The organism is Streptomyces sp. NPDC088817 (genome assembly GCF_044750345.1).
Taxonomy (GTDB): domain Bacteria; phylum Actinomycetota; class Actinomycetes; order Streptomycetales; family Streptomycetaceae; genus Streptomyces.
In genome coordinates this window covers 56,157-264,234 of record NZ_JBIVJN010000014.1, presented here as the reverse complement: position 1 = coordinate 264,234, position 208,078 = coordinate 56,157, and the positions used below count along the sequence as shown (strand labels likewise).

The following is a 208,078-nucleotide window of genomic DNA, read 5'->3' as shown; positions in this document are numbered from 1 at the left end:
GGTGGTGGGTCACTCGCAGGGCGAGATCGCCGCCGCCGTGGTGTCGGGTGCGCTGTCGCTGCGTGACGGTGCGCGGGTGGTGGCGCTGCGCAGCCAGGCCATCGGGCGCAGCCTCGCGGGCCGGGGCGGGATGATGTCGGTGGCGCTGCCCGTCGCCGATGTGGAGGCCCGTCTTGAGGCGTTCGGCGGGCGGGTGTCCGTCGCCGCCGAGAACGGCCCCCGCTCCTGCGTGGTCTCCGGCGAACCCGGCGCCCTGGACGAGCTGTCCGACCTGCTCACCGCCGAGGACGTGCGCGTGCGCCGCGTCCCCGTGGACTACGCCTCGCACTCCCACCACGTCGAGGACCTGCACGACGAGATCCTGGGGCTGCTGGCCGAGGTCGCTCCGGCCGCGTCCGAGGTTCCGCTGTTCTCCACGGTCACCGGCGACTGGCTCGACACCACCGTCATGGACGCAGGCTACTGGTACCGCAGCCTGCGCGGCCGGGTCCTGTTCGCGGACGCCGTGCGCGGTCTGATCGCCGCCGAGCACCGCGCCTTCATCGAGGTCAGCTCCCACCCGGTGCTGTCGATGTCCGTGCAGGACATGATCGACGACGCCGGAGTGGCGGGTGTCGCCTCCGGCACCCTGCGCCGCGACAACGGCGGCCTGGACCGCTTCCTGCTGTCCGCCGCCCAGGTGTTCGTCCGCGGCGTCCACGTCGACTGGGCCCCGCTGTTCGAGGGCACCGGCGCGACCCGCGTCGACCTGCCCACGTACGCCTTCCAGCACGAGCGCTACTGGATCAGCCGCGCCGTCGTGGACCGTTCGGCCACCGCGCCGATGGACGCCGAGTTCTGGGCGGCCGTCGAGCAGGCGGACGTCTCCGCCCTCACCGAGGCGCTCGGCACGGACGAGGAGTCCGTCGCCGCGATCCTGCCCGGCCTGGCCTCCTGGCGCCGCACCCGCGGCGAGCGCTCCACCGTGGACTCCTGGCGCTACCGGGTCACCTGGGAGCCGCTGGCCCGGATCCCCCGCGCCACCCTCGACGGCACCTGGCTGCTGGTGTCCGCCGACGGCGTCGACGACACCGACGTCGCCGAGGCGCTGGAGGCAGGCGGCGCCCAGGTGCGGCGCCTCGTCCTCGACGAGACCTGCATCGACCCCGCCGTCCTGCGCGAGCGCCTCACCGACACCGACGGCCTCACCGGCGTCGTCTCCGTCCTCGCCGACGCCGAACAGGACTCCGTCCGCCATCCCGGACTGACCCTCGGACTCGCGCTGTCGGTCTCGCTGGCGCAGGCCCTCGGCGAGGCCGGCGTCCCGGCACCGCTGTGGTTCCTGACCCGCGGCGCCTTCTCCACCGGCCCGTCCGACACGGTCACCCGGCCGCTGCAGAGCCAGGTCGCCGGCCTCGGCTGGACCGTCGCCGTGGAGCACCCCCGCCGCTGGGGCGGCGTCGTCGACCTGCCCGGGACTCCAGCGCCGCGACAGGCGACGTCTGCCCCGTCGCGACGCCCGGCACGCCCTCTCGCCGCACCGGCCGAAAGCCCAAGTACGTCCAGTACGAGGACTTCCGGCCGGCACGCCGGTGGGGGTACCACCCGCGCGAGCGAAGCCGAGCGTGGGGGAACGCACCGGACGCCGCTCCTTGACGGGCAAACGTCACCTGCCACGGCGCTCGACGCCCGCGCCGCCCAGCGGCTCGTCGCCGCGCTCGCCGGGGCGCTCGGCGACGAGGACCAGCTCGCCGTCCGGCCCGCGGGTGTGCTCGCCCGCCGCGTCGTCCGCGCGAGCGGCGACACCCGCCGCAAGGCCCGCGCCTGGAAGCCGCGCGGCACCACCCTGGTCACCGGCGGCTCCGGCACCCTCGCCCCCGGACTCGCCCGCCATCTGTCCGCCCACGGCGCCGAGCACCTCGTGCTGCTCAGCCGCCGCGGCGCCGACGCCCCCGGCGCGGCCGAACTCGCCGCCGAACTCCGGGCGGCGGGCACCGAGACGCAGTTCGTGGCCTGCGACATCACCGACCGCGCCGCGGTCGCCGCGCTCCTCGACGGACTGAAGGCCGAGGGCCGCACCGTCCGCACGGTCGTGCACACCGCAGCCGTCATCGAGCTGTCCGCCCTCGCCGACACCACCGTCGACGCGTTCGCGGAGGTCGTGCACGCCAAGGTCACCGGCGCCCGCATCCTCGACGAACTCCTCGACGACGAGGAGCTGGACGACTTCGTCCTGTACTCCTCCACCGCAGGCATGTGGGGCAGCGGCGTGCACGCCGCGTACGTCGCGGGCAACGCCTACCTGTCCGCGCTCGCCGAACAGCGCCGCGCCCGCGGCGCCCGCGCCACCTCCATCCACTGGGGCAAGTGGCCCGACGACCTCGAACGCGAGCTGGCCGACCCGCACCAGATCCGCCGCAGCGGCCTGGAGTACCTCGACCCCGAGCTGGCGCTGACCGCCCTCCAGCGCGTCATGGAGGACGACGAGACCGTCATCGGCCTCATGGACATCGACTGGGGCACGTACCACGACGTCTTCACCGCGGGACGCCCCTCGCACCTGTTCGACCGGATCCCCGAGGTCGCCCGCCTGCTGGCCGACCGGGCCGCGCCCGCCGCCACGGCCACCGCCACCAGCGGCCTGGCCGCCCGCCTCCAGGGCGCGTCCGCCGCCGAGCAGGACCGGATCGTGCTCGCCCTGGTCCGCGAGGAGACCGCCGCCGTCCTCGGCCACGCCTCCGCCGACACCGTCCCCGAGCGGCGCGCCTTCCGCGACATCGGCTTCGACTCGGTGACCGCCGTCGACCTGCGCAACCGCCTCGTCGCCGCGACCGGGCTCACCCTGCCGTCCACCATGGTCTTCGACCATCCGAACGCGGTCGCGCTCGCCGCGTTCCTCAAGGCCACCGCGCTCGGCACCACCGGCACGGCCGGCGACCGGCCCGCCGCCGCGGTCACCGCGGGCGCCGACGACGACCCGATCGTCATCGTCGGCATGAGCTGCCGCTTCCCCGGCGGCGCGAACACCCCGGAGGAGCTGCTGCGGCTCGCCCTCGACGGCGCCGACGTCATCTCCGAGTTCCCCGCCGAACGCGGCTGGGACGCCCACGGCCTCTACGACCCGGACCCCGACCGGCAGGGCCGCACCTACTCCGTGCACGGCGGGTTCCTGCACGAGGCGGCCGGCTTCGACCCCGGGTTCTTCGGCATCTCGCCCCGCGAGGCGCTCGCCATGGACCCGCAGCAGCGGCTGCTCCTGGAGACCTCCTGGGAGGCCCTGGAGCGGGCCGGCATCGACCCCGAGTCGTTGCACGCCACCGCCACCGGCGCCTTCTTCGGCGCCAGCTACCAGGACTACTCCAGCAGCGTCCAGAACGGCACCGAGGGCACCGAGGTGCACATGATGACCGGCACCGCGGCCAGCGTGCTGTCCGGCCGTGTCTCCTACCTGCTCGGTCTTGAGGGCCCGGCGGTCACCGTCGACACCGCCTGCTCCTCCTCCCTGGTCGCGATGCACCTGGCCTGCCAGTCCCTGCGCAGCGGCGAGAGCAGCCTCGCCCTGGCCGGCGGCGCCGCCGTCATGGCCACCCCGCACGCGTTCGTCGGCTTCAGCCGGCAGCGGGCGCTGGCCGAGAACGGCCGCTGCAAGCCGTTCGCCGAGGCCGCCGACGGCATGACCCTCGCCGAGGGCGTCGGCGTCGTCCTGCTGGAGAAGCTCTCCGACGCCCGCCGCAACGGACACCGTGTCCTCGCCGTCGTCCGGGGTTCCGCCATCAACCAGGACGGCGCCTCCAACGGTCTGACCGCGCCCAACGGCCTCTCCCAGCAGCGCGTCATCCGCCAGGCCCTCGCCAACGCCGGACTCGGCGCCGCCGACATCGACGTGGTCGAGGCGCACGGCACCGGCACCAAGCTCGGCGACCCCATCGAGGCCGGCGCCCTGCTCGCCACCTACGGCCAGGACCGCGACGGCGGACAGCCGCTGCTGCTCGGCTCGGTGAAGTCCAACATCGGCCACACCCAGGCCGCCGCGGGCGTCGCCGGCGTCATCAAGATGGTGATGGCCATGCACGCCGGCGAACTGCCCGGCACCCTGCACATCGACGAGCCCTCCAGCCACGTCGACTGGACCTCCGGCGCCGTCACCCTGCTGCGCGAGCGCACCGCCTGGCCGGCCGCCGAGGACCGCCCCCGCCGGGCCGGTGTCTCCTCCTTCGGCATCAGCGGCACCAACGCCCACCTCCTCCTGGAGCAGGCCCCTGCCGAAGAGCCCGCCGCGCATCCAGTGGAAGAGCCCGCGGGGGACGCCGAGGACGCCCCGCTCGTTCCCTGGCCGCTGTCCGCCAAGTCCGCGCAGGCGCTGCGCGAGCAGGCGTCCCGGCTGCTGACCGCGACGGCCGGCGCCACCGCCGCGCCCGCCCGCGTCGGACACGCACTGGCCACCACCCGGTCCACCTTCGACCACCGCGCCGTCGTCCTCGGCAGCCGTCCCGAGGACTTCACCCGCGGCCTGGAGGCCGTGGTGTCCTCCACGTCCGCACCCGGCGTCGTCACCGGCACCGCGGGACCGGACTCCACGGGACCCGTCTTCGTCTACCCGGGCCAGGGCTCCCAGTGGTGGGGGATGGGCCGCGAACTCCTCGCCGGCTCCGAGGTGTTCCGCACCGCCGTCGACGACTGCGCCGCGGCGCTCGCCCCGTACACCGACTGGTCCCTGCACGAGGTGCTGGCCGGCGAGGGCGACCCGGAACTCCTGGAGCGCGTGGACGTCGTCCAGCCCGCCCTGTTCTCGATGATGGTCGCGCTCACCGCGCTGTGGCGGTCGTACGGCGTCGAACCCGCCGCCGTCGTCGGCCACTCGCAGGGCGAGATCGCCGCTGCCTGCGTCGCCGGGGCGCTCAGCCTGGAGGACGCCGCCCTCGTCGTCGCGCTGCGCAGCCAGGCCCTGCCCCAGCTGTCCGGGCTCGGCGGCATGATGTCCGTCTCCGCGCCCGCCGAACGCGTCACCGAACTGCTCCAGCCCTGGGGCGAGGCGCTGTCCGTCGCCGCCGTCAACGGCCCCTCCTCGGTGATCGTCTCCGGCGACGCCGACGCCCTCGACGAACTCCTCGAAACCTGCCGCGAGCAGAACGTACGGGCCCGCAGGGTGTCCGTGGACTACGCTTCGCACGGCCGGCACGTCGAGGCCGTGCGCGACGAACTCGCCCGCGTCCTCGCCCCCGTCAGTCCCCGCGTCCCCGAGGTGCCGTTCTACTCGACCGTCACCGGCGCCCGGCTCGACGAGGCCGCCTTCGACGGCTCCTACTGGTACACCAACCTGCGGCAGACCGTGCTGATGGAGGACGCCACCCGCGCCCTCGTCGCCGCCGGACACCGCGTGTTCGTGGAGATCAGCCCGCACCCGGTGCTGGCCGCCCCGATCCAGGAGACGCAGGAAAGCCTTCAGGAGGATGTGGCCGAGACCTCCGCCGTCCTCGGCACGCTGCGCCGCGACGACGGCGACCGCCGTCGCTTCCTCACCTCGCTCGCCGAGGCGCACACCCACGGCATCGCCGTCGACTGGACCGCCGTCTTCGACCGCCCCGCGTACGCGCCGGTCGACCTGCCCACCTACCCCTTCCAGCGGCAGGACTTCTGGCCCGAACCGAAGGCCGCCGCCCCCGCGGGCACCGCCGACGCCTCCGACGCCGCGTTCTGGGAACTGGTCGAGAACCAGGACCTCACCGCGCTCGCCGGTGAACTCGGCATCGCCGCCGACGACGGCGCCTCCCGGCTCGGCGACGTGCTGCCCGCGCTGTCCGCCTGGCGCAGCCGCTCCCTCACCCGCTCCCGCGTGGACGCCCTGCGCTACCACGTCGAGTGGAACCGCGTCGCCGAACCCGGCGCCTCCCGGCCCGCCGGCCGGCTCCTCGCGGTGATCTCGCCGGACCACGCGGGCGCCCCCTGGGTCGCCGCCGTCCTCGACGCGCTCGGCCCGGACACCGTCCGCTTCGAGGCCAAGGGCACCGACCGGGCCGCCTGGGCCGAGCGGCTCGCCCAGCTCCGCGAGGACGAGGGGGAGTTCCACGCCGTGGTCTCCCTGCTCGCCGCAGCCGAGGCACTCCACACCGACTTCGGATCCGTGCCGCTCGGCCTCGCCCAGACCCTCGCCCTCGTCCAGGCCCTCGGCGACGCGGGGCTCACCGCGCCCCTGTGGTGCCTGACCCGGGGCGGTGTCGCCGCCGGCCGCGGCGACGTCCTCAGCAGCCCCGTGCAGGGCGCGCTGTGGGGCCTCGGCCGCGTCATCGGCCTCGAACACCCCGACCGGTGGGGCGGTCTCGTCGACCTGCCGGAGACGGTCGACTCCCGGGCCGCCGCCCGGCTCACCGGACTGCTCGCCGACGCGGGCGGCGAGGACCAGCTCGCCATCCGCGGCTCGGGCGTGCTCGCCCGCCGCCTCGCCCACGCCGCCCCGGCCGTACCCGGCTCCGGGAAGCGCCCGCCCGTCCACGGCTCCGTCCTCGTCACCGGCGGGACCGGCGGCATCGGCGGCCGGGTCGCCCGCCGTCTCGCCGAACAGGGCGCCGACCACCTGGTCCTGACCAGCCGGCGCGGCGCCGACGCCCCCGGAGCGGCCGAACTCCGCGCCGAACTGGAGCAGCTGGGCGTCCGCGTGACCGTCGCCGCGTGCGACGCCGCCGACCGGGACGCGCTCGCCGCGCTCCTGGCGGGACTGCCCGAGGACGCGCCGCTCACCGCCGTCTTCCACTCCGCCGGCGTGGCCCACGGCGACGCCCCGGTCGCGGACCTGACCATCGACCAGCTCGACGCGCTGATGCGCGCCAAGCTGACCGCCGCCCAGCACCTGCACGAGCTGACCGCCGGCCTCGACCTGGACGCGTTCGTCCTGTTCTCGTCCGGCGCCGCCGTCTGGGGCAGCGGCGGCCAGCCCGGCTACGCCGCCGCCAACGCCTACCTCGACGCCCTCGCCGAGCACCGCAGGTCCCTCGGCCTGACCGCCGCCTCGGTGGCCTGGGGCACCTGGGGCGAGGTCGGCATGGCGACCGACCCCGAGGTCCACGACCGGCTCGTCCGCCAGGGCGTCCTGGCCATGGAGCCGGAACACGCGCTTGGCGCCCTCGACCAGATGCTGGAGGACGACGACACCGCGCTCGCCGTCACCCTCATGGACTGGGAGCTGTTCGCACCCGCCTTCACCGCGAACCGCCCCAGCGCCCTGCTGAGCACCGTCCCGGAAGCCGTCTCGGCCCTCACCGACGAGGGCCCGGCCGCCGCAGCCGGCTCCGGCGCCGCCGTACCGCCGCTGCGTGCCCGGCTGGACGGGCTGCCCACCGCGGAACGCGCCCGTGCCCTCGTCGAAGCCGTCCGCGCCGAGGCGTCCGCGACCCTCGGCCACGACAGCCCCGACGCGGTGCCCGCCTCGCGCGCCTTCCGCGACGTCGGCTTCGACTCCGTCACCGCCGTCGAACTGCGCAACCGGCTCCGCTCCGCCCTCGGGCTGCCGCTGCCGGCCGCCCTCGTCTTCGACTACCCGAATCCCACGGCCCTCGCCCAGCACATCGGCTCGCTGCTCTACGGCACCGCACCCGATGACACGGACACCGGCCGCGCGGACGACCCCGACGCCCGCATCCGTGAGGCCCTCGCCACCGTCCCGATCGGACGGCTGCGCAAGGCGGGCCTCCTCGACATGGTGCTGAGACTCGCCGAGTCCGACGACGTTGAGGACAGCGCCCCCGCCGACGACGACACGGCGGACTCCCTCGACGACATGGACGCCGAAGAGCTGCTGCGGCTGGCCGCCCAGAACTCGGCGAACTGAAAGAGAGCTGGAACACGATGAGCACGTCCCCCAACAAGTACGTCGAGGCGCTGCGGTCGTCCCTGAAGGAGATCGAGCGGCTGCGCAAGCAGAACGAGCAGCTGGTCGCCTCGGCGGCGGAGCCGATCGCCGTCGTCGGCATCGGCTGCCGCTTCCCCGGCGGCGTCGCATCCCCCGAGGACCTGTGGGAGCTCGTCGCCCAGGGCCGCGACGTCATCGGCCCGTTCCCGACCGACCGCGGCTGGGACCTGGACCGGCTCGCGGGCGGCGGCGAGGGCAGCAGCCTCGCCCAGGTCGGCGGCTTCCTCCAGGACGCCGCCGGCTTCGACCCCGGCTTCTTCGGCATCTCGCCCCGCGAGGCCGTCGCCATGGACCCGCAGCAGCGCATCCTCCTGGAGATCGCCTGGGAGGCGCTGGAGCGGGCCGGCATCGACCCCTCCACGCTGCGGGGCAGCCGCACGGGCGTGTTCATGGGCACCACCGGCCAGGACTACGCCGAGGTCATCAAGGCGTCCGACGAGGACGCCGAGGTGTACTCCACCACCGGCCACGCCGCCAGCGTGATCTCCGGCCGGCTCTCCTACTTCCTGGGCGCCGAGGGCCCGGCGGTCACCGTCGACACCGGCTGCTCCTCGTCGCTCGTCTCCCTGCACCTGGCCGTGCAGGCACTGCGGGGCGGCGAGTGCTCCCTGGCCCTGGCGGGCGGCGCCTCCGTCATGGCCACGCCCCACCCGTTCATCGCGTTCACCTCGCAGAGCGGACTGGCCGCCGACGGCCGCTGCAAGCCGTTCTCCGACGACGCCGACGGCACCGGCTGGGCCGAGGGCGCGGGACTGTTCATCCTGATGCGGCTGTCCGACGCCCAGCGCGAGGGCCGTACGGTCCTCGCCGTGCTGCGCGGCTCCGCCATCAACCAGGACGGCGCCTCCAACGGCCTCACCGCCCCCAACGGCCCCTCCCAGCAGCGCGTCATCCGCGCCGCCCTGGACAGCGCCCACCTGACCGCCGCGGACGTCGACGCGGTCGAGGCGCACGGCACCGGCACCACCCTCGGCGACCCGATCGAGGCGCAGGCCCTGCTCGCCACCTACGGCCAGGACCGCGAGCGGCCGCTGCTGCTCGGCTCCGTCAAGTCGAACATCGGCCACGCCCAGGCCGCCTCCGGCGCCGCCGGCGTGATCAAGATGATCATGGCGATGCGTAACGGCGTACTGCCCCGGAGCCTCCACGCCGACCGGCCGACCAGCAACGTCGACTGGACCGCGGGCTCCGTCGAACTCCTCGACCGCGCCGTCGACTGGCCCGAGACCGGCCGCGCCCGCCGCGCCGGAGTCTCCTCCTTCGGCATCAGCGGCACCAACGCCCACCTCATCCTCGAACAGGCCCCCGCCGCCACCGAGCGCCCCGCCCCGGACCCCGCCGTCCGCCCCGCGCTCGTCCCCTGGACCCTGTCCGGCCGCACCGCCGCCGCGCTCGACGCCCAGCGCGAACGCCTCGCCGCCCACCTCGCGGGCCACCCGGACGCCGACCCGCTCGACATCGGCTTCGCGCTCGCCGACGGCCGCGCCACCTTCGAGCACCGCGCCGTCCTGCTCTGCGCCGGCACCGACGCCTCGGGCGCCACCGAGATCGCCCACGGCTCGGTCGACGACGGCGCCACCGCCGTCCTGTTCTCGGGCCAGGGCTCCCAGCGCCTCGGCATGGGCCGCGAACTGCACGCCCGCTTCCCGGTGTTCGCAGAGGCCTTCGACGAGATCGCCGCGCTCCTCGACGGCCACACCGACCGCCCGCTGCGCGACGTCGTCTGGGGCTCCGACGCGGGCCTCCTCAACGAGACCGGCTGGACCCAGCCCGCGCTGTTCGCCGTCGAGGTCGCCCTCTACCGCCTCGTTTCCTTCCTGGGCGTCACCCCCGACTACGTCGGCGGCCACTCCGTCGGCGAGATCGCCGCCGCGCACGTCGCCGGGGTGCTGTCGCTCCAGGACGCGTGCACCCTGGTCGCCGCCCGCGCCCGCCTGATGCAGGAGCTGCCGCGGGGCGGTGCGATGCTCGCGGTGCGCGCCACCGAGGAGGAGGTTGCCCCGCGTCTGACGGAGCGGGTGTCGATCGCCGCGGTCAACGGGCCGTCGTCGGTGGTCGTCGCCGGTGACGAGGACGAGGTCGCCGCGATCGCCGCGCACTTCGAGGCGCAGGACCGCAAGACCACCCGCCTGCGGGTCAGCCACGCCTTCCACTCGCCGCTCATGGACCCCATGCTGGAGGAGTTCCGGAGCGTCGCCCGGGGCCTCACCTACCACGAGCCGCGCATCCCGGTCGTCTCCAACCTGACCGGCACCGTCGCCGACCCCGCCGACCTGTGCACCGCCGACTACTGGGTCCGCCACGTCCGCGAGGCCGTCCGCTTCGCCGACGGCGTCACCACCCTCGCCGCCCGCGGCGTCACCACCATCCTCGAAGTCGGCCCCGACGGCGTGCTGTCCGCGATGGCACAGGAGTCGCTGCCCGAGGGCACCACCGCCGTCCCGCTGCTGCGCAAGGACCGCCCCGAGGAGGAGTCCGCCCTCACCGGACTCGCCCGGGTGCACGTCCGCGGCCTCACCGTCCGCTGGGCCCGCCTCTTCGACACCACCGGCGCCCTCCGCGCCGACCTGCCCACCTACCCCTTCCAGAACCAGCGGTTCTGGCCGGCCGCGGGCCGCTCCACCCAGGACGTCACCGCCGCCGGACTCGGCTCCGCCGACCACCCGCTGCTCGGCGCGGCCGTCGAACTCGCCGACGACGAAGGGTTCCTGTTCACCAGCAGGCTCTCCGTCCACTCCCACCCCTGGCTCGCCGACCACGGCGTCCAGGGCCGCGCCCTGCTGCCCGGCACCGCCTTCGTCGAACTCGCCATCCGCGCGGGCGACGAGGCCGGCTGCGACCGTGTCGAGGAACTCACCCTCGCCGCCCCGCTGGTGCTCCCCGAGCGCGGCGCCGTCCAGCTCCAGGTCCGGGTGGGCGCCCCCGATCCCGCGGGCCGCCGCTCGCTCGGCATCTTCTCCCGCGTCGAGGACGGCTTCGACCTGCCCTGGTCGCAGCACGCCACCGGCGTCCTCACCACCGGCGCGGGCGCCCCGGACGCCGCCTTCGACGCCACCGTCTGGCCGCCCGCCGGCGCCGAACAGGTCGACCTCGACGGCTGCTACGAGCGCCTCGCCGGCCTCGGCTTCGACTACGGGCCCGCCTTCCGTGGCCTGCGCGCCGCCTGGCGCCGCGGCACCGACGTGTTCGCCGAGGTCGCCGTCCCCGAGGACGCCGGGACCGACCCCGCCGACTTCGGCCTGCACCCCGCGCTCCTGGACGCCGCCCAGCACGCCGCCGCCTACACCGACCTCGGCGCCATCAGCCAGGGCGGACTGCCGTTCGCCTGGCAGGGCGTGCACCTCGCCGCGTCCGGCGCCACCACCGTCCGCGCCCGCATCACCTCCGCGGGCGAGGACACCGTCTCCATCGCCGTGTACGACACCGCGGGCGGCACCGTCCTGTCCGTGGACTCCCTGGTCTCCCGCGTCGTCCCCAAGGACACCCCCGGCGCCGCGGGGGCGGTCCACCGCGACTCCCTCTTCCAGGTCGAGTGGACCCCGCTGGGGAACCCGTCAGGGCAGTTCCCGGAGAGCGTCGCGCTCGTCGGCGCCGACCCGGCCGGCCTCGCCGACGCGCTGCGCGCCACCGGCGTCCAGGTCACCGCCCACCCCGACCTGGCCGCGCTGGCCGCGGACACCGCCCCGGTGCCCGGGACCGTGCTCACCTCCGTGCCCGGCGAACAGGACACCCGGGCCGCCGCCGACGCCGCCCACACCACCGCCGCCGCCGTACTGGCCCTGGCCCAGCACTGGCTGACCGAGGACAGGTTCGCCGACGCCCGGCTCGTCCTCGTCACCCGCGACGCCACCGCGGGCGGTGACCTCGCGGCCGCCGCGGCCGCCGGTCTGATCCGCACCGCCCGCACCGAGAACCCCGGCCGCTTCGCCCTCCTCGACCTCTCCGACACCCCCGCCGCCCCCGCAGCCCTGGTGGCGGCCCTGGCCGCCGCGTACGACGAACCCGACCTCGCCGTACGCGGCTCCGACGTACTCACCGCCCGGCTCGCCCGGGTGCCCGCCCCCGCCGCCCCCGCCGACTGGAACCCGGACGGCACCGTCCTGATCACCGGCGGCACCGGCGGACTCGGCGGCGTCCTCGCCCGCCACCTCGTCACCGAACGCGGCGTCCGCCGTCTGCTGCTCGCCAGCCGCCGCGGCCCGGACGCCGCCGGCGCCCGTGACCTCGCCGGCGAACTCACCGCACTCGGCGCCTCCGTCGACATCGCCGCCTGCGACGTCACCGACCGGGAGGCCCTCGCCGCCCTCCTCGCCCGGATACCCGCCGCGCACCCGCTGAGCGCCGTCGTGCACACCGCCGGCGTGGTCGACGACGGCGTCATCGGCTCCCTCACCCCCGAACGCCTCGACACCGTGCTGCGGCCCAAGGCCGACGCCGCCTGGCACCTGCACGACCTCACCCGGGACCTGGACCTCGACGCGTTCGTCCTCTTCTCGTCCGTCGCCGCCACCCTCGGCAGCCCCGGACAGGCCAACTACGCGGCCGGCAACGCCTTCCTGGACGCCCTCGCCGCCCACCGCCACGGCGTCGGCCTGCCCGCCACCTCCCTCGCCTGGGGTCCCTGGACCCAGAGCGTCGGCATGACCGGCAACCTGTCCGACATCGACGTCGAGCGCATCGCCCGCTCCGGCATGCCGCCGCTCACCGTCGAACAGGGCCTCGCCCTCTTCGACGCGGCCCTCGCCACCGGCGGCCCCGCGCTCCTGCCGGTCCGCCTCGACCTGGCCGTGCTGCGCACCCAGGGCGAGATCGCGCCGCTGCTGCGCGGACTGATCCGCACCACCGTGCGCCGCGCCGCCGCCCAGGTGTCGGTGACCGCCGACAGCCTCGCCCAGCGACTGGCCGGCCTGGACGCCGCCGCCCGCCGCGAGACCCTCCTCGGCCTGGTCCGCACCCAGATCGCCCAGGTCCTCGGCCACGCCGACGCCGACCAGGTGGAGGCGGCCCGCCAGTTCCAGGATCTCGGCTTCGACTCGCTGACCGCGGTCGAACTGCGCAACGGCCTCAACGCCGCCACCGGACTGCGCCTGCCCGCGACCATGGTGTTCGACTACCCGACGCCGAACGCGCTCGCCGACCACCTGAGCGACGAACTCCTCGGCACCGCCGACGACACACCCCTGCCCACCCCCGCCGGCGCCCTCCCGGCCACCACCGACGACCCGATCGTCATCGTCGGCATGGCCTGCCGCTACCCGGGCGGCGTCACCTCGCCCGAGGACCTGTGGCGCCTGGTCAGCGAAGGCGCCGACGCCACCGGCCCGTTCCCCGTCAACCGCGGCTGGGACGTCGACAACCTCTACGACCCGGACCCCGACCGTCCCGGACACACCTATGTGCGCGCCGGCGGGTTCCTGCACGACGCCGGCTCGTTCGACGCCGACTTCTTCGGCATGAGCCCGCGCGAGGCGCTCTCCACCGACTCCCAGCAGCGCCTGCTGCTCGAACTGTCCTGGGAGGCCGTCGAGCGGGCCGGCATCGACCCGCTCAGCCTGCGCGGCAGCCGCACCGGCGTCTTCGCCGGCGTCATGTACAACGACTACGGCACCATCCTCACCGGCGACGAGTACGAGGCCTTCCGCGGCAACGGCAGCGCTCCCAGCGTCGCCTCAGGACGCGTCTCGTACACCCTGGGCCTTGAGGGCCCCGCCGTCACCGTCGACACCGCCTGCTCCTCCTCCCTCGTCGGCATGCACCTCGCCGCCCAGGCGCTGCGCACGGGGGAGTGCACGCTCGCCCTGGCCGGCGGCGTCACCGTCATGTCGACGCCCAGCACCTTCGTCGACTTCTCCCGCCAGCGGGGCCTCGCCGCCGACGGCCGCTCCAAGGCGTTCGCCGAGGCCGCCGACGGCGTCGCCTGGTCCGAGGGCGTCGGCATGCTCGTCCTGGAGCGGCAGTCCGACGCGATCCGCAACGGGCACGAGATCCTCGCCGTGCTGCGCGGCTCCGCCGTGAACCAGGACGGCGCCTCCAACGGCCTGACCGCCCCCAACGGCCCCTCCCAGCAGCGCGTCATCCGCCAGGCCCTCGCCAGCGGCGGACTGTCCCCCGAGGACGTCGACGTCGTTGAGGCGCACGGCACCGGCACCACCCTGGGCGACCCCATCGAGGCCCAGGCGCTCATCGCCACCTACGGCCGCGACCGCGACCCCGAGCGGCCCCTGTGGCTCGGCTCCGTGAAGTCCAACATCGGCCACACCCAGGCCGCCGCGGGCGTCGCAGGCGTCATCAAGATGATCATGTCGATGCGGCACGGTCTGCTCCCGCGGACCCTGCACGTGGACGCCCCGTCCTCGCACGTCGACTGGGACGCCGGCGCCGTCGAACTGCTCACCGAGCAGACCGAGTGGCCCCGGACGGACCGCGTGCGCCGCGCCGGTGTCTCCTCCTTCGGCATCAGCGGCACCAACGCCCACGTCATCATCGAACAGCCGGCCGCCACCCCGGCCCCGGCCACCCCGCGCGACCCCGCCGAAGAAATCCCGGCCACCCCCTGGCCGCTGTCCGCGAAGACCCCCGAGGCCCTGCGCGACCAGGCCGCCCGCCTGCTCACCCACATCGAGGCCCACCCCGAGGCCCACCCGGCCGACATCGCCTACTCGCTGCTCACCAGCCGTTCAGTCTTCGACCACCGCGCCGTCGTCGCCGGCGCCGACCGCGCCGAGTCCCTGCGCGCCCTCGCGGCCCTCGCCGCCGGGACCGACGACAGCGCACTGCTGACCGGCACCGTCCGCGGCGGCCGCACCGCCTTCCTGTTCTCGGGCCAGGGATCGCAGCGGCTCGGGATGGGCCGTGAACTGTACGGCCGTTTCCCGGTGTTCGCCGAGGCCCTGGATGCCGTACTGGCCGTCCTGGACGGCGAGTTGGAAGGCTCGCTGCGGGAAGTGATGTGGGGCGAGGACACCGGTCCGCTGAACGAGACCGGCTGGACCCAGCCCGCCCTGTTCGCCGTCGAGGTGGCGCTCTACCGGCTCGTGGAGTCCTGGGGTGTGAAGCCGGACCTCGTGGCCGGCCACTCCATCGGTGAGATCGCCGCCGCCCACGTCGCCGGGGTGCTCTCCCTGGAGGACGCCTGCCGTCTCGTCGCCGCCCGCGCGAGCCTCATGCAGGCGCTGCCCGAGGGCGGCGCCATGATCGCCGTCGAGGCCACCGAGGACGAGGTACGCCCGCTCCTCACCGACGACGTCTCCATCGCCGCCGTCAATGGACCGTCGTCCGTGGTCGTCTCCGGCACCGAGGCCGCCGCCCTCGCGGTCGCCGCGCACCTCACCGAGCAGGGACGGCGCACCAGCCGCCTGCGCGTCAGCCACGCCTTCCACTCGCCGCTGATGACCCCGATGCTCGACGAGTTCCGCGCGGTGGCCCAAGGACTGACGCTCACGGCACCGGCGATCCCGGTGGTGTCGAACCTGACCGGCGCCCTCGCCGCGGCCGAGGAACTGTGCTCGGCCGACTACTGGGTCCGCCACGTCCGCGAGGCCGTCCGGTTCGCCGACTGCGTCGGCACCCTCGGCGAGCACGGCGTCACCGCCTTCGTCGAACTCGGCCCCGACGGCGTGCTGTCCGCCCTGGCACAGCAGTCCGCCACCGAGGGCGCCACCACCGTGCCGCTGCTGCGCAAGGACCGGGACGAGGAACAGTCCCTCGTCACCGCCCTGTGCCGGCTGCACGTCCTCGGCGTCGACGCCGACTGGACGTCCGCCTTCACCGGCGCCGGCGCCACCCGCGTCGACCTGCCGACCTACGCCTTCCAGCACCGCTGGTTCTGGCCCACGGCCCGAGCGGCCCACCCGCACGACATGCGCGCCGCCGGACTCGGCTCCGCCGCCCACCCGCTCCTCGGCGCGGCAGTGGAACTCCCCGCCGGGGAAGGCGTGTTGCTCACCGGTCGGCTGTCCCTCCAGTCGCACCCCTGGCTCGCCGACCACGCGGTCATGGGCACCGTCCTCCTGCCGGGCACCGCATTCCTGGACCTCGCGATCCGTGCGGGCGACGAGGTCGGCTGCGGTCAGGTCGAGGAACTCACCCTCGCCGCACCGCTGGTGCTGCCGCAGGACGGCGCCGTGCTGCTCCAGGTCCGCGCGGGCAGCGCCGACGACGACGGCCGACGCGCCCTCACCGTGCACGCCCGTTCCGAGGACGCCACGGACGGCGTCTGGACGCTGCACGCCACAGGCACCCTGTCCGACACCGCCCCCGCAGGCACCGACTTCGACGCTGCCGTATGGCCGCCGGCCGGTGCGGAGGCCCTCGACGCCGAGGGTTGCTACGAGCGTTTCGCCGCTCGTGGCTTCGCCTACGGTCCGCTCTTCCAGGGCCTCACGGCGGCCTGGAGGGCCGGTGACACGCTGTATGCCGAGGTCGCGCTGCCCGAGGAGGGCGGCGAGGACGCGGCCGGTTTCGCGGTGCATCCCGCGCTGCTCGACGCCGCCCTGCACCCCGCGCTGCTGACCGACGACGACGGTGGTCTGCCGTTCTCGTGGGAGGGCGTCAGCCTGCACGCTTCGGGCGCGAGCGCACTGCGCGTACGTCTCGCTCCGGTGGGCGAGAACACGCTGTCCGTGACCGCGGTGGACCCGGCCGGCCGGCCCGTGATCTCCGTCGCGAAGCTGCTCGCGCGTCCGGTCGACTCCGACCAGCTGGCCGGCGATTCCGGACTCCTGCGTGATGCGTTGTTCCGGCTGGAGTGGACTCCGGTTCCGCTGCCGGAGGGCACGGGCTCCGCGGGCCTCGCCCTGCTGGGCCCGGACACCGACGACCTGGCGGAAGCCCTCGGTGACGGCGCGGTTCGGTATGCGAATCTCGCCGATCTGCTCGCGGCTGATGCGCCGGTTCCCGGTGCTGTGCTGGTTCCGTTCATGGCCGGCTCCGACGACGCCGATATGGCGGGTTCCGCGCACGCGCGGACCGCTGCGGCTCTGGCGCTGCTTCAGGAGTGGCTGGCGGAGGACCGGCTGACCGGTTCCCGTCTGGTGCTCGTCACTCGTGGTGCTGTCGCCACCGGCGATGCCCCGGTGACCGACCTTGCCGCCGCTGCTGTGCTGGGTCTGGTCCGTTCCGCGCAGACGGAGAACCCTGGTGCCTTCGGGCTGGTGGACCTTGATGGTGCCTCTGACTTTGTTCTGACGCGTGCCCTGGCTCTGGATGAGCCGCAGCTCGCGCTGCGTGGCGGCCGTGCTCTTGCCGCTCGTCTGACCCGTACGACCGCTGACTCCACTGCCGAGACTGTCTGGTCGTCGGAGGGGACGGTGCTGGTGACCGGTGGTACCGGTGGCCTGGGTGGCCTGGTGGCTCGTCACCTGGTCGTGGAGCGGGGGGTGCGGCGTCTGCTGCTGACCAGCCGCTCCGGTCTGGACGCTGCGGGTGCCACCGAGTTGGTTGCGGAGCTTGAGGGTTTGGGTGCCGAGGTTTCGGTGGCGGCGTGTGATGTCGCCGACCGGGATGCGGTGGCCGCGCTGGTCGCGGAGCATCCGCTCACCGCGGTCGTGCACACGGCCGGTGTCCTTGATGACGGTGTTCTCGGCTCGCTGACCGGTGAGCGGCTTGCCACTGTGCTGCGTCCCAAGGTGGACGGCGCGTGGAACCTGCATGAGGCGACGCGCGACCTGGACCTGGACGCGTTCGTGGTCTTTTCTTCGGTGGCCGGTGTCTTCGGTGGTGCAGGTCAGGCCAACTACGCGGCCGGTAACGCCTTCCTGGACGCTCTCGCCGCCCACCGTAGATCTGTTGGTCTGCATGCTGTCTCCCTCGCGTGGGGCCCGTGGCAGCAGGGTGCGGGCATGACGGCCCAGCTCGACGAGCGTGATGTGCGTCGGGCCGCTGAGTCCGGCATGCCTCTCATCACCATCGAGCAGGGCCTCGCCCTCTTCGACGCCGCACTCACCACCGGTGAGGCCGCTGTCGTCACCAGCCGCCTTGACCTTGCCGCCTTCCGGAGCCGTCCGGAGATTCCGGCGCTGCTGCGTGGGCTGGTTCGTACCCCCGTGCGCCGCACCGCCGCGACCGGGGCCGCCGAGGGCGCGGACGCCGGGCTGGTCCAGCGGCTCGCCCGGCTGGACCGGGAGCAGCGCCACGAGGTTCTGCTCGATCTGGTGCGCGCGAGTGCAGCTCTGGTCCTGGGGCACGCTGCCGGCGCTGACATCGACGCCGACCGTGCCTTCCGCGACCTCGGTTTCGACTCCCTCACCGCGGTCGAACTCCGTAACCGCCTGCGCACCGCGACCGGTCTGCGCCTGTCGGCCACCATGGTCTTCGACCACCCGACTCTGTCCGCGCTCGCCGACCACCTGCTCACCGAGCTGTTCGGTGCGGAGACCGAGGCCCTGACTCCGGTCACGCTGCTGCCGCCGACGGACGACGACCCGATCGTGATCGTCGGTATGGCCTGCCGCTTCCCGGGCAACGTCGCCTCGCCCGAGGACCTGTGGCGACTGGTCAGCGAGGGCAGCGACGCCATCACCGACTTCCCGGCCAACCGCGGCTGGGACGTGGAGAACCTCTACCACCCGGACCCCGAGCACACCGGCACCTCGTACAGCCGTTCCGGCGGATTCCTGCACGACGCGGGCGACTTCGACCCCGGCTTCTTCGGGATGAGCCCCCGCGAGGCGCTCGCGACGGACTCCCAGCAGCGGCTGCTCCTCGAGACCTCCTGGGAGGCGATCGAGCGCGCCGGCATCGACCCGCTGAGTCTCCGTGAGAGCCGTACCGGCGTCTTCGCGGGCGTCATGTACCACGACTACGGCAGCCTGCTGGGCGGCAAGGAGTTCGAGGGCTTCCAGGGCCAGGGCAGCGCGGGCAGCGTCGCCTCCGGACGTGTCTCGTACACCTTCGGTTTCGAGGGTCCGGCGGTCACCGTCGACACCGCCTGTTCGTCCTCGTTGGTCGCCCTGCACTGGGCGGCCCAGGCGCTGCGGTCGGGCGAATGCTCGCTCGCCCTGGCCGGCGGTGTGACCGTCATGTCGACGCCCAGCACGTTCATCGAGTTCTCCCGCCAGCGCGGTCTCGCCCCCGACGGCCGCTCCAAGGCGTTCGCCGAGTCGGCGGACGGTGTCGGCTGGTCCGAGGGTGTCGGCATGCTCCTGCTGGAGCGGCAGTCGGACGCGATCCGCAACGGCCACGAGATCCTCGCGGTCGTCCGTGGCTCCGCCGTCAACCAGGACGGTGCCTCCAACGGCCTCACGGCCCCCAACGGTCCGTCCCAGCAGCGGGTGATCCGCCAGGCGCTCGCCAGCGGCGGTCTCTCGACCGGTGACGTGGACGCCGTCGAGGCACACGGCACGGGCACGACGCTCGGTGACCCGATCGAGGCCCAGGCGCTCATCGCCACCTACGGCCGGAACCGCACCGACGAGCAGCCCCTGTGGCTCGGCTCGCTGAAGTCGAACATCGGTCACACGCAGGCCGCGGCCGGTGTCGCCGGTGTCATCAAGATGGTCATGGCGATGCGCCACGGCGTGCTGCCGCGCACCTTGCACGTGGACGCGCCGTCGTCCCACGTCGACTGGACCGAGGGCACCGTCGAACTGCTCACCGAGCAGACCGAGTGGCCCGAGACGGAACGGGTGCGCCGCGCCGGTGTCTCCTCCTTCGGCATCAGCGGCACCAACGCCCACGTCATCCTGGAGCAGCCGGTCGCCGCACCGGCACCGGAGACGGCCGGAACACAGGGCGCCGAGCCCGACGTCGTCCCGCTGGTCCTCTCCGCCAAATCACCCGAGGCACTGAGCGACCAGGCCGCCCGCCTGCTCGACACCGTCCGCGAGCACACGGCGCTGCGCCCGCTCGACCTCGGCTATTCGCTGGCGACCAGCCGTTCCGCGTTCGACCACCGTGCCGTCGTCCTGGCCACCGGCCGGGAGGACGCCCTCCGCGCCCTGACCGCCCTCGCCGACGGCGACGCGGACTCCGCCGCCGTCACCGGCCGCACCCGTTCGGGCCGTCGTGCGGCGCTGTTCTCGGGGCAGGGGTCGCAGCGGTTGGGGATGGGTCGTGAGCTGTACGGCCGTTTCCCGGTGTTCGCGGAGGCTCTGGATTCCGTACTCGCAGTCTTGGACGGCGAGTTGGAGGGTTCGCTGCGGGAGGTGTTGTGGGGCGAGGATGCCGGTCTGCTGAACGAGACCGGATGGACTCAGCCCGCCCTCTTCGCCGTTGAGGTCGCCCTCTACCGCTTGGTGGAGTCGTGGGGTGTGAGGCCGGACTTCGTCGCCGGTCACTCGATCGGTGAGATCGCCGCAGCGCACGTCGCCGGGGTGTTCTCACTGGAGGACGCCGCCCGCCTGGTGGTTGCCAGGGGTCGTCTGATGCAGGCGCTGCCTGCCGGCGGCGCGATGGTCGCGGTCCAGGCCACCGAGGACGAGGTCATCCCTTACCTCACCGCCGAGGTGTCGATCGCAGCCGTCAACGGCCCCACCTCGGTGGTCGTTTCGGGTGAGGAAGGCGCCGTACTGGAGGTCGCGGCACGCTTCGAGGCGGAGGGTCGCAAGGCCACGATGCTTCGGGTGTCGCACGCGTTCCACTCGCCGCTGATGGACCCGATGCTGGACGAGTTCCGTTCCGTGGTCGAGGAGTTGGAGTTCGCGGCACCGGTGATTCCGGTGGTGTCGAACCTGACCGGATCCGTGGCCGCGGCTGAGGAGTTGTGCTCGGCCGAGTACTGGGTCCGTCATGTCCGTGAGGCGGTGCGCTTCGCCGACGGTGTGGCCACGCTTGAGGAACAGGGTGTGACCACGTTCCTGGAGCTGGGCCCGGACGGAGTCCTCTCCGCGATGGCCCAGGAGTCGCTGACCGGCGACGAGGCCGTCACCGTCGCGGTCCTGCGCAAGGACCGCGACGAAGAGACCGCTGCCCTCACCGCCCTTGCCGCCCTGCACACGGCGGGCCTGCGAATCGACTGGAACACCTTCTTCGCCGGTACCGGCGCCACCCGCGTCGAACTGCCGACCTACGCCTTCCAGCACACCACCTACTGGCCCAGCGCAAGGCACTCCGCCGCAGCGGTCGCCGGGCTCACCGCCACCGGACACCCGCTGCTCAACGGCTCGGTGCAGCTCGCCGAGGGCGAAGGGGCGCTCCTCACCGGTCGCCTTTCCCTTCAGTCGCACCCCTGGCTCGCCGACCACGCGGTCATGGGCACGGTGCTGCTGCCGGGCACCGCTTTCCTGGACCTCGCGATCCGTGCGGGTGACGAGGTCGGCTGCGACCGGGTCGAGGAACTCACCCTCGCGGCGCCGCTGGTGCTGTCGCAGGACGGCGCCGTGCTGCTCCAGGTCCGTGCGGGGAGTGCCGACGACGGTGGTCGGCGCACGGTCACCGTGCACTCGCGCCCCGAGGGCGCGGCCGACGGCGTCTGGACGCTGCACGCCACCGGCACCCTGGTGACAGCCGGCACCGCCGAAGCCGCCGACTTCGATGCTGCCGCGTGGCCGCCGGCCGGTGCGGAGACCCTTGAAGTCGAGGGTTGCTACGAGCGTTTCGCCGCTCGTGGCTTCGCCTACGGTCCGCTCTTCCAGGGCCTCACGGCGGCCTGGAGGGCCGGTGACACGCTGTATGCCGAGGTCGCGCTGCCCGAGGAGGGCGGCGAGGACGCGGCCGGTTTCGCGGTGCATCCCGCGCTGCTCGACGCCGCCCTGCACCCCGCGCTGCTGACCGACGACGACGGTGGTCTGCCGTTCTCGTGGGAGGGCGTCAGCCTGCACGCCTCCGGCGCCACGGTGCTCCGCGTCCGCCTCGCCCCGGTGGGCGAGAACGCGGCGTCCCTGACGGCTGTCGACCCGGCCGGCCGGCCCGTGGTCTCCATCGCGCGGCTGCTCGCCCGCCCGGTCGACTCCGACCAGCTGAACGGCGACGCCGGACACCTGCGCGACGCGCTCTTCCGCCTCGACTGGACCCCGGTCCCGCTGCCGGAGGGCACCGGTTCCGCGGGTGTCGCCCTGCTGGGCCCGGACACCGAGGCGCTCGCCGATGCCGTGGGCGCTGGTGCGGTCCGGTACGCGACGCTCGCCGATCTGCTCGCGGCTGATGCGCCGGTTCCCGGTGCTGTGCTGGTCCCGTTCATGGCCGGCTCCGACGACGCCGATATGGCGGGTTCCGCGCACACGCGGACCGCTGCGGCTCTGGCGCTGCTTCAGGAGTGGCTGGCGGAGGACCGGCTGACCGGTTCCCGTCTGGTGCTCGTCACTCGTGGTGCTGTCGCCACCGGCGATGCCCCGGTGACCGACCTTGCCGCCGCTGCTGTGCTGGGTCTGGTCCGTTCCGCGCAGACCGAGAATCCTGGTGCCTTCGGGCTGGTGGACCTTGACGGTTCTTCTGACTCCGTTCTCGCTCGTGCCCTGGCTCTGGATGAGCCGCAGCTCGCGCTGCGTGGCGGCCGTGCTCTCGCCGCCCGCCTGACCCGTACGACCGCTGACCCCACTGCCGAGACTGTCTGGTCGTCGGAGGGGACGGTGCTGGTGACCGGTGGTACCGGTGGCCTGGGTGGCCTGGTGGCTCGTCACCTGGTCGTGGAGCGGGGGGTGCGGCGTCTGCTGCTGACCAGCCGCTCCGGTCTGGACGCTGCGGGTGCCGGTGAACTGGTGGCGGAGCTTGAGGGTTTGGGTGCCGAGGTTTCGGTGGCGGCGTGTGATGTCGCCGACCGGGATGCGGTGGCCGCGCTGGTCGCGGAGCATCCGCTCACCGCGGTGGTGCACACGGCGGGTGTTCTTGATGACGGTGTTCTCGGCTCGCTGACCGGTGAGCGGCTTGCCACTGTGCTGCGTCCCAAGGTGGACGGCGTGTGGAACCTGCATGAGGCGACGCGCGACCTGGACTTGGACGCCTTCGTGGTGTTCTCGTCCGTCGCCGGTGTGTTCGGTGGCGCGGGCCAGGCCAACTACGCCGCTGGCAACGCCTTCCTGGACGCTCTCGCCGCCCATCGTCAGGCCCTCGGTCTGCCTGCCGTGTCCCTCGCCTGGGGTCCCTGGCAGCAGGGTGCGGGGATGACGGCCGGCCTCGACGAGCGTGATGTGCGCAGGGCTGCTGAGTCCGGGATGCCGCTGATCACGATCGAGCAGGGTCTCGCTCTCTTCGACGCTGCTCTCACCACCGGTGAGGCTGCCGTGGTGACCAGTCGCCTTGACTTTGCGGCTTTCCGGAGCCGTCCGGAGATTCCGGCTCTGCTGCGTGGGCTGGTTCGTACCCCCGTGCGCCGCACCGCCGCGACCGGGGCCGCCGAGGGCGCGGACGCCGGGCTGGTCCAGCGGCTCGCCCGGCTGGACCGGGAGCAGCGCCACGAGGTTCTGCTCGATCTGGTGCGCGCGAGTGCAGCTCTGGTCCTGGGGCACGCTGCCGGCGCTGACATCGACGCCGACCGTGCCTTCCGCGACCTCGGCTTCGACTCCCTCACCGCGGTCGAACTCCGTAACCGCCTGCGCACCGCGACCGGCCTGCGCCTGTCCGCGACGGCGGTCTTCGACCACCCGACTCTGTCCGCGCTCGCCGATCACCTGCTCACGGAGCTGTTCGGCGCCGAGGCCGAGACGCTCACCCCGGTCACGCTGCTGCCGCCGACCGACGACGACCCGATCGTGATCGTCGGTATGGCCTGCCGCTTCCCGGGCAACGTCGCCTCGCCCGAGGACCTGTGGCGACTGGTCAGCGAGGGCACCGACGCCATCACCGACTTCCCGGCCAACCGCGGCTGGGACGTCGACTCCCTGTACGACCCGGACCCGGCCCACTCGGGCACGTCGTACACCCGCTCCGGTGGATTCCTGCACGACGCCGCGGAATTCGACGCCGACTTCTTCGGTATGAGCCCGCGTGAGGCGCTGGCCACCGACTCGCAGCAGCGGCTGCTCCTCGAGGCCTCCTGGGAGGCGATCGAGCGGGCCGGCATCGACCCGCAGAGCCTGCGCGGCAGCGCGACGGGTGTGTTCGCCGGTGTCATGTATCACGACTACGGCAACCTGCTGGGTGGCAAGGAGTTCGAGGGCTTCCAGGGCAGCAGCGCGGGCAGCGTGGCCTCCGGCCGAGTGTCGTACACCTTCGGTTTCGAGGGTCCGGCGGTCACCGTCGACACCGCCTGTTCGTCCTCGTTGGTCGCCCTGCACTGGGCGGCCCAGGCGCTGCGGTCGGGCGAGTGCTCGCTCGCCCTGGCCGGTGGCGTGACCGTGATGTCGACGCCCACCGCTTTCGTCGAGTTCTCCCGTCAGCGGGGTCTGTCGCCCGACGGCCGGTGCAAGGCGTTCTCGGACTCGGCGGACGGTGTCGGCTGGTCCGAGGGTGTCGGCATGCTCCTGCTGGAGCGGCAGTCGGACGCGATCCGCAACGGCCACCGTGTCCTCGCCGTGGTCCGTGGCTCCGCCGTCAACCAGGACGGTGCCTCCAACGGCCTCACGGCCCCCAACGGTCCGTCCCAGCAGCGGGTGATCCGCCAGGCGCTCGCCAGTGGCGGTCTCTCGACCGGTGACGTGGACGCCGTCGAGGCACACGGCACGGGCACGACGCTCGGTGACCCGATCGAGGCCCAGGCCCTGATCGCCACCTACGGGCAGAACCGCCCGGAGGAGCGCCCCCTGCTGCTCGGCTCCGTGAAGTCGAACCTGGGTCACACCCAGGCCGCGGCCGGTGCCGCCGGTGTCATCAAGATGATCATGGCGATGCGCCACGGCGTGCTGCCCCGCACCCTGAACATCACCGAGCCGTCCACGCACGTCGACTGGAACGCCGGTGCCGTCGAGCTGCTCACCGAGCAGACCGAGTGGCCCGAGACGGACCGGGTGCGCAGGGCCGGTGTCTCCTCCTTCGGTATCAGCGGTACGAACGCTCACGTGATCCTGGAGCAGCCGGCAACGGTGGTTCAGGGAACGGTGGTTGCCGCCTCGGCCGCACCGGAGGCGGACGTGGTGGAGCCCGCGGTGGTGCCGTGGATGCTGTCCGGCAAGACGCCGGAGGCACTGCGTGACCAGGCAGCCCGTCTGCTCACGCACGTCCGGTCGACGCCCGGACTGCGCCCCGCCGACGTGGCGCTCTCCCTCGCGACCCAGCGTTCCCTGTTCGCTCACCGGGGCGTGGTGCTGGCCGCAGAGCACGAGGAGACGGTGCACGCCCTGGCCGCCCTCGCGTCCGGCGAGCCCCACCCCTCCATCGCCACCGGCACCCCCACGTCGGGCCGTCGTGCGGCGCTGTTCTCGGGTCAGGGTTCGCAGCGGCTCGGGATGGGTCGTGAGCTGTACGGCCGGTTCCCGGTGTTCGCGGGGGCTCTGGATGCCGTAGTGGCGATCCTGGATGGTGAGTTGGAGGGTTCGCTGCGGGAGGTGATGTGGGGTGAGGACGCCGGTCTGCTGAACGAGACCGGATGGACTCAGCCCGCCCTGTTCGCCGTTGAGGTGGCGCTCTACCGCTTGGTGGAGTCGTGGGGTGTGAGGCCGGACTTCGTGGCCGGTCACTCGATCGGTGAGATCGCGGCCGCGCATGTGGCCGGGGTGTTCTCGCTGGAGGACGCCGCCCGCCTGGTGGTTGCCAGGGGTCGTCTGATGCAGGCGCTGCCTGCCGGCGGAGCGATGGTCGCCGTCCAGGCCACCGAGGACGAGATCGCCCCGTACCTCACCGACGAGGTGTCGATCGCCGCGCTCAACGGCCCGACGTCCGTGGTCGTTTCGGGCGTCGAAAGCGCCGTCCTCGAGCTGGCCGCGCGTTTCGAGGCGGAGGGCCGCAAGGCGACCCGGCTTCGGGTGTCGCACGCGTTCCACTCGCCGCTGATGGACCCGATGCTGGACGAGTTCCGTACGGTGGCCGAGGGCCTGTCCTACGCCGCTCCGGTGATTCCGGTGGTGTCGAACCTGACCGGATCCGTCGCCACGGCTGAGGAGTTGTGCTCGCCCGAGTACTGGGTGCGTCACGTCCGTGAGGCGGTTCGCTTCGCCGACGGGGTGGCCACGCTCGAAGAGCAGGCTGTGACCACGTTCCTGGAGCTGGGCCCGGACGGAGTCCTCTCCGCGATGGCCCAGGAGTCCCTGACCGGCGACGAGGCCGTCACCGTCCCGGTCCTGCGCAAGGACCGCGACGAGGAGACGACCGCCCTGGCCGCCCTCGCCCGCCTGCACACCACCGGCACCCGCGTCGACTGGGCCGGGTTCCTGGCCCCCACCGGCGCCCGCCCCGTCGAACTGCCGACCTACGCCTTCCAGCACCGGCCCTTCTGGCCCGCCGGCAAGCGCGACGCAACGGACGTCAACTCCGTCGGTATCAGCGCGGCAGCCCACCCGCTGCTCAACGCGGTCGTCGAACTCGCCGAGGGTGAGGACCTGGTCTTCACCGGGCGCCTGTCGCTGCACACGCACCCCTGGCTGGCCGACCACGCCGTCCACGGCACCGTTTTGCTGCCGGGCACGGCCCTGGTGGAGATGGCGATCCGGGCAGGCGACGAAGTCGGCTGCGACCACGTGGAGGAACTGACCCTGGCCGCCCCGCTGGTCCTCCCCGAGCAGGGCGCCGTCCGCACCCAGGTACGGGTGGGCGTCGCGGACGCCGCCGGACGCCGGACCGTCACGGTCCACTCGCGCCCGGAGCAGTCCACCGACACCCCCTGGACCCAGCACGCCACCGGCGTCCTCGCCGCCGGGCTTCCGACGGCCGCCGCGCCGTTCGACGCCGCGGTGTGGCCGCCGGCGAACGCCGAACCCGTCGAGCTGACCGGCTTCTACGAGGCGCGCGAGACCGAGGGCTTCGTCTACGGTCCCGCCTTCCAGGGCCTGCGGGCCGCCTGGCGCCGCGGCGACGAGGTGTTCGCGGAGATCACGCTGCCGGAGGGCACGCGGAAGGAGGCGGAGAGCTTCGGCCTCCACCCGGCGCTGCTCGACGCGGGCCTGCACGCCGCCTGGCTCGCCGTCCCGGCCGGTGACGGCACGAGCGGCAGCGTCCCGTTCTCCTGGAACGGCGTCTCGCTGCTCGCTTCCGGCGCCTCGTCCGTCCGTGTGAGGCTCGGCCGTGACACCGACGGCACGCTGACGCTGGCCGTCGCCGACACCACCGGCGCCCCCGTGGCCGCCGTCCGGGCGCTCACCATGCGTGCCGTGTCCGCGGAGGCGCTCAGCTCCGCCGCGGCACTCGTCCGCGACTCCCTGTTCCGCCTCGACTGGACCCCGGTCACGGGGACCGAGGCCATCCGGGCCGAGAGCGGGGAGCCGACGGCGGAGGTCGTCGGTGAGGACCCGTTCGGGCTCGCCGAGAGCCTCCGGACGGCCGGCACCGAGATCGGCCGGCGCGCGTCCCTGACGGACGACGCCGAGCTGCCCGACCTGGTGCTGCTGCCCGTCGCCGCCCCGAAGAACGAGGACGGGACCGACACCCCGGCCGCCACGCACGCCCTCACCCGGCACGTGCTGGAGCTGGTGCGGACCCGGCTGGAGGACGAGCGTCACGCCGCCACGAGGTTCGTCTTCGTGACCCGGGGCGCGACCACCGGCCACGACCCGGCGGCCGCCGCAGTCTGGGGCCTGGTGCGCTCCGCGCAGTCCGAGAACCCGGGCTGCTTCGGCCTGGTCGACCTCGACCCCGAGACCACCCACCCGCTCCCGCTCGCCGCCCTCCTGGGCGATGAGCCGCAGCTCGCGGTGCACGGTGATGAACTCCGTGCCGCGCGTCTGGTGCGTCGTCCCGCCCCTGCCTCCGTCACCGAGTCGGTTTCGGTGTTCGGTGGCGAGGGTGCGGTGCTGGTGACGGGTGGTACCGGTGGTCTGGGTGCGGTGCTGGCGCGTCATCTGGTGGCCGAGCACGGTGTGCGTGAGCTGGTTCTGGTCAGTCGTCGTGGTGCTGAGGCCGTGGGTGCGGCCGAGCTGGTGGCGAAGCTGGCGGAGTCGGGTGCGCGGGCCACGGTGGTGGCGTGTGATGTGACGGATCGTGCGGCGGTGGCCGAGCTGGTGGCCGCGCATCCGGTGTCGGCGGTGGTGCACTCCGCCGGTGTGCTGGACGACGGCCTGATCGCCTCCCTCACCCCGGAACGACTCTCCGGCGTGCTGCGTCCGAAGGTGGACGCGGCCTGGAACCTGCACGAGGCCACCCGCGACCTGGACCTGGACGCGTTCGTGGTGTTCTCGTCCGTCGCCGGTGTCTTCGGCAATGCGGGTCAGGCGAACTACGCGGCGGGCAACGCCTTCCTGGACGCCCTGATGGAGCACCGCCGTGCGGCCGGTCTGCCGGGTCTGTCGCTCGCCTGGGGCCCCTGGGAGCAGACCGGCACCGGCGGCATGACCGGCACGCTCTCCGACGCGGACCTCGAACGGCTCGCGGCCTCCGGAGTGCCCCCGCTCGCCGTCGAGCAGGGTTTGGCCCTCTTCGACGCCGCCCTGGCCACCGATGACGCCGCGCTCGTGCCCGTCCGGCTCGACCTGCCCGCCCTGCGCGGTCAGGGCGACGTGCCGCCGCTGCTCCGTTCGCTGATCCGGGGCCGCTCGCGCCGTGCGGCGGTCGCGGGCTCGGCCACGGCGACCGGTCTGCGCGACCGGCTGGCCGTCCTGGACGCGGTCGAGCGCCGGGAAGTGCTCGTGGACCTGGTTCGCGGTCAGGTCGCCCTGGTGCTCGGTCACGCCGACGCCACGGCCGTCCACCCCGCGCGTGCCTTCCGGGACCTCGGCTTCGACTCGCTCACCTCGGTCGAGCTGCGCAACCGCCTGAACACGGTCACCGGACTGCGCCTGCCCGCCACGATGGTGTTCGACTACCCGACCGTCGAGGTCCTGGTCGGCTTCATCCTCGACGAACTCCTCGGCACCGACGCCGAAGCGCGGCTCGTGCAGAGCGGCACGGCGGCCGTGGCGGACGACCCGATCGTCATCGTGGGCATGGCCTGCCGCTACCCGGGCGGGGTCGCCTCGCCCGAGGATCTGTGGCGCCTGGTCACCGAGGGCACCGACGCCGTCTCCGGCTTCCCCACCAACCGCGGCTGGGACGTCGAGAACCTGTACCACCCGGACCCCGACCACCCCGGCACCGCCTACACGCGTTCCGGTGGATTCCTGCACGACGCGGGGGAGTTCGACCCCGGCTTCTTTGGCATGAGCCCGCGTGAGGCGCTGGCGACGGACTCCCAGCAGCGGCTGCTTCTTGAGGCGTCGTGGGAGGCGATAGAGCGGGCCGGTATCGATCCGGTCGGTCTGCGGGGCAGCGCGACCGGTGTGTTCGCCGGTGTGATGTACAGCGACTACAGTGCGATGCTGGGCAGCCCCGAGTTCGAGGGCTTCCAGGGCAGCGGCAGCTCCCCGAGCGTGGCCTCCGGACGTGTCGCGTACACCTTCGGCTTCGAGGGCCCGGCGGTCACGGTCGACACCGCGTGCTCGTCCTCCCTGGTGGCAATGCACTGGGCGATGCAGGCGCTGCGTTCGGGTGAGATCTCGCTCGCCCTGGCCGGTGGTGTGACCGTCATGTCGACGCCCGCCGTGTTCGTGGACTTCGCCCGTCAGCGGGGTCTGTCGCCCGACGGCCGGTGCAAGGCGTTCTCCGACTCGGCCGACGGTGTCGGCTGGTCCGAGGGCGTGGGCATGCTGGTGCTTGAGCGCCAGTCCGATGCGATCCGCAACGGTCACCAGATCCTTGCCGTCGTCCGCGGTTCGGCCGTGAACCAGGACGGTGCCTCCAACGGCCTCACGGCCCCCAACGGTCCGTCGCAGCAGCGCGTCATCCGCCAGGCGCTCGCCAGCGGCGGGCTGTCGGCCGGTGATGTGGATGTTGTCGAGGCGCACGGTACGGGCACCACTCTGGGCGACCCGATCGAGGCGCAGGCGCTCATCGCCACGTATGGCCGTGACCGTGACCCGGAGCAGCCGCTGCTGCTGGGTTCGGTGAAGTCGAACATCGGTCACACGCAGGCCGCCGCCGGTGTCGCCGGTGTCATCAAGATGGTCATGGCGATGCGCCACGGGCTGCTGCCTCGCACCCTCAACATCACCGAGCCGTCCTCGCACGTCGACTGGACGGAAGGCGCGGTGGAACTGCTCACGGAGCAGACCGCGTGGCCGGAGACGGAGCACGTGCGCCGTGCGGGTGTGTCGTCCTTCGGTATCAGCGGTACGAACGCCCACGTCATCCTGGAGCAGCCCGCGAAGGTGATCCAGGGAACCGTGGTCGCCGCCTCCGACGCACCGGAAACGGACGTGGTGGAGCCCGGCGTGGTGCCGTGGGTGCTCTCCGGCAAGACGCCGGAGGCGCTGCGCAGCCAGGCGGCGAAGCTGCTCGCCTCGGTCGAGGCGCACCTCGACCGTCCGCTCGTGGACGTCGGTTCCTCCCTCGTCACCGCCCGGTCGCTGTTCGAGCACCGTGCGGTCGTCCTCGCCACCGACGTGGACACCGCGGCCCGCGCCCTGGCGGCCCTCGCGGTGGGCGAGCCCGACCCCGCCGCCGTGTCGGGCCCGGCCCGCACCGGCCGCTCGGCGGCTCTGTTCTCCGGTCAGGGGTCGCAGCGGCTCGGGATGGGCCGTGAGCTGTACGGCCGGTTCCCGGTGTTCGCGGAGGCTCTGGATTCCGTACTCGCAGTCTTGGACGGCGAGTTGGAGGGTTCGCTGCGGGAGGTGATGTGGGGCGAGGATGCCGGTCTGCTGAACGGGACCGGACGGACTCAGCCCGCACTCTTCGCGGTCGAAGTCGCCCTCTACCGCTTGGTGGAGTCGTGGGGTGTGAGGCCGGACTTCGTCGCCGGTCACTCGATCGGTGAGATCGCCGCAGCGCACGTCGCCGGGGTGTTCTCACTGGAGGACGCCGCCCGCCTGGTGGCCGCCCGTGGCCGTCTGATGCAGGCACTCCCGGCCGGCGGAGCGATGGTCGCCGTCCAGGCCACCGAGGACGAGATCGCCCCGTACCTCAGCGAGGAGGTGTCGGTCGCCGCCGTCAACGGCCCCACTTCGGTGGTCGTTTCGGGCACCGAGGGCTCCGTACTGGAGGTCGCGGCGCGGTTCGAGGCGGAGGGCCGGAAGGCCACGATGCTTCGGGTGTCGCACGCGTTCCACTCGCCGCTGATGGACCCGATGCTGGACGAGTTCCGCACGGTGGCCGAGGGCCTGTCCTACGCCGCGCCGGTGATCCCGGTGGTGTCGAACCTGACCGGATCCGTCGCCACGGCCGAGGAGTTGTGCTCGCCCGAGTACTGGGTGCGTCACGTCCGTGAGGCGGTTCGCTTCGCCGACGGCGTGGCCACGCTCGAAGAGCAGGGTGTGACCACGTTCCTGGAGCTGGGCCCGGACGGAGTCCTCTCCGCGATGGCCCAGGAGTCCCTGACCGGCGACGAGGCCGTCACCATCCCGGTCCTGCGCAAGGACCGCGACGAGGAGGCCACCGCGGTCGCCGCGCTCGCCCGACTGCACACCGGCGGACTGCGAGTCGACTGGCCGGCCCTGTTCGCCGGTACCGGCGCGGGCCGCGCGGAACTGCCGACGTACGCCTTCCAGCACCAGTGGTTCTGGCCCGCCGCACCGCTCGGCGGAGGCGACGTCCGCGCCGCCGGTCTCGGCTCCGCCGAGCACCCGCTGCTCGGAGCCTCCGTCGAACTCGCCGCGGGCGAGGGCGTGTTGTTCACCGGGCGCCTGGCACTGCACTCCCACCCCTGGCTCGCCGACCACGCCGTCAACGGCACCGTCCTGCTGCCGGCCACGGCCCTGCTTGAGATGGTGATCCGCGCCGGTGACGAGGTCGGCAGCGACCGGGTCGAGGAACTGACCATCACCGCGCCGCTGGTCCTGCCCGAGCGGGCCGCCGTCCAGGTCCAGGTCGCCGTCGAGGCGCCCGACGCCGCCGGACGCCGCGTCGTGGGCGTCTACGCACGTCCCGAGGGCACCGGCGACAGCGCATGGTCGCAGCACGCCGCCGGTGTGCTGGCCCCCGCCGACAGCGGTCCGGCCCCCGCCGCCTTCGACACCACCGTCTGGCCGCCCGAGGGCGCCGAGGCCGTCGAAGCCGACGGGTGCTACGAGGAGTTCACCGAGGCCGGCTTCGCCTACGGACCGCTCTTCCAGGGTTTGCGCGCGGCCTGGCGCCGCGGCGACGAGTGGTTCGCCGAGGTGGCCCTGCCTGAGGGCACCGAGAACACGGCCGCGGGCTTCGGTCTGCACCCGGCCCTGTTCGACTCCGCGCTGCACGCCCTGCTGCTGACCCCGGCCGCCGACGGCGGCACGGCCGGACTGCCGTTCTCCTGGACGGACGTCTCGGTGCTCGCGTCCGGCGCCACCGTGCTCCGCGTCCGGCTGACGCCGAACGGCGACCGGACGCTGTCCGTCAGCGCCGTGGACCCGACCGGCACGCCGGTCGTCTCGGTGGGCTCCCTGGTCACCCGCGGCGTCACCGGACTCGACACCGCGGGCGCCGACACGCTGCCGCGCGACGCGCTCTTCGGCGTCGAGTGGACCCCGGTCCAGGCAGCCGAGGCCGCCCCCGCGTCCGTCGCGCTGCTCGGCACGGACGGCGACCCGCTCGGGCTCGCCGCCGCGCTCACCGACGTCGGCACGACCGTGCGGACCTACCCGGACGTCGCCGCCCTGGTGGCCGCGACGGTCGCCGTGGACCTGCCCGCGCCGGACGTGGTCGTCCTCGGCGTCGCCTCGCACGACGACGAGCCCGCCTCCGAGGCGGCACACCGGCTCACCGCCGCCACGCTGGCCGCTGTCCAGAGCCGGCTGTCCGACGACCGGCTCGCCGGCGCCCGCCTCGTCCTCGTGACGCGTGGGGTGGCCGACGCCCGGGACGTCGGCGCCGCGGCCGTCCACGGTCTGATCCGTTCGGCCCAGACCGAGAACCCCGGCGCCTTCGGCCTCGTCGACCTCGACGGGACCCCCGAGTCCGCCGCCGCCCTCGCCGCGGCGCTCGGCTCCGCCGAACCGCAGCTCGCGCTGCGCGCCGGCCGGCCGCACGCCGCCCGGCTCACCCGCACGGCCCGTCCCGCCGGCACCGCCGCGCCCACCGTGTGGCAGGCCGACGGCACGGTCCTGGTCACCGGCGGCACCGGCGGCCTCGGCGCCCAGTTCGCCCGGCACCTCGTCGGCGCCTACGGGGTCCGCAACCTGCTGCTGGTCAGCAGGCGCGGCGGTGACGCCCCCGGCACCACGGAACTCGTCGCCGAACTCATCGCCCACGGCGCCGACGTGACGGTCCAGGCCTGCGACGTCGCCGACCCGGACGCCGTCGCCGCCCTGGTCGCCGGGATCCCGGCCGAGCACCCGCTCACCGCGGTCGTGCACACGGCCGGCGTCCTCGACGACGGTGTCGTCGGCTCCCTCACCGGGGAGCGGCTCGCCCGGGTACTGCGCCCGAAGGCGGACGCGGCCTGGAACCTGCACGAGGCCACCCGCGGCCTGGACCTGGACGCGTTCGTGGTGTTCTCCTCCGTGGCAGGCGTCCTCGGCGGCGCGGGCCAGGCCAACTACGCGGCCGGCAACGCCTTCCTGGACGCGCTCATGGAGCACCGCCGGGCAGCCGGTCTGCCGGGCCTGTCGCTGGCCTGGGGCCCCTGGAACCAGGCGGGCGGCATGACGGAGACCCTCTCGGACGCCGAGGCCGAACGGCTGGCGCGGGCCGGGATGCCGCCCCTCGCGGCCGAGCAGGGCTTCGCCCTCTTCGACGCGGCGCTCGCGGCCCAGACCCAGGACACCACCGGCACCGCCCTGGTCGTCCCGGTCCGGCTCGACCTGGCGGCGCTCGCCGCGCAGGGCGAGGTGCCCGCGGTGCTCCGCGGTCTCGTCCGTACCCGCACCCGGCGCACGGTCGCGGGCGGAACCGTCACCGCCGACGGGCTCGTGGCACGCCTGACCGCGCTCACGGCCGAGGAACGCCGCGCGGCACTCCTCGACCTGGTCCGCACCCAGGCGGCCCTGGTCCTCGGACACGCCGACGCCGCGTCGGTGGACGCCGCGGCCCAGTTCCGCGACGTCGGCTTCGACTCGCTCACCGCGGTCGAGCTCCGCAACCGGCTGAGCGCGGCCACCGGGCTGCGCCTGACCGCGACGCTGGTCTTCGACTACCCGAACGCGGCCACGCTCGCGAACCACCTGCACGACGAACTCTTCGGCGCCGAGACCGAGTCGGCGCTCCCGGCGAAGCCGCTGCCGTCCACGACCGACGACCCGATCGTCGTCGTGGGCATGGCCTGCCGCTACCCGGGCGGGGTCGCCTCGCCCGAGGACCTGTGGCGACTGGTCCTCGACGGCACGGACGCGATCACCGACTTCCCGGCCAACCGCGGCTGGGACATCGAGTCGGTCTACGACCCGGACCCCGAGCACCTCGGCACCTCGTACACCCGCTCCGGCGGATTCCTGCAGAACGCCGGTGAGTTCGACGCCGGCTTCTTCGGGATGAGCCCGCGTGAGGCGCTGGCGACGGACTCCCAGCAGCGGTTGCTGTTGGAGGCGTCGTGGGAGGCGATCGAGCGGGCCGGGATCGACCCGGTCGGTCTGCGGGGCAGCGCGACCGGTGTGTTCGCCGGTGTGATGTACAGCGACTACGGCTCCATCCTCGGCGGCAAGGAGTTCGAGGGCCTCCAGGGCCAGGGCAGCGCGGGCAGCGTCGCCTCCGGCCGTGTCTCGTACACCTTCGGCTTCGAGGGCCCGGCGGTCACGGTCGACACCGCGTGCTCGTCCTCCCTGGTGGCGATGCACCTCGCGGCGCAGGCGCTGAGGGCCGGCGAGTGCTCGCTCGCCCTGGCCGGCGGCGTGACGGTCATCTCCACCCCGGCCACGTTCGTCGAGTTCTCCCGTCAGCGGGGTCTGTCGCCCGACGGCCGGTGCAAGGCGTTCTCGGACTCGGCGGACGGTGTGGGCTGGTCCGAGGGTGTCGGCATGCTGGTCCTTGAGCGCCAGTCGGACGCGATCCGCAACGGCCACGAGATCCTCGCGGTCCTCCGCGGTTCCGCCATCAACCAGGACGGCGCCTCCAACGGCCTCACCGCCCCCAACGGTCCGTCCCAGCAGCGGGTGATCCGCCAGGCCCTCGCCAGTGGCGGACTGTCCGCCGGTGACGTCGACGTCGTCGAGGCGCACGGTACGGGCACCACCCTGGGTGACCCGATCGAGGCGCAGGCGCTCATCGCCACGTACGGTCGTGACCGTGACCCGGAGCAGCCCCTGCTGCTGGGTTCGGTGAAGTCCAACATCGGTCACACGCAGGCCGCCGCCGGTGTCGCCGGCGTGATCAAGATGGTCATGGCGATGCGCCACGGCGTGCTGCCCCGCACTCTCAACATCACCGAGCCGTCCTCGCACGTCGACTGGACGGAAGGCGCGGTGGAACTGCTCACGGAGCAGACCGCGTGGCCGGAGACGGAGCACGTGCGCCGTGCGGGTGTGTCGTCCTTCGGTATCAGCGGTACGAACGCCCACGTCATCCTGGAGCAGCCCGCGAAGGTGATCCAGGGAACCGTGGTCGCCGCCTCCGACGCACCGGAGACGGACGTGGTGGAGCCCGCCGTCGTGCCGTGGGTGCTGTCCGCCAAGACGCCGGAGGCGCTGCGCGACCAGGCCGCCCGCCTGCTTGCCGCGGTCACCGAGAAGCCGGCACCGCGTCCGGTCGACGTGGCCCACTCCCTGCTCTCCACCCGCTCGCTGTTCGCCCACCGCGCGGTGGTGCTCGCAGGTGAGCCGGAGGAGACGGCCCGCGCCCTCAACGCCCTTGCGGCGGGCACGACCGATCCGGCAGCGGTGTCGGGCACGGTGGCCTCCGGCCGCTCGGCGGCGCTGTTCTCGGGGCAGGGGTCGCAGCGGTTGGGGATGGGTCGTGAGCTGTACGGCCGGTTCCCGGTGTTCGCGGAGGCTCTGGATGCCGTACTGGCGATCCTGGATGGTGAGTTGGAGGGTTCGCTGCGGGAGGTGATGTGGGGTGAGGACGCCGGTCTGCTGAACGGGACCGGGTGGACTCAGCCCGCCCTGTTCGCGGTCGAGGTCGCCCTCTACCGCTTGGTGGAGTCGTGGGGTGTGAGGCCGGACTTCGTCGCCGGTCACTCGATCGGTGAGATCGCGGCCGCGCATGTGGCCGGGGTGTTCTCGCTGGAGGACGCCGCCCGCCTGGTGGCCGCCCGTGGCCGTCTGATGCAGGCACTCCCGGCCGGCGGAGCGATGGTCGCCGTCCAGGCCACGGAGGACGAGGTCACTCCGCACCTCACCGACGAGGTGTCGATCGCCGCGCTCAACGGCCCGACGTCCGTGGTCGTTTCGGGCGTCGAAAGCGCCGTCCTCGAGCTGGCCGCGCGTTTCGAGGCGGAGGGCCGCAAGGCGACCCGGCTTCGGGTGTCGCACGCGTTCCACTCGCCGCTGATGGACCCGATGCTGGACGAGTTCCGCACGGTGGCCGAGGGCCTGTCCTACGCCGCGCCGGTGATCCCGGTGGTGTCGAACCTGACCGGCTCCGTCGCCACGGCCGAGGAGTTGTGCTCGCCCGAGTACTGGGTGCGTCACGTCCGTGAGGCGGTCCGTTTCGCCGACGGGGTGGCCACGCTCGAAGAGCAGGGTGCGACCACGTTCCTGGAGCTGGGCCCGGACGGAGTCCTCTCCGCGATGGCCCAGGAGTCCCTGACCGGCGACGAAGCGGTCACGATCCCGCTGCTCCGCAAGGACCGCGACGAGGAGACGACCGCCCTGCTGGGCCGGGCCGGGCTGTACACGCGGGGGATCGGGGGCGGCTGGCAGGATCTGCTGGCCGGCACCGGCGCCACCCGCGTCGACCTGCCGACGTACGCCTTCCAGCACCAGTGGTACTGGCCGACCGGCCGGGCCGCCGCCACCGGTGACGTCCGGGCCGCCGGACTCGGCTCCGCCGAGCACCCGCTGCTCGGTGCCGCAGTCGAACTCGCCGCAGGACAGGGCGTGTTGTTCACCGGTCGCCTGTCGCTGACCTCGCACCCGTGGCTGGCCGACCATGTCGTCATGGGCGCCGTCCTGCTCCCGGGTACGGCCCTCCTCGAGATGGCGGTCCGCGCGGGCGACGAGGTCGGCTGCGGCCGGGTCGAGGAACTGACCCTCGCCGCGCCGCTGGTCCTGCCCGAGCGTGGCGCGCTCCAGGTGCAGGTCGCCGTCGCCGTCCCGGACGACTCCGGCCGGCGCGTGGTCGGGGTGTACTCGCGCCTCGAAGGCGCCGACGAGTCGGCGTGGACCCAGCACGCGGCCGGTGTCCTGGCGCCCGGCGCCACCGCACCGGACCAGGGCCTCGGCACCGAGGTCTGGCCGCCGAGGGACGCCGAGCCGCTGGACACCGAGGACTGCTACGGAGCCTTCGCCGAGGCAGGGTTCGCGTACGGACCGCTCTTCCAGGGTCTGCGGGCGGTGTGGCGCCGGGGCGAGGAACTCTTCGCCGAGGTCGCGCTGCCCGAGGAGGGCACCGGCGAGGCGGCCGAGTTCGGCCTGCACCCGGCGCTCCTCGACTCCGCGCTGCACGCCACGATGCTGGCCGCCACGGGCGGCGAGGAGGGCGACGGGGGAGGTGCCCTGCCGTTCTCGTGGGAGGGCGTCGCGCTGCACGCCTCCGGCGCGTCGGCGCTGCGGGTGCGGCTGGCCCCCGCGGGCGACAACGCGATGTCGGCGACCGCGGTGGACCCGGCCGGTGCGCCGGTGGTCACCGTCGACCGGCTCCTCACCCGCACGGTCACCGGTGACCAGCTGAAGTCCGCCGGTGAGGACCAGAACACGCTGTTCGGCGTCGACTGGACGCCGGTGACCGACACCGGGGCCGAGCGGCCCGCGTCGGTCGCGGTCGTCGGGGCCGACCCGTTCGCCCTCGCCGACGCCCTCACCGGCACCGGCACCGGCCTCAAGGTCGGCACGGCGGCGGACCTCACCGCGCTGGCGGCCTCGTCCGACGCCGCCGTACCGGACGTGGTACTCGTCCCGGTCGCCGCAGCCACGACCGACGGGGAGGAACTGCCCGGCGCGGTCCGGGAGGTCACCGCGCGGGTGCTCGCGCTCCTGCAGCAGTGGTCCGGCGAGGAGGCGCTCGCGGCCTCGCGGCTGGTGTTCGTCACCCGCGGCGCGGTCGCCGTGGACGGCGGCGGGACCGCGGACCTCGCGGCCTCCGCGGTCTGGGGCCTGGTGCGCTCCGCGCAGACGGAGAACCCCGGCTGCTTCGGCCTGCTCGACCTCGATCCGGCCGCGGCGGACCCGTCCGCCCGGCTCGTCGAGGCGCTGACGGCCGGCGCCGAGGAACCGCAGCTCGCGCTGCGCGGCACCGAGGTCGTGGCCGCCCGCCTCACCCGGCTGGACACCGGTGCCGGCACTGCGGCGGACGGCACGTCCGGCGTCTTCCGGACCACCGGGACCGTCCTGGTCACCGGCGGCACCGGCGGTCTCGGCCGGCTCCTCGCCCGGCACCTGGTGGCCACGCACGGCGTACGGAGCCTGATCCTCGCCAGCCGCAGCGGTCTTGAGGCCGACGGCGCGGGCAAGCTCGTCGCCGAACTGGAGGAGATGGGCGCCGAGGTCACCGTGCGGGCGTGCGACGTCGCCGACCGGGAGGCCGTGGCCGCCCTGGTCGCGGCGGCGCCGAAGGGCCGGCCGCTGTCGGCGGTCGTCCACACGGCAGGTGTCCTCGACGACGGTGTGGTCGGCTCGCTGACGCCGGAGCGCCTCGCCACGGTGCTGCGGCCCAAGGCGGACGCGGTGTGGCACCTTCACGAGGCGACTCGCGGCCTGGACCTGGACGCGTTCGTCGTCTACTCGTCCGTGGCCGGCGTGTTCGGCGGTGCCGGTCAGGCCAACTACGCGGCGGCGAACACGTTCCTGGACGCCCTGATGGCGCGGCGCCGCGCCGACGGACTGCCCGGCGTGTCCCTCGCGTGGGGCCCGTGGGAACAGGACAGCGGCATGACGGGCACCCTCTCGGACGCCGAGGCCGACCGCCTGGCGCGGTCCGGGATGCCGGCGCTGACGGTCGAGCAGGGTCACGCCCTGTTCGACGCGGTGGTCGCGGGCGACCGGGCGCTGGCGCTGCCGGTCCGGCTGGACCTCGCCGTACTGCGGGCCCGCGGTGAGGTGTCCGCGCTGCTGCGCGGCCTGATCCGGGTGCCGGCGCGGCGGTCCGCGGCCCAGGGCGCGGTGCCGTCCGCGGACACGCTCACCCGGCAGCTCGCCGGGCTGGGCGCGCAGGAGCAGGAGGAGGTGCTGCTCACCATGGTGCGCGGACAGGCGGCGGCGGTGCTCGGCCACCGGGACGGCACGGCGGTCGGCAGGGAGCGTCAGTTCCAGGAACTGGGCTTCGACTCGCTGACGGCGGTCGAGTTCCGCAACCGGCTCAACGCGGCCACCGGGCTGCGGCTGCCCGCCACGCTGCTGTTCGACTACCCGACGCCGGCCGACGTCGTCCGGTACGTGCGCGGACAGCTCGTCACCGACGACCCGGCGGGCGCCGGTTCGGTGCTCTCGGCGCTCGACGCGCTGGAGAGGGCCATCGCCGGACTCAGCCTCGACGACGCGGAGGAGCACCGTCGGGTGACCGGCCGGATCGAGGTCCTCAGGACCAAGTGGGCCGAGCTGGGCCGTACGGACGCGTCCGGCGACGACTCCTCGAAGGAGGACCTGGACGAGGCGTCCGACGAGGACATGTTCGCGCTCCTCGACGACGAACTCGGCCTCAACTGACCCACCCCGCGGGCCGCTTCGGCGGCCCGCGGCTCAGCCCCCGTACACGCCGAAACCCGCCGCACGCCACACCGCCGGCTCCGCGCCGGCGCTCACGAAAGGTCCAGGAAAGCGTGACAACCCGTACGTCCACCGAGGAGAGCCTGTGGGCCCGGAGCTTCCACCCGGCGCCCACCCGCCCCACCCAGCTCCACTGCTTCCCGCACGCGGGCGGCTCGGCGTCCTTCTACTTCCCCGTCTCCGCCCAACTGTCCTCCGTGGCCGAGGTGTTCGCGGTGCAGTACCCGGGACGGCAGGACCGGCGCAAGGAGGTGTCGCCCACGGACATCGCCACCCTCGCCGACCAGCTCTACGACGCCATCGGCCCCGCCCTCAAGGCACGGCCGACCACGTTCTTCGGGCACAGCATGGGCGCCACCCTGGCCTTCGAGGTGACCCGCCGCCTCGAAGCCGACGGCGGTGAACTCGTCCGGCTGTTCGCGTCCGGGCGGCGCGCGCCGTCGACCGTCCGCGACGAGAAGGTGCACCGCCTCTCCGACGAGGGCATCGTGCGGGAGCTGAAGCTCCTCGCCGGCACCGACACCGCGCTGCTCGGCGACGAGGAGATCCTGCGCATGATCCTTCCCGCCATCCGCAGCGACTACGAGGCGATCGAGACCTACCGGTGCGCCCCCGACGTCACCGTCCGCGCCCCGATCACCGTCCTCACGGGCGACAGCGACCCCAAGACGACGATGGCCGAGGCCGAGGCGTGGCGCGGCCACACGACCGGCGACTTCGACCTCCAGGTCTACCCCGGCGGCCACTTCTACCTGACCGCGGAGGCCCCCGCGGTCATCGCCTCACTCAGGAAGCACCTCACCGGGCAGGGCTGATGTCCACCGTTCCGCCCCTCGCCAGGCCACGGGCGACGGGCGGGACGGAATGGCCCGACGGCTCCTGGCCCGCGCCCCGGTCGCTGCCCGCCGAACCGATCAAGGTGGACGGAAATTCGAACAGCCTGACGTGAGGGTCCGCGTACGATCCCGGGCATGCAGCCCGAGGACCTGGTACGAGAGCACACGATCTACGCCTGTGTCATGGGCTCGCGGGCCTTCGGGCTGGCGACGGACGGCAGCGACACGGACCGCCGGGGCGTGTTCCTCGCGCCCACGGCCCTGTTCTGGCGCTTCGAGAAGCCGCCCACGCACGTGGAAGGGCCGCTCTCCGAGCAGTTCAGCTGGGAGCTGGAGCGCTTCTGCGAACTGGCGCTGCGCGCCAACCCGAACATCCTGGAGTGCCTGCACTCACCACTGGTCGACCATGTGGACGACACCGGCCGCGAGCTGCTGCACCTGCGCGGCGCCTTCCTGTCCCGCCGGGCCTGCGACACCTTCACCCGCTACGCCCTCGGCCAGCGACGCAAGCTCCACGCCGACGTCCGTACGACGGGTTCCCCGCGCTGGAAGCACGCGATGCACCTGCTCCGCCTGCTGACGACCGCCCGTGACCTGCTGCGCACGGGCGAGCTGCACATCGACGTCGGCGACCAGCGGGAGCCTCTGCTCGCGGTGAAGCGGGGTGAGGTCTCCTGGGCACAGGTCGAGACCCGCATGGCCCGGCTGGCGGACGAGACCGAGGAGGCCCTGCGGCACACTCCGCTCCCACCCGAACCGGACCACGCGCGCGTGGCCGACTTCCTGTTCCGGACGCGCCGCGCCTCGGCCGCTCAGCCGGACACGCACCACGAAGTCGCGCGAGGCGTCGTACGCGGTGGCCGCTTCGGGCAGCGCTGAGACGGCCCGCGCCCCGTCGAGCTCACCAGGGTCCTGGCGAGCAAGAAACTCCGGCCCGACCGGGCCTACCGCCCCGGTGGGCCGACGCGGTACTCGGTGCGGCTGTTCAGGACGGAGTCCGGGCGTAGCACCGTGCTCGGGTACTCGGGGTGGTTCGGGGAGTCGGGCAGGTGCTGGGTCTCCAGGCAGACGGCGGCGTACCGCTCGTGGCGGCGGCCCGTCGCGTCCTTGAGTGTTCCGTCGAGCTGGTTGCCGGTGTAGACCTGCAGGCCCGGTTCGGTGGTCCACACCTCCAGGGCCCGCCCGCTCCCGGGATCCTCCAGCCGGGCAGCGCGCCGCAGGGCCTCCCCGGCCGACGGTGGGCGCAGCACCCAGCAGTGGTCGTAGCCGCCCGCCGCGCGCAGTTGGGGATCGGGGTCGTGCAGGCGGGCGCCGATGGTGTGTGTGCGGGTGAAGTCGAAGGGTGTGCCCGCTGTTTCCGCGCCGGGCCCGTACGGGATGCCCTCGTCGGTCAGCGGCAGGTACCGGTCCGCGTCCAGCTGGAGCACGTGGTCGGCCACCGTGGGGGCGCCCGACAGGTTGAAGTAGGCGTGGTTGGTCAGGTTGACCACGGTCGGCCGGTCGGTGACGGCCCGGTAGTCGAGGGAGAGGGTGCCCCGGGCGTCGAGGACGTACGTGGCCGTGACGTCCAGAGTTCCGGGGAAGCCCATGTCGCCGTCGGGGCTGCGCAGGGTCAGGCGTACTCCGGCGAAGTCGTCGCCCGTCACGGGCGTCGCGGCCCAGACCCGCCGGTCGAAACCGTCGGGGCCGCCGTGCAGGGCGTGGCCACGGTCGTTCACCGGCACCTGGTGCGCCCGGCCGTCCAGGGTGAAGCGGCCGTCGGCGATCCGGTTGGCGTACCGCCCCACCAGGGCCCCGAGGTACGGGCTCGGGCCGGTGTAGTCCTCGATGCCGGTCAGCGACAGGACGACCGAGCGCGCGACTCCGTCACGGTCCGGTACTTCCAATGTGTGCAGGATGCCGCCGTAGGTGAGTACCTCGGCGCGCACGCCGCGGCCTGAGTCCAGGTGCCAGCGCTCCACCGGAGTGCCGTCGGGCGTGTTGCCGAAGGGGGTGCAGCGCAGGGCGGGTCGTGGCATGAAGGTCCTCGGGGGAAGGGGGGCGGGCCGTTCGGGGAGGGTGCGGCCGCGGGCCGGCTCAGCGTTGGCGGCCCAGGGTCGACTCGCGTACCACCAGGTCGTGGCCCGGACGCAGCCGGCGTGGCTCGGTGTCGGCGGTGCCGTTGAGGCGGGCGATGACGCAGCCGACGGCCTGGCGGGCGATGGCCTGCTTGTCGGGGGAGACGGTGGTCAGGGTGATCGCCCCGAAGCGGCCGTCCTCGATGTCGTCGAACCCCACCACCGCCACGTCCTGCGGGATGCGCAGTCCGCGCTCGCCGAGCACCCTCATGGCGCCGATCGCCTGGAGGTCGTTGTAGGCGAAGACCGCGTCGGGCCGCACGCCGCGGTCCAGAAGCAGGGCCATGGCCTGCGCCCCGTCCGCGCGGCCGTAGCCGTCGGTGGGGGCCACCAGCGAGTCGTCGTGCGGCAGTCCGGCCGCGGCCAGTTCCTCACGCCACCCTTGGAGGCGCAGATGGGCGGGCTGGCGGGCGCTCTCGGCCCGCGCGCCGAGGAAGGCGATCCGCTGCCGTCCGATCCCGATCAGGTGGCGGACCGCGCTGCGGGCCGCGGCCACGTTGTCGATGGCGATGTGGTCGTAGGGGGCGTCGTACTCCCGCTCGCCGAGCAGCACGAGCGGCGAGGTGTCGGTGCGGCCGCGCAGGTCAGGGTTCTCCAGTTCGATCGGGGAGAGGATCAAACCGTCGATCACATGGGTCCGGAAGCCCTGGCAGACGAGCATCTCCTTCTCGCGCAGGCCGGCGGTGTGGTCGAGCAGCACGGTGTAGTGGTGGCGTGCGGCGGCGTCGATGACCGCGCTGGCCAGTTCGGCGAAGTACGGGTTGCCGAGTTCGGGGACGGCCAGCGCGATGATCCCGGTGCGGCCCTTGCGCAGGTGGCGCGCGGTGAGATTGGGGCGGTAGCCGAGCTCGTCGATCGCCTGTTGCACCCGGGCCCGCATGGCGGGGGTGACGTGCGGATAGTCGTTGACGACGTTCGAGACGGTCTTGATGGACACTCCCGCTCGCTGCGCGACGTCCTTGAGGCTGACGCCCAAGGCGTTCCCTCCTTGTCGGGCCGGGCGCAGGACAGCGACGGGTCCTGCGGCACGGCGTCTGTCATCAGGTGCGGCGTGCCCGCGCCAGATACCGCTGGGCCACGACCACCACGATGAGGAAGCCGCCGCTGACCACGGACTGGTAGGACGAATTGAGCGAGCCTATCTGGTTGATCAGGTTCTGGATGACCGCGAGCAGCAGCACTCCCCACAGGGTGCCGCTCACCGAGCCGGCGCCGCCTATCAGCAGGGTGCCGCCGATGACGACCGCGGCGATGGCGTCCAGCTCCATGCCCACGCCGATGATCGTGACCCCGGAGGACAGCCGGGCGGCGTTGAGCGCGCCGGCGAACCCGGCGAGGAGCCCGCTGAGCGTGTAGACCAGGATCCGGGTGCGGGCCACCGGCAGTCCCATCAGGGTCGCGGCGTCGGTGCTGCCGCCGACGGCGAACAGCGACTGGCCGAACGAGGTGCGCTGCAACACCACCCCGCCGACGGCGAACAGGGACAGCGCGACGAGCACCGGATACCCGAAGCCGCCCACCGTGCCCTGGCCGAGTTCGGCGAAGGCCGAGCCGTGCGGCACCAGATAGGTGGTGGCCCCCTCGTCGGTCAGGGCGAGGAGCAGACCGCGGGCCCCGAGCAGGGTGGCCAGGGTGACGATGAAGGGTGCCATCCCGGCCCGTGCGATCAGCAGCCCGTTCAGGGTGCCGATCGCCCCGCAGACGGCCAGCGGCAGCAGCAGCGCGGCCCAGATGCCGTACTGCGAGGCCCAGGCGGCCAGTACGCCGCCGAGCGCGAACACCGATCCGACGGAGAGGTCGATGCCGCCGGTGATGATCACGAAGGTCATGCCCAGGGCGACGACGGCGACGAAGGACGCCTGTACGGCGACGTTCTGGGCGTTGTCGAGGGTACCGAAGGAGGGGAAGACGAACGAGGAGACCAGGACGACCGCGATCAGGACGGCGAGGGCGCCGTGCCGTTGGAGGAGTTCGGTGATCCGCTCCTGGCCGGTGGCCGGGGAGGGGGCCGCCGCCGTCGGACGGAGGGCGGCCGACGACTGCCGTGGGCTGGTGAGTGACTTCATCGGGACCGACGCTCCCGTGCGACGTAGACGGCGACGAGGATGATGGCGGCCTGGGCGATCTGCGCCGTGGAGTCCGGCAGATCGTGCTTGACCAGGGTGGCCCGCAGGAGCTGCATCAGCAGCGCGCCGGTGACGGTGCCCAGCACCCGCACCGAGCCGCCGCTCAGCGGTGTGCCGCCGACGACCACCGCGGTGATCGCGGACAGTTCCATGAGGTTGCCGAGCGCGGAGGGGTCGCTGGCGGTCAGCCGGGCGGTGGCCAGCACGCCGGCGAGCGCCGCGAGGACGCCGCACAGCACGTAGACGCCGATCAGGACCCGCTTGACCGGCAGCCCGGACAGTCCGGCGGCAGCGCGGTTGCCGCCCACCGCGACCAGTTGCCGGCCGAAGGTGGTGCGGTGCACGACCCCGGCCACCACCAGCGCCAGGACGCCCGCGGTCAGCACCACCACCGGGATGCCCAGCACCTCCCCGCTGCCCAGTGCCAGCAGGTCCGGGTTGGCGATCTGCTTGAGCTGCCCGTCGGCCATCACCAGGGCCAGGCCCCGGCCTCCGACGAACAGGGCCAGGGTGGCCACGATGGGCTGGAGGCCCACCACGGCGACCAGGGTGCCGTTGACCGCGCCCACGAAGACCCCGGCCAGCAGCGCCACGAGCAGCGCCGGGACCAGGCCGTAGCCGAGATAGAGCGGCAGCAGCGCGGCGGCCAGCGCCATCGCGGACCCCACGGACAGGTCCACGCCCTCGGTGCCGATGACGAGCGCCATGCCGAGCGCCACGATGACGACCGGGGACACCTGCACGAGCTGGGTCCGCAGGTTGGCGACGGTCAGGAAGTGCTCGGTGAACGCGGCGTTGAAGGCGAGCAGCACCAGCACCGCCGTGTAGACGCCGTACTTCTGGAACCAGGCCGGTGCGGCGAGCCGCACCGCGCCCCGTCCCAGTGCCGGCGACAGCTGCGTCATTCCTGCTCCTCGTCCGTGTGCGGTGCCGTGTCCGGCGTCTCGACCGTGGGCTCGGGGGTGTGCGCGGCCAGCGCGTCCAGCAGCTCGGCCTCGCTGACCAGGTCGCCGGCCAGCTCACCGGCCACCGCGCCGCCGCGCAGCACCACCAGCCGGTCCGCGCCCTCCACCAGCTCCTCGACGTCGGAGGAGATCAGCAGCACCGCGAGCCCCTCCTGCGCCAGTTCGTCGATGAGGGTCTGCACCTCGGCCTTGGCGCCGACGTCGATCCCGCGGGTGGGCTCGTCCAGCAGCAGCACCTTGGGCTCCAGGCACAGCCAGCGCGCCAGCAGCACCTTCTGCTGGTTGCCGCCGGAGAGCTCCTCGACCTTCTGCTCGGGCCCCGACGCCTTGATCCGCAGCCGCTTCATGAAGATCTCCACGATGCGGTCCTGCCGCTTGCGGGAGACGACACCGGCCCGGGACAGGCGGGGCATGGCGGCCAGGACGATGTTCTCCCGCACCGACAGACCGGGCACGATGCCCTCGGCCTTGCGGTCCTCGGAGAGCAGGCTGATGCCGGCCCGGATCGCCGCGGCGGGGGAGAGGCGGCGCAGCGGCCTGCCCGCCACCGAGACCGTGCCGGAGTCCAGCGGCAGCGCGCCGACCAGCGCCTTGGCGGTCTCGGTGCGCCCGGAACCCAGCAGGCCGCCCAGGCCCAGAACCTCCCCCGGACGCAGTTCCAGTGACACCTCGTCGAGCACATGGCGGCGGCTCAGCTTCTCGGCCGTGAGCACCGGTTCCCGGGCGGCGTCGTGCTCCGCGCCGAAGCCGGTGACGCCGTGTCGGCGGACCTCGGCGACCTCCCGGCCGAGCATCATCGAGACCAACTGCATCCGGTCCGTGGCCGCGAGCGGGCCGGTGTGCACCAGCCGTCCGTCGCGGAGCACGGTGACCCGGTCGCAGATGCGGTACAGCTCGTCCATCCGGTGGCTGACGTAGAGGATGGCGATGTCGCGGCTGTGCAGTTCCTCGATGACCCGGAACAGCGTCTCGACCTCGCGCGGCTCCAGCGCGGAGGTCGGCTCGTCCATCACCACCACCTGGGCCCGCACCGAGACCGCGCGAGCCAGCGCCACCATCTGCTGGGTGCCCACGCCCAGGCTGTTCAGGGGGCGGCGCACGTCGGCCGTGACGCCGAAGCCGGCCAGCAGCTCGGCCGCCTCCCGGTGCATCCGGGGGAAGTCGATCAGGCGCAGGCGGTTCTTGGGCTCGCGGCCCAGGAAGATGTTCCGCGCCACGCTCATCATCGGGACGAGGTTGACCTCCTGGTAGATGGTGGACACACCGGCCTGCTGCGCCTCGTGCGGCCGGGCGAACGCGACCGGCCGCCCGCCCAGGCGCAGTTCGCCGGAGTCGGGGCGGTGCACACCGGTGAGGACCTTGATCAGGGTGGACTTGCCGGCGCCGTTCTCGCCGACCAGGGCGTGGATCTCACCGCGGCGCAGGGTCAGGGAGACGTCGTCGAGCGCCACCACGCCGGCGAAGCGCTTGCCGACGCCGACGGCCTCCAGCACCGTCGGGGGCGCGGCGCCGTCCGCGTCCGGGTGCGGTGCGGCGACTGCCGCTTCGGGGGGTGCCATGGGCGAGGCCTTCCGTGGGTCGGTGAGCGGGGGAGCGGGCCGCCCGGTGCGGGGCGGCCCGGGCGGCCCGAGGGTGTCTCAGTAGGCCCCGGACAAAGAGTCCTTGGCGTTCGACGCGTCGTAGGCGCGGTCGGAGATGATCACGTTCTCCGGGATGGACTCGCCGCCGAAGAACTTCTGCGCGGTGGCGAAGGCCAGCGGGCCGAACCGCGGGTTGGACTCGATGACGCCGTTGTACTGGCCGTCGGCGAGGGCCTGCACCGCGTTGCGGGTGCCGTCGATGGAGATGATCCTGACGTCCTTGCCGGGCTTCTTGCCGGCGCCCTTGAGCGCGGTGACGGCGCCGAGGCCCATCTCGTCGTTCTCCGCGTACACGGCGGTGATGTCCGGCTTGGACTGGATGAGCTGCTCCATCACCTGCTGGCCCTTGTCGCGGGCGAACTCGCCGGTCTGCTGGGCCACGATCTGCAGACCGGGCGCCTTGGCCTTGAGCTGGTCGACGAAGCCCTTGGTGCGGTCGGTGGTGACGTTGTTCCCGGAGGCGCCCAGCAGGATCGCGACCTTCCCCTTGCCGCCGGTCACCTGGATCATCGCGTCCGCCGCGCGCTTGCCCTGCTCGACGAAGTCCGAGCCGAGGAAGGCGACATAGTCCTTGCAGGCGGTGGCGTTGAGCTTGCGGTCGACGGTGATCACGGGCACGTGCTTGGCGGCGGCGGCCTGCAGCGCCGGTTCCAGGCCGTCGGAGTTCAGCGGCGCCACGATGAGCAGCTGCGCGCCCTGGGCCAGCATGTCCTTGATGTCGCTGATCTGCTTGGAGAGCTGGGACTGGGCGTTGGTGGTGAGCAGCTTCTTGACGCCCAGCCTGGCGGCCTCGTCCTTGATGGACTGGGTCTCGGCGATCCGGAAGGGGTTGGCCTCCTTCTCGGACTGCGAGAAGCCGACGACCGCGTCCTTGAGGTCGATCTTGGTGGCGCCGTACGCCTCCAGGGTGCAGCCCGGTCCCGAGGAGTCGGCGGACGGCGACTGCACCACCTGGGCGCCCTGACTGGTGTCGGAGGAGGCCGCGCCGGAGCCCTCCTCCTTGGAGCAGCCGGCGGCGAGGGCCGCGGCGGCGGCGAGGCACACGGCGGCCACGAGACGGGATCTGCGAGGGCTGGTCATGGTCGTTGCACTCCTTGCGTGATGGGGCGACTGCTCTGGCACGGCGCGTCCGACGAGGTCGTCCGGTCGCCGCTGGGGCCGCGGGGTGGAATGCGGCGTCGTGCGCGTTCTCGGCAAGGGAGCGGGCCGGGGCGGGAGGCCCCCGCGGTGGACCGGGGGCCTCCCGCCGCCGTCACCGCTTGGCGGGTGCGGTGGGTTCGCCGGCCGCCAGGGAGGCCACCTCGGCGCCGCTCAGGGCGCGGTCGTAGGCGTGGACGTCGGCGATCGCGCCGGCCCAGTGGTCGACCGGGGCGCCGTTGTACTTGCCGCGGCCGATCACCAGGTTCCCGGTGGGCACCTCGCCGTTGCAGGCGCGAGTGGAACCGGCCTGGGTGCCGTCCACGTAGATCCGCAGCGCGCCGTCCTGGTGGCTGTAGCTGCCGACCAGGTGGTACCACTTCCCGGTCTGCGGCTCACCGATGCTGTTCGCCAGCGCCCGGGCGCCGGAGAAGCTGAACGCGAACCGCTTGTCGGCCTGGGAGTACTGGAGGTAGAAGACGCTGCTCCTGTCGCCGTCGACGGACACCGCGGTGCTGAAGTGCCCCTTGTCGTCGAGGCGGACCCAGGCGGCCACCGAGTAGTCGCCCTTCTCGGTGTCCAGGACGGGCGCGCCGGCGTCGATGTGGCCGGTGCTGCCGTCCAGTTGCACCGCGCCGCCGTTCGGGCCGGTGGTCCAGGACGCCCCGCCCTTGAGGGTGCCGTCATGGCGCCCGGCGACGTCGGTCGCGGTCGTGCCGGACTGCTGGTGCAGCGGCCACCAGGAGACCCCGGCCAGTCCGGGGGTGCCCTTCGGGACGTTCACCCCGCCCGCGGCGGAACCGGCCGCGATCACCTGCTGGTTGATCTCCCGCACCGGTCCGGGCTGGACCTTGACCACCTTGCGGTCGTAGGTGAGCAGGCCGTTCAGCTCGCCCTCCACGTCCGTGACCTGGGTGTAGACCGAGCCGGAGAGGCCGCAGGAGGCTCGCTGGATCAGCTTCCTGGTGTTCTCCACGTACGCCTTGGTCAGCTCCTCGGTGCTGGTGGCGGCGTCACCGTAGTCCTGACCGCCGGCGGTCCCGAGGATGTGGCCGGGAACGACGTACGAGTAGCCGCCGTGCTCCCCGTCCACGGAGGCCCGGGTGGCGTCGGGGGCGGGGTTGGCCGGGCCGTGGTAGTCGTGGAAGTCGATGATGTCACCGCGACCCGAGTCGCCCTTGGAGGCACAGCAGTTGACTCCGGAGTGGGCGTCCACCAGGCGGGACGGGTCCTGCTTCTTGACCGCGTCCGCGAGTTCACCGGTGGCGGCCTTGCTCCATTCGCCCCAGCCCTCGTTCATCATCGTCCACATGACGATCGACGGGCTGCTGAGGTGCTGGTCGACGATCGTGTGCACCTGGTCGATGAACGTCTGGGTCTCCGGCGTGCCGGCCGCGGCCGTCATACGGCTCGGCATGTCCTGCCACACCATCAGACCGAGCCGGTCGGCCCAGTAGTACCAGCGGGCGGGCTCCACCTTGATGTGCTTGCGCACCGCGTTGAAGCCGAGGTTCTTGTGCTCCACCAGGTCGTACTTCAGGGCCTCGTCGGTCGGCGCGGTGTACAGGCCGTCCGGCCAGAACCCCTGGTCCAGGGTGGCCATCACGAAGGTGGGCTTGCCGTTGAGCACGATCTTGTTGACGCCGCCGACCGGGGCGACCTCGATCGACCGCATGCCGAAGTAGGAGCCGACCTCGTCCTTTCCGGCCCGTCCGCCGTCCAGGGTCACCTTGAGGTTGTACAGGTACGGGTCGTCCGGGCTCCACAGGTGCGGCTTGGCGACCGGGAGGCGCAGCGCGGTTCCGGCCCGGCCGGTGACGGATGCCACGGCCTTGTTGCCGGCGTAGGCGGTGGCGGTGACCTTCGCCGTCGGCGCGGTCCCGGCGGTGGGACGCACGGTGACGGAGAGCGACTTGTCCGCCAGGTCCGGGGTGAGCACCAGTGAGTCGACACTCGTCTCGGCGACCGGCTCCATCCAGACGGTCTGCCAGATGCCGGAGGTCGGGGTGTACCAGATGCCGCTCGGGTCGGAGGACTGCTTGCCGAGCGCGTACCTGTCGTCGGTGGTGTCCTTGACCTTCACCAGCAGGGTCTGCGTCCCGCGTCCGGAGAGCGCGTCGGTGATGTCGGCGCTGAACTCCTCGTAGCCGCCGGTGTGGTGGGCGACCTGCCTGCCGTTGACGTAGACCCAGGCCTCGTGGTCCACCGCGCCGAAGTTCAGGCGCAGCCGGTTGCCGGAGCCCACCTTCCAGCCGTTCGGCACGGTGAAGGTGCGCTGGTACAGCGACCAGTCGTGGTGCTTGGCGACGCCGGACAGGCCCGACTCCATCGGGTACGGCACCAGGATGTTCCCGGAGAGCTTCCCGGTGGGCAGCGCGGCGCCCTGCTCGGTGGCCTGGAACTGCCAGGTGCCGTTGAGGTTCTGCCAGTTCTTGCGGGTCAACTGCGGCCGCGGGTACTCGGGCAGGGCGTTCTTGGCGGAGACGTCCTTGGCCCACTTGGTGGCGAAGTACCAGGTGGAGTCGTTCTGCGCCACCACGGAGAACGGTCCGACTCCGCCGCCGGCGGTGGTGATGCCGCCCTTTCCGTCATAGCTGATCCGCACGTCGGCGTTGAGCGAGACGGGGGTGTCGTCCTTGCCGGCGGTGATGACGAGCCTGGAGGCGTTCTTGGGGTCCTTGGCCACCGTGGCGGACCACAGGGTGCCTCCGGAGACCAGTGCGAGGTGCTTGGCCGCGTCGGCCGGAACGGCCTTGACGGCGGAGGGCAGTTCGACCGTGGCGGTCCTGCCGGTCGCGGCGACCGTGCCCCTGGCGTCGGCGGGGGAGAAGCCGGCCGGCAGGTGCAGCGCCGAGTCGGGCAGCGGCCGGCGGGAGAAGCCCGGACCCGACCACTCGGTGTGCAGGTAGGCGCCGCCGTTGCCCTGGTTGTAGTCGACGGCCAGGTCGTGCAGCCCGGCCTTCAGCGTGATCGCCTCGGACGTGGTCTGGACGTCCCAGTCGGTGGTCCAGTGGTCGATCACACTGGCCCCGTCGAGGGACATCCGGAAGCCGTTGTCGCCCTTGATGTAGAAGGTGTAGGCGCCGTCCGCGGGCACTTCGAGCCGGCCCGTCCAGCGCACCGCGACGTTGTCCGTGGTGCCGGCGTAGGCGCGCAGCGCGGGCAGCAGGTCGTCGACGTAGAGGGAGTTGTCGATCCGGGTGCCGGTGTACGACGCGAAGTCCAGCGCCGAGCTGCTGGACATCCGGTAGTAGTCGCCCCGCAGACCGAGGTCGGTGGCCTCGGCGGAGGGACGGGACGCCGCGGCCGGTGCGGCACTGACCTGGGCCGGCACCAGCAGCGCGGCGCCCAGCAACAGCGGCAGCAACGCAGCGAGTCGGCCGAGGAAGGGTATTCGGAGTCTGCCTGGGCTCATGCTCACCCTTTCCGTAACGGAAATTCTCCACGCCTGAACCAGCGCCGCAGGGGACCCCCATGCCGGGCGGCACAGGGGTGAGCGCGTCGGAGGCGTTCTTGTATAACGTTGGAAAAGTCGGCGCGGGAGCATGAAAGCAGGGCCCTCACAACGCTGTCCAGACCTCGGGCCCAACGGATGCGGACCGACCCCGCGCGACCGGGAAGACCGCCAAGTCAGCGGCGATCGCGGGTCGTTCAAGGTCTGGACACGACTGCACGCGCGTGCTGTCATTCCTGTCGGCGGACATCTCTGCAACGTTATAAGGCGCGCTGACGTCGTGTCCGTGCGGCGCCTTGGCCGTTCCGCGCGCGCCGGTCGTCCCCGCCCCGCCCCCACCGCCGCCGACCGGCGCTCTCCGACGTCGTCCCACCGCCCTGTCCCACCTTCGACAGTTCAGGAAGGACGTCCGCATGGAACGTCGTACGTTCCTCAACCGCTCACTGGCCGTCGTCGGTGGCGCCACGCTGGCGGGAGCCGCGGCTCTGCCCGCCCAGGCCGCCGCGCCCCGGCCGCCCGTGCACCTCGTCGGCCCCGCCCGCGCCCTCGGCCGGTACCCGGCCAACCGGGCCCCGTTGCGCCAGGAGCCCTTCCTGCGTCTGCCCCCGGGCAGCATCAGCCCCGGGGGCTGGCTGCGCGAACAGCTCGACCTCCAGCTCAAGGGCCTCAACGGACGTATGCCGGAGGTCTCCGAGTACCTGTCCCCGGCCACCAGCGGCTGGGCCGTGCCCGAGCGGGACGGCTGGGAGGAACTGCCGTACTGGCTGCGCGGATTCGGCGACCTCGGCTATGTCACCGGCGACGCCAGGACCCTGGAGCTGACCCGCGCCTGGATGGACCGCATCCTCGCCACCCGGCAGCCGGACGGCTTCTTCGGCCCCTCCGCCCTGCGCACGGCGCTCAACGGCGGCCCGGACTTCTGGCCGTACATGCCGGTACTCGACGCGCTGCGCACCTGGCACGAGTACAGCGGCGACGACCGGGTCGTCCCCGCCCTGCAGGGCTGGCTGAAGTACCTCCACGCCCAGCCGGGCACCCTGTTCGGACAGGGCTGGGGCTCCGCACGCTGCGGCGACACCATCGACACGGCCTACTGGCTGTACAACCGCACCGGCGACTCCTGGCTGCTCGACCTGGTGCACACCCTGCACGCCCACAGCGCCGACTACACCACCTCGATACCGACCTGGCACAACGTCAACCTGGCCCAGGGCTTCCGCGAACCGGCCCAGTACGGCGTCCTGGCGGGCGGCTCGGCCTTCCGCGACGCCACCTACCGCGTCTACGACACCGTGATGCGCAGGTACGGGCAGTTCCCCGGCGGCGGCTTCGCCGGGGACGAGAACGCCCGCGACGGCTACCACGACCCCCGCCAGGGCTTCGAGACCTGCGGCATCGTCGAGTTCATGCACAGCCACCAGATGCTCACCCGCATCACCGGCGACGCGGTGTGGGCCGACCGCTGCGAGGAACTGGCGCTGAACATGCTGCCGGCCGCCCTCGACCCGTCGCAGAAGGCCATCCACTACGCGACCTCCGCCAACGGCGTCCAGCTCGACAACGTCCCGAAGTCGCACGGACAGTTCGACAACCGCTTCGCCATGCAGGCGTACATGCCGGGCATCCACCAGTACCGCTGCTGCCCGCACAACTACGGCATGGGCTGGCCCTACTACGCCGAGGAACTCTGGCTGGCCGCCGCCGACGGCGGACTGTGCGCCTCGCTGTACGCGGAGTCCTCGGTGCGCGCCGACGTCGCCGACGGCACCACGGTCACCATCGACGAGCGCACCGACTACCCGTTCGACGAGACCGTCACCTTCACCCTGTCCACCCCCCGGACGGTGCGCTTCCCGCTGTACCTGCGCGTACCGGGCTGGTGCCGGGCCCCCTCGGTACGGGTGAACGGCCGTCCCGCGCAGGCCCGCGGCAGCGGCGGCTACCTGGTGCTCGACCGCTCCTGGCAGCATCGCGACACCGTCGAGCTGTACCTGCCCATGCGTACCACCGTGCGCACCTGGGGCGCGAACCGCGACTCGGTCTCCGTCGACCACGGCCCGCTGACCTACTCCCTGCGGATCGAGGAGGCGTGGTCGCGGTTCGCCGGTACCGAGGACTGGCCCGAGTACGAGGTGCGCCCTGCCTCGCCGTGGAACTATGCCCTGGTACTGGACGAGAAGGACCCCGCCCGCTCCCTCACCCTGGAGCGCACCCGCGCCCGCGCCGCCAACCCGTTCACCCACACCGGCACCCCCGTGCGCATGAAGGCCAGGGCACGCCGCGTCCCCACCTGGCAGGCCGACGACGAGAACGTGGCGGCGCCGCTCCAGCAGAGCCCGGCGCGCACCACCGAGCCGGTCGAGCAGATCACGCTGATCCCGTCCGCCGCCGCGCGACTGCGCGTCACCGCCTTCCCCACGGCGGGATCGGGCCGGCGCGCGCATGAGTGGGCCGCGTGCACCGCGTCCTTCAGCGGCGTTGACAGCCCCCAGGCCCTGATCATCAACGCCACGGCCGAGCCCCGGGACTCGTACGAGCAGTCCGTTCCCCGCTTCACCTGGTGGGACCGGACCGGCACGGAGGAGTGGGTGCGGTACGAGTACGCCGAGCCGGTCCGCGCGAGCGGGGTGTCGGTGTACTGGTACGACGACACCGGCCACGGCGCCTGCCGGGTACCGCAGTCCTGGCGGCTTGAGTACCGGACCCCCGCGGGTGCCTGGCTACCGGTGAGCGGCGCTTCGGCGTACGGCACGGCCACCGACACGTTCAACGACGTCTCCTTCGACCCGGTGACCGCCACCGCGCTGCGCGTGCGCGTGCAACTGCGGCCCGGCGTCTCCGGCGGCGTACTGGCCTGGCGGGTAAGGCTGTTGTAAAACCGTCGGTCGCCTTCCCCAGCGGCTACTACACCCTCTCCCACGGTCTCGAGGGTTTCCAGCAGGCCCGAGAGGTCACCCCGCGCGGCCTGCCCGCCCTCCTGCACGACCTGCTCCGCCACAGCGCGGGGCCGGCCGACGCGACCGCCCTCGCTCTCACCCACCGCGCCGTCGGCGCGGACGACTGGGCGCGGGTGGTGGCCGTGGAACGGCGGCTCTACGCCACCAAGCTGGGCCGTGAGGCACGGCAGGCCGCCGTCCGCACCGGACGGCAACTGCTCGACCTGGCGGGCGAGGTCTACGGCACACCGCCGATCGAGCGGTACCGGACCCTGTACCGCGAGGGCACGGTGCGCGGCTGCCAGCCGGTCGTCGCCGGCGTCGTCCACGCGGCGGGCGGGCTCACCGCACGGCAGGCGGTCACCTGCGAGCTGTTCGCCTTCGCGGCCAGCTTCGTGGGGGCCGCGCCGCGACTGCGGCTCACCGACCACCGACGGGCCCAGGTCGTCCTGCACGGCGCCGCCCCGGTGATCGAGGAGGCCGTCGAGGCCGCCCTGGAACGGGAGTTGGCCGACCTGGGCGGATGCGTGCCCGTCGCCGACGTCATGGCGGGCCGGCACGAGCGCGCCGAGGCACGGCTGTTCGCCAGCTAGTGCACGACCCCACACAGGTGCGAGGCTCCCACCATCACCACGGCCACGACGAGTTCGTACGGCGCCCCGAGGACGGCGTGCTGCGCGTCGGCATCGCCGGTCCGGTCGGCTCCGGCAAGACCGCGCTGATCGAGGCGCTCGTGCCGGTGCTCATCGGGCGCGGTCGGACCCCCGCGGTGATCACCAACGACATCTACACCTCCGAGGACGCCGCCCACGTACGGCGCACCCTGGACGGAATCCTCGACGCGGACCGTATCGTCGGCGTCGAGACCGGAGCCTGCCCGCACACGGCGGTCCGGGACGACCCGACGATGAACCAGGCCGCGGCCGACGAGATCCTGGAGCGCTTCCCCGAGGTGGACACGCTGATCTTCGAAAGCGGCGGCGACAACCTGACTCTCACCTTCAGCCCGGCACTCGTCAACCTCTTCCTGTTCGCGCTGGACACCGCCGAGGGCGACAAGATGCCGCGCAAGCGGGGCCCGGGCATCACCGAGTGCGAGCTGCTCGTCATCAACAAGATCGACATCGCCCAGTACGTACGGTGCGACCTGGCCGTGATGGAGTCGGACGCCCACCACGTGCGGCAGGGGCGGCCGGTGGTACTCACCAACTCCCTGACCGGAGAGGGCCTGAACACCATCGCCGACTTCCTTCTCTCCCACGAAGCGGCCCGGCCCAGCGAACAGGAGACGGCTTCCGCATGACCGAGGCGCCCGCGCGGCTGGACCCCGCACACTACGAACCCCGGCGGACCCCGGCCCGGATGCTCGACCTCACCGGCACCCCGGACACTCTGGCCGCCGGGCGCCCCGGCAAGGTCGGCCTGCTCGAACTGCGCTACGCGCGGATCGGCGACCGCACCGAACTCGTTGACCGCTGCCAGAAGTCACCCCTGCAGATCATGCGTCCGCTGTACATCGACCCGCTGCGGCCCGACATGCCGGTCACGTATCTGATGTCCACCGGCGGCGGCATCGTCCAGGCCGACCGCAACCGCGTCGACATCGACTGCGGCCCCGGCACCGCGGTGCACCTGACGACGCAGGCGGCCACCAAACTGCACCGGATGGAGTTCGACCACGCCACCCAGGTCGTCAACCGCACCGCCGGAGAGTGGAGTTACGTCGAGTACCTGCCCGACCCGCTGATCCCGTACCGGGACGCGCGCTTCTACCAGCACACCCGCGTGACCGCCGACCCCACCGCCACGGTGCTGCTGGGCGAGACGATCGCCGCCGGCCGGCTGGCCCGGGGCGAGCGGCACGCCTGCCGTCTGCTCTTCAGCGACCTGGAAGTCACGCGCGTGGACGAACTGGTGGCCGTGGACACCGTACGCCTGGATCCCCGCGAGCCCGGCTCGGTGACCGGACCGGCGGTGTTCGCCGCCCACGACCTGATGGCCACGCTCTGCGTGATCTCCCCGCTCGCCCCCGCGGCGCAGATCGCCGACACCCCGCACGAGGCGCTGCTGAGCACGGGCCCGGCCTTCGGCGTGAGCATGCTGCCCGACGACTGCGGAGCATGGGCACGGATCCTGGGCAGCGACCCGCCCGCGGTCGCCCGCGCCCTGCGCGCGGCCTGGGACGCCGTGCGCCGCCTGCTCATCCAGGTTCCGGCACCGGACCTCCGCAAGACCTGACGCCCACCCCCGGGCGCCCCTCTTAAATCTAAAAATCAGTTCCCCCAGGCCGAAAACATCTGTTCGACAGGTTCCCCGGCCCGCCCCAGGATGTCTCGTGCGGTAGCACCGTCGACGCGACACCGGGACGGACTACCGCCTACCGCCTGAGGGGAGGCTGACATGCCGAGTGAAGAGACCGAAGTGGTCGTCGTCGGGGCGGGCCAGGCCGGCGTGGCGATGAGCGAGCACCTGGGAGCCCATGGGGTACCGCACCTCGTCCTGGAGCGGCACCGGATCGCGGAGCGATGGCGCGCGGAGCGATGGGACTCCCTGGTCGCGAACGGGCCCGCGTGGCACGACCGGTTCCCGGGGCTGGAGTTCGACGTCGCCCCCGACTCCTTCGCCTCGAAGGAGCAGGTCGCGGACTACTTCGCCGCGTACGCCGAGAAGATCGGCGCCCCGGTGAGATGCGGTGTCGAGGTGACCTCGGTGCGCAGGCACACCGGCCGGCCCGGCTTCCGGGTCGAGACGTCGGAGGGCTCCGTCGACGCGCGTTTCGTCGTGGCCGCGACCGGACCGTTCCAGCGGCCCGTGATCCCGCCCGTCGTCCCGGACGGCGCCGTCCCGGTGCAGATCCACTCCAGCGGATACCGCAATCCGGAGCAACTGCCCGAGGGCGCGGTCCTCGTGGTCGGGGCCGGGTCCTCCGGGGTCCAGATCGCCGACGAGCTGCGCCGCTCCGGCCGCCGGGTGTTCCTCTCCGTCGGCCCGCACGACCGTCCTCCGCGCCGGTACCGCGGACGTGACTTCTGCTGGTGGCTCGGTGTGCTCGGGATCTGGGACACCGAGACGCCTCCGCGAGGCGCCGAACACGTCACCATCGCGGTCAGCGGCGCCCGCGGCGGCCACACCGTCGACTTCCGCGCCCTGGCCGGCGCCGGCATCGAGCTCGTCGGCATGACCGCGTCGTACGACGAGGGCGTCCTGCGCTTCGCACCCGATCTCGCGACGAACATCGAACGCGGCGACGCCAAGTACCTCGCGTTCCTCCGGGCGGCCGACGCCTACGTCGAGCGCAACGGGCTCGGCCTCCCCGAGGAGCCGGCGGCCCACGTGCTCGGACCGGTCCCGGACCGCGTGAGCAGCCCCCTCCTGGAACTCGACCTGGCCGACGCCGGTGTCGCCTCGATCGTCTGGGCGACGGGCTATGCCACCGACTACGGCTGGCTCGAGGTCGACGCGTTCGACGAGAACGGCCGGCCGGACCAGCGGCGCGGGGTGTCCCGCGAGCCCGGCGTCTACTTCCTGGGCCTGCCCTGGCTCTCCCGGCGCGGATCGAGCTTCATCTGGGGCGTGTGGCACGACGCCAGGTACGTCGCCGACCACATCGCGATCCAGCGGGGCTACCTCGCGTACGGCACCACCGACCGGACCGGCGCCGCACCGGCGGCCGCGCAGAACTGAACCGAGGAGCAGACGATGACCTCCACGAGTGAGGGCCGCCAGGCGCGGCCCCCGATCGTCGCCGGCGGACACACCAGGATCCGCCCGTTCAACACCCGTGACACCTACCCCGAGCAGAACCTCGACAACGACCTCTGCCAGGCCGTCGTCGCAGGCGACACTGTCTACGTCCGCGGCCAGATCGGCCAGGACCTCGACACCAGCGAGTCCGTCGGTATCGGTGACGCAGAGGCGCAGGCCGAGCAGGCCATGGCCAACATCAGGATGCTGCTCGAAGAGGCGGGCAGCCGGATGGAGCACCTGGTCAAGCTGACCATCTACCTGACCGACCCGCGCTACCGCGAGGCGGTGTACCGCACCGTGGGTCGCTGGACCAAGGGCGTGCACCCCATCTCCACCGGCCTGGTGGTCTCCGCGCTGGCGCGCCCGGAGTGGCTGTGCGAGATCGACGCGATCGCCGTGATCCCCGGGGAGGCACGGGCATGACCTTCTCCCTGGTGGTACGCGACGGTGAGCGGTTCGGCATGGCGGCCGTCTCGTCGAGTCCGGCGGTCGCCGCCCGCGTCGTCCATCTGCGGCCCGGGGTCGGCGCGGCGGCCTCGCAGAACGTCACCGACCCCGCACTCGGCACGCGCCTGCTGGACGGGCTGGCGGACCACGGCGACGCCGAGCGCGCCCTGGCCGACGTCACCGGCGCGGCGCGGAACGCGAAGTCCATCGAGTACCGGCAGTTGACGGTGCTGGGCCGCCTCGGTGCCGGCTTCGCCCACAGCGGGGCGCGAACGCTCGGCAGGCACGCCACGGCCACCGCGGACGGCGCGGCGGCGGCCGGGAACCTGCTGTCCGGCGAGCACATCCCCGGCGTTCTCCTCGACGCCTACGCCGCGGCCACCGGGGAACTGGAGGAGCGTCTGCTCACCGCCCTGAAGGCCGCCGTCGCGGCCGGCGGCGAGGAGGGTCCGGTGCACTCCGCGGGCCTGGCGGTCGTCGCGGACGTGGAATGGCGGGTCACCGACCTGCGGGTGGACTGGGCCGACGAGCCCGTGGACCGGCTCGGCGAGCTCCTCGACGTCTGGCTGCCGCAGCGGGACGACTACGTGCGGCGCGGACTCGATCCCGCCTCCGCGCCTTCGTACGGCGTTCCGGGGGACCGGTGACGGGCGCGCCGAGGCTGAAAGCGGCGGCCCGGCAGGCGGTCGACCGCCACGCCGAGGAGCTGACCGTCCTCTCCGAGCGGCTGCACGCCGACCCGGAGACCGCCTGGGAGGAACACCGGGCCGCCGCCGCCGTACCGGAACTGCTGGACCGCGCCGGGTTCGACGTCACCTCGTCCTACCTGGGCCTGGAGACGGCGTTCCTCGCCCGGTTCGGGAGCGGGCCCGTCCGGATCGCGCTGTGCGCCGAGTACGACGCGCTGCCGGGCCTCGGCCACGCGTGCGGGCACAACCTCGTCGCGGCGAGTTCGGTGGGGGCGGCGCTCGGTCTGGCCGCAGTCGCCGACGACGCCGGCCTCACCGTCGAGGTCTACGGCACCCCGGCCGAGGAGGGCGGCGGCGGCAAGATCGAGATGCTCGACCGGGGCGCCTTCGCCGGAGCGGACCTGGCCATGATGGTGCACCCGGCGCCGGTCGACGTTGCCGAGGCCCGCCCGTTCGCGGTCAGCCACTCCCGGATCTCCTACACCGGCAGGTCCGCGCACGCCGCCGCCTATCCGGAGGCCGGCGTCAACGCGGCCGACGCCTTCACCGTCGCCCAGGTCGCGATCGGCCTGCTGCGCCAGCACCTGCCTGCCTCGGCCCGGGTGCACGGTGTGGTGACCCACGCCGGGGACGCGCCGAACGCCGTCCCGGAGCGGGCGAGCGGACGTTGGTACGTGCGCGCGGAGACGCTCGCCGAGCTGGCCGGTCTTGAGCCGCGGGTGATGCGGGCCTTCGAGGCCGGTGCCCTCGCGACCGGCTGCGAAATGGAGATCGAGCCGGAGAGCAAGCCGTACGCGGAGTTCCGCACCGACGAGACCGCCCTCGCGCACTACCGTGCGAACGCCATCGCCCTGGGGCGGGAGTTCGCGCCGCCCGGCCAGGCCGCGCGGATGAACCGCGCCTCCACCGACATGGGCAACGTCTCGCAGGTGGTGCCGGCCATCCACCCCTACATCGGCATCGGCTCCCTGCCCGCCACCAACCACCAGCACGAGTTCGCCGCGTACTGCGTGGGAGCCACGGCCCGGCGGGCCCTGCTCGACGGGGCGGTCGCGCTGGCCTGGACCGGTGTGGACCGAGGCGCGGCATAAGGTCGGCAACGACCACGGACAACGGCCACGGCCAACGGATCAGCGGGCGCGAGGGACAGGTATGACGACACCGGTGGGTTTCACGCTCGTACAGCTCCGCTACTTCCTCGTCGCCGCCGAACGCGGTTCGATGACGGAGGCGTCGGCGGAGCTGCACATCGCGCAGTCCGCCGTGTCCGCGGCCATCCACAACCTGGAACGGGACCTGCGGGTGCAGCTCTTCATCCGCAGGCGGGGCCGGGGGCTGACGCTCACTCCCGCCGGGGAGAGGCTCCAGCAGCAGGCACGGGATCTGCTGGCCCGCGCCCGCGAGGTCGAACGGGAGGCCAGGGGAGAGGGCGGGGCCCTGTCCGGGCCGGTCGCCGTCGGCTGCTTCGTGACCCTGGCGCCGTACTACCTGCCGCGCCTGTTCAGCGAGTGCACCGTCCGCCACCCCGGCATCGAGATCGACGTGGTGGAGGGGGAGACCGACCAGCTCGTCGAAGCCCTGGCGGCGGGACGCGTCGACTTCGCCCTCACCTACCACCTCGGCCTGTCGGCGGAGCCGGACCTGCGCAGCGAGACGATCGCCCACGCCCCCGCCTACGTCATCGTCGCGGCCGGTCACCCGCTGGCCGGCCGGGGCAGTGTGGAGCTGGCCGAACTGTCCGCGGAACCGCTGGTCCTGCTGGACCTTCCGCACAGCCGCGACTACTTCCGCTCGCTGGTGGCCGCCACCGGCACCGCGCCCGACGTCCGCTACCGCACCCGGAGCTACGAGACCGTGCGCTCCCTGGTGGCCAGGGGACTCGGCTACTCCGTGCTCAACCAGCGCCCGGCGACCAGCCAGACCTACGGCGGCGGCGAGATCGCGGAACTCCAGCTCCGGGACGCCTCTCCGCTGGAGGTCAGGATCGCCTCGCTTGACGGTGTGACCCAGTCCGCCCGAGCCCGGGCGGTGATGGACCTGCTGCGGGAGATCGCCGCCCGGCCCGAAGGCGCCTGAGCCGGCGGCCTTCCCCCGCGGAAGGTCCGCTACAGGTCGGCGCAGCCCGTCACCGCCCGCGCGTGGGCCACGATCAGCTCCTGGGCCCGGTCGAGCCGCAGGGCCGCGTTGCGGCTGATGATGTGCAGGCCGTAGCCGTCCTCCAGGGCCACCAGGCCGTGCGCCAGGTCCTGCGCGGACGCGGCCAGGGAGAACGCGCCCGTGGCGGCGCCGACTTCGAGGGCGGTCGTGTAGAGGGCGACCTCCCGGGCGAACAGGGAGGTCATCAGCTCGGCGTGGCCCGGGCTGCGGCCGGCGCGCCGGTGCAGTTCGTACAGCAGCCCGTGGACCGGGTCGTCCGTCATGCCCGGCAGACCGCTGTGCAGCAGGGCCCGCAGTCGTGCCGCGGGATCCTCCGCGGGTGCCTCCTCGTACGCCCGCTGCCGAGAGGCCAGATATCCCTCGACCGCGCCGCGGTGCACCTCCAGGACGAGGTCGTCGAGCTCGGGGTAGTAGTACAGGACCGAGCCCTGCGAGACGCCCGCGGCGTCCGCGATGTCCTTGATGCGCAGCCCTTCGAGGCCGCGCTCGGCGATGGCCCGTCCGGCGGCGGTGACGAGGGCCTGTCGGCGTGCCGTCTGGTTGCGTGGTCTGCCCGCTTTCCCCATGGTGGTCAATTCTCTGACACCCGTCTCAGATTCCGCAAGAAGTTTCAGTCCGAAGCATTGACGGCCGGTTCACCTATTGTTTGAATCTCGACTCAAAGAAATCGGCGCGGGCCTACGCGGCCGGGCCGCCCCTCTCTCGCGCACGCCGTCCCGCGCCCGCCGTCTCCCGACAGCACCCGGGGACCGCCCGGGCCGCACCGGATCCGCACGGGCACCGGTTCGCCCACGTCCCACGACGCAATCGAAGGCCACAGCATGCAGACGTACGCCCACTGGCGGCAGCGCGCCGCCGACCTCACGCCACGCACGCGCCTGTTCATCGACGGAGCGTGGACCGACCCCGCCGACGACCAGTGGATCCCGACCGTGAACCCCGCGACCGGCAAGACCACCGCCCACGTCGCGGCCGGCTCCGCGGCCGACGTCGACCGGGCCGTGACCGCGGCCCGCGCCTCCTTCGAGGACGGCCGCTGGTCGCGCACCGCACCCGCTCGGCGCAAGCGGGTCCTGCTCGCGCTGGCCCGCCTGATCGAGGAGAACAGCGAGGAGCTCGCCCTCTGCGACACCCTCGACATGGGCAAGCCCATCGCGGAGTCCCACGGCACCGACGTGCCCGGCGCGGCCGGCGTCTTCGCCTGGTACGCCGAGGCCGTCGACAAGCTCTACGACGAGGTCGCCCCGGCCCCGCCCGGCAGCCTCGCCCTTGTGCGGCGCGTCCCGCTGGGCGTCGTGGGCGCGGTGGTGCCCTGGAACTTCCCCCTGGACCTGGCCAGTTGGAAGCTGGCACCCGCCCTGGCCGCGGGCAACAGCGTCGTGCTCAAGCCGGCCGAGCAGTCCCCGCTGTCGGCGCTGCTGCTGGCCGAACTCGCCTCGCGGGCGGGCCTTCCCGACGGCGTGCTGAACGTCGTTCCCGGACCCGGGGAGACGACCGGGCGCGCCCTCGGCCTCCACCCGGACGTGGACACCATGGTGTTCACCGGCTCCACCGCGGTGGCCCGCCGGTTCCTCGCCTACTCCGCCGAGTCGAACATGAAGCAGGTGTGGCCAGAGGCCGGCGGCAAGAGCCCCAACGTGGTGTTCGCCGACGCCGACCTGGAGGCCGCCGCGGAACGGTCCGCCTGGGGCTTCGTCTACAACTCCGGGCAGGTGTGCTCCGCCAACACCCGGCTGCTGGTCGAGGCCTCCATCGCCGAGGAGTTCACGGCCGCGGTCGCCGGACATGCCCGCGCCTGGCTGCCGGGCGACCCGCTCGACCCCGCGACCCGGCTCGGACCGCTCGTCGACGACGCCCAGGTGGAACGCATCCTCCGGGCCCTGGAGTCATCGGGCGGCACGCTCGTGTGCGGCGGCACGCGACCCGACCGCGACGGCGCCTACCTCGACCCCACCGTCGTCACCGGCCTCGGACCCGACGCCCCGCTCGTCCGCGAGGAGCTGTTCGGCCCCGTGCTGAGCGTGCTGCCCTTCCACGACGAGGACGAGGCCGTCCGCCTCGCCAACGACTCCGCCTACGGACTCGCCGCGTCCGTGTGGACCCGGGACCTCGGCCGGGCCCACCGCGTCGCCGACGCCCTGCGGGCGGGCACCGTCTCCGTCAACACCGTCGACGCGCTCAGCCCGTTCACCCCCTTCGGCGGGTTCAAGCAGTCCGGCCACGGCCGTGACCTCTCCCTGCACTCCTTCGACAAGTACACCGGCCTGAAGACGACCTGGATCACCCACGGCTGACCGGCCCGGCGACGTACCTCCGGCCACTCCACCCACCACCGGTACCGAGCAAAGGACGTACCCTCATGACCCGCAGCACCGCGGACCTCATCCAGCTGGACCGCGCCCACATCATCCACCCCTACCTGCCGGGCAGCGCTACGGAACGCGTCGTCATGACCTCCGGCTCGGGCTGCCGCCTCACCGACTCCGAGGGCCGCGGCTACCTCGACGCCACCGGCGGCCTCTGGCTCGCCCAGGTAGGGCACGGCCGCACGGAACTGGCCGACGTCGCCCACGAGCAGATGAAGAAGCTGGAGTACTTCACCAGCTTCTGGGAGTTCTCCAACGAGCGCGCCATCGAACTCGCCGCACGCCTGGCCTCCCTCGCCCCCGACCCCCTGAACCACGTCTACTTCACCTCGGGCGGCTCCGAGGGCAACGAGGCGGCCATCAAGATGGCCCGCTACTACCACCACCGGCGAGGGGAGAGCAGCCGGACCTGGATCCTGGCGCGCAGCAAGGCCTACCACGGCATCGGCTACGGCGGCGGCTCGGCCACCGGCTTCCCCGTCTACCACGAGGGCTTCGCCCCGATGATGCCGCACGTCTCCCACCTCACGCCCCCGTGGCCGTATCGCTCCGAGCTCTACGGCGACCAGCCGCTGAGCCCCGAGCAGGTCAGCGACTTCCTCGTCCGCGAACTGGAGGAGCGCATCGCGGAGATCGGTCCGCGGAACATCGCCGCGATGATCGGCGAGCCCATCATGGGCGTCGGCGGCATGCTCGTCCCGCCGGCCGACTACTGGCCCCGGGTGCGCGAGGTCCTCGACCGGCACGGAATCCTGCTGATCTTCGACGAGGTGGTCACCGCCTACGGCCGCGTCGGCGAGTGGTTCGCCGCCCAGTACTTCGGCGTCACCCCGGACATCATCGTCACCGCCAAGGGCATCACCTCCGGCTACGTCCCGCTCGGTGCCCTCCTGGTCGGCGACCACGTCGCCGAGGTCCTGCTGCGCGACCACGGCTTCCCGATGGGTTACACCTACAACGGGCACCCCGTCGCGACGGCGGTCGCCACCGCCAACCTCGACATCATCGAGAAGGAGGGCCTCCTCGCCCGCGCGACCAGCCTGGGCGCCTTCCTCCACGGTGAACTCCAGTCCCAACTGGGGGAGTTGCCGATCGTCGGAGAGATCCGCTCCGTCGGCATGATGCTCGCCGTCGAACTCGTCCAGGACCGCGCCACCCGCACACCCCTGCCCCTGAACCCCGACCGGATGCCCCACGACGTCATCCGCCGCGAGACCGGTGTGATCGTGCGCGACTCCGCACACAGCCTGGTGCTGTCGCCGCCGCTCGTCATGACCGAGGCCGAGGCCGAGGAAGCGGCCTCCGCGCTGCGCGGGGTTCTGGAGCGCACCGAGCCCAACGGCGAGATCCGCGCCGCCTGACGCCCGCGGGGGAGGCCCGGCCCCCGACCGGGCGTCCCCCGCACAAGCACCATCCGACACGGACCCCATGCCGTCACGGCGCGCACGCGCCCCCTCGCAGTTGCCCCTCTCCCTCCTAGGAACTGCCCGTGTCCTCCAACCTCTCGACGACTCCGCCACGCGCGTACCAGCCCGCGACCGGCAGCCTGCAACGCAGCCTCAAGCGCTTCGACATCACCGCCATGGCCATCGCCGCGGTGATCTCCTTCGACACCGTCGGGCAGATCGCCACCGGCGGCGGCCAGGCCGCCACCTGGACGGCGGCCATGGCACTCCTCTTCCTCATCCCCTACGCCCTGCTGTTCGCCGAGACAGGTGCCGCGTTCCCCCAGGAAGGCGGCCCGTACGTATGGGTCAAGCTCGCCCTCGGCCGTCCGGCGGCCGCCCTGACGACCCTCATGTACTGGGTCACCAACCCCATCTGGCTGGGCGGCTCACTGGTCTTCCTGGCCGCGCAGACCTGGGACGGATTCGTGTTCCACCTGGGCTCGGGCACGGTGGCCGACTACACCTTCAAGCTGCTGTTCGTCTGGATCGCCATCCTCACGGCCGTCGTCTCCCTGCGCCGCGGCAAATGGATCACCACGGTGGGCGCGGCGACGAAGGTCCTGGCGCTCGCCCTGTTCACCCTCACGGCCGTGCTCTACGGGCTGCGGCACGGCTTCCACGGCCTGACCGAAACCCGTTTCACCCCGACGACCGCCGGCTTCCTCGCCCTGGTGCCGATCCTGCTGTTCGCCTACGTCGGCTTCGAGGCACCCAACGCCGCCGGCGAGGAGATGCACGACCCCCAGCGCGACGTGCCCGCCGCACTCGGACGCTCGGCGACCGTCGCCGCCTGCTGCTATCTGCTGCCGGTCCTCGCGCTCCTGGCCGTCGTCCCCAAGCAGCAGGTCACCGGCATCGGCGGCTTCATGGAGGGCGCCCGCCTCGTCTTCGGCGTCTACGGCGGCGCGGCCGGCCCCCTGCTGAAGCTCACCGCCGTCATGTTCGTCTTCGCCCTGCTCACCCAGGGCAGCGCCTGGATGATCGTCAGCGACCGTATGCAGGCCATGGCCGCCGCCGACGGAGGCTTCTTCACCCGTGCACTCGGTGCCTTCCACCCGCGGCTCGGCACGCCGGTGCGCACCAATCTGCTCTCCGGAGCCGTGGCCACGGTGTTCATGCTCGCCGCCATGCGGCTCGCGAACGGCGACGCGGCCGACGTGTTCGCGGTGGTGCTGACCGTCGCGGTCACCACCCTGCTGCTGTCCTACCTGGTCGTCATTCCGGCGCTGGTCCTGCTCCGGACCCGCAGGCCGGACGTCCCGCGGCCCTACCGAGTCCCCTTCGGCAACCGCGGCTTCATGGTCTGCGCGGTACTCGTCTACGCCTGGATCGTGATCGGGTCGTGGTCGGCGCTCTTCCCCGGAGTCCTGGAACAGCTCTTCGGAATCGACTACGTCTTCCACGACGTCTGGGGCGTCTCCCGCGCCTCGTTCGAGGCCTTCACCCTCGGCACCGTCGCGCTCCTGCTGACCGTCGGCGCCATCGGCGTGGTGGTGGCCCGCCGCGAGAACACCGCGACGGGCGCGGCCGGTTCCTAGCCCCGCGCACCCGGTTTCTCTCACGCGTGCGGCGAGCCACCCGGGGGTGACTCACCGCACGCCGGCGCCGGTCCGGGCCGGTCATCCGTTCCCGGTCAGGGGAACTGGACCACCTTGGACGGCACCGTGCTCGTACCCGAGGTGGGCGCGCCCGTGTTGTTGACGACGTGGGCGTACTGGCCCTGGCCGCCGAGGGAGATCACCAGGATGTCGTGCAGCTTGACGCCGGACTTGACCGGCACCTGGAAGCCGTGCGCCTGGACGATCGACGGGTCGGACGTGAAGTTGCAGTAGCTGCCCAGACCCCAGGCCTCGTGCGTGTTGACCGAGTCGGCGACCTTGTAGGCCGCGTAGCCGACGATGCCGTCGTGGGTGATGGCGGCGGCGTTCGGGACGTCGTAGGCCTTCTCGTTCTGGAAGAAGATCGTCCGGCCGCGTTCTCCGTTCCAGTACACGTCGTACTTGTTGTAGTGCTCGACGAACAGGCCCGTCGCGAGGACGTCGTTGCCGTTGACCCACAGGCCGTAGTCGGCCCGGTTGGTGTTCCAGCCGACGCCGCTGCCGTGGTCCGCGCGCCACAGCCAGGTGTGGTCGATGACGACGTTGTTGCTGTTGACCACGATCGAGTTGGTCGCGAGACCGGGGCCCGCGCCGCCGATCCGCACGAACACGTCCTGCACGGTGGTCGGGTTGGCGGAGTGGTCGGCGGAGGAGCCGGGCTGGCCGACCCGCAGGAGGGTGTCCGAGTTGGCGGTGCCCGCGTCGATCAGGAACCCGGCGAGCCGGACACCGTCGACATCGGCGACGTGCATCGCGTCGACGCCGTTGTCGGGCACGAGGGTGGCGAGACCCAGCCCCAGCACGACGGTGTTGGCGCGGGTCACGTCGATGGTCCGGTCAAGGTGGTAGACACCGGGCGTGAACAGCAGGTTGAGGCCCTGGGACAGTGCCTGGTTGATGGTGGCGGCGGTCGCGCCCGGCTTGACCACGTAGAACTGGTCGAGCGGCAGGGAGCTGCCCGCGTTGGCCGGCCAGGACACACCGCGGACGTTGGTGCGCTTGGCGGGCACGAAGACCTTGTAGGTGTTGCCGTCGAGGTACAGGAACGGCTTCTCGCGCGAGATCGGCGTGTTGTCGAGCGTGGTGTACGAGCCGGTGGCGAAGTCGGTCCCCGGCGCGCCCTGCACTCCGGTGAACGTCATGTTCCACACGCCGTTGGTCCAGCCGCCCACCGAGCTGTCGCGGGTGTACCACTGCTGCTGCGAGTACGGGCCGACGGTGCCGTCGATCTTCGAGTCGGCGATGTACCCGCCGGAGGCCCAGCCGTACCCGTTCGGGGCGAGGTTGAGGCCGCCCTGGACGTGGATGCGGCGGAACGGCGCCGCCTGCGCGACGGCCCACCGGTCGTCGCCGTGCGACGGCCTGATGGCGAGGTTCTCCGCTGAACGCCAGAAGTTCTGGGTGGCGTTGCCGTTGAACCAGCCCGCGTCGACGGTGACGTCACCGTTGATCTGGGTGTCGTCGGGGTTCAGACCCAGCCCGGAGATCGAGGTGTAGAAGCCGATCTGGGCGTTGATCCCGTTGTAGGTGCCCGGCTTGAGCAGGAACTGGTAGCGGCCGCTGCCGAACTGGTTGGACTCCTGCTGGGCGAAGACCTGGTCGAACTTCTGCTGGAGGTTGGGGGTGGAGGGGTCGACGACGATGACGTTCGGCCCCAGGTCGCCGCCGCCCTGGACGGGCGGGACGCCGCCGCCGGACGAATCGGTGTGGACGGCGACCTCCCAGAGGGAGTAGCCGTAGCCGGTCGAGCGGACCGTTCCGTAAATGCGCAGGTAACGGCCCGAGCCGCTGACGTCGTAGGAGGCGGTGCCGCCGGTCGCGCCGGTGACGCTCTTCAGTGTGGTCCAGGTCTGGCCGTTGGCCGAGGCCTGGATCTGGAACTCCTTGGCGTAGGCGGTCTCCCAGGTCAGGTCCACCTTGCACAGGTTCTGGACCGATCCGAGGTCGACCTGCACCCACTGCGGGTCCGAGAAGGCGCTGGACCAGCGGGTGTTCGGGTCGCCGTCGAAGGCGGCGGAGGCCGGGGTGCCCGCGTTCTCGGTGGAGGAGGCTGTCGCGGGCTTGCCCAGGGCGGCGTTGCCGGTGCCGCAGGCGGCCGCGAGGCCGGCGCTCCGGTCGGCCGACGGCGCGGCGGCCTTGCCCTGAGGCAGCGGGGTGCCTGCCGCGGCGGCGGCCGGCAGGTCGGTGGCGGGAAGGGCGACGAGCGCTGCCACTGCGGCGAGCGCGACACCCAGGGATCTGAGTCTCATACGGGTCCCTGCGGATGCGATGGGCGAGTGTTCGCGAGGAGGGCGGGGCTGTGTCACAGCACGCGTAAGCCCAACTACACCCCTACGCGGCTTAGTTCACATCTTGATTTAACTGATGAGGCAGACGGGTCGGCAAGCCCTCGGACGCGGGAATCTTTTCAAGCGTTGACGGGAACGGTGCCCGCCGCAGGTGGGGTGGTGTTCAGGAAGTGAGGACGGCCGGGACGGCGCTGATCCTTCTGCGGCATGCCTTGACACCCGCGCGTCAAGCACTCAACACTCCCAGGGCAGGAGAGCGCTTGCCGCCGCCGACGACGTTCGTGACATTCCGTCAGGCCGGTGCCCGCTCGCCCTTCTTCACCCCCCACCTCTCACCCCCTGAGTTCAGGAGGTCTCCATGCCACGGAGATCGAAAGCCCTGTCAGGAATGCTGATCGCCGGAGCGCTGCTGATGACGTCGCTCGGTGTGGCCGGCGTCGCCACCAGTGCCGGGCCGCCCGCGCCCGGCAGCGAGGCGGCGACGTCGTTCGCGGCCGGCCACTCCGGGCACGCCATGGCCGCGTCGACCGCCTTCTCGGCCGAGGACGCGAACGGCGACGGCTACATCCCGGCGAACCCGCCGGTCACCGGCGTCACCCCGTCCACCGCGAACCCGCCCCACCGCTACTTCCACGAGTTCCAGGCCAACTGCTCGGTCACCCGCACCAAGCCCGACGACCCCATCGTCTACCCGCAGCAGCCGGGCAAGTCGCACGACCACACCTTCATGGGCAACACCACGACCGACGCGTACAGCACCGCCGCGTCACTGGACGCGGGCGGAACCGCCTGCAAGGCGCCCGGCGACCGGTCGGGCTACTGGGTGCCGACCGTCTACAACGGCGACAAGGCGGTGCTGCCGGTCGGCCCGCAGACGATCTACTACAAGGCGGGCGTCACCGACTACACCAGCGTGCGGCCCTTCCCCAAGGGGCTGCGCTTCGTGGTGGGCAACCCGTTGCAGAGCGCCCAGGAGTTCCGCAACAGCCCCGGTTTCGTCGAGGGTTGGGAGTGCGGCGACAGCTACTTCAACGTCGACTTCCCGGCGAGCTGTCCCAACAGGCCCGACGTACAGCTCAACATCCGCTTCCAGGCACCCAGTTGCTGGGACGGCAAGTACCTCGACACCCCTGACCACCGCAGCCACATGGCCTACCCGGTGGTCAAGCCCGGCACCAACGACAACATGTGCCCGGCCGACCACCCGGTCGCGCTGCCGATGATCGAGTTCAAGATGGCGTTCCCGGTCAACGGCGACATGTCCCGGGTGAGGCTGTCCAGTGGGGCCGCCTGGTCCTACCACTACGACTTCTTCAACGCCTGGGACGCGCCCACCCTGTCGGCCATGGTCGGCCACTGCATCGTCGGCGGCCTCCAGTGCGACGCACGCGGCTACGACGAGACGCACCCCGAGGCGGGAGCCGCGCTCAACGGGGACTACCGGCTTCCCTGAACCGCACTCCTAACGGCGCCACCCCGAAGCAGGGTGGCCCGGCCGGACCACCCCACACGGCCGGGCCACCCGACCTCCCCCCACCTCCCGCGCATCGGAGACCTCGCATGCCACGAAGTCGCATCCGCCGTCTGACCGCACCGCTCACCGCGGGCCTCCTCACCCTCGGCGCGCTCACCGCCCTGCCCACCACACAGGCCCACGCGGCCGGCAGCGTCGTCAAGGTGACCGGCACCAAGGGCAACTGGCAGCTCACCGTGGACGGGAAGCCGTACCAGATCAAGGGCCTGACCTGGGGCCCGTCCGCATCCTCCGCCGACACCTACATGCCGGACCTGAAGTCCATGGGTGTCAACACCATCCGCACCTGGGGCACGGACGCGAGCAGCAAGCCGCTGTTCGACTCCGCGGCCGCGCGCGGCATCAAGGTCGTCGCCGGATTCTGGCTCCAGCCCGGCGGAGGTCCGGGCAGCGGCGGCTGCGTCGACTACGTCACCGACACCACGTACAAGAACAACATGCTCAACGAGTTCGCCAACTGGGTGCAGACCTACAAGGACAACGCGGGCGTGCTCATGTGGGACGTGGGCAACGAGTCGGTCCTCGGCCTCCAGAACTGCTACGGCGGCGACCAGTTGGAGCGCGAGCGCAACGCCTACACGAGCTTCGTCAACGACGTCGCCCGCAGGATCCACGGCATCGACCCCAACCACCCGGTCACCTCCACCGACGCATGGGTCGGCGCCTGGCCCTACTTCAAGCGCAACGCGCCCGACCTCGACCTGTACGCGGTCAACTCCTACAACGGCGTCTGCGACATCAGGTCCGCCTGGCAGCAGGGCGGCTACGACAAGCCGTACATCGTGACCGAGTCGGGCCCGGCCGGCGAGTGGGAGGTGCCGAACGACGCCAACGGGGTCCCGGCGGAGCCCAACGACCAGGCCAAGGCCGCGGGCTACACCAAGGCGTGGAACTGCGTCACCGGCCACAGCGGGGTCGCGCTCGGCGCCACGCTGTTCCACTACGGCACGGAGTACGACTTCGGCGGCATCTGGTTCAACCTGCTGCCCGCCGGACAGAAACGGCTCTCCTACTACGCCGTGAAGAAGGCCTACGGCGGCGACACCTCCCACGACAACACGCCGCCGGTGCTGTCCGACATCGGCGTCCAGGGCGACCCGGGCGCGGTGCAGGCGGGACGGGACGTGACGCTCGACGTCCAGGCCACCGACCCCGACGGCGACGCGGTCACCTACGAGGTCCTGGACAACAGCATGTACCTCGACGGCAGCAGCCAGCTCAACTCACTGCGCTTCACCAACCAGGGCGCGGGCCGGCTGAAGTTCACGGCGCCCGACCGTCCCGGCGTCTGGAAGGTCTACGTCAAGGCGACCGACGGCCATGGGAACGTCGGCGTCCAGTCGCGGTCGATCAGGGTGATCCCGCCGGTGATCGACGGCACGAACGTCGCCCTGCGCAAGACGGCCACCGCGTCCTCGTTCCAGCCGTCCGGCGGGGACTGCCCCTGCACGGCCGCCAACGCCGTCGACGGCCGCACGGACACCCGCTGGGCCAGCGACTGGAGCGACCCCCAGTGGATCCAGGTCGACCTGGGCGCCCCCACCACCTTCCGGCACGTCCAACTGGTCTGGGAGACCGCCTACGCCAAGGCGTACGCCATCCAGACGTCCAACGACGGCCAGAACTGGCAGACCCTGCGCCAGATCACCGACGGCAAGGGCGGAGTCAACGACTTCGACCTCACCGGCACGGCCCGCTACGTACGCATCAACTGCACACAACGCGGCACGGCCTGGGGCTACTCGCTGTACGAACTCGGCGTCTACGCCTGACGCGGGGAGCGGTTGCACCGACGGCGCCCGGGAAGACCGAGGACTTCTACGGGGACCCGGGGGCCTTCGGTAAACGTGCCGATGCTCACGTCCGCTTGTTGACCTTGCTCAACTGATGCCCGTTTGAATCCAGTTGACGCTCTCTTTGCCTCCAGGGCTTAGTTACGTAAGACAACTATGAGAGCGCTGTGGGGGATGTAGTGAGGGTGTGGACGCGGTTGCGGGGTGAGGGCAGAGCCCTCGGGGCATTGCTGACTGTTGTGTTGGCTGTGGGAGCCCTTCCGGCGTTGGGGAGTGATGAGGCCGCGGCGGCTGTGCCGACAACGCCGCGGAGCGCGGGGGCCGGCACTTCCCATGGTGCTGTGCCGGAGTCGGACGCGCTGGCGGAGGCCAGGCGTACGGGGAAGCCGGTGGAGGTCTCCGCCCGACGTGGGAAGAGCCGTGAGGTGTTCGCCACGCCGGAGGGCCATCTGGAGGCGCGGGAGTATCTGCGCCCGGTGTGGGCCCGTGGCCGGGGTGGCTGGAAGCGGGTGGACACCGGTCTGGTGGGCACCGTTGGGGGCATGGTCGCGCCCAGGGTCGCGACGGTGGACGTGGAGTTCTCCGGGGGCGGCGGATCGGCGCCGCTGGTGCGGATGCGGCGGGCGGGGCGTGAGCTGAGCCTGACGTGGCCGACCGCGCTGCCGAAACCACGTCTGGAAGGGGCCGTGGCGACGTATCCGTCGGTGCTGCCGGATGTGGATCTGCGGATGACGGCGCAGGAGGACGGCTTCACCCAGTTGCTCGTGGTGAAGTCGGCGAAGGCCGCGGCGAGCAAGGAACTGGCCGAGCTGCGCCTGAGGATCTCGGCGTCGGGCCTGGATGTGCGGAAGACCGGCGAGGGCGGTCTGGAGGCCGTCGACAAGGGCGCGTCAGGCGCGGTGTTCGAGGCGCCGAAGCCGATGATGTGGGACTCCGGCCCCCGTGAGCAGGAGGCCGTTCCCGCGCAGGCGCGCGCCGCCACCCTCGGCGCGCAGGCCACGGCTCCCGAGGGAGCGAGTGGTGAGCCGGGCGCGGGGGAGCCGGGCAAGCTCGCGCCGGTGGGCGTGGAGGTGACGGCCCGGCAGGACGAGCTGGTGCTGACCCCGGACGCGGACATGCTGAAGGGCGCGGGCACGACCTACCCCGTGTACATCGATCCGCAGTGGTCCACGCCGAGGGCGTCGGCGTGGACGATGGTGTCGAAGTACTGGGCGTCGACGCCTCAGTGGAAGTTCAACGGCGCATCGGAGGCCGGCCTGGGCTACTGCGACTGGGACTATTGCACCCCGAACGACACCAAGCGTCTCTTCTACCGGATTCCGACCTCTGAGTTCGCGGGGAAGTCGATCCTGTCGGCGGAGTTCGTGGTCCGCAACACGCGGTCGGCGTCGTGTGACGCGCGCAGCGTGGAGCTGTGGCGGACCGAGGACATCTCCTCCTCGACCACGTGGAACAGCCAGAACGCCTCCGGTTTCTGGGTCGAGCAGTTGGCGTCGAAGCCCTTCGCCTACGGCAACACGGGCTGTGCGGCCAAGGACGCCGAGTTCGATGTGCAGTCGGCGGTGCAGTCGGCCGCGGACAGCGAGAGCGCCACGATGACCTTCGGGCTCCGGGCGGCCAGTGAGACCGACGGCTACGGCTGGAAGAGGTTCTCGGACACCGCGTATCTGCGGGTGCGGTACAACCAGCCGCCGCCCCAGGTGAACATGTCGCAGCTGACGATGGAGTACGGCGGCACCTGCGAGGGGCCGGCCGACGCGCCGCACGTGCGTTCGCTGGGCACTGTCTACGCGAACAACATCACGGACCCGGACGGGGACAACGTCGCGGTGCAGTTCGAGGCGGAATGGGACACCGGGGACGGCCAGGGCCTGATCGCCCGCTGGGATTCGGGGCTGACGACGTACAAGAGCTCCGGATCGAGCTTCTCGATCCGCCTGCCGTCCAGTGTGCCGCAGAACAAGCAGGTCAGCTGGCACGTGCGCAGCTACGACGGGGTCCAGTACTCGCCGTGGTCGTACGAGGGCGATTCGACGTCCTGCTACTTCACCTACGACCCCGGCGTTTCTGAGGCACCGTCGACGCCTTCGGACCAGTACCCGGACCCGGACCCGGAGAAGCCGGACCACCCCGGGGACGACCAGCAGCGCCCGCAGGTCAAGGCCCGGTGGATGTTCGAGGAGACCACCGGGGCCGGCCCCGTGACCACCCCGAACGCCGTGTCCGGAGGCAGCGCGCTCACGCTGCACGGCGGCGCGAGGAAGTCGGACTCCGCCTTCATCGACTTCGGCAGCCTGGAACTGGACGGCGTCGGCGGCTACGCGGCCACGACGTCCGTGCCGGTCGACACCAGTGGCAGCTACACCGTCACCGCCTGGGCGCAGGCGGCGGCGGCGCCGACCAGCAGTGTCGCGGTGGTCAGCGCCGAGGGCTCGCCCCAGAGCGCCTTCACCGTCCGCTTCGTACCGGACACCGCGAACGGGGAGGGCTTCGGCCACTGGGAGCTGGCGGTGCCGGACAAGGACGACACCGGCGCGACGGTCGTGCGCGTGAAGAACAGCGAGTTCTATGACGTGCGGGACTGGAACCATCTGGCCGTGGTCTACGACGGTTTCGCCAGGCAGGCCCGCCTGTACGTCAACGGAACGCTCCAGGAGGTCTCCTGCGACGACGCCGAGGACTGCGTAGGACGGCGCTCCTGGGCCGAGAACACGCTCGCCTTCAAGGCGACCGAGTCCTTCCAGGTCGGCCGGGCCAAGACCGACGGTGCCTGGGGCGAGTACTTCCCCGGCCTGATCGACGACGTCTGGGCCTTCCAGGGCGCGCTGAGCGACGAACAGGTCCAAAAGCTCGCCGTCAGCTGGTTCGGCCTGCCGACCGAGGTGCCCGGCCTCGGCTGACCTCTGACGGTGCTGAAGAGGTGAGGGCCTTCTGGGTTCGGTGTGGATCGCGAGATCTGTCGCCGACCGCCAGGAGGCCCGCACCGGCCTCGCCGAAAACGCTGACCGCGTGCGACCTATAGTGGGCCGCATGAGCCGTTGGAGGGACTTGACCGGGGAGACGGCCGGTGAGGGCTACGCCGCGCGGTTCGCGGCGCTGGCCCGCAGCGGCAAGGACGTGCACGGTGAGGCGGCGTTCTGTGCCGCTCTTGTGCCGGTCGGGGCGCGGGTGCTGGATGCCGGGTGCGGCACCGGGCGGGTCATGATCCGGCTCGCGGAGCTCGGGTACGACTGCGTCGGGGTGGACCTCGACGCGTCGATGCTGGCGGTGGCCCGCAAGCAGGCACCCGAGCTGCCCTGGTTCCAGGCCGACCTCGCCGCGTTCGAGCCCGACCGGCTCGGCGTCGCGGCGGACTTCGACCTCGTGGTCGCCGCGGGCAACATCTTCCCGTTGCTCGCGGCCGGCACCGAGGCCGTGGTCGTCGAGCGTCTGGCCGCCGCGCTGCGTCCGGGCGGCCTGCTGGTCGCCGGGTTCGGCCTGGACGAGGCCCACCTGCCCGTGCCGCCCGGCATCACGCTCGCCGAGTACGACGACTGCTGCGCCGCGGCCGGCCTCACCCTCGTCGACCGCTTCGCCACCTGGGACGCCGCCCCCTACGACGGCGGCGGCTACGCCGTCAGCGTCCACCGCCGGTGACGAACGCTCCCTAGGGCCTGTTGCGAAAGTCCCGCCTGCCCCGCGACGTCATGCACGCTCCCCCAAGCTCTTCGAGCAGGGGGCGCCCCGACTCGCCGCGCCGGGCCCTGACCCAAGTACATCCAGTACGTGGGCCAGGGCCCGGCGCGCCGAGAGCACGCACCTGACGCCGCGAGGCCCGCCCTCCGGGCGGACGACGGGACTTTCGCAACAGGCCCTAGCTAGTGCTGCGACCGGAAAGGTTCACCGGCTCGCGACGCCCGGCACGGCACCTCGCCGCGTTGTCGCATCACCCGAGTACATCCACTACACGGGCGATGCTCCGCCTTGCGATCTTCCCCCACTGCCTGGACGGCGTGGGAGGTACCCCTAGCACCGGACGCCGCGAGCTTTCCGGCAAACCTTTCCGGTCACAGCGCTAGCCCGGCCCCGACGGCGGGCGTGTCCCCCGGCCGACCGCCACGCCGTGCGGGGAGGCTGCACAGATGCACGCCGTACTGCACGCACTGTCGATCACCGGGTCCATGACCTGGGAGATCACCTGGGCCCTGATCCTGGGCTTCGCCCTCTCCGCGGTCGTCCAGGCCGTGGTCCGCAAGTCCACAGTCGTCGCACTGCTCGGCGACGACCGGCCCCGCACCCTCGCCGTCGCCGCCGGGCTGGGCGTGGCGTCCTCGTCCTGCTCCTACGCCGCCGTGGCCCTGGCCCGCTCCCTGTTCCGCAAGGGCGCCGACTTCACCGCGGCGATGGCCTTCGAGATCGCCTCCACCAACCTCGTCGTCGAGCTCGGCGTCATCCTCGCGCTGCTGATGGGCTGGCAGTTCACCGTGGCCGAGTTCGTCGGCGGCCCCGTCATGATCGTCCTGCTGGCCGTCCTCTTCCGGCTGTTCCTGCGCGAGTGGCTGCTCGGCCAGGCCCGTGAACAGGCGGAACGGGGCCTGGCCGGGTCGATGGAGGGCCACGCGGCGACGGACATGGCCGTGCGGCGCGAGGGGTCCTTCACCCGGCGCCTGGTCTCCCGCGAGGGCCTCACCGCCGTCAGCCACGTCTTCGTCATGGAGTGGGCGGCGATCCTGCGCGACCTGGTCGTCGGCCTGCTCATTGCCGGCGCCGTCGCCGCCTGGGTCCCGGACTCCTTCTGGCGCGCCTTCTTCTTCCACGGCCACCCGCTCGCCGCCAGACTGTGGGGCCCCGTCATCGGCCCCCTCGTGGCGATCGCCTCGTTCGTGTGCTCGATCGGCAACGTGCCGCTGGCGGTGGTGCTGTGGAAGGGAGGCATCAGCTTCGGCGGCGTGGTGGCGTTCATCTTCGCCGACCTGGTGATCCTGCCGATCCTCAGTATCTACCGGAAGTACTACGGCGCCCGGATGGCGGTCTTCCTGCTGGGCACCTTCTACCTCGCGATGGCCGTCGCCGGCCATGTCGTGGAATTCGTCTTCGGCGGACTCGGCCTGATCCCCGACCAGGCCGACGCGAGGCTCCCCGCGGAAGGCGTCGGCTGGAACTACACCACCTGGCTCAACATCGCCTTCCTCCTCCTCGCCGCGCTGCTCCTGCTCCGGTTCTGGCGGACCGGCGGGCCGGACATGCTCCGCACGATGGGCGGCTCACCGGACCCCGGCCACGACCGGACGGGCCCGTCCGTGCCATGACGGCGCGGACGGGCCCGGTGCGGTGGGCGGCGCGGGCGGTTTACGCCACGCCGCTCTCCCACCACCAGGAGCCGGAGCCGTACGACGGGTACTGGACGCGGCTGTCACAGTGCTGCCACGAGTTCGTGTACGCCTCCAGACCGGAGAAGCCGCAGGTCTCGGCGATCCGGTAGGTCTGCAGGGTGCTGTGCCCCGAGACCACGATGTCGGCGGCGACGCCGTACACGTGCATGCTGTTGGACGCGCCGCCCGAGGCGGCGTTGTGCGCGATGCTGCGGAAGCCCGAGTTGATCGTGATCGGGCTGTTGCCGGCCTTCTTGCGCACCGCCTCCAGCTTGTACATCAGCCGGCGGACGTTCTCCTTGACCGTCGCCGCGGCGACCTTGCCGTTGTTGAAGCCGGCGCCGTCCTTGGAGTAGAACTCGCTGAAATCGAAGTGGGCGGTCGATCCGTCGCCCGCCTCGAGGCTGTTGAGGGCGCTCTGGGTCTGCGGGCCGACGACGCCGTCCGCGCCCAGGCCGTAGGCGGACTGGAAGCGCTGGACGGCGGCGGCCGTGGCCGGGCCGAAGGAGCCGTCCCAGGCGACGTACGTCTGGGAGGCGCTGTTCGCGGCCCAGCCGCCGACGCGGATCTGGAGCTCCACCACGTCGGAGCCGGAGGCGCCCTGCTGGAGGGTGCGGCTCCAGCCGTAGGCCGAGGCCGTGCCCGCCGTGGCGACGCCGGTGACCGCGGCCACGCCGAGCGCGGCCGTCACGCCCGCCGCGCCACGGAACAGGGTGCGGCGGTCGATGGTTCGCTGCGGGTGTCGTGCCGGGTTCATGGAAGTCTCCTCCTCAGGTGACTACGGGTGACTGCTGGTGACGACGCCCGAGGGTCAGGCGACCAGGGCCTGCCAGGTGTTGGAGCCGACGATGCCGTCCACGGCGAGGCCGTGCGAGGACTGGAACGAGCGCACCGCCGTGTCGGTCGCGGGCCCGAACGAGCCGTCGACCGTCAACGAGGCACCGTGGGCCTTGAGCTGGCTCTGCACCGCCTGGACCGCGGCTCCCGAGGAGCCCTGCTGCACGGTGACGATGAGGGCCTGCCAGGTGGCGGGTCCGACCACGCCGTCCACGGCGAGGCCGTGCGAGGACTGGAACGAGCGCACCGCGGAGTCGGTCCCGGCCCCGAACGAGCCGTCCACCGCCAGCGCGGAACCGTGCGCGTTGAGCAGGTACTGCACGGACTTGACCCGCTCACCGGAGGCGCCCTGCTTCACCGTCGGCCAACCGGCCGTCGGCGGAGGGTTGTAGCCGCCTCCCTTGGCGAAGGCCTGGAGGTCGGCCAGGGTGCCGTTGAAGGTGTCCTGGTCGCCGGGGAACGTTCCGGAGTCGGCGTACTGCCAGATCGTCTGGGCCGACCAGCCGGCGGGCAGCGTGCCCGGGCTGGAGGAGTAACGGGCGATCCACAGCGGGTTGGTGGCCCCGAAGCTGCTGTTGTTGCCCGTGCAGGTCGTCCACCAGTCGGTCGTGGTGTAGATCGTCGGGTAGCGCCCGACCTTGGCACGCACCTGGTTGCTGAAGTCGCGGATCCAGGTGACCATCGCGCTCTGGCTCAGCCCGTAACAGGTGGCCCCGTAGGGGTTGTACTCGATGTCCAGGGCGGGCGGCAGCGTCTTGCCGTCGGCGGACCAGCCGCCGCCGTGGCTCACGAACCAGTCCGCCTGCACCGCACCGCTGGAGTTGCCGGGCAGCGCGAAGTGGTAGGCGCCGCGGATCAGTCCGACGTTCGACGAGCCGGTGTACTGCTGGGAGAAGTAGGGGCTCGTGTACGTGGTGCCCTCGGTGGCCTTGACGTAGGCGAAGGCAGCGCCCTTGTTCTTGACGGACGTCCAGTCGACGTTGCCCTGGTAGCCGCTGACGTCGAGTCCGGCCGGACCCGTGCTGACGGCGAGCGGGGCGGCGGCCGCCAGGGATCCCGTGCCCAGGCGCTGGAGCCCGGATCCGGCGTGGTCCTGCTCCGGGTGCGTCATCCGCACCGGGGTCCCGGAGGCGGTCCCCGCGGTGCCGGCGGCGGTCGCCGAGGCGGTGCCCGGCAGGACCAGCAGGGTCAGGGCGGCGGCCAGCAGTCCGGCCGCACGGGCCAACGTCCGGCGCGGGCCGGAGGGGAGGGTGCCGGGTCTGAACCGCGAGGGAGTGGCTGAAGGCATGGGTGCTCCCAGAGGTGTGGAGGGACACTGCGATGCGCTTGGGCCGGGGTGGCCGTGGTTGCGGCCAACGACGGTCGGGGTGGGGCGTCGGAGCTGTGGGCGGCGGTGGGCGTGCGCCGGTCGCGGTGGGGGGTCAGCAGGGCCGGGCGCGCCGTCAACTCCTCGGCGTGCGGGTTGGGTTGACGCGCGTAAACGTAAGGGATGTGTTGACATGCTCGCAACATCTTCGTGGTTGCGAAAAATTGAATCAGGTGCGGCGGATCTTGAGCGGCGCGCGCGGAAACCGGGCAGGAAGTGCCGTACGGCAGCCGGTTGGCGGTGAATTGTTCACCTGCGGCTCGACCGGACGTCACCGGGACGATCCGGTGCATTGGGCGGTCGGCCACACGCTGACCGTCGACATTCCCCATACCGCAAGGAGCAGGTGTGATGCGCTTCGGATCTCCGTCCCGCCGGGCCTCGGCCCTCGGAGTGGCCCTCGCCGTCACCGGGGCGGGCGTCGCCGCACTGGCGCCGGCCGCCGCGGCCGCGCCCGGTGCTCCGGGCACCCGTCCGTCGTTCTGCGGCCACGACAACCGGAGCACGCCGTTCTCCCGGTACCTCTGCGCCCAGGCCGGTGACCTGCTCGACGTCCGCATCGGCGACGTGCACCCGACCCAGCCGTCGCTCGGCTACGACGAGGTGTACTACAAGCTCGGCCGCTACACCCTCGGCAAGGACGCGGTCAACAAGAAGTTCGACGACTGGTGCGAGGCCGACGGCCGGTCGGCCGCGGCAACCGTCGCCGCCGGAGCGCGACTTGACGACCCGTCGTCGTTCACGTGCGAACTCCCCGTCGGGGCGGAGACGGCGGACAGCGTCGCCGCCATGAAGACCGTCGTCATCGGCCCCGGCGGCGAACCGTTCCTCACCGACGGGCACCACACCCTCACCTCCTTCTACGAGACCCCCGACGGCGGACCCGACCTGCACGTCCGGCTGCGGGTGCAGGCCAACCTGAGCGACCTGCCCCGCCAGGCCTTCTGGGACGAGATGACGGCGCACAAATGGGTGTACCTGCGTGACCCCGAGGGCAAGCAGGTCACGGTGAACAAGTTGCCCACCGGCGTGGGCCTGGCCCGCTTCACCGACGACAGGTACCGCAGCCTGCTCTACTTCGGCCGTGACATCGGCTACGCGCAGAACGGGCTGCCGTTCCAGGAGTTCTACTGGGGCAGCTGGGTCCGCGACGCCAGGCCGATCGACCTGGCCGGCTGGAACCCGAACGACCTCGACGACTACCTGGCCACTGTCAGGTCCCTGACCGGGGCGATGACGGCGCTGCCCAAGGACGCCGTCGTCGACAGCGGCTTCACCGCCGCCGGACTCGGCGCGCTGGACCGGTGGAACGACGGCAGCGCGGCCACCAAGGGCGAGTTCGGCAAGCTGAGCAAGCCGTACTCCGATGCCAAGCCCGGCAAGCTCGCCTACACGCTGGAGTACAAGCGGCTGCACGGCCTGGGCTGACACGCCCCGCCGATCGGGGGCGGCCCCGCGCGGACCGCCCCCGAACGCGTGCGTCACCGGCCCTTCCGCTCCAGGAAGACCGGGTTGGTCATCGCGGCCATGGGCCCGAACAGCAGTGCGTCGCCCATGGTGTTGCCCTGGCCGGGGGAGCCGTCGGCCATTGGGTGGCGGACCTCGGCGCGCACATAGGCGGCGAGTGACGCGGTGGTCCGCCAGACGACGGTGCCGGTGCCGGAGGCGCCGACGGACTCCTGGTGCATCTGCCCCTCGTCGGTGATGAACCGGACGGTGCCGCGGGGCACACCCCGGACGTCGAGACGGATGTCCACCGGGGCCTCGGCGGGCACGGTGAGCCTCTCGCCGATCCCGGCCTGCCTGCCGCCCCCGGTGGCGGTGAACGTGAGCTCGACCGCGGAGGACTCGGCGATCCAGTTGCGGCCCGCGCGGATGCCCTTCATCAGCGAGTCGGTGGCGAGGTCGTCCGCGTGGACGACGTTGTGGGGCAGGCCGATGACCTGCGGCTCGCTGTGCGCGTCGCTGTTGCCCATGGCCGGGAGCCAGCGCTTTCCGGTCCGGACGGCCTCGCCCAGTTTCTGGTCCCAGGTGCTGACCGCGTGCTCGTCGTCGTAGGTCCACGGGCCGGTCCACACCTCCGTGGCGTCGGCGTTGTCGAAACCGAACTTCCACTGGCAGGCCACGTACGCGCAGTACATGTGCGCGGGCACCACGAGGCCGTCGTTGCGGTGGACCTGGCGCGCGAACCGGTCGAACGCGTCGTCGCGCGAGCGGTAGCGCCAGTCGATCCACTCACCGGGCGGGAGGCCCAGGGCGAGCCAGTGGCCGTTGCGTGTGGTGACCTCCTCACCCGGGATGATCAGCAGGTCGGGACCGGCGTGCTCGCCCCAGACCGCGTGCGCGGAGGACGTGTTGTGGTCGGTGGACACGATGAAGTCCAGGCCCGCCGCCCGCGCGCCGGCGGCGACCTCCGCGGGCAGCCGCTTCCCGTCGGAGTGGACGGTGTGCAGGTGGCAGTCGCCGCGGTACCAGTCGTGGCCGCGGCCCTTCGCCCGCCGCGGAGGGTGGTGCGGTACGAAGGCGGGGCCGCGCTCGCCGTAGGTGATCGTCACCTCCACCCGGTAGTTCATGCCCTGGGGCGCCACCTGGTAGGGGCCGAGGACGACGTTCCAGGTGCCCGGGTTCACCGGACCGGGCAGATAGCCCGGCGTGGCCTCGCCGGCGCCGATCTCGAACGAGGTGCGGAAACCGCCCGACCAGCCGCGGAAGCCACGCCCGCCCAGCACGGTCCCGCGCTCGTCGAACACCCCGATGTCGCACGAGTTGCCCGGGACGCCCGACGGCACGGACGGCCTGTCGTAGGAGTAGGAGACGGCGATCTTCCGCACCCCTCGGGGGACTTCCACCGGGAGGTACACGAAGTCCGCGACGCCGGTCTCCAGGAAACCGGTGATCGTGCGGGTCACCTCGGTGCCGTCCGCCGGCGTTTCGCCGGCCGGACCGCCGGCCGCCTGCGCGAAGGAGACCGGGGTGAGCGTGAGGGCGGCCGCGCCGGCACCCGCGAGGAGCAGTCGGCGGCGTCCGATTCCGGCACCGGCGCCGTCGGCGTCCGCGGTGCCGGGTTCCAGGGGCTTCACGTTGTGCTCGCAGTGTCCGTCAAGGCACATGTTCCGTCCTCGGCAAGGTCGGTGATGGATGCACGGAAAGCCTCTGGAGCCTCATGGGGCTCAGTGAACGACGGATGAGCCGGGCATGGACCGCTCGGCAAGAGCCCGTGGCCGGTGTGCGTGAAGCGCGGTGGAGGTCCCTGCCGCACTCCTCGCCCGATCCGCGTACGCGTGTGCCGGTACGCCGACGAGGGCCCCGGCCTCGGCGGTCGGGACCCTCGTCAGGTGTTCGCGGCTCGGCTCAGAGGTGGTTGCCCGGGGTCACCGTGAACGACGCGGTACCGGCGGGCAGGTTCACCGTGTACTGGCGCAGGTAGGTGTCCAGGAACGGTGAACGCGCACCGGCGGTGGCGGTGTCACGGGCCGGGTCGTCCAGGGCCAGCCTGAGCTGCGCACCCTTGACCTCGATCGTCTGGCCGGACGGCGTGGCACGCCACGAGCCGGTCTGGATGGAGCCGATCTCCACGGCCAGGACGTGATCCGCGGCGAGGGTCCAGTCGGTCGCCTTCAGATCGACGGTCATCCGGCCCGAACGCAGCACGGAGACCTGCTCGTCGAACATGACGGCCTTGCCGTTCGGGGCGACGTCGTACAGCTTGAGCATGACGTTGCCCTCGCCCTTGGCGGTCAGGGAGAGCTGCGGAGTGCCGGTGAGGCGCACCGACTGGCCGACCGGCTTCGACCACACGAAGAAGCTCGACGTGACCTTGCCGTCCTTCTGCTGCTTCGCAAGGCCCCGGGCCAGGCCCTGAGGGGCGGCCTGCTCGGTCGCGGGCGCGTTCTCCATGTCCCACTGGCCGTTGGACGGCTTGTCGAGCGTCTGCTGCGCCGGCTCGCCGGACGCGGCCAGGGCCGCGCGGCCGGAGGCGCCGCCGTCGTCCAGGTACGAGCCGTTGCCGAGCGGGAGCGTGACGGACCGCTTCACGACCGGCCAGGTGTTCTGGGCGCGCCAGGCACCCGTGGAGTCCTCCACGACGTAGGCCGGGTACTTCACCTTCGGCTTGATGCCCTTGAGGTACTCGTCGTAGTAGGAGAGGGTCTCGTCGTACCAGCCCTCGCGGCCCATGGACAGGCGCCCGTCGCTGGTGCGGTCGCCGCCGCGTACGTGCTCCCACTGGCCGAGCCAACCGCGCTCCGGCCCCACGTGGTTGTCGAGGTACTCCTGCATCTCCTCGGGCTTGGTGTTGTTCTCGATGAAGCCCTGGGTGACGAACAGCGGGGTCTTGGTGCCCTTGGCCATCTTCGCCAGGTCACGGTCGGTCCAGTGCTTGTCCCACTGGTCGGAGATCTTGTACCCGGCCGAGTTCTGGGTGAGGCACTCCGGGTGGGTCTTCTCCCACTGGGCGTTGGCCAGGTAGTGCGGGTCGTCGTCCGCCATCTGGGCCAGCGTGGCGATGGAGTTGTAGGCATTGGCGGTGCCGGTGACGTTCGGGCGGGGCACTCCGTTGGAGTAGATGTACTGGTACATGTCCCACACCGGCTCCTGGGCGACGACGGCCTTGAGGGCCTTCTGGCTCAGGTTGTTGCCGATCAGGCCCGTGACGGCGTCGTACGACTTCCCGTACATGCCGACCGCGCCCGTGCTCCACGGCTGCTTCGACGCCCAGTCGATCGCCGCCTTGACGTCGGCCTGCTCGCCGGGACCGCCCCAGTCCAGGCAGCCGGTGGAGCCGCCGAAGCCGCGCAGGTCCACCATGACGAAGGCGTACCCCTGGGCGAACAGGTCGGTGCCCTCTATGAAGTCCTGGAAGCGGGACGAGGGGCCGGTGTGCTTCCAGCCCTCGGGGTCCGTCTGCCCGGAGTGCCCGAAGTAGGGGCCGACCGACAGGATGACGGGCACCTTCTTCCCCGGGGCCAGTCCCTCGGGCAGCAGGACGTCGGCGTGCAGCTCGGTGTCGGAGCGGTCCGAGGACGGGAAGTAGTGCTGCGTCCAGAGCGAGCCCTTCGGGACGCGGTCGTTCTCCTCATGGGAGACGGGGTCGGTCGCGGTGGCGACCGCCCCCGTCCGGGTCTGCTCCGCGGCCGGCTGGGCCGCGGCGCCGGGCACCGCGGTGGCGGGGCCGGTGAGCGCGGCGCTCAGCGCGAAGGTGGTGACGAGTGCCGAGGCGGACGCGACGGCCGTGCGACGTCTGTTCACTTGCTGCTCCCGGAGTGTCAGGTACGGGGCGGTGCAGGTGGTGCGGTCGAGCACGGCCCCTGACCCGCCGTCAGGGCGGCGAAGGTGCGGGCGCACCCATGCGGAATGCCGGATCGCGGGAGCAGGCCGAGGCCGTCGGCGTCGGACTCTATGATCATCATTGAAACGAGTCAACGGGTCCGTACCTTCTGCGTGTTGCGGATGTGACTCGGACCGGTCCGGCGGCCAGCGCGGCGACGGCGACCCGGAGAGGCGCCGGACGCACGGCGCGACGGCCGGTACCGCGGCCGCCTGCGGCGCCCATGCCCTGGCGCGGGGGAAGGCCGCCCCTCCCGGTGGGAGACAGTCCGGCGGCGCATCAGGAGATGACTGTCCGGCGGGGCGTGATCGTCGGCATCCTGGCCGCCACGGCCGGACCTGTCATGTATCTAAGCTTGTATCTATGTCTGCTATGGTCGATATATGGCCGCAGTCCCCACCGCCTCCTCCGCCGCCCGTGTCCCGGCCGCGGAACGTGCGTACGACCTGACCAAAGAGCTCATCATCGGCGGGCGGCTCCCCGGCGGGAGCCTCATCAGCGAGGGCGAGATCGCCGAACGCACCTCGCTCAGCCGCACCCCGGTCCGCGAGGCGTTCCTCCGCCTCCAGGCCGAGGGGCTGCTGCAGCTCTTCCCCAAGCGCGGAGCCGTGGTGGTACCGGTCGGACCGGGCGAGGCCGAGGACGTCCTGGAACTGCGCGAGGCGCTGGAGAGCAGCGCCGTGCGCCGCATCGCCCGTCGCGCCGAACCGCTCACCGGCCTGGTACGCCGGCTGTCCGACCTGATCGACGTCCAGCGGGAGCACGCCGGACGGGCCGACGTCGCGGCCTTCGCGGAGGCCGACGAGGCGTTCCACCACGCCATCGTGGCGGCCTCCGGCAACGATCTCGCCGAGCGCTTCCACGGCACGTTGCGTGACCGCCAGCGACGCATGGCCGTGCAGCTCCTCCAGCCGCAGCCGGGTCGCCTGGCCCCGCTGATCGGCGAGCACGCCCTGCTCGTGGAGCGGATCGCCGACCGTGACGACGCGGGGTTCGCCGACGCCCTGCGCGCCCACCTGGACGCCCACCGCGGCGCGACCGGCCCCTGAGCCCGCCCGGGGACGGCCTCGGGAACGAAACCGGCGAAATCCGGGACAGGTCGTCCGAAGGCGTCCCGGAAACACCCCCTGGACCTCGGGGGGCAGCACGTGAGCAAGCAAGGAGCAGCACCGCCATGAGTACCACCCGGTGGCCGACCGGCCGTCCCGCCGCACCGAACGGCAGGGGCAGGCCGTGGCTGCCGGCGGCGGCCGCCATGTTCTGCTCCGGATGGGGCGGCAACCAGTTCACCCCGCTGCTGCTGATGTACCGCCGCCTCGGCGGCTACTCCGAGGTCACGGTCGACGCCTTTCTCGCCGCCTACGTCCTCGGACTCGTGCCCGGACTGCTGGTCGGCGGGGCCGCCTCGGACCGCCACGGCCGCCGTCCGCTGATGACCGTCGCGACCGCGGCGTCGCTCGCGGCCAGCGCCGTCCTGTGCGGGGGAGTCGCCGGGCAGATACCCGTCTACGTGGGCCGCTTCCTCAGCGGCCTGGCCGTCGGCATCGCGATGGCGGTCGGCACCAGCTGGGTCAAGGAGCTCTCCCAGGCACCGCACGACCCGGCGGCCGACGCCGGCGCGGGGGCGAGGCGCGCCTCCCTCTCGCTGACCCTCGGCTTCGGCCTCGGCGCCGGGGTGGCCGGCGCGCTGGCCCAGTGGGGCCCCTGGCCGATGATCACCCCTTACCTGGTGCACGTCCTGGTCACCGTGCCCACGCTGTTCCTGCTGGCGCGCGCCGTGGAGACCCGTACCCGGACGACCGCCGTCCGCGGCCTGTGGGCCGATCTCAAGGTCCCCGCCGCCGGACACCGCCGCTTCCTGCGCGTGGTCCTTCCGATGGCTCCGTGGATGTTCGGCGCGGCCGCCGTCGCCTACGCGGTCACCCCCCAGCTGATCGGCGACCGGATCGGGAACTGGGCCCTGGCCTACGCCACCCTGTTGACCGTCTGCACCCTCGGCACCGGGGCGCTGGTCCAGCCCCTCGCCAAGCGCCTGGACTCGCTCGACTCGGCGCGGGGCGTCATCGTCTCGATGATCCTCATGGCCTGCGGCATGGCTGTCTGCGCGGGGGACGCGGCCGTCCGCTCGCCCTGGCTCGGTCTCGGCGGAGCCGTACTGCTGGGGGCCGCCTACGGCATCGGGGTCGTCTCGGGCCTGCTGGAGATCCAGCGGATCGTCACCGCCGACGACATGGCCGGCATCACCGGCGTCTACTACGCCCTGTGCTACTCCGGCTTCCTGCTGCCCGCCATCCTGGCGGCGCTGTCCGCGCTGGCGTCGTACACCGTGATGCTCGCGGTCCTCACCCTTCTCGCCCTGGCCAGCCTCACGGTGATCACCACCTCCTCCCGGCGGACGATCCCCGCCCTCTCCCCGGCCGGGACCGGCCCCACCGAGCCCTGCCCGGCCGAGGCGCCGGTCCACTGAGCTCGGACCCCGGCCCGCTGAGCCCTGCCTTGCGGAGCTCCCGGCCTGTTGAGCCGGGCCCCCGGCCGACCCGCGAGGGCGGCTGCGTTCCCACGCGCCCCGGGACTTTCGGACACCGGCACGCCCTCATCCGCCCCCCAGGACTTCAGCCGGCAAGGCGCCCGCGGCCCTGGTCGCCGACGCGCCGTTTCCGGGCGCCCCGATCGCATGACGGAGCGTCAGGTCCGGCGTGAGTACCCTTTCGCCGCCGCCCGCAACCAATTCGCACGCAACTGTGCAGTCCGCGTGTACGTTTCGCTAGGCTTCCCGGCATACCGGCAGATCAGGGGTAACGGAGTGTCGGAACGGCAGCGCACCGAGAGGACCACCATCGTGGACGGACGCGATCGGCTGGGGAAGCCCCTGTACGAGCGCGAGAACGAGGTGACCGCCGCTCGGAAAGCGGTGGACGGGATCTGTGCGGGCGGGGGGAACGCCGAAAGCAGGCGGGGCGGACTGCTGTTCTTCAGTGCCGCCGCCGGACTGGGCAAGACGACCGTACTGGCCGAGATCCGCCGCATGGCCGCGGCCCGCGGCTGCACCGTGCTGTCCGCCCGGGGCAGCGAGCAGGAGCACACCGTCCCCTTCCACGTCGTACGCCAGTTGCTTCAGCCCGTCCTCGCGGCCTGCACCGAGACCGAGCGCCGTGACATCTTCGGCGGCTGGTACGAGATCGCCGGACCGGCCGTCGGCCTGTTCGCCCAGAAGACCGACACCGCCGGCCCGGACCCGCAGGGCGTCCGGGACGGTCTCGACTGGGTCGTCACCCAGGTGGCCGTGCGCCGCGCACCGGTCGTGATGGTCCTCGACGACGCCCACTGGGGCGACCTGGAGTCCCTCGCCTGGCTCGCCGCCTTCGCGGTGCGGGCACGGGAACTCCCCATCCTGGTGGTCATCGGCTACCGCCCGGACGAGGTGCCCGCCGAGGCGCAGGCATTCCGCGACCTGGTCGACGGCCGCAGCGCGCGCCCGATCCCGCTGCACGCCCTCAGCCCGGAGGCGGTGGCCGAACTGGTGCGGGGCTCGCTCGGAGCGGAGGCCGACGACCTCTTCTGCCGCGAGTGCTGGGTGGTCACCGGCGGCAACCCCTACGAGGCCGTGGAGCTGATCGCCAGGGTCCAGGACCGTGGCCTCGCCCCGGACGCGGAATCGGCCTCCCTGCTCGGCGAACTCGGCGCGAGCGCACGCGGCACCGGTCTGATCAAACGCCTGGAGAGGCTCGGCCACGCCGCCGTCCGGCTCGCCTGGGCCGCCGCCGTGCTCGGCACCGAGATCTCCGCGGAGCTGGCCGCGACCGTGGCCGGACTGCCCCCGGCCGAGGCGCAGGCCGCCGTGGACCGGCTGCGTGTCGCCCGCATCCTCACCGGCACCCGCACCCTCGAGTTCATCCACCCGCTCATCGCCACCGCCGTCTACCAGGCCATCCCGCCCACCACGCGCACCGCGCTGCACGGTCAGGCCGCCTGGGCGGTCGCCGACGCCGGCCTGGGCATCACCGCCGCCGCCCGGCACCTGCTGGAGACCCACCCCGAGGGCGACCCGAACACCGTCCGTCAACTGCGCGCCGCCGCCCGCGAGAACCTCCGTCTGGGCGCGCCCGACGCGGCCCGGCGCTGCCTGGAACGCGCGCTGCGCGAACCTCCCGCGCCCGAGGACCGCGCGGGCGTCCTCCACGAACTCGGCTGCTCCGCCCTGCTCACCGCCCCCGCCACCACGGTCAACCACCTCACCGCCGCCCTGGAACAGCCCTTTCTGGATCCGGAGTTGCGGGAGAACGCCACCTTCCGGCTGGCCCAGGTGTTCGCGCACAACGACGAACTCGCCAAGGCCGCCGCCGTCGCGGGCGCCGAGGTGGCCCGGTCCGTGTCCCCGCGGGCACGGCTGCGCATGCAGGTCGCCCACTACCTGTGGCTCGTCTTCGACGCCCACGAGGAGCAGGCGTCAGAGCGCTCCCGCCGGCTCGCACGGCTCGTCGAGCACCTGCCCGGCGAGGCCATCGAGGAGCGGGCCCTGCTGTGCGTCCGCACCTGGGACGCCGTGCTGCGCGGGGAGCCGGCCACGGACACCCTGGACATCGCCCGGCGCGCCATGGGCCTCAGCTACACCGACCCGGACTGGGGCTTCGAACTGCCGAGCGTGGTCGCGCTCAGCTACATGTACGCCGACGAGTGCGACCGCGCGGAGGAACTGTTCAGTTCGGCCATCGCCGAGTGCGAGCAGGTCGGCTGGAGCGGCGCCCACCTGTCCTTCGGCTTCACCCTCCTCGGCCTGGTCTGGTTCCGGCGCGGGATGCTCGTCAAGGCGGAGGAGTGCGCCCGAGAGGGAGTGCGCCTGGCCGAGCGGGTCGGCGACCGGGTCCCCGCCCGGTGGTACGCGGTGGGGCTGCTGGTGGACGTCCTGCTGTCCCGGGGCCGCGTGGAGGAGGCGCTGAAGGTCGCCAGGACGTACGACTTCGCGCCCCCGTACCTGAACGCCGTGGTGTTTCCGGACTCCCAGACGGTCTACGGGCGGCTGCTTCTCGCCCGTGGCCTCCGCAAGGAGGCCGAGGCGCAACTCACCGCCGCTGGGGCCCGGTTGGAGGCCAAGGACATCGTCAACCCGACCTGGTGCCCCTGGGCGGGACACCTCGCCCTCGCGGTCGCCGAGGAGGACCCCGTACGCGCCCGCGCCCTCACGGCGAAGATGCTGCGGCGGGCCGAGCACTTCGGTACGCCCACCGCCATCGGCGAGGCGTTGACGTTCAGCGCGGCGGTGGCCGAGGACGGGCAGGCACTGCCCCTGCGGGAGCGCGCGGTGGAGATACTGCGCCGATCGCCCAGCCGGCACGCGTACGCGGAGGCCCTGATCGACCTCGGCGCGGAACTCTGCCGCGGCGGCGCCACGGACCGGGCGACCGAGCTTCTGCACGAGGGCGTCGAGCTGGCGGAGGAGTGCGGTGCCGACCGCCTCGCCGACCGGGGCCGCGCCGAACTGACCGGGGCGAGACTGCGGCTCAACGGGACACGCCCGTTGGCACGACGCGGCGCGAGTGCCGCGGACCAGAGCTGAACAGGGGGAGGAAAAGGGGGGAGTTCTCAGCGCGGACGGCCCAGACCGGCGTCACGTGCCCGGACGATGGCCTGGCTGCGCCGGGTCAGGTGCGGGGCGGCTTCACCCACCCCTTCATGCCGGGGCACGTCGCGTCCGGCGTCGGACTGCTCGTCGCCGCGGTCGGCTTCGCCGGGGTCGGCCGGGCACTCCTGCGCATGAGCGACGACGACTTCGACCGGGCACCCGGCCGCCCCGCCTGACACAGCCCGGGGGTATCCGCTACCGGGGCGTCGGTATCGAGCGCTGAACCGCGGGCGGCGCGGCCGGGATCCGTTCCAGGACGCCGCCCGCGAACACGTCGTACAGCGGCAGCGTCTCCAGGTGCACGTAGCCGATGTGGCAGTCGCACACGGCCAGCGGGCACGGGCGGGGGCGCAGGGCCCGCCGGTAGGAGCCGTCGTACAGGTTGCCCAGCTCTGCCCGGACGAAATGGCAGCGGCGCACCGTGCCCTCGCCGTCCACCGATATGACCGACTCTCCCGTACGGCAGGGCAGGCCCGCGCTGCGGTGCGGGTGCCGGCTGTACGGGAACAGAGGGTCGAGGGCCGTCCACCGGTCGGCCTCGGCGTCGGTGTAGGTGTGGCCCTCGGCGGCGTTGACCCACAGGTAGACGTGGTCGGGAAGGTCGGCGCGCAGCCGCCGCGCCTGCTCCAGGTGCTCGGGAAGGCCGACGACTCCGACGCTGTGCCGGACACCGCGCGCGGCCAGGTCGTGGCACTTGGCCAGGAAGCGGTCGTACGGTGTCTGCCCGGGGTGGAAGGTGCACCACAGGGCGAGGGAGTCCAGGCCGGCGGTGTCCAGCCAGTCGGTACGGCAACTGAGATTGGTCTGGATCGCCACCCGCCGGATGTGCGGCAGCCGGCTCAGCTCCGCGAGCGTACGCCGGTACCAGGACCGCACCAGGCCCTCGCCCCACGGCGTGAACAGCAGGGAGAGCCGGTCGTCGCGCTGCGCCGCCGCCCAGGTGGCGAAACGCTCCAGCGCGGCACGGTCCGCGGTGAGTTGGTCGCGGCTGTCCCGGCGCTTGGCGAAGGGGCAGTACGGGCAGTCGTAGTCGCACGACGCCAGCGGGCCGCGGTAGAGGATCGTCAGGTCCATGCGCGCTCCGTCACTTCGGCTCGTACGCGGCCATGCGCTCGCGCACCGCGGTGGAGAACAACTCGTGCCCCAGCGCGTCGGAGTGGGCCAGCCCCTCGGGGGACAGCCGCAGCAAGTCCGGGCCCGCGGAGCCGTCCAGCCAGCCCCGCTCGCGGAACCGGTCCAGCTCGCTCGCGAAGTCGTCGCCGGGCGCGCTGCCGAAACGGGCCCGGTAGTCCGCGACGGGCATGCCCTCGGCCTGGAGCAGTGACTGGAGCAGATGGCGGCGCCGGGACTCGTCCGCGGTCATCTCCCAGCCGAAGTCCGCGTGTCGGAAATCGTCGGCCGGGCGTGCCGTGTAGTCGTCGATGATCCCGCGTATGCGGTGCATGTCGACGGCGTAGTCGAAGGAGTAGTGCAGTCCGGAGGTGTACGAGCGGGAGCCGCAGCCGAGGCCGACCATGCCGTCGCTCTGGCACGCGTAGTCCTCGCCGCCGGTGGCGGGGGCGTCCACGCGGCGGAACATCCGCATCGACACCTGCTGGTAGCCCCGCGCGAGCAGGTGGTCGCGGCCGTGGCGGTACAGCCGCAGCCGCTGCTCGTCCCAGTCGGCGTCACCGCCGGGCGCCGATCCGCGGTGCCGGCCGAGACCGGTGAGCGGCCGCACGTAGAGGGGGTAGAGGTACAGCTCCTCCGGCCGCCAGTCGAGGGCGGCGTCGAGGGAACGGGTCCAGGACTGCTCGGTCTGGCCGTCGATGCCGTAGATCAGGTCGATGTTGAGGACGGGGATGCCGGCGTCGCGGATCCGGGCGAGGGCCGCTTCGACGTCCGCCCGGCGCTGGGGGCGTACGGCCGCCCGCGCCTCGGAGTCGACGAAGCTCTGCACGCCCAGACTCAGCCGCGTGGTGCCGCGGTCGGCCAGCACCGCCAGCCGGTCGGCGGTCGCCGTGGCGGGCGAGGCCTCCACCGACAGGGGGATCGCGGAGAGGTCGGCGCCCAGGCCGCGCTCGGCCAGATCGCACAGCCGCTCCAGCTCGGCCGCCTCGAGGAACGTCGGAGTGCCGCCGCCGAAGGCCGCGTTGGCGTACCGCGCCCCGTCGCCCAGCGCCTCGCGCACCGCGCCCGCCTGCCGTTCCATCGCGTCCAGATAGGCCGTGGTCAGGCCGTCCGGCGCCCCGATGCGGGTGAAGAGATTGCAGAAGCCGCAGCGCACCTCGCAGAACGGGATGTGGAAGTAGAGCGAGAGCGCGTCCTTCGGCTCGTCCGCCCACAGCGCGCGCAGGGACGCCCGCTCCCGGGCCAGGGGGCGGTACGCGGTCTTGTGCGGGTACGCGTACACGTACTGCTGGTACGGGCGGACGGCGCTGGGCGCGACCACCGCTTCGGCACTGGTGACGGTCATGGTCATCGGTCTCCGTCGACGAAGAAGTGGGCGTAGGGCACGGTCCATACGACGTCATGGCCGATGCGGTGGCCGTGGTAGCCGTCCTCGCCGTACGCCGTGCCGTGATCGGAGCAGACGACGGCGAAGCACGGGCGGCGGCCGGCGACGGCGGCCAGCAGCCGTCCCATGTGCCGGTCGACGTACTCGAGGGCCGCGGCGTGTGTGGCCCGCGTGTCACCCGCCTCGCGGGTGGCCCCGGGGAAGTGGAACCAGTTGGGCTGGTGCAGGGCCGACACGTTCATGAAGAGGAACAGCCGCTGATCGTGGGGGAGTTCGGCGACGACCTGCTCCGCGCAGTCCACCTGGGCCTCGAACGACGTGGGCGAGGCCACCCCGAACTCCGGCCGCCAGTGGCTCTCCTGGAACATCCCGGGCAGGACGGAGCCCAGCGGCCCCTGCTTGTTGAAGAAGCCCACGCCGCCGATGCACACGGTGCGGTAGCCCACCGCGGCCAGGCCCGAGACCAGGTCAGGAGTGTCGTGGACGAAGGTGCCGTCCGCGGTGGACTCGCTGCCCGCGAAACGGGCGGCGAAGAGCCGAGGATGCGGACCCGGGGCGGCCGGCGTCGGCAGGAAGCCCGCGAACATCGCCTGGTGGGAGGCGTAGGTGAAACTGCCGGGGGCGTGCCGGCGCTCCCAGGCTCCGCCGGGCAGGTGCCGGGCCAGATTCGGAATGCGTCCGGCCGCCGCCAACTCCTGCGCCACGTCGTAGCGGAGGGTGTCGAGCGTGACGAACAGGATGTCGTGGCTCCCCACGATGTCGTTCATGTCAAGCGCTGGGGTCATGGTGGTGCTCCTTGCGTTGTGCTCGCCGCGCGGGGATCGAGGCCGGGGCCGCCGGGGCCGGGTCCGGGGCGGGGTCCGGTGCGGGGGCCGCCGGTTCGGGGGCCGGTGCGGGCGTCCGTCCGGCGACCTGCGCGGCGTTCGGGGCGGCGGTCCGTGTCGCGGCCCGTACGACGGCTGGTGCGGGGGCGGTTGCCGGGGCCCGTGCGGTCCGTGCGTCGGTTCGCGCGTCGGTCCCTGCGCCGTCCCGCACGACGGCCCGTGCGGCAGCTACCTGTGCGGCGTAGGTGTCCAGGCCCTCGGCGCCACTGCCTGGCAGGCCGGTGAGGCGGGGCAGGAGGTCCCCGAATGCGTTCACCTCGCCGACCGTGAAGCGGCGCCAGGCCGTCGCCGGCAGGATGTCCACGCCGACGCACAGGGTGCCGGGGAAGCACGCGGCCGCCCGTTCGGCCACGTCCAGCACGTCCGTGAAGCCGCCTCCCGCGGTCCGGATCGCCGCGCGTACCGTGTCCAGGTCGCCGCGGGCGCCGCCGAGGTGCAGATTCGTCATGGGATACGGGCTGGTCCGTACCACGGCATGCGTGGCGCGTCCTGCCACCACGACCACCCGCAGGTCGGCGGCCCGGCCGCCCTGCGAGGCCTTCGGCAGCCACCGCTCGACATGGAGCCCGTCCGGGGCCAGCGCGTCGACGAGGGCGGCGACCTCTGCCTCGGTGGTGTAGTGGCGCACCCGGAGGGAGTTGTGGAGGCGGCCGTCGGCCGTGGTCTCCACGGAGGTCGTCGCCCTGACCCGGCCCGGACCCGCCAGCGTCAGCGCCACGACGCCGGAGGCCGACGACCCGTGCGCCGGCTTCACGAACGCCCGTGAGATCCGGGCAGCCTTCAGCCGCTCCCGGAGACCGTCCGGCCCGGACCAACCACGGACCGGACCCGTCAGGGCCGGGGGCACCGGTACGCCCGCGGCGGCGAGCCGGGCATGGCAGCGCCGCTTGTCGAACAGGACCGCGATGTCCTCCGGGTCGGCGGTCGTCACCGCGCCCGCGCGCCGCGCCGTGGCGGTCAGTTCCCGGACCGCGGCCGTGAACCGGCGGTGCCACAGAGCCGTTCCCTCGACCCGGGTGGGGTCGTCGGTGTCCCGCAGCAACCGGTCGACCTCGGCGTCCTCGCCGGGGGAGTCGATCCGCACCAACTCGCCCGGCGAGAAGGCGTACCGTCCCCGCAGCACGTCCCGCCACGCCAGCACGCGGGGTGCGGGGTGACCGGCCGCACGCGCGGCGTCGGCGAACATCGTCGTCCGCCGGCTCTCGGGATTGCCGACGACGGCGAACCGCAGGCCCGCGGCGGGCGCCGGGCTACTCGGAGACCGCGACATACCGCCACTCCTGGTCTCCCCAGCTGTCGGGCGTCTGCTGGTCCGACACGTCCACCTCGGCACCGCTGGAGCCGACGGCCTCGCGGATCCGATCGGCCATGGACTCGCTCAGGAAGTGGTGGTGCAGGTCGAGCCGGGTCAGATGGGTGAGCGGCTGACCGTCGAGCAGCGCGGTCGCGCCGTCGTCGGTGAGCACGCCCAGGGACAGGTCGAGCGACGTCAGCTGAGCGACGACGGGAGCCCCGGCGACGGCGGCGGCGATCTCGTCCTGGATCTCGCTGTTGCGCAGGCCGAGATGGCGCAGCGCCGGGAAACGTCCCCCGGCCAGGATCGGGGCGAGGTCGGCGACCCCCGAGTCGCCGCCGTACGCCTCCACGCCGAGCCACATGTCGAGGTGCTCAAGGACGGGGAACTCACAGGCCGCGACTCCGCGCACGACCTCGCCGGGCAGACCGCCGGCCTCGAAGCGGAGCCTGCGCAGGTGCTCGTGGCGGACCGCCGGGAAGCGCAGCCCGGTGCCGCCGCGGATCCCGAACTCCTCCAGCTGCGGATAGGCGTCGAGAACCGGTGTGACGTCGGACTGCTCGATCCAGGAGATCTCCGACTCCTCCATCTCCAGGTCCCCGATGAACACGGCCCGGAGCGAGGTCAGCCGGTCACGGGCGTCGACGAGGCGCCGCACGATGCTGCTGGAGTCGTTCTCGTACGCCTCGCCCCACTGACCCACGATGATGGCCCGCACCCCGGCGGGGTCGACGGAGTCGAGGAAGCGGTCCCACAGGTCACCGAAGTTCTCCTGCGGGGGGTCCGCGTACGGCTCGACGGCCAGCCACCAGGCGGCGGCACCTGCCTCCGGCAGCTCCCGCTTCCCCGCGAACTGGGCGAAGTCGAAGGCCGGGAGGCCGTGCAGTTCCTTCAGATGCTCGACGTTGGACATGACGCTGGCCTCCTGGGGCTCTCACGCATTGCGTTGTTCGCGAAGAGTTGTACCAAGCGGCTCTGACATCGGCGGTCCCGGGCCGGGCCGGGAGCCGTGCCGTGAGGCGTTGTCAGACCCCCCGCGTAGCGTCGTGGACATCGGTCGGTGAGGTGCCGACGGGGAAGGGAGAGCTGTATGTACCGGCAGGGGGATGTCCTGATCGTGCCCGTGGCGGAGGCGGCCGTACCGCACGGCACGGACCGGCTGCCGCACCAGCCGAGGGACGCGCGGGGGAGGCTCGTCCTGGCTCTCGGCGAGGTCACCGGACACGCTCACGCGGTGATCGGACCGGGGACGCTGGTCAGGGAGGCGGGCCCGTTCGGAGCGTCCTACCTTCATCTCCCGGACGGCGGTCGGGTGGTGCACGAGGAACACGCGGCGATACCGCTGCCCAAGGGCTGGTACCGCGTGGTACGGCAGCGGGAGTACGCGCCCGGCGCGGTGCGCGTCGTGGCGGACTGAGGCAGCGTGCTGAGGCGACGTGCCGAAGCGGCGTGCTGAAGCGGCACATGGGGACAGCGGATTGAAGCGGCGCGTTCGGACAGCACAGTGAGACGGGCCGGACTGGGACAGCGAAGAGCGGAACGATGAGGACACCGACGAAAAACGTGAGCGAGACCGTGTTCGACACCGCGCACGAGACCGTGCCTGACACCGCGCACGAGGCGACCGTGCGGGCGGACACGACGGCGATGTGGCGCGAGATGGCCGCGGCGACGGGCCCCGCCGACCGCCCGGCGGCCGAGGCGGGCGTGCGCCTGGCCTACCGGCTGGCGGGTCTGCCGGAGCCGGAGCACATCATCTGGGCGGGCTCGCCCAGCGAGGGCGTCGCGGTCGCCGCGCGGCTCACGGCGGAGGGCACGGCCGGCCGTACCGTCCGCGACGCGGTGCGCACCCGGCCCTGGGCGGCGGCGCGCAAGCGCGTCCTCGACCGGCTCGGACCGGCCGGCTGGGCCGCGCGCTGGGCCCTGACGGGCGCCCAACTGTGGGACGGCACGGTCGCGCTGACCGAACGCGTACGCACCGGCGTGGTCGAGGCCGCGACCACCGCGCCCGAGGACGAGCAGGCCGTCCGGCTCGTCCTGCTCGACGCGGTCCTCGGCCAGCACGACGCGGCCTGGCTGGCGGCCTTCGACGGCCAGGACGGCGCCCAGGCACTCGACGGAATCGCCGCGGTCGCCCGCTCGGCCGGCTGGTGGTGGCCGTACGAGAGGGCAGCGGTCGTCTGCGAACGCCCCGTGGAACTGCACCGGGACGAGGCCGGCCGGCTCGACCGCGCGGACGGGCCGGCGCTCGCCTTCCCCGACGGATTCGCGCTGCACGCCTGGCGCGGTATGCCGATACCCGCGGACTTCCTCGCCGAGCTGGGGGAGCTGACTCCGCGACGCATACGCGAGGAGGAGAACGCCGAGCTGCGCCGCGTGATGCTGGAGCACTACGGCTACGAGCGCTACCTGGAGGATTCCGGCGCCGAACCCGTGCAGCGTGACAAGGCGGGGGTGCTGTGGCGCATCGAACTGGAGGGTGACGAGCCGCTGGTGATGGTCGAGGTGGTCAACTCCACCCCGGAGCCCGACGGCACCCACCGTACGTACTGGCTCCGGGTGCCGCCGAGCACCCGGACCGCCCGGGAGGGAGTCGCCTGGACCTTCGGCCTGGACGAGGCCGACTACGTGCCGGAGAGGGAGACCTGAGTCCAGGGTCGGCACGGTTGGAGAGTACGACGCCGGTCCTGTCCAGGGCCCAACGTCCCGCGCACCCAGGGACGTTGGGGCATTTGTCCCTAATGCCATACTGACCTGCGGTTTCAGCGGACGGATCGTCCCTGGTTCCCGTCGTATCCCCCCACCGTTCCTCACACTGTTCTTCAGGAGCCCGCCCATGCCTCGACTCATCCGCCAGCTTCCGGGCAGCGCACCGGACCGCCCGGCCCGGCGCGCTCCGGCCCGGGCCCTCGCCGCGGGTGCGGCCGGACCGGACGCCGTGCGGCTGACCGCCGTCGGGCGTGAGGCGCGGAGGGGACGCCGATCATGAGCGCGGAAGACGGCAACTACCACGCACTCCTCGCCCGGCACGACGCGATGCGACTACGCCGCCAGATGCTCTCCTCCGGGGCCTTCCCGAGCGGTGGCGGCCCCGGCCTCCGCGGCTCGGCCGGGCAGCCGTACGACGGGGTCGCCGATCAGCAGACGATCATGCGCGATCTGGACCTGGTGGCCCCGTTCGAGGAGCTGATCGCCCACCTCTACCAGGCACTGTTCACCCGGCATCCCTCGCTGCGATCGCTCTTCCCCGCCGAGATGGCGTTCCAGCAGGCCCACCTGGCACGGGCGTTCTGGTATCTGCTCGAACACCTGGACAGGCCCGAGCAGATCACCGAGACGTTCACCCAGCTGGGCCGTGACCACCGAAAGCTCGGCGTGCGCCCGGCACAGTACGCGGCCTTCGAAACGGCGCTCTGCGAGGCACTGCGCATACGCGCCGGCGAGCACTGGACCGCGGAACTCGAGCAGGCCTGGGTCCGGATGGTGCGCTTCGGGATCACGGCCATGGTGCAGGGCGCCGAGGCGGCGCTGCACGAGCCGCCCTGCTGGGAGGCCACGGTGACGGCGCACCGGCTGTGCGGCCCGGACCTCGCGGTGCTCCGAGTACGGCCGCACGAGACCTTCCGGTACCGGGCCGGGCAGTACACCGCCCTGGAGTCCGCGCGCCTGCCGCACACCTGGCGCCCCTACTACCTGGCAGGCGAGCCCGGCCGGGACGGTGACCTGGAGTTCCATGTCCGCCGTACCTGCCCCGGCGGCGTGAGTGAGGCCTTGGTGCGCCACACCACGGCCGGCGACCGGATACGGCTCGGTCCCCCCAAGGGGAACCTGGCACTCGGCGAGGAGCCGACGGGCGAACTCCAGCTGGTGGCCTGGGACACCGGCTGGGCCGCGATGAAGGCACTGCTCCAGGAACTGGAAGGCCGCCTGCGCCCGGCGCCCGAGCACCGGGCGGGCCGGGTACGTCTCTTCCTGGGCGCCGACGGGCTGTCCGGCCTGTACGACACCGAGTACCTGACAGGGCTCGAACGCAGCCGCCCGTGGCTCACCGTGGTCCCGGTGACGGGCGGGACACCGGGGGAGGGCGCCTACGACCACTTGGCCCGCGCGGTGACCAGGAGCCGTCCCTCGGCGGCCGGTCGCGCCCTGCTTGCGGGGCCGCCCGCCATGGTCCAGGCGGTGACGGCCGCGCTCACCCGCGCCGGGCTGCCCGCCGCACACGTCCGCCACGACCCGCTGCCGGCCGGCCCCCGCGACCTGCCAGGACCGGCGGGGAACTTCGACTCGGCCGGTCCCTGGACGTTCCAGGGGCAGTCGATCCCGGCGTGACCGACCGCCACGACGGAAGCCGCGCTCTCCCGGAGGAGACCGGCATCTGACAGGGACCGACCTGTGCGCGAGCCCGGCCGACCGACGCGAGAGTCCTGCCGACCGAAAGGAACCGGCCGGGCTTTCGCGTCGCCCGCACGGCTGGCAACATGATCCGCCGGCGCGTACAAATGTCATGTTCGAGTCAGCGGTCACAGGCTTCCAGGCGGTGCAGATGAAGAAGAGACTGTGCGGTGCCGTGCCGCCCTCGGCGTGCTCGTCACCGTGGGCGTACTCCCGGCGCAGGCGTCCCCGACACAGGCGTCCCCGGCCCCACAGCCGGTTCGGCAGGCCCAGGGCCTGCCACTGGGACCGTCCGACCTCCCCGAGACCCGCACGACGACGACCCTCCAGTCGGGCGTCACCCTCACCCGCATCGTGCGCGGCGCCCTCGACCCGGCACTTCGCTGGACGGTCGAGGTGTCCATTCCCGGCGGTGAGACCTCACCCGACCCCGACGCACCGCCGACCGCCCTCAAGGACAGGGCGAGCGCCGAAGAACTGGCCGCCGCCCTCAAGCGCGACGGCTTCCCGGCCCGGGTCGAGCAGGTGACGACGTCGAGTACCGCCGACTACGCCGGCGGCACCCTCGGTTGGCGGGTCCGGGTCGGCTCGTTCGACGCGCAGTCCGGCGCGGCCTCCGAACAAGCACGGTTGAAGGCGGCGGGGCACGCGGGATCGGCGGTGTACACCGGCTGGGACGGCGACCGCACGGACAGGGGCCCGTGGCGCGTCGACGTGCTCACCATCGACCCGCGCCGTTTCCACGGGAGCCTGGAGGCGTCGTACGGTCCCGACCTGGAGAACCGCGAGACGACCAGCGCCCTGTCGAACGCGGCCGGCGCGACCGCTGCAGTCAACGCCGGGTTCTTCGTCCTCGACCCCCTCGCGGGCGCACCGGGAGACCCGGCCGGCGTCGGTGTCTACGACGGCCGCCTGCTGAGCGAACCGGTCAGCGGATGCCCCGGCCTCGTCACGCACACCGACGGCGGCCGGACCGAGATCACCCGCTTCACCTGGCAAGGACGCGTCACCGGCCGGGGCACCTCGCTGAGCCTGAACGGCGTCAACCGCGTACCAGGCCTGATCAGGAACTGCGGCGGCGGCGCACACGACATCCCGACCGCGCTCCCGCTGCACGACGTGACCTGTACCAACCCCGACGAACTCGTCGCCTTCACGCCCGACTTCGGGCAGCGCACCCCCGGAGGCGCGGGACTCGAAGCCGTCCTGGACGGCCACGACCGCGTCATCGAACTGCGCACGCCACGCGGTGGACCGCTGCCGGCCGGCGGCAGGTCCGTGCAGGCGACAGGCCGACGCGTCGCCGAGCTGACCGCCCTCGCGCGGGTCGGCGACCACCTGAACATCAAGGCCACGCTGCTGGACGGACGCGGACACCCGGTCACGCCCTCGCCCAGGACCGACATCGTGAACGGCGGCCCCGAGCTGGTCCGCGACGGCCGGCTCCACGTCACACCGGCCACCGACGGCATGGTGCACCCGGGCGACCCGAGCTTCTACTACGGCTGGGTGCACAAGCGGAACCCGCGCACGCTGGCAGGAGTGGACGCCGCCGGACGGACCGTGCTCATCACGGCCGACGGACGCAGCACCGGTGCCCTCGGGCTCAGCATCACCGAGGGCGCCGACATCGCCAAGTCACTCGGACTGCGCGACGCGATGAACCTGGACGGCGGCGGATCCACCACGATGGTGATTGACGGCAGGGTGCTCAACCAGCCGTCCGACGCCGCCGGCGAACGCCCCGTCGGAGACGCCCTGCTGATCCTGCCCCACAGGAGTTGACCCCCCGGTGCTGGGATTGGGGTACACGTGAGGACATCTTTGTCCTATGTGTACCATGTCAACCACTTTTCCGTTGATGCGAAAACGGGCGCCGTGTACGGTGAGTGCATGACGGACAACGCCGCCCCACCAGCCGGCCCTCTGGTCACCGGCTCCGAGATCGCGCGGCTCGCGGGTGTCACCCGGGCAGCGGTCTCCAACTGGCGTCGGCGGTACGACGACTTCCCCGCACCCACGGGCGGAGGCGTCAGCAGTCCGCTCTTCGATCTCGCCGAGGTCAAGACCTGGCTGGACAAGCAGCGCAAGGGCCAGGACCTCTCGGAGGAAGTGCAGCTCTGGCAGGCGCTGCGCGGAGCGTACGGCGACGACATGGTCACCGCGCTCGCCGACGTCGCCACGGTACTCGCCGGCGCCCCGACGAAGCGGCCGGAGGCCCTGTCGAAGGAGGCCGCCACCCTGGCCCGGCGCCTGGCCGACAGTGCCTCGCCCGGCGAGGTGGTCGACGGCCTCGCCGAACGCTTCACCGACTCCGTGCGCCGGGCCGGCTCGGACCAGGTCACCTCTCCCCGCATCGTTCGCGCCGTACGGCACCTGGCCGGTGAAGTGGCGGACGGCGCGACCGTCCTCGATCCGGCCTGCGGCATCGGCACCCTGCTGCTCGCTGTCGGACCCGAGCGGGGACCGCGGCGGATCGGACAGGAGGTGGATGCCCGCAGCGCCCGTTTCGCGCAACTGCGCGCCGACCTCACCGGACGGACGGGCGCCGACATCACCGCCGGAGACTCCCTCCGCGACGACCGGTGGAGCGACCTCAAGGCCGATCTGGTCGTCTGTGACCCTCCGGTGGGGGACACCGACTGGGGGCGTGAGGAACTCCTCCTCGACTCACGATGGGAACTCGGCATCCCGTCCCGGGCGGAAGGCGAACTCGCCTGGCTGCAGCACGCGTACGCGCACACCGCTCCGGGCGGCAGGGTCATCATGGTCATGCCTGCCTCGGTGGCCTACCGCAAGGCCGGCCGCCGCATCCGCGCCGAACTCGTACGCCGCGGCATCCTCACCCAGGTCACGGCCCTGCCGCCCGGCTCGGCCGTGTCGCACGCGCTCCCGGTGCACATCTGGCAACTGCACCGGCCGCTCTCCCTCGGCGACCCGGCCACCAGTGTCCGCATGGTGGACCTGACCCGGAACGATCCGGACGGCCCCCTGGACGCGCGGCCGGACCAGTCGACGGACGTCCCGCTCATCGAACTGCTCGACGACGTCGTGGATCTGACCCCCGGCCGCTATGTGCGCGAGTCCCACCGCGACTACGTGGCCGAGTATCGGCAGTTGCGGAGCGAGCTGGCCGAACAGGTCGGCATGCTCGCCGAACTCCTTCCGGCCCTGGGCGCGGGGGGACGCCTGAGTGCCCCTGACGGCCCCTCCGTCAGCGTCGCCGACCTCACCCGGGCCGGTCTCGTCGAGTACGGCGGCGCCGAGCCGGTGTCGATCAGCGATCAGCTCGACACCGACTTCCTCCAGGGGTTCCTGCGCAGCGTGGCCAACACGCGCCGGTCCACCAGCGCCAGCGGAACGTTCCGCCTCGACGGCAAGGGTGCCCGCGTTCCCCAGATGGACATCGCCGAGCAGCGCCGCTACGGGGCGGCGTTCCGTGCCCTCCAGGAGTTCGAGGAGCGGGCGAGAAGGATCGCCGAACTGAGCCGCGACGCGGCCGCCCTGGCTCGCGACGGCCTGGCCAACGGCGCCCTGGAGCCCAACGGCTGAGCGCCCCTCGGCCCACAGGAACCACCGGACTCACACCCCCTCTCACGGAGGCACCGCTCCCGCAGCAGACAGGAGCGGTGCTTCGGCGCGCCGCGAGAACGGCTCCGCACACACCGTCGCCGGCACCCCGGAGCCGATCGTACGCATGCCGACGTTCACGGAGTTCACCAGCAGCGCGACAGCGGCGGACGTAAACGGCAACGCCGAATAGGAAGCCTGTTGACACGATCAACGGACGACTCGTAATGTCACCCGTGAGCCTCCGTTCGCCCACGGCCCGCGGAGGTACGCCGTGATCCACACAGCTCTGTCCTTGGGGGGACCATGCACGCCCGTACCAGAATCGCCGCCGTTGTCGCCGTCGCCGTCGGCGCGCTCACCATCACCGCCTGCGACACCGGCGACACGGTCGTCGACAAGCCGAAGGAGCACGCCGCCGCCAAGGCGGACAGCGGCAAGGACGCCAAGAAGGGGAAGTCTTCGGAGGCCGCCAAGGTCGGCGACACCCTCACCCTGAAGGGCTTCGAGAAGGGCAGCCAGCTCGACGTCACGGTCGTCAAGGTCGCCGACCCCGGCAAGCCGGCCGACGAGTTCACCGAGCCCGACGCCGGCAAGCGGTTCGTCGGCGTGCAGTTCCAGCTCATCAACACCGGTAAGGCGGTCTACAGCGACAGCCCGTCCAACGGCGCCCAGGTCGCCGACAGCGAGGGCCAGCAGTTCGACTCCACCTTCGCGGACATCACGGCCGGCCCGTCCATGTCCTCCAGCCTGAAGCTCAAGCCCGGAGCCAAGGGCCTCGGCTGGATCGTCTTCGAAGTCCCCAAGGCCTCCAAGCTCGACGCCGTCCAGTTCACCATGGACTCCGGCTTCGCCGACCAGACGGGCGAATGGAAGCTGAAGTAGCCACGGCGTGAGGGCACGGCGCCGAGCGGCGGCATCGCCTCAGGGACCGCCCCTCAGGTCAGGGTGTTGGTCAGGTGAGGCCCTATGTATCCGATGTATATCCCATGCTCGGCGCCGGCCCCGTCGTAGTAGTGGAGCCGAGGCGCGATGGTGTTGCCACCGCCGACCCGCACATGTGCTCCCATGAAGACCTTCCTGGACGAGTCCACATGCTCGGGCACGGGGAAAGTCCGCTCCCGGCGCCATGCCGCGTTGTTCTTCACCGTCTTGGACTCGTCCCGCACGATCTTCCGCGGTGAGATCGTGCGTACTCCGCCAGGAGCGGCACCGGAGCACCACTGCTTGAAATCACCCAAAGCCTGCTTCGTAGCTGCCGCGTCCGCGAAGTCCCGGAGCGCCAACAGTGCGTCCCAGGTCATGCGCACCCACGAGGAACCGTAGGCCTGCGCGTCGAGCTCACGGGTCACCTTGCGGGAGCCAGTGAAGTGTAGACGGGGCAAACGGCCGAAGCGGCTGAGTAGTTCCTCGAAGGATTCCGGGACGTCCTCCGTGGTGGATACGGGGGTGTAGGCGGCAGCCCCGGCGCCGATGGTCACCAGGTGCTTCTGCAAGGACAGCAACTGAGCACGGATCGTGCTCAGTTCCCGGTACTGCTCGTCGTACTCCGCGATGAGCAGCGTCTCGTTGTCTTCCGCCTTGCGTAGTTCGTGCTTCAGGTCGCGGATCTCGTCGGCCCGAACCCGCTGTTCCCGTCCGGCTTCCTCGAGGATCTCCAGGAGCACCTCGTTCTCGATGCGCAGCCGTTCCAGCTCGGGTGCGCTGGAGTCACCTCGCGTGCGGGTCCGCATGACCGGAACGGAATCGAATTCGACAGGAAGGGGAGTGCGTGCGGCCAACCGCTGCGGCAGTTGAGCGAGGATGTGCCGAGCTCGGGAGGGCTGTTCGGTGAGCATCCGGCGGGACATCACCCGGTGCCGCTGCCCGTCGGCGGGCCAGGCCGGGTCCACTCCTGGCAGGTAGGTGCGGACACCGCCGCCGTAGACCCGGTGATATTCCAGCGCACGGTTGAAGTGGGCCTCCGCCTCGGGGGCCAGAACGTACAGAATGGCGAGTCCGGCCAAAGGCCGTACCAGTGGGTCCACTGTCTGTTCCAGCCAGACGTCGAAATCGACTCCGTAAGGTGTGCTGGCCACGACGATCGGCAGGCGGCGCGTTTCGTCGCACAACTCGTCGATGATGTCATCGACGTCTTCTGCCTCGACGACCTGTGGCTGTGCAGTGACGTCGGCGACGCCGTCGCGCGCGTCCAGTACATCGAGGAGGCTGCGCGCCAGCCGCGGCGTCTTGGCGGGCACCGGCTGCGTGTCGGGGTCATCCGGAAGATGTTCGACATCCAGTTGGACTCTGGTCGGACCGCCTCCAGCTTGGCGAACCAGCACGGTGGTCTGCCAGGTCCCACTGGACAGGCTCTCCCGCAGCCGCCAGCGTCCGTACGCTCCCGAGGTTCCCGTCGCGGAGTCGTGATCGAGGGTCACACCGTGGGCTATCTCATTGCGCCCCTCGGCGAAGGCGGCAACGTCGTAGCTTTTCGGGGGCTCCTTGAGCCACAACCGGAGCCGGCTGTCGATCTGCGCGCCTGTGGTGACGTAGTCCAGTCCGCTGGTGACGACCATGCGGTAGCGGCGGGTGTCCAACAGAGGTCCTCGCATTGTGGGAAATGTCGTGGGCGTGCTCCTGCAATTCCAGCATGGTGCGTGCTTGTTAGCGGCGTCAACGCGGTTCACAGTGTCTATCTCTCGCACCGACCGTGCGAGCGGGCCACGGGTGCCACCGGCGCGCCTGGCCGGCCGGGTCCTGGTGGGCCCAGGGCCGGCCGGCGCCGTCAGCGGTTGCTGTCACGACTGCGTGAGCAGCGAATTCAACGCCTTCGCCGTAGCCGGATGCCCAGTAGTCAGCGCTGCGCCCGAACGCGCGGAACCGGACGCCGCCCACGTGCCCTCGCAGCCAAGGAGTTCTGCCACCGCGTCGCACGTCGTCGGGTGGATGGACAGCAGTCCGGCACCCGAGGCGGGCGGGACGTCTGCCTGTGTCCACCCCTCCGTGCAGCCCAGCAGCTCAGCCACCGCGTCGCAGGTCGCCGGGTGGGCCGGGAGCAGTGCGGCGCCCTGGTGGTGGGGTGCTCCGGGCTGCGAGCGGCGGGTGGCAGGTGGGGCGGGGGGTGTCCGCCACGGGGGTATCCACGTGTCCAGGGTCGCCAGCCGGCCCGGGAAGACGCGGCCGGCCTCGCGGATCAGCAGCGGGGCCAGCTCCGCGGCGCCGGAACGCATCGTGGTGATGAGCAGCGGCAGCCACGGCAGCAGCACCGCGTCGGGCAACCGGCCGAACGCGTTCGACACCGCCTCGACGACCACGTCCGCCAGCCCCGGCACCGGCTCCAGCGCGTGGACGAAGCCACTGAGGTAACGGGGATAGGCGGGCACCACCAGCGGATTGTCCAGCAGCGCGTCGCACCGGTCCCGCAGCTCGGCCCGCGACAGCGTGCCGAGTTGGACCTGCGCGGCCCACAACAGGGCCGTCCTCGACGGCTCCTCGGGATGCGACTGGGCGACCGCCAGCTCCAACTGGGCCCGGTCGCAGCCCAGTGACAGCGCCAGACTCTCCATGCTGAACAGGAAGCCGAGCATCGCCGCGACCTGCCCGACCGTCGCGTCCTCGTCCCGGAACGCCATCGGCAGCAGTGTGCAGTAGTGGGCGTAGCCGGTCTTGACGAACGACTCGATCCACGCTGGCAGCGCCGGTTCGCTGGTGCGGTAGTACGCCAGCAGCCCCCGCACCCGGCGCAGCACCTCCGGTGCGCCGTCGACACTGCGCTCGGTCGCGAGCAACTTCAAGGCGTGCGTGCCGAGTTCGTCGGCGAGGCGGCGGCTGCGCAGGTACAGGACCGCGTCCTCGACCGCGGCCAGCACGGTCGCGGTCGTGGCCTGCGGGCCGTACGCGTCGCGCCGCAGCCGCTGCTCCAGGACCTGCTCGATGCTGACACCCTCGTAACCGAGCTCGATCAGGGCCCGTTGATGGGTGCCGAGCGCCAGATCCCAGGACTCCTGGATCGAACGCTCACCGAGTCGCCGCTCGCCCATGATGGGCCGGGCCGCGCCGTGCGGCATCAGGCGCCGCAGCATCCACAGAACGTCGGAGCAGGGCCGGAGTTCCGGCCGGGAGGCCATGTCCAGCAGGGCCCGTTGCACGCCACGCTGCTGGAGCTTCAGCCCGAGCGGCGCCAGCCGGTCGTGCACGTCGCGGGCGAGCGGCGGCAGCGCGTCGTAGCCGACCTGACCGATCCGGTCGCCGCCCATCATGATCTCGACGAGGCGCCGCACGTCCCGCCGCCCCGGCACGGCGTCCTTCTCGATGCAGGTGACCGCCGCGTCCTGGAAGTCGTACGGCGTCGGCTTGGCCCGGTCCCGCATCCCGGCGAGCAGGACCGACGTCTCGAACACCGCGATGGCGTCCGCCGTGGAGGCGAGGTAGCCGTTGCGCCGGGCCGCGCGCACGATGTCCACCGACCAGCCGAGCAGTTCGGCCTCGTCGAGGCCGTCGAGCACGGGCGGCCTGCGCAGGAAGCCGGACAGCCGGTCCGCGTCCCCGGCGGTGGACTCCGGTGCCGGGACGGTGGTGTGACTTCCCCGGGCCTTCTTCACAGAGGTCTTCTTGGCCGAGGCATTCTTCGTACCTGCCTGGCCCTCCAGCCGGTGCGGCCGCACACGGGTACGCTTCAGACTCTTCGCCCACTCGGTCGAGGCAATCGACACCGAGCCGGCGGCAAGCCCGAACTGCGCCTCGATCGCCGCGTGGCTGGACGGGATGAGGCCGTACTGCCAAGTGGTGGCCGTGCGCGGGGAGATCGCGAACGTGCCGGTGCCGTGCACGCCGAACTCCTCGACGCGGCTGACGGCGTGGAAGGCCCCGCACACGTACAGGCAGTCCGCCGGATCGGTCCCGGTCGCCGTCAGGTGCTCGCGTATCCGGGTCCACATGTACCGTTCCCGGTCCTCGTCCACGCGGACCCGGTCGCCGTCGCCCGGAGCGAGGCGCCGGAACAGGCTGCCGACGAGGAACATCACCTGGCGGTAGGTGTCGTGGTCGGCGGCACTGTCGCCGAGGGGCACCTCGACGTACTGGTGCCACCATTCCGACCAGTGCCGCACCCTGCCGTGGGGCAGCAGGTGCTCCTCCAGCTCGGCGAAGCGCGGCCGGAGGTCGCCGAGTTCGACGCCGACCGCCTCACCGTGCAGCGCGGCCTCGGCCGGAGCGTCGGTGTCCTCCGCCGTCTGTACGCCGCCGGTGTCCCACTGGAAGACGTGGTCCGCGGACCGGTCCACGAGGACCAACTCGACACCCGGGGTGTCCAGGGCGTACGCGATGGCCTGGTACTCGGCCGACGCCTCGGTGATCGGTGCGACGACCGACAGCGGAGCCCAGTCCTGGGGGAAGCCGTCGACGTCACCGGCGAACGCCTGCACCGCCACCGGCAGCCGGCAGTTGCGCAGTTCGGTCAGCAGCGGTGCCATGTCCTCGCACAGCTCCAGGTAGACCACCTTGGGCTGCTTCTCGCGCAGCCGCCGGGCCATGGCGGTCGCCGAGGCGGGCGAGTGATGGCAGACGGGGAAGATCTCCAGCGGTTCGCGCACCGCCCGGTCGACGTCGTCGACCATGCCGAGGAGGATGCCCTCCAGTGCGTCGGGCCCGCCGGCGAACGCGGTGGCGGCATCCTGCAGTTGACCGCGCAGCGCCGTGAACGTGCCGCTCTCGTGGGGCCCGCTCATGACAGCGTGGCGATCGCGTCGCGGCCGCCCTCCAGGAACTCGGGCCAGGAGCCGCCCTCTTCCTTGCTGCGAGGCTCGACGACACCGTGCAGGTACTTGTTGAGGATGGCCAGGTCCTCGGGCTCGCGGCGGGTGAGGGAGCCGACCAGGGAGGAGGCGAGCGTACGGGCGGTCAGGGCGCGTTCGCCGAAGAAGTTGCTGTGCAGGACGGCGTCCTCCAGCACGCCGATCTGCTCGGCGGTCGACAGGGCGGACTCCAGCTTCTCGTCGTCGCTGCCGGCCGCGGCGGAGGACGCGCGCAGATCGGCGAAGCTCTGCAGGAGGACGTCGAGCAGGGTGGGCGGCACGTCGAGGTCGATCGAGTGCCGGCGCAGCAGTTCCTCGGTGCGGAAGCGGACGATCTCCGCCTCGCTCTTCTTGTTCGTCATCACCGGAATGCGGACGAAGTTGAACCGGCGCTTGAGCGCGGAGGACAGGTCGTTGACGCCCCGGTCGCGGCTGTTGGCCGTGGCGATGATCGAGAAACCGGGCTTGGCGAAGACGATGTTGTCGCTGCCGCCGCTCTCCAGTTCGGGAACGGAGATGTACTTCTCGGAGAGGATCGAGATCAACGCGTCCTGGACGTCACTCGTGGACCGGGTCAGTTCCTCGAAGCGGCCGATGGCACCGGCCTCCATCGCCGTCATGATCGGCGAGGGGATCATCGACTCCCGCGACTGGCCCTTGGCGATGACCATGGACACGTTCCACGAGTACTTGATGTGGTCCTCGGTGGTGCCCGCCGTGCCCTGCACCACCAGCGTGGAGTTGCGGCAGATCGCGGCGGAGAGCAGCTCCGCCAGCCAGCTCTTGCCGGTGCCGGGGTCGCCGATGAGCAGCAGCCCGCGGTCGGAGGCGAGGGTGACGATGGAACGCTCGACGAAGCTGCGGTCGCCGAACCACTTCTGCGAGATCTCCCGGTCCAGACCGTCGGAGCGCTCGGAGCCCAGGATGAACAGGCGGACCATCTTCGGGGACAGACGCCACGAGAACGGCTTGGGACCGTCGTCGATCGACTCCAGCCACTCGAGCTCCTCGGCGTACTTCACCTCGGCGGGGGCGCGCAGCAGGTCGGACATGGGAAGGGCCTTTCCAGGAGGTGATCACAACGCGACACGGACGTACGTCCGGTGACCAGTGGGATCAGGAAGATCAGGTGAGAAACGTCTTGAGCTCGTGCACGAGCTTCTTGATGTGGCCGGAGATCACCGGCGTGCCGAGGTCCTTGAAACGCTCCCGGTACCACGGGTTGACGCTGCCGCGCCCCGAGCTGGTCACCGAGCCGACCGGGATGAACTTCGCTCCCGAGCGGTGAATGGCGGCCATGCCGTCGAACAGCTCCTGCTGGCGCCACTCGTAGAAGTCGGAGATCCACACCACCACGGTGTTGCGCGGCTCGGCGATCTTCGGCTGGGCGAGCTGCATGGCGACGGTGCCGTCGGTGCCGCCGCCCAGCTTGGTGCGCAGCAGCGTCTCGAACGGGTCGTGCGCCCATGGAGTGAGGTCCAGGGCCTGGGTGTCGTACGCGATCAGGTGGACGTCCACCTTCGGCAGCCCGGCGAAGATGGAGGCCAGGATGGTGCAGTTGACCATCGAGTCGACCATGGAACCCGACTGGTCCACGACCACGATGAGCCGTTGGGGCGTCGTCTTGCGGCTGGTGTGCCGGTAGTAGAGGCGGTCGACGTAGAGCCGCTCCTCCTCCGGGCTCCAGTTGGTGAGGTTCTTCCAGATGGTGCGGTCGAGGTCGAGGTTGCGGAACACCCGCTTGGGCGGTACGGACCGGTCGAGCTCGCCGACCGTGGCCTTCTCCACCTGGGTGCGCAGCACCTCGGTGACCTCGTCGACATAACGGCGGATCAGCGCCTTGGCGTTGGCCAGGGCCACGCCGGAGAGGTTGTTCTTGTCACGCAGCAACTGCTCGATCAGCGACATGCTCGGCGTCAGCCGAGAGGCCAGCTGCGGGTCGGCCAGCACCTCGCGCAGGTGCATGCGCTTGACGAGATCGCCCTCGATGGAGCCGAGTTCAGGGCCGATCGCGGGGATCAGCCGGCTGAGGTCCGGCGTGGGGCCGCCGATGCCCGTGCCGGTCGGGCTGACGCCCCCTCCGGCCCCCATACGGTGGGTGCCGCCGCGTCCGCCGCGCAGTTCGCCGGGCCGGCAGCCCAGGGCCCGCTCCAGCCAGTCGGCGTCGGACTGCCAGCGGGCCAACTGCTCGGCGGTGACGGTGCCGGAGCGGGGGGCGAAGACGTTCAGCAGCACCTTCGACGCGAGCGCCGCCCGCCGCACCTCGGCGGGCCGGTCGCGCACGCCGTCCTCGTCCGGCGCCGGGGCCATCAGCCCGTCGAACTCGGCGGCCAGCTCCGGGTGCCGCTGCACGACGGAGTCGACGGACGCACCTGGATCGAGCAGCGCGGACGGCAGGCCGATGTCCTCGACCACGGCGAGACTCGCCGACTCCAGGGCGGCCTGCTCCTCCGGGTCGAAGAGACGTGCCAGCAGACGCCAGTAGAGGACCTGCCGCCGGTTGTCGTACGGATCGGGCTCGGGAGCATCCACATTCCCGCTGGTGTGGTGGGTCATTTCCGCAGCAGCCTTCCGGCGCGTTCGCGCAGCACGGTGACGGCGTCGGTGGCGGCCTTCTCGGCCCGGACCCCGGCCTTGTCGGCCGTACCGCCGGCCCAGGCACCCGCGTGCACGGCGACGGACTTCTTCCGTACGGTCCGCTCGACGGCGAGCGGCTGGAGGAGGAACGCCCCGGCGTCCCAGCGCAGCAGCCCGACACACGCACCGGACGCGGCGACGACCTCGGGCGCGAGCGGACCGGCGGCCGGGACACGATCCGTGTCGACGGTCAGGCGATACCCGGCGACCTGGAAGACGATCCCGTCGTCCCCTTCCTCCGCGCCGTACCCCTCAAGGAGGACGGGCACCGCGATCCGGGCCGGGTGCCGGTCGAGCGGCGCCGTGGCGAAGGCGGCGGCGGTGGGCAGGGCCACCCGTGCGGTGGTGAAGACCTCGGCGGGCTCGCCCATGCGCGCACGGGCGTCGTCCCATATCAGGTCGCCCTCGGCGGTGACGGGCATCGCGTCGAGGTCCATCGCGCGGCCCTCGCTCACGGCTTCCAACAGAGACATGTGCGGTCGTAGTAGTTGCCACAGACCGGCGCCGACGACCGTGTCGGGCTTGGGCGCGGAGACCGAGGCCCGCACCAGCCGGGGCGTGCCACCGTCCGCAGGCTCGAACACGGCGTGTACCTGGGCCTGTACGGCGGTCGCGTGCTCCTGCACGTCGACCCCGAGCGGCAGCAGCCGGCCGGTCGCCCCGGTCACGGCGGAAGCGCGCGCCGCGCCCGGCAGCGTCAGCAGCAGGGCGCGCGACCACAGGTCGGCCCAGCGGCGTACCGGGACGCGCTCCAGGGTCGCCCCCGGGCAGGAGGCGGCGAGTTCGGCGGCGAAGCCGTCGAGCAGCGTGGCCAGACGGCGCAGCGCCGGGTCGGGCAGCATCGCGGAGACGACGGGCGCGGCCCCGTCGACGAGTTCGTGGTCCATGCCCTGCCAGCCGGACCGCGCCATCTCGCAGAGCCAACTACGGGCCGCCACACATGGATTCGCGGCGTGTTCGTCGTTGTCGGCCGCTTCGGCGGTGGCTTCCTCGGCTCGCGGCCGGCCGACGGCCTCCTCGACGCGGGCGGTCAGCGCGTCGTGCACGGCACCGAGCAGGGCGGTGCGGGCCGCGGCGAGCGCGACGAAGTGGTCCTCGCCGGCGGCTCCGGCGACCGCTTTGTCGGCGGCCTCGGCCACCCGCGCGGCCAGTGGCGTCCCGGCGACGGCGTCGGCGAGCACGGTCAGCCCGCCGGCCTGTCCGGGCTGTGGGCGCAGCAGACCGGCTGCGAGGGCCTCGTCGAACCCGTCCACGGCCCTGAGCGCCTCGTCGAGCCCGTCGACGGCGTCGGCCAGCAGATCGGCGTGCATCAGGCCACCGCCCTCGTCGTGGGGAACCACTGCATCTCGGGCACCGGTGCGGTACTCGGCGCGAGTTCGAGATAGGCCAGGTTCCGCAGGAACCGGCTGAACACCCGGGCCGCGGCCGAACTGCCCGCTGCCGAGGGGCGCGTGGCCGTCATGGCGGTGGTGACAGTGTGCGCGTCCGGCTGCTCCGCGTCGACCTCGACCTTCAGGTACCGGGCCACGCGCTCGGCGCCGTACTGGAGTACGGCCTCGCCGATGAGCGTGCGTATGTGGTTGCAGAACATGCCACGGGCCCCGCCGCAGGGGCGGTTGTTGTTGGTGCTGCACGCGAACGCGTACGTCCCCGCCTCGACCGAGGACACGTACACGCGCCCGATGTCCGACCCGCTGGACACCACACCCTGCAACCGCCCGTCGGCCAACTCGGCGAACGGCACCTTCGCGAGCTTCCGCGGCCGCGCCGACGGCACCACCCGTGCCGTGCTCGACTTCTCCCAGACCGACAACGCACCATCTCCCATGCATGCGAAAGGGGGCGCTCACGCCATCTCGGCGGAACAAGATCGAAGCTATCGGCGACCACTGACAACGCGGCTGGACGGCGGTCGGGGAGCGGGGGGAACGAGGCAGCGGGGCAGCCACTGACCTGCGACTTCAGTGGTCGAAGTATCGGACATGTGCGAGATGTTGACACCTTTCGGCGGATTCCTATCATCAATGCTTGTCCGTCACTGCGACCGCTGTTCGAAATATCGAAACATCCGGTCGTCGTTCTGACGGCTCCGGACGCGCACGGCAGCAGTCTTCGATCCGCTCTGGAAGTTCCCAGAGGGATGACATGTCCATGATTCGACCTGAGCTCTCGTCCGGCCCCGGCGGTGGGAAGCCGCCGACCCCTCATCCCAGGAGGCCACTCATGTCTGTGACACCGACCCGCTCAAGGCGGGTCAGACCGTTCGCTCTGCTGGCGCTCGTGCTGGCCATGGCCACGGCCATGCTCGGCGGTCGGGCCTCCGCCGGCAGCAGCGTCGCAGCCGCCGGCTCGCTCCCCTGTGACCTGTACGCCTCCGGCGGCACGCCCTGCGTGGCCGCTCACAGCACGACCCGCGCCTTGTACTCCGCGTACAACAGTCGCCTCTACCAGGTCAAACGCGCCTCCGACGGCGCCACCCGGGACATCGGTGTGCTCAGCGCGGGCGGTTACGCCGACGCCGCCGCGCAGGACGCCTTCTGCGCGGGAACGAGCTGCCTCATCACCGTCATCTACGACCAGTCCGGCCGCGGAAACCACCTCACCCAGGCGCCGCCCGGAGGGTTCTCGGGCCCGGCCGCGGGCGGGTACGACAACCTGGCGGAGGCATCCGCCGCGCCGGTCACCGTGGGCGGCCACAAGGCCTACGGCGTCTTCATCGCCCCCGGCACCGGCTACCGCGACAACAGCACCAACGGCATCGCGACCGGAGACCAGCCGGAAGGCATGTACGCGATCCTCGACGGCAGCCACTACAACGGCGGCTGCTGCTTCGACTACGGCAACGCCGAGACCAACAGTCTGGACACCGGCAACGGCCACATGGAGACCATCTACTTCGGCAACATCAAGTCCTGGGGCTACGGCACCGGAAACGGCCCCTGGGTCATGGCCGACCTCGAGAACGGTCTGTTCTCCGGGGTCAACCGCGGCTACAACGCCAACGACCCCAGCGTCAGCCACCGGTTCCTCACCGCCATCGTCAAGGGCGGCCCGAACCAATGGGCGATCCGGGCCGGCAACGCACAGTCCGGCGGCCTCTCCACCTACTACAGCGGCCCGCGCCCCAACGTCTCGGGCTACAACCCGATGCACAAGGAGGGGGCCATCATCCTCGGCATCGGCGGCGACAACAGCAACAGCTCCGCCGGTACCTTCTACGAGGGCGTCATGATCTCCGGCTACCCGTCGGACGCGACCGAGAACGCCGTGCAGGCCAACATCAACGCGGCCGGCTACGTGACGTCCGCCACGGCGGGCGGCCCGACCGTGGGCTCGCGGGTCTCGCTGCGGGCCACCACTTCCTGCTGCACCACGCAGTACCTCCGGCACAACAGTGCCGACAGCAACGCCTCCATCGCGACGGTCTCCTCCTCCAGCGCGGCCGCCGACAAGGCGGCGGCCACCTGGATCGTGCGCGCGGGCCTGGGTGACGCCTCCTGCGTCTCCTTCGAGTCCGCCGACAAACCGGGCCAGTACCTGCGCCACTACGACTTCCGGCTGCGCATCGACAGCGACAACGGCAACGCGCTGTTCCGGCAGGACGCCACGTTCTGCCCGCAGGCGAGCCACAACAGCCAGGGCATCTCGCTCCGGTCCGCCAACTACCCCAGCGACTTCGTACGCCATTACAACCAGGACGCCTACATCGCGAGCCACGGCGGTTCCCACACCTGGGACAACACCGCGCTCTGGGCCGACGACACCAGTTGGGTCATGGCCTCTCCCTGGGCCTGACACCCACCCCGCACCCTCCGCACCACGGCCGTGCCACCCGCCCCGGTGGCGCGGCCGCCTCTGTGGCCTCTGCGCAGGGCCCCGGCGACGCACTCGACGACGGGTGCCCTTCGCCACAATGTGCCCATTTCAGGATGGATGGATGCCTATAAATGGTTTTGGAGCTGGTTGCGCTGCTCAGGCAGGCGGCTCCAGAGATGCAGAGACCAGCGACATGGGAGAAACGGTTGATCACGGAACGTAAGCGACGCACCAGGATGGTGGCTGCGGCCGGCGTACTCGGCGGCGTACTCGCGCTCACCGCCTTCGGCGGTACCAGCAACGCTGCCACCAGCGGAAACGACACCGGGAACCACCCGAAAACGCAGGCGCAGGCGGATCCGACGACCGCCCAGGACGCTTCCGACGCCCGGATAAGCATCACGCCCAAGCAGGGCGCCCACAACGTCGGGATGAACGACCCCGTCAAGGTCACCGCCAGTAACGGAAAGCTCACCAAGGTGACCATGACCGCCATCGCGACCGGTGCCCAGATTCCGGGCACCCTGTCCGCGGACGGCACGTCCTGGAAGCCGGACGGCCAGCTGGAGCGCGCCACAAAGTACCAGGTCACCGCAGACGCCGAGGACGCCAAGGGCCGCTCCGTCACCGGAAACGCCACGATCACCACGGTCTCCCCGGCCGGGGACTTCGTCGGGCACCTCTCTCCCGAGGACGGCTCGACCGTCGGCGTGGGCATGCCGGTGACGGTCGACTTCGACAAGGCGATCGGCAACAAGGCCGCCATGGAGTCGAAGATCCAGGTCAGCTCCAGCAGCGGCCAGCGGGTCGTCGGTCACTGGTTCAACGGCCATCGCCTGGACTTCCGCCCCGAGCACTACTGGAAGCCCGGCTCCACCGTCACCGTCAAGCTCAACGTCCACGGCAACCAGAAAACGGTCACGTTCAAGATCGGCCGGAGCCAGGTCAGCACGGTCGACGCCGAGACGAAGCAGATGACCGTCGTGCGGGACGGCAAGACGATCAAGACCATCCCGATCTCGTCCGGCAGCCCCGAGCACCCGACGTACAACGGCCAGATGGTCATCTCCGAGAAGTTCAGCCAGATCCGCATGAACGGCACGACCGTCGGCCTCACGAAGAAGGACGGCAAGCCCGCGTACGACATCGCGGACGTACCGCACGCCATGCGCCTGTCCGCCTCGGGCACGTTCATCCACGGCAACTACTGGAGTGCCGACCCGATCTTCGGCAAGGCCAACACCAGCCACGGCTGCGTGGGCCTGAAGGACGTCAAGGGCGGTGACGACGGCAAGCAGCCCGCCGCGTGGTTCTTCGACCACTCGATGATCGGTGACGTCGTGATCGTCAAGAACTCCGACGACAAGGCCGTACTGGCCCCGGACAACGGCCTCAGCGACTGGAACATGCCGTGGAACCAGTGGGTCGCGGGCAGCGCCACCAACTGACGTCACGAGCCGGTTCTCCTCGTCCCAGGTGTAACGCCGTACCGCCGGGTACTCTCGGTCCCATCGTCATAGCGGCCCGACGGGCTTCCGCTCCGCTCCGGTGGAGTCTCGAAGGACATGCCCCCACCCGCACGAGTCACTTCGTGCTGCCTGGGGGAAGTCCTTGCTGTTCCGCGAGTCCGCGAAGACCATCGCCGCGAGAGCGCTCGACAGTTCGCTCTACCTCCATCTCACCGAGCAGTTCGTCCATATGCACGGCTACCGGCCCAGCGCCGCCGAGGTCCGCTCCTGGGAGCGGAGCGTCCCCGCACTGGCCGCCGCGCTCAACGACGCGGGTCTCGGCGAGGTCGAGGTCATGCTGGAGTACGCGCTCCCACTGAACAGCAAGCGCGCCGACGCCGTCCTCGCCGGAGTGCACCCCACCACGGGCGAGCCGTCGTACGTGATCGTCGAGCTGAAGCAGTGGAGCCAGGCCGAACCGGACGAGGACGACCCGGCGCTGTGCCGGATCGACGCCTACACGCACCCGGTCCTCAACCCCATCGAACAGGTGCGCCGTTACTGCGAGTACCTCGTCAACTTCAATGGCGCGGTGGCCGAGCACCCTGGCCGCGTCACTGGCGTGGCGTACCTGCACAACGCCACGGAGTTCGGCGTGGGCGGCCTGCGCGCCATCGAACTCGACGACCGCGGCCAGTTGTTCACGGCCGAGCGGCGAGGCGACTTCATCGACCACCTCCGCACCAAGCTCAGCGACAAGGTGCCCGGCGCCCGCGCGGCCGACGAACTCCAGGCGGGCAGAACGGTCCCGTCGAAGCAGCTGATGTCGGTCGCGGCCCAGGAGGTGCGCGAGCGAGAGCAGTTCATCCTCCTGTATGAGCAGCAGGTCGCTTACCGCGTGGTGCTCAACGCCGTACGCGCGCCGGGTGCCTGCAGCTCGCCGCGTACGGGGAGTCACCGTACGGAGGCGCGTGGTGGAGAGTGCGGTGGCCGGTGGAACTGGTGAGCCACCGCACCCTTCGGTAGGGCAGGGCGGGGTCAGACCCGGTTGCAGCGGTCTCGAAGCTCGGAGATGACGGCTTTCTCACGCGCGTTGACGTCGCCGTCCACGGCGGCCACCCGCTCGGCCGCGTCGAGGATGTCGCTCAGGTCCCCCGGCTCGGCGTCTATGCGCCGCCACACCTCGGCGGGGTCGATGTCGACAAGCTGAGCGAGCTGTTCGTCGACCACCTGATGCCGCTCCCTGACCACCCCCACCAGGTGCCGCATCAACAGCGTCTCATCGTCCGCGATCTTGCGGTTCGCCCTGATGACGAGCCATGCGACCCACAGCATCAACTGCGGGTGCCGGCTGCTCTTGCTCAGATTCTCGGCGAGTTCGATCACCCGCGCCTCGTTCCGGAAGACGGCCTGCGCGTGCCGCCCCGCGACCAGCGTCGTATAGCGGTTCAACACCACCGCGAGGGGAACGCCGACCACGGGGATACCGATCTTGATGACGTTGCGCTGGAGGAGATACTTCCCGACGATGGGGAGCCCCTTCGCGGCACTGAGTACCGCTTTGGAGTAGAAACGCTTGATCACCGGCCGGACCATGGCCGGGACCGCCTTGACCACGCTTTCCCGGACCACTTCCCCGCTCTTGATCGTGAAGGCCACGCGAATGAGCTTCCACATGCCATCGGGATCCGACAGGTCGAGCGGGACCCGATAGAGGACTGAGACGTCGTAGGCCAGGCGGAGCTGGAGCCGGGTGGTGAACGCGACATCGACCATCATGGTTGCGACAGCGGCCGGGACAGTCGCCGGCGAGGCGCCGCCAAGGCTTCCGATGGTGGCGGCGACGGCCGCCGTGTAGGCCCCGGCGGAGAGCCCGCCTTCGAGCGCGGCGTACCGGGCCGCCATCTTGATCCGCTGTTCGACGATGCCGTCCGCGGGTACGCCCGCGTACCGTTTTTGGAAGTACTGCCAGTCGACCTTGGCGGTGTAGGAGCTCATGGCCTGAGCACTGAGCTTGGTGAACCAGTTGCCGGACTTGATGTCATCCGCGCTCAGACCCTTGACGAACTCACGTATCTCGGCCTGTTCTTGCTCGACGAACTTCCGGTCGGCATCTTCGTCGCCGCCGGTGTCGGCAGCGTCAATCGGAGCTTCGGTCATGATGGCCCCCCCCGGGCGGTTCAGCGTGTAGCCAGGTTGCCTGGTTCGGCCAACCCCGCTGACGTCTCAACAGGGTGACTCAGTAACCGGCACATCTGTCGAAGGATGTCCAGTGAGCTGCAAACCTTAGCGCGTCATGATGCGGTTGGTGCCGTTGTGTGGACCTCTGTCGTGATCGCCTTCCCCGCGGCCAACTGCGTCGCGCACCAGGCAACCCCGCGTCGGTTCGGCACCGTGAACAGTGCGCTGCCGGGGCGGCGGGAGGGTATGCACGCTGCTCCGTACGCTGGGTCAGCGTACGGACACGTTCGGTGGATTGTACGAATTCCGGTTGGCCACTCTGGTCGTTCTCCAGCAGAGGGAACTGGCACGTGTACACCTGGAGGTGGGCCTCGATGACGACCGACGACGTCGAACCGGCGGTGCCGGGCGGGGAGTGCGAGCGGGAACCGGGCCCGTCGGACAGCCTGCGGACGTTCGGGGCTGTGGTGCAGGCGCTGCGGGAGCATGCGGGGCTGAGCCGGGTGGAGTTCGGGGAGCTGGTGCGTTTCTCCAAGCACACGGTGGCATCAGTGGAGTTGGGGCGGCGGATGCCGGACGAGTCGTTCGTGGAGCGGGCGGAGGGTGCGCTGGGCAACACCGGGGCGTTGCGGAAGTCAGCCCAGTTCCTGACGCGGGGGGAGGCGGGGCTGGCGGCTTGGTTCCGGCGGTGGGCGAGGCTGGAGCGCGTGGCGGTGAGCCTGTGCACGTATGAGTGCCGGTTGGTTCCGGGGTTGTTGCAGTCGGAGGGGTACGTCCGGGCCCTCTGCGAGAACGAGATCCCGCCTCTGTCGGACGAGGGCCTGGAAATCACCGTGCAGGCGCGCATGGAGCGTCAACAATTGCTCCGGGAGAGGCCCAACACAACGTTCGACTTCGTCCTTGAGGAAGCCGTCCTCATGCGTCGTTTGGGTGGAACGCAGGTCGCTGCCGAGCAGCTCGACCTGATCCTTGAGCTCGCCTCGCTGCGCAACGTGACGGTTCAGGTCATGCCGGCCGACAGTGAGCAACACGCATGTCTTTCCGGGCCAGTGCGGCTGTTGGAGATGCCGGACGGCCACTGGCGAGCGTACTCCGAAGGGCAGGAGAGCGGCCGCTTGATCGCTGACCCGAAAGAGGTGAGCCGGATCTACATGCGCTATGCAAGACTGCGTTCGCAAGCACTTTCCCCGAGGGACTCCGCGAGCCTGCTGATGCGGATCAGAGGAGCGCTATGAACACGGCCAAACTCGACTGGTTCAAGTCAAGTTACAGCAGCGCACAGGGCGACGACTGTGTGGAGGTCGCCGTCACGGAACAAGCCATCCACGTCCGGGACTCCAAGGACGTGACACGCCCTTCCTTCGACGTCGACCGGGACGGCTGGGCGCGCTTCGTGACCTTCGCGGCCGAGGCCTGAGCCGTACGCGCACCGGCGGCGGCGCTGCCGCGACCGCCGTCGGACTCGCTCCGTCACCGAAGGCAGGATGACCGTCACCGGCGGTCGATCAGCGACTGTGGTGTGATCGCGCGTCGCCCAGGCGCTGTATCGCCGCCTTGATCGCGCCGAGTTCGCCCATCAGCCGGTCGATGGCGGCATCCAGGACGAGCACTGGGTCGTGGGCGGACCAGAAACGGATGACCTCGCTCAGTTCCTCCTCCCAGTACGTGTCCGGATCGTTCACCGGGAGTTCGAGATGCCGGGCCAGCTCGACGAAGCCCGGACCGGGTACCCGAGTGTCCTGTGCCACCACCAGTGCGGAAAGCATGGGCCTGCCGTGCTCCACCTCGTACCTGCTGACGTTCCCGAGTGCAGGGAACAAGGTGCGGAAGGGCGGTCGGCTCATTCCCGTGTTCCGGCCCTCCGAGTCGATCAGCAGCCCCAGTTCCTTGTACGTCAGACACGCCTCGCGCGGCTTCGCCGGATCGGCCTCCCGCGCACGGTTGCTGAGGACACGGTGGATGTCGCGTTCCGCCGGCGTCAGGGTGATCACGTCGAACTCCCAGGATCGGAACGGCCCCAGGGGCCGTGACTTGGTGAACGGGTGTTCCGGACTTCGCCTGCACCTGTGACGCCGGTCCGGACGGCAACGACACACGACCTTCTTGGCCCCCCGTACACCGTTCGGTTCCCTCGCCGATCGATGCCACAAACCTGTCGCAATCCAAGTGATCCCATGCCTCCGCCGCCCCTCAACGGTCAGACTGGGCTGAAACGTCGCTGGAGGTGCGGGTGACACGTCGGACATGTGATGGATGGGTCCACGGTCTCAGGGGACAGACTCTCTGCTTCACCGGCAAGATCGTCGTGGACGGTCAGTGGATGGTTCGCACGGAGTGTGCTCGAAGGGCCGATCTGCGCGGTGAAACGGCAAAGACCGACTTCTCCGGCGGAATCAGCCTGGTGGTCCACGGGGACCTCACCGGCAAGCAGGTGTCCGACACCGGAGAACTTCACGTTCACCGCGAACACCGGGCACGTCCGCGAGGCCGACCTGCTGGTCGTCGCCCCCAGTGAAATGTACATGATCGAGCTGAAGGACTGGCACGGCTCGGTCACCCCCGAGAACGGCATCTGGGTGCAGACCACCCCCGGCGGTCGGCGCCGCACCCACCCCGTGGCTGCCAGGTCGGCCATCAGTCCTGCGGCACGCAGCAGCACGCGGCGGGTGGGACGAGGTGCGGCCGAGTCGTGCTTCGCGGTGTCGGTCACGCGGACTCCTTGAAGAGAGGCGAGAGCGGCTTGATCGGCTCACCGTTCCCAGCGCGGCCGTGTCTGGTCAACGAGCGGGGTGAAAATAGCTACCAAATTGCCAGTATTCGACGTAAGAAACTTCCACCGGCGCCGAGTTGAACCGCCTCTGACGGGTCTCGACCAGGGCCCGTCAGCCGCCCGCCGTCAGCCTCGTCGTCGTGCCCGAACAACCGCCATGGCGGGGCGTGTCGCGCGGGCGTACACCCCCGCCGCTGTGAGGAACACCCCCATGACCGCGGCGGAAGCGGCGGCTGTTGCCCAGCCGGGGTGGTCGGTCGGGTCCGTAGCGGACTGCCAAGTCCAGGTCGCTACGGCCACCGCCGTGGCCAGGCCGAGGGTCAGGACGGCGGCTACGACGGTTCGGGAGGCGGGCGGGGCAGTTGGCGGCGGGGCGTGGCCCAAGGCGGTCCAGTGGTGGGCCATTTCGCGGGCCTCGCGTCTGCGCCGGGCGGCGGCGTGCAGGCGCAGGGCGGTGGCGACGACGGCACCGGCGACGGCCGCGGCGACCGGCGTCCCACCATGCCTCGGCGACGAGCAGCAGCACGGCGAGGGCGCCCGCGCCGGCCCAGCCGGTCACGCAGGCCGCGGCGGCGATGCGCCGGGACTCGGGCCGGTCCGCGCCGGCCCGCAGGTCGGCGAGGGCCGGCACGTACCAGACGGAGCCCGCGGTGGTGAGCGCCGCGGCTCCCAGGGCGGCGACGGCGTGGGGCACGGCCTACCTCGCCGTTTCTTCCACCTCGGGCCGCCCCACGGCCCCGGCAGCCCCGGCGACAGCGGCAGCCCCGGTGACACCAGCGGTCCCCGCGAGACGAGCGGCCCCGCCAGCCCCGCCGACCCCCGTGACCCCCGAGATCTCAGGATGGTGCAGGTCGAACGCCGGGGACTCCGTCCGGATACGGGGCAGGGAGGCGAAGTTGTGCCGGGGTGGCGGGCACGACGTTGCCCATTCCAGGGAGCGGCCGTAGCCCCACGGGTCGTCGACGCCGACCGGCTTGCCGTACTTGGCGGTCTTCCAGACGTTGTAGAAGAACGGGAGGATCGACAGGCCGAGCAGGAACGACCCGATCGTTGACAACGTGTTGAGCATGGTGAAGCCGTCGGCCGCCAGGTAGTCGGCGTACCGGCGCGGCATGCCCTCGACGCCCAGCCAGTGCTGGACCAGGAACGTGAGGTGGAAGCCCACCGTGAGCGTCCAGAACGTGATCTTGCCGAGCCGCTCGTCGAGCATCTTGCCCGTGAACTTCGGCCACCAGAAGTGGAATCCGGCGAACATCGCGTACACGACCGTGCCGAAGATCGTGTAGTGGAAGTGAGCCACCACGAAGTACGAGTCGGACAGGTGGAAGTCCAGCGGCGGCGAGGCCAGGATCACTCCGGTCAGACCGCCGAAGAGGAACGTGACCAGGAAGCCCACCGTCCACAGCATCGGCGACTCGAAGCTCAACGAGCCGTTCCACATCGTGCCGATCCAGTTGAAGAACTTCACACCGGTCGGGACCGCGATCAGGAAGGTCATGAACGAGAAGAACGGCAGCAGTACACCACCGGTGACGTACATGTGGTGCGCCCACACCGTCAGCGACAGGCCCGCGATCGAGATGGTCGCGCCGATCAGGCCCATGTAGCCGAACATCGGCTTGCGGGAGAAGACCGGGAGGACCTCACTGACGATGCCGAAGAACGGCAACGCCAGGATGTACACCTCCGGATGGCCGAAGAACCAGAACAGGTGCTGCCACAGCAGCGCCCCGCCGTTGGCCGAGTCGAAGACGTGGCTGCCGAACTTGCGGTCCATCTCCAGCGCGAACAGCGCCGCCGCGAGCACCGGGAAGACCATCAGTACGAGGAGCGCGGTCAGCAGCACGTTCCACGTGAAGATCGGCATGCGGAACATGGTCATGCCCGGCGCGCGCATGCAGATGATCGTGGTGATGAAGTTGACCGAGCCGAGGATGCTGCCGAACCCGGACAGCGCCACGCCCGTGATCCACATGTCGGAGCCGATCCCCGGCGAGTGGACCGCGTCCGACAGCGGCGCGTAGAGGAACCAGCCGAAGTCGGCCGCGCCCTGCGGGGTGAGGAAGCCGGCCGCGGCGATGAGGGAGCCGAACAGGAACAGCCAGTAGGCGAGCATGTTCAGCCGTGGGAACGCGACGTCGGGTGCCCCGATCTGCAGCGGCATGATCCAGTTCGCGAAGCCGGTGAACAGCGGCATCGCGAACATCAGCAGCATGATCGAGCCGTGCATCGTGAACGCCTGGTTGAACTGCTCGTTCGACATGATCTGCAGTCCGGGGCGGGCGAGTTCGGCCCGCATCGCCAGCGCCATCACGCCACCGAGCACGAAGAACGCGAAGGCGGTGACGAGGTACAGCGTCCCGATCTTCTTGTGGTCCGTGGTGGTCAGCCACTCCACCCACGAGGGCCGACCGGGGCCATGCCCTGGGACCGCGCTTGCGGGAGCCGGCGTCTCGTCCTTGTCTTCCGGCCGTACTGCCGCCGCCTGTTGTATGCGCACCTCGTCCACCGGACGGTGCCTCCCGATCTGCTCTCTGCATCGATGAAACGACGAACCTGGAGGTACTCCGGTCGCGAGAACGACCCCGGACCTCCCGGTCGCCGCCCCATGATCGCCGCAGCGGTACGGGGTCCCGATAGGGCCGAACAGTCCCTGCGCGTCCCCCCGCGAAGGGCCTAACAGCCCTGCGCGGGCGACGCGATCAGCTCTGTCGAGTGGCCCGCTTTCCAGCGCTCGGCGCGCGATGGTCGGTGTGGGCTCGGGCCGGGGGCCGGCCGTCACAACCATCCGTTGCGCTGGGCCTGCAGGGCCAGCTGGAATCGGTTCGCTGCGCCCAGCCGGGCCATCAGGACCTGCAGGCGGCGGAACAACGTGCGGCGGCTGACTCCCAGTTCACGGGCGATGACGTCGTCGCTCGCGCCGCCGGCCAGGAGCCACAGCAGACGGCGGTCGACGGGGGGCAGACCGCCTGGGAGGGCCGTGCCGCCGTGGAAGGGCAGAGCGTGCTGCCACGACTGCTCGAACAGCGCGATGAGGGCGGAGAGCAGACCGCACGGCTGTACGACCAGCATCCTGTTGTGTACATCGGCCTCCCTGATCGACAGTGACACCAGGGCGTACGCGTCGTCGATGATCAGGAGTTTGACGGGGACGGACGGCAGAACTCTGGCCTGCTCACCGGCGTTGACGCACGGTTCGATGACTTGTTTGAGGTGGTCCGGGCGTTCCAGCGACTCGCGGGAGTACACGACGCGTTGCGTGACCCCGCGGGCCAGCGTGGCCAGTGCGTCGTCGGTGGCACTGGCCACAGGGAAGTACGGGGGTGACTCGAACTGCCGGATCTGGTGGCGGGCGCTTGCCCATGCCTGGCGCATCCTGGGGCCGATCGCGTCGCCGGTGACGATCTCGACGACGGGGTCGTCGTGGGCCGTGAGCTGCCGGCGCCGGAACGAGTCGAAGGCGCCCGCGACCGCGATGCGGGATTTCTCGAGCTCGGCCGCACGGTGCCGGGCGAGGACCTCGAGAGCTGCCGCCGGTGCCACCGGCACCACGTCCTCGTCCTTGTCGGCGGCACCGGCCAGGCCTGCGTCGACGAGCTCGGCGTACGCCGTGGCCAGGCCGGGGCCGTCCAGTCCGGCCACGGCGGCGATCTCGCTCCGCGGCGCGGGGGCCAGCTCCAGCAGGGTGAGATACGCCCGGGCCGCCGCCTGGCCGATGCCCAGGAGCCGTAGTGCCTCACCGAGGTTCGCGTTCGTCATGAGTCGCATTATCGACGGCCGTGCCCGGCCCGGCGTGGCCGATCTGTGCCAGTGGCACCACTGGGCACCACGCGTGGGCGTCGCGGGATAACGTCGCCGAGCCGTCGGCACGTGGCGGCGCTCGACTCCCAGGAAGGCGGACGCAGTGGCGAAGGGCCGGAAGAACGGTTTGTACTCAGGGATCTCCGAGGAACTGTCCGCGTTGATGCGGACGGGGTGGGCGGACACCGAGAGGCGTGAGCTGACGCTCGAGGAACAGGCCCCGTACGCGGCCACGCGCCGGGCCGCGCTCTCCGCGCGCTTCCCGGGTGAACGGCTCGTGATCCCCTCGGGGAACCTCAAGGTCCGTTCGAACGACGACACCTACCCGTTCCGGCCGTACTCGGGCTATGTGCACATGACCGGCGACCAGGCCCGGGACGGCGCCCTTGTCCTCGAACCCCGTGCGGACGGTGGCCACGACGCCTACTGCTATCAACTCCCGCGGGACAGCAGGGACGACAACGAGTTCTGGACCGGTGCCACAGCAGAACTGTGGATGGGCCGGCGCCGCTCCCTGGCCGAGGCGGAACACGTGCTCGGCCTGCCGTGCCGGGACGTCCGCCGGGCGGCCGACGACCTGGCAGCCGCCTCCGGCGCACCGACCCGCATCGTCCGCGGCATCGACCCCTCCCTGGAGGCCGCCGTCGCCACCGAGGCGGAGCGCGACGCGGAGCTGGAAGAGGCCCTCGGCGATCTGCGCCTCGTGAAGGACGAGTGGGAGATCAAGGAGATCCGCTCGGCCGTCGACTCCACGGTGCGCGGGTTCACGGACGTCGTCGGTGAGCTGTCGCGGGCGATCGCGTCGTCCGAGCGGTGGATCGAGGGCACCTTCTTCCGCCGCGCCCGCCTCGAGGGCAACGCCGTGGGCTACGGCACGATCTGCGCCGCGGGCGAGCACGCCACGATCATGCACTGGACCGACAACGACGGACCCGTGCGCCCCGGGGAACTGCTCCTGCTCGACGCGGGCGTGGAGTCGCGCACCCTGTACACCGCCGACGTCACACGCACTCTGCCGATCAGCGGCACCTTCACCCCCGTCCAGCGCAGGGTCTACGACGCGGTGCACGAGGCCCAGGAGGCGGGCATGGCGGCCGTCAAGCCGGGCGCCGCGTACCGGGACTTTCATGAGGCGGCCCAGCGTTCCCTGGCGGCGCGGCTGGTCGAGTGGGGTTTCATCGAAGGGCCTGCCGACCGCGCGTACGAGCTGGGTCTCCAGCGCCGTTTCACGATGGCCGGTACCGGTCACATGCTCGGCCTGGACGTCCACGACTGCGCGCAGGCCCGGGCCGAGGAGTACGTCGACGGCGTGCTGGAGCCGGGCATGGTGCTCACCGTCGAGCCCGGCCTGTACTTCCAGCCGGACGATCTGACCGTGCCGCAGGAATGGCGCGGCATCGGCGTACGCATCGAGGACGACTTGCTCGTCACCGCCGATGGTCACGAGAATCTGTCGGCGGGCCTGCCGCGGTCGGCGGACGAGGTCGAGGCGTGGATGGCCCGGTTCGCGGGCTGAGCACATCGAGAACCGGCACGAGGGCAGGACCGCCGTCCGGCGAGCCTGCCCTCGCGTGCACCGTGAACTCGCAACCTCACGCAAGAGCGAGCAAACGAGTCGGCCGGGGGCAGCTGACCGTCATCTCTTCCTGGTTCAAGAGGTGAACGGTGTGGGTTCGAGAGCGCTCTCCTGACGGCGAATGCTTCATGTGAGTGAACGAAGACCCCCAGAGGTGCGACGGAGTTCGGCCAAACCACAAATGACATTACGTCAAATTCCGTTGCTCGCAGTCGAGATGATGCCCTCCCGGCGAGCCGTCCTCGCCGGGCGCCGAGACCCAACCGTTGTACTGCTCCTTCCCTGCTCCGTCCCCGCCCTCCTGTCGCAGGTCAGGCGGCGCGTGACGGCCGTATCGGGCCGAAGGTGCCGTCTTCGCCGCCGTCGACCGGCGATTCACCCTTGCCGGATCCCTTGACGACGCCTCTCCCGGAGGTTTAACTCACGTCCTAAATTAAGCCATGAGGCGCCTTCGGAAGTCGAACCGAGCGAACCGGACCCGACCGCACGAGAACGAGCGACGGGACACGGAGCGAGAGCGGTGTCGGCGTCCTGGGACTCCTCACGGTTCTCGACTCCCGGAAAGGGACACCAGGAGCCATGCGCAGCATCCGAGCCGCGGCCGTAGGCGCCGTCACCATGTCTCTCGCCCTTGCCGCCTCGGCCTGCGGAGGCGGTTCGTCGACGGGCGGCGGGTCCAACGACTCGCCGAAGACGCTCACATACTGGGCCTCCAACCAGGGCGCCAGCATCGAGATCGACAAGAAGGTCCTCCAACCCGAACTCGACAAGTTCCAGAAGCAGACGGGCATCAAGGTGAAGCTGGAGGTCGTGCCCTGGTCCGACCTGCTGAACCGGATCCTCGCCGCGACCACCTCCGGCCAGGGCCCCGACGTCCTCAACATCGGCAACACCTGGAGCGCCTCCCTCCAGGCCACCGGCGGGCTGCTGCCCTGGGACGCCAAGAACTTCGACAAGATCGGCGGCAAGGACCGCTTCGTCGACTCCGCGCTCGGCTCGACCGGCGCCGAGGGCAAAGACCCGTCCGCCGTACCGCTGTACTCCATGGCGTACGCGCTCTACTACAACAAGCAGATCTTCGCCGACGCGGGCATCTCCAAGCCCCCGGCCACCTGGGACGAACTCGTCGCCGACGGCAAGAAGATCCGGGCCAAGGGCAAGCAGGTCCTCGGCGCCGAGGGAGCCAACGTCTCGGAGAACATCCACCACGTCTTCGTCTTCGCCAAGCAGCACGGCGCCGACTTCTTCACCGCCGACGGCAAGCCCGACTTCACGAGCGACGGCACGGTCGCCGCGGTCAAGCAGTACGTCGACCTGATGGCCAAGGACAAGGCCATCCCGCAGGGCAACGCCGAGTACGCGCAGAACCAGTCGGTCAGCGACTTCGCCAAGGGCAAGACGGCGATGCTGCTGTGGCAGTCCGCCTCCTCCAACCTCAAGTCCCAGGGCATGAGCGCGGACGCCTACGGCATCGCCCCGGTCCCCGTGCAGTCCGGCACCCCCGGCACCGGCAACCAGGTCAACTCGATGGTCGCGGGCATCAACCTCGCCGTCTTCAAGAACACCCACAACCTCGACGGCGCCACGAAGTTCGTGAAGTTCATGACCAGCGACGAGGAGCAGAAGATCCTCAACACGGCCTACACCTCCATCCCGCCGGTCAAGGCCGCCCAGGAGGACCCCGCCTTCAACACCCCGGACAACGCCGTCCTGAAGGAGACCCTCGCCACGAGCGCCGCCGCGCTGCCGCAGGTCGCCGACGAGTCCCAGTTCGAGACGACCGTCGGCACGGCCGTCAAGGAGCTGTTCGCCGAGGCCGCCGCCGGACACGCGATCACCACGGAGTCGGTGAAGGCCAAGCTGCTCAAGGCCCAGCAGCAGATGCCGGCGAAGTGAGCGCGGACACCCACATGACGACCACCGCTCCCGCGCACACCGGCGGGACGACGGCACCCGTGAAGTCACCCGGGGCGGCGCGCGGACCGCGCCGCCCCGGGTGGCTCGGACGTGTCTCGCTGCCGTACCTGCTGCTCCTGCCCGCCCTACTGCTCGAACTCCTGGTCCACATCGTGCCGATGGTCATCGGCATCGTGATGAGCTTCAAGGAGCTCACCCAGTTCTACATCCGCGACTGGGGCACGGCTCCCTGGTCCGGCTTCGACAACTACCGCATGTCGGTGGACTTCAACGCCCCCGTCGGCGAGGCGCTGCTGCACTCCTTCCTCGTCACCATCGCCTTCACCCTGCTGTCGGTCGGCCTGTGCTGGCTCATCGGCACCGCGGCCGCGATCTGCATGCAGGACACCTTCCGCGGACGCGGCCTGCTGCGCGCCGTGTTCCTGGTGCCGTACGCGCTGCCGGTCTACGCGGCCGTCATCACCTGGGTGTTCATGTTCCAGCACGACAACGGCCTGGTGAACCACGTGCTGCACGACCAGCTGCACCTCACCGACAAGCCCTCGTTCTGGCTCATCGGCGACAACAGCTTCGTCGCGCTGCTGACGGTGTCGGTGTGGAAGGGCTGGCCGTTCGCCTTCCTCATCGTCATGGCCGGACTCCAGAACATCCCGCGCGAACTGTACGAGGCCGCCGCGCTGGACGGCGCCGGCGTCTGGCAGCAGATCCGCCGCATCACCCTGCCGTCCCTGCGGCCCGTCAACCAGGTGCTGGTCCTGGTGCTGTTCCTGTGGACGTTCAACGACTTCAACACGCCCTACGTGCTGTTCGGCAAGGCCGCCCCCGAGGCCGCGGACCTCATCTCGGTCCACATCTACCAGGCCTCGTTCGTCACCTGGAACTTCGGCACCGGCTCCGCGATGTCCGTCCTGCTGCTGCTCTTCCTGCTGGTCGTCACCGGCGGCTACCTCGCGCTCACCTCACGCGGACGGAGGTCCGCCGATGTCTGACACCACTCTCGAGTCCGCGACGACGGAGACTGTCCACCGGTCTCCGATGGCGCCGCCGCGCACCTTCCTGTGGACCCGGCGGATCTTCCTCACCCTGCTGACCGGGTTCGTCCTGGTGCCCGTCTACGTGATGGTCTCCAGCTCGCTGAAGCCGCTCGCGGACGTCACCGGCAAGTTCCGCTGGCTGCCGAGCGGTCTGACCTTCCGCCCCTACATCGACATCTGGTCGACGGTCCCGCTCGCCAGGTACTTCGTCAACTCGCTGATCGTGGCGGGCGCCGCGACAGTCTGCTCGGTGGTGATCGCGGTGTTCTCGGCGTACGCCGTCAGCCGCTACAGCTTCCACGGCAAGCGCGTCTTCACGGTCACCGTCCTGTCGACGCAGATGTTCCCGGGCATCCTCTTCCTCCTCCCGCTGTTCCTGCTCTACGTCAACATCGGCAACGCCACCGGCATCGCCCTGTTCGGCTCGCGCGGCGGCCTCATCCTGACGTACCTCACCTTCTCGCTGCCGTTCTCGATCTGGATGCTCATCGGGTACTTCGACTCGGTGCCGCGCGACCTGGACGAGGCGGCGATGGTGGACGGCTGCGGGCCGCTCGGCGCGCTGTTCCGGGTCGTCGTGCCGGCCGCGATCCCCGGCATCGTCGCCGTCGCCGTGTACGCCTTCATGACCGCCTGGGGCGAGGTTCTCTTCGCGTCCGTCATGACCAACGACACCACCCGCACGCTCGCGGTGGGCCTCCAGGGCTACTCCACGCAGTACGACGTCTACTGGAACCAGATCATGGCCGCCTCGCTCGTCGTCAGCGTGCCCGTGGTCGCCGGCTTCCTGCTGCTCCAGCGCTACCTCGTCGCCGGCCTCACCGCGGGAGCGGTGAAGTGACCGCCAACATCCCCAGTCTCGAAAGGACTTCCGTGTCCGACGCCATCGACCTCGCCGCACTCCCGCAGGACTTCCGGTGGGGCACGGCCACATCGGCGTACCAGATCGAGGGGGCCGTCGCCGAGGACGGCCGCTCGCCGTCCATCTGGGACACCTTCTCCCACACCCCCGGCAAGATCGACAACGACGACCACGGCGACACCGCCTGCGACCACTACCACCGCTGGCGCGACGACATCGCGCTGATGAACCGGCTGGGTGTGAACGCCTACCGGCTGTCGATCGCCTGGCCGCGCGTGATGCCGGAAGGCGACGGCCAGGTGAACCCCAAGGGCCTCGACTTCTACGACGAGTTGATCGACGGGCTGCTGGCGGCGGGCATCACCCCCTCCGTCACCCTCTACCACTGGGACCTGCCGCAGACCCTCCAGGACCGCGGCGGCTGGCCCGAGCGCGAGACCGCCGAGCACTTCGCCGCCTACGCCTCCGTCGTCGCCGAACGCCTCGGCGACCGGGTGTCCCACTGGGCCACCCTCAACGAGCCCCTGTGCTCGGCCTGGATCGGTCACCTCGAAGGCAAGATGGCTCCCGGCCTGACCGATCTGACCGCCGCGGTCCGCGCCTCCTACCACCTTCTTCTCGGCCACGGCCTGGCCGCCCAGGCGATTCGCGCCGTGACGTCCGGCGCCGAGGTCGGCATCGTCAACAACCTCTCCACCGTCTTCCCCGCGAGCGACAGCCCCGAGGACCAGGCCGCCGCCCGCCGCCACGACGGCCACGTCAACCGCTGGTGGCTCGACCCGGTCCACGGCCGCGGATTCCCCGCCGACATGCGCGAGGTCTACGGCGTCGACCTCCCCGAACGCCCCGGCGACCTCGACACCATCGCCGCCCCGCTGGACTGGCTCGGCCTCAACTACTACTTCCCGGCGACGGTGGCCGACGACCCCGACGGGCCGGTGCCCCACGCCCGTTCCGTACGCCGCCCGGACGTGCCCCGCACCGGCATGGACTGGGAGATCGACGCGTCCGGCATCGAGACGCTGCTGCTGCGCCTCACCCACGAGTACGGCGCGCGCAAGCTCTACGTCACCGAGAACGGCTCCGCCTTCCCCGACACCGTGGGCCCCGACGGAACGGTCGACGACCCCGAGCGCCGGGACTACCTGGTGGGACACCTGGCCGCCTGCGCCTCCGCCGCCCGCAAGGGCGCCCCGCTGGCCGGCTACTTCGCCTGGTCGCTGCTGGACAACTTCGAGTGGGCCTACGGCTACGCCAAGCGCTTCGGCCTCGTCCACGTCGACTACGCCACCCAGGCCCGCACCATCAAGACCAGCGGCCGCGGCTACGCGGAGATCGTACGCGCGCACGGGGAGCTGGGACGCGGGACGGCCTGACCCTCGGCCCGACGGACGGGCGCGGAAGGGGGCCCTCGGGAAACGTCCCGAGGGCCCTTTCACGTGGGGTATCAGGCGGGCTCTGCCGCCGATACTGCCCTGCCTGTGCAGTTCGGTGACGCCCGCCGACGCGCAGGACGTGCCCGGTGGTCTACGGGGCAGCAGGCCGAGACTATGGGCGGTTGAGGCGGATGGAGTTGATCGGGCTGAGATTCACCGCTTGCCAGCCGCCGGCGGCGATCTTGCCGCCGGTGCAGTTGCCGCCGTTGTACTCGTAGCAGAGGTCGGCGCTGGCGCCGCCGGTCTGGTTGTTGATCACCCAGTGCCAGTTGAACTGGTTGGACAGGTTGTGGGCACCGTACGACCAGTAAGTGTGGGTCAGTGTGGAGCTGCTGGCGGGCTTGCCCTCGGCGTAAACGCAGACGGCGCCGGACGGACAGCCGTAGAGGTCGGCGGTGGCTGCGGCGTTGGCGGTGCCGGCTCCCGTCAACAGGGTGGCGACGGCACCGACTGCGGCCGCGGATGCTCCAAGCATGACCTTCAGGTTCCTCACGGCGATCCCTTCATCTTCTCTATCACGGGTGTGAGTAGTTGCGGTACAGAAAGTGCCGCTGAGATTGATCATGGCTGCATGGCGCCGCCGGAAGTTGAGACCGGCGGGGCCGTGCAGCCGTTAGTGGCCGGCGTTCGGGTCGTGCTTGAGGGCGTGGTCGTCGCCGAGGTTGCTGTTGATGATCCAGCCGCCACACACGCAGTCAGGGGCGCGCGTGGGATGTCGGTGAACCGGCCACGTCCGCCGATGGCACGGCGATCACCACATGCTGAGCCGGGCTTCGGCATGAAACGCACTCTGGTAGCCGGTGTCCACCGGTGTGCGAGCGCCCTTGGGGCACGCCTTCCGCGGCCATCAGTCCCCCTTACGTGGCGTGGCTTTTCCACAAGTGGCGGGCCGGGTTCCCGTCCCCTGTCAGTCCGCAGCCCGCTTGCTTGTCGAGGGCATGCCTAATAGTTGCGGGGAAGGGCGGGTCGGTCATTGACGAGGAGTGCCAGGTGCTTGCCGATGCGTGCCACGTGAGGCTCGGTCGACTTGGTGCTGCTGGCGGTAGTCCTGGGGGCCGAGTCCGTAGACGGCGCGGAAGGCACGGGAGAAGTGCGCGGGGCCTGCGAAGCCCCAGCGCGCTGCGAGGGCGTGGATCGGCTGGTTGCTCAGGAGGGGGTCGGCCAGGTCGCGGCGGCAGCGCTCCAGTCGGCGGGCGCGGATCCAGCCGGAGACGGTGGTGTCCTGGTCCTGAAAGAGCCGGTGCAGGGAACGCAAGGAGATGTGGTGGGCCGCGGCGACCGCGCCCGGGGACAGGTCCGGGTCGCCCAGGTGCTGCTGGATGAAGGCGTGGATCTTCATCAGCAGGGCCCGGTGGTGGGTCTGGGGTGGCATCGACGAGGCGGCGTCGAGGTGGTGGGCGAGGAAGGCGGTGAGCAGGTCAAGGGTGCAGGTGGCCAGTCGGGCGCCGTCCGCCGAGGTGTAGGTGGCGGCGCCCGCGACCAGCTGCGTGAGGTAGCCGGACAGCAGGGCGCCCATCCCGTCGCGTGCGGGCAACCGCACGGCGGTGAGCCGGTCGACCTTGTTCGCCGGGAGCGGCAGCAGGGCCCGGGGGACTTGCACCATCACTCCTCTCACGGTGTCCTGGTCAGCGGATGCCCAGCCCTGCCAGGGACGCGAGGTGTCGAAGAACATCACCTCACCGGGGCCGCTGGTGGTGTCCCGGCCGGCCTGGAGGATCCGGTGGCTACCGCGTAGGTTGAGCATCAGCTGGTAGGAATCAGGGTCGGATTGCCGGATCAGCTTCGTCGTCCGGCGGGTCTCCAGCGACGGGTATGCCAGCGCGGACACGTCCACCGCGCCCAGGTCCAGCACTCGCGCGCTCGCCCGGAAGTCCGCCTCGTGATCGCTGCGGACCACGCTGGGTATCAACGCCCTGGTCGTCATGTCGTGCCAGGAGCCGAACCGCTCGGTCACCGGCAGATCCTTTGTCCTGAACTCCGTCACCAGCACCATCCATCCCCCAGTACGTTGCCGCATCCAAGACGGTCTCGTCGGCGGTGAGACCAACTCTCACGACCATGTTCTAGCCCTGAATAGGGGCTTGAGGAACATCGGAACGGAACTGGCGCTGCACCTCGCGCTTTCACGCGGCAGAGCGTCCACTGGGTGATCAGAAACGCGGAGAGTGCCCCTGACCTGCAACGATGGGACTTGTCTAGGGTCCAGGTCGTCGCAGAAAGAAGCACTCTCCAAGTGAAGAAGCGTGTCGGGTCCTACCCGCGTGTCCGTGTCGAGGGCGGCAGCCGTGGAGTGGTCTCCCAGGCCGGGTCCGTGCTGCTGGTGGAGTCGGTCCGCAAGACCGGCCTTGATCAGGCGATATCCGCCGCGCTCACCCCGTGGCGCAAGCAGCGGATGTCCATGACCCGGGGAAGGTCCTCCTGGATGTCGCCCTCGCGGTCGCGCTGGGCGGGGACTGCCTGGCCGATGTGGCCCTGTTGCGGGTGGAGCCGGCCGTGTCGGGCCGACGGTCTCCGACCCGACGGTCTCCCGACTCTTCGACACGCTCGCCCGGGGCGGGACGCGGGCTCTGACCGCACTGCGCACAGCCAGGGCCGAAGTCCGCGAACGCGTCTGCCAGGGGACACCCCGGCGCGGTGGCTGTGCCCGCTGTGGATCCGCGCGACCCAGCAGACCGTCGGAAGTCAGACGTCTTCAGGAACAAAGCTGACATAGCGTCAAGAGTCAGAGTAGAGCTGGTGACCCATCGTGTGTGCCGGGCCTAATATGAGGCAGTCGTTCAGCGACCAGTTGGTTTCCACGGGGGCGTGGCATGGCGCTGAAGGGGTGGCAGAGGGCGGTGCGCAGACGTCAGGGTGATTTCGCGGACGATATGAGGCACGGCGCGGCGATCGGAACTACATCCTACGTGCCGCGGCGACGGTTTACGTGGATGTGCAGGCCGGGACCGGCGATGCGCCGGGCGGTCAAGCATCGGTCTTTCATCACTCAGGTGCGGGCAGGCGTCATGGATGTACCTCGCGAAAACGGCACGGTTCCCCACGGGCGTCCGTCGCGGAGTCCGCAGGACTGGGGCTGGTTCGCTGCTTGGGCGCTGGTGGGGGCGGCGAGCTCCCTCGGGCTTCTGAGCCTCTGGACGATAGGCATGCTGGTGCTGCTGTGTGCGGCGGTCGGCACTGCGCTGCTTGTGACGCATCGCCAGACGGACCGTGGGTTGCCCGGACTTCTTTCGGGTCTGAGCCTTCCGGCCTTCTATGTCGCCTATCTCAATCGAGGCGGCCCGGGCGACGTTTGCGTCACGACAGGGACAGAGCAGAGCTGCACCGAGGAATGGTCTCCGTGGCCCTGGCTTGCGGCCGGGATCGTCCTCGGCCTCGCTGGCATCGTGGTCTTTCTCGTACTCCGGAGCCGGTCTTCCAGCCGTCGTACACCGGCGTCCCGGAATCCCGCAGGCCGCTAGGACCGGCAACGTTCACCGGGGTGACGGCCCGGCTGCCTCAGAGCTACGGTGATCGCCGACAGCGGTGCCGGTGTTCGGGTGGCAGGCCGGCATGGCCGAGATCGAGGTTCCGGGACCTGAGCCGGATGGGGAGACGGCCCCGTCGTGGCAGGGCGGGAAGCGCCATCCTTCTCTCCGACAGAGCATGTCGCGATCATCGGCGTCCGATTCCCGCCGGCCGAGGCCAGCAGCATCATCGCCCGCCGGTAGCGGACCGAGTTCGTGCTGCCGCGACGCACGATCCGCTGCAACTGCCGGCCCTCCTGCCGGGTCAGCGTCCGGACCTTGACCGGCTCCGCCACCACGCCTCCCCGCACCGGTTGGATGTCCGCCGACATCCAACCGGTGCAGGCGCTCCCGCCGCCAACCAGGCGAACTTGTTGACGTCGCTGTCGTAGGGGTGGCCCCGGGAATCCAGGCCGTGCGAGACGAACAGCCGGGCCAGGCGGGCGCCTGCGGGTCGGACTCCACGCCACGAGGGGACCTCGGACCACCACCAGAAGGAGAGCTGCAGGCGCGAGTGTTGCTGTCCCGCAATGAGCTCTCGGGCAGTTGTCAGTGCCCACTGAGTTCCCTGGCTGCTCCTTCTGTCTCCACGTGGACGCTGTGGCATCGGCCGCAGCGTACGAGGGTGATCGGGCACAGCGGGATCCTGCATGTCGTGCCGCTCGACGCGGCCGGCGTCGAGTAGGCCGGTTCGTGGGCGTCCTCGGGCTCGCCGCGGCCGCCTTCGCCGTCGTGCGGACGCGGTCGTGGCGCGCGGAACGCGTCGTGACGCGCAGAACACGTTTCAGCGCGCGGAATGCGGGATCTGGATCACGTTCCCGTAACCCGGCTCCGCCCGTCGTGCGGCGCGTCACGCGGCCCGCGCCGTCTCCAGTATCGCCTCGACGGGTTCCGTGACGGGGGCCGCGACGGACTCCTTGAGGCGGGCCTCCCTCGTCACGCCGGCCGCGGCGGCCGTCCGTACCCGCGACGTCCGCCACAGCCACAGCACGTCCCGGCCGAACGACCACACCAGCAGGCCCAGTGCCAGCAGCACCACGCCGGCGGTGGCCGGGAGGGGGAGCAGGTCGGCGCCGGCGAGCAGCAGGAAGACGCCCTGGAGCGCGGCGACCGTCTTGCGGGCGGTGCTCGGCGGCAGGGGTGCGTTCAGCCAGGGCAGCACACGGGCGGCGGCGACGAACACGTAGCGCATACCGCCGATCAGCAGCACCCACGGGCCGAGCATCGTCGAGACGTACACGCTGAGGACCAGGATCAGGAACGCGTCGACCTCCATGTCGAAGCGGGCGCCGAGCGCCGTGGAGGTCCCGGTGCGGCGGGCCACCTTGCCGTCGACGCCGTCCAGGATCAGGGCCACCGCCGTCAGCGCGACCAGCAGCGACACCGGAGGCGCGCTCTCGAAGGAGTCCGCGACCAGCGCCGTCACCCCACCGACGAGAACGGCCCGGCCCAGGGTCACCCGGTTGGCCGGTCCGAAGGAGCGCGACCGTGACCGGTGCAGTGCCCGGGAGAGCACCGCCCAGGTGGCGACCGCGAACACCAGGCCGGTCACCCAGCCCGCGGTACCCATGCCGATCGCCGGGCCGAGCAGGGCCAGCAACAGGATCTGAGCGCCCGCTCCCACCGCGGTCTCCTGCTGGACCAGCCGTGCGTCGTAAGTGTTGTTCAGGGCCACCGAACACCCTCCGGCCGAGTGACAGAGTCGATCAACGCCGCGTACGTTGTCCGCGGCCTGTGCACACCTCGGTACGTGAACAACTTCCCGATCGTTCAGGAGGATTCTTGATGAACCGCTCCGCGCGCTCCTTCTGGCTGACCTCGCCCGGCCGCGGCGAGATACGCCGGACGGACCTCCCGGAACCCGCTCCGGGCGAGGTGGTCGTCCGCGCGCTGTACTCCGGGATCAGCCGCGGCACGGAGACGCTCGTGTTCCGCGGCCAGGTCCCCGAAAGCCAGTACGACGCCATGCGGGCGCCGTTCCAGGAGGGCGACTTCCCCGGCCCGGTGAAGTACGGCTACCTCAGCGTGGGCGTCGTGGAGGAGGGCCCGCCGGACCTGACCGGGCGTACCGTCTTCTGCCTGCACCCGCACCAGAGCCGCTACGTCGTCCCGGCGAGCGCGGTCACCCGCGTGCCGGAGAACGTGCCGGCCGGGCGGGCGGTGCTCGCGGGCACGATCGAGACCGCCGTGAACGCGCTGTGGGACGCCGCGCCCCTGGTCGGCGACCGCATCGCCGTGGTCGGCGGCGGCATGGTCGGCTGCTCGGTGGCCGCCCTGCTGGCCCGGTTCCCCGGCGTGCGCGTGCAGTTGGTGGACGCGGACCCGGCCCGCGCCGAGGTCGCCGAGGCCCTCGGCGTGGGCTTCGCGCAGCCCGGGGACGCCCTCGGCGAGTGCGACCTCGTGGTGCACGCCAGCGCCACCGAGCAGGGCCTCGCCCGCGCACTGGAACTGCTCACCCCCGAGGGCACCGTCCTCGAACTGAGCTGGTACGGCGACCGGCGCGTCGCCCTCCCGCTCGGCGAGGCCTTCCACTCCCGCCGGCTGGTCATCCGCAGCAGCCAGGTCGGCACCGTCTCCCCGGCCCGCCGCTCCAGCCGCACGTACGCCGACCGGCTGGCCCTCGCGCTCGACCTGCTCGCCGACCCGGCCCTCGACGCCCTCGTCACCGGGGAGAGCGCGTTCGAGGAACTGCCGGAGGTGATGCCGAGGCTCGCCTCCGGGGAGATCCCGGCCCTGTGCCACCGGGTCAGGTACGGCGACCGATCATGACGGATCGTCCGGTCCGGGACGGCAAGAGCGCCTGACCTTGAGAAAAGAGTGAGAAGGCGCTGAACAACGGGAAGCGGTCAGCCGTACTACACGGCATCCCCCGGCAGGCACCGGCCGGGGACCAGACGCGCCGCACCTGGAGGGTCGTCCGTTGTTCAGCATCACCGTCCGCGATCACATCATGATCGCCCACAGCTTCCGCGGCGAGGTCTTCGGGCCCGCACAGCGTCTGCACGGCGCCACGTTCCTCGTGGACGCCACCTTCCGGCGCGAGCAGCTGGACGACGACAACATCGTCGTCGACATCGGGCTCGCCACGCAGGAACTGGGCGCCGTGGTCGGCGAGCTGAACTACCGCAACCTCGACCACGAGCCCGACTTCGCCGGCGTCAACACCTCCACGGAGTTCCTGGCCAAGGTCATCGCCGACCGGCTCGCCGAACGCGTCCACAAGGGCGCCCTGGGCGAGGGAGCGAGGGGCTTGGCCGGCCTCACCGTCACCCTCCACGAGTCGCACGTCGCCTGGGCGAGTTACGAGCGTGCGCTGTGACCGACACGACCGTCCACCGCCCCTCGCCCCTGGCCTACCTGCCCGCGCAGCGCGCCGGCTCGGAGAACGTCGGGATCATCCCCATGTCCCTGCGGACCGTGCACTTCGTCCTGCCGGGCGGCGTCGACGACCCGGCCACCCCGAGCGGCGGCAACGCCTACGACCGCCGGGTGAGCCTGGACCTGCCCGGCTTCGGCTGGCAGGTCCGGGCCCATCCCGTGAACGGCGCCTGGCCCCGCCCCGACGCCGAGGCCCGAGCGGAACTCGCCCGTGTCCTGCGCGAGTTGCCGGACGGCGCCGTCGTCCTCCTCGACGGGCTGGTCGCCTGCGGCGTGCCCGAGACCGTCGTACCCGAGGCCGAGCGGCTGCGCCTGGCCGTCCTCGTCCATCTGCCGCTCGGCGACGAGACGGGACTCGACCCGGCCGTGGCCGCGGAACTCGACGCGAGGGAACGCCAGGTGCTGCGCGCGGTGTCCGCCGTCGTCGCCACCAGCGAGTGGGCGGTACGCCGCCTCGTCTCCCACCACGGCCTCGCCCCCGACCGGGTCCACGCCGCCACCCCCGGCGCCGACATCGCGCCCCTCGCCCCCGGCACCGACGGGGTCTCGCGGCTGCTGTGCGTCGCCTCGGTCACCCCGCGCAAGGGGCAGCACCGGCTCGTGGAGGCACTGGCCACGGTCACCGACCTGCCGTGGAGCTGCACCTGCGTCGGCGCGCTCACCCAGGACCCCGCCTACGTCGACCGGCTGCGCGGCCTGATCGCGGACCACGGTCTGCAGGACCGTTTCCACCTGGCCGGACCCCGCGCCGGAGCCGAACTCGACGCCCGCTACGCCGCCGCCGACCTGATGGTCCTCGCCTCCTACGCGGAGACGTACGGCATGGCGGTCACCGAGGCCCTCGCACGAGGCATCCCGGTGCTCGCCACCGACGTCGGCGGGGTGGGCGAGGCGGTCGGCCGCGCCCCCGACGGCGGGGTGCCCGGCATCCTCGTACCGCCGGAGGACCCCGCCGCCCTCGCCGCCGAACTGCGCGGCTGGTTCGGCGAGGCCGACGTGCGGCGCCGGCTGAAGTCCGCCGCCCGCGGCCGGCGCGCCGCCCTCGACGGCTGGGCCAACACCGCCCGCAGCCTGGCCGGAGTGCTCGGCCGGCTGCCGAAGGAACCCCGGAGGGCGGCATGACCACACCGGACACGTCCACGCAGACCGCCCCGCTCACCGGCACCATCCCGGCCCAGCCCGGCCCGCGGGAGCGGTCCGCCCCCGCCACGGGCATGGCGGGGCGGCCGCTCCTCGAGGCGGCGCGGCCCGCAGGAAAGGAACCCTCGGACATGGCGGATCCCGGCGCTCTCTCCCCACTGGCGGCTCAGGACACCGTGTCCCCGGAGGTGATCGCGGGGGCCGGGCCCGCTCAGCGGCCCGGGGAGCGGGCCACCGTGCGGCTCCGGGAGGACGGGGCGGAGGAGGAACCACCCCGGTACGCGCCCGAGTGGTTGCAGCTCCGGGAGGCGGCGGACGCCACCGCGCGGGCCACGGAGCTGCTCGATCCGCTGCGGATCCGGCTGGTGAACCTGCCGATCCGGCACGGTGGGCTCGTCGTGCACGACCTGGGGTGCGGCACCGGCTCGATGGGCCGCTGGCTCGCCCCCCGGCTGGACGGCGCCCAGCACTGGGTCCTGCACGACCGCGACCCCTACCTGCTGCACTTCGCGGCCGTGGCCTCCCCGCGCGCCGCCGCCGACGGCAGCCGGGTCACCGTGGAGACGCGGCGCGGCGACGTGGCCCGGCTCACCCCGGACGCCCTGTCCGGAGCGTCCCTGGTCACGGCCTCGGCGCTGCTGGACGTCCTGACCCGCGAGGAGATCGACACCCTCGCCGCGGCCTGTGCCGGGGCGGGCTGCCCGGCGCTGCTGACGCTCTCGGTGGCCGGCCGGGTCGAACTGACCCCGGCCGATCCGCTGGACGCCGAGATCACCGAGGCGTTCAACGCCCACCAGCGGCGTGGGGGACTGCTCGGTCCCGACGCGGTCGACGCGGCCTGTGACGCCTTCGCCGCACACGGCGCCACCGTACGGCTGCACTCGAGCCCCTGGCGGCTCGGCCCCGACCAGCGCGAACTGACCGCCCAGTGGCTGCGCGGCTGGGTCGGCGCGGCCGTCGAACAGTGTCCCGAGCTGAAGCCGCGCGCCGACCGCTACCTCGCCGACCGCCTGGAGGCCTGCGCAGCAGGGGAGTTGCAGGTGGTCGTGCACCACACCGACCTCCTGGCGCTGTCCCGGCCGACGGGCCGTGCCGCATGAGTGCGCAGACGGTGGACGCACCCCGTGTGCGCGACCGGCAGGCGGGTGCGGGGGAGGGGGCGACCAACGATGAGGCGTCCAACGCGCCCCGCCCGCACGGCACATCCGCCGACGACCGCGTTCGCTCCCCCCTCGCCGCCGCGCTCTCCCGTCTCAACACCCCTGCCGTGCGGACGCACTTCGGCACCGCAGCCGGAGTCGCCATCCTCGCCGTCCTGCTGTGGCGGCTGGGCACCGGTGTCTTCCTGGACGGGCTGCGGCGGATCGACACGCCGACTCTCCTCGTGGCGCTCGGCATCGGGCTGGTCACCACCGTGTTCAGTGCCTGGCGCTGGCAGTTGGTGGCCCGCGCGCTGCGCATCCGGCTGCCGCTCGGCCCGGCGGTGGCCGACTACTACCGTGCGCTGTTCCTGAACGCGGCGCTGCCCGGCGGTGTCCTGGGCGACGTGCACCGGGCGGTGCGGCACGGGCAGAGCACCGGCGACCTGGGACGCGGCGTGCGGGCCGTCGTCCTCGAACGGGTCGCCGGGCAGATCGCGCTCGCCGTCACCGGCGCGGCGGTCCTGCTCACCCTGCCGTCCCCCGTGCGCGACCAGACACGACACCTCGTGGCGCCGCTCGCGTGCGCCGCCGTCGGCGCGTTCGCCATCGTCCTCGCCCTGCGGATGAACCGCGCGCCCTCGCGGCGCGGGCAGGCCCTGCGCCGTGCCCTCGCCGAGGCCCGTGAGGGGCTGCTGTCCCGCCGCAACGGGCCGGGCGTCGCGCTGTCCTCCGCCGTCGTGCTCGCCGGGCACATCGTGATGTTCGTGGTCGCCGCGCACGTCGCCGGCCCCGCGGCCCCGGTGCTCGTCCTGCTGCCCCTGGCGGTGCTCGCGCTGGTGGCCATGGGACTGCCGCTGAACGTGGGCGGGTTCGGGCCCCGCGAGGGCGTCGCCGCCTGGGCGTTCGGCGCCGCCGGACTCGGCGCGAGCACCGGAGTGGCCGTGGCCGTGGTGTACGGGGTCCTCAGCTTCGTGGCCAGCCTGCCCGGCGCGCTCGTCCTCGTCGCCCGCTGGTACACCGCGATGCGCGCCGGGTCCCGCCCCGCCGAACCTGCTCCGGAACCCGGCGGCGCGTCCGACGGGGACCTTCAGCGTCGGCTCTCCGGCAGCCCGAGGTCCTCGGAAGTGAGCAGCGAGAAATACGGACCGAAGGCAGCCGCGAGGCTGTTCAGCAGTTCCTCGCCCTTTTCCGCGGAACCCAGGGAAGGACGTCCGATGACACCGGATTCGGTATAGGCGGACATTCCGGCGGTGAGCAGATGCCGCCGGTCGTCCGCGACGAAATCGGCGGACTCGTAACCGGCCCGGACCATTTCTGGATGAGCGTGCAGAAGAATGGAGGTCTCGATTTCCCCCGCGTGCATGTCGGTGAGCGGCGAGGTGCGCACCCCGGCAGCGTCGAGGGCCGTCTGCCAGTCCTCCGCGGCGGGGAACAGCGCGAGGCGCTCACCACGCGCGGAGGATTCCTGAACGACGTTGCCCAGCACGTAGTTTCCGCCGTGACCGTTGACGACCACCAGGGCCTCGACGCCGGAGCGGCGCAGTGAGTCCGCGATGTCCCGCACCACCGCATGAAGGGTCACGGAGGAGATGCTGACGGTTCCCGGCCAGGCGGCGTGCTCGTGCGAGCAGGAGATCGTCACCGGTGGAAGGAGGTGCACCGGGTACGCGTCGGCGATGCGGCGTGCGATGGCGCAGGCGACCAGCGTGTCGGTGGCCAACGGGAGGTACGGACCGTGCTGTTCGAAACTGCCCACCGGCAGGACGGCCACCTGCCGTGAGAGGTCCGCCCCCCGCGCCCGTACGTCTTGCGTGGTGTCCGCCGGCAACGGACCATGTGCCGTCGGCTTCGGCCGCGTTTCCGAACCACTCATTGTTTTCCGGCCTTTCGTCTCTGCTTAGGAATCAGATCATGACAGAAGACCTCGCCGTACTCGGCAAGAAGTCGTCCCGGCGCACGGGCGTGGAGCGCGTCGTGAATGCCCCGCTGCCCACCGTGTACGGGAAATTCCAGGCGGTCGGCTACCTGGACCACGACCGCGGTGACGAACAAGTCGCCCTGGTGCACGGTGACATCGGCACCGACCGGGTCCTGGTGCGGCTGCACTCGGAGTGCCTGACCGGGGACGCGTTCGGCTCCCAGCACTGCGAGTGCGGCGACCAGCTCGCCGCCGCGCTGCGCGCCGTCGTCGCCGAAGGCAGCGGCATCGTCGTCTACTTGCGGGGTCACGAGGGCCGGGGCATCGGGCTGCTCGCCAAGCTGCGGGCGATGGCCCTCCAGGCGGAGGGCCTGGACACGGTCGAGGCCAACCTCGCGCTCGGTCTGCCGGTCGACGCCCGCGACTACGGGGTGGCCGCCGGGATGCTGCACGACCTGGGCGTGCGCTCCGTGCGTCTGATGTCCAACAACCCGCGCAAGCGCGAGGCGTTGGTACAGCACGGCATCCAAGTCGCCGAGCAGGTACCGCTGCTGATCCCGCCGTGCGAGAGCAACATCACCTACCTGCGCACCAAGCGCGAGCGGCTCGACCACCACCTGCCCCACCTGGACGCGGTGGCGCACCTGTCCTGAGCCGGGCGGCCCGGTGCGGTACGACGGCCGGACCCGGGCCGGGACGCACCCGGCCGGGCAGCCGGAGACGGAGCGGGAAACCCGGCGGGCGACCGCCGGGATCCCCCGCCCACCTCGCCCGGAACCCGGGGCGGGGAAGCGGCCGCGGGGAATGCGCGGCCCGGCCCCGCCGGTTGACCGAGGTATGACTCAGGACACGCCGTACGACGCCGCACAGGAAGCCCTGCTCGCGCTGCTCTCGGAAAGCCGCGGCGGGGTACTGGTCACGCTCAAGCGGGACGGCCGGCCCCAGCTGTCGAACGTCGCCCACGCCTACGACCCGGACGAGCGGATCATCCGCGTCTCGCTCACCGACGACCGCGCCAAGACCCGCAATCTGCGCCGGGACCCGCGGGCGTCCTACCACGTCACCAGCCCGGACCGGTGGGCCTACACGGTCGCCGAGGGCACCGCGGACCTGTCACCGGTCGCCGCGGACCCGTACGACGAGACCGTCGAGGAACTGGTACGCCTCTACCGGGGCATCCTCGGCGAGCACCCCGACTGGGACGACTACCGCGCCACCATGGTCCGCGACCGCCGCCTGGTGCTCCGCCTGCCGGTGGACCGGGCCTACGGCATCCCCAAGGGCGCCGCCGGCGGGTGAGACGGAAGCGGGGCCGGGGCGGCGCCCGTACCCGTACGGCCCTCGATCGCCCGCAGGACCGCCACCATGTCCTGGCCGCCGTGCCCGAGCGACACCGTCTCCTCGAACAGGGCGTGGCACACGTCGAGCAGCGGTGAGGCGGTGCCGGACGCGCGTGCGGCCTCGGCGATCAGCCGGTTGTTCTTCAGCACGTCGAGGGCGGCGGCCTGGACGTCGAAGTCCCCGGACAGCAGCTTGGGCGCCTTCATCCGGGAGACCGCGCTGGCCATCGGGCCCGCGTCGAGGACGTCGAGGAACAGGCGCGGGTCGAGCCCCTGCCGCTCGGCGAAGTGGAACGCCTCGGTGAGCCCGGTCACCAGCGTGATCAGGAACAGGTTCACGGACAGTTTCGTGAGCAGCGCGCCCGGTGCGGGGCCGCACACGAACGTCTCCCGGCACAGGGGAGCGAGCAGCGGTCGTACGGTCCGCACGGCCCGCTCGTCACCGGCCAGCATCGCCACGAGCCGGCCGTCCTCCGCCGGTACGCGGGAGCCGGAGACGGGCGCCTCGACATAGCGGCCGCCCGCGTCCCGTACGTGGGACTCCAGTGCGCGCGAGTAGGCGGGCGAGGTGGTGCCCATGTGGACGACCACCCGCCCGGCGACGCGCACGGCGAAGTCCGGCCCGCCGCGGTCCAGGGTCGCGTCGGTGGCGTCGTCGTCCGCCAGCATCAGGAGCACCACGTCCGAGCGGGCGAACACCTCGCCGGGGTCCGCCGCGACCCGGGCGCCGGCCGCGCGCAGGGGAGCGGTACGGGAGGCCGTGCGGTTCCACACGGTGAGGGGAGTGCCGGAGCGGGCCAGCCGGAGCGCCATGGGCTGCCCCATGACTCCGAGACCGATGAAGCCGACGTTCACGAGGACCGCCCTGAGATCGAGACTGGGCTATGACAGCGGTCATAGTAGCGCCGCTCATGACGGCGGTCATAGGGTGGGGCGCGAGACGCGTACGGAGCCGGGAGGCCGACGATGACGGGCACCGAGCGGGGGCCGCGCGAGCGGATGGTGTTCAGCGCGGCCCAGCTCATCCGGCGTGACGGCGTGGGCGCGACGGGGATGCGGGAGGTGGCCGCCCATGCCGGGGCGCCCCGCGGATCCCTCCAGCACTACTTCCCGGGCGGCAAGGAGCAACTGGTCAACGAGGCCGTGGCGTGGGCCGGCCGGTACGCGGGGCGGCGCGTCGCGCGCTTCATGGCGGGCATGGCCGAGCCCACGCCGGGCGGGCTGTTCGCCGCGATGGTCGGGCAGTGGACCGACGAGTACGAGACGGCCGGCTCCCTGTCGGGCTGCCCGGTCGCCGCTGCGACGGTGGACTGCGCCTCGACCCGCTCCTCCACCCGGGAGGCGACCGCCGCCGCGTTCACGGCCTGGCGGGCGCCGGTCGCCGAGGCGCTGACAAGCATGGGCGTACCGTCCGAACGGGCCGAGCCCCTGGCCACCCTGATGATCAGCTCCCTGGAAGGCGCGATCATCCTCTCCCGCGCCGAGGGCGACGTACGCCCCTTGCGGACGGTGGCCCGCGAACTGGCCCCGCTCCTGGACGCGGCCGCGGCCCGCTGACCGCGTCCCAGCCGCCCCCGGACCGCGGCACGGCGTCTCGAAGCTCCGGCAGTACCCGACGGCGGCGCGACACCCCGGAATCCGCGGCGCCGCGACCCGCGAGCGTGCCCCCGGTCCCTGGCGGCGCGGCGGCCCGCAGGTCCGGGCGTGCGGGCGCGGCGGGCCGGGCTCAGGTCTTCTTCAGCTCGTTCGTCGGGGTCGTCGCCTCCACCGCGTGGCCGCCGAACTGGTTGCGCAGGGCCGCGACCATCTTCATCTGGGGGGAGTCGTCCTGACGGGAGGCGAAGCGGGCGAAGAGGGCGGCGGTGATCGCCGGCATCGGCACGGCGTGGTCGATGCCCGCCTCCACCGTCCAGCGGCCCTCGCCGGAGTCCTCCGCGTAGCCGCGCAGCTTCTTCAGGTGCTCGTCGTCGTCCAGGGCGTCGACGGCGAGGTCCAGCAGCCAGGAGCGGATGACGGTGCCCTGCGTCCAGGAGCGGAACACCTCACGCACGTCGGTGACCGAGTCCACCGACTCGAGGAGCTCCCAGCCCTCGGCGTAGGCCTGCATCATCGCGTACTCGATGCCGTTGTGGACCATCTTCGCGAAGTGCCCCGCGCCCACCTTGCCCGCGTGCACGAAGCCGTACGGGCCCTCCGGCTTGAGCGCGTCGAAGATCGGCTTCAGCCACCGGACGTGCTCCTCGTCGCCGCCCACCATCAGCGCGTAGCCGTTCTTCAGCCCCCACACGCCTCCCGAGACGCCCGCGTCGACGAAGCCGATGCCCCGCGCGTGCAACTGCTTGGCGTGCTTCTCGTCGTCCGTCCACCGGGAGTTGCCGCCGTCGACGACGATGTCGCCGGGCTTGAGCAGGGTCGCCAGCTGGTCGATGGCCCCCTGGGTGGCCGCGCCGGCCGGCACCATCACCCAGACCGTGCGCGGCGCCTCCAGCCGGTCCACGAGCTCGACCAGGCCGTCCACGTCGGACAGCTCCGGATTGCGGTCGTAGCCCACCACGGTGAGGCCGGCGTGGCGGAGGCGTTCCCGCATGTTGCCGCCCATCTTGCCGAGGCCGACGAGACCCAACTGCATCGATGCCATCTCAGCTCACTTCCTGGATGTCGGACATTCAGACGGTCTCCTTGGCGCCCTCGCCGCGCAGCGCGACGGCGTACATCTCGTCGGCGTCGAGGCGGCGCAGTTCCTCGGCGATGAGCTCGGACAGAGGACGGACCTTCAGGGCGAGGGTGCGCGGCGGCTGGCCCGGCAGGCTCAGCGTGGCCAGCGGGCCCTCGGGCCTGTCGATGACGATCTCTCCGTTGTCGGTGCCCAGCCGTACGGCCGTGACGACCGGGCCGGCGGTCACCACGCGGTCCGCCCTCACGCCGAGCCGGGCCTCCAGCCAGCGGGCCAGCAGCTCCGCGCTCGGGTTGTCCGCCTCGGCCTCCACGGCCGCCGAGGTCACCCGCACCCGGGCCTGGTCCAGGGCCGCGGCCAGCATCGAACGCCAGAGGGTGAGCCGGGTCCAGGCGAGGTCGGTGTCGCCGGGAGCGTAGGTACGGGCGCGCGCCTGCAGGATCTCCAGCGGGCGCTCCACGGCGTACAGGTCGGTGATCCTGCGCTGCGCCAGCCTGCCCAGCGGATCCTGCGCCGGGTTCCCGGGCGCGTCCACCGGCCACCAGACGACGACCGGCGCGTCCGGCAGCAGCAGCGGCAGCACCACCGAGTCGGCGTGCTCGGACACCTCGCCGTAGGTGCGCAGCACGACCGTCTCGCCCGTACCCGCCTCGGAGCCCACCCGTACCTCCGCGTCCAGCCGGGAGTGCGTGCGGTCGCGCAGGGTGCGGACGTGCCGCCTGATGACGAGCAGGGTGCGCGAGGGGTGCTCGCGCGAGGCTTCCTCGGCGGCCTTCAGCGAGTCGTAGGCGTTCTCCTCGTCCGTGACGATCACCATCGTCAGGACCATGCCCACGGCGGGGGTGCCGATGTCGCGGCGGCCCCGTACCAGCGCGTTGTTGATCTCTCCTGCGGTGGTGTCGGTCAGGTCGATCTTCATGGCCTGCGCCAGCTCCGTCCGTCTCGTGCGAGCATCTCGTCGGCTTGCGGCGGACCCCAGGTGCCCGCCGGGTACTGCGCCGGCCTTCCGTGGTCGTCCCAGTACGCCTCCACCGGGTCGAGGATCTTCCACGACTCCTCGACCTCCTGGGGGCGCGGGAACAGGTTCGCGTCGCCGAGCAGTACGTCCAGGATGAGGCGTTCGTACGCCTCCGGGCTGGACTCCGTGAAGGACTCGCCGTAGGCGAAGTCCATCGTCACGTCCCGGATCTCCATGGAGGTGCCCGGCACCTTCGAGCCGAACCTGACCGTCATGCCCTCGTCCGGCTGGACGCGGATCACGATCGCGTTCTCGCCCAGCTCCTCGGTGGCGGTGGAGTCGAAGGGGGAGTGCGGGGCCCGCTGGAAGACGACCGCGATCTCGGTGACCCGGCGGCCCAGGCGCTTTCCGGCGCGCAGATAGAACGGGACACCGGCCCAGCGGCGGTTGGCGATCTCCAGGCGCAGCGCCGCGTACGTGTCGGTCCTCGACCGTGGGTCGATGCCGTCCTCCTGGAGGTAGCCGACGACCTGCCCGCCGCCCTGCCAGCCCTTCGCGTACTGGGCGCGCACGGTGTGGGCGCCCAGGTCCTCGGGCAGCCGCACCGACTTCAGCACCTTGAGCTTCTCGGTGAGCAGCGCCTCGGCGTCGAAGGCGATGGGTTCCTCCATCGCGGTGAGCGCCATGAGTTGCAGCAGGTGGTTCTGGATGACGTCGCGGGCGGCGCCGATGCCGTCGTAGTAGCCGGCGCGGCCGCCGATGCCGATGTCCTCGGCCATGGTGATCTGGACATGGTCCACGAAGGACCGGTTCCAGACTGGCTCGTACATCTGGTTGGCGAAGCGCAGGGCCAGGATGTTCTGGACGGTCTCCTTGCCCAGGTAGTGGTCGATGCGGAAGACCTGCTCCGGGTCGAAAACCTCGTGCACGATCCGGTTCAGCTCCCGGGCGCTGGCGAGATCGTGACCGAACGGCTTTTCGATGACCGCACGCCGCCAGGAGTCCCGCGGCCCCTCCGCCAGCCCGTGCTTCTTCAGCTGCTTCACGACCTTGGGGAAGAACTTCGGCGGTACGGAGAGGTAGAAGGCGAAGTTGCCGCCCGTGCCGCGGGAGGAGTCCAGGTCCTCCACCGCCGCGCGCAGGTGCTTGAACGCCGTGTCGTCGTCGAAGTCGCCGGGGACGAACCGCATGCCCTCGGAGAGCTGCTGCCAGACCTCCTCGCGGAACGGGGTGCGCGCGTGCTGCTTGACGGCGTCGTGCACCACCTCGGCGAAGTCCTGGTCCTCCCAGTCCCGCCGGGCGAAGCCGACCAGGGAGAAGCCCGGGGGCAGCAGTCCGCGGTTGGCCAGGTCGTAGACGGCCGGCATCAGCTTCTTGCGGGACAGGTCCCCGGTGACGCCGAAGATCACCAGCCCGGACGGCCCCGCGATCCGCGGCAGCCGCCGGTCCCGGGGGTCACGCAGCGGATTCACCCAGTCGGCGGCCGCCCCCACCGGCACCCGCACACCGGGCGCCCGGTCCTTCTTGGAGCCGGGGGCCGCGGTCTCAGTGGGGGCGCGGGTCTCAGTGGGGGTGGCGGCAGCGGGCGTCGCGCTCCCAGCGGGGGCTGCCCCGGCGTTGGCCGCGGTCTCAGGGGTGGCGGCAGTGGGGGCCGCGGTCTCAGTGGAGGCTGCGGCAGTGGGTGCTGCGGTCTCAGTGGTGGCGGCAGTGGGGGCCGCGGTTCCAGTGGGCGCGGCGGGAGCGGGGGCCGCGGTCTCAGGGGTGGCGGCAGCAGCGTGGGCCGCGGTCCCCGCGGGGGCCGCCGCCCCCGGCCCCGGCGTCCGGGTGTGCGTCGCCGCCGGTGCCCCGCTGTCCGTGGGGCCGGCGCTCGGGGGCGTGGGCTTCGCGGCCGCGGTGGGTGCCCGGCCGCGGGCGGCCGGTGGGCCGGAGTCCGCCGCACGGGAGGCATGCGCCGCCGCCTCGGTGGGCTTCTTGCTCATTCCGCGTCAACTCCCTTGCTGTCGAGGGGCCTGGCCACCGCGTCCGGCGGATCGCCCTGCGGCCGGTGATCACCGTGTCCGGCGCGCCCGGTTCGTCCGTCTGCGAGGTGTCCTCGTAATACAGGGTGTCCTCGTACGGGGGATCCCTCACCTCGATCCGCGGATCCGCCCGCGCCCACGGGCGGACCGGGGCTCCGGGACTGTCGCGGACAGGACCGCTCCGGTCACAGTGAGCGTCTTCCATGCCCCGTTCGGATCATGCACGCGACGTGCGGGCACCGGCGACAAACGGCCCCGGATCACGCCTCCGCCCCGCGACGCGCCCTCGCCCACGAAACGCCACCGGGGCCCCACGCGTGTGCGTGGAGCCCCGGTGGCCGGTCCAGTGCGCCGGTCAGTGACCGAAGTCGAACCAGTTGACGTTCACGAAGTCCGCCGGCTGGCCGCTGCTGAAGGTGAGGTACACGTCGTGGGTGCCGGTCACCGGACTGATGTTCGCCGGGACCGTCGTCCAGGACTGCCAGCCTCCGGTGCTGGCCAGCGCGAAGCTGCCGACGGGGGCGTTGCCGCGATTGTCCAGGCGTACCTCGACCAGTCCGCTGACCCCGGGCGCCGCGCCGCTGGCGACCCGCGCGTAGAACTGCCGGGCCGCGGTGGAGCCGAAGTTCACGCCCTTGTAGAGGACCCAGTCGCCGTTCGCGATGGCGCCGATGTTCTGGCCGCCGCCGGTGTCGGTGGTCGTCTCGGTGATGACGCCGTTCTGGCTGTCGTAGGACTCGGCCTGGATGGGGCTGTAGGCGTCCCGGTTGCCGGACGGCGGAGGTGTGGTACCGCTCCCACCGCCGGAGGACTGGAGCACCTGCACGTAGTCCACGGTCATCGGGTGGCCGGGGTCGGTGCCGCTGTCCGGGCCGCCGCCGAACGCGCCGGGGAAGCCGCCGCCCATCGCCACGTTGAGGATGACGAAGTACCCGTGGTTGGTGGCGTTGGCCCAGGTCGCCGCGTCCATGTCGCTGGACCGCACGGTGTGGAAGTTGACGCCGTCGACGTAGAAGCGGATCTGCTCGGGGCTGGTCGACCTGTCCCACTCCATGGCGTACGTGTGGAACCCGGCCTGGCAGGTGCTGCCCGTGCACGAGGTCGAACCGCCGAGGCCCGTCGTCTCCTTGCACGGCCCGTCGGGGTTGGTGCCGCAGTGCATGGTCGCCCAGTTGGTGTTGAGACCCTGGACGTTCTCCATGATGTCCAGCTCGCCGACGCCGGGCCAGTTCCAGTAGTTGCCGCGGAAGGGCGCGCCCAGCATCCAGAAGGCGGGCCAGTACCCCTTGGCGGCGGCGCCGGTGACGTTGGGCATCTGGACGCGGGCCTGCACGCGCAGCTTGCCGCCGGCCGGCGGCTGGAAGTCGGTGCGCTTGGTCTCGATGCGGCCCGAGGTCCATTTGCCGGCGCCGTCCCGGCGCGGCGTGATGAGCAGGTTGCCGTTGCCGTCGAGGGCGACGTTGCTGGTGCTGGACGTCATCGTCTCGATCTCGCCGGTACCCCAGTTGGCGGCGCCGCCCGGGTAGGAAGTACCGGTGTCGTACTGCCAGTTGGAGGTGTTGACGCCACTGCCGGCCGGGCCGTCGAACTCGTCGAGGAAGACCTGGGTCCAGCCCGACGGGGGCGCGGGGGCGGAGGCGTTCGCGGGCAGGGTCCCGACGGTGGCGGCGGCCGCCGCCAGGCCGAGCGTGCCGAGGGCGGCGACGAGCGCGCGCCGCACGGAACGTCTGCGACGGGTGGCGGCGGGCGTGACGGGGGGTTCACTCATGGGGGGTGCCTCTCGGGTACGGAGTGGGGGTGCTCGATGCCGTGCTCGAACGTGTACGGGGAGGTCTTGAGAGTGCGCTGCGGGGAGGTCCTGAGAGCGCTCTCATCGATGTGTGCGCGGCCAATGTGCCCCCGGGCTCCGCCACCGTCAAGAGTTAAAACGAAGAAAGTCCTTGCGTGGAACGGGAGTTCAAGGCTTCACCCCAACAGAAGGGACGTCCGACGTGTCCCCGCCCCGCCTCGCCGCCTCCGGGGGCGGGGCGGGACGTAGGGTGCAGGCGTGAGGCTGACGATTCTGGGCGGCGGCGGATTCCGTGTGCCGCTGGTGTACGGGGCACTGCTCGCCGACCGCGCCGAGGGCCGGGTCACCGAGGTCGTCCTGCACGACCTGGACGCCGGGCGGCTGTCCGCGGTCGGCAGGGTGCTGGCCGAACAGGCCGCCGGGGTACCGGACGCACCGGTGGTGCGGGCCACCACCGACCTGGACGAGGCCCTGCGCGGCGCCGACTTCGTGTTCTCCGCCATCCGGGTCGGCGGCCTGGAGGGGCGCGCGCAGGACGAACGGGTGGCGCTCGCCGAGGGGGTGCTCGGCCAGGAGACGGTCGGCGCGGGCGGCATCGCCTACGGACTGCGCACCGTGCCCGTCGCCGTCGAGATCGCCCGTCGGGTGGCCCGGCTGGCGCCCGACGCCTGGGTCATCAACTTCACCAACCCGGCCGGACTGGTCACCGAGGCCATGTCCCGGCATCTCGGCGACCGGGTGATCGGCATCTGCGACTCGCCGGTCGGCCTCGGGCGGCGAGTCGCCCGCGTGCTCGGCGCGGACCCGGGGCGGGCGTGGATCGACTACGTAGGCCTCAACCACCTCGGCTGGGTGCGCGGACTGCGTGTGGCCGGCCGCGACCAACTCCCGCGCCTGCTCGCCGACTCCGAACTGCTCGGCTCCTTCGAGGAGGGCAGGCTCTTCGGCGCGGACTGGCTCCGGTCGCTGGGCGCGATCCCCAACGAGTACCTGCACTACTACTACTTCAACCGCGAGGCCGTAGAGGCTCACCGGGGGCCGGGGAAGACCCGCGGTGCCTTCCTGCGCGACCAGCAGGCCGGGTTCTACGAGGAGTTGCGGGACCCGAAGGCCGCCGCCCTCCCGGCCTGGAACCGCACGCGGGCCGAGCGCGAGGCCACCTACATGGCGGAGAACCGCGAGACGGCGGGGGCGGGGGAGCGGGAGGCCGACGACCTCTCCGGCGGCTACGAGAAGGTCGCCCTCGCCCTGATGCGGGCCATCGCACGCGACGAGCGCACCACGCTCATCCTCAACGTCCGCAACCGGGGCACCCTTTCGGTGCTGGACACGGAGGCCGTCATCGAGGTGCCCTGCCTGGTCGACGCCGGCGGCGCGCACCCGGTCTCGGTGGATCCGCTGCCCGGGCACGCGACCGGACTGGTCTGCGCGGTCAAGGCGGTCGAGCGCGAGGTGCTCGCCGCGGCCGGGTCGGGCTCCCGCGCGACGGCCGTGAAGGCCTTCGCGCTGCACCCGCTGGTCGACTCCGTGAACGTGGCCCGCCGCCTCGTCGACGGCTACCTCGCCGTCCATCCGGGCCTGGCGTACCTCAAATAGAGCGCCGGGCGGTCGGTCGCTCCCCCGTAGTGCGACCGACCGCGCCGTCCCCCGTTCCCCCGGTGGTCCCCCGTTTTCCCCGTTCCCCCCACCCTTGAGAGTCGCTGGTCGGGGCCCTGATACACCCCGGGCGGAAAATTTCCGGAAGAAGTTCCGGACGACGTCCCGCGCGGGGTGTCAGGCGCGGGCGCTCAGCCCGTGAAGCCCGCGGTGATGGAGGTGAACTGCCAGTTGTTCTGGCTGATGCCGGAGCAGTTCTCCGCCACGCCGCCGCCCGGGCACGGCCGGTCGCGGTTGACCGACCAGAAGGCGAGCCGGGCGATGTGGTGGCTGTTGGCCCAGTCGCGGACACTCGTCCAGATCGCCGTGGTCGTGTTCTCCTGCTGGTCGGACAGGCCGTTCATGCCGGAGATGCCGATGTGGGAGTAGGCGGTGGCGTCGTCCCAGCCGAAGGTCGACTTCAGCTTGGCCTTCAGGCCCTCGGCCGCGTTCACCGTGTTGCCGTACATGTCCGCACCGCCGCCGAAGTCGAACGGCATGATGGTGAAGACGTCGATGTCCGCGTTCAGCGACTTGGCCTGCTCGATGAGCCGGTTGCCGTAGTAGGTGGGCCCGGTCGTCGAGGTGCCGAAGGTCACGATCGTCTTCAGGCCGGGGTTGTTGGCCTTGACGGTCTTCAACGCGGTGAGGATCTTGGCCTGCACGGCCTCGTTCTCGAACTCGTCAGAGTTCTCGATGTCCATGTCGATCGCCTTCAGGCCGTAGGCGCTGATCACCTTCTGGATCGCCCCGGCGAGCGCGCTGGCGGAGGAGCAGTTGGCGCCGAGCTTGTTGCCGCTCCAGCCGCCGAACGAGGGGACGATGTCGCCGCCCGCCGAGCGGATCTGGTTGATGGCGGTCTGGTCGACGCCACCGGTCAGCGGGCGCTGGCTGTCCCAGGACGGGGTGCAGCCGCCCGAGTCGAGCACGAACGCCATCGTGAACCACTTGATGCCGGTCGCGCTCATCACCGAGGTGGGGCTCGGCGGGCTGCCCCAGCCCTCGTACAGATACGGAGCCGCCTGCTTGAAGCCGCTGGTGCCGCCGCCGCTGCCGGCGTCCGTGGTGACCGTGACGGCGTTCGAGGCGCCGGAGACGTTCCCGGCGGCGTCGCGCGCCTTGACCGTGAAGGTGTAGGAGGTGCTGGGCGACAGGCCGTTCACCGTGGCCGTCGTACCGGAGACGCTCAGCACCTGGCCGGAACCGCTGTAGACGTCGTACGCCGTCACACCCACGTTGTCCGTGGCCGCGTTCCACTTGAGCGACACGCTGGAGGACGTCTTGCCGGTGGAGGTCAGGCCCGTCGGCGCGGTCGGCGCCTGGGTGTCGCCGCCACCGCCGCCGGGGCCGTCCAGGCTGATGTCGTCGGCGTAGTAGGTGCCCTGCGCGTACCAGCCGTGGACGTAGACGTTCGCGCTGGTCTGGCCGGCGCCGGTGGTGAAGGAGACCGTCAGCTGGCTGTACGCCGACGGGGACGAGGTCCAGGTCGAGGCGCCGCCGTCGACGCCGAGGTAGACGTAGGAGCCGCGCACCCAGCCGCTGAGCTTGTACGTCGTGTTCGGCTGGACCGGGACGGTCTGGCTGCACTGGGCGGTGTCGCTCGACGTCACCGCGCCGGCTAGGGCCTTGGAGCCGCCGTGCACGGGGGAGGAGACGACCGAACCGAGGTTGCCGGTGCAGGTCCAGGGGGAGAGGCCGCCCGACTCGAAGCCGGGGTTGTTCAGGATGTTGGCCGCGTGGGCCGTGCCGGGCAGGGCGATGGCACCGGCAAGCGCCAGGGCCGCGGAGCCGAGCAGGGCGAGGAGCCGACGTCCGGGACGTCTCAGTGTGTCGCGCACGCTATCTCCCTGAAGATATGGGGGCGTTCGGGAGGTGCAGAGATGCAGTGGGATGCACGGCGAGACCGTGCGGGAGGTGCGCAACCAAGTTGGTATGGACCAATCCGGGTGTCAAGACATGACGCCGTGATTGGTCCCTACCAGTCCGGGGCGGGCTCCGCGCCGGACTCCCGGAGCCGCCGTGCGGGCCGCTATGCCGGAGCCGCCGTGCGGGCCGCCGTGGGCTGTGCGGGTATCCCGTGCCGCGGCCGGACCATCGCCTCGGGCCGCAGCGGACGCGGCCCCGACACCACCGTGTAGTCCTGTCCGAGGAACGGCGGCGCCACCACCCCGGGATCCTCACCGAGCGCCAACCGCACGGCGGCCCAGGGGGCGTTGATCCCGCACTGCGCGAGCTGGTGCAGTCCGCCCGCCGGGCGCGGGTTCACGTCGAGGAGCACCGGGCGGTCGCCGTACATCCGGAACTGGATGTTGGACAGATAGTGCAGCCCGAAGCCCTCCGCGATCCGCCGGGCGGGCTCCAGCCACTGCTCGTGCAGCGTGAAACCGCGGCGGCGGCCGTTCTTGGTGCGGCCCACGGCCAGCCGGATCCGGTTGTCCGGACCGGTCAGGCAGTCGACCGACACCTCCGGCTGCTCCAGCCGGGGCATCACCAGCCAGTCCACCGGACCGTCCGCCTGTTCCAGGGCCCGCAGGACCAGGTCCAGCGGGACGTGCGGTCCGGGGAAGCCGCTCAACTGCCGCAGCGAGAAGGGCGCGCGTGTGATGACGCGGAAGCCGACGCCGCCGGCGCCGGCTGCGGGCTTGAAGCACGCCAGATGCCCGGACTTCTCCAACTCCGTGACAGCCGTGATGAGTTCGCTTGCCGTACGGACCCGCCACCACGGCGGCACCGGCACGCCGATCGACCGGGCCGCCTCGTACGCCGTCGCCTTGTCCGCGAAGACGGCCACCGCTTCCGGCGTCGGCGCGAGCAGCACGGTGCCCACCGCCGCGAAGTCGGCGCGGTGCGCCACGATCGCGGCCTGGTTCAACCGCGGCACGAACACGTCGATACCGCGCCGCGCACACTGGTCGAGGGCGTACTCGACATAGCCGGCCGAGGAAAGACCCTCCGGTTCCAGCTCGGCGGTGTCAGCGGCGGCCAGTACGGGCGAGTCGGCGTCGCCGTGCGTGGCATGGATCTCGACGGCCCGGTCACCGGGGTTTCTCCGGAGCTGATCCATGAAGAACACGTTCTCCGCGTACGTGCGGTTGAGCCAGACGCGTACGCGGGAGACCATGCGGGCCGCCTTTCGGGGGTCGCGGGCAGGGCGAAGCCGGCCGAGCCCGGCCAGAGGGGAAGGAGGGACACCAAGCCGCCCTGCGCGAAAGGGAGTTGAGGCGGCGGTGTTGGGGCGATCATACGACCTCCGCAGAGCGGGTCGTGCCACTCGCGGACACGGTCGGTCCACCGCCGGCCCGCGTCCGTGACCGCTCCCGGACGCGCTTGTCTCCGTGCCGCCGGATGTGTTCTTGTGGTGCCCATCAGGTGGGTGACAGGGGGCGAGAAGTGACGGAAGAGGCCGGTGGGGCCGGGCGGCTGCTCGCCATCAGCGACATGCACATCGGCTACAGCGAGAACCGGGCCCTGGTCGAGCGGATGGCGCCCGAGCGGGACGACGACTGGCTGATCGTCGCCGGGGACGTCGCCGAGACCGTCGCGGACATCCGCTGGGCCCTGAAGACGCTGGCGAGCCGGTTCCGCAAGGTGGTCTGGGCCCCGGGCAACCACGAACTGTGGACCCATCCGAGCGACACCGTCACCCTGCGCGGCGTCGCCCGCTACGAGCACCTGGTCGAACTCTGCCGCGAACTGGGCGTGACGACCCCCGAGGACCCCTATCCCGTCTGGGAGGGACCCGGCGGCCCGGTGGCCGTGGCGCCGCTGTTCCTGCTGTACGACTACTCCTTCCTGCCGGCCGGCTGCGCGACCAAGGACGAGGGACTGGCCTACGCGCACGGCACCGGCGTCGTCTGCTCGGACGAGTTCCTGCTGCACCCGGACCCGTATCCGAGCCGTGAGGCCTGGTGCGCGGCCAGGGTCGCGGAGACCGAGCGCAGGCTCGCGGAGATCCCCGAGGACCTGCCGACCGTGCTCGTCAACCACTACCCGCTCCACCGGCACCCGACGGACGTCCTGTGGTACCCCGAGTTCGCCATGTGGTGCGGCACCCGGCGCACCGCCGACTGGCACCGCAGGTTCCGCGTGGCCGCCATGGTCTACGGCCACCTCCACATCCCGCGGACCACCCACCACGAGGGCGTCCGCTTCGAGGAGGTGTCGGTCGGGTACCCCCGAGAATGGCGGAAGCGCTCGGCACCGCCGGGCAGACCGCGCCGCATACTTCCCCTGGAGGTCGGAACCCGGTGATCGAGGACCTGCTGCCGGACTCGGTGGTGTCCGTGGAGGCGTACGGCGACGACGGGACCGACCTCGCCCCGCTCCATCCCGAGGAGCAGGCGGTGGTGGCGCGGGCGGTCGCCAAACGCCGGCGCGAGTTCGCCGGTGTGCGCGCCTGCGCCCGCCAGGCCATGGAGAAGCTCGGCGTGCCGCCGCAGCCCGTACTGCCCGGCGAGCGGGGCGCCCCGCGCTGGCCGGACGGGCTGACCGGCAGCATGACCCACTGCGACGGCTACCGCGCCGCCGCCCTGGTCCGCGCCACCGACCTGGCCTCCCTCGGCATCGACGCCGAACCCCACGCCCCGCTCCCCGACGGCGTGCTGTCCACCATCGCCCTGCCCGCCGAGCAGCGGCGTCTGGCGCAACTGGACGCGGTGCACCCCGGGACGCACTGGGACCGGCTCCTCTTCAGCGCCAAGGAGTCCGTCTACAAGGCCTGGTTCCCGCTCACCGGCAAGTGGCTGGACTTCGAGGAGGCGGACATCGAGGTGAGCACCACCACCGCGGGCCCGGCTCCTCGCGGTGAGTTCCGCGCCCGGCTGCTCGTCCCGGGGCCCGTGGTCGACGGACGGCGCCTCGGCCACTTCGAGGGCCGCTGGACCGTTGACCAGGACCTGGTGGTCACCGCGATTGCGGTCCCGCGCGCCTGAGGGTCACGGCGTCACGGCCCGGGGCACCAGCTGTGCAGGAGCCGGAAGAACTCCTCCTCGTTGCCCGTCAGGCCCGCCCGGGCCAGGGCCACTTCCGCCTCGGCGAGCACGGAGGGCGGGACCACCGGCGGGCGGCCGCCGCCCGGCGGGCCGTCGTCGAAGGCGGCGCGCACCGTGTGCAGGAGCCTGAGATAGGCCTGGACGGCGGTGCGTTCGTGGTCGGTCAGTACGGCGGTGGGCATGGTCGGCTCTCCCCGGTTTCGGCGTCACACGTTCGCCCGCCCGGTCGCCCGGACGGCGCACGGCGCCTCCGCACGGCGGTGACGCGTCCTCCAGCTTGCCGCCCACCACTGACAATGCCCTCGCGCTCCGCGCCGATTCCCCCACTCGGCTCGCCCCGGACGGCCGAGGGACGCCCGGATCCGCGCGGGGACGAAGCCGTCGGCCACGTACGGCACTTGCCGCGCGTCCCCGCCGAGCCACACGTGACTCCGAGGCATCACGACTCGGGGCGCTTGACGCTCTCCAGAAGCATGTCCAGCCACTCGGCGACCTTGTCGCGGTGCTGGTCGGTGGGAAGTTGCGCGGCCCGCCAGGCGATCCCGCGCACGCCGTGGTCCTGGAGCAGCCGCTCCAGCGGGTCGTCGGCCGCCGTGTCCACCTCCCGCTCGCGGTCGGCGAGCCGCTGGAGGAGTTCCTGCTCGGTGTGCTGGAGGGCCCCGGCGAGGGCCTCGGGGTCCTCGGCGGTGAGGAACCCGGCGTGCACCCGGAAGAAGCGCTGGATGGCGTCGCAGTGCTCCATCGTGGGGCGCCGGTCGCCGTTGATGAGGGCGCCCGCCTGCTGCCGGGACATGCCCGCGCCGTCGGCGATCTCCTGCTGGGTGTAGCGGCGTCCGTTCGGCTTCAGCCGGGTGCGGCGCAGCAGGTCGAGCCGCTGCAGGAAGCGGGCCTGCACGTCCGGCTCGCCCGCGGACCCGCCGCCGAGCAGGGTTCTGACCACGGGCTCCGGCACACCGGAGGCCGCGGAGAGGCGGTCGACGTGGAAGACCTCCGCCTGGGGCACGCCGAGCCGGTCGGCCAGCGCGGTGACGCGTGCGACGACGGCCGGCAGCGCGGCCGAGGCCGTGGCGCCCGGATCCTCGATGCCATCCGTCACCGACAGATCTCCTACGTCTCTCACAGGCTTCTCACAAAGGCGGGGTGCCGTGAACTTCCCGGAGGGTAACCGGTCGTTCGAACCCGCATCCAGGTCTCGCCACAATTGTGTCCAATTTCAGCCGTCAACCGGCGCGGAATGCCACGATAGTTGACACGCCTCATGGATGAGAAGCAGGATCAAGGTGCCGCGTGAAGGCCGCAGAGGCAAGAGGGGTGACCTCCCGATGGCACATCAGGCAGGAGGGCCGCGGCCGGCGCCGCGGGCCGTCCCCGTTCGTTCCGAGGCGCAGGCATACCTCCGGGACTACACCACGTTCCTGGAGGCCGTCCCCTTCCCGTCCCTCGTCGTCGACCAGGCGTGGGACGTGGTCCTGACGAACAGCGCCTTCACATCACTCTTCCGGGGTGTCGGCCCGCATCCGACGGCCATGCCGGGCGACAACTTCCTCCGGTTCGTCCTGTTCCACCCGGACGCGGGCACGGTCCTCGGCGAGCACGAGTCGCGCTGGTGCCTGCCGATGCTGGCGCACTTCGCCGCCACGGTGGAACGCAGCGGCCACGACCACGGGCTCCAGTCCATCCTCGAGGACATCGCCGAGGACCCCATCATGGAGGCCGCCTACCGGCAGGGGCTGCCGCACTGGATCCGCGCGGTCGGCGAGACGGCGGTCGTGTCGGACGGCGCGGTGCGTCCGCTGCTGCACCCCGACCCGCGCTGGGGCGCCACCGAGTGCCGCATCATCGAGGAGACCCCGGCGACCCTCCAGGAACTCGGCTACACCCGCCTCACGCTGGTACTTCGCGAGGCCCGCCGTCCCGCGCCCGCCCGGCGCGGACCGGGACGGGCCCGCCGCCCGGCCGGCCACCTGAGCGTGGTCACGGCCCCGGAGGGGTGACCCGGCACCGTCGGCGTTCAGGTCGCCGACGGCGCCGGGCCGCCCCGGCCCTTCCCGGGCGGTCACGAGGCCGCGATCACCAGGATCAGCGGTACGCCCCGGCACGGAATCAGCCGCTTTCCGGCGTGGGTCACGGGGTGGCCCCGCTCCAGCGCCGCGGAGAAGTCCGGACCCCTGGTCAGGGAGCCGGCCAGATGGGCCGGGTCGGCGGAGGCCGCCACGCGGCCGCGGGCGTTCACCAGGTGGGCGGGGCCGGGCAGCTCGCGCAGCAGGGGCAGTACGGCCCCCTCGAAGTGCCGTAGGTACACGTCCGCCGCGGCCACCCCGGCGAACCGGCCCGCCACCTGGACCGGCGCGGACAGGGTGAGGCTGTACTCGTCGGAGCACAAGTAGTCCACGTAGGGCCCGGCCACGGCCCGCAGCCCGGTGTCACGGGGCAGGGCGAACCAGTCCCAGTGGGTGTAGTCCGAGTACGCCGACTGCCGCGGATCCAGGTCGAGCAGCAACGGCCGCACATCCCCCCGCGCGGTGCACTGCCACCACTCCAGCCAGGCCGGCACGTCGGCCAGCAGCCCCGGCGCGGCGACGAAACCGGCCCCCGACACGAGCTCCTCGCGGGCCAGCCGCAGATGCAGTCCCGGTCGCAGCGCGGCGAGGTCGGCGCTCACCGGTGCGCGGCCCCCGGCGGCCACCCGCGCCAGCAGATCCGCCGTCTCGGCGCGGATCCCGGCGACCGCGTCGAAGACCGCCTCCAGGGTGCGGCCCACCCGCGCGGCGACGCGCTCCCCGGCGCACACCTCGCGTGTCGCGGTCGCCGCCCCGGCACCTGCGCGGCTCGTGCTCATGGCGTCCTCCAGCGGACAGGGCCGCGCGCCGTGTCGTCAGAGGCCCAGCCGCACGGCGATGAGTCGCGCCGCCGACTCCTGAACGCATCGCTCGGCGAGCGTACGGGCCGGATCACGGGCCCCATCCTGCACGGCGGAGACCACGGCGCGATGACGATCTGCGACTTCTTCACGATATTCGTCGTCGCCGAGCACCAGACACAGCAGCGCGCCGACCTCCGTCTGGAGCGCGATCTGCTCCCGGGTGAGCCGGGCGGACTGGGCGGCCGCCGCCAGCTCCACATGGAACCGGCCGTAGACCCGGCTGCGGGCCGCCGCGTCCCCGGCCCCCGCCAACTCTTCGACGGTGCGCAGCAGTCCGCCGAGATCGCCGGGTTCGGTGCGCTCGGCCGCGAGTGCGGCCGCCGCCCCCGACAGCGCGGCCCAGTGGTCGCTGAGGTCGCGCAGCTCCTCCGTGCTCCAGCCGCGCAGCCGGGTCTTCAGCCTTTCCTCGCCCGGGAGTTCGGGCAGAGAGACGAAGCTGCCGCCGCCGCGCCCGCGCCGGGTGACGACCAGACCCTGCTGCCGCAGCGCCATCAGTGCCTCCCGCAGGGTCACCGTGGACACGCCGAGCTGCCCGGCCAGTTCGCTCTCCCCAGGCAGTTGTTCCCCCTCCGCGAGCAGCCCGAGTTCGATGGCGTCGCCGATCCTGCGCACCACCGCGTCCACCCGCGCCCGGCTCTCGACCGGCGCGAAGACGACCCTGCGGGCACCGGCCCCACCCGCGTCCACGGTCCGGCGTGGGTCCCCGGCTCCGTTCTCGACGTGTCCCTGCTTCACGGCCACCACCTTGCCAGTTGACCCAAGTTTTACCTAGAGACGGTCTTGAGCTTTGAACTATGACTTCATAGGTTTCAGCTCAACGTTCGGAAGCGTCAGAAAGGTTCCCCATGGAGGGAGTTGCCGTCCGGCTGCAGGGCCTGCGCAGGACGTTCGGGGAGACGACCGCCGTGGCCGGGGTCGACCTGGAGATCCGGGACGGGGAGTTCTTCTCGATGCTCGGCCCCTCCGGCTCGGGCAAGACCACCGTCCTGCGCCTGATCGCCGGCTTCGAGGCCCCCGACGCGGGCCGCGTGGAGCTCGCCGGGCAGGAGGTCACCGGCCTCGCCCCCTTCGAACGGGACGTCCACACCGTCTTCCAGGACTACGCCCTCTTCCCCCACATGACCGTCGAGCAGAACGTCGGCTACGCCCTGAAGATCCGCAAAATACCCAAGGCGGAACGCCTCGCCCGCGCCCGCCAGGCCCTCGCCGAGGTGCGCCTCGAAGGCTACGGCGGACGGCGCCCGGCCGAACTCTCCGGCGGCCAGCGCCAGCGCGTCGCCCTCGCCCGCGCCCTGGTCGGCCGCCCCCGCGTCCTGCTGCTCGACGAACCGCTCGGCGCCCTCGACCTCAAGCTGCGCGAGCAGATGCAGGTCGAACTCAAGGCGCTCCAGCGGGAGGTCGGCATCACCTTCGTGTTCGTCACCCACGACCAGGAGGAGGCCCTGACGATGAGCGACCGCATCGCCGTCTTCCACCAGGGCCGCATCGAACAGGTCGGCACCCCCGCCGAGATCTACGAACGCCCGGCGACCCCGTTCGTCGCCTCCTTCGTCGGCACCTCCAACCTGCTGGAGGGCGAGTCGGCCCAGCGGATCCTCGGCGTCCCCGGAACCCACAGCGTCCGGCCCGAGAAGATCCGCGTCCTGAAGGAGTCCGCCGACGCCGACGAACCCGAGCAGGCGACCGTCACCGGCACCGTCGCCGAGGTCGTCTACCTGGGCGACTCCACCCGCTTCCTGGTCGACCTCGACACCGGCGGCCGTCTCACCGCGCTCCAGCAGAACCTGGAGACCTCCGCCGAGGACGTCGCCGCCTACCGCGGCACCCGGGTACGGCTGGCATGGCACCGCCGCCACGCCGTCCAGGTCCCCGACGCCCGCTGAGCAAGCACCACCGTTCCCCCGACCCATGGAGTACGTCGTGCGCCTGACCCGAACCCTCCAGACGGCGGCCGCCCTCACGCTGCTGCTCGCCGCCACCGCCTGCGGCTCCTCCGGCTCGGGGAGCGACACCGCCACCGGCCTCAACCCTCCCGACCTCAAGGCGCAGTCGGAACTCGGCAGGACCGAGGGCCGGGTCAACATCATCGCCTGGGCCGGCTACGTCGAGGACGGCTCCAACGACCCGAAGGCCGACTGGGTCACCGACTTCCAGAAGCAGACCGGCTGCCAGGTCCACTCCAAGGTCGCGGCCAGCTCCGACGAGATGGTCAAACTCATGAAGACGGGGGAGTACGACACCGTCTCCGCCTCCGGCGACGCCTCCCTGCGCCTGATCGCCTCCGGCGACGCGGCCCCGGTCAACACCGGCCTCGTACCGAACTACAAGGACGTCTTCGACGACCTGAAGATGCAGGCCTGGAACTCCGTCAAGGGCAAGGCCTACGGCATCCCGCACGGCCGCGGCGCCAACCTGCTGATGTACAACACCGAGAAGGTACGGCCCGCGCCCACCTCCTGGTCGGCCGTCTTCGACGACGCGGCGCGGTACAAGGGCCACGTCACGGCCTACGACTCGCCCATCTACATCGCCGACGCCGCCCTGTATCTCAAGGCCACCAGGCCCGAGTTGAAGATCAAGGACCCGTACGCGCTCGACCAGAAGCAGTTCGACGCCGCCGTAGCCCTGCTGAAGAAGCAGAACGCCGACGTCGGCGAGTACTGGGGCGACTACCTGCAGGAGGTCTCCGCGTTCAAGAGCGGGGACTCCCTGGTCGGCACCACCTGGCAGGTCATCGTGAACCTCGCCGCCTCCGAGGGCGCCAAGGTCAAGGCGTTCGTCCCCAAGGAGGGCGCGACCGGCTGGTCGGACACCTGGATGATCTCCGCGAAGGCCAAGCACCCCAACTGCGCCTACAAGTGGCTGGACTGGATCGTCTCCCCGAAGGTCAACGCCCAGGTGGCCGAGTACTTCGGCGAGGCCCCCGCCAACGCCAAGGCCTGCGAGCAGACCAGCGACAAGGGCTTCTGCGCCACCTACCACGCCGCCGACACCGGCTACTGGAAGCGGGTCGCCTTCTGGAACACCCCGATCCCGCAGTGCCTGGACGGCCGTACGGACGTCACATGCGTCCCGTACGCCAAGTGGGTGCAGGCCTGGACCGAGATCAAGGGCTGAACCATGACCGTCACCGCCCAGGCCGCCGGACGACAGGGCTCCAGGGCCGGCGTCCGGCGGCTGGCCGGGATGCTGCACCGCCGCCCCAGGCTGCGCCTCTCCCTGCTGCTGACCGCCCCGCTGCTGTGGCTGGCCGTGCTGTACCTCGGCTCGCTGACCGTGCTGTTCCTCTCCGCCTTCTGGACGACGAACTCCTTCACCTCCGAGGTCGTCAAGGTCTGGTCGCTGGACAACTTCCGGGCCCTGCTGACGACTTCCGTCTTCCACCAGGTGATCCTGCGCAGCGTCGGCGTGGCCCTCGCGGTCACCGCCCTGTGCGCGCTGATCGCCTTCCCGCTCGCCTTCTGCACCGCGCGCGTCGCCCGGCCCCGGTGGCGGCCCCTGCTCGTCGTCGCCATCCTCACGCCGCTGTGGGCGAGTTACCTGGTCAAGGTGTACGCCTGGCGGCTCATCCTGTCCCAGGGCGGGCTCGCCGACTGGATGCTTCGGCCGTTCGGGCTGAGCGGCCCCGGATACGGCCTGGCGGCCGCCCTCATCACCCTGACCTACCTCTGGCTGCCGTACATGATCCTGCCGATCCACACCGCCCTCGAGCAGTTGCCGGCCAACCTGCTCGACGCGTCCGCCGACCTCGGGGCGCGTCCCTGGCGCACCTTCCGGTCGGTGGTGCTGCCCATGGTCCTGCCCGCGGTCGCCGCCGGGTCCGTCTTCACCTTCTCGCTCAGCCTCGGCGACTACATCACCGTGCAGATCGTCGGAGGCAAGACCCAGATGATCGGCAACCTCGTCTACTCCAACATCGAACTCAACCTGCCCATGGCCGCCGCGCTCGGCACGGTACCCGTCGTCGTCATCGTGCTCTACCTGCTGGCGATGCGGCGCACCGGCGCCCTCAGCAGCCTCTGACCGTCCTCGGCAGCCTTCCCTGGGGGGTGTACCACATCATGCAGCTCTCCCGTGGCGCGCGCGTCGCGCTGCGCGCCGCCGCCGCCTTCGGCTTCGCGGTGATCTACGTCCCGCTCCTGCTGGTCCTCGTCAACTCCCTCAACCCGGACCGCAGCGCTAGCTGGCCGCCGCCCGGCCTGACCCTGCACTGGTGGTCGGTGGCCTGGGCCAACTCGGGCGCGCGCGGCGCCGTCTGGGTCTCGGTGAAGGCGGGCCTGGGCGCGACCGCGATCGCGCTGATCCTCGGCACGCTCATCGCCTTCGCGGTGGCCCGGCACCGCTTCTTCGGCCGCGACACCCTGTCCTTCGTGGTCGTGCTGCCGATCGCGCTGCCCGGCATCGTCACCGGCATCGCCCTGAACTCCGCCTTCTCCACGGTGCTCAGGCCGCTCGGTGTGGGCCTCGGCCTGTTCACCGTGGTCGTCGGGCACGCCACGTTCTGCATCGTCGTGGTCTTCAACAACGTCGTGGCCCGGCTGCGCCGCACCTCCGGCTCGTACGAGGAGGCGGCGATGGACCTCGGCGCGAACACCTTCCGCGCCTTCGTCGACGTCACCTTCCCGCTGGTGCGCTCGGCGCTGTTCGCCGGCGGCCTGCTCGCCTTCGCCCTGTCCTTCGACGAGGTCGTGGTCACCACCTTCACCGCGGGACCCGGCGTCGAGACCCTGCCCATCTGGATCTTCAACAACATGACCAGACCCCAGCAGGCCCCAGTGGTCAACGTCGTGGCAGCCGTCCTGGTCCTCCTCTCCGTCATCCCGATCTACATAGCCCAACGCCTGTCCTCGGACACGGCGACGGAGAGCAGGATCTAGCGCCCTCGCAGGACAGAGGCGTCACTCCTTTACGCAAGCAGCTTGCGTTTCTTGCGCTACGCTTGCGTGTATGACGCGACGACTTGCGGAAGTGGCGAAGAAGGTCGGGGTCAGTCAGGCCACGGTCAGCCGGGTGCTCAACGGGAAGCCCGGAGTGTCCGACGCCACCCGGCAGGCGGTGCTCTCCGCGCTGGACGTGCTCGGGTACGAGCGACCGACGCAACTGCGCGGCGAGCGGGCCCGGCTGGTGGGCCTGGTCCTGCCCGAGCTGCAGAATCCGATCTTCCCGGCCTTCGCGGAGGCCATCGGCGGCGCGCTGGCCCAGCTCGGGCTCACCCCGGTGCTGTGCACCCAGACCAAGGGCGGGGTCTCCGAGGCGGACTACGTCGAGCTGCTGCTGCAACAGCAGGTCTCCGGCGTCGTGTTCGCCGGCGGCCTGTACGCCCAGGCGGACGCGCCGCACGACCACTACCGGCGGCTCGCCGAGCGCAACATCCCCGTGGTACTGGTCAACGCGGCCATAGAGGACCTCGGTTTCCCCGCGGTGTCCTGCGACGACGCGGTCGCCGTCGAGCAGGCCTGGCGCCATCTCGCATCCCTGGGGCACGAGCGGATCGGCCTGGTGCTCGGGCCGGGCGACCATGTGCCGTCGGCCCGGAAGCTGGCCGCGGCCCGCGCCCTCGCGGGCGACCTGCCCGAGGAGTACGTGGCCCGGGCGATCTTCTCCATCGAGGGCGGTCACGCGGCCGGGGCCAAGCTGATCGACCGCGGGGTGACCGGCCTCATCTGCGCCAGCGACCCGCTCGCGCTGGGCGCCGTACGCGCAGCCCGGCGCAAGGGACTCGACGTGCCCGGCCGGATCTCCGTCGTGGGCTACGACGACTCCGCGCTGATGAACTGCACGGAACCGCCGCTCACCACCGTGCGCCAGCCCATCGAGTCGATGGGCAAGGCCGCGGTCGAACTGCTCAACGCGCAGATCGGCGGCACCTCCGTACCGGCCGACGAGCTGCTGTTCGAGCCAGAACTCGTGGTTCGTGGCTCCACCGCGCAAGCACCACGTGCCTGAGATCCAATAGATCCTCTTCACTGTCAAATAATTACAGATTCTGCGCGACATCTTGCGAAGCCCTGTCGCCGGTGCTTGAGTGTGCGGCGCCCACAGCTCCTGTCCAGAGGGGTCCACCGATGTCAAGCACCGGCTTCCGCCGCACCTTCGCGGCGATCGGCGTCTGTTCCTCCCTTGCCCTCGTCGCCACGGCCTGCGGGTCGTCGGACGACGGGTCGTCCGGCGGCAAGACCCGCATCACCGTCAACTGCGAGCCGCCCAAGAGCGCCAAGGTCGACCGGAAGTTCTTCGAGGAGGACATCGCCTCCTTCGAGAAGCGGAACCCGGACATCGACGTCGTCGCGCACGACGCCTTCCCCTGCCAGGACCCGAAGACGTTCGACGCCAAGCTGGCCGGCGGCCAGATGGAGGACGTCTTCTACACCTACTTCACCGACGCCAGGCACGTCGTGGACATCAACCAGGCCGCCGACCTCACCCCGTACGTCAAGGAGCTGAAGAGCTACGACACCATCCAGCAGCAGTTGCGCGACATCTACACCGTCGACGGGAAGGTCTACGGCATCCCGCGCACCGGCTACTCGATGGGCCTGATCTACAACCGCAAGCTCTTCGAGAAGGCGGGCCTCGACCCCGACAAGCCGCCGGCCACCTGGGAGGAGGTCCGCGCCGACGCCAAGAGGATCGCCGCGCTCGGCGGCGGCACCGTCGGCTACGCCGACTACAGCGCCCAGAACCAGGGCGGCTGGCACTTCACCGCCGAGCTGTACTCGCAGGGCGGCGACGTCGTCGACGCCGACGGCAAGAAGGCCACCGTCGACACCCCCGAGGGCCACGCCGTGCTCCAGAACCTGCACGACATGCGCTGGACCGACGACTCGATGGGCAGCAAGCAGCTCCTCGTCATCAACGACGTGCAGCAGATGATGGGTTCGGGCAAGCTCGGCATGTACCTCTCCGCCCCCGACAACATCCCGATCCTGGTCAAGGAGAAGGGCGGCGACTACAAGGACCTGGCCCTCGCCCCGATGCCCGGCGGCAAGGGCACGCTCATCGGCGGCGACGGCTACATGTTCAACAGGAAGGCCACGCCCGAGCAGATCCGCGCCGGCCTCAAGTGGCTCGACCACATGTTCCTCACCCCCGGCGAGGGCTTCCTCGGCGACTACGCCCGCGCCAAGAAGAACGACGGCCCGGTCGGCCTGCCCGAGCCGCGCCTGTTCACCGGCGCCGCCGACGCCAAGGACCAGGAGGTCAAGAAGGCCAACGCGAACGTCCCGGTGGAGAACTACCAGGCCTTCCTCGACGGCAACAAGAACCTCCGGCTCAAGATAGAGCCGCCGAACGCCCAGCAGATCTACTCCGTCCTCGACGGGGTCGTCTCCGCCGTCCTCACCAAGAAGGACGCGAACATCGACCAGCTCCTCAAGGACGCCTCCGGCAAGATCGACAGCATCCTGGCCCGGAGCTGACGGCGATGACGAAGACGGCAGCGCGGCGATCCGCCCCGGCGGTCGCCGTACGCTCCCTCCCGGCGCCGCCCCCGGCAGGGGACCGGAGGCGGCGGCGACTGCGTGACCAGGTGCACGCCTACGGATTCCTCCTCGGCGGCCTCGTCTGCTTCGCCCTGTTCTCCTGGTACCCGGCGATCCGCGCGGTCGTGATCGCCTTCCAGAAATACACGCCGGGCTCGGAGCCCGAGTGGGTCGGCACCGCCAACTTCACCCGCGTCCTGCACGACCCGGAGTTCACGGCGGCCTGGCGCAACACGCTCACCTTCACGCTGCTGGCCCTGCTCATCGGCTTCGCCGTCCCGTTCGTCCTCGCCCTGGTCCTCAACGAACTCCGCCACGCCAAGGCCTTCTTCCGGGTCGTGGTCTACCTGCCGGTGATGATCCCGCCGGTGGTGAGCGCCCTGCTCTGGAAGTGGTTCTACGACCCCGGCGCCGGCCTCGCCAACGAGGCGCTGCGCTTCCTGCACCTGCCCACCTCGAACTGGACCAACGGCGCCGACACCGCCCTGCTCTCCCTGGTGATCGTGGCGACCTGGGCCAACATGGGCGGCACCGTACTGATCTACCTCGCCGCGCTCCAGTCCATCCCCGGCGAGCTGTACGAGGCCGCGGAACTGGACGGCGCGAACCTCCTCCAGCGCGTACGGCACGTGACGATCCCGCAGACCAGGTTCGTCATCCTCATGCTGATGCTCCTCCAGATCATCGCCACCATGCAGGTGTTCACGGAACCGTTCGTCATCACCGGCGGCGGCCCGGAGAACGCCACGGTCACCGTCCTCTACCTGATCTACAAGTACGCCTTCCTCTACAACGACTTCGGCGGGGCCTGCGCGCTCAGCGTGATGCTCCTGGTGCTGCTCGGCGCGTTCTCCGCCGTCTACCTGCGGTTCACCCGCTCCGAGGGGGACGCATGAGCACCCGGACCCTGATCTCCCCGGCCGTCCTGGCCCGCCCGCGCGGCAAGGCCGTCTACTGGACCGTGTTCACCGGCGTCGTCCTGCTCTTCGCGCTCGCCTTCCTCTTCCCCGTCTACTGGATGGCGACCGGCGCGATGAAGTCGCCCGACGAGATCGCCCGGACCCCGCCCACCCTGCTGCCGGGGCGCTGGCACCTCGGCGGCTTCACCGACGCCTGGGAGCTGATGCAGCTCCCGCAGCACCTGTGGAACACGGTCGTACAGGCCGCCGGCGCCTGGGCGTTCCAGCTGGTGTTCTGCACCGCCGCCGCCTACGCCCTGTCCAGGCTGAGACCCGCCTTCGGCAAGGTGGTCCTCGGCGGCATCCTCGCCACCCTCATGGTCCCGGCGCAGGCCCTCGTCGTACCGAAGTACCTGACGGTCGCCGACCTGCCGCTGATCCACACGAGCCTGCTCAACGACCCCCTCGGGATCTGGCTGCCGGCCGTCGCCAACGCCTTCAACCTCTACCTCCTCAAACGGTTCTTCGACCAGCTCCCGCGGGACGTGCTGGAGGCCGCCGAGATCGACGGCGCCGGACGGCTGCGCATCCTGTGGTCGGTGGTGCTGCCGATGTCCCGGCCGGTCCTCGGCGTAGTCTCGATCTTCGCGCTGGTCGCCGTGTGGCAGGACTTCCTCTGGCCGCTGATGGTCTTCTCCGACACCGACAAGCAGCCGATCAGCGTGGCCCTCGTCCAGCTTTCGCAGAACATCCAACTGACCGTGCTGGTCGCCGCGATGGTGATCGCCAGCATCCCGATGGTCGCCCTGTTCCTCGTCTTCCAGCGGCACATCATCGCCGGGATCAGCGCCGGCGGCACCAAGGGCTGACACGGCCCCCCCTCGACAGAAAGGCACGCACTGTGGGACAGCCCACCCATGCCCGCAAGCAGACCGACTGGTGGCGGTCCGCCGTCATCTACCAGGTCTACGTGCGCAGTTTCGCGGACGGTGACGGGGACGGCACCGGCGACCTCGCCGGAGTCCGCGCGAAGCTCCCTTACCTCGCCGAACTCGGCGTGGACGCCCTCTGGTTCACCCCGTGGTACCTGTCGCCGATGAAGGACGGCGGCTACGACGTCGCCGACTACCGGGCCATCGACCCGGCCTTCGGAACCCTCGCCGAGGCGGAGAAACTGATCTCGGAGGCCCGGGAACTGGGCATCCGCACCATCGTCGACGTCGTACCCAACCACGTCTCCGACCAGCACCCCTGGTTCCGCGCCGCGCTCGCCGCGCCGCCGGGCGGCCCCGAGCGCGAGCTGTTCCACTTCCGCCCCGGGCGCGGGGAACACGGCGAACTGCCGCCCAACGACTGGCCGTCCCAGTTCGTCGGCTCCACCGAACCGGTGTGGACCCGGCTGCCCGACGGCGACTGGTACCTGCACCTGTTCACGCCCGAGCAGCCCGACCTCAACTGGGACCACCCCGCGGTCCGCCAGGAGCACGAGGACATCCTGCGCTTCTGGTTCGAGCGGGGCGTCGCTGGCGTCCGCATCGACTCGGCCGCCCTGCTCGCCAAGGACCCCGAGCTGCCGGACCTCGTCGAGGGCCAGGACCCCCACCCGTTCGTCGACCGCGACGAACTCCACGACGTCTACCGCTCCTGGCGGTCCGTGGCCGACGCCCACGACGGCGTCTTCGTCGGCGAGGTGTGGCTGCCCGACCCCGAGCGTTTCGCCCGCTACCTGCGCCCCGACGAACTCCACACCGCCTTCAACTTCTCCTTCCTGTCCTGCCCCTGGGACGCCGGACGGCTGCGGGAGTCCATCGACACGACGCTCGCCGAGCACGCCCCCGTGGGGGCGCCCGCCACCTGGGTGCTGTGCAACCACGACGTCACCCGCACGGTCACCCGCTACGGCCGCGCCGACACCGGCTTCGACTTCGCCGCCAAGGCCTTCGGCACCCCCACCGACCTGGCCCTCGGCGCGCGCCGGGCCCGGGCCGCCGCCCTGCTGTCCCTCGCCCTGCCCGGCGCGGTCTACGTGTACCAGGGCGAGGAACTCGGCCTTCCCGAGGCCGACATCCCCCTCGACCGCATCGAGGACCCGATGCACTTCCGCTCCGGCGGCACCGACCCCGGCCGCGACGGCTGCCGGGTCCCGCTGCCCTGGACGGCCGACGCACCGCACGCCGGCTTCGGCTCCGGCGCGGAACCGTGGCTGCCGCAACCGGCCGGCTGGCCCGCGTACGCCGTCGACCGGCAGCAGAGCGACCCCACGTCCATGCTCACCCTCTACCGCGAGGCCATCCGCCTCCGCCCGGCCTTCGGCGACGCCCCCCTGACCTGGCTGCCCGCCCCCGAAGGCGTCCTCGCCTTCACCCGGGCCGACGGCGCGACCTGTGTCGTCAACCTCGCCGCCACCCCCGCAGAACTCCCCGCCCACACCGAACTCCTGCTGAGCAGCGGCCCGTTGGACGAGACCGGCCGGCTCCCGCAGGACACGGCGGCCTGGCTGCGCGCCTGAGCCCGCGCAGCCCGCCCGCCGCGACGCACCGCGCTATCCCCGTACCCCCCACCACGAAGGGATCAGCACATGCACGCGACCACCAGGGCCGGATCAGCCCGGCGCCGCCTGCCGGCCATCGGGGCGAGCGTCGCCCTCGCCGCCGGCATGCTCGTCACCCTCGGCGCGCCCGCCGCCCACGCCGCGGCGGGCGCCACCCTCCCCTTCACCTCGGTCGAGGCCGAGTCCGCCACCACCACCGGGACCAGGATCGGGCCGGACTACACCCAGGGCACGCTCGCCTCCGAGGCATCCGGGCGCCAGGCCGTCCGGCTGTCCACCGGGCAGCGCGTGGAGTTCACCGTGCCGCGCGCCGCCAACGCCGTGAACGTCTCCTACAGCGTCCCCGACGGCCAGTCCGGCACGCTCAACGTGTACGTCAACGGCACGAAGCTGAGCAAGACGCTCGCGGTCACCTCGAAGTACTCGTACGTCGACACCGGGTGGATCGCCGGCGCCAGAACGCACCACTTCTTCGACAACACGCGGCTGCTGCTGGGCCAGAACGTCCAGCCAGGCGACAAGGTCGCCGTGGAGGCCGCGAACGTCCAGGTCACCGTGGACGTCGCCGACTTCGAGCAGGTCGCCGCGGCCGCCACCCAGCCCGCCGGATCGGTCTCCGTCACCTCCAAGGGCGCCGACCCCAGCGGCCAGGGCGACTCCACCCAGGCCTTCCGGGACGCCATCTCCGCCGCGCAGGGCGGCGTGGTGTGGATCCCGCCGGGCGACTACCGGCTCACGTCCTCCCTGAACGGCGTCCAGAACGTCACCCTCCAGGGCGCGGGCAGCTGGTACTCGGTCGTGCACGCCTCCCGCTTCATCGACCAGTCCAGCTCCTCGGGGAATGTGCGCATCAAGGACTTCGCCGTCATCGGCGAGGTCACCGAGCGCGTCGACTCCAGCCCCGACAACTTCGTCAACGGCTCGCTCGGGCCGAACTCCTCCGTCTCCGGCATGTGGCTCCAGCACCTGAAGGTCGGCCTGTGGCTGATCGGCAACAACGACAACCTCGTCGTCGAGAACAGCCGCATCCTCGACACCACCGCCGACGGCCTCAACCTCAACGGCACCGCCAAGGGCGTGAAGATCCGCAACAACTTCCTGCGCAACCAGGGCGACGACTCGCTCGCCATGTGGTCGCTGTACGGGCCGGACACCAACAGCAGCTTCGAGAACAACACCATCTCGCAGCCGAACCTCGCCAACGGCATCGCGATCTACGGTGGCACGGACATCACGGTGAAGGACAACCTGATCTCCGACACCAACGCCCTCGGCAGCGGCATCGCCATCTCCAACCAGAAGTTCCTCGACCCCTTCTCGCCGCTGGCCGGCACCATCACGGTCGACGGCAACACGCTGGTGCGGGCCGGCGCGATGAACCCCAACTGGAACCACCCGATGGGCGCGCTGCGCGTCGACTCCTACGACAGCGCCATCAACGCCACCGTCCGTGTCACCAACACCACGATCACCGACAGCCCGTACAGCGCCTTCGAGTTCGTCTCGGGCGGCGGCTACGGGTATTCGGTCAAGGGCGTCACCGTGGACGGCGCGACCGTGAAGAACACCGGCACGGTCGTCGTCCAGGCCGAGGCCCAGGGCGCGGCGACCCTCCGCAACGTCACCGCCACCGGCGTGGGCGCGGCGGGCATCTACAACTGCCCCTACCCGGCCAACTCGGGCAGCTTCGCGCTGACCGACGGCGGCGGCAACTCCGGCTGGAACACCACCTGGTCGGACTGCTCGACCTGGCCGAAGCCCGGCCAGGGCAACCCCGACCCCGACCCGGGCCGCAACCTCGCCAAGGGCCGCCCGGCCACCGCCACCGGCTCCCAGGACGTCTACACCCCGGGCAACGCGGTGGACGGCAACGCCAGCACCTACTGGGAGTCCACCAACAACGCCTTCCCGCAGTCCCTGACGATCGACCTGGGCTCGAACCAGGCCGTACGGCGACTGGTCCTGAAGCTGCCGCCGTCGTCGGCCTGGGGCGCCCGCACCCAGACCATCACCGTCCAGGGCAGCACCGACGGCTCGTCCTACTCCACCGTCGTCGGCTCCCAGGGCTACCGCTTCGACCCGGCCACCGGCAACACGGCCACCGTGTCCCTGCCGAGCAACACCAACCTCCGCTGGCTCCGCCTGACCGTCAGCGCCAACACCGGCTGGCCGGCGGGCCAGTTCAGTGAAGTGGAGGCCTACCTGACCCCGTGACCGCAGCCGTCCCGGGCTTCGCCGCCAGGAGCGGATTCCGCGAGGCGGCGAAGCCCGGGCCCGTCCGTGTGCACTGTGATCATGGTCACGCCATTCTGAGGATATCTCGTGGACGCCTTGGGGATGCCTTTGAAGATCTTTTAGAACTTGATCTTCGAGGTGGGACTCCGTGCGTCCGGCACGTCCGTTTGTTGTCGCTGTTGCATTCGCGTTGGCCGTGTTGGCCGGTACCGAACAGGCCGCGCTCGCGGTGGACCAGCGGACGGGAGGCGGTTCCGGGGAGGAGGCTCCCGAGCAGCGGTGGGGTTCCGCCGCCGGTCGCGGCCATTCCGTCGCCGCGGATGCCACGGACGCCTCGGCGACCGTGACCAGCCACCTGGGTGGCGCGGACGACGGCAGGGAGATCGGCGTCCGGGCGGGCAACTACGTCACCGCGGCCACGGACGCGGCGGTGTCCACCGTCGGGCCGGAACTTTCGGTCACCCGCACCTACCACTCCCTCGACCCCCGCACGGACGGTGCGTTCGGCTCCGGCTGGTCCACGCGCAGGGACATGCGGGTCCGCGAGGAACCGGAGACGTCGACGGCGCTGGTGACGCTGTCGGACGGCTCCCAGGCGCGGTTCGGCCGCAACCCCGACGCCACCTACGCCGGGCCGTCGGGCGGTGCGCTCACTCTCACGCGCCGAGAGGAAGGCTGGACGCTGCGGGAACGCTCCGGCACCACCTACCACTTCATGCCCAGCGGCGTACTGGCCCGGATCGCCGACGTGGCGGGCCGTACGCAGAGCGTCGCGCACGAGGCGGAGGACGGCGGCCCGGTCAAGAAGGTCACCGACACCCTCTCGGGCCGTTCTCTGTCCTTCACTTGGTCCGGCGGACACGTCAAGTCGGTGACGACGAGTGCTGTGGACGCGAATACCCCCGGGCTCACCTGGAACTACCACTATGACGGCGATCGGCTGACCAAGGTGTGCCCGCCGTCGACCACCAAGTGCACGGTCTACGAGTACGGCGACGGCTCCGTCTACCGCAGCGGTGTCCTGGATGCGGGCCCCACGTCGTACTGGCGTCTGGGCGAGAGAGAAGAGGCGACGGCGACCAGTGAGGCGGTCTCCCGAACCGGCCTGAACGAGGCCGTCTACCGTGACGTTCAGCTCGGCACCGACTCCGCCGTCGCCGGGACGACGGACACCTCCGCCGGCTTCGACGGGACGGACTCGGTGGTCGAACTGCCTGCCGACACGCTGAAGGCGGCGGCTTACCCTGCGGTCGAGCTGTGGTTCAGGACCAGCACTCCGAAGGGCGTGTTGATCAGCTTTCAGGAGTGTGAGATCGGTGAGAAACCGATGTCCTCCTGGCGTCCGGTGCTGAACATCGATCCGTCCGGGAAGCTGCGCGGTGAGTTCCGCCGGTCCGGTGTCAGCGGTGCCACCGGCCCCATCACGTCCAGTGCCGTGGTGACCGACAACGTCTGGCACCATGCGGTGCTGTCAGCGACGGCGACCGGCCAGACCATGTATCTGGACGGCAGTCGGGTCGGCTCCATCGAGGGTACGGTGGCGGACCAGTCCCGGGACTACGCCTACCTGGGAGCCGGCTACGCGAGTGACAGCTGGATGGGTGTTCCCAACGGCGCATACCACTTCAAGGGTCAGATGGACGAAGTCGCCATCTACCACCACCCGCTGGACGCGGCCACGGTCGCCGAGCACTACGCGGCCAGGGCCGCGATCGGCCAGATGACCAAGGTCACTCTGCCGTCCGGTCGAGTGCATGCCACCGCCGTCTACGACTCTGTCAGCGGTCGGCTGACCCAGCACACCGACGAGAACGGCGGCACCTGGAACATCTCCTCCCCCTCGTATGCGACCGCCTCGTCCTCGTACGCGGAGACGATCCAACGCACTGGCCCCACCGGCTACTGGCGACTGGGCGAGCGCAGCGGCGCGCAGGCCGCAAGCCCCCTGGGCGACGGCTTGACCGGTGCCTACCTGGACGGTGTGCGGCTGGGCGGCCCGGGCATCTTCGCCGACGGCGACGACACAGCCGCGAGTTTCGCCGGTGACGGTGCGGTCGAGGTTCCTGCCGAGTCGCTGGGCAAGGGCACGTCGATGTCGGTGGAGTTGTGGTTCAGGACCAGCGATTCCGGCGTGCTGGCCACCCACCAGAACACCGAGTTCGGGGACACCCCGACCGGCTGGCGGCCCGTGCTGGTGATCGACTCCGCCGGCAGGCTGCGCGGCAAGTTCACGCCCAGCGCGAGCAGCATCCTGTCCAAGCAGGCGGTCAACGACAACAAGTGGCACCACGTCCTGCTCACCGGCAACGAGGGTGTCCAGGTGCTCTTCGTGGACGGCGACTATCAAGGGCAGACGGCCAGTGGTGTCGAGACCCTGCGTCACACCCATGTGTTCATCGGTGGCGGCTACGCCTCCAGCGGATGGGACGGGCAGGCGAGCGACTACCGCAACTTCACCGGTCAGATCGACGAGGTTGCCTTCTACGACAAGGCCTTGGTCCCCCTGAGCCAGGTCACCAAAGCCGACGGCTCGAAGAGCTGGATGTACATCCCGTTGTTCTTCCCGGGCAGCACCGACACGCCCAACCTGCACATGCAGGCCCGTACCGCCCTGGTCAAGGGCACGGGCGACCGGTACCGGGGCGTTGTCGTCGCGGACGCGCCGGCCGCGTACTGGCGGCTGGGCGAGACCTCCGGTACCACGCTGCGCAGTGAGGTGGGCGGCCCGGACGTGAACGCCGACTTCCGCCTGGACCAGGGCACCCTGCGCCAGTCCACACTGGCCGTCACTGGTGTGTTCGGGCCCGGGGACAACCGCGCGGTTCGCCTCGGCAACGGTGGTTCCATCGAAGTGCCCGGCTCCCTTCCCGAGGGGACGACCGATCTGTCGGGGGAGATGTGGTTCCGCACCTCGACCCCGTCGGCCGTGCTGCTGGGATTCCAGGACGCACCGATCGGTCAGACCCCGGCCGCTTCCTGGCGGCCCGTCCTCAACATCGACCCGTCCGGCAAACTGCGTGGTGAGTTCCGCCAGCTCGGAGTGTCCGGCGCGCAGGGCCCCATCACCTCGACCATGACGGTCACCGACGGCAAGTGGCACCATGTCGTCCTCAGCGGTGACTCCACCCGGCAAACGCTCTACCTGGACGGTGTGAAGATCGGCTCCATCACCGGACCGATCGACAACCAGTCCCGCCCGTATGCGTACATCGGGGCGGGTTACGCCAGCAGCAGCTGGATGGGGGTGAGCAGCGGAACCTACTACCTGCAGGGTGACATCGACGAACCCGCCTTGTACCGCAGGGCGCTTACCGCGGACGAGGTCTCCGCCCACTACCGGGCACAAGCCGAGGGCACCGACTCGGGCCTGACGGCCACGATCACCCTCACCGACCCGAAGCAGAAGACCAGCAAGGCCGCGTACGACGTCCTGCACGGCCGGCGTGTCGTCTCCCGCACCGACGCCACGGGCGCGGTCACGTCGTACGCCTACGACACGGGCGGCTTCCTGCACACGGTCACCGACCCCAACGGGCATGCCACCGTCACCGGCCACGACGCGCGCGGCAACGTGGTGTCGACCACGACCTGCCGGGACACCGACTCCTGCTGGACGAGTTTCTCCTCCTACCACCTCAACAGCGGTGACCCGCTCGACCCGCGCAACGACAAACCGCTGAGCTATCGCGACCAACGGTCGAGCGACTACCGCGATGACCGCTACCGCATCGCCTACACCTACAACTCCCTCGGCCTGCCCCTCACCGCGGTCCGCCCGGACAACAGCACGGCCTCCACCGCCTACACCGCCGGCACCGAGACCGCGGTCGGCGGCGGCACGACCCCGGCCGGCCTGGTGTCTACGCAGACCACACCAGGTGGCGCGAAGACGTCGTACCGCTATTACGCCGACGGCGACCTGGCCGAGGTCACCTCACCGTCCGGGCTGGTCACGAAGTACACGTACGACGGACTGGGCCGGAAGACATCCGAGAAGCAGACCTCCGACAGCTTCCCCGACGGCGTGACCACGAGCTACGGATACGACGCGGCCTCCCGTGTCGTCACCGAGTCCGGCGCCGGGGTGAAGAACGAGATCACCGGTACCACCCACACCGCGAAGATCATCCGCGACTACGACGAGGACGGCAACCTGCTGTCCGAGACGACGAAGGACACCACCGGCGGCGACACCGAACGCACCGCTGCCTACCACTACGATGCGCACGGCCTCAACGACCGTGTCACCGACGCCGAGCAGAACACCACCCTGCTCGAACACGACGAACTGGGCCGTGTCACCGGGATGACCGACCCGGCGGGTACGCACTTCACGTACACCCACACCGCTCGCGGACAGCACGCCACCACTGTCCTGAACGGCTGGACGGGCGACCCGTCGGGCACCACCCGAGATCTGACCATGGTGTCCAACGCCTACGACCCGGCCGGGCGCCCGGCCTCCACGACCGACGCGATGGGCGCCACCAACGCCTACACCTACTTCGCCGACGACCTGCTCGCCACCAGCACGGCCAAGCAGGTCACCCAGGCCGACGGTACGAAGCACGACATCGTCCTGGAGTCCAACACCTACGACCCGGCAGGCAACCTGACCCGGCAGGTCACCCGCGGCGGCAAGACCACACAGACGTACACGGTGGACGCGCTGGGCCGCACCAGGAGCAGTGTTCTCGACCCGGGCGGCCTGAACCGGACGAGCACCTTCACCTACGACGGCGACGACCGGCTGAAGGAGCAGACGCAGACTGTCTCCGGGACCAAGAAGCTCGCGACGACCGCGGAATACGACCCCGCGGGCAACCTGACGCGACAGACCGTCACCGATGGCACCAGCACCCACACCACGACCGGAACCTACGACCAGCGCGGTCTTCCGCTGACCACGGTCAGCCCGTGCGGAAACGTCACCGGCGCCGACGCGTCCGCGTACACCACCACCTACCGCTACGACGCGCTCGGCCGCCTGGTGCAGCAGACCGCCCCGGCCGTCCAGTCCGAGGAAAGCGGCGGCACGGCCACCACGGTCACGCCGACCACACTGACCGGCTACAACGCCTTCGGTGAGGTCACCGAGACGAAGGACGCCCGGGGGAAGGTGGCCCGCGCCGAGGTCGACCGGCTCGGCCGCACGACCGCCGTGACCCTGCCCGACTGCACGCCACCGGGCGGAGCCGGCGCGCTCACCGCGACCGCCCGCACCACCTACAACGCACTCGGCCTGCCGCAGTCGGCCACCGACCCGCTCGGCCGCACCACCCGCTACGGCTACGACCAGTTCGGCCAACTCACCAGCAGGACCGACCCGGTCGCGAACCCGGCGGACGCCCTGCGGGCACTGCTCAACTCCGGCTCCGGCCTGGTCGCGGGCCCGGCCACGGACGCCGAAGGCGGCGGAGTGAGCCGCTACACCTGGACGCCCACCGGCCTCCAGCTCTCCGCCACGGACCCGACGGGCGCCCGCAGCGAGGCCACCTACGACGAACTCGGGCGGCAGCTTACCGCCACCACGATCGAGCGCTACCCGAACCGGCTGAACCTGGTGTCCCGCTACACCTGGGACGACGCGGGCAACCAGACCGCGTCTACGACCCCGGGCGGCATCACCACGAGGGCCACCTACGACCCGGCAGGCGAGACCAGGACCGTTTCCGACCCGGCCGGCACCACCAGATTCGACTACGACGGCCTCGGCCGCCCGACCGAGACCCTCGACGCGACCGACCGTCGCACGACCACCACCTACGACGCCCTCGGCGACGTCACCGCGACCACCGACTACGGCACGGGCACCACCGCGCTGCGCACGGCGGCCGCCGAATACGACGCCGACGGCAACCTGACCGCGGTGATCTCCGCGCAGACCAAGGCCCGCACCACGTACGGCTACGACGCGCTCGGCCGGATGACGAAGCAGGTCGAGCCCGTCTCCGGCAGCGAGTCGATCACGACGACCTTCGGCCACGACGCGGCCGGCAACCGCACGCGTCTCACCGACGGCCGGGGCAACACCACCGTCCACACCTTCAACTCCTGGGGTCTGCCCGAGTCCACGATCGAACCGTCCACGACCGCGCACCCGAACGCGGCCGACCGCACCTGGACCACCGTCTACGACAAGGCCGGCCAGGCGGTGACGGAACTCCTGCCGGGCGGGGTGAAGCGCGAGAGCGCCTACGACGGCCTGGGCCGCCTCATCCAGGAGACCGGCACCGGCGCCGAGGCGGCAACCACGGACCGCACGCTGTCCTACGACCTGGCGGGCCGGATCACGTCGGCCGGTTCCGGCACCCCGCTCACCCCGAACACCTACACCTACGACGACCGCGGCCAACTCCTCACCGCGGCGGGCCCCGCCGGCACGGTGAAATACGCCTACGACGCCGACGGCCGCATGACCCAACGCACGGACACGAAGAACACCACCGTCTACGGCTACGACTCGGCGGGCCGGCTGGACTGGCTGTGGAACGAGATGACCGGCGCGGACATCTGGTACGCGTGGGACGCCGCGGGACGCCCTGTGATGGAGCAGTACGCGATCCAGCCGGCCGGCTCGTCCCAGTGGGTGGAGTCGGCAAGCTGCGATGCTCCACCACTCGCATCACCAGCCTTGTTCAGGCCGTCCTCACCCTCCACCTGGCCTGCTCAAACTGAGTGCCTGCGAGAGATCGCCGGGACCGGATAGGCCCATGAAGAGCGGAGTTCGCCTGGGTTGCGAGTCGGCGACGGACCGTTCGGAAGGGTGGATTCCGGGCGATCGTTGAGGCATGTCCGAACTTGCCGACAAGCAGCCCTCCGGCAGAGAGGGTGCCCTCACCGCAGGTTGTCTCCTGCTCCTCGTACTGGTGGCGGACGTGGCGGGCGGGCTGTTGGTCGTCATCGTGCTCGCCGTCCGGGGACTGGGCCGGATGGACGCCAGCTCCGGACAGACAGCGACGAGCATGCCGCCCCTGGACTGGGCGCCAGTGCTGGGCTTCGGCACTCTGGCCCTGGCGGTCGGCGTAACGGCCGTCGTGCTGCTGCGGATCGGGCACCGAGTTATCGGGGCGGTGCAGCTGACACTCTGTGTTTTCCTGGCATTCCACACGCTGGGGTCCTGGCCCTGACCCAGATGTAGCCACAGCCGTCGGAGGCGCCTTGGAATAGAAGGCCTGGCACGGGCACTGAGGTTGGAAATCGCTCAGTGACTGAGGTTTTCTCAGAGGCTGAGTTCAACGTCTCTGCGGGATCCGGCGTGGACCACTTCGAGTATGCGCGGCCTTCGCCGGTAGCGAGTCACACCGGGTCCGGCAGGTCCACGAGCGCGAGTTTGGCCGGGTCGACCACAGCCGTGATCTCGGTGATGTGGCCGTCGGCGACGGTGAGGATGAGGAGGGAGAGCGGGGTGCCGTCTTTGCTCCAGGAGATGACGCCGGGGCGGCCGTTGATGCTTGCCGCATGTCCTTGTGCCGCGCTGCCGGCCACACGCGCGCGGGTGGCGACCTCGGTGGCTCCGAGCGTGACGAACGTGCCGTTCGGAGTGTGGACGGTGAACTTCACTTCGGGGTGGAGAGCCTGCAGCAGCTGCTCGAACTGACCGTCGCGGGCCGCGGCCAGGAAAGCCTGGACCGCCTCGCGTTGTTCTCGTCCGGCGCTTGTCGGCTGCTGGGCGGCCTGTACCTTCCTGCGGGCGCGGCTGGCGAGCATTCTGGTCGCGTCGGCGGATTTGCCGAGGATGGTGCCGATCTCCCCGTGGGGCACGGCGAACACGTCGTGCAGTACGAACGCCAGTCGTTCGTCAGGGCGCAGCGAGTCGAGGACCGTGAGGAGCGCGAGGCCGACGGAGTCCCCGAGTGCCGCGAGGTCCTCCGGAGCAGGGGCGTCGTCGAGCGTCACGGTGAATTCGGGTAGATGGTCGTCGAAGGAGACTTCTGGGCGCGTGCGGCCCGACCGCAGGACATCGAGGCTGATGTGGCCGACGACGGTGGTCAGCCGGCCGCCGAGGTTGTCGTTGGTGTCGGTGTCCTGGCGGGACAGACGCAGCCACGCCTCTTGGACCACGTCTTCGGCCGTCGGCATGTGATCCGAGCACGCGGTAGGCGACGGCGCGGAGCCGGTCACGGTGGGGCTCGAAGGCGTCGGCGATCGGGTCCGCGGGATGGGTGCCGACCATGGTGTTACCTCCCTGGAAGCTGCTCCGTCATAGGGATGACGCGCACAGGCGCCGCAACGTAACCCGATGAAGGAGAACACTCCGACATGGGGAACCGGCTCAAGAACAAGAACACGAACAACCTCGATGTGTGGACCGCGATCCAGCACCTCCAGAAGGCGATCTCCGCCGGGGGCGTCGACCCGAAGCTGCTCGCGCTGGTCCACCTGCGCGCCAGCCAGATCAACAGCTGCTCGGCGTGCGTCTACGCCAGTGTCGCCGAGAAAACTTCACTGGCTCTTGGCGGCGGGGAAGGCTGTCGGACCTCGTCCGTGGGTCCGGGGCGAAGAGCGACTGGCAGGACTTCGAAGTGCCCCCGGCGCATGCCTTGTTCGGAAACGCAAGTGCCCCGCTCCGGAGTCGGCCGGTGCGGGGCGCGCTGCCGTAGGGCGTCAGGACTGGGTGGCGTACGACACGAAGTCATTCCATACGACAGGGGAGAGGGCGAGTTGCGGGCTCTGCTCGTCCTTGGAATCCCGGACGTGGACCGTGGCGGGAGTGAGGGCGACCTCGACGCACGCATCGCCGTCGGAGCCGCTGTGGCTGCTCTTGAACCAAGTCAGGTCGGGCTTGCCGCTCATGGCGCTCCTCGCATTCGCTTCAGTAGGCTCCGCGAATCTTCGGGGTTGAGAGCCTGTGAGCGCAGTTTTGCATACCGCTGGAGCATGATGCTGACCTCGTCGGGGTTCGTGATCAGAAGCCCTCCACGCTGCCCTTCGGCGTAGCCGACCCATCGGTGGTCTGGTGTCTCCAGCAACATCAGCGGTCCATCGAATCCCGCGTGGTCGGGCTGTCGTAGAGGCATGACCTGCAACTCGACATTGAAACGGCTCGACTGGACGATCAAGTGGTCGATCAGCTCGTGTGTAACGTCGTCGCCACCTGTCGCGCGTTCGATGAGCGCCTGCTCGATAATGAAGCTGAACGCGATGGGCGGCCTGCGGTCCAGGAGCCGCTGTCGCTCCAGACGTGCGGCCACCTGGTCATCAACCTGTTCTGTCTCCTTGACCGGCGGGACGCTGACAGTGACCGCTCGCGCGTAGGCATCCGTCTGTAGAAACCCAGGGATGACGCGGCACTCGTACGTCCAGTAGGTGATGGCGGATCTCTCCAGCCGCGCCCACTGCCGGAACCACGCCGCCAGCCCCGGCTGCCGAGCCAAATACCCCGCCGCCTTCCGCAGCGCACCCGTGTTGCCCAGGGCCTCTTCGGCCCGCTCCACGAAGGCTGGGTCCGGCATCCTGCGCCCCAACTCCACGGAAGCCACTGTGTGCTTGGAGAAGCTGACCCGCTCGCCCAGCTCCGCCCGGCTCAGGCCGGCGTGCTCGCGCAACGCCTGGACGACCGCGCCGAACGTCCGCAGACTGTCCGAGCACTCGGGCTCGTTGCCCGAGCCCGCCCCCGCCGTGCTGTCCGCCACCATCGGCAACCTCCCACGCACTTGCCCCGCCGCCGCACACATCGAGCACGACAATGGTTACGGAAAGTCACGTGCGTCGTCCAGTCCGTGACTGCGTACGCTGCCGCAGCGTACGCAGTGCCTGCCTGGTCAAGGGTGCTTCAGGCCGCCAGATTGGGCCCATGGCCACATTTTCCGTGCGTCAACAGCCCGCTACCGTAAGTATGTTCAATCAGTATTTTGGCTCTACCCCGGGGCCGGCTCGTTGCCGACACCTCCATGGAGGACTTCATCGACCAGCACAGCCACCCGCGCGTCCGGGTGCGCGTCGGCGCTCCCGCCCGGCTGGTCGTGGAAGGCGCCGGCGCGAGCAGGTCGGCGCCGTCGCCGCCCGACGAAGGCATTCCGGTCCTCTAACTCGCGGCTGAACTCGGCTCGTTGGAGCAGTTCTATCTCGCCCTCACCGCGGACGAGGCGGAGTTCGCCGCGCCCCCCACTTTCGCGCAGGAGATGTGACCATGTCCGTCACCGCCGTTCTCAACTCCGAGTGGATCAAGATCAGGTCGGTGCGGGCGAGTTGCGGCTCGCTCGTCGCGGTCTTCGCCGCCACCCTGGCCATCACCCTCCTCGTCCACGCCGCAATGGGCCGGGCGGAGGCGGAGGGCGGCGAGGACCCCCTCTTCGGAGCCTTCTACGCGATCAACTTCGCGCAGATCGCCGCCATCGCGTTCGGGGTCACCGCCGTCTCGTCCGAGTGCGCGAACGGGGCGCTGCGGGTCTCCCTGTCGGCCGTGCCGCGTCGGGGCCTGTTCTGCACGGCCAAGGCGGCGGTCGTGGGGGCGCTCGCCCTCGCCGTGGGGCTCGTGACCGGCTTCACCACCTTCTTCGTGGGCCAGGCGTTCCTGGGGGGTACCTCGCCCTGATGGCCCTGTTCGCCGCGGGACTCACCTTCCTGCTGCGCAGCGCAGTCGCGGTGCTGAGCCTGCTGATCCCGTTCATCCTGATCGTGTCCTTCGTGGTCGGGGGCATCGCCGGGGGCGCCGCCGGCTGACTGCCGACCGGACCGGGCCGGGCAGCAGGCCCTGTACCAGCACCCGGCGGGAGGTCCCGGCCCCTGGGCGGGCCTCGCCGTGACGGCGCTGTGGGCGGCGGCGGCGCTGCCGGGCGGCTGGTGGGCTGTGCGCCGGCGCGACGCCTGACACCCGGGAGCTCCGGGCACCCGGATCGCTCTATTTGCGTATCGACGCAATAACCGGCACACTGCCTGTCGGCACCCGCCTGTCGCGCCGTGCGCGAGGCCCGTGCTCCCGACGGAACCGCATGGCTGAACGGAGGCACTCGTGGACATCGACCCGCCCAGTCCGAGCGGCCTCTCCGGCAGTCTCTGACCGCCGCCCGGTCGTCCGCTTTCTTCTTTTTCTTCTCTTTCTTCCCTCTTCTTTTCTTCCTTCTCTTTTCGCCGCTTTCTCGCCGTACCCTGTCATGCCGGCCCTGGTCCGAGCGCCGCCGCGTCGCAGCGCGCTCGCGCCAGGGCACCCATGTGCCGAAGTCCGGGTGGAGCGCGGTTGGAGGTGCCTGTGATGTCGTTCCGGACGAGTGCGCCCGCCTCGCGGTCGCGGACCTCGCTCCCTGCCCGGTTCGCCGGCGGCCTCACCCGGATGACCTGGGTGGACCTGGTCGTCGCCGCCGCGGTGGTGGTGCTGCTGTACGTCACCCTGCGGGTGGGGAAAGGGGTCACGCTCTCGTTCTCCACCAGCCAGTCGGCGAAGGTCGACACCGGCGTCGGCCAGCTCCCCTACGACGCCGCCCGCTCGCTGCTGCGCATGTTCGTCGCCCTGACCCTGTCCACGGCCTTCACCTTCGTCTACGCTTACGCCGCCGCCAAGAGCCGCCGTCTGGAACGGGTCCTGATCCCGGCGCTGGACATCCTCCAGTCCGTACCGGTGCTGGCGTTCCTGACGGTGGCGGTGACCGGGTTCGTCGCCCTGTTCCCGGGCTCGATGCTCGGCCTGGAGTGCGCCTCGATCTTCGCGATCTTCACCTCCCAGGCGTGGAACATGACGTTCGGCTTCTACCACTCCCTCACCTCGCTGCCCCGCGAACTGGACGAGCTGTCGAGATCGTTCGGCTTCACCCGGTGGATGCGGTTCTGGAAGGTGGAACTGCCCGCCGGGATGATCGGCCTGGTCTGGAACGGCATGATGAGCTTCGGCGGCGGCTGGTTCTTCCTCGTCGCCTCCGAGGCGGTCACCCTCGGTCACACCGACTACGCCCTGCCCGGCGTCGGCTCCTACGCCGGGGCCGCGATCGCCGACGGCGACCTGGCCAAGGTCGGCTGCGCCATCCTCACCATGGCGGTCATGGTGATCGGGGTGAACTTCCTCTTCTGGCGGCCGCTGACCGCCTGGGCGGAGAAGTTCAAGATCGAACAGTCCGAGGCCAGCGAGGTGCAGCGGTCGGTCGTCCTGGACTTCCTGCGCCGCTCCGACTGGCCCCGGCTCGCCGGCCGCCTGCTGCGCCCGGCCGGCCGGGCGCTCAGCCGGGCCGGGCGCGTCTTCGGCACCGACGACCGGCCGCTCGTGGTGCAGCAGGGCAGGCGGCGCGCGGGGGACGTCGCCTTCGGCCTGGTGGCGGGCGGCCTGATCGTCTGGGGCCTGGTCGACCTCTGCCTCTACCTGTACGACCACACCGGCCTCGGCGTGTTCGGTGAGCCGCTGCTGCTCGGTCTCGCCACCCTCGCCCGCGTCGTCGTCCTGGTCGCCGTGGCCACAGTGGTGTGGGTGCCGATCGGCGTGAAGATCGGCTTCTCGCCCCGGCTGACGAGGATCGCCCAGCCGGTGGTGCAGGTGCTGGCGTCCTTCCCGGCGAACTTCCTTTTCCCGCTCGCCGTGTGGTTCTTCCTGCGGACCGGTCTGAGCATCGACATCGGCGGCATCTTCCTGATGGCCCTGGGCGCCCAGTGGTACATCCTGTTCAACGCCATCGCCGGAGCCATGGCCATACCCACCGACCTGCGCGAGGCCATGGACGACCTCGGGGTGAGCGGCTGGCAGCGCTGGCGGCGGCTGATCATCCCCGGCATCTTCCCCGCCTACGTCACCGGCGGCATCACCGCCTCCGGCGGCGCCTGGAACGCCTCCATCGTCGCCGAGGTCGTCACCTTCGGCGGGGTCACGCTCACCGCCACGGGCCTGGGCGCCTACATCGCCCGCGCCACGGAGGAGGGCAACCATCCCCAGCTGATCGCCGGCGTCGTCGTGATGAGCGCCTACGTCGTCTGCCTCAACCGCTTCCTCTGGCGCCGCCTGTACCGGCTGGCCGAGACCAGGTACTCCCTGTGATCCCGTTCCGCCCGCACCCCGGGCTCCGTCCGTACGCCGCACTCCGCACCCCACAGCTTGGACATGCCATGACGCTGAACACCCTCCAGGTCACGAAGAACGACCGGCCGGCCGACGGCGAGCTGCTGCTGGACACCGTCGGCCTGACCAAGTCGTACGCCGGCGCCGACGGCGAACTGCCCGTGCTCTCCGGCATCGACCTCCAGGTCCGCGCCGGTGAGGTCGTCGCGCTGCTGGGCAAGTCCGGCTCGGGCAAGTCGACGCTGCTGCGCTGCATGGCCGGACTCGTCCCGGCCAGTTCCGGCACCGTCAGCTACAAGGGCGCCGTGCTGACCGGCGCCAACCCCGGTACGGCGATGGTGTTCCAGACCTTCGCGCTGCTGCCCTGGCTGACCGTGCAGCAGAACGTCGAACTCGGCCTGGAGGCCAAGGGCGTGCACCCCGTGGAGCGCACCGAGGCCGCCCGCCTGGCCATCGACCTGATCGGCCTGGACGGATTCGAGTCCGCCTACCCCAAGGAGCTGTCGGGCGGCATGCGCCAGCGTGTCGGCTTCGCCCGCGCGCTGGTGGTCGAGCCGGACGTGCTGATGATGGACGAGCCCTTCTCCGCTCTGGACGTGCTCACCGCGGAGAACCTGCGCGGCGAGCTGATGGAGCTGTGGGAGTCCGGCCAGTTCCCGACCCGGGCCATCGTGCTGGTCACCCACAACATCGAGGAGGCCGTCCTGATGGCGGACCGGATCGTGGTGCTCGGCTCCCGCCCGTACGGCACCATCCGGGAGGTCTTCGAGGTCGGCCTCGACCGGCCGCGCGACCGCAACTCCGCCGCCTTCGAGGACATGATCGACCGCGTCTACCGCACCATGACCGGCCGGCAGAAGGAGGGCCGCACCCCCGGCCGGCAGGAGCCGGCCGATCTGGACAGGCGGACGGTGGCCAACACCCCGCTGCCGCAGGCGAGCGTGGACGGGCTGTCGGGTCTGGCGGAGCTGGTGCTGCACCGCGGCGGGCGCTGCGGCCTCGCCGACCTCGCCGACGACCTCGGCCTGGAGGTCGACGACCTCATGCCCCAGGTCGACGCCCTCGACCTGCTCGGTTTCGCCGGGGTCAGCGGCGACGACCTGCTGCTCACCGAGACCGGCACCGCGTTCGCCGGGGCCGACGTCCAGGAGTCGAAGACCATCTTCGCCCGGGCCGCGATCCAGCTGCCGCTGGTCAAGGTGATCACCAGCAGTGTGCGCGGCAAGGCCGACGGCACCGCGCGGGCCGGATTCTTCCGCGATCTGCTGGCCCATCACTACACCAGCGAGCAGGTCGACCAGCAGTTGGAGACGGCCACCGACTGGGGCCGCTACGGCGAGTTGTACGCCTACGACGCCGGACCCGAGGAGTACCGCCTCGACGACACCGGCGACGGGGCCGGGGCCACGGTCGACCAGTAGCCGGCCCGGTCACCGCGGGTCCGCCGCCTCACGGCGTGCCGCCCAGGGCCGGACGGCGCGAGAGGGCCGGGCCGGTGGCGGTGGCCCGCCGGGGTGCGGGCGCGCTCTCCTCGCCGCCGGAGCCGCCGGGGCCGCCGGCTTTCGGGCCGCCGCCCGCGGAGACCGCGAGGTGGGCGGCCTCCAGCAGGGGGCGCACTTCCGCCGCCTGGTAGTAGATGCGCGTGCCCTCCCGGCGTGTGGTCACCAGACCGGCCGACCGGAGCTTGGCCAAGTGCTGGGAGGTAGCGGCCACATGGGCGCCCAGCATCCGTGCCAGCTCGCTCACCGGCTGCTCGCCGTGGCTGAGTGCCCACAGCAGCCGGTAGCGGGACGGGTCCGCCACCGCCTTGAGCACCGCCACCGCCCGGTCCGCCGCCTCGGCGTCCCACCCCTGTGCTTGCGTATCCATGCAACTAGGGTACCGGCGGTTCCCCGGGCGGTTCCAGCGCGGCGGGCGTCGCGGCGGCGGGCGCGGGCTCAGGCCGCCGCAGTCCGCGCCGCCACGGGACGGGCCAGGACAGGTTGAGGAACGCCTCGGCCTGGAGCGCGGCCAGGCTGATGCGGAGCAGGTCCCGGGCCGTGGGGTAGATCAGGAACCTCGGCTCCCACCGGGGCTGGAACTTGGCGTTGAACTTGTACAGCGACTCGATCTGGAACCAGCGGGACAGGAACAGCAGCAGGCCGCGCCAGGCGCGCAGGGCCGGTCCCGCGCCCAGGCGTTCACCGCGGGCGAGCGCGGCGCGGAACATCGCGAAGTTCAGCGAGACCCGGCTGACGCCCAGGTCGGGGGCCTGCTGGAGGGCCTTGACGATGAGGAGTTCGTTCAGCCCGGGGTCGGCGGTGCGGTCGCGGCGCATCAGCTCCAGGGAGATTCCGTCCCGGCCCCAGGGCACGAAGTGCAGGACCGCGCGGATGTCCCCGCCGGGCGCGGGGGCTCCGGCGTCCGGTTCCTTGTGGGCGGTGACGACCACGCAGTCACCGTCGCCGGCCTCGCCGAAGCGTCCGAGGGCCATGGAGAAGCCGCGCTCCACCTCGGTGCCGCGCCAGGCGGCGGCCGCCGCGCGGATCTGCTCCACCTCCTGCTCGGACAGGTCCCGCACACGGCGGATCCGGCAGGTGTAGCCGCCCCGTTCGATGCGGTTGACCATCTGCCGGACATTGCGCATGGGCCGCCCGGACAGGGTGAAGGCGCCGGTGTCGACGACGGCCTCGTCGCCGATCTCCAGCGCGTTCAGGCCGGCTTCGCGGGTCCACACCTCGCCGCCGGTCTCGCTGCACCCCATCACCGCGGGGACCCAGGCGTGCCGGGCGGCGGTGTCCATGAACTCCTTGATGGCGCCCGGCCAGGCCTCCACGTCGCCGATCGGGTCGCCGCCGGCGAGCATCACACCGGACACCACCCGGTAGGCGATCGCCGCCTTGCCGGTGGGGGAGAAGAGCACGTTCTTGTCGCGGCGCAGCGCGAAGTAGCCGAGCGAGTCCCGTTCGCCGTGCCGGTCCAGCAGTGCGCGCAGCCGTCGCTCCTCGTCGTCGCCCAATACCGGTACGGGAGTGAAGGGGCGCAGCGCGAGGTAGAGGGTGGTGGCCGCGGTGAGCAGGCCGAGCCCGGCGAGGGAGAAGTACACGAGGTCGGCGGTGCGGTCGCTGGAGTAGTGCACCGGTCCCTCGATGCCGATCAGACCGTAGGCGACGTGCTGGATCCGGTCGGACAGCGGCGACGCGACGACCTTCCTGGGGTGCGCGCCGACGATCAGCAGGCCGGCGCCGAAGCTGAAGGCGCTCAGCAGGAGGAAGTTCCACACCGCCCGCCACCGGGTGCGCGGGTCGGACAGCGCGTAGAACTCCCTGCGGGCGACGAGCAGCAGGACGAACAGCAGCACCGTGACGGCGCCGGGCACGTGCTGGTGCCAGCGCAGCAGTTGCAGCGCCGCTCCCGTGGGCAGCAGGATCATCACCCCCCGCCAGGCCCGCCGTTTGCGGCGGCGCAGGGCGTGCGCGAGCATCACCATCAGCACGCCCACGATCAGCGAGGCGGCGGTCGCCAGGGACGACACGGCCCCGGGCAGGGCCCCGGCCAGAGTCTGCACCCGCCCGTGCCGCATGCGGGGGGAGATCGCCCCCGCGACGTCGAGCACGCCCACGAGCAGGCACAGGTATCCGGCCACGGCGGGCACGCGGTGGTAGGCGGCGGCGCGAAGACGGTTCCGCGAGGCGCCTTCGTCGGTGGTCACGGAGTCCTTCACGAGGGGCCAGCGTAGAGCCTGCTGAGCGGGTGTGACCACGGGCGGGGCTGGTGATCACGTCATTCCCCGGCGTGCTTCAATCAACGGATTGCGCAAGTAGGCGATGATGACGCCCCCGCGCCGTGCGGGACCCGGGACGGCCTGCCGGGACGAACCAGGGCGAACCAGAGTGAACCAGAGCGAAGGAGAGCCGCGATGGAGGTCGGGAACAGGATCGGGGAGCCAGGCGCCGCGCGGGCGACGGCCCTGCGTCCGGGGCCGCGGCCGCGCACGGCCTTCGGTACGGTCCTGCGGAGGCTGGACTGGCCGCTGCTGGGTGCCGCGCTGGCGCTGTCGGTGCTCGGCGCGCTGCTGGTGTACTCCGCCACCCGCGGCCGTACCCAGCTGACGGAAGGCGACCCGTACGCCTTCCTGACACGCCATCTGCTCAACCTCGCCATCGGGATCGCCCTGGCCGTAGGCACCATGTGGCTCGGCCCGCGCAGACTGCGGGACCTCGTCCCCGTCCTCTACGGCGTCACGCTCCTGCTGGTCCTCGCGGTACTCACCCCGTTGGGCGCCACCATCAACGGGTCGCGCCGCTGGATCATGATCGGCGGGATGTCCATCCAGCCCGCGGAGTTCGTCAAGGTCGCCATCGTGCTGGCCATGGCCGTGCTGCTGGCCACCAAGGTGGACACGGGCGACCGGCCGAGCCCGGACAGCCGCAGCGTCCTGGAGTCCCTGGCGGTGGCCGGTGTGCCCGCCCTGCTGGTCCTTCTCACGCCGGACCTCGGGCAGTTCATGGGCATCGGGGTGATCGTGCTCGGAGTGCTGCTCGCCTCCGGTGCCTCGGCGCGCTGGGTCACCGGACTGCTGGCTGTCGGAGCCCTCGGCGCCCTGGCGGTGTGGCAGCTGCATCTGCTGGACCAGTACCAGCTCAACCGGTTCGCCGCGTTCGCCGATCCCGCCCTCGACCCGTCCGGGGTCGGCTACAACACCAGCCAGGCCAGGATCGCCATCGGGGCCGGCGGACTGCTGGGCCAGGGGCTGTTCCACGGAGCGCAGACCACGGGGCAGTTCGTGCCCGAGCAGCAGACCGACTTCGTCTTCAGCGTGGCGGGGGAGGAACTGGGCTTCCTGGGCGCCGGGGCGCTGATCGCCCTGCTCGGTGTGGTGCTGTGGCGCGCGCTGCGCATCGCCCGCGCCTGCCCCGACCTGTACGGAACGGTGGTCGCGACCGGCATCGTGGCCTGGCTGGCCTTCCAGGCGTTCGAGAACATCGGCATGAACCTCGGCATCATGCCGGTCACCGGACTGCCGCTGCCGTTCGTCAGCTACGGCGGCTCGTCGATGTTCGCCGGCTGGGTCGCCGTCGGCATCCTCCAGGGCATCCGTCTGCAGCGTCCGTTGTCCGCCTGACCCCCGGCGCCTCAGCGGCGGCGCCCGGGCCGGCGCAGCAGGGCCGTGCGCATCCGGCGTCCGCGGCCGTCCAGCGCCGCGCGGACCGCCGGTTCGCTGCGGGTGGCGGCGAGCAGGATCCCCACCGCGTACATGGTGGCGATCAGCGAGCTGCCGCCGTAGGAGAACAGCGGCAGGGGTACGCCCGCGACCGGAACCAGGCCCAGGACACCGCCGAGGTTGATGAAGGTCTGCGCCCCGAGCCAGGTGATGATGCCGCCGGCCGCCAGGCGGACGAACGGGTCGTTGTGTCGGGCGGCGATGCGCAGGCCGCCCGCGAACAGCGCGGTGAACAGGACCAGTACGGACAGGGTGCCGACGAGTCCCAGCTCCTCGCCGGTGACGGCGAAGATGAAGTCGGTGTGGGGCTCGGGCAGTTGGCCCCATTTCTCCACGCTGGCGCCGATGCCGTTGCCGAACAGGCCGCCCGTCGACAGCGCGTAGAGGCCGTGCACCACCTGCCAGCACTGGTCGTTGGGGCCCGGGTCGCTGGCGCCGAGGCAGGCGAACCGGGACACCCGGTGCGGCGCGCTCATGATCAGTACGGTGGACAGCAGCGCCGCGCTCGCCAGGGCGGTTCCGAAGAGCCGCATCGGCGCACCGGCCAGCCACAGCAGGCCGAACAGCACGGCGCACACGATGACCGCGGTTCCCATGTCCCCGCCGAGCATCATCAGACCGAGCAGCAGCAGCGCGCCGGGCACCAGCGGCACGAGCAGATGCTTCCACTGGTCCAGCAGCTTGTGCCGCTGCTTGCGGGCCAGCAGGTCCGCGCCCCACACCACGAACGCGACCTTGGCGAACTCGCTGGGCTGGAGCACGAACGGCCCTCCCAGGACGAGCCAGTTGGTGTTGCCGTTGACGGTCCGGCCCAGCCCCGGCACCTGCACCAGCGTCAGCAGCAGCACGGACCCGGCCAGCAGCGGAAGGGCCAGCAACCGGTGCGCCTTCACCGACATACGGGCGGCAGGCACCGCCAGCGCGGCGCCGGTCACCGCGGCCATGATCTGCCGGCGCAGATAGAAGGTCGGCGGCAGGCCGGAGCGCAGCGCCTCGATCTGCGAGGAGGAGAACACCATCACCAGACCCAGCCCGGCGATCAGCGCCGCACTGCCCGCCACCAGGTAGTAGCCGGTGAGCGGCCGGTCCCAGGCCCGCCGCAGCCGCGCACGGGCGCGGTCGAGCGCGCTGTGTCCGGGCGCACGTCCCGCCCGCCCGTCGCGCGGTGGGGCCGCGGCCTTCGGGGCCCGGCGCGGGGACCCCTTTTCCGGGGCCCGCGGCGGGGCCGGCCGGCGTCCGGGCGCCGCCTTGGCATCCTGCGCGACCGGCGCGCGCTTCTCGCCACGGACACTCTGTGAATTGCGCATGTGCGCAACCGTAGAGGTGCGGGAGTGCTCCCCCTGGGTACGGCGCTCCGGCGCATCGCTGCTTCGCGGTACGCGTATGTGGGCGCGCGGCCCCGGCCGCGCGGGACGAGTCGGCATCGTGATCGGCCGCCGTCCCGTCAGGAGCGCGGCGCGCGACGGCGCCGGAAGGGGTTCCGGAACCGCCGCGGTCCGCGACGCGCGGCCCGTGGCCCGCCGTCCAGGAGGAGGCGGGCGGTGTCCTCGGGGCCCAGGGGAGCGTGGCCGGGACGGCGGGACCAGAAGCGGGCCAGATGGCGTTCCAGATCCTCCCGGCCGTCCTCCTCGGTGCGCGCGACCAGGACCGGGCCCTCCGGGCCCTCCGGGGCGCGCAGCTCGACGCGGCGCCCCTCCGCGGTGAAGGCCGCGAACTCCCCGTCCGCCACGTCGATGGCCTCGAGGCCGGACTCCGTGGCCGGAAGCGAGGGCAAGACGGCGAGTTCCTCGTCCCGGTCGAAGACCAGGACGAGGTCGGCAGGATCGTTCACGTGCCCATCCTCCCCGGTCGGGTCCCCAATTCGCCAGCCGGGCAAGGGGGATGGCGAAATGAAGGGCCCGGGGGCATCTGCTCGGGTCAACGATTGCGCAACCCGTAAACTGTTCCCATGGAACCTGGTGGTGGCGTGATGGGGCAGGATGCCGCGGTCCTGGTGGGCGGGCCGGCGGACGGGATGCGGGTCAAGGTCGCCGGGCGGCCGTGGGTGCTCCAGGTGGCGTTCCCCTGCCATGCGGAGGCGCCGCGGGACGGAGCGCGTGTGGAGGCGGTGTACATCTACCGCCGCGACGCGCGCGCGAAGGGCGAGCCGCTGCGGTACGGCTTCGACGCGGCCAGCCCCTGACCGCTCCCGCTCGACCGGAGTGCGGGCCGGTCGCGTACCCCGTCGCGCGGGCTCCTCATTGATTGTTGCTACATTGCGCAACTGTAAAACCATTGGGTGGGGCCAGTCGTCCCCTCTGTATGAGTACGACGGATGAGGGTGCGCGCATGACGACCAGCCACAAGACAGCTCCTGCGCGCCGCCGGAGCCGGGGAGTCCCGCCCCAGCGCCGGGGCGGTTCCCGCCGCGCCTCCCGCGGCCGCGGCGGACGCACCCGCGCGCGCACCGCCCTGATCGTGGCGCTGTCCCTGCTGGTGCTCGGCACGGCGGGGGTGGGCTGGCTGTATCTGAAGCTCAACGGCAACATCAACACCTTCGGTGCCGACGGGGTGTCCGACGACCGGCCCGACGCCGGTTCGTCCAAGGGCGAGAACGTCCTGGTCATCGGATCCGACGCACGGGTCGGCGGCAACGACGCCCTCGGCGGCGGCAGCAAGGACGACATAGGCCGCTCCGACACGGCCTTCCTGCTGCACGTCTACGCCGACCACCGGCACGCCCTCGCCGTGTCCATCCCCCGGGACACCCTGGTCACCATCCCGCCCTGCAAGCTCCCCGACGGCCGCTGGACCGAGTCGCAGCCGAACACGATGTTCAACGCCGCGTACTCCGTGGGCGGCACCGCCGAGGGCAACCCAGCGTGCAGCCAGAACACCATCGAGCACCTCACCGGGCTGCGTGTGGACCACACCGTCGTCGTCGACTTCAAGGGTTTCGCGGCGCTGACCGACGTGGTGGGCGGGGTGCCGGTGTGCGTTCCGCAGGACGTCTACCAGAAGGACCTGAACCCCAACCGGGCCACCCGCGGCTCCGTGCTGTTCTCCAAGGGCGAGCAGACCGTCGCCGGGCAGAAGGCGCTGGACTGGGTCCGCATCAGGCACGGCATCGGCGACGGCTCCGACATAGGCCGGATCAAGCGCCAGCAGGCGTTCGTCGCCAGTCTCATCAAGCAGGTGAAGGCCGACGGACTCACCCCGGCCAAGCTGCTGCCCCTCGCCGACGCCGCGACCAAGTCGCTCACCGTTGACCCCGGCCTGGGTTCGGCCGACAAACTGCTGTCGTTCGCGATGTCGTTGAAGAACGTAGACCTGCACAACACCAAGTTCGTCACCGTCCCGTGGCGCTATGAGGGCGCGCGGGTGGCCATCGTGGAGCCGGACGCCTCGGAGCTGTGGGCCGCGCTCAGGGCCGACCGCACCATCGACGGCAAGGACGCCGGAGGCGAGAAGGGCAAGAAGGGCGGGGCGGGAGCCGCGCCGTCCCCCGACACCGCCCTGGGGAAGGGCGTCGACGTCAGCGTCTACAACGGCACCACCACCCTCGGCCTCGCCACCCGGGGCGCCGCCACTCTCACCGGCCACGGCTTCACCGTCACGTCCACCGGGAACGCGGGCAGCCAGAACCACGCCACCACCCTGATCCAGTACGGGCCCGGCAAGCAGGCCCAGGCCGAGACGGTCGCCAAGCTCTTCCCCGGGGCCGAGCTTCAGGAGCTGACCGGACCGGGCATCAACGTGGTCCTGGGCGAGGACTTCGCGGCCGCCCCGGACGCCTCGGCCGAACCGACCTCCGTGCCCACGTCGGTGGCGGCGGAGGCCCGCTCGGCCGACGACGACCTGTGCTCCAACCTGTCCTACGGGTAGGGCGGACAGGCCGGCGCGGGCATCTGTCCGCCCGGCCTGCCGACGGCGAAGGGCCGCACCCGCTGCTGCGGGTACGGCCCTTCGTGTCTCGGTTGCCTCGGTGCGTCGGGGACGCGGATCAGGCAGTGGCGGAGCCGCTGCCGGCCTTGCGGCGGCGCACCACGAACACGGCGCCCGCGCCGACGGCGACCGCGGCACCGCCCGCCACCGCGATCATCGGCAGCGCCGAGCTGGAGCCGGTCTCGGCGAGGTGGCCCTGCGGGACGATCTGCCGGTCGCCGACGGGCTTGGCCGGCAGTTCCTTCCGGCCGCCCTGCGGCTTGGCGTCGGGCGGGTTGCCCGCGCTGGTGCCGGCCGCGAGGACGTCGAACTCGTAGTAGTCCTTGTCGGTGGCGTAGACGCAGTTGCCCTTGTCGTCGGCGTACATGCCGATCGTGATGGTGACACCGACGCCGGCCGGGGCCTTCTCGTCCACGCTGAGCCGCAGGTCGACGGAGAAGGACTCGTGGGCCTTGATGTCGGTGTAGGCGATGTAGGCGTAGGCCGGGTCCTTCGCGTCCTGGGAGATGTTCTCCCACGTGCCGGTCACCGGGTCCTTGTACTGCAGGGTGAGGTGGCGGCTCTGGTCGGTGAACCTCTTGTCGTCGATGAGCAACGCGGCCAGGCCCATGTCGACGCGCTTGTAGGAGTTGTCGCCGGTGTTCTTGACGTTCATCTTGAAGTTGTGGAACCCGCTGCCCGCGACGACCTTCGAGGGCAGGCCGGTCAGGTTGGTGCGCAGGTTCTTGTCGAACTTCGTCGACTCGGAGTCCTTGCACTGCTGCGGCCCGCGCGACGGCGAAGTGGAGGGGGTGGGCGCGGTGGCCGTGGGCTTGGCCGTGTCCTCCTCGTCGGCCGGGGGCGCGTCGTCGGCCGACGGCTCCGCCTCCTCACCGGCGGTGTTCGGCTCCTGGCCGGACTGCGGCTCCTCGTTGGCGGAGGTGTTCGACTCGGTGGATCCGGTGGACTCGGTCGACTCGGTGGAATTGCCGGGCTCGTTCGACTCGGTCTCGTTCTCACCGGCCGTCGTCGCGGCGGCCGACGGAGGCGGTGATACCGAGGCGAAGGCGGCGGGGGCCGCAAGAAGCACGGCCGGTGCGATGGCTGCCGTGGCTGTTGCGAGAGCCAGGGAGCGGCGAATCCTCATGCGAACCTCGAAAACAGAAGTGGTCTATGTATGCGCAAAGGAGATCGCCGAGAGCGGTGAAGGGTTGCCCGATATTCACGCAATCATTGTGTGACGTGCCTCACTCGTGGGCGGGGGGTCGGACTGCCCGGCGGTAGTGTGCGCCGGTGAGTACGTACGCGAACACACCGGCAGGTTGGTACCCGGACCCGCATGGAGCGGCCCAGACGCTGCGTTACTGGGACGGTTCCCAGTGGACGGAGCACACCCACGCCGACCCGCAGGCCGCGCCGCGGATGCCGCAGCAGCAGGCCGCCCCGGACCCGCGCGTGCAGCGCCAGGTCCAGCACCAGGCCGGGGTCGCCCCGGGCGCGCAGGGCGGCGGCTCCCTGTTCAGTGAGCCGGTGCTCGTGGTGAACCAGAAGGTCAAGCTCATCGAGCTGACCAACGAGTACGACGTCTTCGACCAGCACGGCAACCGGATCGGCGCGGTCACCGAGGTCGGGCAGAGCGCGCTGAGGAAGGCGGTGCGGTTCGTCTCCAGCCTCGACCAGTTCATGACGCACAGGCTGGAGATCCGCGACGCCTACGGCACGCCCCAGTTGGTGCTCACCCGGCCGGCGAAGGTCTTCAAGTCGCGTGTGGTGGTGTCCCGTCCGGACGGCTCCGAGGTCGGCGAGATCGTCCAGCAGAACGTCTTCGGCAAGATCAACTTCGCGATGAACGCGAACGGGCAGCAGGTCGGCGCCATCAAGGCGGAGAACTGGCGCGCCTGGAACTTCGCCATCGTCGACCACGCCGACAACGAGGTCGCCCGGATCACCAAGACCTGGGAAGGCCTGGCCAAGACGATGTTCACGACCGCCGACAACTACGTGCTCCAGATCCACTACCAGCTGCCGGAGCCGCTGCTGAGCCTGGTGGTCGCCACCGCGCTCACCGTCGACACGGCGCTCAAGCAGGACTCGCGCGGCTGGAACTGACCGGGAGTTACAGCGGGGTGAGGTGTCCCGGCCCCAACGGCCGGGACGGCAGTGCCGGTTCCTGGGCGGGCGGTTCCGTCTCCAGGGCGAGCACGGCGGCCACCGGGTGGTCCCGGTCGTCACCCCGCACGGTGCGCTCCGGATCCGGTCCGGGGCGCGCGTCCGCGGGCCTCGGGGTGGCCCGCGAGAGCGTCACGACCCCCCAGGACGCGAGGACCGCGCCCGCCGACGCGAGCAGCACGCCCGTCGCGCCGCCCCTCAGCCCCTGGCCGAGCAGGGTGAGCCCGATCAGCGCGGCCGCCGCCGGGTTGGTCAGCGTCAGCACCGCGAGCGGAGCGCCGAGCCCGTCCCGGTAGGCGGTCTGCGACAGCAGCAGGCCACCGGTGGCGAAGGCCGCGACGAGCAGCGCCACCAGGATCACGCGGGCGCTGAGCAGCGGCCCGGAGTGGTCCGTGGCGGCCACCGTCACCGTCTGGGTGAGCGCGGAGGCCACGCCCGAGGCGACCCCCGACGCGGTCGCGTGCCGCAGTCCCGGACGCGCCCCCGGCCGGGACAGCGCGCCGATCAGTACGGCCGTGGCACCCGCGACCGACAGTGCCTCCAGGGGACTCAGTACGTGCACCGGGGCCGGTCCGGAGGCCGCGAGGAGCAGGGCGGCCAGTCCGAGCAGCGTGCACGCGGTGCCCCGCCACTCGGCCGCCACGACCCGCCGCCCCGCCATCCGCGCCCCCAGCGGCACGGCGGCCACCAGGGTGAGCGCGCCGAGCGGCTGGACCACGGTGAGCGGGCCGTACTTCAGGGCCGCCACGTGCAGCAGGGCCGCCGATCCGTTCAGGGCGACGGCCCACCACCAGGCGCCGGCGCGCAGCAGTCCGCGCATCCCCGTTCCGCGGTTGCGCGCGGCGAGCCGTTCCTGGGCGACCGCGGCGGTCGCGTAGGCGACGGCAGAGAACAGCGACAGGACCACGGCCGTCAGGAAGGCGTTCACCGGTCCGCCCCCGCCGGGGCGTGCCCTCCGGCCGGCCGGGACGCGGCGGCGAGCGGGTGCCGCGCCGGTCCGTCCGGCTCCGCTTCGGCGGCCTCGCTTCGGGATGTCATGCCCGGACCTCTCGTGACGGTGGTGCGTGGGGGTGCTGGTGGTGCTGTCCGCACCTGCGTCGTTACCTGTGCCGATGCCTGTTTCGGCACCATATGGATGTACAGTACATCGATACGTCGGCGTACCGATACGACAGTGTACCGATACGCCCGCGTACCGGTACACTGTCGTATCGATGGACTTTCGCCACATTGGAGAGCAGGCCCCGAGCCAGGCCTGAACTCTTGGGACACGAGTGAGGAGCGCAGCGATGACATCGCAGGCCGCGGACGAGCCGGAGACTGCTGTCGCCCCGCGCCGCTCCAAGCTCACGCCGGAGCGTGAGCAGGAGTTCTTCGACGCCGTACTCGAACAGATCCGCGAGCACGGCTACGACGCCGTCACCATGGAGGGCATCGCCGCCAGCACCCGGTGCAGCAAGTCGACGCTCTACCGGCAGTGGCGGACCAAGCCGCAGTTCGTGGCGGCCGCCCTGCGGTCCAGCGGCCGCTGCCGCTTCGGCGGCATCGACACCGGCTCGCTCGCCGAGGACCTGCGGCGGGTGGCGCGGGCCGCGGGCGAGTGGTCGGGCCGGGACACCCGCCTCCTCCAGGCGCTCGGGCACGCGATCACGCTGGACCCCGAGCTGAAGGGGGCACTGCGCGAGACGCTGGTCGAGCCGGAGATCGCCGCGCTGCGGGAAATCCTGCGGCGCGGGGTGGAGCGCGGCGAGGTCCACGCGGACAATCCCGCGCTGGAGTTCGTGCCGGCACAGTTGTTCGGCGTCCTGCGCATCCGGCCCGTCCTGGAGGGCGAGTACGCCGACCCGGACTACGTGGTCCGGTTCCTGGAGGCCGCGGTGCTGCCGGCACTGGGCCTCGGTTCATGACTCAGGTCACCGTCCCCGGGATGACCGGGCGGTGACCTGCCCGCGCCGCACCGTGGGGACGGGGGCGGCGCGCACCCCCGGCCGGGCGGGGTACCTCTGGAGCGGAGAGGTACCCCGCCCGGCCGCCGTATGCCCCCGGGCCTCCGCGAGCCCGGGTACGGCCCGGAGGGCGGCTCAGACGCTCTGGCCCCTGCCGCCGCCCGAGGCCGCCTCGATGCCCCGGGTGATGTCGTCGATCACGGACTGCGGCTCCCCGACGTCGACGCCGAAGCGGACGACGATGAGCTGCCGTGAGGCGCCGGGCGAGGGGAAGGCCAGCGACTCCACGTACCCGTCGGCACCCTTGCTGGTGACGGCCTTCCAGCGGACCAGGTAACCCTCCTGCCCGGCCACGGTCACCGCCTTGGAGGCCAGCACCTCGTGGGAGGTGATCCTGCCGTAGGCCTCGCCCCCGTAGGAGTCCTCGGCGTTCGCCGCGATGTCGGCCTTGGCGACCTTCTCGGGCGTGGTCCCGCGCAGGCCCAGCACGAGCGCGGGAGCCGAGTAGGCGCCGCCCTTGGTGCAGCTCTTGGATGTGTCGCCGGGGCACTTGTAGGAGTCGTTCGACGTGACCTGAGCGCCCACCCCCAGCTCCTGGCCGTACCAGCCGTCGGGTATGGGCAGGCTGATGCCGCTGACCGCGTCGGTCACCGAGCCGCTCTTGATCTTCGGCGCCTCGGACGGCCCGCCCTCGGACCCGCCCGACCCGCCGGAACCGCCCGAGCCCCCGGATCCGCCCGGGCCGCCGAACGGGCCACGTTCCTCGCCGCTGCCGCCCCGGCCGTCCTGCCCCTGCCGGGACCCGGCCCGGCCGTCCTTGCCGCCGTCGTCGTGGACCAGCGCGAACACGCCGACGCCGATGCTCGCCAGCACCGCGGCCGCCACCCCGACGGCGATCCCGATCCGCAGCCCGCGCCGCGCGGGGGCGGCCGGCCGGCCGGGGTATCCGGGGTGCCCCGGATAGCCCGGGTATCCCGGATACCCCGGAGAGGCCGCGTACGGCCCGGGGGCCGCCTGCTGCGCCGGGGGACCCCACACGGCCGCCGATCCGGCGGGACGGGTCTGGTCCGTCCATGCCCTGCCGTCCCACCAGCGCTCGGTGGCGGGGCCGTCACTTGTCTGCCCCGGGTCGGGGTACCACCCGGGAGGAGTCACCTGCGTCATGTGCCTACCGTATGAGGCGTCGGTGAAAGCCCGATGAGAGGACCCCGTTCCCGCTCCCCGCGGCGCCCCTCTACCGCAGGTCACCCGACAAGGCAACAGCCGCCGGGACGGGCCGCCGCAAGGGACGTTCGGGGGCTACGCTCGAAGTCTGCATGCACTCGGGCGACTTGGGGAGGTAGCGGAATGACGGAGGTACGGCCGGGCACGGCCGCCTCGGACTCGCTGTGGGAGCGTGACGAGGAACTCACCGCCGTCGTACGCGCGATCGACGTCCTGTGCGCCGACCGCGCGTCCTCGGGAGGACTACTGGTCCTGGAGGGCGAGGCCGGTCTGGGCAAGACCGCCCTGCTGACCGCGACCCGCCGCATCGCCCAGGACCGCGGCTGCGCGGTGTGGTCGGCGCGCGGCGGCGAGACCCTGCGCTCCGTCCCCTTCAACGTGGTACGGCAGCTGCTCCAGCCCGCGCTCCTGTCGCTGATGCCCGAGGAGGCCCGCGAGTACCTCGGCGACTGGTACAACATCGCCGGCCCCGCCCTCGGCATCGCGGAACCCCGCGACGGGCAGGCCGACCCGCAGGGCGTGTGCGACGGCCTGGTCGCCGCCGTGCGCCGGCTCGCCGAGCGCGAGTGGCCGCTGGTGCTGCTGATCGACGACGCCCACTGGGCCGACGTGGAGACCCTGCGCTGGCTCGCCGCGTTCGCCGAGCGCCTCGACGACCTGCCCGTCCTGCTCGTGGTCGCCCGCCGGCCCGGCGGGATCGGAGGCGAGGGCGCCCGGTGCCTGGACGCGGCCGTCGCCGCCGCGGGCGTGCACGCCCTGAAAGCCCTGACCCCCGAGGCGACCGCCGGACTCACCCGCACCAGACTCGGCCCGCACGCCGACGCCCCGTTCTGCCGCGAGGTGTGGGCGGTCACCGGCGGCAACCCGTACGAGACCGTCGAACTGCTCGCCAAGGTGCACGACAGCGAACTCGAACCGGTCGAGGCCCGGGCCGCCGAACTGCGCGCCCTGAACCGCTCCGCCCGCGGCGGCGGCCTCGTCGCCCGCCTGGAGGAACTCGGCATAGACGCCACCCGGCTCGCCTGGGCCGCCGCGGTCCTCGGCACCGGCATCTCCGTGGAGCTCGTCGCCCGGCTGGCCACCATGACCCGCGACGACGCCGAGCGCTGCGCCGAACTGCTGTGCCGCGCCCGCATCCTCACCGAGCCGGGCCCGGAGACCGGCCGGGGCGGCGGCGGGGAGCTGGAGTTCGTGCACCCGCTGATCGCCACCGACGTCTACAACTCCATCCCGGACGCCCTGCGCACCGCCATGCACGGCATCGCCGCCCAGGTGGTCACCGACTCCGGGTTCGGCGCCGCGGCGGCCTCCCGGCACCTGCTCCAGGTCCATCCGGACGACGACCAGGAACTCGTCGAGCAGCTGCGCGAGGCGGCGCGCGAACACCTCGCCGTCGGCGCGTCCGACGCGGCCCGCCACTGCCTGGAGCGGGCCCTGCTGGAGCCGCCGACGCCCGGCACGCACGCCCGTGTGCTCTACGAGCTGGGCTGCGCCACACTGCTCACCGCGCCCGCCACCACCATCGAGCACCTCCAGCGGGCGCTCGCCATGCCCGGCCTCGACGGCCCCACCCGCGTGGACGCAGTGTGGCGGCTGTCCCAGGCTCTGCTCCACAACGACCAACTGGAGGAGGCCGTCCGCACGGTCGAGGCGGAGGCCGCCCGGCACGAACCGGGGCCGACCCGGATGCGGTTGCAGGCCGTGCAGTACATGTGGGAGGGCCTGTACACGAGCGGGACCAGCTCCCCGGACCGCTCCGAGCGCCTCGCCGCGCTCGCCTCCGGCTGCACCGGACGCGACAACTCCGAGCGCGCCCTGCTGATCCTGCGCGGTTTCGACGCCATGACCCGCGGCGAGAGCGCCGAGGAGGTCGTGGAGTTGTGCGACCGGGCCCTCGTCAACGGCCGCCTCGCACCCGGACTCGGCTGGACCGACACCGAGTGGGGCATCGAACTGCTGTTGATGCTGGCCACCGCCTACGCCTACTGCGACCGCCTCGACCGAGCCGAGACCCTCTACACCGAGGCCCTGCGCGCCTACGAGACCGCCGGCTGGAGCGGCGGCCACCTCGCCCTCGCCCACGCCTACGTCGGCCTCGGGCACCGCAGGCGCGGCCGGCTGCGGGAGGCGGAGGAGGCCCTGCGCGCGTCGCTGCGCCTGGCCGAGCGGGTCGGCCGCGGGCTGCCCCTGTACTGGACCGCGACCTGCAACCTCGTCGACACCCTGCTCGCCCGCGGCCATGTCGAGCGGGCCTGGGAGGTCGCCGAGCAGCACGGCTTCGCCCCGCCCTACCCGTCCACCATCGTGCTCCCCGATCCGCACAGCGTGCGCGGCCGGCTGCTGCTGGCGCTGGGCCGCGCCGAGGACGGCGTCAACGAACTGGAGGCGGCCGAGAAGGCGGCGGCCGCCCGCGGCCACCAGAACCCGGTGACGGTGCCCTGGGCTGCCGACCTGGCCCGCGCGCTCGCCACCGAGGACCCCGGGCGGGCCGGGCGGCTCGTCGCCGACCTCCGCCGCCAGGGCGAGCGGTTCGGCACCGACACCGCCATAGGAGAGGCCCTGCGCTGCGCCGCGGCCCTGGAGACCGGTCAGCGGGCGGTCCGGCTGGCCGCCCAGGCCGTCACCTACCTGGAGGCCTCCCCCTGCCAGTACGAACACGCCGTCGCCCGCGTCGAGTTCGGCATCGTCTCGCGCTCGGCCGCCGAACTGGACCGTGGCCTGGCCCTGGCACGCTCGTGCGGCGCGGACGCCCTGGCGGAACGGGCGGCACGACTGCTGGAGTCGGAACACGGGTTGAGGCAGACCCCGGCGTAGGGCCGGTCCCGGGGACCGCGCGGAGGCGCGGGTTCAGTACGCCGCCCCGCCGTGGCTCGCGACCGGGCGACCCGCACCCCGCTCACCCGGGCCGACGACGACCGTCGACACCCGGCGACGCGATGCGCCGGACACGCCTCGGCCCGCACCTGCCGGACGGTCGGTGGGCGCCCGCGTCCGCGTTGGAGGCCGGTGGTGGCAGGCTGCTGGGTCGCTCCTCGCCAAAGGTGCAGGTCCGCGCGCGTCGGCTGGTCGGCGCGCGTTGGCCCCCGTGTCAGAGGCCGGTGGTGGCAGGCTGCTGGGGTGCTCCTCGCCCAGGGCGCCGGTCCGCACCTGCCGACCGGTCGGCGGGCGTCCACGTCCGCGTCGGAGGCCGGTGGTAGCGGGCCGCTGGGTCGCTCCTCGCCACAAGCGCCGGTCCGCGCCCGTCGGCCGGTTGGCGGGCGTCCGCCTCCGTGTCGAAGGTCGGTGGTGGCAGGCTGCCGGGTCGCTCCTCGCCAAAGACTCCGGTCCACATCCGGCAGCCGGTTCGGGGCCCCGGCGTCCGCGTGCGTGCCGGTGACCGGCGGCCCGTCACTCCTCGTCCGGCTCCTCCGCCAGCACCCGCTGGGCCACCGCGAAGGCCGAGTTGGCCGCCGGGACTCCGCAGTACACGGCGCTCTGGAGCAGTGCCGCGCCGATCTCGTCGGGGGTGAGCCCGTTGCGGCGGGCCGCCCGTACGTGCATGGCCAGTTCGTCGTAGTGGCCGTGCGCGATCAGCGCCGTCAGGGTGATCAGGCTGCGCTCGCGGCGGCTCAGCGTCGGGTCGGTCCAGATCTCGCCCCAGGCGTAGCGGGAGATGAAGTCCTGGAAGCGGGCCGTGAACGGGGTCTGCCGGGCCTGCGCCCGGTCGACGTGCGCGTCGCCGAGCACCTCGCGGCGCACCTCCATGCCCCGCCGGGGAGCACCGTCGAGGTGGGTGCGCAGCGCCGCCAGGACCGCCTCGGGGCACTGCGCGGGCGCCAGGTGCGAGGCGCCGGGGATCTCGGTCAGCGCGGAGCCGGGCACCGCGTCGGCGATCTGCCGCAGATGCGCGGGCGGGGTGGCCGGGTCCTCGCGGCCCGCGACCAGCAGCGTGGGCGCGCCGATCTCCGGGAGCCGGTCGGTGAGGTCGAAGGCGGCCAGCGCGTCGCAACAGGCGGCGTACGACTCCGGGTCGGCCTCCCGGTGGTCCCGGACCAGTTCCGGCACGGTGAAGTCACCGGCGAACCACCGGGCGCGGGCGCTCTCGACCAGCCATTCGAGCCCGTCCCGCCGGACCCGTTCGGCCCGCTCCCGCCATGCCTGGGCACCGTTGAAGTGGGCCGACGAGCAGATCACGGCGAGCGAGTCGACGCGTTCGGGGTGGTGCACGGCGAGGTGCAGTCCCACGGCGCCGCCCAGCGAAACCCCGGCGTACGCGAACCGTTCGATGCCGAGCGAGTCGGCGAGCGCCAGCACCAGGCCGGCGAGGTCGCCGACGGTCGCGCCGGGCCCGATCAGCCCGGCCGGTGAACCTCCGTGCCCGGGCAGGTCCCAGCGGACCACCCGGTGGGAGATCGCCAGCTCGGGGGCGACCTTGTCCCACAGTGCGTACGACGTGCCGAGGGACGGCCCGAGCAGCAGCGGGGGAGCGGAGGCGGGGCCTTCGAGGAGGTGGTGCAGAGTCAACGTCGCTCCAGGGCACGGTCGGTGAGGGCTCCGGCGGAGCCGGTGTAACGGGCCGGGTCGGTGAGCTCGCCCAGGTCCACACCCACGTCCTTCAACTCGGGCTGCCGGGACAGGAGTTCTCCGAGGCTCCGGTTCTCCGCGTAGGCGCGCCGGGCGAGTTCGGTGAGCAGCTCCTTGGCGCGGGCCCGGCCGAGCACGGGGGCCAGCTCGGCAGACAGCCGCTCGGAGACGATCAGCCCATGGGTCAGCCCGAGATGGGCGCGCATCGCGTCCGCGTTCACCCGCAGGCCCTCGGTCAGCTCCGCGGCGTCGCGGGCCGCGCCGCCGACGAGTCGC

Annotated in this window: 126 protein-coding genes and 8 pseudogenes (1 of these 134 running past the window's edge); 78 read left to right on the top strand and 56 right to left on the bottom strand. The window is 71.6% G+C overall.

The window, feature by feature from the left end:
• The 4 genes from ACIP4X_RS25265 to ACIP4X_RS25250 form a co-directional block, all read left to right on the top strand.
• Positions 1–7,801, top strand: a 7,801-nt coding sequence (locus ACIP4X_RS25265; RefSeq protein ID WP_401350734.1) for a type I polyketide synthase, incomplete at its 5' end; no start/stop codon positions are given.
• A gap of 17 nt (positions 7,802–7,818) precedes the next feature.
• Positions 7,819–39,516 (top strand): SDR family NAD(P)-dependent oxidoreductase, encoded by a 31,698-nt coding sequence (locus ACIP4X_RS25260; RefSeq protein ID WP_401350732.1) that lies wholly within the window; start codon positions 7,819–7,821, stop codon positions 39,514–39,516.
• A gap of 113 nt (positions 39,517–39,629) precedes the next feature.
• Positions 39,630–40,391: an alpha/beta fold hydrolase gene (locus tag ACIP4X_RS25255; RefSeq protein ID WP_358736729.1), complete on the top strand. Its 762-nt coding sequence runs from the start codon at positions 39,630–39,632 to the stop codon at positions 40,389–40,391.
• 156 nt (positions 40,392–40,547) lie between these two features.
• Positions 40,548–41,291, top strand: a complete 744-nt coding sequence (locus ACIP4X_RS25250) for a DNA polymerase beta superfamily protein (protein WP_358736727.1) — start codon at positions 40,548–40,550, stop codon at positions 41,289–41,291.
• Positions 41,292–41,356: 65 nt separating this feature from the next.
• Here the strand turns inward: ACIP4X_RS25250 and ACIP4X_RS25245 are convergent, their stop codons facing one another.
• The 7 genes from ACIP4X_RS25245 to ACIP4X_RS25215 all read right to left on the bottom strand — a co-directional run bounded on the left by ACIP4X_RS25245 (position 41,357) and on the right by ACIP4X_RS25215 (position 51,812).
• A complete protein-coding gene (locus tag ACIP4X_RS25245; RefSeq protein ID WP_358736725.1) occupies positions 41,357–42,430 on the bottom strand; it encodes an aldose epimerase family protein in 1,074 nt (357 codons plus the stop codon).
• Between the two features lie 58 nt (positions 42,431–42,488).
• Complete coding sequence (locus ACIP4X_RS25240; protein ID WP_358736723.1) at positions 42,489–43,505, bottom strand: LacI family DNA-binding transcriptional regulator; 1,017 nt, start codon at positions 43,503–43,505, stop codon at positions 42,489–42,491.
• A gap of 64 nt (positions 43,506–43,569) precedes the next feature.
• A complete protein-coding gene (locus tag ACIP4X_RS25235) occupies positions 43,570–44,595 on the bottom strand; it encodes an ABC transporter permease (RefSeq protein WP_358736721.1) in 1,026 nt (341 codons plus the stop codon).
• Positions 44,592–45,560, bottom strand: a complete 969-nt coding sequence (locus ACIP4X_RS25230; protein WP_358736719.1) for an ABC transporter permease — start codon at positions 45,558–45,560, stop codon at positions 44,592–44,594. The genes ACIP4X_RS25235 and ACIP4X_RS25230 overlap by 4 nt, the downstream gene beginning before the upstream one ends.
• Positions 45,557–47,179 (bottom strand): sugar ABC transporter ATP-binding protein, encoded by a 1,623-nt coding sequence (locus ACIP4X_RS25225; RefSeq protein ID WP_358736717.1) that lies wholly within the window; start codon positions 47,177–47,179, stop codon positions 45,557–45,559. Before ACIP4X_RS25225 ends, ACIP4X_RS25230 begins: the two co-directional genes overlap by 4 nt.
• Positions 47,180–47,257: 78 nt before the next feature.
• The gene (locus tag ACIP4X_RS25220; RefSeq protein ID WP_391458605.1) at positions 47,258–48,340 is read right to left on the bottom strand and encodes a substrate-binding domain-containing protein; all 1,083 of its coding nucleotides are present in this window, start codon (positions 48,338–48,340) and stop codon (positions 47,258–47,260) included.
• Positions 48,341–48,512: 172 nt separating this feature from the next.
• The gene (locus ACIP4X_RS25215) at positions 48,513–51,812 is read right to left on the bottom strand and encodes a LamG-like jellyroll fold domain-containing protein (protein WP_391458603.1); all 3,300 of its coding nucleotides are present in this window, start codon (positions 51,810–51,812) and stop codon (positions 48,513–48,515) included.
• Between the two features lie 452 nt (positions 51,813–52,264).
• Between ACIP4X_RS25215 and ACIP4X_RS25210 the strand changes: the two genes are divergently transcribed.
• The 9 genes from ACIP4X_RS25210 (at position 52,265) to ACIP4X_RS25170 (ending at position 61,746) form a co-directional block, all read left to right on the top strand.
• On the top strand, positions 52,265–54,727 hold the full coding sequence (locus tag ACIP4X_RS25210) for a beta-L-arabinofuranosidase domain-containing protein (RefSeq protein ID WP_358736711.1): 2,463 nt from the start codon (positions 52,265–52,267) through the stop codon (positions 54,725–54,727).
• Positions 54,706–55,380 carry an urease accessory UreF family protein gene (locus ACIP4X_RS25205; protein ID WP_391458625.1) on the top strand — a complete coding sequence of 225 codons (675 nt, stop codon included), beginning with the start codon at positions 54,706–54,708 and terminating at the stop codon, positions 55,378–55,380. Before ACIP4X_RS25210 ends, ACIP4X_RS25205 begins: the two co-directional genes overlap by 22 nt.
• A gap of 17 nt (positions 55,381–55,397) precedes the next feature.
• Positions 55,398–56,090 (top strand): urease accessory protein UreG, encoded by a 693-nt coding sequence (gene ureG / locus ACIP4X_RS25200; protein WP_391458600.1) that lies wholly within the window; start codon positions 55,398–55,400, stop codon positions 56,088–56,090.
• Positions 56,087–57,025 carry an urease accessory protein UreD gene (locus ACIP4X_RS25195; protein ID WP_391458598.1) on the top strand — a complete coding sequence of 313 codons (939 nt, stop codon included), beginning with the start codon at positions 56,087–56,089 and terminating at the stop codon, positions 57,023–57,025. Before ureG ends, ACIP4X_RS25195 begins: the two co-directional genes overlap by 4 nt.
• Positions 57,026–57,187: 162 nt before the next feature.
• Positions 57,188–58,471 (top strand): NAD(P)-binding domain-containing protein, encoded by a 1,284-nt coding sequence (locus ACIP4X_RS25190; RefSeq protein WP_391458596.1) that lies wholly within the window; start codon positions 57,188–57,190, stop codon positions 58,469–58,471.
• Positions 58,472–58,486: 15 nt separating this feature from the next.
• Positions 58,487–58,957, top strand: a complete 471-nt coding sequence (locus ACIP4X_RS25185; protein ID WP_391458594.1) for a Rid family hydrolase — start codon at positions 58,487–58,489, stop codon at positions 58,955–58,957.
• A complete protein-coding gene (locus tag ACIP4X_RS25180) occupies positions 58,954–59,628 on the top strand; it encodes a DUF1028 domain-containing protein (protein WP_358736703.1) in 675 nt (224 codons plus the stop codon). The genes ACIP4X_RS25185 and ACIP4X_RS25180 overlap by 4 nt, the downstream gene beginning before the upstream one ends.
• Positions 59,625–60,761 carry an amidohydrolase gene (locus tag ACIP4X_RS25175; protein ID WP_391458592.1) on the top strand — a complete coding sequence of 379 codons (1,137 nt, stop codon included), beginning with the start codon at positions 59,625–59,627 and terminating at the stop codon, positions 60,759–60,761. Before ACIP4X_RS25180 ends, ACIP4X_RS25175 begins: the two co-directional genes overlap by 4 nt.
• Positions 60,762–60,822: 61 nt before the next feature.
• A complete protein-coding gene (locus ACIP4X_RS25170; RefSeq protein ID WP_391458590.1) occupies positions 60,823–61,746 on the top strand; it encodes a LysR substrate-binding domain-containing protein in 924 nt (307 codons plus the stop codon).
• A 29-nt stretch (positions 61,747–61,775) separates the two neighbouring features.
• Here the strand turns inward: ACIP4X_RS25170 and ACIP4X_RS25165 are convergent, their stop codons facing one another.
• Entirely contained in the window at positions 61,776–62,393 is a 618-nt protein-coding gene (locus tag ACIP4X_RS25165) for a TetR family transcriptional regulator (protein WP_391458588.1), read from the bottom strand.
• Between the two features lie 255 nt (positions 62,394–62,648).
• On the opposite strand from ACIP4X_RS25165, the gene ACIP4X_RS25160 reads away from it, so the two are divergent.
• From ACIP4X_RS25160 to ACIP4X_RS25150, 3 genes are all read left to right on the top strand, one after another.
• Positions 62,649–64,121 carry an aldehyde dehydrogenase family protein gene (locus tag ACIP4X_RS25160; RefSeq protein ID WP_391458586.1) on the top strand — a complete coding sequence of 491 codons (1,473 nt, stop codon included), beginning with the start codon at positions 62,649–62,651 and terminating at the stop codon, positions 64,119–64,121.
• 65 nt (positions 64,122–64,186) lie between these two features.
• Positions 64,187–65,554, top strand: coding sequence for an aminotransferase class III-fold pyridoxal phosphate-dependent enzyme (locus ACIP4X_RS25155; RefSeq protein ID WP_391458584.1), 1,368 nt, complete (start codon positions 64,187–64,189; stop codon positions 65,552–65,554).
• A gap of 128 nt (positions 65,555–65,682) precedes the next feature.
• The gene (locus tag ACIP4X_RS25150; protein WP_358736691.1) at positions 65,683–67,179 is read left to right on the top strand and encodes an APC family permease; all 1,497 of its coding nucleotides are present in this window, start codon (positions 65,683–65,685) and stop codon (positions 67,177–67,179) included.
• Positions 67,180–67,274: 95 nt separating this feature from the next.
• Here ACIP4X_RS25150 and ACIP4X_RS25145 read toward each other — a convergent pair whose 3' ends face one another.
• Complete coding sequence (locus ACIP4X_RS25145) at positions 67,275–69,488, bottom strand: discoidin domain-containing protein (RefSeq protein ID WP_358736690.1); 2,214 nt, start codon at positions 69,486–69,488, stop codon at positions 67,275–67,277.
• Positions 69,489–69,885: 397 nt separating this feature from the next.
• Between ACIP4X_RS25145 and ACIP4X_RS25140 the strand changes: the two genes are divergently transcribed.
• The 5 genes from ACIP4X_RS25140 (at position 69,886) to ACIP4X_RS25120 (ending at position 78,142) form a co-directional block, all read left to right on the top strand.
• Positions 69,886–70,980 carry a DUF1996 domain-containing protein gene (locus tag ACIP4X_RS25140; RefSeq protein ID WP_391458581.1) on the top strand — a complete coding sequence of 365 codons (1,095 nt, stop codon included), beginning with the start codon at positions 69,886–69,888 and terminating at the stop codon, positions 70,978–70,980.
• A 107-nt stretch (positions 70,981–71,087) separates the two neighbouring features.
• Positions 71,088–72,833: a discoidin domain-containing protein gene (locus ACIP4X_RS25135; protein ID WP_391458579.1), complete on the top strand. Its 1,746-nt coding sequence runs from the start codon at positions 71,088–71,090 to the stop codon at positions 72,831–72,833.
• Between the two features lie 362 nt (positions 72,834–73,195).
• Positions 73,196–75,754, top strand: coding sequence for a LamG-like jellyroll fold domain-containing protein (locus ACIP4X_RS25130; RefSeq protein WP_358736684.1), 2,559 nt, complete (start codon positions 73,196–73,198; stop codon positions 75,752–75,754).
• A gap of 130 nt (positions 75,755–75,884) precedes the next feature.
• Positions 75,885–76,490, top strand: coding sequence for a class I SAM-dependent methyltransferase (locus tag ACIP4X_RS25125; RefSeq protein ID WP_358736682.1), 606 nt, complete (start codon positions 75,885–75,887; stop codon positions 76,488–76,490).
• A 485-nt stretch (positions 76,491–76,975) separates the two neighbouring features.
• On the top strand, positions 76,976–78,142 hold the full coding sequence (locus ACIP4X_RS25120) for a permease (protein WP_358731622.1): 1,167 nt from the start codon (positions 76,976–76,978) through the stop codon (positions 78,140–78,142).
• A gap of 40 nt (positions 78,143–78,182) precedes the next feature.
• Here the strand turns inward: ACIP4X_RS25120 and ACIP4X_RS25115 are convergent, their stop codons facing one another.
• Positions 78,183–78,962 carry a D-Ala-D-Ala carboxypeptidase family metallohydrolase gene (locus tag ACIP4X_RS25115; protein WP_358731624.1) on the bottom strand — a complete coding sequence of 260 codons (780 nt, stop codon included), beginning with the start codon at positions 78,960–78,962 and terminating at the stop codon, positions 78,183–78,185.
• A 54-nt stretch (positions 78,963–79,016) separates the two neighbouring features.
• A complete protein-coding gene (locus tag ACIP4X_RS25110; protein ID WP_391458576.1) occupies positions 79,017–80,330 on the bottom strand; it encodes a GH25 family lysozyme in 1,314 nt (437 codons plus the stop codon).
• Between the two features lie 429 nt (positions 80,331–80,759).
• On the opposite strand from ACIP4X_RS25110, the gene ACIP4X_RS25105 reads away from it, so the two are divergent.
• Positions 80,760–81,836: a ParB/Srx family N-terminal domain-containing protein gene (locus ACIP4X_RS25105; RefSeq protein ID WP_358731626.1), complete on the top strand. Its 1,077-nt coding sequence runs from the start codon at positions 80,760–80,762 to the stop codon at positions 81,834–81,836.
• A 53-nt stretch (positions 81,837–81,889) separates the two neighbouring features.
• Here the strand turns inward: ACIP4X_RS25105 and ACIP4X_RS25100 are convergent, their stop codons facing one another.
• Both ACIP4X_RS25100 and ACIP4X_RS25095 read right to left on the bottom strand, forming a co-directional pair.
• Complete coding sequence (locus ACIP4X_RS25100) at positions 81,890–83,518, bottom strand: CehA/McbA family metallohydrolase (protein ID WP_358731628.1); 1,629 nt, start codon at positions 83,516–83,518, stop codon at positions 81,890–81,892.
• A gap of 241 nt (positions 83,519–83,759) precedes the next feature.
• Positions 83,760–85,655: a CocE/NonD family hydrolase gene (locus ACIP4X_RS25095; RefSeq protein WP_358731630.1), complete on the bottom strand. Its 1,896-nt coding sequence runs from the start codon at positions 85,653–85,655 to the stop codon at positions 83,760–83,762.
• 462 nt (positions 85,656–86,117) lie between these two features.
• Here ACIP4X_RS25095 and ACIP4X_RS25090 point away from each other — a divergent pair, with 462 nt between their 5' ends.
• The 4 genes from ACIP4X_RS25090 to ACIP4X_RS25075 all read left to right on the top strand — a co-directional run bounded on the left by ACIP4X_RS25090 (position 86,118) and on the right by ACIP4X_RS25075 (position 91,530).
• Positions 86,118–86,783 (top strand): GntR family transcriptional regulator, encoded by a 666-nt coding sequence (locus ACIP4X_RS25090; protein WP_358731632.1) that lies wholly within the window; start codon positions 86,118–86,120, stop codon positions 86,781–86,783.
• Positions 86,784–86,908: 125 nt separating this feature from the next.
• Positions 86,909–88,201: an MFS transporter gene (locus ACIP4X_RS25085; protein ID WP_358731634.1), complete on the top strand. Its 1,293-nt coding sequence runs from the start codon at positions 86,909–86,911 to the stop codon at positions 88,199–88,201.
• A 372-nt stretch (positions 88,202–88,573) separates the two neighbouring features.
• A complete protein-coding gene (locus ACIP4X_RS25080) occupies positions 88,574–91,288 on the top strand; it encodes an AAA family ATPase (protein ID WP_358731636.1) in 2,715 nt (904 codons plus the stop codon).
• Positions 91,289–91,404: 116 nt separating this feature from the next.
• Positions 91,405–91,530, top strand: a complete 126-nt coding sequence (locus ACIP4X_RS25075) for a hypothetical protein (RefSeq protein ID WP_358731637.1) — start codon at positions 91,405–91,407, stop codon at positions 91,528–91,530.
• Positions 91,531–91,549: 19 nt separating this feature from the next.
• Here the strand turns inward: ACIP4X_RS25075 and ACIP4X_RS25070 are convergent, their stop codons facing one another.
• The 5 genes and pseudogenes from ACIP4X_RS25070 to ACIP4X_RS25050 all read right to left on the bottom strand — a co-directional run bounded on the left by ACIP4X_RS25070 (position 91,550) and on the right by ACIP4X_RS25050 (position 96,942).
• Positions 91,550–92,428, bottom strand: a complete 879-nt coding sequence (locus ACIP4X_RS25070; protein WP_358731639.1) for an STM4011 family radical SAM protein — start codon at positions 92,426–92,428, stop codon at positions 91,550–91,552.
• Positions 92,429–92,438: 10 nt separating this feature from the next.
• The gene (locus ACIP4X_RS25065) at positions 92,439–93,815 is read right to left on the bottom strand and encodes an STM4012 family radical SAM protein (RefSeq protein WP_358731640.1); all 1,377 of its coding nucleotides are present in this window, start codon (positions 93,813–93,815) and stop codon (positions 92,439–92,441) included.
• A complete protein-coding gene (locus ACIP4X_RS25060) occupies positions 93,812–94,618 on the bottom strand; it encodes an STM4013/SEN3800 family hydrolase (protein WP_358731863.1) in 807 nt (268 codons plus the stop codon). Before ACIP4X_RS25060 ends, ACIP4X_RS25065 begins: the two co-directional genes overlap by 4 nt.
• A 259-nt stretch (positions 94,619–94,877) precedes the next feature.
• Positions 94,878–96,005 (bottom strand): annotated as a pseudogene (locus tag ACIP4X_RS25055) (STM4014 family protein); the annotation flags it as partial.
• A complete protein-coding gene (locus ACIP4X_RS25050) occupies positions 95,986–96,942 on the bottom strand; it encodes an STM4015 family protein (protein ID WP_358731643.1) in 957 nt (318 codons plus the stop codon). The pseudogene ACIP4X_RS25055 and the gene ACIP4X_RS25050, both read right to left, overlap by 20 nt.
• A 177-nt stretch (positions 96,943–97,119) precedes the next feature.
• Between ACIP4X_RS25050 and ACIP4X_RS25045 the strand changes: the two genes are divergently transcribed.
• The 6 genes from ACIP4X_RS25045 to ACIP4X_RS25020 all read left to right on the top strand — a co-directional run bounded on the left by ACIP4X_RS25045 (position 97,120) and on the right by ACIP4X_RS25020 (position 104,876).
• Complete coding sequence (locus ACIP4X_RS25045; protein WP_358731645.1) at positions 97,120–97,446, top strand: hypothetical protein; 327 nt, start codon at positions 97,120–97,122, stop codon at positions 97,444–97,446.
• A 230-nt stretch (positions 97,447–97,676) separates the two neighbouring features.
• A complete protein-coding gene (locus tag ACIP4X_RS25040; RefSeq protein WP_358731865.1) occupies positions 97,677–98,678 on the top strand; it encodes a DUF6745 domain-containing protein in 1,002 nt (333 codons plus the stop codon).
• Positions 98,679–99,014: 336 nt separating this feature from the next.
• Entirely contained in the window at positions 99,015–100,358 is a 1,344-nt protein-coding gene (locus ACIP4X_RS25035; RefSeq protein ID WP_401350703.1) for a globin domain-containing protein, read from the top strand.
• A gap of 228 nt (positions 100,359–100,586) precedes the next feature.
• A complete protein-coding gene (locus ACIP4X_RS25030; RefSeq protein ID WP_358731649.1) occupies positions 100,587–102,206 on the top strand; it encodes a phosphodiester glycosidase family protein in 1,620 nt (539 codons plus the stop codon).
• 108 nt (positions 102,207–102,314) lie between these two features.
• On the top strand, positions 102,315–103,973 hold the full coding sequence (locus tag ACIP4X_RS25025; RefSeq protein ID WP_358731650.1) for an N-6 DNA methylase: 1,659 nt from the start codon (positions 102,315–102,317) through the stop codon (positions 103,971–103,973).
• 324 nt (positions 103,974–104,297) lie between these two features.
• Positions 104,298–104,876 carry a DUF4352 domain-containing protein gene (locus ACIP4X_RS25020; RefSeq protein WP_358731652.1) on the top strand — a complete coding sequence of 193 codons (579 nt, stop codon included), beginning with the start codon at positions 104,298–104,300 and terminating at the stop codon, positions 104,874–104,876.
• 53 nt (positions 104,877–104,929) lie between these two features.
• Here ACIP4X_RS25020 and ACIP4X_RS25015 read toward each other — a convergent pair whose 3' ends face one another.
• The 6 genes from ACIP4X_RS25015 to ACIP4X_RS24990 all read right to left on the bottom strand — a co-directional run bounded on the left by ACIP4X_RS25015 (position 104,930) and on the right by ACIP4X_RS24990 (position 114,230).
• Positions 104,930–106,570 carry a hypothetical protein gene (locus ACIP4X_RS25015; RefSeq protein WP_401350699.1) on the bottom strand — a complete coding sequence of 547 codons (1,641 nt, stop codon included), beginning with the start codon at positions 106,568–106,570 and terminating at the stop codon, positions 104,930–104,932.
• 201 nt (positions 106,571–106,771) lie between these two features.
• A complete protein-coding gene (locus ACIP4X_RS25010; RefSeq protein ID WP_401350696.1) occupies positions 106,772–109,699 on the bottom strand; it encodes a hypothetical protein in 2,928 nt (975 codons plus the stop codon).
• Positions 109,696–110,817 (bottom strand): AAA family ATPase, encoded by a 1,122-nt coding sequence (locus tag ACIP4X_RS25005; RefSeq protein WP_358731660.1) that lies wholly within the window; start codon positions 110,815–110,817, stop codon positions 109,696–109,698. Before ACIP4X_RS25005 ends, ACIP4X_RS25010 begins: the two co-directional genes overlap by 4 nt.
• Before the next feature lie 73 nt (positions 110,818–110,890).
• Entirely contained in the window at positions 110,891–112,321 is a 1,431-nt protein-coding gene (locus ACIP4X_RS25000; RefSeq protein WP_401350693.1) for a VWA domain-containing protein, read from the bottom strand.
• Complete coding sequence (locus tag ACIP4X_RS24995; protein ID WP_401350690.1) at positions 112,318–113,712, bottom strand: hypothetical protein; 1,395 nt, start codon at positions 113,710–113,712, stop codon at positions 112,318–112,320. Before ACIP4X_RS24995 ends, ACIP4X_RS25000 begins: the two co-directional genes overlap by 4 nt.
• Complete coding sequence (locus tag ACIP4X_RS24990) at positions 113,712–114,230, bottom strand: hypothetical protein (protein ID WP_401350687.1); 519 nt, start codon at positions 114,228–114,230, stop codon at positions 113,712–113,714. The genes ACIP4X_RS24995 and ACIP4X_RS24990 overlap by 1 nt, the downstream gene beginning before the upstream one ends.
• Positions 114,231–114,625: 395 nt before the next feature.
• Here ACIP4X_RS24990 and ACIP4X_RS24985 point away from each other — a divergent pair, with 395 nt between their 5' ends.
• The 3 genes and pseudogenes from ACIP4X_RS24985 to ACIP4X_RS24975 form a co-directional block, all read left to right on the top strand.
• On the top strand, positions 114,626–116,197 hold the full coding sequence (locus ACIP4X_RS24985; protein WP_401350685.1) for an alpha-L-arabinofuranosidase B: 1,572 nt from the start codon (positions 114,626–114,628) through the stop codon (positions 116,195–116,197).
• A gap of 257 nt (positions 116,198–116,454) precedes the next feature.
• Positions 116,455–117,666 carry an Ig-like domain-containing protein gene (locus tag ACIP4X_RS24980; RefSeq protein ID WP_401350746.1) on the top strand — a complete coding sequence of 404 codons (1,212 nt, stop codon included), beginning with the start codon at positions 116,455–116,457 and terminating at the stop codon, positions 117,664–117,666.
• A 163-nt stretch (positions 117,667–117,829) separates the two neighbouring features.
• A pseudogene (locus ACIP4X_RS24975) lies at positions 117,830–118,585 on the top strand (ATP-binding protein); the annotation flags it as partial.
• 119 nt (positions 118,586–118,704) lie between these two features.
• Here ACIP4X_RS24975 and ACIP4X_RS24970 read toward each other — a convergent pair.
• Positions 118,705–119,826 carry a hypothetical protein gene (locus tag ACIP4X_RS24970; protein WP_358731668.1) on the bottom strand — a complete coding sequence of 374 codons (1,122 nt, stop codon included), beginning with the start codon at positions 119,824–119,826 and terminating at the stop codon, positions 118,705–118,707.
• A gap of 395 nt (positions 119,827–120,221) precedes the next feature.
• Between ACIP4X_RS24970 and ACIP4X_RS24965 the strand changes: the two genes are divergently transcribed.
• Positions 120,222–121,082: a Scr1 family TA system antitoxin-like transcriptional regulator gene (locus tag ACIP4X_RS24965; protein WP_401350681.1), complete on the top strand. Its 861-nt coding sequence runs from the start codon at positions 120,222–120,224 to the stop codon at positions 121,080–121,082.
• Positions 121,079–121,264, top strand: coding sequence for a DUF397 domain-containing protein (locus ACIP4X_RS24960; RefSeq protein ID WP_358731670.1), 186 nt, complete (start codon positions 121,079–121,081; stop codon positions 121,262–121,264). Before ACIP4X_RS24965 ends, ACIP4X_RS24960 begins: the two co-directional genes overlap by 4 nt.
• An 88-nt stretch (positions 121,265–121,352) precedes the next feature.
• Here ACIP4X_RS24960 and ACIP4X_RS24955 read toward each other — a convergent pair whose 3' ends face one another.
• Complete coding sequence (locus ACIP4X_RS24955; protein WP_358731672.1) at positions 121,353–121,838, bottom strand: hypothetical protein; 486 nt, start codon at positions 121,836–121,838, stop codon at positions 121,353–121,355.
• Between the two features lie 258 nt (positions 121,839–122,096).
• Here ACIP4X_RS24955 and ACIP4X_RS24950 point away from each other — a divergent pair, with 258 nt between their 5' ends.
• The gene (locus tag ACIP4X_RS24950) at positions 122,097–122,570 is read left to right on the top strand and encodes a nuclease-related domain-containing protein (RefSeq protein WP_401350678.1); all 474 of its coding nucleotides are present in this window, start codon (positions 122,097–122,099) and stop codon (positions 122,568–122,570) included.
• Between the two features lie 744 nt (positions 122,571–123,314).
• Here ACIP4X_RS24950 and ctaD read toward each other — a convergent pair.
• Positions 123,315–125,015: a cytochrome c oxidase subunit I gene (ctaD, locus tag ACIP4X_RS24945; protein ID WP_401350675.1), complete on the bottom strand. Its 1,701-nt coding sequence runs from the start codon at positions 125,013–125,015 to the stop codon at positions 123,315–123,317.
• Between the two features lie 380 nt (positions 125,016–125,395).
• Positions 125,396–126,376, bottom strand: coding sequence for a LuxR family transcriptional regulator (locus ACIP4X_RS24940; RefSeq protein ID WP_401350672.1), 981 nt, complete (start codon positions 126,374–126,376; stop codon positions 125,396–125,398).
• Positions 126,377–126,521: 145 nt separating this feature from the next.
• On the opposite strand from ACIP4X_RS24940, the gene ACIP4X_RS24935 reads away from it, so the two are divergent.
• The 5 genes from ACIP4X_RS24935 to ACIP4X_RS24915 all read left to right on the top strand — a co-directional run bounded on the left by ACIP4X_RS24935 (position 126,522) and on the right by ACIP4X_RS24915 (position 133,183).
• Positions 126,522–127,934 (top strand): aminopeptidase P family protein, encoded by a 1,413-nt coding sequence (locus ACIP4X_RS24935; RefSeq protein ID WP_401350669.1) that lies wholly within the window; start codon positions 126,522–126,524, stop codon positions 127,932–127,934.
• A gap of 639 nt (positions 127,935–128,573) precedes the next feature.
• Entirely contained in the window at positions 128,574–129,890 is a 1,317-nt protein-coding gene (locus tag ACIP4X_RS24930) for an ABC transporter substrate-binding protein (protein WP_401350667.1), read from the top strand.
• Positions 129,891–129,904: 14 nt separating this feature from the next.
• Positions 129,905–130,900 (top strand): sugar ABC transporter permease, encoded by a 996-nt coding sequence (locus tag ACIP4X_RS24925; protein WP_358731686.1) that lies wholly within the window; start codon positions 129,905–129,907, stop codon positions 130,898–130,900.
• Positions 130,893–131,786 carry a carbohydrate ABC transporter permease gene (locus tag ACIP4X_RS24920; protein WP_358731688.1) on the top strand — a complete coding sequence of 298 codons (894 nt, stop codon included), beginning with the start codon at positions 130,893–130,895 and terminating at the stop codon, positions 131,784–131,786. Before ACIP4X_RS24925 ends, ACIP4X_RS24920 begins: the two co-directional genes overlap by 8 nt.
• 32 nt (positions 131,787–131,818) lie before the next feature.
• Positions 131,819–133,183, top strand: coding sequence for a GH1 family beta-glucosidase (locus ACIP4X_RS24915; RefSeq protein ID WP_401350664.1), 1,365 nt, complete (start codon positions 131,819–131,821; stop codon positions 133,181–133,183).
• Positions 133,184–133,355: 172 nt separating this feature from the next.
• Here ACIP4X_RS24915 and ACIP4X_RS24910 read toward each other — a convergent pair whose 3' ends face one another.
• Both ACIP4X_RS24910 and ACIP4X_RS24905 read right to left on the bottom strand, forming a co-directional pair.
• Positions 133,356–133,718, bottom strand: coding sequence for a hypothetical protein (locus ACIP4X_RS24910; RefSeq protein WP_326805142.1), 363 nt, complete (start codon positions 133,716–133,718; stop codon positions 133,356–133,358).
• 495 nt (positions 133,719–134,213) lie between these two features.
• Entirely contained in the window at positions 134,214–135,197 is a 984-nt protein-coding gene (locus tag ACIP4X_RS24905; RefSeq protein WP_326805143.1) for a helix-turn-helix domain-containing protein, read from the bottom strand.
• Between the two features lie 279 nt (positions 135,198–135,476).
• Here ACIP4X_RS24905 and ACIP4X_RS24900 point away from each other — a divergent pair.
• Positions 135,477–135,882, top strand: a pseudogene (locus ACIP4X_RS24900) (transposase); the annotation flags it as partial.
• A 983-nt stretch (positions 135,883–136,865) separates the two neighbouring features.
• Here ACIP4X_RS24900 and ACIP4X_RS24895 read toward each other — a convergent pair.
• Both ACIP4X_RS24895 and ACIP4X_RS24890 read right to left on the bottom strand, forming a co-directional pair.
• A pseudogene (locus ACIP4X_RS24895) lies at positions 136,866–137,042 on the bottom strand (IS630 family transposase); the annotation flags it as partial.
• A 554-nt stretch (positions 137,043–137,596) separates the two neighbouring features.
• Complete coding sequence (locus tag ACIP4X_RS24890; RefSeq protein ID WP_391458498.1) at positions 137,597–138,421, bottom strand: CDP-alcohol phosphatidyltransferase family protein; 825 nt, start codon at positions 138,419–138,421, stop codon at positions 137,597–137,599.
• A gap of 110 nt (positions 138,422–138,531) precedes the next feature.
• Between ACIP4X_RS24890 and ACIP4X_RS24885 the strand changes: the two genes are divergently transcribed.
• The 5 genes and pseudogenes from ACIP4X_RS24885 to ACIP4X_RS24865 form a co-directional block, all read left to right on the top strand.
• Entirely contained in the window at positions 138,532–139,515 is a 984-nt protein-coding gene (locus ACIP4X_RS24885) for a zinc-binding alcohol dehydrogenase (RefSeq protein ID WP_401350659.1), read from the top strand.
• Positions 139,516–139,666: 151 nt separating this feature from the next.
• A complete protein-coding gene (locus ACIP4X_RS24880; RefSeq protein WP_358731697.1) occupies positions 139,667–140,065 on the top strand; it encodes a 6-carboxytetrahydropterin synthase in 399 nt (132 codons plus the stop codon).
• The gene (locus ACIP4X_RS24875; protein ID WP_358731699.1) at positions 140,062–141,246 is read left to right on the top strand and encodes a glycosyltransferase family 4 protein; all 1,185 of its coding nucleotides are present in this window, start codon (positions 140,062–140,064) and stop codon (positions 141,244–141,246) included. The genes ACIP4X_RS24880 and ACIP4X_RS24875 overlap by 4 nt, the downstream gene beginning before the upstream one ends.
• 149 nt (positions 141,247–141,395) lie before the next feature.
• Positions 141,396–142,364, top strand: coding sequence for a methyltransferase domain-containing protein (locus tag ACIP4X_RS24870; protein WP_401350744.1), 969 nt, complete (start codon positions 141,396–141,398; stop codon positions 142,362–142,364).
• Positions 142,361–143,335: pseudogene (locus ACIP4X_RS24865) on the top strand (lysylphosphatidylglycerol synthase transmembrane domain-containing protein); the annotation flags it as partial. The gene ACIP4X_RS24870 and the pseudogene ACIP4X_RS24865, both read left to right, overlap by 4 nt.
• Positions 143,336–143,493: 158 nt before the next feature.
• Here ACIP4X_RS24865 and ACIP4X_RS24860 read toward each other — a convergent pair.
• Positions 143,494–144,279, bottom strand: coding sequence for a creatininase family protein (locus tag ACIP4X_RS24860; protein WP_391458495.1), 786 nt, complete (start codon positions 144,277–144,279; stop codon positions 143,494–143,496).
• Positions 144,280–144,317: 38 nt separating this feature from the next.
• On the opposite strand from ACIP4X_RS24860, the gene ribA reads away from it, so the two are divergent.
• Complete coding sequence (ribA, locus tag ACIP4X_RS24855; RefSeq protein WP_358731704.1) at positions 144,318–144,977, top strand: GTP cyclohydrolase II; 660 nt, start codon at positions 144,318–144,320, stop codon at positions 144,975–144,977.
• 184 nt (positions 144,978–145,161) lie between these two features.
• Positions 145,162–145,623, top strand: coding sequence for a PPOX class F420-dependent oxidoreductase (locus ACIP4X_RS24850; protein WP_358731706.1), 462 nt, complete (start codon positions 145,162–145,164; stop codon positions 145,621–145,623).
• Here ACIP4X_RS24850 and ACIP4X_RS24845 read toward each other — a convergent pair.
• On the bottom strand, positions 145,590–146,519 hold the full coding sequence (locus ACIP4X_RS24845; protein ID WP_401350653.1) for an NAD(P)-dependent oxidoreductase: 930 nt from the start codon (positions 146,517–146,519) through the stop codon (positions 145,590–145,592). The two genes, ACIP4X_RS24850 and ACIP4X_RS24845, sit on opposite strands and share 34 nt — an antisense overlap.
• A gap of 111 nt (positions 146,520–146,630) precedes the next feature.
• Between ACIP4X_RS24845 and ACIP4X_RS24840 the strand changes: the two genes are divergently transcribed.
• On the top strand, positions 146,631–147,221 hold the full coding sequence (locus ACIP4X_RS24840) for a TetR/AcrR family transcriptional regulator (RefSeq protein ID WP_401350650.1): 591 nt from the start codon (positions 146,631–146,633) through the stop codon (positions 147,219–147,221).
• A 169-nt stretch (positions 147,222–147,390) separates the two neighbouring features.
• On the opposite strand, the gene gnd is transcribed toward ACIP4X_RS24840, so the two are convergent.
• The 4 genes from gnd to ACIP4X_RS24820 form a co-directional block, all read right to left on the bottom strand.
• Entirely contained in the window at positions 147,391–148,293 is a 903-nt protein-coding gene (gnd, locus tag ACIP4X_RS24835) for a phosphogluconate dehydrogenase (NAD(+)-dependent, decarboxylating) (protein ID WP_401350742.1), read from the bottom strand.
• Positions 148,294–148,330: 37 nt separating this feature from the next.
• Entirely contained in the window at positions 148,331–149,257 is a 927-nt protein-coding gene (opcA, locus tag ACIP4X_RS24830) for a glucose-6-phosphate dehydrogenase assembly protein OpcA (protein WP_358731711.1), read from the bottom strand.
• Entirely contained in the window at positions 149,254–150,801 is a 1,548-nt protein-coding gene (zwf, locus tag ACIP4X_RS24825) for a glucose-6-phosphate dehydrogenase (RefSeq protein ID WP_391458615.1), read from the bottom strand. The genes opcA and zwf overlap by 4 nt, the downstream gene beginning before the upstream one ends.
• Positions 150,802–151,669: 868 nt before the next feature.
• A complete protein-coding gene (locus tag ACIP4X_RS24820) occupies positions 151,670–153,082 on the bottom strand; it encodes a glycoside hydrolase family 16 protein (protein WP_358731713.1) in 1,413 nt (470 codons plus the stop codon).
• A 279-nt stretch (positions 153,083–153,361) separates the two neighbouring features.
• Between ACIP4X_RS24820 and ACIP4X_RS24815 the strand changes: the two genes are divergently transcribed.
• Positions 153,362–154,699, top strand: a complete 1,338-nt coding sequence (locus ACIP4X_RS24815) for a 6-phospho-beta-glucosidase (RefSeq protein WP_401350647.1) — start codon at positions 153,362–153,364, stop codon at positions 154,697–154,699.
• 191 nt (positions 154,700–154,890) lie between these two features.
• On the opposite strand, the gene ACIP4X_RS24810 is transcribed toward ACIP4X_RS24815, so the two are convergent.
• The gene (locus ACIP4X_RS24810; protein ID WP_401350644.1) at positions 154,891–156,576 is read right to left on the bottom strand and encodes a carbohydrate binding domain-containing protein; all 1,686 of its coding nucleotides are present in this window, start codon (positions 156,574–156,576) and stop codon (positions 154,891–154,893) included.
• A 191-nt stretch (positions 156,577–156,767) separates the two neighbouring features.
• Positions 156,768–157,859 carry an ATP-grasp domain-containing protein gene (locus ACIP4X_RS24805; protein ID WP_358731718.1) on the bottom strand — a complete coding sequence of 364 codons (1,092 nt, stop codon included), beginning with the start codon at positions 157,857–157,859 and terminating at the stop codon, positions 156,768–156,770.
• Between the two features lie 269 nt (positions 157,860–158,128).
• Between ACIP4X_RS24805 and ACIP4X_RS24800 the strand changes: the two genes are divergently transcribed.
• Both ACIP4X_RS24800 and ACIP4X_RS24795 read left to right on the top strand, forming a co-directional pair.
• Positions 158,129–158,989, top strand: a complete 861-nt coding sequence (locus ACIP4X_RS24800; RefSeq protein ID WP_401350642.1) for a metallophosphoesterase family protein — start codon at positions 158,129–158,131, stop codon at positions 158,987–158,989.
• Positions 158,986–159,669 carry a 4'-phosphopantetheinyl transferase superfamily protein gene (locus tag ACIP4X_RS24795; RefSeq protein WP_358731722.1) on the top strand — a complete coding sequence of 228 codons (684 nt, stop codon included), beginning with the start codon at positions 158,986–158,988 and terminating at the stop codon, positions 159,667–159,669. Before ACIP4X_RS24800 ends, ACIP4X_RS24795 begins: the two co-directional genes overlap by 4 nt.
• 11 nt (positions 159,670–159,680) lie before the next feature.
• On the opposite strand, the gene ACIP4X_RS24790 is transcribed toward ACIP4X_RS24795, so the two are convergent.
• Positions 159,681–159,911, bottom strand: a complete 231-nt coding sequence (locus ACIP4X_RS24790; RefSeq protein WP_358731723.1) for a hypothetical protein — start codon at positions 159,909–159,911, stop codon at positions 159,681–159,683.
• Between the two features lie 257 nt (positions 159,912–160,168).
• The gene (locus tag ACIP4X_RS24785; RefSeq protein WP_401350638.1) at positions 160,169–160,825 is read right to left on the bottom strand and encodes a helix-turn-helix domain-containing protein; all 657 of its coding nucleotides are present in this window, start codon (positions 160,823–160,825) and stop codon (positions 160,169–160,171) included.
• Positions 160,826–161,051: 226 nt separating this feature from the next.
• Here ACIP4X_RS24785 and ACIP4X_RS24780 point away from each other — a divergent pair, with 226 nt between their 5' ends.
• On the top strand, positions 161,052–161,723 hold the full coding sequence (locus tag ACIP4X_RS24780; RefSeq protein WP_358731727.1) for a hypothetical protein: 672 nt from the start codon (positions 161,052–161,054) through the stop codon (positions 161,721–161,723).
• Positions 161,724–161,785: 62 nt separating this feature from the next.
• On the opposite strand, the gene ACIP4X_RS24775 is transcribed toward ACIP4X_RS24780, so the two are convergent.
• Together ACIP4X_RS24775 and ACIP4X_RS24770 are read right to left on the bottom strand one after the other, a co-directional pair.
• Positions 161,786–162,568 (bottom strand): cache domain-containing protein, encoded by a 783-nt coding sequence (locus ACIP4X_RS24775; protein WP_358731729.1) that lies wholly within the window; start codon positions 162,566–162,568, stop codon positions 161,786–161,788.
• 36 nt (positions 162,569–162,604) lie between these two features.
• Positions 162,605–163,339, bottom strand: coding sequence for a FadR/GntR family transcriptional regulator (locus ACIP4X_RS24770; RefSeq protein ID WP_401350740.1), 735 nt, complete (start codon positions 163,337–163,339; stop codon positions 162,605–162,607).
• Positions 163,340–163,497: 158 nt separating this feature from the next.
• On the opposite strand from ACIP4X_RS24770, the gene ACIP4X_RS24765 reads away from it, so the two are divergent.
• The 12 genes and pseudogenes from ACIP4X_RS24765 to ACIP4X_RS24710 all read left to right on the top strand — a co-directional run bounded on the left by ACIP4X_RS24765 (position 163,498) and on the right by ACIP4X_RS24710 (position 182,948).
• Positions 163,498–164,535 carry an ABC transporter ATP-binding protein gene (locus ACIP4X_RS24765; protein WP_358731731.1) on the top strand — a complete coding sequence of 346 codons (1,038 nt, stop codon included), beginning with the start codon at positions 163,498–163,500 and terminating at the stop codon, positions 164,533–164,535.
• A 37-nt stretch (positions 164,536–164,572) separates the two neighbouring features.
• Entirely contained in the window at positions 164,573–165,769 is a 1,197-nt protein-coding gene (locus ACIP4X_RS24760; RefSeq protein ID WP_391458482.1) for an extracellular solute-binding protein, read from the top strand.
• Between the two features lie 3 nt (positions 165,770–165,772).
• Positions 165,773–166,675, top strand: a complete 903-nt coding sequence (locus ACIP4X_RS24755; RefSeq protein WP_358731735.1) for an ABC transporter permease — start codon at positions 165,773–165,775, stop codon at positions 166,673–166,675.
• Between the two features lie 38 nt (positions 166,676–166,713).
• Positions 166,714–167,529 carry an ABC transporter permease gene (locus tag ACIP4X_RS24750; RefSeq protein ID WP_358731736.1) on the top strand — a complete coding sequence of 272 codons (816 nt, stop codon included), beginning with the start codon at positions 166,714–166,716 and terminating at the stop codon, positions 167,527–167,529.
• 70 nt (positions 167,530–167,599) lie between these two features.
• On the top strand, positions 167,600–168,598 hold the full coding sequence (locus ACIP4X_RS24745; RefSeq protein ID WP_358731738.1) for a LacI family DNA-binding transcriptional regulator: 999 nt from the start codon (positions 167,600–167,602) through the stop codon (positions 168,596–168,598).
• Between the two features lie 119 nt (positions 168,599–168,717).
• Positions 168,718–170,070: an extracellular solute-binding protein gene (locus tag ACIP4X_RS24740; RefSeq protein ID WP_391458478.1), complete on the top strand. Its 1,353-nt coding sequence runs from the start codon at positions 168,718–168,720 to the stop codon at positions 170,068–170,070.
• Between the two features lie 5 nt (positions 170,071–170,075).
• A complete protein-coding gene (locus tag ACIP4X_RS24735; RefSeq protein WP_358731740.1) occupies positions 170,076–171,029 on the top strand; it encodes a sugar ABC transporter permease in 954 nt (317 codons plus the stop codon).
• Positions 171,026–171,901, top strand: a complete 876-nt coding sequence (locus ACIP4X_RS24730) for a carbohydrate ABC transporter permease (protein ID WP_358731741.1) — start codon at positions 171,026–171,028, stop codon at positions 171,899–171,901. Before ACIP4X_RS24735 ends, ACIP4X_RS24730 begins: the two co-directional genes overlap by 4 nt.
• A 32-nt stretch (positions 171,902–171,933) precedes the next feature.
• Positions 171,934–173,541 (top strand): glycoside hydrolase family 13 protein, encoded by a 1,608-nt coding sequence (locus ACIP4X_RS24725; RefSeq protein ID WP_358731742.1) that lies wholly within the window; start codon positions 171,934–171,936, stop codon positions 173,539–173,541.
• A gap of 69 nt (positions 173,542–173,610) precedes the next feature.
• Positions 173,611–175,797, top strand: coding sequence for a discoidin domain-containing protein (locus tag ACIP4X_RS24720; protein WP_401350628.1), 2,187 nt, complete (start codon positions 173,611–173,613; stop codon positions 175,795–175,797).
• A gap of 169 nt (positions 175,798–175,966) precedes the next feature.
• Positions 175,967–182,254 (top strand): annotated as a pseudogene (locus tag ACIP4X_RS24715) (LamG-like jellyroll fold domain-containing protein); the annotation flags it as partial.
• 355 nt (positions 182,255–182,609) lie between these two features.
• On the top strand, positions 182,610–182,948 hold the full coding sequence (locus ACIP4X_RS24710) for an inner-membrane translocator (RefSeq protein ID WP_358731744.1): 339 nt from the start codon (positions 182,610–182,612) through the stop codon (positions 182,946–182,948).
• 169 nt (positions 182,949–183,117) lie between these two features.
• On the opposite strand, the pseudogene ACIP4X_RS24705 reads toward ACIP4X_RS24710, so the two are convergent.
• From ACIP4X_RS24705 to ACIP4X_RS24695, 3 genes and pseudogenes are all read right to left on the bottom strand, one after another.
• Positions 183,118–183,994, bottom strand: a pseudogene (locus ACIP4X_RS24705) (sigma-70 family RNA polymerase sigma factor).
• Positions 183,995–184,425: 431 nt separating this feature from the next.
• A complete protein-coding gene (locus tag ACIP4X_RS24700) occupies positions 184,426–184,614 on the bottom strand; it encodes a DUF397 domain-containing protein (RefSeq protein ID WP_358731745.1) in 189 nt (62 codons plus the stop codon).
• On the bottom strand, positions 184,611–185,456 hold the full coding sequence (locus ACIP4X_RS24695; RefSeq protein WP_358731746.1) for a helix-turn-helix transcriptional regulator: 846 nt from the start codon (positions 185,454–185,456) through the stop codon (positions 184,611–184,613). The genes ACIP4X_RS24700 and ACIP4X_RS24695 overlap by 4 nt, the downstream gene beginning before the upstream one ends.
• Before the next feature lie 216 nt (positions 185,457–185,672).
• Here ACIP4X_RS24695 and ACIP4X_RS24690 point away from each other — a divergent pair, with 216 nt between their 5' ends.
• From ACIP4X_RS24690 to ACIP4X_RS24675, 4 genes and pseudogenes are all read left to right on the top strand, one after another.
• Entirely contained in the window at positions 185,673–185,849 is a 177-nt protein-coding gene (locus tag ACIP4X_RS24690; RefSeq protein WP_391458471.1) for a hypothetical protein, read from the top strand.
• Positions 185,850–185,950: 101 nt separating this feature from the next.
• A pseudogene (locus ACIP4X_RS24685) lies at positions 185,951–186,631 on the top strand (ABC transporter permease).
• Between the two features lie 381 nt (positions 186,632–187,012).
• On the top strand, positions 187,013–188,773 hold the full coding sequence (locus ACIP4X_RS24680) for an ABC transporter permease subunit (RefSeq protein ID WP_358731750.1): 1,761 nt from the start codon (positions 187,013–187,015) through the stop codon (positions 188,771–188,773).
• Between the two features lie 68 nt (positions 188,774–188,841).
• Positions 188,842–190,215, top strand: coding sequence for a nitrate/sulfonate/bicarbonate ABC transporter ATP-binding protein (locus ACIP4X_RS24675; RefSeq protein ID WP_358731751.1), 1,374 nt, complete (start codon positions 188,842–188,844; stop codon positions 190,213–190,215).
• Between the two features lie 28 nt (positions 190,216–190,243).
• On the opposite strand, the gene ACIP4X_RS24670 is transcribed toward ACIP4X_RS24675, so the two are convergent.
• Together ACIP4X_RS24670 and ACIP4X_RS24665 are read right to left on the bottom strand one after the other, a co-directional pair.
• Positions 190,244–190,663, bottom strand: a complete 420-nt coding sequence (locus ACIP4X_RS24670; protein WP_358731753.1) for a metalloregulator ArsR/SmtB family transcription factor — start codon at positions 190,661–190,663, stop codon at positions 190,244–190,246.
• Between the two features lie 4 nt (positions 190,664–190,667).
• Positions 190,668–192,497 (bottom strand): phosphatidylglycerol lysyltransferase domain-containing protein, encoded by a 1,830-nt coding sequence (locus tag ACIP4X_RS24665; protein WP_391458463.1) that lies wholly within the window; start codon positions 192,495–192,497, stop codon positions 190,668–190,670.
• A 195-nt stretch (positions 192,498–192,692) separates the two neighbouring features.
• Here ACIP4X_RS24665 and rodA point away from each other — a divergent pair, with 195 nt between their 5' ends.
• Complete coding sequence (gene rodA, locus ACIP4X_RS24660) at positions 192,693–193,898, top strand: rod shape-determining protein RodA (RefSeq protein WP_358731755.1); 1,206 nt, start codon at positions 192,693–192,695, stop codon at positions 193,896–193,898.
• A gap of 11 nt (positions 193,899–193,909) precedes the next feature.
• Here rodA and ftsW read toward each other — a convergent pair whose 3' ends face one another.
• Together ftsW and ACIP4X_RS24650 are read right to left on the bottom strand one after the other, a co-directional pair.
• The gene (ftsW, locus tag ACIP4X_RS24655; protein ID WP_358731757.1) at positions 193,910–195,304 is read right to left on the bottom strand and encodes a putative lipid II flippase FtsW; all 1,395 of its coding nucleotides are present in this window, start codon (positions 195,302–195,304) and stop codon (positions 193,910–193,912) included.
• 137 nt (positions 195,305–195,441) lie between these two features.
• Positions 195,442–195,828 carry a hypothetical protein gene (locus ACIP4X_RS24650; RefSeq protein WP_358731759.1) on the bottom strand — a complete coding sequence of 129 codons (387 nt, stop codon included), beginning with the start codon at positions 195,826–195,828 and terminating at the stop codon, positions 195,442–195,444.
• 117 nt (positions 195,829–195,945) lie between these two features.
• Here ACIP4X_RS24650 and ACIP4X_RS24645 point away from each other — a divergent pair, with 117 nt between their 5' ends.
• Together ACIP4X_RS24645 and ACIP4X_RS24640 are read left to right on the top strand one after the other, a co-directional pair.
• The gene (locus ACIP4X_RS24645; RefSeq protein ID WP_358731760.1) at positions 195,946–196,179 is read left to right on the top strand and encodes a hypothetical protein; all 234 of its coding nucleotides are present in this window, start codon (positions 195,946–195,948) and stop codon (positions 196,177–196,179) included.
• A gap of 146 nt (positions 196,180–196,325) precedes the next feature.
• Positions 196,326–197,861, top strand: coding sequence for an LCP family protein (locus tag ACIP4X_RS24640; protein WP_358731762.1), 1,536 nt, complete (start codon positions 196,326–196,328; stop codon positions 197,859–197,861).
• A 118-nt stretch (positions 197,862–197,979) separates the two neighbouring features.
• Here ACIP4X_RS24640 and ACIP4X_RS24635 read toward each other — a convergent pair whose 3' ends face one another.
• Complete coding sequence (locus tag ACIP4X_RS24635) at positions 197,980–198,990, bottom strand: LAETG motif-containing sortase-dependent surface protein (protein WP_358731764.1); 1,011 nt, start codon at positions 198,988–198,990, stop codon at positions 197,980–197,982.
• A 203-nt stretch (positions 198,991–199,193) separates the two neighbouring features.
• On the opposite strand from ACIP4X_RS24635, the gene ACIP4X_RS24630 reads away from it, so the two are divergent.
• Positions 199,194–200,009: a phospholipid scramblase-related protein gene (locus ACIP4X_RS24630; protein WP_358731766.1), complete on the top strand. Its 816-nt coding sequence runs from the start codon at positions 199,194–199,196 to the stop codon at positions 200,007–200,009.
• A gap of 7 nt (positions 200,010–200,016) precedes the next feature.
• Here the strand turns inward: ACIP4X_RS24630 and ACIP4X_RS24625 are convergent, their stop codons facing one another.
• Complete coding sequence (locus ACIP4X_RS24625; RefSeq protein WP_358731768.1) at positions 200,017–200,997, bottom strand: hypothetical protein; 981 nt, start codon at positions 200,995–200,997, stop codon at positions 200,017–200,019.
• Positions 200,998–201,358: 361 nt separating this feature from the next.
• Here ACIP4X_RS24625 and ACIP4X_RS24620 point away from each other — a divergent pair, with 361 nt between their 5' ends.
• Positions 201,359–201,976 carry a TetR/AcrR family transcriptional regulator C-terminal ligand-binding domain-containing protein gene (locus ACIP4X_RS24620; RefSeq protein WP_391458457.1) on the top strand — a complete coding sequence of 206 codons (618 nt, stop codon included), beginning with the start codon at positions 201,359–201,361 and terminating at the stop codon, positions 201,974–201,976.
• A 174-nt stretch (positions 201,977–202,150) separates the two neighbouring features.
• Here ACIP4X_RS24620 and ACIP4X_RS24615 read toward each other — a convergent pair whose 3' ends face one another.
• Positions 202,151–203,179 (bottom strand): DUF2510 domain-containing protein, encoded by a 1,029-nt coding sequence (locus ACIP4X_RS24615; protein WP_358731771.1) that lies wholly within the window; start codon positions 203,177–203,179, stop codon positions 202,151–202,153.
• 183 nt (positions 203,180–203,362) lie between these two features.
• On the opposite strand from ACIP4X_RS24615, the gene ACIP4X_RS24610 reads away from it, so the two are divergent.
• Positions 203,363–206,053, top strand: a complete 2,691-nt coding sequence (locus ACIP4X_RS24610) for an ATP-binding protein (protein WP_401350615.1) — start codon at positions 203,363–203,365, stop codon at positions 206,051–206,053.
• A 573-nt stretch (positions 206,054–206,626) separates the two neighbouring features.
• Here the strand turns inward: ACIP4X_RS24610 and pcaD are convergent.
• Together pcaD and pcaB are read right to left on the bottom strand one after the other, a co-directional pair.
• A complete protein-coding gene (gene pcaD / locus ACIP4X_RS24605) occupies positions 206,627–207,742 on the bottom strand; it encodes a 3-oxoadipate enol-lactonase (protein ID WP_358731774.1) in 1,116 nt (371 codons plus the stop codon).
• A protein-coding gene (gene pcaB / locus ACIP4X_RS24600) for a 3-carboxy-cis,cis-muconate cycloisomerase (protein ID WP_358731776.1) crosses the window boundary here: on the bottom strand, positions 207,739–208,078 show its 3' portion. It continues 1,019 nt past the right edge of the window; only the last 340 of its 1,359 coding nucleotides appear in the window; its start codon lies off the right edge, out of view — the gene reads right to left on this strand; the stop codon is at positions 207,739–207,741. Before pcaB ends, pcaD begins: the two co-directional genes overlap by 4 nt.

What these genes read in the sequence shown, in the direction of transcription:
- ACIP4X_RS25260 (WP_401350732.1), top strand. Translation starts at nt 7,819, where the DNA reads ATGAGCACGTCCCCCAACAAGTACGTCGAGGCGCTGCGGTCGTCCCTG.
- ACIP4X_RS25250 (WP_358736727.1), top strand. Translation starts at nt 40,548, where the DNA reads ATGCAGCCCGAGGACCTGGTACGAGAGCACACGATCTACGCCTGTGTC.
- ACIP4X_RS25245 (WP_358736725.1), bottom strand. Translation starts at nt 42,430, where the DNA reads ATGCCACGACCCGCCCTGCGCTGCACCCCCTTCGGCAACACGCCCGAC.
- ACIP4X_RS25235 (WP_358736721.1), bottom strand. Translation starts at nt 44,595, where the DNA reads ATGAAGTCACTCACCAGCCCACGGCAGTCGTCGGCCGCCCTCCGTCCG.
- ACIP4X_RS25230 (WP_358736719.1), bottom strand. Translation starts at nt 45,560, where the DNA reads ATGACGCAGCTGTCGCCGGCACTGGGACGGGGCGCGGTGCGGCTCGCC.
- ACIP4X_RS25225 (WP_358736717.1), bottom strand. Translation starts at nt 47,179, where the DNA reads ATGGCACCCCCCGAAGCGGCAGTCGCCGCACCGCACCCGGACGCGGAC.
- ACIP4X_RS25220 (WP_391458605.1), bottom strand. Translation starts at nt 48,340, where the DNA reads ATGACCAGCCCTCGCAGATCCCGTCTCGTGGCCGCCGTGTGCCTCGCC.
- ACIP4X_RS25215 (WP_391458603.1), bottom strand. Translation starts at nt 51,812, where the DNA reads ATGAGCCCAGGCAGACTCCGAATACCCTTCCTCGGCCGACTCGCTGCG.
- ACIP4X_RS25210 (WP_358736711.1), top strand. Translation starts at nt 52,265, where the DNA reads ATGGAACGTCGTACGTTCCTCAACCGCTCACTGGCCGTCGTCGGTGGC.
- ACIP4X_RS25195 (WP_391458598.1), top strand. Translation starts at nt 56,087, where the DNA reads ATGACCGAGGCGCCCGCGCGGCTGGACCCCGCACACTACGAACCCCGG.
- ACIP4X_RS25190 (WP_391458596.1), top strand. Translation starts at nt 57,188, where the DNA reads ATGCCGAGTGAAGAGACCGAAGTGGTCGTCGTCGGGGCGGGCCAGGCC.
- ACIP4X_RS25185 (WP_391458594.1), top strand. Translation starts at nt 58,487, where the DNA reads ATGACCTCCACGAGTGAGGGCCGCCAGGCGCGGCCCCCGATCGTCGCC.
- ACIP4X_RS25180 (WP_358736703.1), top strand. Translation starts at nt 58,954, where the DNA reads ATGACCTTCTCCCTGGTGGTACGCGACGGTGAGCGGTTCGGCATGGCG.
- ACIP4X_RS25170 (WP_391458590.1), top strand. Translation starts at nt 60,823, where the DNA reads ATGACGACACCGGTGGGTTTCACGCTCGTACAGCTCCGCTACTTCCTC.
- ACIP4X_RS25165 (WP_391458588.1), bottom strand. Translation starts at nt 62,393, where the DNA reads ATGGGGAAAGCGGGCAGACCACGCAACCAGACGGCACGCCGACAGGCC.
- ACIP4X_RS25160 (WP_391458586.1), top strand. Translation starts at nt 62,649, where the DNA reads ATGCAGACGTACGCCCACTGGCGGCAGCGCGCCGCCGACCTCACGCCA.
- ACIP4X_RS25155 (WP_391458584.1), top strand. Translation starts at nt 64,187, where the DNA reads ATGACCCGCAGCACCGCGGACCTCATCCAGCTGGACCGCGCCCACATC.
- ACIP4X_RS25145 (WP_358736690.1), bottom strand. Translation starts at nt 69,488, where the DNA reads ATGAGACTCAGATCCCTGGGTGTCGCGCTCGCCGCAGTGGCAGCGCTC.
- ACIP4X_RS25140 (WP_391458581.1), top strand. Translation starts at nt 69,886, where the DNA reads ATGCCACGGAGATCGAAAGCCCTGTCAGGAATGCTGATCGCCGGAGCG.
- ACIP4X_RS25135 (WP_391458579.1), top strand. Translation starts at nt 71,088, where the DNA reads ATGCCACGAAGTCGCATCCGCCGTCTGACCGCACCGCTCACCGCGGGC.
- ACIP4X_RS25125 (WP_358736682.1), top strand. Translation starts at nt 75,885, where the DNA reads ATGAGCCGTTGGAGGGACTTGACCGGGGAGACGGCCGGTGAGGGCTAC.
- ACIP4X_RS25120 (WP_358731622.1), top strand. Translation starts at nt 76,976, where the DNA reads ATGCACGCCGTACTGCACGCACTGTCGATCACCGGGTCCATGACCTGG.
- ACIP4X_RS25115 (WP_358731624.1), bottom strand. Translation starts at nt 78,962, where the DNA reads ATGAACCCGGCACGACACCCGCAGCGAACCATCGACCGCCGCACCCTG.
- ACIP4X_RS25110 (WP_391458576.1), bottom strand. Translation starts at nt 80,330, where the DNA reads ATGCCTTCAGCCACTCCCTCGCGGTTCAGACCCGGCACCCTCCCCTCC.
- ACIP4X_RS25105 (WP_358731626.1), top strand. Translation starts at nt 80,760, where the DNA reads ATGCGCTTCGGATCTCCGTCCCGCCGGGCCTCGGCCCTCGGAGTGGCC.
- ACIP4X_RS25100 (WP_358731628.1), bottom strand. Translation starts at nt 83,518, where the DNA reads ATGTGCCTTGACGGACACTGCGAGCACAACGTGAAGCCCCTGGAACCC.
- ACIP4X_RS25090 (WP_358731632.1), top strand. Translation starts at nt 86,118, where the DNA reads ATGGCCGCAGTCCCCACCGCCTCCTCCGCCGCCCGTGTCCCGGCCGCG.
- ACIP4X_RS25085 (WP_358731634.1), top strand. Translation starts at nt 86,909, where the DNA reads ATGAGTACCACCCGGTGGCCGACCGGCCGTCCCGCCGCACCGAACGGC.
- ACIP4X_RS25075 (WP_358731637.1), top strand. Translation starts at nt 91,405, where the DNA reads ATGCCGGGGCACGTCGCGTCCGGCGTCGGACTGCTCGTCGCCGCGGTC.
- ACIP4X_RS25070 (WP_358731639.1), bottom strand. Translation starts at nt 92,428, where the DNA reads ATGGACCTGACGATCCTCTACCGCGGCCCGCTGGCGTCGTGCGACTAC.
- ACIP4X_RS25065 (WP_358731640.1), bottom strand. Translation starts at nt 93,815, where the DNA reads ATGACCATGACCGTCACCAGTGCCGAAGCGGTGGTCGCGCCCAGCGCC.
- ACIP4X_RS25060 (WP_358731863.1), bottom strand. Translation starts at nt 94,618, where the DNA reads ATGAACGACATCGTGGGGAGCCACGACATCCTGTTCGTCACGCTCGAC.
- ACIP4X_RS25050 (WP_358731643.1), bottom strand. Translation starts at nt 96,942, where the DNA reads ATGTCCAACGTCGAGCATCTGAAGGAACTGCACGGCCTCCCGGCCTTC.
- ACIP4X_RS25045 (WP_358731645.1), top strand. Translation starts at nt 97,120, where the DNA reads ATGTACCGGCAGGGGGATGTCCTGATCGTGCCCGTGGCGGAGGCGGCC.
- ACIP4X_RS25040 (WP_358731865.1), top strand. Translation starts at nt 97,677, where the DNA reads ATGTGGCGCGAGATGGCCGCGGCGACGGGCCCCGCCGACCGCCCGGCG.
- ACIP4X_RS25035 (WP_401350703.1), top strand. Translation starts at nt 99,015, where the DNA reads ATGAGCGCGGAAGACGGCAACTACCACGCACTCCTCGCCCGGCACGAC.
- ACIP4X_RS25025 (WP_358731650.1), top strand. Translation starts at nt 102,315, where the DNA reads ATGACGGACAACGCCGCCCCACCAGCCGGCCCTCTGGTCACCGGCTCC.
- ACIP4X_RS25020 (WP_358731652.1), top strand. Translation starts at nt 104,298, where the DNA reads ATGCACGCCCGTACCAGAATCGCCGCCGTTGTCGCCGTCGCCGTCGGC.
- ACIP4X_RS25010 (WP_401350696.1), bottom strand. Translation starts at nt 109,699, where the DNA reads ATGAGCGGGCCCCACGAGAGCGGCACGTTCACGGCGCTGCGCGGTCAA.
- ACIP4X_RS25005 (WP_358731660.1), bottom strand. Translation starts at nt 110,817, where the DNA reads ATGTCCGACCTGCTGCGCGCCCCCGCCGAGGTGAAGTACGCCGAGGAG.
- ACIP4X_RS25000 (WP_401350693.1), bottom strand. Translation starts at nt 112,321, where the DNA reads ATGACCCACCACACCAGCGGGAATGTGGATGCTCCCGAGCCCGATCCG.
- ACIP4X_RS24995 (WP_401350690.1), bottom strand. Translation starts at nt 113,712, where the DNA reads ATGCACGCCGATCTGCTGGCCGACGCCGTCGACGGGCTCGACGAGGCG.
- ACIP4X_RS24990 (WP_401350687.1), bottom strand. Translation starts at nt 114,230, where the DNA reads ATGGGAGATGGTGCGTTGTCGGTCTGGGAGAAGTCGAGCACGGCACGG.
- ACIP4X_RS24985 (WP_401350685.1), top strand. Translation starts at nt 114,626, where the DNA reads ATGTCTGTGACACCGACCCGCTCAAGGCGGGTCAGACCGTTCGCTCTG.
- ACIP4X_RS24980 (WP_401350746.1), top strand. Translation starts at nt 116,455, where the DNA reads ATGGTGGCTGCGGCCGGCGTACTCGGCGGCGTACTCGCGCTCACCGCC.
- ACIP4X_RS24970 (WP_358731668.1), bottom strand. Translation starts at nt 119,826, where the DNA reads ATGACCGAAGCTCCGATTGACGCTGCCGACACCGGCGGCGACGAAGAT.
- ACIP4X_RS24965 (WP_401350681.1), top strand. Translation starts at nt 120,222, where the DNA reads ATGACGACCGACGACGTCGAACCGGCGGTGCCGGGCGGGGAGTGCGAG.
- ACIP4X_RS24960 (WP_358731670.1), top strand. Translation starts at nt 121,079, where the DNA reads ATGAACACGGCCAAACTCGACTGGTTCAAGTCAAGTTACAGCAGCGCA.
- ACIP4X_RS24950 (WP_401350678.1), top strand. Translation starts at nt 122,097, where the DNA reads ATGGATGGGTCCACGGTCTCAGGGGACAGACTCTCTGCTTCACCGGCA.
- ACIP4X_RS24940 (WP_401350672.1), bottom strand. Translation starts at nt 126,376, where the DNA reads ATGACGAACGCGAACCTCGGTGAGGCACTACGGCTCCTGGGCATCGGC.
- ACIP4X_RS24930 (WP_401350667.1), top strand. Translation starts at nt 128,574, where the DNA reads ATGCGCAGCATCCGAGCCGCGGCCGTAGGCGCCGTCACCATGTCTCTC.
- ACIP4X_RS24925 (WP_358731686.1), top strand. Translation starts at nt 129,905, where the DNA reads ATGACGACCACCGCTCCCGCGCACACCGGCGGGACGACGGCACCCGTG.
- ACIP4X_RS24920 (WP_358731688.1), top strand. Translation starts at nt 130,893, where the DNA reads ATGTCTGACACCACTCTCGAGTCCGCGACGACGGAGACTGTCCACCGG.
- ACIP4X_RS24910 (WP_326805142.1), bottom strand. Translation starts at nt 133,718, where the DNA reads ATGCTTGGAGCATCCGCGGCCGCAGTCGGTGCCGTCGCCACCCTGTTG.
- ACIP4X_RS24885 (WP_401350659.1), top strand. Translation starts at nt 138,532, where the DNA reads ATGAACCGCTCCGCGCGCTCCTTCTGGCTGACCTCGCCCGGCCGCGGC.
- ACIP4X_RS24870 (WP_401350744.1), top strand. Translation starts at nt 141,396, where the DNA reads ATGGCGGATCCCGGCGCTCTCTCCCCACTGGCGGCTCAGGACACCGTG.
- ACIP4X_RS24860 (WP_391458495.1), bottom strand. Translation starts at nt 144,279, where the DNA reads ATGAGTGGTTCGGAAACGCGGCCGAAGCCGACGGCACATGGTCCGTTG.
- ribA (WP_358731704.1), top strand. Translation starts at nt 144,318, where the DNA reads ATGACAGAAGACCTCGCCGTACTCGGCAAGAAGTCGTCCCGGCGCACG.
- ACIP4X_RS24850 (WP_358731706.1), top strand. Translation starts at nt 145,162, where the DNA reads ATGACTCAGGACACGCCGTACGACGCCGCACAGGAAGCCCTGCTCGCG.
- ACIP4X_RS24840 (WP_401350650.1), top strand. Translation starts at nt 146,631, where the DNA reads ATGACGGGCACCGAGCGGGGGCCGCGCGAGCGGATGGTGTTCAGCGCG.
- gnd (WP_401350742.1), bottom strand. Translation starts at nt 148,293, where the DNA reads ATGCAGTTGGGTCTCGTCGGCCTCGGCAAGATGGGCGGCAACATGCGG.
- opcA (WP_358731711.1), bottom strand. Translation starts at nt 149,257, where the DNA reads ATGAAGATCGACCTGACCGACACCACCGCAGGAGAGATCAACAACGCG.
- ACIP4X_RS24820 (WP_358731713.1), bottom strand. Translation starts at nt 153,082, where the DNA reads ATGAGTGAACCCCCCGTCACGCCCGCCGCCACCCGTCGCAGACGTTCC.
- ACIP4X_RS24805 (WP_358731718.1), bottom strand. Translation starts at nt 157,859, where the DNA reads ATGGTCTCCCGCGTACGCGTCTGGCTCAACCGCACGTACGCGGAGAAC.
- ACIP4X_RS24790 (WP_358731723.1), bottom strand. Translation starts at nt 159,911, where the DNA reads ATGCCCACCGCCGTACTGACCGACCACGAACGCACCGCCGTCCAGGCC.
- ACIP4X_RS24780 (WP_358731727.1), top strand. Translation starts at nt 161,052, where the DNA reads ATGGCACATCAGGCAGGAGGGCCGCGGCCGGCGCCGCGGGCCGTCCCC.
- ACIP4X_RS24775 (WP_358731729.1), bottom strand. Translation starts at nt 162,568, where the DNA reads ATGAGCACGAGCCGCGCAGGTGCCGGGGCGGCGACCGCGACACGCGAG.
- ACIP4X_RS24765 (WP_358731731.1), top strand. Translation starts at nt 163,498, where the DNA reads ATGGAGGGAGTTGCCGTCCGGCTGCAGGGCCTGCGCAGGACGTTCGGG.
- ACIP4X_RS24755 (WP_358731735.1), top strand. Translation starts at nt 165,773, where the DNA reads ATGACCGTCACCGCCCAGGCCGCCGGACGACAGGGCTCCAGGGCCGGC.
- ACIP4X_RS24750 (WP_358731736.1), top strand. Translation starts at nt 166,714, where the DNA reads ATGCAGCTCTCCCGTGGCGCGCGCGTCGCGCTGCGCGCCGCCGCCGCC.
- ACIP4X_RS24745 (WP_358731738.1), top strand. Translation starts at nt 167,600, where the DNA reads ATGACGCGACGACTTGCGGAAGTGGCGAAGAAGGTCGGGGTCAGTCAG.
- ACIP4X_RS24740 (WP_391458478.1), top strand. Translation starts at nt 168,718, where the DNA reads ATGTCAAGCACCGGCTTCCGCCGCACCTTCGCGGCGATCGGCGTCTGT.
- ACIP4X_RS24735 (WP_358731740.1), top strand. Translation starts at nt 170,076, where the DNA reads ATGACGAAGACGGCAGCGCGGCGATCCGCCCCGGCGGTCGCCGTACGC.
- ACIP4X_RS24730 (WP_358731741.1), top strand. Translation starts at nt 171,026, where the DNA reads ATGAGCACCCGGACCCTGATCTCCCCGGCCGTCCTGGCCCGCCCGCGC.
- ACIP4X_RS24720 (WP_401350628.1), top strand. Translation starts at nt 173,611, where the DNA reads ATGCACGCGACCACCAGGGCCGGATCAGCCCGGCGCCGCCTGCCGGCC.
- ACIP4X_RS24710 (WP_358731744.1), top strand. Translation starts at nt 182,610, where the DNA reads ATGTCCGAACTTGCCGACAAGCAGCCCTCCGGCAGAGAGGGTGCCCTC.
- ACIP4X_RS24700 (WP_358731745.1), bottom strand. Translation starts at nt 184,614, where the DNA reads ATGAGCGGCAAGCCCGACCTGACTTGGTTCAAGAGCAGCCACAGCGGC.
- ACIP4X_RS24695 (WP_358731746.1), bottom strand. Translation starts at nt 185,456, where the DNA reads ATGGTGGCGGACAGCACGGCGGGGGCGGGCTCGGGCAACGAGCCCGAG.
- ACIP4X_RS24680 (WP_358731750.1), top strand. Translation starts at nt 187,013, where the DNA reads ATGTCGTTCCGGACGAGTGCGCCCGCCTCGCGGTCGCGGACCTCGCTC.
- ACIP4X_RS24675 (WP_358731751.1), top strand. Translation starts at nt 188,842, where the DNA reads ATGACGCTGAACACCCTCCAGGTCACGAAGAACGACCGGCCGGCCGAC.
- ACIP4X_RS24670 (WP_358731753.1), bottom strand. Translation starts at nt 190,663, where the DNA reads ATGGATACGCAAGCACAGGGGTGGGACGCCGAGGCGGCGGACCGGGCG.
- rodA (WP_358731755.1), top strand. Translation starts at nt 192,693, where the DNA reads ATGGAGGTCGGGAACAGGATCGGGGAGCCAGGCGCCGCGCGGGCGACG.
- ftsW (WP_358731757.1), bottom strand. Translation starts at nt 195,304, where the DNA reads ATGCGCAATTCACAGAGTGTCCGTGGCGAGAAGCGCGCGCCGGTCGCG.
- ACIP4X_RS24645 (WP_358731760.1), top strand. Translation starts at nt 195,946, where the DNA reads ATGGAACCTGGTGGTGGCGTGATGGGGCAGGATGCCGCGGTCCTGGTG.
- ACIP4X_RS24640 (WP_358731762.1), top strand. Translation starts at nt 196,326, where the DNA reads ATGACGACCAGCCACAAGACAGCTCCTGCGCGCCGCCGGAGCCGGGGA.
- ACIP4X_RS24620 (WP_391458457.1), top strand. Translation starts at nt 201,359, where the DNA reads ATGACATCGCAGGCCGCGGACGAGCCGGAGACTGCTGTCGCCCCGCGC.
- ACIP4X_RS24615 (WP_358731771.1), bottom strand. Translation starts at nt 203,179, where the DNA reads ATGACGCAGGTGACTCCTCCCGGGTGGTACCCCGACCCGGGGCAGACA.
- ACIP4X_RS24610 (WP_401350615.1), top strand. Translation starts at nt 203,363, where the DNA reads ATGACGGAGGTACGGCCGGGCACGGCCGCCTCGGACTCGCTGTGGGAG.